Source organism: Escherichia sp. E4930, assembly GCF_005845405.1.
Taxonomy (GTDB): Bacteria; Pseudomonadota; Gammaproteobacteria; order Enterobacterales; family Enterobacteriaceae; genus Escherichia.
Genome location: NZ_VCDZ01000004.1, coordinates 57,672 through 288,357 on the forward strand (window position 1 = coordinate 57,672; position 230,686 = coordinate 288,357).

199 protein-coding genes, 10 tRNA genes and 8 pseudogenes are annotated in these 230,686 nt (G+C 51.5%); 126 read left to right on the top strand and 91 right to left on the bottom strand.

What is annotated here, in order from left to right:
- The first annotated feature begins 64 nt into the window (after window positions 1-64).
- Entirely contained in the window at window positions 65-955 is an 891-nt protein-coding gene (hcaR, locus tag FFT88_RS07265) for a DNA-binding transcriptional regulator HcaR (RefSeq protein WP_130214633.1), read from the top strand.
- 159 nt (window positions 956-1,114) lie between these two features.
- On the top strand, window positions 1,115-2,254 hold the full coding sequence (locus tag FFT88_RS07270; RefSeq protein WP_135404521.1) for a 3-phenylpropionate MFS transporter: 1,140 nt from the start codon (window positions 1,115-1,117) through the stop codon (window positions 2,252-2,254).
- On the opposite strand, the gene csiE is transcribed toward FFT88_RS07270, so the two are convergent.
- From csiE to suhB, 3 genes are all read right to left on the bottom strand, one after another.
- Window positions 2,246-3,526, bottom strand: coding sequence for a stationary phase inducible protein CsiE (gene csiE / locus FFT88_RS07275; protein ID WP_130214629.1), 1,281 nt, complete (start codon window positions 3,524-3,526; stop codon window positions 2,246-2,248). The genes FFT88_RS07270 and csiE overlap by 9 nt on opposite strands.
- Window positions 3,527-3,716: 190 nt before the next feature.
- Entirely contained in the window at window positions 3,717-4,571 is an 855-nt protein-coding gene (locus FFT88_RS07280) for an alpha/beta hydrolase (RefSeq protein ID WP_135404522.1), read from the bottom strand.
- A gap of 144 nt (window positions 4,572-4,715) precedes the next feature.
- A complete protein-coding gene (gene suhB, locus FFT88_RS07285) occupies window positions 4,716-5,519 on the bottom strand; it encodes an inositol-1-monophosphatase (RefSeq protein ID WP_000553451.1) in 804 nt (267 codons plus the stop codon).
- Window positions 5,520-5,637: 118 nt separating this feature from the next.
- Here suhB and trmJ point away from each other — a divergent pair, with 118 nt between their 5' ends.
- From trmJ to sseB, 11 genes and pseudogenes are all read left to right on the top strand, one after another.
- Window positions 5,638-6,378, top strand: coding sequence for a tRNA (cytosine(32)/uridine(32)-2'-O)-methyltransferase TrmJ (gene trmJ / locus FFT88_RS07290; RefSeq protein WP_000940019.1), 741 nt, complete (start codon window positions 5,638-5,640; stop codon window positions 6,376-6,378).
- A 268-nt stretch (window positions 6,379-6,646) separates the two neighbouring features.
- On the top strand, window positions 6,647-7,135 hold the full coding sequence (iscR, locus tag FFT88_RS07295; RefSeq protein WP_001241354.1) for a Fe-S cluster assembly transcriptional regulator IscR: 489 nt from the start codon (window positions 6,647-6,649) through the stop codon (window positions 7,133-7,135).
- A 115-nt stretch (window positions 7,136-7,250) separates the two neighbouring features.
- A complete protein-coding gene (gene iscS, locus FFT88_RS07300; protein WP_001295373.1) occupies window positions 7,251-8,465 on the top strand; it encodes a cysteine desulfurase in 1,215 nt (404 codons plus the stop codon).
- A 27-nt stretch (window positions 8,466-8,492) separates the two neighbouring features.
- Window positions 8,493-8,879: a Fe-S cluster assembly scaffold IscU gene (gene iscU, locus FFT88_RS07305; protein ID WP_000331707.1), complete on the top strand. Its 387-nt coding sequence runs from the start codon at window positions 8,493-8,495 to the stop codon at window positions 8,877-8,879.
- A 16-nt stretch (window positions 8,880-8,895) separates the two neighbouring features.
- Window positions 8,896-9,219 (top strand): iron-sulfur cluster assembly protein IscA, encoded by a 324-nt coding sequence (gene iscA / locus FFT88_RS07310; protein WP_000028953.1) that lies wholly within the window; start codon window positions 8,896-8,898, stop codon window positions 9,217-9,219.
- Between the two features lie 95 nt (window positions 9,220-9,314).
- Window positions 9,315-9,830 (top strand): co-chaperone HscB, encoded by a 516-nt coding sequence (hscB, locus tag FFT88_RS07315; RefSeq protein ID WP_000384413.1) that lies wholly within the window; start codon window positions 9,315-9,317, stop codon window positions 9,828-9,830.
- Between the two features lie 16 nt (window positions 9,831-9,846).
- A pseudogene (gene hscA, locus FFT88_RS07320) lies at window positions 9,847-11,696 on the top strand (Fe-S protein assembly chaperone HscA).
- 1 nt (window position 11,697) lies between these two features.
- Window positions 11,698-12,033: an ISC system 2Fe-2S type ferredoxin gene (gene fdx, locus FFT88_RS07325; protein WP_001124471.1), complete on the top strand. Its 336-nt coding sequence runs from the start codon at window positions 11,698-11,700 to the stop codon at window positions 12,031-12,033.
- Between the two features lie 11 nt (window positions 12,034-12,044).
- On the top strand, window positions 12,045-12,245 hold the full coding sequence (iscX, locus tag FFT88_RS07330; protein ID WP_000523616.1) for a Fe-S cluster assembly protein IscX: 201 nt from the start codon (window positions 12,045-12,047) through the stop codon (window positions 12,243-12,245).
- Between the two features lie 57 nt (window positions 12,246-12,302).
- A complete protein-coding gene (pepB, locus tag FFT88_RS07335) occupies window positions 12,303-13,586 on the top strand; it encodes an aminopeptidase PepB (protein ID WP_085456461.1) in 1,284 nt (427 codons plus the stop codon).
- Window positions 13,587-13,703: 117 nt separating this feature from the next.
- Window positions 13,704-14,480, top strand: coding sequence for an enhanced serine sensitivity protein SseB (sseB, locus tag FFT88_RS07340; RefSeq protein WP_001298396.1), 777 nt, complete (start codon window positions 13,704-13,706; stop codon window positions 14,478-14,480).
- A gap of 31 nt (window positions 14,481-14,511) precedes the next feature.
- On the opposite strand, the gene timP (FFT88_RS25820) is transcribed toward sseB, so the two are convergent.
- The gene (timP, locus tag FFT88_RS25820) at window positions 14,512-14,637 is read right to left on the bottom strand and encodes a small toxic inner membrane protein TimP (protein ID WP_252152854.1); all 126 of its coding nucleotides are present in this window, start codon (window positions 14,635-14,637) and stop codon (window positions 14,512-14,514) included.
- A gap of 438 nt (window positions 14,638-15,075) precedes the next feature.
- Here timP (FFT88_RS25820) and FFT88_RS25580 point away from each other — a divergent pair.
- Window positions 15,076-15,150 (top strand): annotated as a pseudogene (locus FFT88_RS25580) (hypothetical protein); the annotation flags it as partial.
- 30 nt (window positions 15,151-15,180) lie between these two features.
- Here the strand turns inward: FFT88_RS25580 and timP (FFT88_RS25825) are convergent.
- Window positions 15,181-15,306, bottom strand: coding sequence for a small toxic inner membrane protein TimP (gene timP, locus FFT88_RS25825; protein WP_254446235.1), 126 nt, complete (start codon window positions 15,304-15,306; stop codon window positions 15,181-15,183).
- 342 nt (window positions 15,307-15,648) lie between these two features.
- The gene (sseA, locus tag FFT88_RS07350; protein ID WP_135404523.1) at window positions 15,649-16,494 is read right to left on the bottom strand and encodes a 3-mercaptopyruvate sulfurtransferase; all 846 of its coding nucleotides are present in this window, start codon (window positions 16,492-16,494) and stop codon (window positions 15,649-15,651) included.
- A 206-nt stretch (window positions 16,495-16,700) separates the two neighbouring features.
- Here sseA and yfhM point away from each other — a divergent pair, with 206 nt between their 5' ends.
- The 14 genes and pseudogenes from yfhM (at window position 16,701) to FFT88_RS07420 (ending at window position 43,379) form a co-directional block, all read left to right on the top strand.
- On the top strand, window positions 16,701-21,659 hold the full coding sequence (yfhM, locus tag FFT88_RS07355) for an alpha2-macroglobulin (RefSeq protein ID WP_135404524.1): 4,959 nt from the start codon (window positions 16,701-16,703) through the stop codon (window positions 21,657-21,659).
- Entirely contained in the window at window positions 21,660-23,972 is a 2,313-nt protein-coding gene (pbpC, locus tag FFT88_RS07360) for a peptidoglycan glycosyltransferase PbpC (RefSeq protein WP_135404525.1), read from the top strand.
- Window positions 23,973-24,120: 148 nt separating this feature from the next.
- On the top strand, window positions 24,121-24,552 hold the full coding sequence (gene ndk / locus FFT88_RS07365; protein ID WP_000963835.1) for a nucleoside-diphosphate kinase: 432 nt from the start codon (window positions 24,121-24,123) through the stop codon (window positions 24,550-24,552).
- 149 nt (window positions 24,553-24,701) lie between these two features.
- Complete coding sequence (locus FFT88_RS07370; RefSeq protein WP_130207500.1) at window positions 24,702-25,856, top strand: bifunctional tRNA (adenosine(37)-C2)-methyltransferase TrmG/ribosomal RNA large subunit methyltransferase RlmN; 1,155 nt, start codon at window positions 24,702-24,704, stop codon at window positions 25,854-25,856.
- 284 nt (window positions 25,857-26,140) lie between these two features.
- Window positions 26,141-27,151, top strand: coding sequence for a cytoskeleton protein RodZ (gene rodZ / locus FFT88_RS07375; protein ID WP_130214615.1), 1,011 nt, complete (start codon window positions 26,141-26,143; stop codon window positions 27,149-27,151).
- A gap of 26 nt (window positions 27,152-27,177) precedes the next feature.
- Window positions 27,178-28,296, top strand: a complete 1,119-nt coding sequence (gene ispG, locus FFT88_RS07380; protein WP_000551807.1) for a flavodoxin-dependent (E)-4-hydroxy-3-methylbut-2-enyl-diphosphate synthase — start codon at window positions 27,178-27,180, stop codon at window positions 28,294-28,296.
- A gap of 110 nt (window positions 28,297-28,406) precedes the next feature.
- Window positions 28,407-29,681 (top strand): histidine--tRNA ligase, encoded by a 1,275-nt coding sequence (gene hisS / locus FFT88_RS07385; protein ID WP_130258877.1) that lies wholly within the window; start codon window positions 28,407-28,409, stop codon window positions 29,679-29,681.
- A 17-nt stretch (window positions 29,682-29,698) separates the two neighbouring features.
- Window positions 29,699-30,319, top strand: coding sequence for an ancillary SecYEG translocon subunit YfgM (gene yfgM / locus FFT88_RS07390; protein WP_130214611.1), 621 nt, complete (start codon window positions 29,699-29,701; stop codon window positions 30,317-30,319).
- A 10-nt stretch (window positions 30,320-30,329) separates the two neighbouring features.
- Entirely contained in the window at window positions 30,330-31,508 is a 1,179-nt protein-coding gene (bamB, locus tag FFT88_RS07395; protein ID WP_130207489.1) for an outer membrane protein assembly factor BamB, read from the top strand.
- Between the two features lie 117 nt (window positions 31,509-31,625).
- Complete coding sequence (gene der, locus FFT88_RS07400; protein ID WP_032281443.1) at window positions 31,626-33,098, top strand: ribosome biogenesis GTPase Der; 1,473 nt, start codon at window positions 31,626-31,628, stop codon at window positions 33,096-33,098.
- 62 nt (window positions 33,099-33,160) lie between these two features.
- Window positions 33,161-33,376: a zinc ribbon domain-containing protein gene (locus tag FFT88_RS07405; protein ID WP_135404526.1), complete on the top strand. Its 216-nt coding sequence runs from the start codon at window positions 33,161-33,163 to the stop codon at window positions 33,374-33,376.
- Between the two features lie 209 nt (window positions 33,377-33,585).
- Window positions 33,586-35,766 carry an intimin-like inverse autotransporter SinH gene (sinH, locus tag FFT88_RS07410; RefSeq protein ID WP_135404527.1) on the top strand — a complete coding sequence of 727 codons (2,181 nt, stop codon included), beginning with the start codon at window positions 33,586-33,588 and terminating at the stop codon, window positions 35,764-35,766.
- 55 nt (window positions 35,767-35,821) lie between these two features.
- On the top strand, window positions 35,822-36,787 hold the full coding sequence (locus tag FFT88_RS07415) for a SinI family autotransporter-associated protein (RefSeq protein WP_135404528.1): 966 nt from the start codon (window positions 35,822-35,824) through the stop codon (window positions 36,785-36,787).
- 116 nt (window positions 36,788-36,903) lie between these two features.
- Window positions 36,904-43,379, top strand: a pseudogene (locus tag FFT88_RS07420) (DUF823 domain-containing adhesin).
- A gap of 119 nt (window positions 43,380-43,498) precedes the next feature.
- Here FFT88_RS07420 and xseA read toward each other — a convergent pair.
- Window positions 43,499-44,875, bottom strand: coding sequence for an exodeoxyribonuclease VII large subunit (xseA, locus tag FFT88_RS07425; protein WP_135404529.1), 1,377 nt, complete (start codon window positions 44,873-44,875; stop codon window positions 43,499-43,501).
- A 161-nt stretch (window positions 44,876-45,036) separates the two neighbouring features.
- On the opposite strand from xseA, the gene guaB reads away from it, so the two are divergent.
- The gene (guaB, locus tag FFT88_RS07430) at window positions 45,037-46,503 is read left to right on the top strand and encodes an IMP dehydrogenase (RefSeq protein ID WP_001296289.1); all 1,467 of its coding nucleotides are present in this window, start codon (window positions 45,037-45,039) and stop codon (window positions 46,501-46,503) included.
- Between the two features lie 68 nt (window positions 46,504-46,571).
- Window positions 46,572-48,149 carry a glutamine-hydrolyzing GMP synthase gene (guaA, locus tag FFT88_RS07435; RefSeq protein WP_130222020.1) on the top strand — a complete coding sequence of 526 codons (1,578 nt, stop codon included), beginning with the start codon at window positions 46,572-46,574 and terminating at the stop codon, window positions 48,147-48,149.
- Between the two features lie 132 nt (window positions 48,150-48,281).
- Here the strand turns inward: guaA and FFT88_RS07440 are convergent, their stop codons facing one another.
- From FFT88_RS07440 to FFT88_RS07450, 3 genes are all read right to left on the bottom strand, one after another.
- A complete protein-coding gene (locus tag FFT88_RS07440) occupies window positions 48,282-48,821 on the bottom strand; it encodes a DUF5384 family protein (RefSeq protein ID WP_130214597.1) in 540 nt (179 codons plus the stop codon).
- A 15-nt stretch (window positions 48,822-48,836) separates the two neighbouring features.
- Window positions 48,837-49,355: a glycine zipper 2TM domain-containing protein gene (locus FFT88_RS07445; RefSeq protein WP_165383134.1), complete on the bottom strand. Its 519-nt coding sequence runs from the start codon at window positions 49,353-49,355 to the stop codon at window positions 48,837-48,839.
- A gap of 311 nt (window positions 49,356-49,666) precedes the next feature.
- Window positions 49,667-49,858: a YfgG family protein gene (locus tag FFT88_RS07450; protein WP_165382789.1), complete on the bottom strand. Its 192-nt coding sequence runs from the start codon at window positions 49,856-49,858 to the stop codon at window positions 49,667-49,669.
- Between the two features lie 28 nt (window positions 49,859-49,886).
- On the opposite strand from FFT88_RS07450, the gene FFT88_RS25270 reads away from it, so the two are divergent.
- Both FFT88_RS25270 and FFT88_RS07455 read left to right on the top strand, forming a co-directional pair.
- Window positions 49,887-50,027 carry a hypothetical protein gene (locus FFT88_RS25270; RefSeq protein ID WP_165383135.1) on the top strand — a complete coding sequence of 47 codons (141 nt, stop codon included), beginning with the start codon at window positions 49,887-49,889 and terminating at the stop codon, window positions 50,025-50,027.
- 181 nt (window positions 50,028-50,208) lie between these two features.
- Window positions 50,209-52,452 carry a sensor domain-containing phosphodiesterase gene (locus FFT88_RS07455; RefSeq protein WP_135404530.1) on the top strand — a complete coding sequence of 748 codons (2,244 nt, stop codon included), beginning with the start codon at window positions 50,209-50,211 and terminating at the stop codon, window positions 52,450-52,452.
- A gap of 44 nt (window positions 52,453-52,496) precedes the next feature.
- Here the strand turns inward: FFT88_RS07455 and ppx are convergent, their stop codons facing one another.
- From ppx to purM, 4 genes are all read right to left on the bottom strand, one after another.
- Window positions 52,497-54,038, bottom strand: a complete 1,542-nt coding sequence (gene ppx / locus FFT88_RS07460) for an exopolyphosphatase (protein WP_130207475.1) — start codon at window positions 54,036-54,038, stop codon at window positions 52,497-52,499.
- Window positions 54,039-54,041: 3 nt separating this feature from the next.
- Entirely contained in the window at window positions 54,042-56,108 is a 2,067-nt protein-coding gene (gene ppk1 / locus FFT88_RS07465) for a polyphosphate kinase 1 (protein WP_130207473.1), read from the bottom strand.
- 172 nt (window positions 56,109-56,280) lie between these two features.
- Window positions 56,281-56,922 (bottom strand): phosphoribosylglycinamide formyltransferase, encoded by a 642-nt coding sequence (gene purN / locus FFT88_RS07470; RefSeq protein WP_130222015.1) that lies wholly within the window; start codon window positions 56,920-56,922, stop codon window positions 56,281-56,283.
- Complete coding sequence (gene purM / locus FFT88_RS07475) at window positions 56,922-57,959, bottom strand: phosphoribosylformylglycinamidine cyclo-ligase (RefSeq protein ID WP_064526256.1); 1,038 nt, start codon at window positions 57,957-57,959, stop codon at window positions 56,922-56,924. Before purM ends, purN begins: the two co-directional genes overlap by 1 nt.
- Window positions 57,960-58,273: 314 nt before the next feature.
- Here purM and upp point away from each other — a divergent pair, with 314 nt between their 5' ends.
- From upp to FFT88_RS07490, 3 genes are all read left to right on the top strand, one after another.
- Window positions 58,274-58,900 carry a uracil phosphoribosyltransferase gene (gene upp / locus FFT88_RS07480; RefSeq protein ID WP_130207463.1) on the top strand — a complete coding sequence of 209 codons (627 nt, stop codon included), beginning with the start codon at window positions 58,274-58,276 and terminating at the stop codon, window positions 58,898-58,900.
- A gap of 88 nt (window positions 58,901-58,988) precedes the next feature.
- Window positions 58,989-60,278, top strand: a complete 1,290-nt coding sequence (uraA, locus tag FFT88_RS07485) for a uracil permease (RefSeq protein ID WP_135404531.1) — start codon at window positions 58,989-58,991, stop codon at window positions 60,276-60,278.
- A gap of 95 nt (window positions 60,279-60,373) precedes the next feature.
- A complete protein-coding gene (locus tag FFT88_RS07490) occupies window positions 60,374-61,075 on the top strand; it encodes a DnaA inactivator Hda (RefSeq protein WP_074399451.1) in 702 nt (233 codons plus the stop codon).
- Window positions 61,076-61,212: 137 nt separating this feature from the next.
- Here the strand turns inward: FFT88_RS07490 and arsC are convergent, their stop codons facing one another.
- Both arsC and bepA read right to left on the bottom strand, forming a co-directional pair.
- Window positions 61,213-61,572, bottom strand: coding sequence for an arsenate reductase (glutaredoxin) (gene arsC / locus FFT88_RS07495; protein WP_130222014.1), 360 nt, complete (start codon window positions 61,570-61,572; stop codon window positions 61,213-61,215).
- A 20-nt stretch (window positions 61,573-61,592) separates the two neighbouring features.
- A complete protein-coding gene (gene bepA, locus FFT88_RS07500) occupies window positions 61,593-63,056 on the bottom strand; it encodes a beta-barrel assembly-enhancing protease (RefSeq protein ID WP_130214585.1) in 1,464 nt (487 codons plus the stop codon).
- Between the two features lie 212 nt (window positions 63,057-63,268).
- On the opposite strand from bepA, the gene FFT88_RS07505 reads away from it, so the two are divergent.
- Window positions 63,269-64,330 carry an AI-2E family transporter gene (locus tag FFT88_RS07505; RefSeq protein WP_130214583.1) on the top strand — a complete coding sequence of 354 codons (1,062 nt, stop codon included), beginning with the start codon at window positions 63,269-63,271 and terminating at the stop codon, window positions 64,328-64,330.
- Window positions 64,331-64,438: 108 nt separating this feature from the next.
- Here the strand turns inward: FFT88_RS07505 and bcp are convergent, their stop codons facing one another.
- Window positions 64,439-64,909, bottom strand: coding sequence for a thioredoxin-dependent thiol peroxidase (gene bcp, locus FFT88_RS07510; protein WP_130207453.1), 471 nt, complete (start codon window positions 64,907-64,909; stop codon window positions 64,439-64,441).
- On the bottom strand, window positions 64,909-65,481 hold the full coding sequence (locus FFT88_RS07515; RefSeq protein ID WP_130207451.1) for a glycine cleavage system transcriptional repressor: 573 nt from the start codon (window positions 65,479-65,481) through the stop codon (window positions 64,909-64,911). Before FFT88_RS07515 ends, bcp begins: the two co-directional genes overlap by 1 nt.
- A gap of 146 nt (window positions 65,482-65,627) precedes the next feature.
- On the opposite strand from FFT88_RS07515, the gene dapA reads away from it, so the two are divergent.
- The 6 genes from dapA (at window position 65,628) to ypfH (ending at window position 72,315) form a co-directional block, all read left to right on the top strand.
- Window positions 65,628-66,506, top strand: coding sequence for a 4-hydroxy-tetrahydrodipicolinate synthase (gene dapA / locus FFT88_RS07520; RefSeq protein WP_130214581.1), 879 nt, complete (start codon window positions 65,628-65,630; stop codon window positions 66,504-66,506).
- A gap of 16 nt (window positions 66,507-66,522) precedes the next feature.
- Window positions 66,523-67,557 (top strand): outer membrane protein assembly factor BamC, encoded by a 1,035-nt coding sequence (gene bamC, locus FFT88_RS07525; RefSeq protein ID WP_135404532.1) that lies wholly within the window; start codon window positions 66,523-66,525, stop codon window positions 67,555-67,557.
- A gap of 211 nt (window positions 67,558-67,768) precedes the next feature.
- A complete protein-coding gene (gene purC / locus FFT88_RS07530; RefSeq protein WP_001295467.1) occupies window positions 67,769-68,482 on the top strand; it encodes a phosphoribosylaminoimidazolesuccinocarboxamide synthase in 714 nt (237 codons plus the stop codon).
- Between the two features lie 167 nt (window positions 68,483-68,649).
- Complete coding sequence (locus FFT88_RS07535; protein ID WP_130214579.1) at window positions 68,650-69,513, top strand: neutral zinc metallopeptidase; 864 nt, start codon at window positions 68,650-68,652, stop codon at window positions 69,511-69,513.
- 14 nt (window positions 69,514-69,527) lie between these two features.
- A complete protein-coding gene (tmcA, locus tag FFT88_RS07540; RefSeq protein WP_135404533.1) occupies window positions 69,528-71,543 on the top strand; it encodes a tRNA cytosine(34) acetyltransferase TmcA in 2,016 nt (671 codons plus the stop codon).
- A 73-nt stretch (window positions 71,544-71,616) separates the two neighbouring features.
- Entirely contained in the window at window positions 71,617-72,315 is a 699-nt protein-coding gene (ypfH, locus tag FFT88_RS07545; RefSeq protein ID WP_135404534.1) for an esterase, read from the top strand.
- Window positions 72,316-72,412: 97 nt separating this feature from the next.
- Here the strand turns inward: ypfH and FFT88_RS07550 are convergent, their stop codons facing one another.
- The 3 genes from FFT88_RS07550 to FFT88_RS07560 are packed head-to-tail and all read right to left on the bottom strand — an operon-like array spanning window position 72,413 to window position 74,128.
- The gene (locus FFT88_RS07550; protein WP_000383836.1) at window positions 72,413-72,613 is read right to left on the bottom strand and encodes a YpfN family protein; all 201 of its coding nucleotides are present in this window, start codon (window positions 72,611-72,613) and stop codon (window positions 72,413-72,415) included.
- A gap of 27 nt (window positions 72,614-72,640) precedes the next feature.
- Window positions 72,641-73,768, bottom strand: coding sequence for a succinyl-diaminopimelate desuccinylase (gene dapE, locus FFT88_RS07555; RefSeq protein WP_130214573.1), 1,128 nt, complete (start codon window positions 73,766-73,768; stop codon window positions 72,641-72,643).
- 3 nt (window positions 73,769-73,771) lie between these two features.
- Window positions 73,772-74,128 carry an ArsC family reductase gene (locus tag FFT88_RS07560; protein WP_135404535.1) on the bottom strand — a complete coding sequence of 119 codons (357 nt, stop codon included), beginning with the start codon at window positions 74,126-74,128 and terminating at the stop codon, window positions 73,772-73,774.
- A 378-nt stretch (window positions 74,129-74,506) separates the two neighbouring features.
- Between FFT88_RS07560 and ypfM the strand changes: the two genes are divergently transcribed.
- Entirely contained in the window at window positions 74,507-74,566 is a 60-nt protein-coding gene (gene ypfM / locus FFT88_RS07565; protein WP_001386977.1) for a protein YpfM, read from the top strand.
- A gap of 92 nt (window positions 74,567-74,658) precedes the next feature.
- Here ypfM and acrD read toward each other — a convergent pair whose 3' ends face one another.
- A complete protein-coding gene (acrD, locus tag FFT88_RS07570; protein WP_064526280.1) occupies window positions 74,659-77,772 on the bottom strand; it encodes a multidrug efflux RND transporter permease AcrD in 3,114 nt (1,037 codons plus the stop codon).
- 163 nt (window positions 77,773-77,935) lie between these two features.
- Complete coding sequence (gene narQ, locus FFT88_RS07575) at window positions 77,936-79,636, bottom strand: nitrate/nitrite two-component system sensor histidine kinase NarQ (RefSeq protein WP_135404536.1); 1,701 nt, start codon at window positions 79,634-79,636, stop codon at window positions 77,936-77,938.
- Between the two features lie 205 nt (window positions 79,637-79,841).
- Between narQ and aegA the strand changes: the two genes are divergently transcribed.
- From aegA to FFT88_RS07590, 3 genes are all read left to right on the top strand, one after another.
- Window positions 79,842-81,821 (top strand): formate-dependent uric acid utilization protein AegA, encoded by a 1,980-nt coding sequence (gene aegA / locus FFT88_RS07580; protein ID WP_135404537.1) that lies wholly within the window; start codon window positions 79,842-79,844, stop codon window positions 81,819-81,821.
- A gap of 67 nt (window positions 81,822-81,888) precedes the next feature.
- Entirely contained in the window at window positions 81,889-82,464 is a 576-nt protein-coding gene (nudK, locus tag FFT88_RS07585) for a GDP-mannose pyrophosphatase NudK (RefSeq protein ID WP_135404538.1), read from the top strand.
- A gap of 125 nt (window positions 82,465-82,589) precedes the next feature.
- Window positions 82,590-83,633 carry a DUF1176 domain-containing protein gene (locus FFT88_RS07590; protein WP_135404539.1) on the top strand — a complete coding sequence of 348 codons (1,044 nt, stop codon included), beginning with the start codon at window positions 82,590-82,592 and terminating at the stop codon, window positions 83,631-83,633.
- A gap of 62 nt (window positions 83,634-83,695) precedes the next feature.
- On the opposite strand, the gene tkt is transcribed toward FFT88_RS07590, so the two are convergent.
- Entirely contained in the window at window positions 83,696-85,699 is a 2,004-nt protein-coding gene (gene tkt / locus FFT88_RS07595) for a transketolase (protein ID WP_135404540.1), read from the bottom strand.
- 20 nt (window positions 85,700-85,719) lie between these two features.
- Entirely contained in the window at window positions 85,720-86,670 is a 951-nt protein-coding gene (gene tal / locus FFT88_RS07600; protein WP_135404541.1) for a transaldolase, read from the bottom strand.
- A gap of 286 nt (window positions 86,671-86,956) precedes the next feature.
- Between tal and maeB the strand changes: the two genes are divergently transcribed.
- From maeB to eutR, 18 genes are all read left to right on the top strand, one after another.
- Window positions 86,957-89,236 carry an NADP-dependent oxaloacetate-decarboxylating malate dehydrogenase gene (maeB, locus tag FFT88_RS07605; protein ID WP_135404542.1) on the top strand — a complete coding sequence of 760 codons (2,280 nt, stop codon included), beginning with the start codon at window positions 86,957-86,959 and terminating at the stop codon, window positions 89,234-89,236.
- 287 nt (window positions 89,237-89,523) lie between these two features.
- Window positions 89,524-89,859, top strand: a complete 336-nt coding sequence (gene eutS, locus FFT88_RS07610; RefSeq protein ID WP_000356956.1) for an ethanolamine utilization microcompartment protein EutS — start codon at window positions 89,524-89,526, stop codon at window positions 89,857-89,859.
- Window positions 89,860-89,871: 12 nt separating this feature from the next.
- Entirely contained in the window at window positions 89,872-90,351 is a 480-nt protein-coding gene (gene eutP / locus FFT88_RS07615) for an ethanolamine utilization acetate kinase EutP (protein WP_000820758.1), read from the top strand.
- Complete coding sequence (eutQ, locus tag FFT88_RS07620) at window positions 90,326-91,027, top strand: ethanolamine utilization acetate kinase EutQ (protein ID WP_130216810.1); 702 nt, start codon at window positions 90,326-90,328, stop codon at window positions 91,025-91,027. Before eutP ends, eutQ begins: the two co-directional genes overlap by 26 nt.
- Window positions 91,024-91,824, top strand: a complete 801-nt coding sequence (gene eutT / locus FFT88_RS07625; RefSeq protein WP_130222002.1) for an ethanolamine utilization cob(I)yrinic acid a,c-diamide adenosyltransferase EutT — start codon at window positions 91,024-91,026, stop codon at window positions 91,822-91,824. Before eutQ ends, eutT begins: the two co-directional genes overlap by 4 nt.
- On the top strand, window positions 91,821-92,837 hold the full coding sequence (gene pta / locus FFT88_RS07630) for a phosphate acetyltransferase (RefSeq protein WP_135404543.1): 1,017 nt from the start codon (window positions 91,821-91,823) through the stop codon (window positions 92,835-92,837). Before eutT ends, pta begins: the two co-directional genes overlap by 4 nt.
- Window positions 92,838-92,875: 38 nt before the next feature.
- Window positions 92,876-93,169, top strand: a complete 294-nt coding sequence (gene eutM, locus FFT88_RS07635; RefSeq protein WP_000387713.1) for an ethanolamine utilization microcompartment protein EutM — start codon at window positions 92,876-92,878, stop codon at window positions 93,167-93,169.
- Window positions 93,170-93,275: 106 nt separating this feature from the next.
- Window positions 93,276-93,563, top strand: a complete 288-nt coding sequence (gene eutN, locus FFT88_RS07640) for an ethanolamine utilization microcompartment protein EutN (RefSeq protein ID WP_000762196.1) — start codon at window positions 93,276-93,278, stop codon at window positions 93,561-93,563.
- 11 nt (window positions 93,564-93,574) lie between these two features.
- Window positions 93,575-94,978, top strand: coding sequence for an aldehyde dehydrogenase family protein (locus FFT88_RS07645; protein WP_135404544.1), 1,404 nt, complete (start codon window positions 93,575-93,577; stop codon window positions 94,976-94,978).
- A 10-nt stretch (window positions 94,979-94,988) separates the two neighbouring features.
- Window positions 94,989-95,825 carry an ethanolamine utilization protein EutJ gene (eutJ, locus tag FFT88_RS07650; protein ID WP_000929729.1) on the top strand — a complete coding sequence of 279 codons (837 nt, stop codon included), beginning with the start codon at window positions 94,989-94,991 and terminating at the stop codon, window positions 95,823-95,825.
- Window positions 95,815-97,002 carry an ethanolamine utilization ethanol dehydrogenase EutG gene (gene eutG / locus FFT88_RS07655; protein ID WP_135404545.1) on the top strand — a complete coding sequence of 396 codons (1,188 nt, stop codon included), beginning with the start codon at window positions 95,815-95,817 and terminating at the stop codon, window positions 97,000-97,002. The genes eutJ and eutG overlap by 11 nt, the downstream gene beginning before the upstream one ends.
- A gap of 116 nt (window positions 97,003-97,118) precedes the next feature.
- Entirely contained in the window at window positions 97,119-98,345 is a 1,227-nt protein-coding gene (eutH, locus tag FFT88_RS07660; RefSeq protein ID WP_135404546.1) for an ethanolamine utilization protein EutH, read from the top strand.
- Window positions 98,342-99,745 (top strand): ethanolamine ammonia-lyase reactivating factor EutA, encoded by a 1,404-nt coding sequence (gene eutA / locus FFT88_RS07665; protein WP_135404547.1) that lies wholly within the window; start codon window positions 98,342-98,344, stop codon window positions 99,743-99,745. The genes eutH and eutA overlap by 4 nt, the downstream gene beginning before the upstream one ends.
- Window positions 99,746-99,756: 11 nt before the next feature.
- Entirely contained in the window at window positions 99,757-101,118 is a 1,362-nt protein-coding gene (gene eutB / locus FFT88_RS07670; RefSeq protein WP_135404548.1) for an ethanolamine ammonia-lyase subunit alpha, read from the top strand.
- A gap of 20 nt (window positions 101,119-101,138) precedes the next feature.
- Window positions 101,139-102,026, top strand: a complete 888-nt coding sequence (gene eutC / locus FFT88_RS07675) for an ethanolamine ammonia-lyase subunit beta (RefSeq protein WP_135404549.1) — start codon at window positions 101,139-101,141, stop codon at window positions 102,024-102,026.
- Window positions 102,027-102,035: 9 nt separating this feature from the next.
- Window positions 102,036-102,695 (top strand): ethanolamine utilization microcompartment protein EutL, encoded by a 660-nt coding sequence (gene eutL / locus FFT88_RS07680; RefSeq protein ID WP_001111027.1) that lies wholly within the window; start codon window positions 102,036-102,038, stop codon window positions 102,693-102,695.
- A gap of 12 nt (window positions 102,696-102,707) precedes the next feature.
- The gene (gene eutK, locus FFT88_RS07685; protein WP_130207402.1) at window positions 102,708-103,208 is read left to right on the top strand and encodes an ethanolamine utilization microcompartment protein EutK; all 501 of its coding nucleotides are present in this window, start codon (window positions 102,708-102,710) and stop codon (window positions 103,206-103,208) included.
- Window positions 103,209-103,253: 45 nt separating this feature from the next.
- Window positions 103,254-104,306 carry an HTH-type transcriptional regulator EutR gene (gene eutR, locus FFT88_RS07690; protein WP_135404550.1) on the top strand — a complete coding sequence of 351 codons (1,053 nt, stop codon included), beginning with the start codon at window positions 103,254-103,256 and terminating at the stop codon, window positions 104,304-104,306.
- Between the two features lie 5 nt (window positions 104,307-104,311).
- On the opposite strand, the gene hemF is transcribed toward eutR, so the two are convergent.
- Window positions 104,312-105,211, bottom strand: a complete 900-nt coding sequence (hemF, locus tag FFT88_RS07695; protein ID WP_135404551.1) for an oxygen-dependent coproporphyrinogen oxidase — start codon at window positions 105,209-105,211, stop codon at window positions 104,312-104,314.
- 3 nt (window positions 105,212-105,214) lie between these two features.
- Window positions 105,215-106,084: an N-acetylmuramoyl-L-alanine amidase AmiA gene (amiA, locus tag FFT88_RS07700; protein WP_130207396.1), complete on the bottom strand. Its 870-nt coding sequence runs from the start codon at window positions 106,082-106,084 to the stop codon at window positions 105,215-105,217.
- A gap of 213 nt (window positions 106,085-106,297) precedes the next feature.
- On the opposite strand from amiA, the gene FFT88_RS07705 reads away from it, so the two are divergent.
- From FFT88_RS07705 to yfeX, 4 genes are all read left to right on the top strand, one after another.
- Window positions 106,298-106,723 (top strand): GNAT family acetyltransferase, encoded by a 426-nt coding sequence (locus tag FFT88_RS07705; RefSeq protein WP_000406000.1) that lies wholly within the window; start codon window positions 106,298-106,300, stop codon window positions 106,721-106,723.
- A complete protein-coding gene (locus FFT88_RS07710) occupies window positions 106,710-107,159 on the top strand; it encodes a DUF2919 domain-containing protein (RefSeq protein ID WP_135404552.1) in 450 nt (149 codons plus the stop codon). Before FFT88_RS07705 ends, FFT88_RS07710 begins: the two co-directional genes overlap by 14 nt.
- Before the next feature lie 60 nt (window positions 107,160-107,219).
- A complete protein-coding gene (locus FFT88_RS07715) occupies window positions 107,220-107,792 on the top strand; it encodes an RpoE-regulated lipoprotein (RefSeq protein ID WP_130216836.1) in 573 nt (190 codons plus the stop codon).
- Between the two features lie 95 nt (window positions 107,793-107,887).
- A complete protein-coding gene (gene yfeX / locus FFT88_RS07720) occupies window positions 107,888-108,787 on the top strand; it encodes a porphyrinogen peroxidase (RefSeq protein ID WP_000084590.1) in 900 nt (299 codons plus the stop codon).
- Window positions 108,788-109,026: 239 nt separating this feature from the next.
- On the opposite strand, the gene pbp4b is transcribed toward yfeX, so the two are convergent.
- The 3 genes from pbp4b to murQ are packed head-to-tail and all read right to left on the bottom strand — an operon-like array spanning window position 109,027 to window position 112,658.
- Entirely contained in the window at window positions 109,027-110,331 is a 1,305-nt protein-coding gene (gene pbp4b / locus FFT88_RS07725; RefSeq protein ID WP_135404553.1) for a penicillin binding protein PBP4B, read from the bottom strand.
- Window positions 110,332-110,333: 2 nt separating this feature from the next.
- The gene (murP, locus tag FFT88_RS07730; RefSeq protein ID WP_053898288.1) at window positions 110,334-111,758 is read right to left on the bottom strand and encodes a PTS N-acetylmuramic acid transporter subunit IIBC; all 1,425 of its coding nucleotides are present in this window, start codon (window positions 111,756-111,758) and stop codon (window positions 110,334-110,336) included.
- Between the two features lie 3 nt (window positions 111,759-111,761).
- Window positions 111,762-112,658: an N-acetylmuramic acid 6-phosphate etherase gene (gene murQ / locus FFT88_RS07735; protein WP_130207386.1), complete on the bottom strand. Its 897-nt coding sequence runs from the start codon at window positions 112,656-112,658 to the stop codon at window positions 111,762-111,764.
- A gap of 171 nt (window positions 112,659-112,829) precedes the next feature.
- Here murQ and murR point away from each other — a divergent pair, with 171 nt between their 5' ends.
- The 7 genes from murR to cysM all read left to right on the top strand — a co-directional run bounded on the left by murR (window position 112,830) and on the right by cysM (window position 119,634).
- Window positions 112,830-113,687, top strand: coding sequence for an HTH-type transcriptional regulator MurR (murR, locus tag FFT88_RS07740; protein ID WP_131162080.1), 858 nt, complete (start codon window positions 112,830-112,832; stop codon window positions 113,685-113,687).
- Between the two features lie 128 nt (window positions 113,688-113,815).
- Window positions 113,816-114,607: an SDR family oxidoreductase UcpA gene (gene ucpA / locus FFT88_RS07745; protein WP_000517431.1), complete on the top strand. Its 792-nt coding sequence runs from the start codon at window positions 113,816-113,818 to the stop codon at window positions 114,605-114,607.
- A gap of 170 nt (window positions 114,608-114,777) precedes the next feature.
- Entirely contained in the window at window positions 114,778-115,794 is a 1,017-nt protein-coding gene (cysP, locus tag FFT88_RS07750) for a thiosulfate/sulfate ABC transporter substrate-binding protein CysP (protein ID WP_000290223.1), read from the top strand.
- Window positions 115,794-116,627 (top strand): sulfate/thiosulfate ABC transporter permease CysT, encoded by an 834-nt coding sequence (cysT, locus tag FFT88_RS07755; protein WP_000458420.1) that lies wholly within the window; start codon window positions 115,794-115,796, stop codon window positions 116,625-116,627. Before cysP ends, cysT begins: the two co-directional genes overlap by 1 nt.
- Window positions 116,627-117,502 (top strand): sulfate/thiosulfate ABC transporter permease CysW, encoded by an 876-nt coding sequence (cysW, locus tag FFT88_RS07760; RefSeq protein ID WP_064526347.1) that lies wholly within the window; start codon window positions 116,627-116,629, stop codon window positions 117,500-117,502. Before cysT ends, cysW begins: the two co-directional genes overlap by 1 nt.
- Complete coding sequence (gene cysA / locus FFT88_RS07765) at window positions 117,492-118,589, top strand: sulfate/thiosulfate ABC transporter ATP-binding protein CysA (protein ID WP_135404554.1); 1,098 nt, start codon at window positions 117,492-117,494, stop codon at window positions 118,587-118,589. Before cysW ends, cysA begins: the two co-directional genes overlap by 11 nt.
- A 133-nt stretch (window positions 118,590-118,722) precedes the next feature.
- The gene (gene cysM, locus FFT88_RS07770) at window positions 118,723-119,634 is read left to right on the top strand and encodes a cysteine synthase B (RefSeq protein WP_135404555.1); all 912 of its coding nucleotides are present in this window, start codon (window positions 118,723-118,725) and stop codon (window positions 119,632-119,634) included.
- 2 nt (window positions 119,635-119,636) lie between these two features.
- Here cysM and FFT88_RS07775 read toward each other — a convergent pair whose 3' ends face one another.
- Window positions 119,637-120,005, bottom strand: a complete 369-nt coding sequence (locus tag FFT88_RS07775) for a YfeK family protein (protein ID WP_130221984.1) — start codon at window positions 120,003-120,005, stop codon at window positions 119,637-119,639.
- Window positions 120,006-120,108: 103 nt separating this feature from the next.
- On the opposite strand from FFT88_RS07775, the gene pdxK reads away from it, so the two are divergent.
- Entirely contained in the window at window positions 120,109-120,960 is an 852-nt protein-coding gene (gene pdxK, locus FFT88_RS07780; protein WP_130257428.1) for a pyridoxine/pyridoxal/pyridoxamine kinase, read from the top strand.
- Window positions 120,961-121,001: 41 nt separating this feature from the next.
- Here the strand turns inward: pdxK and crr are convergent, their stop codons facing one another.
- The 5 genes and pseudogenes from crr to cysZ all read right to left on the bottom strand — a co-directional run bounded on the left by crr (window position 121,002) and on the right by cysZ (window position 125,880).
- The gene (gene crr / locus FFT88_RS07785) at window positions 121,002-121,511 is read right to left on the bottom strand and encodes a PTS glucose transporter subunit IIA (protein ID WP_000522247.1); all 510 of its coding nucleotides are present in this window, start codon (window positions 121,509-121,511) and stop codon (window positions 121,002-121,004) included.
- 40 nt (window positions 121,512-121,551) lie between these two features.
- The gene (gene ptsI, locus FFT88_RS07790; protein ID WP_000623129.1) at window positions 121,552-123,279 is read right to left on the bottom strand and encodes a phosphoenolpyruvate-protein phosphotransferase PtsI; all 1,728 of its coding nucleotides are present in this window, start codon (window positions 123,277-123,279) and stop codon (window positions 121,552-121,554) included.
- A gap of 44 nt (window positions 123,280-123,323) precedes the next feature.
- Window positions 123,324-123,581 carry a phosphocarrier protein Hpr gene (ptsH, locus tag FFT88_RS07795; protein WP_000487600.1) on the bottom strand — a complete coding sequence of 86 codons (258 nt, stop codon included), beginning with the start codon at window positions 123,579-123,581 and terminating at the stop codon, window positions 123,324-123,326.
- A 382-nt stretch (window positions 123,582-123,963) separates the two neighbouring features.
- Window positions 123,964-124,934, bottom strand: a pseudogene (cysK, locus tag FFT88_RS07800) (cysteine synthase A).
- Window positions 124,935-125,118: 184 nt separating this feature from the next.
- Window positions 125,119-125,880, bottom strand: a complete 762-nt coding sequence (cysZ, locus tag FFT88_RS07805; protein ID WP_130207372.1) for a sulfate transporter CysZ — start codon at window positions 125,878-125,880, stop codon at window positions 125,119-125,121.
- A gap of 229 nt (window positions 125,881-126,109) precedes the next feature.
- Between cysZ and zipA the strand changes: the two genes are divergently transcribed.
- From zipA to FFT88_RS07820, 3 genes are all read left to right on the top strand, one after another.
- Window positions 126,110-127,090, top strand: a complete 981-nt coding sequence (gene zipA / locus FFT88_RS07810; protein WP_130221982.1) for a cell division protein ZipA — start codon at window positions 126,110-126,112, stop codon at window positions 127,088-127,090.
- A 70-nt stretch (window positions 127,091-127,160) separates the two neighbouring features.
- Window positions 127,161-129,176, top strand: a complete 2,016-nt coding sequence (gene ligA / locus FFT88_RS07815) for an NAD-dependent DNA ligase LigA (protein WP_135404556.1) — start codon at window positions 127,161-127,163, stop codon at window positions 129,174-129,176.
- Between the two features lies 1 nt (window position 129,177).
- Window positions 129,178-129,396: a DUF3820 family protein gene (locus FFT88_RS07820; RefSeq protein ID WP_111948453.1), complete on the top strand. Its 219-nt coding sequence runs from the start codon at window positions 129,178-129,180 to the stop codon at window positions 129,394-129,396.
- Here FFT88_RS07820 and FFT88_RS07825 read toward each other — a convergent pair.
- Window positions 129,393-130,391: a bile acid:sodium symporter family protein gene (locus FFT88_RS07825; protein ID WP_130207366.1), complete on the bottom strand. Its 999-nt coding sequence runs from the start codon at window positions 130,389-130,391 to the stop codon at window positions 129,393-129,395. The genes FFT88_RS07820 and FFT88_RS07825 overlap by 4 nt on opposite strands.
- A 602-nt stretch (window positions 130,392-130,993) precedes the next feature.
- Between FFT88_RS07825 and FFT88_RS07830 the strand changes: the two genes are divergently transcribed.
- The 5 genes and pseudogenes from FFT88_RS07830 to FFT88_RS07850 all read left to right on the top strand — a co-directional run bounded on the left by FFT88_RS07830 (window position 130,994) and on the right by FFT88_RS07850 (window position 136,569).
- The gene (locus tag FFT88_RS07830) at window positions 130,994-132,247 is read left to right on the top strand and encodes a nucleoside permease (protein ID WP_135404557.1); all 1,254 of its coding nucleotides are present in this window, start codon (window positions 130,994-130,996) and stop codon (window positions 132,245-132,247) included.
- A 54-nt stretch (window positions 132,248-132,301) separates the two neighbouring features.
- Window positions 132,302-133,231 (top strand): nucleoside 2-deoxyribosyltransferase, encoded by a 930-nt coding sequence (locus tag FFT88_RS07835; protein WP_135404558.1) that lies wholly within the window; start codon window positions 132,302-132,304, stop codon window positions 133,229-133,231.
- A 231-nt stretch (window positions 133,232-133,462) separates the two neighbouring features.
- Window positions 133,463-134,296, top strand: coding sequence for a xanthosine phosphorylase (xapA, locus tag FFT88_RS07840; RefSeq protein ID WP_130216866.1), 834 nt, complete (start codon window positions 133,463-133,465; stop codon window positions 134,294-134,296).
- Window positions 134,297-134,354: 58 nt separating this feature from the next.
- Window positions 134,355-135,612 (top strand): annotated as a pseudogene (locus FFT88_RS07845) (nucleoside permease).
- 72 nt (window positions 135,613-135,684) lie between these two features.
- Entirely contained in the window at window positions 135,685-136,569 is an 885-nt protein-coding gene (locus FFT88_RS07850) for a LysR family transcriptional regulator (protein ID WP_130216870.1), read from the top strand.
- Between the two features lie 49 nt (window positions 136,570-136,618).
- On the opposite strand, the gene FFT88_RS07855 is transcribed toward FFT88_RS07850, so the two are convergent.
- From FFT88_RS07855 to cydA, 14 genes are all read right to left on the bottom strand, one after another.
- Window positions 136,619-136,694, bottom strand: a tRNA-Lys gene (locus tag FFT88_RS07855).
- A 4-nt stretch (window positions 136,695-136,698) separates the two neighbouring features.
- Window positions 136,699-136,774, bottom strand: a tRNA-Val gene (locus tag FFT88_RS07860).
- 51 nt (window positions 136,775-136,825) lie between these two features.
- A tRNA-Lys gene (locus tag FFT88_RS07865) sits at window positions 136,826-136,901 on the bottom strand.
- Between the two features lie 164 nt (window positions 136,902-137,065).
- Window positions 137,066-137,857 (bottom strand): cell division protein CpoB, encoded by a 792-nt coding sequence (gene cpoB, locus FFT88_RS07870; RefSeq protein WP_135404559.1) that lies wholly within the window; start codon window positions 137,855-137,857, stop codon window positions 137,066-137,068.
- A 9-nt stretch (window positions 137,858-137,866) separates the two neighbouring features.
- Window positions 137,867-138,388: a peptidoglycan-associated lipoprotein Pal gene (gene pal / locus FFT88_RS07875; RefSeq protein ID WP_001295306.1), complete on the bottom strand. Its 522-nt coding sequence runs from the start codon at window positions 138,386-138,388 to the stop codon at window positions 137,867-137,869.
- Between the two features lie 34 nt (window positions 138,389-138,422).
- On the bottom strand, window positions 138,423-139,715 hold the full coding sequence (gene tolB / locus FFT88_RS07880) for a Tol-Pal system beta propeller repeat protein TolB (RefSeq protein ID WP_010352214.1): 1,293 nt from the start codon (window positions 139,713-139,715) through the stop codon (window positions 138,423-138,425).
- Window positions 139,716-139,847: 132 nt separating this feature from the next.
- On the bottom strand, window positions 139,848-141,140 hold the full coding sequence (gene tolA / locus FFT88_RS07885; protein ID WP_135404560.1) for a cell envelope integrity protein TolA: 1,293 nt from the start codon (window positions 141,138-141,140) through the stop codon (window positions 139,848-139,850).
- Window positions 141,141-141,203: 63 nt separating this feature from the next.
- A complete protein-coding gene (gene tolR / locus FFT88_RS07890; RefSeq protein WP_000090097.1) occupies window positions 141,204-141,632 on the bottom strand; it encodes a colicin uptake protein TolR in 429 nt (142 codons plus the stop codon).
- 3 nt (window positions 141,633-141,635) lie between these two features.
- Window positions 141,636-142,328 (bottom strand): Tol-Pal system protein TolQ, encoded by a 693-nt coding sequence (tolQ, locus tag FFT88_RS07895; RefSeq protein WP_000131310.1) that lies wholly within the window; start codon window positions 142,326-142,328, stop codon window positions 141,636-141,638.
- Entirely contained in the window at window positions 142,325-142,729 is a 405-nt protein-coding gene (ybgC, locus tag FFT88_RS07900; protein ID WP_001098372.1) for a tol-pal system-associated acyl-CoA thioesterase, read from the bottom strand. Before ybgC ends, tolQ begins: the two co-directional genes overlap by 4 nt.
- A 149-nt stretch (window positions 142,730-142,878) precedes the next feature.
- Window positions 142,879-143,172 (bottom strand): cyd operon protein YbgE, encoded by a 294-nt coding sequence (gene ybgE, locus FFT88_RS07905; protein WP_063096546.1) that lies wholly within the window; start codon window positions 143,170-143,172, stop codon window positions 142,879-142,881.
- Window positions 143,172-143,285: a cytochrome bd-I oxidase subunit CydX gene (gene cydX, locus FFT88_RS07910; RefSeq protein ID WP_000270283.1), complete on the bottom strand. Its 114-nt coding sequence runs from the start codon at window positions 143,283-143,285 to the stop codon at window positions 143,172-143,174. The genes ybgE and cydX overlap by 1 nt, the downstream gene beginning before the upstream one ends.
- A gap of 14 nt (window positions 143,286-143,299) precedes the next feature.
- Entirely contained in the window at window positions 143,300-144,439 is a 1,140-nt protein-coding gene (cydB, locus tag FFT88_RS07915) for a cytochrome d ubiquinol oxidase subunit II (RefSeq protein ID WP_135404561.1), read from the bottom strand.
- 15 nt (window positions 144,440-144,454) lie between these two features.
- On the bottom strand, window positions 144,455-146,023 hold the full coding sequence (gene cydA, locus FFT88_RS07920) for a cytochrome ubiquinol oxidase subunit I (RefSeq protein ID WP_010331061.1): 1,569 nt from the start codon (window positions 146,021-146,023) through the stop codon (window positions 144,455-144,457).
- 1,381 nt (window positions 146,024-147,404) lie between these two features.
- Between cydA and glmS the strand changes: the two genes are divergently transcribed.
- The 8 genes from glmS to cobO all read left to right on the top strand — a co-directional run bounded on the left by glmS (window position 147,405) and on the right by cobO (window position 156,169).
- Entirely contained in the window at window positions 147,405-147,854 is a 450-nt protein-coding gene (gene glmS / locus FFT88_RS07925) for a methylaspartate mutase subunit S (RefSeq protein ID WP_130214952.1), read from the top strand.
- Window positions 147,854-149,242, top strand: a complete 1,389-nt coding sequence (gene glmL / locus FFT88_RS07930) for a methylaspartate mutase accessory protein GlmL (RefSeq protein ID WP_135404562.1) — start codon at window positions 147,854-147,856, stop codon at window positions 149,240-149,242. The genes glmS and glmL overlap by 1 nt, the downstream gene beginning before the upstream one ends.
- Before the next feature lie 18 nt (window positions 149,243-149,260).
- Window positions 149,261-150,706, top strand: a complete 1,446-nt coding sequence (locus FFT88_RS07935) for a methylaspartate mutase subunit E (RefSeq protein WP_130209900.1) — start codon at window positions 149,261-149,263, stop codon at window positions 150,704-150,706.
- A complete protein-coding gene (locus FFT88_RS07940) occupies window positions 150,706-151,947 on the top strand; it encodes a methylaspartate ammonia-lyase (RefSeq protein WP_130209898.1) in 1,242 nt (413 codons plus the stop codon). The genes FFT88_RS07935 and FFT88_RS07940 overlap by 1 nt, the downstream gene beginning before the upstream one ends.
- A 3-nt stretch (window positions 151,948-151,950) precedes the next feature.
- Window positions 151,951-153,321 carry an acyclic terpene utilization AtuA family protein gene (locus FFT88_RS07945; protein ID WP_130222233.1) on the top strand — a complete coding sequence of 457 codons (1,371 nt, stop codon included), beginning with the start codon at window positions 151,951-151,953 and terminating at the stop codon, window positions 153,319-153,321.
- The gene (locus FFT88_RS07950; RefSeq protein ID WP_135404563.1) at window positions 153,318-153,635 is read left to right on the top strand and encodes a DUF4387 domain-containing protein; all 318 of its coding nucleotides are present in this window, start codon (window positions 153,318-153,320) and stop codon (window positions 153,633-153,635) included. Before FFT88_RS07945 ends, FFT88_RS07950 begins: the two co-directional genes overlap by 4 nt.
- 269 nt (window positions 153,636-153,904) lie before the next feature.
- Entirely contained in the window at window positions 153,905-155,557 is a 1,653-nt protein-coding gene (locus tag FFT88_RS07955) for a class I fumarate hydratase (protein WP_135404564.1), read from the top strand.
- A gap of 9 nt (window positions 155,558-155,566) precedes the next feature.
- Window positions 155,567-156,169, top strand: coding sequence for a cob(I)yrinic acid a,c-diamide adenosyltransferase (cobO, locus tag FFT88_RS07960; RefSeq protein WP_130222235.1), 603 nt, complete (start codon window positions 155,567-155,569; stop codon window positions 156,167-156,169).
- Window positions 156,170-156,202: 33 nt separating this feature from the next.
- Here the strand turns inward: cobO and FFT88_RS07965 are convergent, their stop codons facing one another.
- From FFT88_RS07965 to hutU, 7 genes are all read right to left on the bottom strand, one after another.
- Complete coding sequence (locus tag FFT88_RS07965) at window positions 156,203-157,108, bottom strand: LysR family transcriptional regulator (protein WP_130209888.1); 906 nt, start codon at window positions 157,106-157,108, stop codon at window positions 156,203-156,205.
- Between the two features lie 270 nt (window positions 157,109-157,378).
- Window positions 157,379-159,049: an aromatic amino acid ammonia-lyase gene (locus tag FFT88_RS07970; protein ID WP_135404565.1), complete on the bottom strand. Its 1,671-nt coding sequence runs from the start codon at window positions 159,047-159,049 to the stop codon at window positions 157,379-157,381.
- Between the two features lie 50 nt (window positions 159,050-159,099).
- A complete protein-coding gene (gene hutG / locus FFT88_RS07975; protein ID WP_135404566.1) occupies window positions 159,100-160,050 on the bottom strand; it encodes a formimidoylglutamase in 951 nt (316 codons plus the stop codon).
- On the bottom strand, window positions 160,050-161,261 hold the full coding sequence (gene hutI / locus FFT88_RS07980) for an imidazolonepropionase (protein ID WP_135404567.1): 1,212 nt from the start codon (window positions 161,259-161,261) through the stop codon (window positions 160,050-160,052). Before hutI ends, hutG begins: the two co-directional genes overlap by 1 nt.
- Entirely contained in the window at window positions 161,258-161,848 is a 591-nt protein-coding gene (locus tag FFT88_RS07985) for a HutD family protein (RefSeq protein ID WP_135404568.1), read from the bottom strand. The genes hutI and FFT88_RS07985 overlap by 4 nt, the downstream gene beginning before the upstream one ends.
- Window position 161,849: 1 nt before the next feature.
- Window positions 161,850-163,259, bottom strand: a complete 1,410-nt coding sequence (locus FFT88_RS07990; RefSeq protein WP_130214974.1) for a cytosine permease — start codon at window positions 163,257-163,259, stop codon at window positions 161,850-161,852.
- Window positions 163,260-163,422: 163 nt separating this feature from the next.
- Window positions 163,423-165,120 (bottom strand): urocanate hydratase, encoded by a 1,698-nt coding sequence (gene hutU, locus FFT88_RS07995; RefSeq protein ID WP_130214975.1) that lies wholly within the window; start codon window positions 165,118-165,120, stop codon window positions 163,423-163,425.
- Window positions 165,121-165,883: 763 nt separating this feature from the next.
- Between hutU and FFT88_RS08000 the strand changes: the two genes are divergently transcribed.
- Window positions 165,884-167,281, top strand: a complete 1,398-nt coding sequence (locus FFT88_RS08000) for an RtcB family protein (protein ID WP_135404569.1) — start codon at window positions 165,884-165,886, stop codon at window positions 167,279-167,281.
- Between the two features lie 97 nt (window positions 167,282-167,378).
- Here FFT88_RS08000 and sucD read toward each other — a convergent pair whose 3' ends face one another.
- From sucD to sdhC, 8 genes are all read right to left on the bottom strand, one after another.
- Window positions 167,379-168,248 (bottom strand): succinate--CoA ligase subunit alpha, encoded by an 870-nt coding sequence (gene sucD, locus FFT88_RS08005; protein WP_064528877.1) that lies wholly within the window; start codon window positions 168,246-168,248, stop codon window positions 167,379-167,381.
- Entirely contained in the window at window positions 168,248-169,414 is a 1,167-nt protein-coding gene (gene sucC, locus FFT88_RS08010; RefSeq protein WP_001048602.1) for an ADP-forming succinate--CoA ligase subunit beta, read from the bottom strand. The genes sucD and sucC overlap by 1 nt, the downstream gene beginning before the upstream one ends.
- A gap of 274 nt (window positions 169,415-169,688) precedes the next feature.
- Window positions 169,689-170,906, bottom strand: coding sequence for a 2-oxoglutarate dehydrogenase complex dihydrolipoyllysine-residue succinyltransferase (gene odhB, locus FFT88_RS08015; RefSeq protein WP_135404570.1), 1,218 nt, complete (start codon window positions 170,904-170,906; stop codon window positions 169,689-169,691).
- A 14-nt stretch (window positions 170,907-170,920) separates the two neighbouring features.
- A complete protein-coding gene (gene sucA / locus FFT88_RS08020) occupies window positions 170,921-173,722 on the bottom strand; it encodes a 2-oxoglutarate dehydrogenase E1 component (protein WP_001181473.1) in 2,802 nt (933 codons plus the stop codon).
- A 266-nt stretch (window positions 173,723-173,988) separates the two neighbouring features.
- Entirely contained in the window at window positions 173,989-174,705 is a 717-nt protein-coding gene (gene sdhB, locus FFT88_RS08025) for a succinate dehydrogenase iron-sulfur subunit SdhB (protein WP_064528883.1), read from the bottom strand.
- Between the two features lie 15 nt (window positions 174,706-174,720).
- On the bottom strand, window positions 174,721-176,487 hold the full coding sequence (sdhA, locus tag FFT88_RS08030; protein WP_130259812.1) for a succinate dehydrogenase flavoprotein subunit: 1,767 nt from the start codon (window positions 176,485-176,487) through the stop codon (window positions 174,721-174,723).
- Complete coding sequence (gene sdhD, locus FFT88_RS08035) at window positions 176,487-176,834, bottom strand: succinate dehydrogenase membrane anchor subunit (RefSeq protein ID WP_135404571.1); 348 nt, start codon at window positions 176,832-176,834, stop codon at window positions 176,487-176,489. Before sdhD ends, sdhA begins: the two co-directional genes overlap by 1 nt.
- Window positions 176,828-177,232, bottom strand: a complete 405-nt coding sequence (sdhC, locus tag FFT88_RS08040) for a succinate dehydrogenase cytochrome b556 subunit (RefSeq protein ID WP_165383175.1) — start codon at window positions 177,230-177,232, stop codon at window positions 176,828-176,830. Before sdhC ends, sdhD begins: the two co-directional genes overlap by 7 nt.
- 380 nt (window positions 177,233-177,612) lie before the next feature.
- On the opposite strand from sdhC, the gene FFT88_RS08045 reads away from it, so the two are divergent.
- The 6 genes from FFT88_RS08045 to FFT88_RS08070 all read left to right on the top strand — a co-directional run bounded on the left by FFT88_RS08045 (window position 177,613) and on the right by FFT88_RS08070 (window position 184,531).
- Complete coding sequence (locus FFT88_RS08045) at window positions 177,613-177,720, top strand: hypothetical protein (RefSeq protein WP_135404572.1); 108 nt, start codon at window positions 177,613-177,615, stop codon at window positions 177,718-177,720.
- A gap of 204 nt (window positions 177,721-177,924) precedes the next feature.
- Window positions 177,925-179,208, top strand: a complete 1,284-nt coding sequence (gene gltA, locus FFT88_RS08050) for a citrate synthase (RefSeq protein WP_130214984.1) — start codon at window positions 177,925-177,927, stop codon at window positions 179,206-179,208.
- Between the two features lie 389 nt (window positions 179,209-179,597).
- Complete coding sequence (locus FFT88_RS08055) at window positions 179,598-180,164, top strand: fimbrial protein (RefSeq protein WP_135404573.1); 567 nt, start codon at window positions 179,598-179,600, stop codon at window positions 180,162-180,164.
- A gap of 100 nt (window positions 180,165-180,264) precedes the next feature.
- Window positions 180,265-182,724 (top strand): fimbria/pilus outer membrane usher protein, encoded by a 2,460-nt coding sequence (locus FFT88_RS08060; protein ID WP_167851613.1) that lies wholly within the window; start codon window positions 180,265-180,267, stop codon window positions 182,722-182,724.
- 14 nt (window positions 182,725-182,738) lie between these two features.
- Entirely contained in the window at window positions 182,739-183,473 is a 735-nt protein-coding gene (locus FFT88_RS08065) for a molecular chaperone (RefSeq protein ID WP_130214990.1), read from the top strand.
- Window positions 183,470-184,531 carry a fimbrial protein gene (locus tag FFT88_RS08070; RefSeq protein WP_135404575.1) on the top strand — a complete coding sequence of 354 codons (1,062 nt, stop codon included), beginning with the start codon at window positions 183,470-183,472 and terminating at the stop codon, window positions 184,529-184,531. Before FFT88_RS08065 ends, FFT88_RS08070 begins: the two co-directional genes overlap by 4 nt.
- A 225-nt stretch (window positions 184,532-184,756) precedes the next feature.
- Here the strand turns inward: FFT88_RS08070 and FFT88_RS08075 are convergent, their stop codons facing one another.
- The 8 genes from FFT88_RS08075 to FFT88_RS08110 are packed head-to-tail and all read right to left on the bottom strand — an operon-like array spanning window position 184,757 to window position 191,585.
- A complete protein-coding gene (locus FFT88_RS08075) occupies window positions 184,757-186,067 on the bottom strand; it encodes a TRAP transporter large permease (RefSeq protein WP_135404576.1) in 1,311 nt (436 codons plus the stop codon).
- Window positions 186,067-186,528 carry a TRAP transporter small permease gene (locus tag FFT88_RS08080; protein ID WP_135404577.1) on the bottom strand — a complete coding sequence of 154 codons (462 nt, stop codon included), beginning with the start codon at window positions 186,526-186,528 and terminating at the stop codon, window positions 186,067-186,069. Before FFT88_RS08080 ends, FFT88_RS08075 begins: the two co-directional genes overlap by 1 nt.
- Window positions 186,529-186,587: 59 nt before the next feature.
- Window positions 186,588-187,556: a C4-dicarboxylate TRAP transporter substrate-binding protein gene (locus FFT88_RS08085; RefSeq protein WP_135404578.1), complete on the bottom strand. Its 969-nt coding sequence runs from the start codon at window positions 187,554-187,556 to the stop codon at window positions 186,588-186,590.
- A gap of 27 nt (window positions 187,557-187,583) precedes the next feature.
- Entirely contained in the window at window positions 187,584-188,780 is a 1,197-nt protein-coding gene (locus FFT88_RS08090; protein ID WP_135404579.1) for a UxaA family hydrolase, read from the bottom strand.
- A complete protein-coding gene (locus tag FFT88_RS08095; protein WP_135404580.1) occupies window positions 188,780-189,091 on the bottom strand; it encodes a UxaA family hydrolase in 312 nt (103 codons plus the stop codon). Before FFT88_RS08095 ends, FFT88_RS08090 begins: the two co-directional genes overlap by 1 nt.
- A gap of 14 nt (window positions 189,092-189,105) precedes the next feature.
- Window positions 189,106-189,861 (bottom strand): SDR family NAD(P)-dependent oxidoreductase, encoded by a 756-nt coding sequence (locus FFT88_RS08100; RefSeq protein WP_130209846.1) that lies wholly within the window; start codon window positions 189,859-189,861, stop codon window positions 189,106-189,108.
- Window positions 189,862-189,872: 11 nt separating this feature from the next.
- The gene (locus tag FFT88_RS08105; protein ID WP_135404581.1) at window positions 189,873-190,886 is read right to left on the bottom strand and encodes a zinc-binding alcohol dehydrogenase family protein; all 1,014 of its coding nucleotides are present in this window, start codon (window positions 190,884-190,886) and stop codon (window positions 189,873-189,875) included.
- 12 nt (window positions 190,887-190,898) lie between these two features.
- Window positions 190,899-191,585, bottom strand: coding sequence for an RraA family protein (locus tag FFT88_RS08110; RefSeq protein WP_135404582.1), 687 nt, complete (start codon window positions 191,583-191,585; stop codon window positions 190,899-190,901).
- A gap of 262 nt (window positions 191,586-191,847) precedes the next feature.
- Between FFT88_RS08110 and FFT88_RS08115 the strand changes: the two genes are divergently transcribed.
- Complete coding sequence (locus FFT88_RS08115; protein WP_130259016.1) at window positions 191,848-192,561, top strand: FadR/GntR family transcriptional regulator; 714 nt, start codon at window positions 191,848-191,850, stop codon at window positions 192,559-192,561.
- Between the two features lie 39 nt (window positions 192,562-192,600).
- Here the strand turns inward: FFT88_RS08115 and FFT88_RS25400 are convergent.
- A pseudogene (locus FFT88_RS25400) lies at window positions 192,601-193,412 on the bottom strand (transposase).
- Between the two features lie 22 nt (window positions 193,413-193,434).
- Here FFT88_RS25400 and tnpA point away from each other — a divergent pair.
- Window positions 193,435-193,851, top strand: a complete 417-nt coding sequence (tnpA, locus tag FFT88_RS08130) for an IS200/IS605 family transposase (protein ID WP_167851614.1) — start codon at window positions 193,435-193,437, stop codon at window positions 193,849-193,851.
- 240 nt (window positions 193,852-194,091) lie between these two features.
- Window positions 194,092-195,138 (top strand): AbrB family transcriptional regulator, encoded by a 1,047-nt coding sequence (locus FFT88_RS08135; protein ID WP_135404585.1) that lies wholly within the window; start codon window positions 194,092-194,094, stop codon window positions 195,136-195,138.
- Here FFT88_RS08135 and nei read toward each other — a convergent pair.
- The 5 genes from nei to ybgI are packed head-to-tail and all read right to left on the bottom strand — an operon-like array spanning window position 195,135 to window position 199,034.
- Window positions 195,135-195,926, bottom strand: coding sequence for an endonuclease VIII (gene nei, locus FFT88_RS08140; protein ID WP_135404586.1), 792 nt, complete (start codon window positions 195,924-195,926; stop codon window positions 195,135-195,137). The two genes, FFT88_RS08135 and nei, sit on opposite strands and share 4 nt — an antisense overlap.
- 35 nt (window positions 195,927-195,961) lie before the next feature.
- Window positions 195,962-196,696 (bottom strand): 5-oxoprolinase subunit PxpA, encoded by a 735-nt coding sequence (gene pxpA, locus FFT88_RS08145; protein WP_135404587.1) that lies wholly within the window; start codon window positions 196,694-196,696, stop codon window positions 195,962-195,964.
- The gene (gene pxpC, locus FFT88_RS08150) at window positions 196,686-197,618 is read right to left on the bottom strand and encodes a 5-oxoprolinase subunit PxpC (protein WP_130259239.1); all 933 of its coding nucleotides are present in this window, start codon (window positions 197,616-197,618) and stop codon (window positions 196,686-196,688) included. The genes pxpA and pxpC overlap by 11 nt, the downstream gene beginning before the upstream one ends.
- The gene (pxpB, locus tag FFT88_RS08155) at window positions 197,612-198,268 is read right to left on the bottom strand and encodes a 5-oxoprolinase subunit PxpB (RefSeq protein ID WP_130215016.1); all 657 of its coding nucleotides are present in this window, start codon (window positions 198,266-198,268) and stop codon (window positions 197,612-197,614) included. Before pxpB ends, pxpC begins: the two co-directional genes overlap by 7 nt.
- 22 nt (window positions 198,269-198,290) lie before the next feature.
- A complete protein-coding gene (ybgI, locus tag FFT88_RS08160; protein WP_130224268.1) occupies window positions 198,291-199,034 on the bottom strand; it encodes a radiation resistance protein YbgI in 744 nt (247 codons plus the stop codon).
- 270 nt (window positions 199,035-199,304) lie between these two features.
- Between ybgI and dtpD the strand changes: the two genes are divergently transcribed.
- The gene (dtpD, locus tag FFT88_RS08165) at window positions 199,305-200,786 is read left to right on the top strand and encodes a dipeptide permease DtpD (RefSeq protein ID WP_135404588.1); all 1,482 of its coding nucleotides are present in this window, start codon (window positions 199,305-199,307) and stop codon (window positions 200,784-200,786) included.
- Between the two features lie 129 nt (window positions 200,787-200,915).
- Here the strand turns inward: dtpD and phrB are convergent, their stop codons facing one another.
- From phrB to FFT88_RS08180, 3 genes are all read right to left on the bottom strand, one after another.
- Entirely contained in the window at window positions 200,916-202,334 is a 1,419-nt protein-coding gene (phrB, locus tag FFT88_RS08170) for a deoxyribodipyrimidine photo-lyase (protein WP_135404589.1), read from the bottom strand.
- Window positions 202,331-202,840, bottom strand: a complete 510-nt coding sequence (locus tag FFT88_RS08175; RefSeq protein ID WP_135404590.1) for a YbgA family protein — start codon at window positions 202,838-202,840, stop codon at window positions 202,331-202,333. Before FFT88_RS08175 ends, phrB begins: the two co-directional genes overlap by 4 nt.
- A 101-nt stretch (window positions 202,841-202,941) precedes the next feature.
- Window positions 202,942-203,148 (bottom strand): YbfA family protein, encoded by a 207-nt coding sequence (locus FFT88_RS08180; RefSeq protein WP_000424924.1) that lies wholly within the window; start codon window positions 203,146-203,148, stop codon window positions 202,942-202,944.
- A 311-nt stretch (window positions 203,149-203,459) separates the two neighbouring features.
- On the opposite strand from FFT88_RS08180, the gene kdpF reads away from it, so the two are divergent.
- Genes kdpF through kdpE form a run of 6 tightly spaced genes read left to right on the top strand, consistent with a single transcriptional unit; the run spans window position 203,460 to window position 211,225 of the window.
- Entirely contained in the window at window positions 203,460-203,549 is a 90-nt protein-coding gene (gene kdpF / locus FFT88_RS08185) for a K(+)-transporting ATPase subunit F (protein ID WP_001365534.1), read from the top strand.
- Window positions 203,549-205,222, top strand: a complete 1,674-nt coding sequence (gene kdpA, locus FFT88_RS08190; RefSeq protein ID WP_135404591.1) for a potassium-transporting ATPase subunit KdpA — start codon at window positions 203,549-203,551, stop codon at window positions 205,220-205,222. The genes kdpF and kdpA overlap by 1 nt, the downstream gene beginning before the upstream one ends.
- Window positions 205,223-205,244: 22 nt before the next feature.
- Window positions 205,245-207,293, top strand: coding sequence for a potassium-transporting ATPase subunit KdpB (gene kdpB, locus FFT88_RS08195; protein ID WP_135404592.1), 2,049 nt, complete (start codon window positions 205,245-205,247; stop codon window positions 207,291-207,293).
- Between the two features lie 8 nt (window positions 207,294-207,301).
- Window positions 207,302-207,874: a K(+)-transporting ATPase subunit C gene (gene kdpC / locus FFT88_RS08200; RefSeq protein WP_135404593.1), complete on the top strand. Its 573-nt coding sequence runs from the start codon at window positions 207,302-207,304 to the stop codon at window positions 207,872-207,874.
- The gene (gene kdpD, locus FFT88_RS08205; RefSeq protein ID WP_135404594.1) at window positions 207,867-210,551 is read left to right on the top strand and encodes a two-component system sensor histidine kinase KdpD; all 2,685 of its coding nucleotides are present in this window, start codon (window positions 207,867-207,869) and stop codon (window positions 210,549-210,551) included. Before kdpC ends, kdpD begins: the two co-directional genes overlap by 8 nt.
- Window positions 210,548-211,225 (top strand): two-component system response regulator KdpE, encoded by a 678-nt coding sequence (gene kdpE, locus FFT88_RS08210; protein ID WP_000186076.1) that lies wholly within the window; start codon window positions 210,548-210,550, stop codon window positions 211,223-211,225. The genes kdpD and kdpE overlap by 4 nt, the downstream gene beginning before the upstream one ends.
- Window positions 211,226-211,397: 172 nt before the next feature.
- On the opposite strand, the gene pgm is transcribed toward kdpE, so the two are convergent.
- Together pgm and seqA are read right to left on the bottom strand one after the other, a co-directional pair.
- Window positions 211,398-213,038 carry a phosphoglucomutase (alpha-D-glucose-1,6-bisphosphate-dependent) gene (gene pgm / locus FFT88_RS08215; RefSeq protein WP_135404595.1) on the bottom strand — a complete coding sequence of 547 codons (1,641 nt, stop codon included), beginning with the start codon at window positions 213,036-213,038 and terminating at the stop codon, window positions 211,398-211,400.
- A gap of 28 nt (window positions 213,039-213,066) precedes the next feature.
- Complete coding sequence (gene seqA / locus FFT88_RS08220; protein ID WP_024180018.1) at window positions 213,067-213,612, bottom strand: replication initiation negative regulator SeqA; 546 nt, start codon at window positions 213,610-213,612, stop codon at window positions 213,067-213,069.
- 184 nt (window positions 213,613-213,796) lie between these two features.
- Between seqA and ybfF the strand changes: the two genes are divergently transcribed.
- The 5 genes from ybfF (at window position 213,797) to fur (ending at window position 216,399) form a co-directional block, all read left to right on the top strand.
- Window positions 213,797-214,561, top strand: coding sequence for an esterase (gene ybfF / locus FFT88_RS08225; RefSeq protein WP_130215032.1), 765 nt, complete (start codon window positions 213,797-213,799; stop codon window positions 214,559-214,561).
- A gap of 139 nt (window positions 214,562-214,700) precedes the next feature.
- Window positions 214,701-214,994: a LexA regulated protein gene (gene ybfE, locus FFT88_RS08230; RefSeq protein ID WP_064528940.1), complete on the top strand. Its 294-nt coding sequence runs from the start codon at window positions 214,701-214,703 to the stop codon at window positions 214,992-214,994.
- A gap of 139 nt (window positions 214,995-215,133) precedes the next feature.
- Entirely contained in the window at window positions 215,134-215,664 is a 531-nt protein-coding gene (gene fldA, locus FFT88_RS08235; RefSeq protein ID WP_010346538.1) for a flavodoxin FldA, read from the top strand.
- Window positions 215,665-215,873: 209 nt separating this feature from the next.
- The gene (gene uof / locus FFT88_RS08240) at window positions 215,874-215,960 is read left to right on the top strand and encodes a fur leader peptide (RefSeq protein WP_010380762.1); all 87 of its coding nucleotides are present in this window, start codon (window positions 215,874-215,876) and stop codon (window positions 215,958-215,960) included.
- Complete coding sequence (gene fur, locus FFT88_RS08245) at window positions 215,953-216,399, top strand: ferric iron uptake transcriptional regulator (protein ID WP_000131706.1); 447 nt, start codon at window positions 215,953-215,955, stop codon at window positions 216,397-216,399. Before uof ends, fur begins: the two co-directional genes overlap by 8 nt.
- 84 nt (window positions 216,400-216,483) lie before the next feature.
- Here fur and chiQ read toward each other — a convergent pair whose 3' ends face one another.
- The 4 genes and pseudogenes from chiQ to nagE form a co-directional block, all read right to left on the bottom strand.
- Window positions 216,484-216,810 carry a ChiQ/YbfN family lipoprotein gene (gene chiQ, locus FFT88_RS08250; protein ID WP_000733594.1) on the bottom strand — a complete coding sequence of 109 codons (327 nt, stop codon included), beginning with the start codon at window positions 216,808-216,810 and terminating at the stop codon, window positions 216,484-216,486.
- 49 nt (window positions 216,811-216,859) lie between these two features.
- Window positions 216,860-218,265 (bottom strand): annotated as a pseudogene (chiP, locus tag FFT88_RS08255) (chitoporin).
- Between the two features lie 582 nt (window positions 218,266-218,847).
- A complete protein-coding gene (glnS, locus tag FFT88_RS08260; RefSeq protein WP_130215038.1) occupies window positions 218,848-220,512 on the bottom strand; it encodes a glutamine--tRNA ligase in 1,665 nt (554 codons plus the stop codon).
- Window positions 220,513-220,780: 268 nt separating this feature from the next.
- Window positions 220,781-222,727, bottom strand: a complete 1,947-nt coding sequence (gene nagE / locus FFT88_RS08265; RefSeq protein ID WP_135404596.1) for a PTS N-acetyl glucosamine transporter subunit IIABC — start codon at window positions 222,725-222,727, stop codon at window positions 220,781-220,783.
- Window positions 222,728-223,060: 333 nt separating this feature from the next.
- Between nagE and nagB the strand changes: the two genes are divergently transcribed.
- The 4 genes from nagB to nagD all read left to right on the top strand — a co-directional run bounded on the left by nagB (window position 223,061) and on the right by nagD (window position 227,100).
- Window positions 223,061-223,861 carry a glucosamine-6-phosphate deaminase gene (gene nagB, locus FFT88_RS08270; protein ID WP_001237072.1) on the top strand — a complete coding sequence of 267 codons (801 nt, stop codon included), beginning with the start codon at window positions 223,061-223,063 and terminating at the stop codon, window positions 223,859-223,861.
- Window positions 223,862-223,922: 61 nt separating this feature from the next.
- Complete coding sequence (gene nagA / locus FFT88_RS08275; RefSeq protein ID WP_130259012.1) at window positions 223,923-225,071, top strand: N-acetylglucosamine-6-phosphate deacetylase; 1,149 nt, start codon at window positions 223,923-223,925, stop codon at window positions 225,069-225,071.
- Window positions 225,072-225,079: 8 nt separating this feature from the next.
- The gene (nagC, locus tag FFT88_RS08280) at window positions 225,080-226,300 is read left to right on the top strand and encodes a DNA-binding transcriptional regulator NagC (RefSeq protein WP_130215043.1); all 1,221 of its coding nucleotides are present in this window, start codon (window positions 225,080-225,082) and stop codon (window positions 226,298-226,300) included.
- Between the two features lie 47 nt (window positions 226,301-226,347).
- Window positions 226,348-227,100 carry a ribonucleotide monophosphatase NagD gene (gene nagD, locus FFT88_RS08285; RefSeq protein WP_000153129.1) on the top strand — a complete coding sequence of 251 codons (753 nt, stop codon included), beginning with the start codon at window positions 226,348-226,350 and terminating at the stop codon, window positions 227,098-227,100.
- Between the two features lie 50 nt (window positions 227,101-227,150).
- Here nagD and FFT88_RS25830 read toward each other — a convergent pair.
- Window positions 227,151-227,249 (bottom strand): annotated as a pseudogene (locus FFT88_RS25830) (hypothetical protein); the annotation flags it as partial.
- Between the two features lie 247 nt (window positions 227,250-227,496).
- Between FFT88_RS25830 and asnB the strand changes: the two are divergent.
- Complete coding sequence (gene asnB / locus FFT88_RS08290) at window positions 227,497-229,161, top strand: asparagine synthase B (protein WP_135404597.1); 1,665 nt, start codon at window positions 227,497-227,499, stop codon at window positions 229,159-229,161.
- 41 nt (window positions 229,162-229,202) lie between these two features.
- Here the strand turns inward: asnB and FFT88_RS08295 are convergent, their stop codons facing one another.
- Window positions 229,203-229,640, bottom strand: a complete 438-nt coding sequence (locus FFT88_RS08295) for a hypothetical protein (protein ID WP_135404598.1) — start codon at window positions 229,638-229,640, stop codon at window positions 229,203-229,205.
- A 332-nt stretch (window positions 229,641-229,972) separates the two neighbouring features.
- Between FFT88_RS08295 and FFT88_RS08300 the strand changes: the two genes are divergently transcribed.
- The 7 genes from FFT88_RS08300 (at window position 229,973) to FFT88_RS08330 (ending at window position 230,676) form a co-directional block, all read left to right on the top strand.
- Window positions 229,973-230,049, top strand: a tRNA-Met gene (locus FFT88_RS08300).
- 8 nt (window positions 230,050-230,057) lie between these two features.
- Window positions 230,058-230,142 (top strand) — tRNA-Leu (locus FFT88_RS08305).
- A 23-nt stretch (window positions 230,143-230,165) separates the two neighbouring features.
- Window positions 230,166-230,240, top strand: a tRNA-Gln gene (locus FFT88_RS08310).
- 34 nt (window positions 230,241-230,274) lie between these two features.
- Window positions 230,275-230,348, top strand: a tRNA-Gln gene (locus tag FFT88_RS08315).
- Window positions 230,349-230,363: 15 nt separating this feature from the next.
- Window positions 230,364-230,440, top strand: a tRNA-Met gene (locus FFT88_RS08320).
- A 48-nt stretch (window positions 230,441-230,488) separates the two neighbouring features.
- Window positions 230,489-230,563 (top strand) — tRNA-Gln (locus tag FFT88_RS08325).
- A 38-nt stretch (window positions 230,564-230,601) separates the two neighbouring features.
- Window positions 230,602-230,676: transfer RNA gene (locus tag FFT88_RS08330), tRNA-Gln, on the top strand.
- Window positions 230,677-230,686: the final 10 nt, after the last annotated feature.

Here is a 230,686-nt window from a genome sequence, read left to right on the forward strand (position 1 = left end):
GCTAATGTGTGAAATAGTTAATTTCTACCAACTGAGACGTTTTTTCGATAACAAGGGGAAGGTGATGGAACTACGGCATTTACGCTATTTCGTCGCAGTAGCTCAGGCGCTGAACTTCACTCGTGCGGCGGAAAAACTGCATACATCACAACCTTCGTTAAGCAGCCAGATCCGCGATCTCGAAAACTGTGTCGGTGTTCCGTTACTGGTGAGGGATAAGCGCAAAGTCGCGTTGACGGCGGCGGGAGAATGTTTTCTCCAGGACGCGCAGGCGATTCTCGAACAAGCGGAAAATGCCAAACAACGGGCGCGGAAAATTGTTCAGGAAGATAAGCATTTGACTATCGGTTTTGTGCCATCGGCGGAAGTGAATTTACTGCCAAAAGTATTGCCCATGTTCCGACTGAAGCAGCCAGAAACCTTGATTGAGCTGGTGAGTTTAATTACCACGGAACAAGAAGAAAAAATTCGCCGTGGTGAACTGGACGTCGGCTTAATGCGCCATCCTGTTTATAGCCCGGAGATTGATTATCTGGAACTTTTTGACGAACCATTAGTGGTGGTTTTGCCGGTTGATCATCCTTTAGCACAAGAAAAAGAGATTACCGCCGCGCAGCTTAATGGCGTTAATTTCGTCAGTACCGATCCGGCGTATTCCGGCTCGCTTGCACCGATTGTTAAAACCTGGTTTGCGCAAGAAAACAGCCAGCCAAATATTGTGCAGGTGGCAACTAATATTCTGGTGACCATGAATCTGGTGGGGATGGGGTTGGGCGTCACTTTGATACCCGGTTATATGAATAATTTTAATACCGGGCAGGTTGTTTTTCGGCCAATTGCCGGAAATGTGCCTTCCATTGCTTTACTGATGGCGTGGAAGAAAGGGGGGATGAAACCGGCGTTACGTGATTTCATCGCCATTGTGCAGGAACGTTTGGCAAGCGTAACGGCATAATTACGCATTATTTTTGCAAGATACGTCGCAGGTCGCATCTTTTTGTCATTTCCTGATATGCATGACAATCGGCGGGAAGCGGACTCGAATTTTCTTATTTTTCAACTTGCACCAACATTCGATTAACTCCAGACTAACGCCTCCTGACGGGAGGGACTCATGGTTTTGCAATCCACGCGCTGGTTGGCGCTCGGTTATTTCACATACTTTTTTAGCTACGGTATTTTTCTACCTTTCTGGAGCGTCTGGCTTAAGGGAATTGGCTTAACGCCAGAAACCATCGGCCTGTTGTTGGGGGCCGGGCTGGTTGCCCGTTTTCTCGGTAGTTTGATAATTGCGCCTCGCGTCAGCGATCCTTCTCGCCTGATTTCTGCGCTGCGTGTGCTGGCGTTGCTGACGCTACTCTTTGCCATCGCCTTCTGGGCGGGTGCGCATGTGGCGTGGTTGATGGTGGTGATGGTTGGTTTTAACCTCTTTTTCTCACCGCTGGTACCGTTGACCGATGCACTGGCGAATACGTGGCAAAAGCAGTTCCCGCTTGATTACGGCAAAGTGCGACTTTGGGGCTCGGTGGCGTTTGTCATTGGCTCGGCGCTGACGGGCAAACTGGTCACTATGTTTGATTATCGGGTGATCCTCGCGCTGTTGACGTTGGGCGTGGCATCCATGCTGCTCGGCTTTCTTATCCGTCCGACGATTCAGCCACAAGGGGCAAGCCGTCAGCAGGAGAGCACGGGGTGGCCAGCGTGGCTGGCGCTGGTCCGCCAGAACTGGCGTTTTCTGGCCTGCGTTTGTTTATTGCAGGGGGCGCATGCGGCCTATTACGGTTTTAGCGCCATTTACTGGCAGGCAGCTGGCTACTCGGCCTCGGCGGTGGGCTATTTATGGTCGCTGGGCGTGGTGGCGGAAGTCATTATCTTTGCGCTGAGTAATAAGCTTTTCCGCCGTTGTAGCGCCCGTGATATGTTGCTGATCTCGGCAGTATGTGGGGTATTGCGTTGGGGAATTATGGGGGCAACCACTGAGCTACCGTGGTTGATTATGGTGCAAATTTTGCATTGCGGCACCTTTACCGTGTGCCACCTGGCGGCCATGCGCTACATTGCCGCTCGTCAGGGAAGTGAGGTTATCCGCTTGCAGGCAGTTTATTCTGCCGTCGCGATGGGCGGCAGTATCGCCATCATGACCGTCTTCGCCGGTTTCCTGTATCAATATTTGGGGCATGGCGTGTTCTGGGCGATGGCATTGGTGGCGTTTCCGGCAATGTTTTTGCGCCCGAAAGTCGTTCCCTCATGCTGATTCAAGTATTTTGCGGATCTGTTCCTGTTGATGTGCCGTCAGGGTCAGATCCGTATAAATCAGCGGTGGTGAAAAAAGCGGTAGCGGCATGGTATAAGGCGCAATAATAAGCGCGGTGTTGCGCGGCGCGCCAATCTGCAAAAATGTCTTCACAGACATGTGTTTAATATTGAGCGGCAGTATCGTTAGCTCACGCAATTGCAGCTCAATATTCGCTTCTCGTTCGCTGTCATTGCCCGTCAGCAAAATAATCTGTTTTTCGTGAATTTCATTTGCCTGCATCAGCCATGCACCGAAAATCACTGCCACCAGACAACTTTCTTCATCGGAAAGACTGACGTTGTACTCATTTTCAAACCCGACCAGCGCTTCGCGGGTGGTGTGGACGAGCCGTGGATAAAGTCGACGGAACTCTTCCGGTAAAGTGTTATCAATGCCGATAGAAAACAAACAGCGGTTTAACGCCTGGGCGAGGTGAGTATAAAGCTGATAGCACAACCCCTGTTCATCATAGAAATGGACGTTACTCAACTGCCGAAAATGCTGTACCAGACGGTTAATTGACAGGCGCAACTGTTTGCCATGCTGATGGGTGTCTCGCAGTGGATCGGGAACCCGCAACAGGGAAAAAAGCAATGCCATAAATAGTGGCTCATCAGTGGGGACAGGTTGACGCGCCCGCCGTTGCCAGTGGCGGCCAATTTCCTGTGCAACCTGAAATTCAATGCAAGATTCCAACCAGTGACGTTGCAGCGGGTTAAACAGGGGCGAGATTCCGGCATGGTGTTGCAATAAGCAATATTGCAGATACAAACACAGGAAATGAACATCACGCGCGTCAAAGCGTTTTTGCAGCCTTCGCGAGCAGAGATTAACTAACGCCAGTAGATTGGTGTCGTCATAAAAATTACGAGCAATCCCCCGACGCTTTAGCTCCCCCTTTAACGCGGGCGTAAAATGGCTGCTGATAAATGACGGACAAAGGCGAAAAGCGCGTCGTAGCCAATGAAATAAACATAAGCGTTGGTTAAGTATTGTACCTTCAATCCGGTAGCTCCCGTCATATCCAGTTGTAATGGTGAGTTGATGATAGCGCTGGATCTCCCGTCCTGTTTCGCTGATATCGCGACCCACCATTTCATCATCCACACCATTAATCTCGCTGAAAGTTGCCGTGGTGGCGCTCAACCCCGGCTGGAACAGCGTCAGCAATACCTGGCAACGGCGCTGGGGAGCTGAAAGTACAGATGGTGGGGCAAGTGTAGGTATCATCTGTAGATCTCCCATAAGCATAATTTATAAGAATAGCTAAAGTTTGCTTAGGGATACGGTGAATGGAATGCTATTAATCAGAAATGATGACAAACATCACAGAATTTTTATCGATATAAACACTTTTTGGCAGTTTAATGCCATCCCATAAGGTGATTTCTTGCTGTTTTATCTGGTTTCGACCATAAGGTTAATTCTGTGGATTCAATGCGCTAAGGATAAAGTCCACCATCTGCTCGCGATAAACGTCTCCGTGACGATCGGAAAAGGCATCAAGATGTTCGCCATCGGGGATCAAAATCAGGCGTTTTGGCTCTTTCGCCAGGGCAAATAATTTCTCGCTATGCTGCCATGGAATGACATGATCAGCTTTGCCGTGAATCAGTAAAAGCGGGATAGGACTGACGCTGGCGATGTAATTTTCGCCGCTGTAACTCTCATCAAGTAAGTAGCCGCTGCCGGGTATCATCTGGTTGGCGATGGTCGAATAAGAGGCAAATGTGGAGTCGAGGATCACCGCACGTATGCCTTCACGATCACCCTGACCAATAACATCCAGAATATTCGCCCCGCCAATACTCTGCCCGAACAGCACCAGCCGCTTGGGGTTTACATCGCTACGATGGCGTACCACATTAATGGCACTTTGCGTATCGTCCAGTAATCCGGCTTGTGATGGCGTGCCTTTAGATTTACCAAACCCGCGATAATCAAACATAAAAACATTGAAATTATGTTCTGGTAACCAACTGACCAGCGGCCAGTGGGCGGACATATTCCCGGCATTGCCATGAGCATGAATGATGGTTGCGATGGCGTTGTCAGCGGGGCCCGTCGAAGAAGGAATAAACCAGCCTTGCAGACGAGTACCGTCCTTAGCCGTAAATTCGACGGATTCCGCCGACCAGGGGTCGGGACCGTAAATTTTATCGTCAGGATAATAGAAGAAGTTGATGGCAACGCGCGGCACTAGATAAACGCAGAAGGCAACAACAAAGAGAATAAACAGAATTTTGAGAACGCGTTTGTTCACTGGCAGCGCCATAACCTTTCCTTGCGACTTCTTTATCATCCATTAATCGGGGAAAGATGGTGGGAGAGTGACGAAAGAAAGTAAAGCGGTGAGGAAGTATTTCGGAATAGCGCCTGAAAGGCGAGGGCGGGTGAGTGATATCACCCGCCAGAGTCATTAACGCTTCAGAGCGTCGCTTAACTCATCACGCATGTTCGCCAGCATGGCTTTAACAACGCGCGGGTTACCAGCAACGATGTTACCGGTCAGCATATAGTTATGACCACCGGTGAAGTCGCTGACGATGCCGCCCGCTTCACGAACCAGCAGCTCGCCTGCCGCGAAATCCCACGGGCGCAGACCGATTTCAAAGAAACCGTCAACACGGCCCGCAGCAACGTAAGCCAGATCCAGCGCCGCAGAACCGGTACGACGGAAGTCTGCACATTCGTTGAACAGTTTGCCGACGATGTTGATGTAGGTGGTGGCGTACTGTTTTGCTTTGAACGGGAAGCCGGTCGCCAGAATAGTACCGTCGAGATCGCGAGCGGTGCTGCCGCGCAGACGGTAGCCGTTCAGCTGTGCGCCCTGACCGCGAGTGGCGGTGAACAGTTCGTTACGCATAGGATCGTAAACCACAGCAACTTCAGTGCGGCCTTTGATACGAACGGCGATAGATACCGCGAAGTGCGGCAGACGTTTGATAAAGTTGGTAGTGCCATCCAGTGGATCGATAACCCATTGAACATCCTGATCAGTACCTTCAAGTTCACCGCTTTCTTCGGTGATGATGGTGTGCTGTGGGTAAGATTTACGAATCGTGTCGATAATCACCGCTTCGGCAGCTTTATCTACGTTGGTCACGAAATCGTTACTGCCTTTCTGGCTCGCTTCTACAGCGTCCGGGGTTTCATAGTTTTTGGCAATTAAATTACCCGCCTTGCGCGCTGCGCGCACGGCGATGTTCAGCATCGGATGCATCGGTCTCTCTCACTGGATGTTAAAGAACGGGAAAACGGCGCAGAGTATAGCAGCGAGATCGGCATCTGTCTTCGTTTTATGATAAGATACGCGAATAATCTTTAGACGAAGAAAGACAATGCTGCAAAATATTCGAATTGTGCTGGTGGAGACGTCACACACCGGCAATATGGGTTCTGTTGCCCGTGCCATGAAAACAATGGGATTAACCAATCTGTGGCTGGTTAATCCACTGGTGAAACCTGACTCCCAGGCGATTGCCCTGGCGGCAGGTGCCAGCGATGTGATTGGTAATGCTCACATTGTCGATACGCTCGACGAAGCGTTAGCCGGTTGTAGCCTGGTGGTGGGCACCAGCGCACGCTCCCGCACGTTGCCGTGGCCGATGCTCGACCCGCGCGAATGCGGTCTGAAAAGCGTCGCTGAAGCGGCAAATACGCCGGTGGCGCTGGTTTTTGGTCGCGAGCGCGTCGGCTTGACCAATGAAGAGTTGCAGAAGTGCCATTATCATGTCGCGATTGCCGCTAACCCGGAATACAGCTCGCTGAACCTGGCGATGGCGGTTCAGGTTATTGCCTATGAAGTGCGCATGGCCTGGCTGGCAACGCAGGAAAATGGCGAGCAGGTTGAGCATGAAGAGACGCCGTATCCGCTGGTCGATGATCTGGAGCGTTTTTATGGCCATCTCGAACAAACGTTGCTGGCAACCGGTTTTATCCGTGAAAACCATCCGGGGCAGGTGATGAATAAACTGCGTCGTCTGTTTACCCGTGCGCGCCCGGAAAGCCAGGAGTTGAATATCCTGCGCGGGATTCTGGCTTCTATTGAACAGCAAAATAAAGGTAATAAGGCCGAATAACAGTGGTTGCCTGATGCGACGCTTAACGCGTCTTATCAGGCCTGGAAGTGCACGCAATCCCAGTTCGGATAAGGCGTTCACGCCGCATCCGACAACAGGTACAAACGGCACGATAAAAAATGGCACTGAAGGTTAAATACCTGACTAAATCAGTCAAGTAAATAGTTGACCAAATTACTCGGGAATGTCAGACTTGACCCTGCTATGCAATACCCCCACTTTTACAATAAAAACCCCGGGCAGGGGCGAGTTTGAGGTGAAGTAAGACATGAGACTGACATCTAAAGGGCGCTATGCCGTGACCGCAATGCTTGACGTTGCGCTCAACTCCGAAGCAGGCCCGGTACCGTTGGCTGATATTTCCGAACGACAGGGAATTTCCCTTTCTTATCTGGAACAACTGTTTTCCCGTCTGCGTAAAAATGGTCTGGTTTCCAGCGTACGTGGACCAGGCGGTGGTTATCTGTTAGGCAAAGACGCCAGCAGCATCGCCGTTGGCGAAGTGATTAGCGCCGTTGACGAATCTGTAGATGCCACCCGTTGTCAGGGTAAAGGCGGCTGTCAGGGCGGGGATAAATGCCTGACCCACGCGCTGTGGCGTGATTTGAGCGACCGTCTCACCGGTTTTCTCAACAACATTACTTTAGGCGAACTGGTTAATAACCAGGAAGTGCTGGATGTGTCTGGTCGTCAGCATACTCACGACGCGCCACGCAGCAATCGTAACGATGCAATTGATGTTAAGTTGCGCGCATAAAAGATAAAAAGTATTCAGAATCAGGCCGGGGCGTATCGCGCTCCGTAAACACGGTCGTACATCCAGCCGGTAGCCTGGTTCCTTGCATTGAGTGATGTACGGAGTTTATAGAGCAATGAAATTACCGATTTATCTCGACTACTCCGCAACCACGCCGGTGGACCCGCGTGTTGCCGAGAAAATGATGCAGTTTATGACGATGGACGGAACCTTTGGTAACCCGGCCTCCCGTTCTCACCGTTTCGGCTGGCAGGCTGAAGAAGCGGTAGATATCGCCCGTAATCAGATTGCCGATCTGGTCGGCGCTGACCCGCGTGAAATCGTCTTTACCTCTGGTGCAACCGAATCTGACAACCTGGCGATCAAAGGTGCAGCCAACTTTTATCAGAAAAAAGGCAAGCACATCATCACCAGCAAAACCGAACACAAAGCGGTACTGGATACCTGCCGTCAGCTGGAGCGCGAAGGTTTCGAAGTCACCTACCTGGCACCGCAGCGTAACGGTATTATCGACCTGAAAGAACTCGAAGCGGCGATGCGTGACGACACCATCCTCGTTTCTATCATGCACGTGAATAACGAAATCGGCGTGGTGCAGGATATCGCGGCTATCGGCGAAATGTGCCGTGCTCGTGGCATTATCTATCACGTTGATGCAACCCAGAGCGTGGGCAAACTGCCTATCGACCTGAGCCAGTTGAAAGTTGACCTGATGTCTTTCTCCGGCCACAAAATTTATGGCCCGAAAGGTATCGGTGCGCTGTATGTGCGTCGTAAACCGCGCGTACGCATCGAAGCGCAAATGCACGGCGGCGGTCACGAGCGCGGTATGCGTTCCGGCACTCTGCCTGTTCACCAGATCGTCGGTATGGGCGAAGCCTATCGCATCGCAAAAGAAGAGATGGCGACCGAGATGGAACGTCTGCGCGGCCTGCGTAACCGTCTGTGGAACGGCATCAAAGATATCGAAGAAGTTTACCTGAACGGTGACCTGGAACACGGTGCGCCGAACATTCTCAACGTCAGCTTCAACTACGTTGAAGGTGAGTCGCTGATTATGGCGCTGAAAGACCTCGCAGTTTCTTCAGGTTCCGCCTGTACGTCAGCAAGCCTCGAACCGTCCTACGTGCTGCGCGCGCTGGGGCTGAACGACGAGCTGGCACATAGCTCTATCCGTTTCTCTTTAGGTCGTTTTACTACTGAAGAAGAGATCGACTACACCATCGAGTTAGTTCGTAAATCCATCGGTCGTCTGCGTGACCTTTCTCCGCTGTGGGAAATGTACAAGCAGGGCGTGGATCTGAACAGCATCGAATGGGCTCATCATTAATCGGTATCGGAATCAGGAGAATTTATAATGGCTTACAGCGAAAAAGTTATCGACCATTACGAGAATCCGCGTAACGTGGGTTCCTTTGACAACAACGACGAGAACGTGGGCAGCGGCATGGTGGGTGCACCGGCCTGTGGTGACGTGATGAAGTTGCAGATTAAAGTCAACGATGAAGGTATCATTGAAGACGCGCGTTTTAAAACTTACGGCTGCGGTTCCGCTATCGCTTCCAGCTCCCTGGTCACCGAATGGGTGAAAGGGAAGTCTCTCGACGAAGCGCAGGCGATCAAAAACACCGATATTGCTGAAGAACTTGAACTGCCGCCGGTGAAAATTCACTGTTCTATTCTGGCAGAAGACGCGATCAAAGCCGCCATTGCGGACTATAAAAGCAAACGTGAAGCAAAATAAGAGTTGAGGTTTGGTTATGTCGATTACACTGAGCGACAGTGCAGCAGCGCGAGTAAATACCTTTCTGGCTAACCGCGGCAAAGGGTTTGGCCTGCGTCTGGGCGTGAGAACCTCCGGATGTTCAGGTATGGCTTATGTACTGGAATTTGTTGACGAACCGACGCCGGAAGACATCGTGTTTGAAGACAAAGGCGTGAAAGTCGTGGTCGATGGCAAAAGCCTGCAATTTCTGGACGGTACGCAACTGGACTTCGTAAAAGAAGGCCTGAACGAAGGGTTTAAATTCACCAACCCGAACGTCAAAGATGAGTGTGGTTGCGGCGAAAGCTTCCACGTTTGATGCGCATACCGATAACCCCACCGTGGTCGCCTGCGCGTGGGGTTTGTTTTACCTGATTCGCCGTTATCGCGGCGGATCGCAGCCCTGAGAATGTTATGGATTACTTCACCCTCTTTGGCTTGCCTGCCCGTTATCAACTCGATACCCAGGCACTGAGCCTGCGTTTTCAGGATCTACAACGTCAGTATCATCCTGATAAATTCGCCAGCGGAAGCCAGGCGGAACAACTCGCCGCCGTACAGCAATCTGCAACCATTAACCAGGCCTGGCAAACGCTGCGTCATCCGTTAATGCGCGCGGAATATTTGCTTTCTTTGCACGGTTTTGATCTCGCCAGCGAGCAGCATACTGTGCGCGACACCGCATTCCTGATGGAACAGCTGGAGCTGCGCGAAGAACTGGACGAGATCGAACAGGCGAAAGATGAAGCGCGGCTGGAAAGCTTTATCAAACGTGTGAAAAAGATGTTTGATACCCGCCATCAGTTGATGGTTGAACAGTTAGACAACGAGACGTGGGACGCGGCGGCGGATACCGTGCGTAAGCTGCGTTTTCTCGATAAACTGCGAAGCAGTGCCGAACAACTCGAAGAAAAACTGCTCGATTTTTAATTTCTGGAAGCTAAACATGGCCTTATTACAAATTAGTGAACCTGGTTTGAGTGCTGCGCCGCATCAGCGTCGTCTGGCGGCCGGTATTGACCTGGGCACAACCAACTCGCTGGTGGCGACAGTGCGCAGCGGTCAGGCCGAAACGTTAGCCGACCATGAAGGCCGCCACCTGCTGCCGTCTGTTGTTCACTATCAACAGCAAGGGCATTCGGTGGGTTATGACGCGCGTACTAACGCAGCGCTTGACACCGCCAACACCATTAGTTCTGTTAAACGCCTGATGGGGCGCTCGCTGGCTGATATCCAGCAACGCTATCCGCATCTGCCTTATCAATTCCAGGCCAGCGAAAACGGCCTGCCGATGATTGAAACGGCGGCGGGGCTGCTGAACCCGGTGCGCGTTTCGGCGGACATCCTCAAAGCACTGGCGGCGCGGGCAACTGAAGCCTGGCAGGCGAGCTGGATGGTGTAGTTATCACCGTTCCGGCGTACTTTGACGATGCCCAGCGTCAGGGCACCAAAGACGCGGCGCGTCTGGCGGGCCTTCACGTCCTGCGCTTACTTAACGAACCGACCGCTGCGGCAATCGCCTACGGGCTGGATTCCGGTCAGGAAGGCGTGATCGCCGTTTATGACCTCGGTGGCGGGACGTTTGATATTTCCATTCTGCGCTTAAGTCGCGGCGTGTTTGAAGTGCTGGCAACCGGCGGTGATTCCGCGCTCGGCGGTGATGATTTCGACCATCTGCTGGCGGATTACATTCGCGAGCAGGCGGGCATTCCTGATCGTAGCGATAACCGCGTTCAGCGTGAACTGCTGGACGCCGCCATTGCAGCCAAAATCGCGCTGAGCGATGCGGACTCCGTGACCGTTAACGTTGCGGGCTGGCAGGGCGAAATCAGCCGTGAACAATTCAATGAACTGATCGCGCCACTGGTAAAACGAACCTTACTGGCTTGTCGTCGCGCGCTGAAAGACGCGGGTGTAGAAGCTGATGAAGTGCTGGAAGTGGTGATGGTGGGCGGTTCTACTCGCGTGCCGCTGGTGCGTGAACGGGTGGGCGAGTTTTTCGGTCGTCCGCCGCTGACCTCCATCGACCCGGATAAAGTCGTCGCCATTGGTGCAGCAATTCAGGCGGATATTCTGGTGGGTAACAAGCCGGACAGCGAAATGCTGCTGCTTGATGTGATCCCACTGTCGCTGGGCCTCGAAACCATGGGCGGCCTGGTGGAGAAAGTGATTCCGCGTAATACCACGATTCCGGTGGCCCGCGCCCAGGATTTCACCACCTTTAAAGATGGTCAGACGGCGATGTCTATCCATGTAATGCAGGGTGAGCGCGAACTGGTGCAGGACTGCCGCTCGCTGGCGCGTTTTGCGCTGCGTGGTATCCCGGCGTTACCGGCTGGCGGCGCGCATATTCGCGTGACGTTCCAGGTCGATGCCGACGGTCTTTTGAGCGTGACGGCGATGGAGAAATCCACCGGCGTTGAGGCGTCTATTCAGGTGAAACCTTCTTATGGCCTGACCGACAGCGAAATCGCCTCGATGATCAAAGACTCAATGAGCTATGCCGAGCAGGACGTAAAAGCCCGTATGCTGGCAGAACAAAAAGTAGAAGCGGCGCGTGTGCTGGAAAGTCTGCACGGCGCGCTGGCTGCTGATGCCGCGCTGTTAAGCGCCGCAGAACGTCAGGTCATTGACGAGGCTGCCGCTCACCTGAGTGAAGTGGCGCAGGGCGATGATGTTGACGCCATCGAACAAGCGATTAAAAACGTAGACAAACAAACCCAGGATTTCGCCGCTCGCCGCATGGACCAGTCGGTTCGTCGTGCGCTGAAAGGCCATTCCGTGGACGAGGTTTAATATGCCAAAGATTGTTATTTTGCCTCATCAGGATCTCTGTCCTGATGGCGCTGTTCTGGAAGCGAATAGCGGTGAAACCATTCTCGACGTTGCGCTGCGTAACGGTATCGAGATTGAACACGCCTGTGAAAAATCCTGTGCTTGCACCACCTGCCACTGCATCGTTCGTGAAGGTTTTGACTCGCTGCCGGAAAGCTCAGAGCAGGAAGACGACATGCTGGACAAAGCCTGGGGGCTGGAGCCGGAAAGCCGTTTAAGCTGCCAGGCGCGCGTCACCGACGAAGATTTAGTGGTCGAAATCCCGCGTTACACTATCAACCATGCGCGTGAGCATTAACAGAGGTTAGTATGGGACTTAAGTGGACCGATAGCCGCGAAATTGGCGAAGCACTGTACGATGCGTATCCCGATCTTGATCCGAAAACGGTTCGATTCACCGATATGCATCAGTGGATTTGCGATCTGGAAGATTTCGACGACGATCCGCAGGCATCCAACGAGAAAATCCTCGAAGCGATTTTGTTAGTCTGGCTGGACGAAGCCGAATGAATAAACGGGCTGCCTGGGGTAGCCCGTTTTGCTGTTAAACGAATAAGGATAACTAAAATGACAGAAGCGATGAAAATTACCCTCTCTACCCAGCCTGCCGACGCACGTTGGGGAGAAAAAGCGACTTACAGCATTAATAATGATGGCATTACCCTGCATTTGAATGGAGCGGACGATCTGGGGCTGATCCAGCGTGCGGCGCGCAAGATTGACGGTCTGGGCATCAAACATGTTCAGCTAAGCGGTGAAGGCTGGGATGCGGATCGCTGCTGGGCATTCTGGCAAGGTTACAAAGCCCCGAAAGGCACGCGTAAAGTGGAGTGGCCGGATCTGGACGATGCCCAGCGCCAGGAACTGGATAACCGCCTGATGATCATCGACTGGGTGCGTGACACCATCAACGCACCGGCGGAAGAACTGGGGCCATCGCAACTGGCACAGCGTGCTGTTGATCTGATTAGCAACGTCGCAGGCGATCGTGTGACTTACCGGATCACCAAAGGCGAAGATTTGCGTGAGCAAGGTTATATGGGGCTGCACACCGTCGGACGCGGTTCAGAACGTTCTCCGGTATTGCTGGCGCTGGATTACAACCCGACTGGCGATAAAGAAGCGCCGGTGTACGCGTGCCTGGTTGGTAAAGGCATCACCTTTGATTCCGGCGGCTACAGCATCAAACAGACCGCGTTTATGGACTCGATGAAGTCGGACATGGGCGGTGCGGCAACGGTTACCGGGGCGCTGGCATTTGCCATTACTCGCGGATTGAACAAGCGCGTGAAGCTGTTCCTCTGCTGTGCGGATAACCTGATCAGCGGCAATGCGTTCAAGCTGGGCGATATCATCACCTATCGCAACGGTAAAAAAGTTGAAGTGATGAACACTGATGCCGAAGGGCGTCTGGTGCTGGCCGATGGCCTGATTGATGCCAGTGCGCAGAAACCGGAACTGATCATTGATGCGGCGACCCTCACCGGGGCGGCGAAAACCGCGCTGGGTAATGATTATCACGCGCTGTTCAGTTTTGACGATGCGCTTGCCGGTCGCTTGCTGGCGAGTGCCGCGCAGGAGAACGAACCGTTCTGGCGTCTGCCGCTGGCGGAGTTCCACCGCAACCAGCTGCCGTCTAACTTTGCCGAACTGAACAACACCGGAAGCGCGGCGTATCCGGCAGGTGCAAGTACGGCGGCGGGCTTCCTGTCGCACTTTGTTGAGAATTATCAGCAAGGCTGGCTGCATATTGACTGCTCGGCGACTTACCGTAAAGCGCCGGTTGAACAGTGGTCTGCAGGCGCGACCGGGCTGGGTGTGCGCACGATTGCTAATCTGTTAACTGCGTAAGCGCTTTATTCGGCCTACAAATTGTGCAAATTCAACAAATTGCGAATCCCTTGTAGGCCTGATAAGCGTAGCGCATCAGGCACTTGTGCCCCGAACGTTGAATGAATTGTGGTTCTTATGTCCGAAACAAAAAACGAACTTGAAGACCTGCTGGAAAAAGCAGCAACCGAACCGGCGCACCGCCCGGCCTTTTTCCGTACTCTACTGGAATCCACCGTCTGGGTACCTGGTACGGCGGCGCAGGGCGAGGCTGTGGTTGAAGATAGCGCGCTTGATTTACAGCACTGGGAAAAAGAAGACGGCACCAGCGTCATTCCTTTTTTCACCTCATTAGAAGCGCTTCAACAGGCGGTTGAAGACGAACAGGCATTTGTCGTAATGCCCGTTCGCACATTGTTTGAGATGACCCTTGGTGAAACGCTCTTCCTTAATGCCAAACTGCCAACCGGTAAAGAATTTATGCCGCGTGAAATCAGTTTGTTGATTGGTGAAGAAGGGAATCCGCTGAGCAGTCAGGAAGTACTGGAAGGCGGTGAATCGCTGATATTATCGGAAGTCGCAGAGCCACCAGCACAAATGATTGATTCACTCACCACCTTATTTAAAACCATTAAGCCAGTGAAGCGTGCTTTTATTTGTTCAATTAAAGAGAACGAAGAGGCACAGCCTAATTTACTTATTGGCATTGAAGCCGATGGTGATATCGAAGAAATTATTCAGGCAGCGGGAAGTGTAGCGACAGATACATTACCTGGCGATGAACCGATAGATATTTGCCAGGTAAAAAAAGGGGAAAAAGGCATTAGCCACTTTATTACCGAACATATTGCGCCATTCTATGAACGTCGCTGGGGTGGTTTTTTGCGTGACTTTAAACAGAATCGGATAATCTAAAATATGCCGCCCCAAAGGGCGGCATTCGGGCTTACCTGCTGTTCTGAAGGTTGTTAACCACCAGTAAATTGTTACCGGAGAGATTCCGGTTATTATTTACTTCGGAAAACAGCGCACCAGAAACAATAAGTACGATACAAAAGCACCGTATCTTCATTGTGCGGTCCATGCGAAGACCGCATCACGACAGCACCACTGGCGATATTGCCGCGATAGCAAGCGCTGTGAAACACCTGCATTTACGGCCATGGAACATCCTTTCCTTAAGCCAGCGCCCGTTTGCGAGACGGCGGAAAGGGCCGTAGTGGATAATACACTAGCTGAACAAAAATTACTCTCTTTGGCTTGACAAAAAGAGAGTTACTGGCGAGTATTGCTCTGCTGTGAAGCACCTGCGTTGTTCATGCAACACAAGTCAACCTGCTGGAAAGGCCGCGAACCAGACCGGCAACAAAAAACCGCCTGATTTTGGCGGTTTTTTGTTGTTTAAAGAAAGTGAATTTACACGTTTAAGTAATATCTTTTACCAGTTAGTATTTTTAATATTAAGCGGGATTTGTTTATATTTGTCTGAATTCGGACTAATAAGCCAGGTTATTTTATTACTGAACATATTGCGCCATTCTATGAACGTCGCTGGGGTGACTTTAAACAGAATCGGATAATCTAAAATATGCCGCCCAAAGGGCGGCATTCGGGCTTACTTGCTGCTCTGAAGGTTGTTAACCACCAGTAAATTGTTACCGGAGAGATTCCGGTTATTATTTACCTCGGTTAACAGCGCACCAGAAACAATAAGTACGATACAAAAGCACCGTATCTTCATTGTGCGGTCCATGCGAAGACCGCATCACGACAGCACCACTGGCGATATTACCGCGATAGCAAGCACTGTGGGGTGCCTGTATTTACGGTCATGGAACATCCTTTCCTAAAGCCAGCGCCCGTTTGCGAGACGGCGAAAAGGGCCGTTAAGAATAATACTCTCATGTTTGAATAATTACTCTGTTTATTATCTTGACATGGCCAGGCATAAAAGAGAGTATTTCAACACTGTGGGGTGCCTGCGTTGCTCCGGCAACACAAGTCAACCGGCTGGAAAGGCCGCGAACCAGACCAGCAATAAAAAACCGCCAAATTCGGCGGTTTTTTATTGCCTGTAAAAAGCTTATTTCAATGGCTCAACCGGTAAATCTGCCCGTGCGCCCCATTCACTCCATGCGCCGTCGTACAGTTTCACGTTTGGCACATCCAGCGTTGCGAGTGCCAACAAAACCACGGCTGCCGTTACACCAGAGCCGCAGCTGACAATAATTGGTTTGTCATAGCTGACGCCGCGACCAAAAAATATCGCATCCAGTTCATCGGTCGTTTTCAGTTCGCCTTCGCGCACCAGCTCTGTCCATGGAACATTCAGCGCGCCGGGAATATGTCCGCGACGTAAACCTGCGCGAGGTTCATCAACTTCCGCGTTAAAACGCGCAGCCGGGCGGGCATCGATAATTTGTGCCGTTTTTTCATGACTTGCCAATAACACATCGGTCACTTTCACCACGGCTTCCGGGGTAAACGCGACGTTAAACTCTCCTTCCGGCAGTGCCACTGCGCCCTCTTCTAACAGCAGATCATCACGTTGCCAGCCCGCTAAGCCACCGCCAAGGATTGACACTTTCTCCACACCAAAAGTGCGCAGCATCCACCACGCGCGCGGCGCAGAAAATAGGTTTCCTTCATCATAGACAATCAGATGCTTGTCCTGATTAACGCCCAGTTCACGCATCGCGACGGCGAACGTTTCCGGGCGAGGCAGCATGTGCGGAAGGGGGGATGTATGATCAGAGAGAGCTTCGATATCGAAAAATACTGCACCGGGGATATGACCGTTCAGATACTCCTGAGCAACGTTACGCTCTTCCTGCCCGGGCGGCGCCATACGGGCATCAATAATCTGAATTTCCGGGTCATCAATATGTTCGGCGAGCCAGTCGGCTCCTACAAACCATGTCGTGGACATAGGCATCTCCATTTTTGCCGGGGTTAAGTTAAATTGTCGGATGTTTGCCGAAAAGCGACAAGCAAAAGAGGCTGATTTGGCTGCCTGAGCCACATTTCTCACTAAAATTCGGATTTTGTAGATGTGATAGTGAATTACATAACGTCATTTCTCACGCATAATAATCATTCGACGTTGCTAACGGGCCATTGTGGCAGGGATGAGAGATGAAAAAGTTACGCTTAGCCGCCTGTATGTTGATGCTGGCGCTGGCAGGGTGCGACAACAACGATAACGCGCCAACTGCAGTGAAAAAAGATACGTCTTCTGAAGTTGCTAAAGAGTCATCTTCGACAAATGCGACTTCTGCGAAACTCTCCTCGCCGGCGCGACAAAAACTGGCACAACAGAGTGCGGGTAAGGCACTGACATTGCTGGATCTCTCTGAGGTACAGCTCGATGGCGCAGCCACGCTGGTACTGACTTTCTCTGTCCCCCTCGACCCGGATCAGGACTTCTCGCGTGTTATTCATGTCGTCGATAAAAAGAGCGGCAAAGTGGATGGCGCCTGGGAGTTGTCAGATAATCTCAAAGAACTGCGTTTACGCCACCTCGAACCGAAACGTGATTTGATCGTCACTATTGGCAAGGAAGTTAAGGCACTCAATAACGCAACCTTCAGTAAAGATTACGAAAAAACCATCACCACCCGCGATATCCAACCCAGCGTCGGCTTTGCCAGCCGTGGTTCGCTGCTACCCGGAAAAGTCGTGGAAGGACTGCCGGTAATGGCGCTCAACGTTAACAATGTCGATGTTAACTTCTTCCGTGTTAAGCCGGAATCGCTGCCAGCTTTCATTAGCCAGTGGGAATATCGTAACTCACTGGCGAACTGGCAATCGGACAAACTGTTGGAGATGGCGGACCTGGTCTATACCGGGCGGTTTGATCTCAATCCCGCGCGAAACACTCGTGAAAAATTATTGCTGCCGCTGGGCGATATCAAGCCGCTTCAGCAGGCGGGCGTGTATCTGGCTGTAATGAATCAGGCCGGACATTACGATTACAGTAATCCAGCCACGCTATTTACGTTAAGTGATATCGGCGTATCGGCCCACCGTTATCACAATCGTCTGGATATCTTTACTCAAAGCCTGGAAAACGGCGCGGCCCAGCAAGGAATTGAAGTCTCGCTATTAAATGAGAAAGGGCAGACTCTGACTCAGGCGACCAGTGATTCACAGGGCCATGTGCAGTTGGAAAATGATAAAAACGCGGCGCTACTGCTGGCGCGTAAAGACGGTCAAACAACGCTGCTCGATTTAAAACTACCGGCACTGGACTTAGCGGAATTTAACATTGCTGGCGCGCCAGGCTACAGCAAACAGTTCTTTATGTTTGGCCCGCGCGATCTTTATCGCCCTGGCGAAACGGTCATCCTCAACGGCTTACTGCGTGATGCAGACGGTAAAGCTCTGCCGGATCAACCCATCAAACTGGACGTGATTAAACCTGACGGGCAGGTACTGCGTAGTGTTGTTAGCCAGCCGGAAAATGGCCTCTACCACTTTACCTGGCCGCTGGATAGCACTGCGGCAACCGGAATGTGGCATATCCGAGCCAACACTGGGGATAACCAGTATCGGATGTGGGATTTCCACGTCGAAGATTTTATGCCGGAGCGCATGGCGTTGAATCTGACCGGAGAGAAAACGCCATTAACGCCAAAAGACGAAGTGAAATTCTCCGTGGTGGGGTACTACCTGTACGGTGCGCCCGCTAATGGCAATACCTTGCAGGGACAGCTTTTCTTGCGGCCGCTGCGTGAAGCGGTTTCTGCATTGCCTGGTTTCGAATTCGGCGATATAGCTGCCGAAAACCTTTCGCGCACGCTGGATGAAGTCCAACTGACGCTGGATGATAAAGGGCGCGGCGAAGTTTCCACTGAAAGCCAGTGGAAGGAAGTACATTCCCCATTACAGGTTATTTTCCAGGGGAGTTTGCTGGAATCGGGCGGTCGCCCGGTGACGCGCCGCGCTGAGCAGGCTATCTGGCCTGCCGATGTGCTGCCAGGGATCCGTCCGCAGTTCTCTTCAAAATCAGTTTACGATTATCGTACTGACAGCATGGTAAAACAGCCCATTGTTGATGAAGACAGTAACGCTGTTTTTGATATCGTTTATAGCGATGCGCAGGGCGTGAAAAAAGCAGTGTCGGGCTTGCAGGTGCGACTGATTCGCGAACGTCGCGATTACTACTGGAACTGGTCGGAAGATGAAGGCTGGAAGTCACAGTTCGATCAAAAAGATCTGATCGAAAATGAGCAAACGCTGGATCTGAAAGCGGATGAAACCGGCAAGGTCAGTTTTCCGGTAGAGTGGGGCGCTTATCGTCTGGAAGTCAAAGCGCCGAATGAAGCGGTCAGTAGCGTGCGTTTTTGGGCCGGATATAGCTGGCAGGATAATAGCGACGGTAGCGGCGCAGTGCGTCCGGACCGTGTCACGCTGAAACTGGATAAGGCCAGTTATCGCCCGGGCGACACCATTAAGTTGCATATCGCCGCGCCAACGGCGGGTAAAGGTTATGCGATGGTCGAGTCCAGTGAAGGGCCGCTGTGGTGGCAAGAGATTGATGTTCCGGCTCAAGGGCTGGATCTGACGATTCCGGTCGATAAAACCTGGAATCGTCATGATCTTTATTTGAGTACTCTGGTGGTGCGTCCTGGCGATAAATCTCGCTCCGCGACGCCAAAACGCGCGGTTGGTGTGTTGCATTTGCCGCTTGGTGATGAAAACCGTCGCCTCGATCTGGCGCTGGAAACACCAGCAAAAATGCGTCCCAATCAACCATTAACCGTGAAAATTAAAGCCAGCACTAAAAATGGCGAGAAGCCTAAACAGGTGAATGTGCTGGTGTCTGCCGTTGATAGTGGTGTGCTGAATATTACTGACTACGTCACGCCAGATCCGTGGCAGGCGTTCTTTGGTCAGAAACGCTATGGCGCAGACATTTACGATATTTACGGTCAGGTTATTGAAGGTCAGGGGCGTCTGGCTGCACTGCGTTTTGGTGGCGATGGTGATGAACTGAAACGCGGTGGCAAACCGCCAGTAAATCACGTCAATATTGTCGCGCAACAGGCGCTGCCGGTAACGCTCAACGAACAGGGCGAAGGCACGGTTACATTGCCGATTGGCGATTTTAACGGTGAATTGCGCGTCATGGCGCAAGCATGGACAGCAGATGATTTCGGCAGCAACGAAAGCAAAGTGGTTGTTGCGGCACCCGTGATAGCGGAACTGAACATGCCGCGCTTTATGGCTAGCGGCGACACCTCACGTCTGACGCTGGACATCACTAATCTTACCGATAAACCGCAAAAACTTAACGTTGCTCTGACCGCCAGTGGCTTGCTTGAACTGGTGAGTAATTCCCCCGCACCAGTTGAATTAGCGCCAGGTGTGCGAACCACGCTGTTTATCCCGGTGCGTGCTCTGACGGGGTTTGGCGATGGTGAAATTCAGGCCACCATTAGCGGGTTAGCGTTACCAGGTGAAACCGTTGCCGATCAGCATAAGCAGTGGAAAATCGGCGTCCGTCCGGCATTCCCGGCACAAACGGTCAATTACGGTACGGCGTTACAGCCTGGTGAAACCTGGGCGCTCCCGGCTGATGGGTTGCAAAACTTCTCTCCTGTTACGCTGGAAGGGCAGTTGTTGTTGAGCGGCAAACCACCGCTGAACATCGCACGTTATATCAAAGAGTTAAAAGCGTATCCGTACGGCTGTCTGGAGCAAACCACCAGCGGTCTGTTCCCGTCACTTTATACCAATGCAGCCCAACTGCAGGCGTTGGGGATAAAAGGCGACAGCGATGATAAACGCCGTGCGGCAGTCGATATTGGTGTTTCTCGTTTACTGCAAATGCAACGGGATAACGGCGGCTTTGCCCTGTGGGATAAAAACGGTGACGAAGAGTACTGGCTGACCGCCTACGTGATGGATTTCCTGATCCGTGCTGGTGAACAGGGTTACAGCGTGCCGACAGAAGCCATTAATCGTGGAAACGAGCGTCTGCTGCGCTATTTACAAGATCCGGGCATGATGTCGATTCCGTACGCTGATAATCTTAAAGCCAGTAAGTTTGCCGTTCAGTCTTACGCTGCACTGATCCTGGCACGGCAGCAAAAAGCACCGCTGGGTGCGCTACGTGAAATCTGGGAGCGTCGTGCAGATGCGGCTTCTGGTTTACCGCTGCTGCAACTTGGCGTTGCGCTGAAAACCATGGGTGATGCGACGCGTGGTGAAGAAGCGATTGCGCTGGCGCTGAAAACGCCGCGTAACGATGAACGGAAATGGCTGGGTGATTACGGTAGCCCACTGCGCGACAACGCGTTAATGCTCTCCTTACTTGAAGAGAACAAGCTACTGCCTGATGCACAGAATGCATTGCTTAACACCCTTTCACAGCAGGCATTTGGCGAACGTTGGCTCTCGACCCAGGAAAGTAACGCGCTGTTTCTGGCTGCCCGTACGATTCAGGATTTACCGGGTAAATGGCAGGCGCAAACCTCTTTCTCAACTGAGCCGCTGACAGGTGAGAAAGCGCAAAACAGCAATCTGAATAGCGATCAACTTGCCACCTTGCAGGTGACCAACCGTGGTGACCAGCCGTTATGGCTGCGTGTGGATGCCAGCGGTTATCCGCAATCCGCACCACAACCAGCGAGCAATGTGCTGCAAATTGAGCGTCATATTCTTGGTACTGACGGTAAGAGTAAGTCTCTGGACTCGTTGCGTAGCGGCGATCTGGTGCTGGTCTGGTTGCAGGTAAAAGCCAGTGACAGCGTGCCGGATGCTTTGGTCGTTGATTTACTGCCAGCGGGCCTGGAACTGGAAAACCAGAACCTGGCTAACGGCAGCGCCAGCCTGGAGCAAAGTGGCAGCGAAGTGCAAAACCTACTCAATCAAATGCAACAAGCGAACATTAAGCATATTGAGTTTCGGGACGATCGCTTTGTGGCGGCGGTTGCTGTTGATGAATATCAGCCGGTAACGCTGGTGTATCTGGCACGGGCGGTAACGCCGGGAACGTATCAGGTTCCGCAACCGATGGTGGAATCAATGTATGTTCCCCAATGGCGGGCGACTGGCGCTACTGAAGATTTGCTGATTATCAGACCGTAAATGCCTCGTCTGTTAACCAAACGTGGCTGCTGGATAACGCTGGCAGTCACGCCCTTTATTATCATTCTGGCGGCGTGGGGGGCAGATAAACTCTGGCCTCTGCCGCTACATGAAGTTAACCCCGCACGCGTCGTCGTGGCGCAGGATGGGACGCCGCTCTGGCGCTTTGCCGATGCTGACGGCATCTGGCGTTATCCGGTAACCATCGAAGATGTTTCTCCGCGTTATCTCGAAGCACTGATCAATTACGAAGATCGCTGGTTCTGGAAGCATCCAGGCGTGAACCCATTCTCGGTGGCTCGTGCTGCCTGGCAGGATCTTACTTCTGGTCGGGTTATCTCCGGCGGCAGTACGCTCACTATGCAGGTAGCTCGCCTGCTTGATCCACATTCGAAAACCTTTGGCGGTAAAATTCGCCAGCTCTGGCGCGCATTTCAACTGGAATGGCACCTGTCTAAACGTGAAATTCTGACCTTGTATCTTAACCGCGCCCCGTTTGGCGGTACGTTACAGGGGATCGGTGCGGCAAGCTGGGCTTATCTCGGGAAATCGCCTGCAAATTTGAGCTATTCCGAGGCAGCAATGTTGGCGGTATTACCGCAAGCGCCCAGCCGACTGCGCCCGGATCGCTGGCCGGAACGTGCCGAGGCCGCACGTAATAAAGTGCTCAAACGGATGGCTGCGCAAGGTGTGTGGTCCCGTGAGCAGGTAAAAGAATCTAGTGAAGAGCCCATCTGGCTGGCCCCCCGACAAATGCCGCAACTGGCACCGTTGTTTTCGCGCATGATGCTCGGTAAAAGTAAAAGCGACAAAATCGTTACTACGCTGGATGCAGGTCTTCAACGACGTCTGGAAGAACTGGCGCAAAACTGGAAAGGACGATTGCCGGCGCGCAGCTCACTGGCAATGATCGTGGTTGATCATACCGATATGCGTGTTCGCGGCTGGGTAGGATCGGTCGATCTCAACGATGATTCACGCTTTGGTCATGTTGATATGGTTAATGCGATCCGATCGCCAGGATCGGTGCTCAAACCATTTGTTTATGGTCTGGCTCTGGATGAAGGTTTGATCCACCCGGCATCGCTGTTGCAAGACGTCCCCCGACGCACCGGTGATTATCGACCCGGTAACTTTGACAGCGGTTTTCATGGCCCGATCAGCATGAGCGAGGCGCTGGTGCGCTCGCTGAACTTACCTGCTGTGCAGGTGCTGGAAGCCTATGGCCCGAAACGGTTTGCGGCAAAATTACGCAATGTTGGATTGCCGTTGTATCTGCCCAACGGTGCTGCGCCCAATCTTTCGCTCATTCTTGGCGGCGCTGGTGCAAAACTGGAAGATATGGCTGCAGCGTATACCGCGTTTGCTCGCCACGGTAAGGCGGGTAAGTTGCGCTTACAGCCGGGCGACCCATTACTTGAGCGACCGTTAATGTCGCCGGGGGCTGCGTGGATTATCCGCCGTATTATGGCAGATGAAGCGCAGCCGCTTCCGGATGGTGCCTTGCCACGCGTCGTACCACTGGCGTGGAAAACAGGAACCAGTTATGGCTATCGCGATGCATGGGCAATAGGGATAAACGCTCGCTATGTGATCGGTATCTGGACCGGCAGGCCGGACGGCACGCCGGTAGTCGGCCAGTTTGGCTTTGCCAGCGCCGTACCGCTGTTGAATCAGGTCAATAATATCTTACTGTCGCGCAGTGCGAATCTGCCGGAAGACCCGCGTCCTGACTCCGTAAGCCGTGGCGTTATCTGCTGGCCTGGCGGACAGTCTTTGCCGGAAGGTGACGGTAACTGTCGCCGCCGCCTGGCAACCTGGCTGCTGGACGGGAGCCAGCCGCCAACGCTATTACTGCCTGAGCAGGAAGGCATTAACGGCATTCGTTTCCCCATCTGGCTGGATGAAAACGGCAAACGTGTTGCCGCTGATTGCCCTCAGGCGCGACAAGAAATGATAAATGTCTGGCCGCTACCGCTGGAAACCTGGCTGCCCGCATCGGAGCGCCGCGCCGCACGCCTGCCATCGGCATCAACAAGTTGCCCGCCGTACGGTCACGATGCCCAGCTCCCGCTGCAGCTGACAGGCGTTCGCGATGGCGCGATTATTAAACGTTTACCTGGCACTGCTGATGCTTCTTTGCCTGTGCAAACCACGGGTGGCGCAGGTGGGCGATGGTGGTTTCTTAATGGTGCGCCGTTAACTGAACGTGGGCGTAACATTACGTTGCGTTTGAGTGAAAAAGGTGATTATCAGTTACTGGTGATGGATGAAATGGGACAGGTCGCGACGGTGAGATTTGCCATGCAGTAGTCTGTTTTGTCAGATTTTGTTGCTTAAATTCGGTTTATTTTAAAAAAATGTTACCTTCATCAATAGTCAACGGCCCTGTAGCTCATTATAATCCGCGCCATCTCGTACGCTGGTACAGACAACAACAGAATAATTTACAGAGGTAAAAATGGCTATTGAACGTACTTTTTCCATCATCAAACCGAATGCGGTAGCAAAAAACGTTATTGGTAATATCTTTGCGCGCTTTGAAGCTGCTGGATTCAAAATTGTCGGCACCAAAATGCTGCACCTGACCGTTGAACAGGCTCGTGGCTTTTATGCTGAACACGATGGAAAACCGTTCTTTGATGGTCTGGTTGAGTTCATGACCTCTGGCCCGATCGTGGTTTCCGTGCTGGAAGGTGAAAACGCCGTTCAGCGTCACCGCGATCTGCTGGGCGCGACCAATCCGGCAAACGCACTGGCCGGTACTCTGCGCGCTGATTACGCTGACAGCCTGACCGAAAACGGTACCCACGGTTCTGATTCCGTAGAATCTGCCGCTCGCGAAATCGCCTTCTTCTTCGGTGAAGGCGAAGTGTGTCCGCGCACACGTTAATATTTTCGTAAATGCCGCGTGCAAACGTGGCATCCATGCGCCAGAATTTGTACAATGCAGCGCCCCCGGACGAGCAGTAGCTCACCGGGGCGTTTCTTTTTTCAACCCTCCAGGGGCCATAACGTGTAATAACGAGGCCGGAATAGCATATGTCTGAACAATTAGTCACACCTGAAAACGTCACCACGAAAGATGGAAAAATCAACCTGCTGGATCTCAACCGTCAGCAGATGCGGGAGTTTTTTAAAGATTTAGGTGAAAAACCCTTCCGCGCCGATCAGGTGATGAAGTGGATGTATCACTATTGCTGCGACAACTTTGATGAGATGACCGACATCAACAAAGTGTTGCGCGGCAAACTGAAAGAGGTGGCGGAGATCCGCGCACCGGAAGTGGTTGAAGAACAGCGTTCATCTGACGGCACCATTAAATGGGCAATTGCCGTGGGCGATCAGCGCGTTGAAACGGTGTACATTCCGGAAGACGACCGCGCCACACTTTGCGTCTCCTCGCAGGTTGGCTGTGCGCTGGAGTGTAAATTCTGTTCCACTGCCCAGCAAGGTTTCAACCGTAACCTGCGGGTGTCGGAAATTATTGGCCAGGTGTGGCGTGCGGCGAAAATCGTCGGCGCAGCAAAGGTCACCGGTCAGCGCCCGATCACTAACGTAGTGATGATGGGCATGGGCGAACCGCTGCTCAACCTGAATAATGTCGTTCCGGCGATGGAAATCATGCTCGACGACTTTGGCTTTGGCTTGTCTAAACGTCGCGTGACGCTCTCTACATCGGGTGTTGTTCCGGCACTGGATAAACTGGGCGATATGATTGACGTTGCGCTGGCAATCTCTCTGCATGCGCCGAACGACGAAATTCGTGACGAAATTGTACCGATCAACAAAAAGTACAATATCGAAACTTTCCTCGCTGCGGTGCGCCGTTATCTGGAAAAGTCCAATGCCAATCAGGGCCGCGTCACCATTGAATACGTGATGCTTGACCATGTTAACGACGGTACTGAGCACGCGCATCAACTGGCGGAGCTGCTGAAAGATACGCCGTGTAAGATCAACCTGATTCCGTGGAACCCGTTCCCGGGCGCGCCGTATGGCCGCAGTTCGAACAGTCGTATCGATCGCTTCTCAAAAGTGTTGATGAGCTATGGGTTCACAACCATCGTGCGTAAAACGCGTGGGGATGATATCGATGCAGCCTGCGGGCAATTAGCGGGCGAGGTTATCGACCGTACTAAACGTACCCTGCGCAAACGGATGCAGGGAGAAGCCATCGACGTGAAAACGGTTTGATGTCTCTTGCGCCACGGTTACTTTTTGTACCGTGGCGTAATCTTTTATGAATATAGCATTAAGTTGCAATTGTCTGATCAATATTAACGGTGCGTTTTTGCTGACTTTAAGGCAGTATGTAACGATGCAACAGTGAGTTAGCTTTGATTCATGTGGGCTTTGTCATGAGCACACAGACAGTCTTATACTGTATGATAAAGGTTAACTTAATGGATGTCTCGCGGTGTGGGTGAGTATGATGACTCACCGGCATCTCAATTCTCATTTAAACGTACCTGCAGCGAATGAATACTGAAGCCACGCACGACCAAAATGAAGCACTTACTACCGGCGCTCGCTTGCGTAATGCCCGCGAACAACTTGGACTTAGCCAGCAAGCCGTTGCCGAACGACTTTGTCTGAAGGTTTCCACGGTACGCGATATTGAAGAGGATAAGGCGCCAGCCGACCTTGCATCAACATTTCTGCGCGGGTATATCCGGTCTTATGCACGACTGGTGCATATTCCGGAAGAAGAACTGCTGCCGGGGCTGGAAAAACAGGCTCCGTTACGGGCCGCAAAAGTTGCGCCCATGCAGAGTTTCTCTCTCGGCAAGCGACGTAAAAAACGCGATGGCTGGCTGATGACCTTCACCTGGCTGGTGTTATTCGTGGTGATTGGACTGAGCGGTGCCTGGTGGTGGCAAGATCACAAAGCCCAGCAGGAAGAGATCACGACTATGGCCGATCAGACCACAGCGGAACTGAACGGTAATAGCGACCAGGCGCAGAGCGTGCCGTTAGATACCTCCTCAAATGCTAGTCAGAGTGACTCCACCACGACGTCAGCACCTGCGGATACTACCGCTGCAAACACGCAAACGTCAGACGTGACCACGCCAGCCCCTGCCGTTGAACCACAGCAGAACGCAGTTGTTCCGCCTTCGCAGGCGAATGTGGATACCGCGGCTACGACCGCGCCAACTGCAACGACGCCAGATGCTGCTGCACCATTGCCAACCGATCAGGCTGGTGTAACAACACCAGCGGCTGACCCGAATGCGCTGGTCATGAACTTTACTGCCGATTGCTGGCTGGAAGTCACCGATTCTACTGGCAAAAAACTGTTCAGCGGGATGCAGCGTAAAGGCGGTAACTTGAATTTAGCCGGTCAGGCGCCGTACAAACTGAAAATTGGTGCGCCAGCCGCAGTACAGATCCAGTATCAAGGGAAACCTGTCGATCTGAGTCGTTTTATCAGAACTAACCAGGTTGCGCGTCTGACCCTAAATGCCGAACAATCACCGGCGCAGTAACAGACGGGTAACGCGGGAGATTTTGCATGCATAACCAGGCTCCAATTCAACGTAGAAAATCAACACGTATTTACGTTGGGAATGTGCCGATTGGCGATGGAGCTCCCATCGCCGTACAGTCCATGACTAATACGCGCACGACAGACGTCGAAGCGACGGTCAATCAAATCAAGGCGCTGGAACGTGTTGGTGCCGATATCGTCCGTGTTTCAGTACCGACGATGGACGCGGCAGAAGCGTTCAAACTCATCAAACAGCAGGTTAACGTACCGCTGGTGGCCGACATCCACTTTGACTATCGCATTGCGCTGAAAGTGGCGGAATACGGCGTCGATTGCCTGCGCATTAACCCAGGCAATATCGGTAATGAAGAGCGTATTCGCATGGTGGTTGACTGTGCGCGCGATAAAAACATTCCGATCCGTATTGGCGTTAACGCGGGATCGCTGGAAAAAGATCTGCAAGAAAAGTATGGCGAACCGACGCCGCAGGCGTTGCTTGAGTCTGCCATGCGCCATGTTGATCATCTTGATCGTCTGAACTTCGATCAGTTTAAAGTCAGTGTTAAAGCGTCAGACGTTTTCCTGGCAGTAGAATCGTATCGTCTGCTGGCAAAACAGATCGATCAGCCGCTGCATCTTGGGATCACCGAAGCCGGTGGCGCACGCAGCGGGGCAGTGAAATCTGCCATCGGTTTAGGTCTGTTGCTGTCTGAAGGTATTGGTGACACGCTGCGCGTTTCGCTGGCTGCCGATCCGGTTGAAGAGATCAAAGTCGGTTTCGATATCCTTAAATCGCTGCGAATCCGTTCGCGCGGGATCAACTTCATCGCCTGCCCGACCTGTTCTCGTCAGGAGTTTGACGTCATTGGTACGGTTAACGCACTTGAGCAGCGTCTGGAAGATATCATTACCCCGATGGACGTTTCGATCATTGGTTGCGTGGTGAATGGCCCTGGCGAGGCACTGGTTTCTACACTCGGCGTCACGGGCGGCAACAAGAAAAGCGGCCTTTATGAAGATGGCGTGCGCAAAGACCGTCTGGACAACAATGACATGATCGATCAACTGGAAGCGCGCATTCGTGCAAAAGCCAGTCAGCTGGACGAAGCGCGTCGAATTGACGTTCAGCAGGTTGAAAAATAATAACGTGATGGGAAGCGCCTCGCTTCCCGTGTATGATTGAACCCGCATAGCTCCCGAAACATTGACGGAAGCGTTGAGGGTTCATTTTTATATTCAGAAAGAGAATAAACGTGGCAAAAAACATTCAAGCCATTCGCGGCATGAACGATTACCTGCCTGGCGAAACTGCCATTTGGCAGCGCATTGAAGGCACACTGAAAAACGTGCTCGGCAGCTACGGTTACAGTGAAATCCGCTTGCCGATTGTAGAGCAGACCCCGCTATTCAAACGTGCGATTGGTGAAGTCACCGACGTGGTTGAAAAAGAGATGTATACCTTTGAGGATCGCAATGGCGACAGCCTGACTTTGCGCCCTGAAGGGACGGCGGGCTGTGTACGCGCCGGCATCGAGCATGGTCTTCTGTACAATCAGGAACAGCGTCTGTGGTATATCGGGCCGATGTTCCGCCATGAGCGTCCGCAAAAAGGCCGTTATCGTCAATTCCATCAGCTAGGTTGTGAAGTCTTCGGTCTGCAAGGTCCGGATATTGACGCCGAACTGATCATGCTTACTGCTCGCTGGTGGCGTGCGCTGGGTATCTCTGAACACGTTACCCTCGAGTTGAACTCAATCGGTTCACTGGAAGCGCGAGCGAACTACCGCGATGCACTGGTGGCATTCCTCGAACAGCATAAAGAAAAGCTGGACGAAGACTGCAAACGCCGCATGTACACCAACCCGCTGCGCGTGCTGGATTCCAAAAATCCGGAAGTGCAGGCGTTACTCAATGACGCTCCGGCGTTAGGCGATTATCTTGACGAGGAGTCTCGCGAGCATTTTGCTGGTCTGTGCAAACTGCTGGAGAGCGCAGGTATTGCCTACACCGTCAACCAGCGTTTGGTGCGTGGTCTGGATTACTACAATCGTACCGTTTTCGAATGGGTGACTAACAGCCTCGGTTCCCAGGGAACCGTGTGCGCAGGCGGTCGTTATGACGGTCTGGTGGAACAGCTGGGTGGCCGTGCAACACCGGCAGTAGGTTTTGCGATGGGCCTCGAACGTCTTGTGTTGTTAGTTCAGGCAGTTAATCCGGAATTTAAAGCCGATCCCGTTGTCGATATATACCTGGTGGCTTCAGGCACCGATACACAATCTGCGGCGCTGGCATTAGCTGAGCGTCTGCGTGATGAATTACCGGGTGTGAAATTGATGACCAACCACGGCGGCGGCAACTTTAAGAAACAGTTTGCCCGTGCTGATAAATGGGGCGCACGCGTTGCTGTGGTGCTGGGTGAGTCCGAAGTGGCCAACGGCACGGCAGTAGTGAAGGATTTGCGCTCTGGTGAGCAAACGGCAGTTGCGCAGGATAGCGTAGCCGCGCATTTGCGCACGTTACTGGGTTAAGGAAGGAGAAGGACAGCGTGGAAATTTACGAGAACGAAAACGACCAGGTTGAAGCGGTTAAACGCTTTTTTGCTGAAAATGGCAAAGCACTGGCTGTTGGGGTGATTTTGGGCGTTGGCGCACTGATTGGCTGGCGCTACTGGAACAGCCATCAGGTTGATTCCGCACGCTCCACTTCTCTTGCCTATCACAATGCGGTTACCGCAGTTAGCGAAGGCAAACCAGACAGCATTCCGGCGGCGGAAAAATTCGCTGCTGAAAATAAAAATACTTATGGCGCGCTGGCTTCTTTGGAACTTGCGCAGCAATTTGTTGACAAAAATGAACTAGAGAAAGCTGCCGCCCAATTGCAACAAGGGTTGGCGGACACGAGCGATGAAAATCTCAAAGCCGTGATAAATCTGCGTCTTGCCCGAGTTCAGGTGCAGCTCAAGCAGGCTGATGCCGCGCTGAAAACCCTTGAAACCATTAAAGGTGAAGGGTGGGCTGCTATTGTTGCCGACCTGCGTGGTGAAGCATTGCTGAGCAAAGGTGATAAGCAAGGTGCGCGTAGTGCATGGGAAGCAGGCGTGAAAAGCGATGCTACCCCGGCACTGAGCGAAATGATGCAGATGAAAATTAATAATTTGTCCATCTGAGAGGGACCCGATGCAATTGCGTAAATTACTGCTGCCAGGACTGCTTTCCGTTACTCTTTTAAGCGGCTGTTCGCTGTTTAACAGCGAAGAAGATGTGGTAAAGATGTCCCCATTGCCGACCGTTGAAAACCAGTTTACGCCGACCACGGCGTGGAGCACCTCTGTTGGTAGCGGCATTGGCAACTTCTATTCTAATCTTCATCCGGCACTGGCGGACAACGTTGTCTATGCAGCGGATCGCGCTGGTTTAGTAAAAGCGATGAATGCGGATGACGGCAAAGAAATCTGGTCTGTCAGTCTGGCCGAGAAAGATGGCTGGTTGTCTAAAGAGCCGGCATTGCTTTCTGGCGGCGTGACCGTAGCAGGTGGTCATGTTTACATTGGCAGCGAAAAGGCGCAGGTTTACGCGCTGAATACCAGTGATGGTACTGTAGCATGGCAAACTAAAGTCGCGGGTGAAGCACTTTCTCGCCCGGTGGTTAGCGATGGTCTGGTACTTATCCACACCAGTAATGGTCAGTTGCAAGCGCTGAACGAAGCAGACGGTGCTGTTAAATGGACAGTTAACCTTGATATGCCTTCGCTCTCTTTGCGTGGCGAATCTGCGCCAGCCACAGCGTTTGGCGCAGCAGTCGTTGGTGGTGATAATGGCCGCGTCAGTGCAGTACTGATGCAACAGGGCCAGATGATTTGGCAACAGCGCATCTCCCAGGCGACCGGCTCTACTGAAATCGACCGTCTGAGCGATGTTGACACAACTCCGGTAATCATTAACGGCGTTGTTTTTGCACTGGCCTATAATGGTAACCTGACGGCGCTTGATCTGCGCAGCGGTCAGATTATGTGGAAACGCGAACTGGGTTCGGTGAATGATTTCATCGTCGACGGTAACCGTATCTATCTGGTCGATCAAAATGACCGGGTGATGGCATTGACCATTGATGGCGGCGTTACGCTGTGGACGCAAAGCGATCTGTTGCATCGCCTGCTGACTTCTCCGGTGCTGTATAATGGCAACCTGGTGGTGGGTGACAGTGAAGGCTATCTGCACTGGATTAATGTCGAAGATGGTCGTTTCGTTGCCCAGCAAAAAGTTGATAGCTCCGGTTTCCAGACCGAACCGGTTGCCGCTGATGGCAAACTGCTGATCCAGGCAAAAGACGGGACTGTGTACTCCATTACACGTTAATCGTCTCTGTCGTTCACTTTGAAAACGGCTCCTGGACAGGGGCCGTTTTCCTGTTTTTAACAACGACGCAAAAAAAGCGATCGTTGTCTGATGATTTATAAAAATGAGGCTTTAAACATGGTACCTGTGGTCGCGCTTGTCGGGCGCCCTAACGTAGGAAAATCCACGTTATTTAACCGTCTAACTCGCACCCGAGATGCGCTGGTTGCGGATTTCCCGGGTCTGACTCGTGACCGTAAGTACGGTCGTGCAGAAATTGAAGGCCGCGAGTTTATCTGTATTGATACCGGCGGTATTGACGGTACGGAAGACGGTGTTGAAACCCGCATGGCGGAACAGTCGCTGCTGGCGATTGAAGAAGCAGACGTTGTACTGTTTATGGTTGATGCGCGTGCTGGCCTGATGCCGGCAGATGAAGCTATTGCCAAGCACCTGCGCTCCCGAGAAAAACCTACCTTCCTGGTGGCAAACAAAACTGATGGTTTAGATCCAGACCAGGCAGTTGTTGATTTCTATTCGCTCGGTTTAGGCGAAATCTACCCAATTGCCGCGTCTCATGGTCGTGGCGTATTAAGCCTGCTGGAGCACGTCCTTCTGCCGTGGATGGAAGATCTCGCGCCGCAAGAAGAAGTGGACGAAGACGCAGAATACTGGGCGCAATTTGAAGCGCAAGAGAACGGCGAAGAAGAAGAGGAAGACGACTTCGACCCGCAAAGTCTGCCGATCAAACTGGCGATTGTGGGTCGTCCGAACGTCGGTAAGTCTACGCTCACTAACCGTATTCTCGGTGAAGAACGCGTTGTGGTTTACGACATGCCAGGCACAACGCGTGACAGTATCTACATTCCAATGGAACGTGACGGACGTGAGTATGTACTCATTGACACCGCAGGCGTACGTAAACGCGGCAAAATCACCGATGCGGTAGAGAAGTTCTCAGTAATCAAAACGTTGCAGGCAATTGAAGATGCCAACGTGGTGATGCTGGTCATTGATGCACGCGAAGGTATTTCCGATCAGGATCTCTCGCTGCTGGGCTTTATTCTCAATAGTGGGCGCTCACTTGTGATTGTGGTGAACAAGTGGGATGGCCTGAGCCAGGAAGTGAAAGAGCAGGTGAAAGAGACGCTGGACTTCCGTCTGGGCTTTATCGATTTTGCTCGCGTGCACTTTATTTCTGCATTGCACGGCAGTGGTGTTGGTAACCTCTTTGAATCAGTGCGTGAAGCGTATGACAGCTCTACCCGTCGCGTGGGTACGTCTATGCTGACACGAATCATGACCATGGCTGTTGAAGATCACCAGCCGCCGCTGGTTCGCGGGCGTCGCGTGAAGCTGAAATATGCCCACGCCGGTGGTTATAACCCGCCGATTGTGGTGATTCATGGTAACCAGGTGAAAGACCTGCCGGATTCCTATAAGCGTTATCTGATGAACTATTTCCGCAAGTCTCTGGATGTGATGGGGACGCCGATTCGTATTCAGTTCAAAGAAGGGGAAAACCCATATGCGAACAAGCGTAACACCCTGACGCCGACCCAGATGCGTAAGCGTAAGCGCCTGATGAAGCACATCAAGAAAAGTAAGTAATTACTTATCTGGTTTCCCTTTCCATATGGAAAGGGAAACCCATGAAAATGTGAGGATCATTTATGGAACTCAGCTGCCCAATCTGCCAAAACCCTCTCGAACGTCAAGGCGAGACGGCTCACTGCGTAACTTGCGACAAAGATTTCATCGTCCAGGCACTTTGCCCTGACTGCCACCAACCGTTACAGGTGTTAAAAGCGTGTGGTGCGGTGGATTATTTCTGCCAGCATGGTCACGGTTTAATTTCTAAAACCCGTATTGAATTTGTCATTGCTTAATATCACTGGAATATATGATTTTGCATCATATATTCCTAATATAAATATTATAATATCCTCTCTATTAGATTAACGACTAATTAAAAATGAGCAAAGTCTCATTGTTATAACTTTAAGACTATGTTTAGCACTTCTGGTGTGCAGTTGCTGCGTTATCTGGAATACAATATTAGACATTATTTTAGAATTAAATTCCCACAGGGAAAAACATGTTGCAATGGATCCGCTATATAACACTAATATTTATCTCCGGTGCTGCTTATGCAGCACCGGAGATAAATATTAAGCAAAGCGAATCTTCATTACCTGATCTGGCAAGCGAAGCTGCTCAACAAGAAGAACAAAGTAACAAAGGCAAATCCGTCAAGGAACGTGGTGCCAATTACGTTACCGAGTCCGCTCAACAGGGCTTTGAGAACCTGACTCCAGAAGCGCTTGAATCCCAGGCGAGAAGCTATCTGCAAGGGCAAATCACATCATCCGCACAGTCTTATATCGAAGGTGCGCTTTCTCCTTATGGTAAAGTTCGCTCTAACCTTTCTATCGGTCAGGATGGCGATCTGGACGGAAGTTCAATCGACTATTTTGTCCCCTGGTATGATAATCAGAGCACGGTCTATTTCAGTCAATTTTCTGCGCAACGAAAAGAAGAGCGCACGATAGGTAATATAGGTTTAGGCGTAAGACATAATTTTGATAAATGGCTTCTGGGGGGGAATATATTTTATGATTATGATTTCACCCGCGGACATCGCCGTTTAGGCTTAGGGACAGAAGCCTGGACGGATTATTTAAAATTTTCTGGTAACTATTATCATCCGCTTTCAGACTGGAAAGATTCAAAAGATTTTGATTTCTATTTAGAACGACCCGCACGTGGCTGGGATATCCGGGCGGAAGCCTGGTTACCTTCTTATCCGCAGCTGGGGGGCAAAATTGTTTTCGAGCAATATTATGGTGACGAAGTGGCGCTCTTCGGCACCGATAATTTAGAAAAAGATCCCTATGCAGTGACGCTCGGCGTGAACTATCAACCCGTTCCGTTACTGACGGTCGGGACGGACTATAAAGCAGGTACCGGAGATAACAGTGATCTTAGTGTTAACGCCACGATTAACTATCAGTTCGGTGTTCCGCTAAAAGATCAACTGAATAGCGATAATGTCAAAGTCGCTCACTCGCTGATGGGCAGTCGCCATGACTTCGTCGAACGTAATAACTTTATCGTGCTGGAATACAAAGAAAAAGACCCACTTGATGTCACCTTGTGGCTTAAAGCAGACGCCACCAATGAGCACCCGGAATGCGTGATTAAAGACACGCCAGAGGAAGCGGTTGGCCTGGAAAAATGTAAATGGACCATCAACGCGCTGATCAACCACCATTACAAAATTGTCGCCGCCTCGTGGCAGGCGAAAAATAACGCTTCCCGCACGCTGGTCATGCCTGTTGTTAAAGCGAATACCATCACTGAAGGTAACAACAACCACTGGGATCTGGTGCTGCCAGCCTGGCAGTACAGCTCCGATCCCGCCGAACAGGAAAAACTCAATACCTGGCGCGTGCGTCTGGCGCTGGAAGATGAAAAGGGTAATCGGCAGAATTCCGGTGTGGTGGAAATCACCGTGCAGCAGGATCGTAAAATAGAGCTGATCGTCAACAACATCGCAGATGTGCCGGATGAGAACAATCACAGCCACGAAGCCAGCGCCCAGGCAGACGGCGTCGATGGTGTGGTGATGGATCTCGACGTCACCGATAGCTTTGGTGATGACACTGACCGCAACGGCAATGCACTGCCAGAAGATAACCTTTCGCCGCAGCTTTACGATGCGCAGGATAAAAAAGTTACGCTCACCAATAAACCCTGTTCAACCGAGAATCCCTGCGTCTTTATCGCTAAGAAGGATAAAGAAAAAGGCACCGTTACGCTCTCCAGTACGTTACCCGGTACTTTCCGCTGGAAAGCGAGAGCCGCGCCGTATGACGACAGTAACTATGTTGATGTGACTTTCCTCGGCGCGGGGGGCAATGATGTTAATGCCTTTATCTACCGTGTATCTGCAACTAACCCTGTCAATCTTATCGGCAATGAGAAAGAGCATTTGCCTGTTGATAATGCCTATCGCTTTGTCTTGTGGCGCGATGCCAACAACGATGGTGTTTTCCAGCAGTCGGAAAAACTGACGGAAGAGGAAATGGCGCAATACGACTACCAGTGGGAGTTTACCGGGCACAGCGTCAATGGCTACACCGGAGCGCAATCGAATACCAGTAATGAAGATATTGTCATCCCTGCCACTAACGAAGAGGCCGTACAGAAATTTGGCGCCCAAAAAGAAGATGGCGTGCAGGGGTATGGATTACGTGTGGTTTACAGCAAGCACTAGATCGGCGTAATGGCCGATCGGCCAGTCGCTGGATATTAATCAAGGAGAGAATTGAATGAACAATCATTTAAAGCGGCCGATGACGAAAGTCGCGCTGGCGCTGGCTTTAGCGGGATACTGTGCAGTCCCTGCCGCGATGGCTGAAGGGCAGGGTAATCTCAGGGCGGGTCAGTGGCAATCAGAATCACAAAGTACCGGCACCATTCAGGGGACCGTGCCGTGGATCACTCGTAGCGCATCAGAAACGAGCGACGCTGATAAATCACATGTCGTTATTGCTATTGATCGTGGCAGCCGCACGGTCACAACGGACGGTGATAAGCAGTTTCATGTGGGTGACACACTGACAGCCAGCTGGGCGATTGGTGATACCCAGGGGGACCTTGATGACAATAACACAGCGACTAAAGCAACCCTCCAGTGGATGAGTTATAGCGACCAGTCAGGAGCGGATCCTAAAGAGATTGGTACCGTAGGGAGCGATACATATACCATCGCGGCTGCGGATGCTGATCGATACATAGGCTTGAAGATCACGCCAACCACGACAACGGGTGATCCGAACGTTGCGGACCAGGTTGTGATGCTTGACCTCTCCACCAATGCGGGCGGTGGTTCTGACAGCGATGATATTCCTGAAGGTCCGGTGTTCGATGATGCAGTCCATGTCGTAATTCACGAAAAAGACATCAATACGAATCTATTGGGTAAAACGACGAAACTCAAAACGAATACCACCTATCAAGTCATGTTGTGGAAAGATAAAAACAACAACAGTACTTATGATGCAGGCGAAGAGGTTACCAGCCAGTACAACTATCGCTGGCGCTTTACCGGAACCAGCCTCCAGTTGGGCACAGCCGGTGGTCTTGTTAATCCGACTTATAACAACAGCGACCTGGTTATCCCTGTTACCAATGCGGAAGCGAAAACCGCGTTCGATTTTGCCGGAAGCGGCGTTGTCCTCGGCAACGATGGTGTCCAGGGCTACGGCTTATCTATCGACTACCAGAGAAAATAATCGTTTCCAGCACCATTCCCGTAAGGGAATGGTGTTTTTCCGCGCACTTTGCTTAGCCAGCGTTAAGCAAAGTGGGTTGAGGTGAAAACGAAACTTTAAACGGGCAGGTTTCAATCATGGGTGGGACTTTGAAACTGATAAAAGCGATAACGGCGGTTTTAATGCTATCTCTGATTGCGCCTGCAGTGGCGGCCTTAAAAGGCGGGCAGTGGCAACAATCAGATGCTTCAACCGATGCTATTAACGGTACTCCTCCCATAGCAGACAGCGCCAGCGTGCCCGTTTATCAGGGCAGCGTTCAGCTTGATCCCGCCAAAGAGCATGATGTCGCCAGTGCTGCGACCCCGAGTAGCTTCAGCGTTGACGCCAGCGCGACCAGTATGATGTTAATTAACCCGAGCGACACCGAAGGCGACATGTTCAATAACCCGCCATTGCTGCGCTGGCAAAACCAGACGTTGCCTGCCGTCTCGCTGGTCTGGGCAGAGGCTGCCACACCTGATGTGCCACTTAATCCACAACCTCGCCCCGATCGCTCCTTCTGCGCACAAAACCTTGCGGGACATAAGCTGGTGGCGATCCCGCAGTTTGACCCTAAAGAAACGCTCCCGACGCTGAATCTCTTTACCTTTACCGGCGTGCCGAATCAGGGCGCGGTATTGCTCAATGAAAAGCAGGTTACGCTCAATATTGCCCCAGCCCAGGGCGATTTAGTGACGGTGAACGCCAGCGGTTTTGATGATTCGCTAAAGGCAGCAAAAACCACCGTCGGCAGTTCAATAACCTTAACAGTCACCACTAAAAACTGTGAGGGTAACCTGGCAGGAAAGATTCCCTTTGTTATTAAACGGAAAGACGCCTTAAACCGACAGGGGGCGACAAATAATAACGATCCGGTCATCCTGGACAGCACGGAACTTACCACTACGTCGACGGAGTATCGCGGTACGACGGATGTCAACGGTACTGCGACCATCACCGTAACTCAGCCTGCGGGGCCGGGGGTGAAAACGCCGCTGGTGGTCAGCCTGCCGGGAATTACTCAAACCAGCGAAACGGCAGTTATTTTTACCGTATTCACCAGCCCTGACGTACCGCAGGCCAATATGTGGGGGCATATGGCGGATACGCTGAAAGCCCAGCAATACACCTTCAGTCGCCCGAAACTGGCAGCGGAAGTGAGTAATGAGGATGGCACAGTTGGTGACCATAACGAAACCTGGTCAACCTTCAGCTGGAGTGGGGCCGATAACCATTGCGAGATTCTGCCGGGAATGCGCCAGTTTGGCGCGATGGCAACGGTGGTTCCGACTTCAATCCAGGAGGTTGCCGGCTGGCCAATGCAGGGGGATTATTACTGGTCGTCGCTGGCGGGGACAACCGGGCAGCACCATGCGGCAGATGTCTCCAATCGCAGCGAGTCGCAAATGTCAGACAGTGCCCGGTTTCTGGTCAGTTGTGTCGATAAAGAAGCGCCTGATGTGGAGCCGAAAATTGTCCTGACGCCTGCAAATTTTGACGATACGGCGCAGGCGATGAAAGCACATGTTGGCGAGAACGCAGTCATGCGTCTGACCATCACTGACAGTAAAAATAACGATCAGCCGTTAGCCTATTACTATTTTTCCCTGCATCTGGATGATGGTATTAACCGTAAGAATCAATCTGATCCTGCCTGGGAAGCGCATCCGGTACAAATAGCTGGTGGTGCAAATTTGCGACAGGTCGATGCGCATAATTATGAAGGCATTACAGATGCCAATGGCCAGGCCACACTGACGCTAAGCCAACCCGATGGCGTTGGCGTAAAAACGCATCTTACGGCGGCTATGCGCAGTAATTACAGCGCAACGGATGCCAAAGATGTCATCTTCACTGTTGTCACCAGCCCGGACAGTGAGTATGCCCGCATGTGGGGACATATGAGTAAAGGTATTATCGAAGCTGGTAATCTCTACAAACGTCCGCGGTTAGCGGATGAAACGACCCATGAAATCGGTTCGGTGCGTGAAAATAACGAAGACTGGGCGCTATTTGACCAGAAAACCAGCATGCAAGCGGAATGTGGCGTGGGACATATTCCGTCGCAAATCTCGCTGGAGAGTTTATATGCAGGCCACCAGGGTAACACTATCGGCACGGAGTTCGGATGGCCAACGGTAAACTACGATTATCTCTCTGCGGCACAGTTGCCCGATACACACACATCTGTTGATCTGGCGACGGGGAACGTCGACACCTATTCGGGTTTTAAACCAAATTATCTTACCTGTTCGGCGAACGAACTGGTGGCACACGTGGTAGTGAATACTGACAGAGATATTTCGCCGGATTCGCAGCTTGCTAAAGCGAAAGTGGGGGAGAAAATCACCATGACGGTACATACCGTCAATGGGGTTAATAATGATGCCCCTGTTCCTTATGCCGCTTTTACGATTACCAAAGATATTAGTCTGAACCGTGAAGAGCTATCAACCGGCTATACCGATCCTACTTCTGGGGCAATTACGCTGAACGGTATGCAATATGGCACTGCGCAGTCTTCAATGATTTACTCCGGTATTACAGACGCACGGGGCGTGGCGACGGTCGTTATTGAGCAGCCACAGGGGGTAGGCTTAAAAACCAAACTCATCGTTACCCCCACCAATTCCGCACTGCCAAACACGGTAAACTACTATGTGATTTTTACTGTACCTACCAGCCCCGATGTAACGGGGGCGAAAATGTGGGGACATATGGATGACACGATAAAAGTTGACTCTATGACCTTTACTCGCCCGAAATTAATCTCTGAAGTGAGCGGCGGGCAGAGATCGCAGGCTGAAAATAACGAAGAGTGGGTGCGCGTGGCGCAGACGGATATCGAAAACACCGCTGCCGGAGGCTGTGAAATAAATAAAGTTCCGCGTAGGACGCAACTGGCTGCGCTGTATGCAGCCAACAGCAACAACGCGATTCAGACCGTTCACGGATGGCCAACTCAGGATGAAGAGTACTGGAGCAGCACGCCCGCTGATAAAGTACCGCATCTCTACGCCAACTGGTTGAATGACGGCAGGGTGGTGAATAACAACGAGTTGCCCATTTATCTGAGCTGCCTGACCACGGCGAACCCTTCAGCCAGCAGTATTACTCTGGAGGCAGTAGATCAGGCGCAATGGACCAGCGCTCTGAGTGCCGCGAAACTGAAAAAAGGCGAAACGCTACAGGTGAGGGTGACGATAAAAGATTCGGCAGGCAACCCGATGCCGGATATGCCGTTTACCCTCGGGCGCGGCGATGGCTATACCCGTTCCGGCGAGCGCCATACGGCAGGCAGTGGCGATGGCATCGTTTCTTCCGTGGTTGTCGATGGCGGTCAGCCTGATGAAGTGACGCTAAACGATACCACTACCGTTTATACCGGTATGACTGGCAGCGACGGCAGCAAAATTCTCAATATTACTCGCCCGGATACTCACGGTACCAAAACGACGCTCACCGCCACGCTCTACTCCGATCCGACAAAAAATGCATCGCTGGATACCATTTTTACTGTCGTCACCAGTCCGGATAGCGCAAAAGCCAAAATGTGGGGGCATATGCCAGAAACGTTGGAGGCAGGAGGACTAACCTTTAAACGCCCGCTGTTGTTCGATGAGTTAACTGGCAGCCCTGCGGCAAAACGCAAATCGCCTGAAGAAGATAATGAAGTCTGGGCCATGTTTACCGAAGCTCAGGCGGGAAATACCAAAAATAATGGCTGCGGCGTTGACTATATTCCTTCTCATTCCGCACTGGTTGCGCTCTCCGGCAGTTGGCATGGACATGAAGTTGATGGCTGGCCAGTGCTGAAAAATTATGATTCCAGCACACCGGATGAGAAGAGTAACAGCGATCGTAAATATAAAAGCGTGAAACTGAATGACGGCACCAGTAGTAGCCTGGCGTCAGCCGATATGGGGTATCTGACCTGTCAGACGACGGCCAATTCAGTGGCGAGCGCCATCGAATTGAGTTCAGCCCAGACGGCGAAATATGATGGTTTTGAAGCAGTAAAAGTCAGAACCAACTACACAAAGACTGGCGATCTGATCACCATGACGGTGACAACGCGCGATGCCCAGGGGAATCCTAAAGGTGATGTGCCGATTACCCTGAATCATGCTATCACGGAGCCCCGTATTTCTAATTCGACTAATAAAAGCAAAATCACCAATCAGGGATCACTGATTTATATACACGATAGCTACAATAATCCCAGTATCTATCTCGACAACGGTGAGAAGTACTACAGCATGACCGACGGCGAGGGTACGCTCAGTCTGACTTTCTGGCAGCAGTATCAAGGCCAGGGGACGCGTATCCCACTAACAGCAGAAATCGATGACGGTCGGGGAATCACATCAAACACCCTGAGTGCTATTTTCACTACCGTGACCAGCCCGGATACGCCAGACGCGAACTTCTGGGGACATATGCCGGAAACCTTAACCGCGCAAAACGGCAAGGTCTTTCACCGTCCGTTGTTAAAAGTGGAAGCCGGATCTTCGGCTTCATCAACAATCAATAACGAGAACTGGCAGCGGCTCACTATTAACAATGCGCTGAGTGGCGCACAGGGCGGATGTAAAGATAAGCTTCCTACTATCAACGATGTGCAATCATTATATGAAGCATATCCCTCAGGAGCGATAGAGTCAGAACAGGGCTGGCCGCTGGATAAATCCGCGCCTTCGAAACCGTTTTTCTGGTCGCGGACGGTCTCTTCGAGTGCAAGCTCGACCAGTCCTTCCTATAACTTTATCGATCTCAGGGCAGGGCTCGTTGGGCTGATAAGTTACACCTCTTCTGAGACGTATTCTCAGACCTGTCTGAACGAAGCTGAATCGGTGGTAATATTACCCTGTCCGTCGCCCCGGAAAATTGGGACAGCGCGCAGTCTGCCGGAAAGGCGCATAAGGGGATGCCGATTTCTCTGACAATCAAGGTTACGCTCGCCGATGGATCGCCTGCGCCATATGAGTCGGTGGGCATGATGCGCGGCGTCAGTAAAAACCGCCAGGGGGCGGATGCCACCAGTAGCGCTAACACCGATGATTTAGTATTTGATACCTTCGCCCCAGCGCAGTCTATGCAGAATGCCACCATGAACGGGCAGAGCAATGACAGTTATTTGTTTATTCAGACTGATGCACAGGGGCAGGCAACGCTGAATCTCCACCAGGACAACTCGAACGGGTTGAAAACGCCGATAAGCGCCACGGCAATGGGTAGCAGTGCGAGGCCAACCGCCTCGGTTGACGTGATTTTCAGCGTCGTCACCAGCCCGGATACTCCGAAGGCAAACATGTGGGGCCATATGCCGGAAACGGTGAGCGGCGCAGACGGTACAGAGTTTGAGCGGCCAAAACTGTTGGCTGAATTAGGCGCAACCACTGGCGGAGGTATGAATGTCAGTGCGGTGAAATATAATAATGAAGACTGGCCTGCGCTCTATTCGATAGGACAAAGAAGTAACCCCGATGTTGACCCGTGTGAAGATGCGCGCCATCCGTCGCTGGATGAACTTGAATCGTTATACGATCGCTATCCGAATGGCAGCATCGTGGACGCGATTGGCTGGCCGGTGAAACAGGGTGGCTATGCGTGGTGGACCAACGCCACCTGTCCTCCGAAGCCCGGTACGAATGCTTGCGAGTCAATTGATCTGTATACGGAGCAATTGCCTACGAATAAATCTCGCGCCTTCCAGGCGTGCCTGGTGCATCCGCACGTTTCCGTATCGAACGTGACGCTCACATCGACGGCGTTTGATGCCGGTTATCAGGCGGCGGTCGTGAAAAAAGGCGAGGCGATGCCGTTGACCGTGACGGTCAAAGACGGCGCCGGGAAACCGGTGCCGAACGTGGCCTTTACCCTGAAACGCGGCGATGCTTCGCCGCGTAATACGGGGGCGACGTTGTATGGTAATGTGGCAGCAATGGATGATATTACCATTCAGTCATCATCAGGAGCGGCTACCCTGTTAGCTGCCAGTGGGGACAAGATCAGTGGCGTGACGGGGGCAGACGGCACGGCAAGCTTTACGGTTCGCCAGGATAATACGCCAGGTTATAAAACACCACTAACGGTAACACTGGATGAGTACCCAACATTGACAGCAACGATGGACACTATTTTCACCGTATTAACCAGTCCCAATGTTTCTTCTGCGCACTTCTGGGGACACATGGCAGACACGGTAGTGGTGAAAGGTAAAACATTACATCGACCATTGCTGTTGACTGAGTTACCTACAGGTGCACAGGCCGCTGGAACACCTAATATCAATAACGAAACGTGGGGGCTGGCTCATGTTGTGGATTCAGTAAAATGGGATATTCAGAAACAGTGCGGTAGTATGAACAGTGCGCCGACATATAACGAGCTAGGCGCGTTATCTGACAGTTTTAATTCGTTAGGGTGGCCCTCGTCTCCTAAAGACTTCCCATATTTTTCAACCGATCGAGCCGGGGTGTTGTATTGTGGCATGTTTGAACAAAATGGTACCCAGGATTGCGGTATTGAGGCGAGTAAAACACCGGGGTTTGCTACCTGTTTCCAGTGACGATCATGCGGGTATGGCGTTAGTGAGTCGGCCGGATAAGGTGTTTACGCCGCATCAGGTATGTGCCGGGAGCCAGCGCCGGATGCGATGCTTACGCATCTTATCCGGCCTACGAGGTCTTACGGATTAGCCGTTTTTTTGCGTGGCTTGCGGGTTTTCGTCACGTCGCTCACTACGCTTACCACAATGCCATCATTTAAACGCGTGGTCATCGTATCGCCCACTTTTACCTGTTTCACCTGCTTTAACACCGCGCCATCTGCGGCGCTGGTGACGCTATAACCGCGTGCCAGCGTTGACAGTGGGCTAACCGCTTCCAGATGCGTCACCGCATTACCGAAACGTTCACGCGTGGCGCTAAGCTGCGCGCGCACCGTTTCCGCCAGACGATATTCCAGTTGTTGAATGCGCGTTTGCACGCGATGAATCTTCGGCTGTGGATTTTGCTGATTCAGCCGCTGTGTTAATCGCACCTGTTGCTGCCCGGCACGCTTAAGCTGATTTTCCAGCGCAAAGCTCATCCGTTTTTGCAGTCGTTCGAGCGTGGTCAACTGACGTGCCAGCCTCAATTGCGGATGCTGTTGCTGTAATCGGTGATGAATCTGCGTAAAGCGACGCGTGCGGTTGGCGAGATAATAATCCATCGCCATGTCCAGCCGTTGACGGGCCGATTGCACCTGGCGCAGTAACTCTTGTTGATTGCGGCTCACCACTTCAGCGGCGGCTGACGGCGTTGGCGCACGCAGATCAGCGACAAAATCGGCAATCGTCACATCGGTTTCATGCCCGACGGCGCTGACTACCGGAATGCGGCTGGCAAAAATCGCCCGCGCCACGCGTTCGTCGTTAAAGCTCCATAAATCTTCCAGCGAACCGCCGCCGCGCCCGACGATCAACACATCGCACTCGTTGCGCTTATTCGCTAGTTCAATGGCGCGAACAATTTGCCCCGGCGCATCATCGCCCTGAACGGCAGTGGGGTAGATGATCACCGGCAGAGACGGATCGCGGCGTTTTAACACATGCAAAATATCATGTAGCGCAGCACCGGTTTTTGATGTGATCACACCAACGCAATGCGCAGGGGAGGGGAGTGATTTTTTGTATTGCAGATCGAACAAACCTTCGGCCTGCAATTTCGCTTTGAGCTGTTCGTACTTTTGTTGTAGCAAGCCTTCACCGGCCGGCTGCATACTTTCGACGATGATCTGGTAGTCGCCGCGCGGCTCATAGAGCGTAATGTTGGCACGCACTAAAACTTGTTGCCCATGCTGCGGGCGGAAGGTGACCCGGCGGTTGCTGTTGCGGAACATCGCGCAGCGTACCTGGGCGGTATCGTCTTTGAGCGTAAAGTACCAGTGCCCGGAAGAGGGCTGGCTAAAGTTAGAAATTTCGCCGCTGATCCACACTTGCCCCATCTCCTGCTCAAGCAGCAAACGGACGGTCTGATTCAGGCGACTAACCGTAAAAATTGCGGGGGATTGAGATGGTAACATGTGAGCGAGATCAAATTCTAAATCAGCAGGTTATTCAATCGATAGTAACGTGCTGACCGGGGAGCGCAAGCATTATTTGCAAAAAGGGGTAGATGCAATCGGTTACGCTCTGTATAATGCCGCGGCAATATTTATTAACCACTCTGGTCGAGATATTGCCCATGCTACGTATCGCTAAAGAAGCTCTGACGTTTGACGACGTTCTCCTCGTTCCTGCTCATTCTACCGTTCTGCCGAATACTGCTGACCTCAGCACCCAGCTGACGAAAACGATTCGTCTGAATATCCCTATGCTTTCCGCAGCAATGGATACTGTAACGGAAGCGCGCCTGGCTATTGCTCTGGCTCAGGAAGGCGGTATCGGCTTTATCCACAAAAACATGTCCATTGAGCGCCAGGCTGAAGAAGTTCGCCGTGTGAAAAAACACGAATCTGGCGTGGTAACTGACCCGCAGACTGTTCTGCCAACCACGACGCTGCGCGAAGTGAAAGAACTGACTGAACGTAACGGTTTTGCGGGCTACCCGGTTGTTACCGAAGAAAACGAACTGGTCGGTATCATCACTGGTCGTGACGTGCGTTTTGTGACCGACCTGAGCCAGCCGGTTAGCGTTTACATGACGCCGAAAGAGCGTCTGGTAACTGTGCGTGAAGGCGAAGCCCGTGAAGTTGTGCTGGCAAAAATGCACGAAAAACGCGTTGAAAAGGCGCTGGTGGTTGATGATGAATTCCACCTGATCGGCATGATCACCGTGAAAGATTTCCAGAAAGCAGAACGTAAACCGAACGCCTGTAAAGACGAACAAGGTCGTCTGCGTGTTGGTGCTGCGGTTGGCGCAGGTGCGGGTAACGAAGAGCGTGTTGATGCGCTGGTTGCCGCAGGTGTTGACGTTCTGCTGATCGATTCCTCCCACGGTCACTCAGAAGGTGTACTGCAACGTATCCGTGAAACCCGTGCTAAATATCCTGATCTGCAAATCATTGGCGGCAACGTGGCAACAGCTGCGGGCGCTCGCGCTCTGGCAGAAGCAGGTTGCAGCGCGGTTAAAGTCGGTATCGGCCCAGGTTCAATTTGTACTACCCGTATTGTTACTGGTGTCGGTGTTCCGCAGATCACTGCTGTTGCTGACGCAGTTGAAGCGCTGGAAGGCACCGGTATTCCGGTTATTGCTGACGGTGGTATTCGCTTCTCCGGCGATATCGCCAAAGCTATCGCCGCTGGCGCAAGCGCGGTGATGGTAGGTTCCATGCTGGCGGGTACTGAAGAATCTCCGGGTGAAATCGAACTCTACCAGGGCCGCTCTTACAAATCTTACCGTGGAATGGGCTCTCTGGGCGCGATGTCTAAAGGTTCCTCTGACCGTTACTTCCAGAGCGACAACGCTGCCGACAAACTGGTGCCGGAAGGTATCGAAGGTCGCGTAGCCTACAAAGGTCGTCTGAAAGAGATCATTCACCAGCAGATGGGCGGCCTGCGCTCCTGTATGGGCCTGACCGGCTGTGGTACTATCGACGAACTGCGTACTAAAGCGGAGTTTGTACGTATCAGCGGTGCGGGCATTCAGGAAAGCCACGTTCACGACGTGACCATTACTAAAGAGTCCCCGAACTACCGTCTGGGCTCCTGATTCTCTTCGCCCGACTTCATGTCGGGCGATTTATATTATCTGTTTCACTTGCCTCGGAATAAGCGTCAATGACGGAAAACATTCATAAGCATCGCATCCTCATTCTGGACTTCGGTTCCCAGTATACTCAACTGGTTGCGCGCCGCGTGCGTGAGCTGGGCGTTTACTGCGAACTGTGGGCGTGGGATGTGACAGAAGCACAAATTCGTGACTTCAATCCAAGCGGCATTATTCTTTCCGGCGGCCCGGAAAGCACCACCGAAGAAAACAGCCCGCGTGCGCCGCAGTATGTCTTTGAAGCAGGCGTACCGGTATTCGGCGTTTGCTATGGCATGCAGACCATGGCAATGCAGTTGGGCGGTCACGTTGAGGCCTCTAACGAACGTGAATTTGGCTACGCGCAGGTTGAAGTCGTAAACGACAGCGCACTGGTTCGCGGTATCGAAGATGCGCTGACCGCAGACGGTAAACCGCTGCTCGATGTCTGGATGAGCCACGGCGATAAAGTTACCGCTATCCCGTCCGACTTCGTCACCGTAGCCAGCACCGAAAGCTGCCCGTTTGCCATTATGGCTAACGAAGAAAAACGCTTCTATGGCGTACAGTTCCATCCGGAAGTGACTCACACCCGACAGGGTATGCGCATGCTGGAGCGTTTTGTACTGGATATCTGTCAGTGTGAAGCCCTGTGGACGCCGGCAAAAATTATCGACGACGCCGTAGCCCGCATCCGCGAGCAGGTGGGCGACGATAAAGTCATCCTCGGCCTTTCTGGTGGCGTGGATTCCTCCGTAACCGCAATGCTGCTGCACCGCGCTATCGGTAAAAACCTGACTTGCGTATTCGTCGACAACGGCCTGCTGCGTCTCAACGAAGCAGAGCAGGTTCTGGATATGTTTGGCGATCACTTTGGTCTGAACATTGTTCACGTTCCGGCAGAAGATCGCTTCCTGTCAGCGCTGGCTGGCGAAAACGATCCAGAAGCAAAACGTAAAATCATCGGTCGCGTTTTCGTTGAAGTATTCGATGAGGAAGCGCTGAAACTGGAAGACGTGAAGTGGCTGGCGCAGGGCACCATCTACCCTGACGTTATCGAATCTGCCGCGTCTGCAACCGGTAAAGCACATGTCATCAAATCTCACCACAACGTTGGTGGCCTGCCGAAAGAGATGAAGATGGGCCTGGTTGAACCGCTGAAAGAGCTGTTCAAAGACGAAGTGCGTAAGATTGGTCTGGAGCTGGGCCTGCCGTACGACATGCTGTACCGTCACCCGTTCCCGGGACCGGGCCTTGGCGTTCGTGTGCTGGGTGAAGTGAAGAAAGAGTACTGTGACCTGCTGCGCCGTGCTGACGCCATCTTCATTGAAGAACTGCGTAAAGCGGATCTGTACGACAAAGTTAGCCAGGCGTTCACTGTGTTCCTGCCGGTACGTTCCGTTGGCGTAATGGGCGATGGTCGTAAGTATGACTGGGTTGTCTCTCTGCGTGCTGTTGAAACCATCGACTTTATGACCGCACACTGGGCGCACCTGCCGTACGACTTCCTCGGCCGCGTTTCCAACCGCATTATCAATGAAGTGAACGGTATTTCCCGCGTGGTGTATGACATCAGCGGCAAGCCGCCAGCGACTATTGAGTGGGAATGATTTAATTCCTGCACTATGAATGAACAAAACCCTCTGTTGCTACAGAGGGTTTTTTATATTGCTGACTAAAGTCAGCAATATAAAAAAGCCTATAATCCTCACGAATCATAGGCTTGAAGTGACGGACATCGATTAGTTAAACCAACTGTCCGATTTATTCTCTTCTGCTTTACCCACGCTTTTCATCAAATCGCGGCCACCTTCTGTCACATTCCTGTTAGCGTCAGCTTCAGATTGCACGACATCAGTTTGCGCGGCTTTGTGCTTCAGCTCCTGATCGATAAATTCGTTCTCGCGCTTAACGCGGGCTTCTTCTTTCGCCAGCGCCAGTTTTTGTTTCTGAATCTCTAAACTGCGCAGCTCATCTTCATAACTTTGATCGCGTTTTTTATCCGCAGTGACTTCGGCGTCGAGTTTATCCTGGCGAGCTTTCTTATCCGCTGCTGCTGCCGCCGCTCTTTTATTGGCGGCGGCCTGAGCGTTTGCGCGCCGTTGTTTCTCTTGCTGAATTTCCCTGTTGCGCTCTGCTACCCATTCGTCATGCTGTCTTTGCTCTTCATTTTTACCTTGCTGTTCAGCTTCAGCGACAGCTGAAAGTTGATCCTGTAATGAAGAGGCGAAAGCCGAGCTACTAACAGCGGCTAAAATGGCGCAAAGAAAAACTTTCTTCATGAGTCCTCCTGATTGCTATCTTTTTTCAGGACATTTTGTGTTTGGCTGAATGCGTGTTTCGTTATACGTAGTGGTAATGACAACGGCTAAACCCGTTGTGAACTGGCACTCTTTACCCACTTGAGTAGAGGTATACACCTTGGTCCCTTCTTTATAGGTTAACGAAACCCCTTCCACTAACGTCTTATCATTCACCATAGAACCTGCAGCCGCACCTACGGCACCGCCGCCAACTGCACCCGCAGTAGTACCTGAATTGCTGCCAGACCCTACGTTATGTCCAATCACACCGCCAGCGACAGCACCAATCAGTGCGCCAAACGTCTGTGCTGCCCTTTTATTTTCCGAATTATCTACCGCTACTTTCGCAGGTAGAATGGAAATGATATTAACGGTTTTGGTTTCTTGTTTGGTATTCAGTTGATCAGTTTGATAAACATCGGCGGCATGATCGTCAGCATTTGATTGGCATCCTGCCAACATGGATGACGCTAAAATTGCCACAGGCAGAAGACATTTTTTAAATTTCATCACTATTCCTTGTTATAGACTTTACGAAAAACAAGACATTTAAGATCATCGAAAGAGGAAAGTAAATGTATAGACTATGGAGGAATAGATTAAATTTATTTTAATTCATTGAGTAAATAAATACGCGTTAACGCATAATAAAAACATATATATTATGTCTAATATACATTGCATCTTATTGCAGAATGATTCGAAATCAGGACAAAGAGGTAAAATTTAGATAAATAAATGCCTGCCGCTTTGATAACAACAAAGAGCAACCGTGTCTGACAGTATTGAGCCGTCTTGTTCAGTAAAGGTGACGAAGGTAATCGCTAACGTTGTACCGGGGATTCGATAGAGAGTGTGGATTGCTGAGCTTCTTTTTTGCTCTGATGATGCTGCCAGGCGCCAACGGACGAGTAGATAAAGCGGCCAAAGAAGAAGAGAAAGCTGATAAGCAATACGATACGAGTCATGCGACTGTTAAATCGGTGTCGTTTTCGCATACTGGTTGGCTGACTCACAAAGGGTTCCTCAAGGTATGTCCATACCATGGACGGTACTTACATTAAGGCATACCCAGACGCAATGGTCAATTGTTCATTATGTAAAAAAGCGTTAGCTGATACATGTTTTAATGTTATGGAAGTTAATTTAATTATTTACAACAATGATGTAATAATGACGAGCTAACATTATAAACGTAATAATTCATTAATTAGGGTAATTTTGTTTGATATATATCAATTGGAACTTTCATATGACACTTAAAATCAATGCTCCTTAATAGCGATGAATAATCATCCATCGAAGTCAGGTGGGATGCCTGTCTGAATACACCCTTTCAGGATGTAGGGGGTTCTGCTGAGCATCTATGAAATTGAATGCAACTTATATAAATATACGTGATAAATGGTGGGGGCTTCCGCTGATCCTGCCGTCTATAATCTTGCCTTTTTTCGCCCATATAAATACTTTCGCACATATTTCTTCTGGTGAAGTTTTTCTCTTTTATCTGCCGCTTGCGCTGATGATCAGCATGATGATGTTTTTTAGCTGGGCAGCATTACCAGGTATTGCTTTAGGGATTTTTGTTCGTAAGTATGCCGAACTTGGTTTTTATGAAACGCTCTCGTTAACGGTTAATTTCATTATCATTATTATTCTTTGTTGGGGGGGCTATAAGGTGTTTACGCCCCGGCGTAACAACGTTTCACATGGTGATACCCGCTTAATTTCCCAGCGCATTTTTTGGCAGATTGTTTTCCCTGCAACGTTGTTTCTGGTGCTCTTCCAGTTTGCTGCGTTTGTAGGTTTACTGGCGAGCAGAACAAATCTGGTTGGCGTCATGCCCTTAAATCTGGGAACCTTAATCAATTACCAGGCCTTGCTGGTGGGTAATCTGATAGGCGTCCCGCTTTGCTACTTCATCATTCGTTCTGTACGAAATCCATTTTATTTACGAAGTTATTATTCTCAATTAAAACAACAGATTGACAGTAAAGTTACAAAAAAAGAGTTCGCGCTGTGGTTGCTTGCTCTGGGCGCATTGTTATTTCTGCTATGTATGCCTTTAAATGAAAAAAGCACAATTTTCAGCACCAACTATACCTTGTCGTTATTGCTGCCGCTGATGATGTGGGGAGCGATGCGTTATGGCTACAAGCTGATCTCGTTGCTCTGGGCAATAGTGCTGATGATCAGTATTCATAGCTACCAGAATTATATTCCCCTTTATCATGGGTATACCACTCAACTAACCATAACCTCCTCCAGCTATCTGGTATTTTCTTTTATCGTCAATTACATGGCAGTTCTGGCAACGCGTCAACGAGCGGTGACCAGACGCATTCAGCGGCTGGCTTACGTGGACCCGGTTGTTCATCTGCCGAATGTTCGCGCTTTGAATCGCGCGCTGCGTGATGCGCCCTGGTCCGCGCTATGTTTTTTACGCATTCCCGGTATGGAAATGCTGGTAAAGAACTATGGCATCATGCTGCGTATCCAATACAAACAAAAGCTTTCACATTGGCTGGCACCTTTACTGGAACCCGGAGAAGACGTTTATCAGCTTTCTGGCAATGATCTCGCGCTGCGACTGAATACAGAGTCTCACCAGGAGCGCATTATCGCATTGGATAACCATCTTAAGCAGTTTCGTTTCTTTTGGGATGATATGCCATTGCAACCACAGATTGGTGTCAGCTATTGCTATGTCCGTTCGCCAGTGAATCATATTTATTTGCTGTTAGGTGAGCTAAGTACGGTTGCTGAACTCTCTATAGTGACTAATGCCCCGGAAAATATGCAGCGTCGCGGAGCAATGTATCTGCAACGAGAATTAAAAGACAAAGTGGCAATGATGAATCGGCTACAGCAGGCGCTTGAGCACGACGATTTTTGCCTTATGGCCCAGCCAATTGTTGGAGTGCGCGGCGATGTCTATCATGAAATTTTGCTGCGTATGAGAGGGGAGAATGATGAACTCATCAATCCTGATAATTTCTTGCCGGTTGCGCATGAATTTGGCTTATCGTCCAGTATCGACATGTGGGTCATCGAACATACATTGCAGTTTATGGGGGAAAATAAAGAGAAAATGCCCGCCCAACGATTTGCGATTAATTTGTCGCCAACTTCAGTTTGTCAGGCTCGCTTTCCTGTTAAAATGAGTAAGTTATTGGCGAAATACCAAATAGAGGCGTGGCAGCTTATCTTTGAAGTCACCGAAAGTAATGCCCTTACCAATGTTAAGCAGGCACAGAACACGTTACAACATCTGCAGGAGTTAGGATGCCAGATTGCTATTGATGATTTCGGTACCGGATACGCAAGCTATGCACGGCTAAAAAATGTGAATGCCAATTTATTAAAAATTGATGGCAGCTTCATCCGTAATATTGCCTCGAATAGCCTGGATTACCAGATAGTGGCATCGATTTGTCATCTGGCACGAATGAAGAAAATGCAAGTGGTTGCGGAGTATGTTGAAAATGAAGAGATTCGCAAAGCCGTACACTCTTTGGGTATTGATTACCTGCAAGGCTCTTTGATTGGTGAACCGCAGCCGTTAATTGCGATTACGGCTGAAAGAGAACCGGTTCGAGAAAGCGCGTAATTCATTTGGGCCAACGCAACAGGTTGGCCCGTTTTCATTTCATATTAAGCCGCGATTTCCGGCGTGCTTTCTTCTTCAATTTTTAACCGCCAGCCACTCACGCCTTCCCAGTATTCTTGCTCCTTTTCCAGATCAAGCAATACCAGCGCGTTCTGGCTAAACCAGTCATGTGGAAAACGTAGCGTCCAGTGGCTGTCATCAGTAATAAGAGTCAATGTCGGCGGTGTCGTGGTTGCCTGACGTTGATTGTTAAGTAATACGCCAAGGCGCAACAGTTGAATTAACGGCAGGAACTGTTTTTTCTTAAACAGCGTAAAGCGCGGCAGATCGTCGAGCTTAATCGCTTTACGATGATAACGCACCAGCGTCGCCATCATCAGTTGTTGTTCCTGATTAAATCCTGGCAAGTCGCTGTTTTGCAGGATATACGCCGAATGGCGATGAAGGCCGCTATGATTAATGCTTAATCCGACTTCATGCAGCATGGCGGCCCAGCGCAGTAATGCTTCCAGTTGTGGATGGGCCAGCTTCGGTTGCTGTTCCCGCCATTGTTCGTACATTTGCATAGTTGTGTCGAGCACCCGTCGGGCCTGTTCACTGTCAATGTGATACTGGTTGGCCAGGCTGCTGGCGGTGCGGCTACGCACATCCTGATGGCGGAAACGTCCTTCCATTTCATATAAAACGCCTTCACGCAGCGCCCCGTCAGAAAGCCGCAGTTCGCGAATGGCTAAGGCATCAAATACACCACACAAAATCGCCAGACCAGGAACAAAAACCGTTTTCCGTTCTTCCGACAGACCCGGCAAACTTAACGCCGAGAAATTACGATGACGCAATACTTCTTTCACCAGTTTATCGAGGCGCTCTGGTGTAATAATGCCGTCTTTCTCGCCCATTTCCAGCAACACTTCATGGGCGGCTTTAATCGTGCCGGAAGCTCCCATTGCAACGTTCCAGCCCTGAATACGGAATTGCCAGGTTAATGTTTCCAGTTTTTGTGCAGCCGCCATGCGTGCACGCTGAAAATTCTCTTTATTGATGACCCCACCAGGGAAATAAAGCTGGGCAAAGCTAACGCAACCCATCCGGCGGCTTTCGACGAGAATCGGTTCGAAATTTTCTCCAATTACCAGCTCCGTTGAGCCGCCGCCAATATCAATAACCAGTTTGCGACCTTTTTCCGGCTGGGTATGTTCCACACCCATAAAAATCAGACGAGCTTCTTCGTTGCCGGAAATAATTTCAATCGGATAGGGAATAACCTTTTCGGCGCGTTTCAGAAAATCAGTAGCGTTCAGTGCCTGACGCAGTGTATGTGTCCCGACAATGCAAACACTAGAGGGAGAGAAACCTTGCAAGCGTTCGGCAAACAGTGACAGACAGCTTAAACCGCGCGTCATCGCCTCCTCACTCAACATATTATCTGGCCCCAGACCATCTGCCAGGTGTACCCGTTGTTTCAGGCGGCCAATAATCTGCATGGCGCCATCCACCACACGGGCAATAACCATGTGGAAACTGTTTGAACCAAGATCGACCGCAGCAAACTCCTGCGGGCGAGGGGATTTGTCGTGTATTGGCATAGGTTATTCTGGTTGTTCGAGTGATTTTATGTAGTCGTAGATCGCCAACTGCGCCCGAACTTTCCGGCGATTCCCGCGGGGAACGTAGCGATTACTGAGTTCTTTATCGATATAACGTGCTTTCACCGTATCGCTGAACAGAATATCTACGATATCCAGTACCCGCTGCTTCAGGCGCGGGTCGAGCAGCGGCGTAGCCACTTCAATACGATAATCAATGTTGCGCGTCATCCAGTCGGCGGAAGAAAGGTAAACCTTTTTATCGCCGCCATTTTCAAAAATATAGACCCGATCATGTTCAAGGTAACGGTCAACAATGCTGATAGCACGAATATTGTCGCTAATGCCTTCCAGATTGGGGATCAGCGAACACATCCCGCGTACCAGCAGATTTACCGGCACGCCGGAACTGGATGCCGCATACAGACGATCGACCAGTCCTTTATCGACCAGGTTATTCAGTTTCAGAGTAATACCGCTGGGCAGCCCTTGTTGTGCGTTGGCGATCTCGCGATCCACCATTTCATACAATAGGCGGCGGGAGTTTTGCGGCGACACCATTAAATAATCAAATGTCACCGGACGGTATGGGTTTTCAATAAAGTTGAACACCCGCCGCACTTCGTTGGTGATGCGCGCATCGGCAGTCAGCAGCGAATAGTCGGTATAAAGACGTGCGGTTTTTTCGTTAAAGTTCCCGGTCCCGATATGCGCGTAACGCACGACTTCACCGTTTTCTTTACGTGAAATCAGGAACAGTTTGGCGTGAATTTTCAGCCCCGGCGCAGAGAAGATAACGTGCACGCCAGCTTCGGTTAGTCGCTTCGCCCAATGAATGTTAGCTTCTTCGTCAAAACGTGCCTGTAGCTCAACCACCACGGTCACTTTCTTGCCGTTGTGCGCAGCGTGGATCATCGAGTCGATGATGCGTGAATCTTTTGCCACACGGTAAATGTTGATTTTAATCGCCAGCACGCTCGGATCGAACGAGGCCTGACGCAACAGTTCCAGTACGTGCTCAAAGGTGTGATAAGGGTAATAGAGCAGAACATCGCGTTCGCGAATGGCATCAAAACCGTTGCGGAACTGGGCTTTATCAAACCAGATATGGCGTAAACGCGGCAGTGGTTTGTTAACCAGATTCGCTTTGCCGACATTAGGGAAATTAATAAAGTCTTTGAAATTGTGGTAACGGCCGCCAGGGACGATAGAGTCGTAACGAGAAATAGTCAGTTTCTCACGCAACACCTCAACCAGCGCGTTAGGCATATCACGCTGATAAACAAAACGTACCGGCTCTGCGGTTAAACGCTGTTTCAGACTGGAAGACATCAGCTCCATCAGGCTGGCTTCCATCTCGTGTACTAAATCGTATTCGGCGTCGCGGGTCATCTTCATCGAATAGGCATTCAGCGCGTCATAATCAAAGAAGCCTTTGAAGATATCATCAAGGCAGTAACGCAGAATGTTATCCAATAAAATCATTGGTTTGCGTCGGCGCGGTGCTTCCGGCGGCAAATTCACAAAGCGCGGAACTTTATCCGATGGGATCTCCAGCAGCGCGTAACGAATGGTATCGCCACGAATAATCTCCACCGCCAGATAGGTATAATCATCTTTCAGAAACTGCACTAAGTCAGTGTCAGGATTGATTAAAATCGGCGTAATGTGCTGGCGCAGATACTGCTTAAAATAATGACGCAGCCAGTTTTGTTGATTAACGGAGAGTTGGCGTTCATTAATCAGGAAGATCTGGTTACGCGCCATCTCCAGTAGCAGTTCATTGTAAAGGCCGTCGAATTCCTGATCGGCTTTCAGCACGCGGGATTGAATTTTGCCCAGCAAATGGCGGGAATGAGAGTTAGAACCTTGTTCTTCGCTAATAATGATACGTCGCTTCAGTTCAGCGAAGCGAACTTTATAGAACTCATCAAGGTTATTGGAATAGATCCCAAGAAAACGCATCCTTTCAATCAGCGGGTTAGATTTGTCCGCCGCTTCCTGAAGCACGCGTTCATTGAACGATAACCAACTGAGCTCTTTCTCGATGTATAGCTTTTCCTGACCCATTACCACTTTTACTCCGTTTTATTCACGGGACACTGCCTGGATATTATGGCGAGCAATGTTGGCAGATGTCCAACTATGCCAGAAAAGGGGGAAAAAAACTGCTGAAGCCTGCGATTTACAGGATAAATGAGAAGCGCCAGCAGTAGCGCTGGCGCTTTAAATATGCGGAAGATTACTCGTCGTCGGCGGCGTAGCCCTGCGGTGGAAGACGCTGATCATCCAGCCACGCGGCGTTTTCATGCATCTTCAGACGACCATCAACAAACCAGCTAATGACCAACGGGTAAATAGCATGTTCCTGAGTTTGCACGCGAGCGGTGATTTCATCTTCCATATCACCAGCAAAAACCGGAACTTTAGCCTGCAAAATCACCGGGCCGCCGTCCAGCTCATCGGTGACGAAATGCACTGATGTACCGTGTTCTTCATCGCCATTTTCCAGCGCCTGACGATGGGTATGCAAGCCGGGATATTTCGGTAGCAGGGAAGGGTGAATGTTCAGCAAACGCCCGGCGTAGTGGGAAACAAACGCTGGGCTGAGAATGCGCATAAAACCGGCCAGAACGACTACATCGGGTGCGTACACGTCGATTTCGTGCATCAACTCCCGATCATAGTCTTCCCGACTGTCAAATTGGCTGGCAATAAGCGTATGCGTTGCGATACCTGCTTTGCGGGCGCGCTCAAGGCCGAACGCGTCGGCCTTATTGCTGAAAACTGCCCGTAGGGTGCCTTTAATTTTGTTGGTTTTACAGGCATCAATAATTGCCTGCAAATTACTTCCGTTGCCGGAAATAAGCACCACAATATTCATTATTCGATAACCACGCGTTGTTCGGAATCAGAAGCTTTGATGATACCGATTTTCCACGCGTTTTCACCGTTGGCATTGAGCAGGGCGAGAGCTTTGTCCACTTCCGGAGCAGGCAGGGCGATAACCATCCCGACGCCGCAGTTGAAGGTACGATACATTTCATGGCGGCTGACGTTACCTGCTGTTTGCAACCAGTTGAACACTTCCGGCCACTGCCAGGAGGATTCATCAATCACTGCCTGAGTGTTTTCAGGTAATACGCGAGGAATGTTTTCCCAGAAACCGCCGCCGGTCAGGTGCGCAATGGCGTGAACATCAACCTTTTCAATCAATTCCAGCACTGACTTCACATAAATACGGGTTGGCGCCAGCAGATGATCGGCTAAAGGTTTTCCGTCCAGCTCTGTAGTTTGCGGGTCACAACCGCTGACTTCGAGAATTTTGCGTACCAGCGAGTAACCGTTCGAGTGCGGGCCGCTGGAGCCGAGCGCAATGAGCACATCGCCGTCGCTAACTTTAGAACCGTCGATGATTTCTGATTTTTCTACCACGCCAACGCAGAAGCCAGCGACATCGTAATCTTCGCCGTGATACATCCCCGGCATTTCTGCCGTTTCGCCACCCACCAGTGAACAGCCCGATTGCAGACAACCTTCCGCGATGCCGCTAATCACCGCTGAAGCGGTATCAACATCCAGTTTTCCGGTTGCGTAATAGTCGAGGAAGAACAGCGGTTCTGCGCCTTGCACCACCAGGTCATTAACGCACATGGCGACCAGATCAATACCAATGGTGTCGTGACGTTTTAAGTCCATCGCCAGACGCAGCTTGGTGCCTACACCGTCAGTGCCGGAAACCAGTACGGGTTCACGATATTTTTGCGGCAATGCACACAGCGCACCGAAGCCGCCCAGACCGCCCATGACTTCCGGACGACGCGTTTTCTTCACTACGCCTTTGATTCTTCCAACCAGAGCATTACCCGCGTCAATATCAACACCGGCATCTTTGTAGCTAAGAGAGGTTTTATCGGTCACTGCTTGGGTCCCCACGCGTTACTTGCGGTAGAAAAATAAAATTCGGCGCAATTCTAACAGGGAAAGCAAACGTTTGCGAGACTGCTTTACACAACCTTTTTCTGCCTACCAGGCAGGGTAGTAGCGCATAAATAAACGTATTGAATGATTGTATTGTGAGATAATGGAAATAAATAACCATTTGAATGTGAAATGATTTTTTTATCAAACAGTTGTTGATTTGCCTAAAGTCAACGAAAATAATATTGCCGCCTTAAAAAAAGGCGGTATAATCCGTCGATTTTTTTTGTGGCTGCCCTCAAAGGAGAAAGAGTATGAAGATCGTGGAAGTCAAACACCCACTCGTCAAACACAAGCTGGGACTGATGCGTGAGCAAGATATCAGCACCAAGCGCTTTCGCGAACTCGCTTCCGAAGTGGGTAGCCTGCTGACTTACGAAGCGACCGCCGACCTCGAAACGGAAAAAGTCACTATTGAAGGTTGGAACGGCCCGGTAGAAATCGACCAGATCAAAGGTAAGAAAATTACCGTGGTGCCAATTCTGCGTGCGGGTCTGGGGATGATGGACGGTGTTCTGGAAAACGTTCCGAGCGCGCGCATCAGCGTAGTCGGTATGTACCGTGATGAAGAAACACTGGAGCCGGTACCGTACTTCCAGAAACTGGTTTCTAACATCGATGAGCGTATGGCGCTGATCGTTGACCCAATGCTGGCAACCGGTGGTTCCGTTATCGCGACCATCGACCTGCTGAAAAAAGCGGGCTGCAGCAGCATCAAAGTTCTGGTGCTGGTAGCTGCGCCAGAAGGTATCGCTGCGCTGGAAAAAGCGCATCCGGACGTCGAGCTGTATACCGCATCGATTGACCAGGGACTGAATGAGCACGGATACATTATTCCGGGCCTCGGCGATGCTGGTGATAAAATCTTTGGTACGAAATAACGAATAAAAAATAATTAAAGCCGACTTTAAGAGTCGGCTTTTTTTTGAGTAAAGCGCCTATAACACATAATATACAGAGGATAATACTATGACGCGCCGTGCTATCGGGGTGAGTGAAAGACCGCCACTTTTACAGACAATCCCGCTTAGTTTACAACATTTGTTCGCCATGTTTGGTGCAACCGTCCTGGTGCCCGTCTTATTTCATATCAACCCGGCGACCGTACTGTTATTTAACGGTATCGGAACGCTGCTGTATCTCTTCATCTGTAAAGGGAAAATCCCGGCTTATCTTGGTTCGAGCTTTGCCTTTATTTCTCCGGTGTTATTGCTGTTGCCGTTGGGTTATGAAGTCGCGCTGGGCGGCTTTATTATGTGCGGCGTGCTGTTCTGTCTGGTTTCTTTTATTGTGAAGAAAGCAGGGACTGGCTGGCTGGATGTGCTGTTTCCTCCAGCGGCAATGGGGGCAATCGTTGCTGTCATCGGTCTGGAGCTGGCGGGCGTGGCCGCTGGCATGGCTGGCTTACTCCCGGCTGAAGGGCAAACGCCAGATTCCAAAACCATCATTATCTCCATTACTACCCTTGCGGTTACGGTTTTAGGTTCCGTTCTGTTCCGCGGTTTCCTGGCGATTATCCCGATTTTGATTGGCGTGTTGGTGGGGTACGCGCTCTCCTTCGCAATGGGTATTGTCGATACCACGCCGATTATTAATGCTCACTGGTTTGCTCTGCCGACCTTTTACACGCCGCGCTTTGAGTGGTTTGCCATTTTGACCATTCTGCCTGCGGCGCTGGTGGTTATTGCCGAACACGTGGGGCATCTGGTGGTAACGGCTAACATCGTGAAAAAAGATCTGCTGCGCGATCCGGGCCTGCACCGTTCCATGTTCGCTAACGGCCTGTCGACCGTTATCTCCGGGTTCTTTGGTTCCACGCCAAACACCACCTACGGGGAAAACATCGGCGTTATGGCGATCACCCGCGTCTACAGTACCTGGGTAATCGGTGGTGCGGCGATCTTCGCCATTCTGCTCTCCTGTGTTGGTAAACTGGCTGCTGCTATCCAGATGATCCCACTGCCGGTGATGGGCGGCGTTTCGCTGCTGCTTTACGGTGTCATCGGCGCTTCTGGTATTCGCGTACTTATTGAATCGAAAGTGGACTACAACAAAGCACAGAACTTGATCCTGACTTCCGTGATCCTGATCATCGGCGTCAGCGGCGCGAAGGTAAACATCGGTGCCGCAGAGCTGAAAGGTATGGCGTTGGCGACCATCGTCGGCATTGGCTTAAGCCTGATCTTTAAATTGATTAGCGTGCTCCGTCCGGAAGAAGTGGTGTTGGATGCAGAAGACGCCGATATAACAGAAAAATAATGTAGCGACCGGGCAGTAATGCTGCCCGGTTCAAACATGATGGAATTCTGTGGTAAACTTCTCGTGATTTTGTGAAATCCCTGGTTGAGGTATCTCTGAACACACCGGCACAGCTCTCTTTGCCACTTTATCTTCCTGACGACGAAACCTTTGCAAGTTTCTGGCCGGGGGATAACTCCTCTTTACTGGCCGCGATGAAAAACGTGCTGCGTCAGGAACATAGCGGTTACATCTATCTCTGGGCACGCGAAGGCGCGGGGCGCAGCCATCTGCTGCACGCGGCTTGCGCGGAATTGTCGCAGCGTGGCGATGCGGTAGGTTATGTCCCGCTGGATAAACGCACCTGGTTTGTTCCGGAAGTGCTCGATGGTATGGAACAACTGTCGCTGGTTTGCATCGACAATATTGAGTGTATTGCTGGCGATGAGTTGTGGGAGATGGCGATTTTCGATCTCTACAATCGGATTCTGGAGTCAGGTAAAACACGGTTGCTGATCACTGGTGATCGTCCACCTCGTCAGTTGAATCTGGGGTTACCGGATCTTGCGTCACGTCTCGACTGGGGGCAGATCTACAAGTTGCAGCCACTTTCTGATGAAGACAAATTGCAGGCATTACAGTTACGCGCCCGTTTGCGTGGTTTTGAACTGCCGGAAGATGTGGGGCGTTTCTTGCTGAAGCGGCTCGACAGAGAAATGCGCACGTTGTTTATGACGCTGGATCAGTTGGATCGTGCGTCGATTACCGCGCAACGTAAGCTGACCATTCCGTTTGTGAAAGAAATTCTGAAGTTGTAGATAAGGTGTTTATTGTCGGATGCGGCGCGAACGCCTTATCCGACCTACGCGAAGTTAATCCATAGTATTCGTAAGCCGGATAAGACGCGGCAAGCGTCGTATCCGGCAATGTGTTTCAACTAGCGATGGAGCACATCTTAACCCACGATTTCCAGTACCTGCTCCGGTGGACGACCAATCCGCGCTTTGCCATTCACGACCACAATCGGGCGTTCCATCAGCTTCGGATTATCCACCATCGCCTGAATCAGCACTTCTTCGCTAAGCGAACTGTCTGCAAGATTCAACTCTTTATAAAGATCCTCTTTCTGGCGCATCAGTTCACGGGCGCTATTCATCCCCAACATTTTCAGCAAATTACGTAGCGTTGCCGCATCGGCGGGTGTCTCAAGATAGAGCACCACTTCCGGCTCCACACCATTTTCCTTCAGCAGGTTCAGCGTTTCACGGCTCTTTGAGCAGCGTGGGTTGTGGTAGATTTTTACCTGTTTGGTCATTGTTCTTCCTTTAATGCGAATTACATCTTGGTATAAGGCTTAAAGCGTTCCTGCAACTGGCGCAACTGGTCGATGCGCGCATCGTAACGCGCTTGTTGTAGGCTGCCTAATTTCACCTGCGAACTTGCGCTACTTAACAGAGAAATGGCCTGATCGAGTCGCCCGGCCAGCGCATAACCTTCTGCTCGCGCAGCCAGTTCCTGATCGCGGTTATTAAGCGCGGCCTCCGCCTGTGCCAGCAAATCCCAGCCATTGCTGTCATCTTTATTATTAAAGGTGTAGCGATTCAGAATATTGGCCGCTTCTTGTGGTTGACCGCCTTGCAGATAAGCGTTCGCCAGGTTGAGTTGCAACACAGGACTGGTGCGTAAATCACGGGCATTTTTCAGGCGATTGATTGCCTCATTGGCTTTGTTTTGCCCAAGATCGATATCGGTAGCCAGATCGAGATACCATGCGTTGCCAGGTTCTGCCGCCAGTAACGGTTGCAGCGTTTTACGCGCCTCGTCGTATTTATTGGCTTCCATCGCCTGTAAAGCACGACCATATTGCGCCGCCCGTTGCTGACGAACATTGCCTTTCGCCCATTCATCCAGTAAGTCGCTGGTGAGCTGATTACGTCCGGAATTGTACATCCCTAGAGTACGCGCTTTCGCCAGATAGAAATCTTCTGACGATTGCACCACCATCGGGCGCATCTGATTAGCACGGTTACGAGCATCAGCCAGACGGCTTTCCGGCAACGGGTGAGTCAGCAAAATTTCCGGCGGACGCGAAGAGTAACGCGCCTGATCGAGCAATTTTTCGAGGAAGGTCGGCATCGCCTGCGGATCGAACCCCGAGCGTTGCAGCACCTGAATCCCAATGCGGTCTGCTTCCTGTTCGTTTTGCTGGGTGAAGCTGATCATCCCCTGGCGTGTTCCCGCCAGCGTACCGGTCAGCGCTGCCATTCCCGCCTGCGGACTGGCCATCGCCAGTAAAATAGAACCTAACGCCCCGACCCAGGTGAGTGGTGCGCTACGTTGCTGATCTTCCATCGCTCGCGCCAGGTGGCGCTGGGTGACGTGGGAGATTTCATGCGCCATAACCGAAGCCAGTTGGCTTTCGTTATCGGAATAACGGAACAGGGCAGAATGCAGCACTACGTTGCCGCCAAAGAAAGCAAAGGCGTTAATTTCGTCGTTATTGATCAGAAAGAAATGGAATGGCGTCTTAACTGAATTGGCATGCGAAACCAGACGCATCCCCAGCGAGTTAATGTATTGCGTTAATAGCGGATCATTAATTAACGGCGCGCTGCCGCGTAACTGGCGAACATAATAGTCGCCCATTTGCATTTCCTGACCAATGGAAAGTGTGCTTCCTGCGGAGGTTCCCATATCCGGCAAGGTGTCTGCGCTATCGGCAAACGCCGGGGCTACCTGACCGAGGGTCACAGCAGCAATGAGGGTAGCAACAAGGTTTTTTTTCAACTGCCTGAACATAACCTCTGTCCTGTATTTCTGGAGATAGTCATTTGACCGATACTGTGAAATATCGTTCCCACCGCGCCGCCTTTGAGTGTAACGACGAAGATTAGCCCACTCAAATGACTTTTCAGTTTCCTTAATCCGTCATAAAAAGCGAAGTCTTTTTTGTGACATTTCGATACAATTGCGGATCGCAATCCCCCTCTTGAGGTTCAGGGAAGGTCTTTATGCTCGAAATGTTGATGCAATGGTATCGCCGCCGTTTTAGCGACCCGGAAGCGATTGCCTTGCTGGTTATTTTAGTTGCCGGTTTTGGCATTATCTTTTTCTTTAGTGGATTACTCGCGCCGTTGCTGGTGGCTATTGTGCTGGCCTATTTGCTGGAATGGCCCACTGTGCGCCTGCAATCTATTGGCTGTTCCCGCCGTTGGGCGACGTCGATTGTGCTGGTCCTGTTTGTTGGCATCCTGCTACTGATGGCATTTGTGGTCATGCCTATCGCCTGGCAACAGGGCATTTATTTAATCCGCGATATGCCGGGCATGCTCAATAAGCTTTCTGATTTTGCCGCCACGTTGCCGCGCCGCTATCCGGCGTTGATGGACGCGGGCATTATTGATGCGATGGCTGACAATATGCGTAGCCGGATGCTTACCATGGGCGATTCAGTGGTGAAAATCTCCCTCGCCTCGCTGGTCGGTTTGCTGACCATTGCTGTCTATCTGGTGCTGGTGCCATTGATGGTCTTCTTCCTGCTGAAAGACAAAGAGCAAATGCTGAATGCCGTTCGTCGGGTGCTGCCGCGCAACCGTGGACTGGCAGGGCAGGTGTGGAAGGAGATGAACCAGCAAATCACCAACTACATCCGTGGCAAGGTACTGGAGATGATCGTGGTGGGGATCGCCACCTGGCTGGGATTCTTACTCTTTGGGCTGAACTATTCGCTGCTGCTGGCGGTGCTGGTCGGTTTCTCGGTGCTTATTCCGTACATTGGCGCATTCGTGGTGACCATTCCGGTGGTCGGCGTGGCGCTATTCCAGTTTGGCGCTGGCACCGAGTTCTGGAGCTGCTTCGCGGTGTATCTGATTATCCAGGCGCTGGACGGTAACTTACTCGTACCGGTGTTGTTCTCTGAAGCCGTGAACCTGCATCCGTTGGTGATTATTTTATCGGTGGTGATTTTCGGCGGGCTGTGGGGATTCTGGGGCGTATTCTTCGCTATCCCACTGGCAACGCTAATCAAAGCAGTAATCCATGCCTGGCCGGATGGTCAAATCCCGCAAGAGTAATCTTCAGCGAAAAGGGCTTTGAAACGAGTGTCGCAGGGCGTGATTTACATCACCGGATGTGAAATGTGCTGGCCGCAAGCGCAGCCAGCACGGAATGGAGCAAAGTAATCAGGCGTGTTCTTTTAGCCAGTTAAGCACTACGTCGTGGTGATTGCTGGTTTTGAAATCGTCAAATACGTGTTCGATTTTGCCGTTGGCATCGATCAGGAAGCTGATACGGTGAATACCATCGTAGGTTTTGCCCATGAAAGACTTCTCGCCCCAGACGCCGAATTGTTCGCATACCTGGTGGTCTTCATCGGACAGAAGCGTAAAGTTAAGCAGTTCTTTATCTGCGAAACGGGAAAGTTTTTCAGGTTTATCGGTGCTGATACCGAGCACATCAACGCCCGCTTTTTTTAACTCTTCCATGTTATCGCGTAAGCCGCAGGCCTGTACGGTACAGCCGGGGGTCATGGCTTTCGGGTAGAAATAAACCAGAACACGCTGTCCCTGGAAGTCGGTCAAATTAACTTGTTCTCCGTCTTGGTCCGGCAAGCTAAATTTCGGTGCGATGTCACCGGCTTTCAGTGGATTCATTAATTAACTCCATCCTGTTCATCATGTTGGGAATAGTTGACGACGTTAATACTGCCTTGCGCATTGAGTTCTGTACATAGTGCTTTGAACGCTTGCTCAATATTTGCTGAGTCCGCAGACGCCGGGCTGTGGGCGGTGATCTGAATATGTAGCTGCGCAGCCCTTTCATTTTCAGCAGGTTGCGTGCGTGACACCAGTTCTGCAATGTTCATATGGTGTGCGTCGAAAAGTGCTGTGAAGCGCTCAATTAAATGCGGGGAGTCCGCCACATCGACCTGAACCCAGACAGATGCGGGCATCGGTGGACGTGGGCGAGCGGTCGTTCGTTTCATCACGATTAAAAGATCCAGCTCGGCGCCTTTCAACGGTAACGTTGATTCAATCAAGGTGATGGCGTTCCATGAACCGGAAAGCAGCATGATAAACGTGAACTCTTCTCCCAACATCGCCAGGCGACTGTCTTCGATATTACAGCCGCAACTACTGACATGACGGGTGATGGTATTCACAATTCCTGGGCGATCGGCACCCAGCGCAGTGATCACCAGATAATGTTGCGATGACAGTGTCAAACTGGTTATTCCTTTAAGGGGGTGAGATGTTCCTAAGGAAAGCATAAAAAAAACATGCATACAACAATCAGAACGGTTCTGTTTGCTTGCTTTTAATGCCATACCAAACGTACCATTGAGACACTTGTTTGCACAGAGGATGGCCCATGTTCACGGGAAGTATTGTCGCGATTGTTACTCCGATGGATGAAAAAGGTAATGTCTGTCGGGCTAGCTTAAAAAAACTGATTGATTATCATGTCGCCAGCGGTACTTCGGCGATCGTTTCTGTTGGTACTACTGGTGAGTCCGCCACTCTGAACCATGACGAGCATGTCGATGTCGTGATGATGACGCTGGAGCTGGCTGATGGGCGCATTCCGGTGATTGCCGGGACCGGTGCTAACGCCACCACAGAAGCCATTAACCTGACGCAGCGCTTCAACGACAGCGGTATTGTTGGCTGCCTGACGGTAACCCCTTATTACAACCGCCCATCGCAAGAAGGTCTGTATCAGCATTTCAAAGCCATCGCTGAACATACTGACCTGCCGCAAATTCTGTATAATGTGCCGTCCCGTACTGGTTGCGATCTGCTACCAGAAACGGTGGGCCGTCTGGCGAAAGTAAAAAATATTGTCGGAATCAAAGAAGCAACAGGGAACTTAACGCGGGTAAACCAGATCAAAGAGCTGGTTTCAGACGATTTTGTTCTGCTGAGCGGCGATGATGCGAGCGCGCTGGACTTCATGCAGTTAGGCGGTCATGGCGTAATTTCCGTTACGGCTAACGTCGCAGCGCGAGATATGGCCCAGATGTGCAAACTGGCGGCAGAAGGGCATTTTGCCGAGGCACGCGTTATTAATCAGCGTCTGATGCCATTACACAACAAACTATTTGTCGAACCCAATCCAATCCCTGTGAAATGGGCATGTAAGGAACTGGGTCTTGTGGCGACCGATACGCTGCGCCTGCCAATGACGCCAATCACCGACAGTGGTCGTGAGACGGTCAGAGCGGCGCTTAAGCATGCCGGTTTGCTGTAAAGTTTAGGGAGATTTGATGGCTTACTCTGTACAAAAGTCGCGCCTAGCGAAGGTTGCGGGTGTTTCGCTTGTTCTTTTACTCGCAGCCTGTAGTTCGGACTCACGTTATAAGCGTCAGGTGAGCGGCGATGAAGCCTACCTGGAAGCGGCACCGCTTGCAGAACTTCACGCCCCGGCAGGAATGATTTTGCCGGTGAACTCCGGCGACTATGCGATTCCGGTAACTAACGGTAGTGGCGCAGTTGGCAAAGCGTTAGATATTCGTCCACCAGCCCAGCCGCTGGCGCTGGTTTCAGGCGCGCGTACCCAGTTCACGGGCGATACCGCTTCGCTGCTGGTGGAAAATGGTCGTGGCAATACTCTGTGGCCGCAGGTCGTTAGCGTGTTGCAGGCGAAAAACTATACCATTACCCAGCGCGATGATGCCGGTCAGACGCTGACCACCGATTGGGTACAATGGAACCGTCTGGACGAAGACGAGCAGTATCGTGGTCGTTATCAAATCTCTGTTAAACCGCAGGGTTATCAGCAGGCGGTAACGGTGAAATTGCTGAACCTGGAGCAGGCTGGCAAGCCGGTTGCAGATGCGGCGTCTATGCAGCGTTACAGTGCTGAGATGATGAACGTCATTTCCGCTGGCCTGGATAAATCCGTCACTGACGCGGCTAATGCGGCGCAAAACCGTGCTTCCACAACAATGGATGTACAAAGCGGCGCTGACGACACTGGTTTACCGATGCTGGTCGTGCGTGGTCCGTTCAACGTAGTATGGCAACGTCTGCCTGCTGCGCTGGAAAAAGTGGGCATGAAAGTGACCGACAGCACTCGTTCACAGGGCAGCATGGCCGTAACTTACAAGCCACTGTCTGACAGCGACTGGCAGGAACTGGGCGCCCGTGATCCTGAACTGGCATCCGGCGACTACAAACTGCAGGTCGGTGATTTAGATAACCGCAGCAGCTTACAGTTTATTGATCCAAAAGGTCATACGCTGACACAAAGCCAAAACGACGCACTGGTATCTGTCTTCCAGGCTGCGTTTAGCAAGTAAAAATACAGGGCTGGAGTCATCCGGCCCTTTTTTCTGATATGATACGCAAACGTGTGCGTCAGCAGAAAAACGCGATTTTAGCGTTAATTCGCACGAAATTTGTTTGTCGGCGTAGGTCGGTTAAGGTGTTCACGGTACAGCCGACAAAACGACAGGCACACCAGACAGCAAAAGATTTTAAAACGTTAATTCACACCCAGGAGTGATAAAGATGCAAAAGCAAGCTGAGTTGTATCGTGGTAAAGCGAAAACCGTATACAGCACGGAAAACCCGGACCTGTTGGTGCTCGAATTCCGCAATGATACGTCAGCAGGGGATGGCGCGCGCATTGAGCAGTTTGATCGCAAAGGTATGGTGAACAACAAGTTCAACTACTTCATTATGAGCAAACTGGCTGAAGCGGGTATCCCGACTCAAATGGAGCGTCTGCTCTCTGATACCGAATGTCTGGTGAAAAAACTGGATATGGTGCCGGTTGAGTGTGTCGTGCGTAACCGTGCTGCTGGCTCTCTGGTGAAACGTCTTGGAATCGAAGAAGGTATTGAGCTGAACCCGCCGCTGTTCGATCTGTTCCTGAAAAACGACGCCATGCACGATCCGATGGTCAACGAATCTTACTGCGAAACCTTTGGCTGGGTAAGCAAAGAGAACCTGGCGCGCATGAAAGAGCTGACCTACAAAGCGAACGACGTGCTGAAAAAACTGTTCGACGATGCCGGTCTGATTCTGGTCGATTTCAAGCTGGAGTTTGGTCTGTACAAAGGCGAAGTGGTACTGGGTGATGAGTTCTCCCCGGACGGTAGCCGCCTGTGGGACAAAGAAACGCTGGAGAAAATGGACAAAGACCGTTTCCGCCAGAGCCTCGGTGGCCTGATCGAAGCCTATGAAGCCGTCGCCCGCCGCCTGGGTGTACAGCTGGACTGATTTTTCTGTTCATCGTCTTGCCGTGCTGCTGGCACGGCAAGACAACCGCTCTCGTAAGATGTGCATTGAACGCTCATTCCTCCATCATTTCCTCCCGTTTTCCTGTGGTAATCTTCCCCTGAACCACCTACGATCATTCCTATAATGAATATATTGTTGAGGTATCTATGCGCTGGCAAGGGCGTCGTGAAAGTGACAATGTTGAAGACAGGCGAAACAGCTCCGGTGGTCCGTCAATGGGCGGTCCCGGTTTTCGCCTACCAACCGGTAAAGGTGGGTTAATTTTACTGGTGGTTGTGTTGGTCGCTGGCTACTATGGTGTTGATTTAACTGGATTGATGACCGGGCAGCCCGTTTCCCAACAGCAATCAACGCGTTCAATTAGCCCAAATGAAGACGAAGCGGCAAAATTCACTTCGGTGATTCTGGCAACCACGGAAGACACCTGGGGACAGCAATTCGAGAAGATGGGTAAGACCTACCAGCAACCGAAGCTGGTCATGTACCGTGGAATGACTCGCACCGGTTGCGGGGCGGGGCAGTCCATTATGGGACCGTTTTATTGCCCGGCGGATGGCACAGTCTATATCGATCTCTCCTTCTATGATGACATGAAAGACAAACTGGGCGCGGATGGTGATTTTGCTCAAGGGTACGTTATCGCCCATGAAGTCGGTCATCACGTGCAGAAACTGTTAGGCATCGAGCCGAAAGTCCGTCAACTGCAACAAAACGCGACGCAAGCGGAAGTCAACCGCTTATCTGTGCGTATGGAACTCCAGGCCGACTGCTTTGCCGGTGTCTGGGGGCATAGCATGCAGCAGCAAGGCGTTCTGGAAACCGGCGATCTGGAAGAGGCGCTGAACGCGGCGCAGGCCATCGGCGATGACCGTTTACAACAGCAAAGTCAGGGGCAGGTGGTGCCAGACAGCTTTACCCATGGTACATCTCAGCAACGCTACAGCTGGTTTAAACGTGGTTTCGACAGCGGCGATCCGGCACAATGCAATACTTTTGGTAAAAGCATTTAACTTCCGGGGCAGGGATGGCTGAACTGACTGCGCTTCACACATTAACAGCGCAAATGAAACGCGAAGGGATTCGCCGCTTGTTAGTGTTGAGCGGCGAAGGTAGCTGGTGCGGTGAGTATGCGCTTAAGTTGCGTGACGCATTACCGGGCGACTGGCTGTGGGTTTCGCCGCAGCCAGCTTCTGAAAACCACTGTACGCCATCAGCGCTACAAACTTTACTTGGGCGCGAGTTCCAGCATGCGGTATTCGACGCCCGCCAGGGTTTTGATGCCGCCGCTTTTGCGGCACTTAGCGGAACGCTGAAAGCGGGAAGCTGGCTGGTGTTGTTGCTCCCTGCGTGGGAAGAATGGGAAAACCATCCTGATGTCGATTCGCTGCGCTGGAGTGATTGCCCTGGTCCTATTGCGACTCCGCATTTTGTCCAACATCTCAAACGCGTACTTGCGGCGGATAACAACGCTATCCTCTGGCGACAAAATCAGCCGCTCAGGTTGGCACATTTTGCTCCTTATTCAGACTGGCGTCCTGCTACTGGCGAGCCGCAACCAGAACAACAGCACATATTACAGCAACTGCTGACCATGCCGCCGGGCGTGGCTGCGGTAACTGCTGCGCGCGGGCGTGGTAAGTCGGCGCTGGCGGGGCAACTCATTTCCCGTATCTCTGGCAGTGCGATTGTCACCGCGCCCGCAAAAGCGGCAACGGATGTACTGGCACAATTTGCGGGCGAGAAGTTTCGCTTTATTGCGCCGGATGCCTTGTTAGCCAGCGATGAGCAAGCCGACTGGCTGGTGGTCGATGAAGCCGCAGCAATACCTGCGCCACTGTTGCATCAGCTGGTATCGCGTTTCTCACGCACTTTGTTAACTACAACGGTACAGGGCTATGAAGGCACCGGGCGTGGTTTTTTGCTGAAATTTTGTGCTCGCTTTCCGCATTTACACCGTTTTGAACTGCAACAGCCGATCCGCTGGGCGCAGGGATGCCCGCTGGAAAAAATAGTCAGTGAGGCACTGGTTTTTGACGACGAAAACTTCACTCACGAACCACAAGGCAATATCGTCATTTCCGCATTTGAACAGACGTTATGGCGAAGCGAACCAGAAACGCCGTTAAAGGTATATCAGCTATTGTCTGGTGCACATTACCGGACCTCGCCGCTGGATTTACGCCGGATGATGGATGCACCAGGGCAACATTTTTTACAGGCGGCTGGCGACAACGAGATTGCCGGGGCGCTGTGGCTGGTGGATGAGGGCGGATTATCTCAAAAACTCAGTCAGGCGGTATGGGCGGGTTTTCGTCGCCCGCGGGGTAATCTGGTGGCCCAGTCGCTGGCGGCGCACGGCAGCAATCCACAGGCGGCGACATTGCGCGGACGGCGGGTCAGCCGGATTGCAGTCCATCCGGCGCGTCAGCGCGAAGGCGTTGGGCAACAGCTTATTGCCAGCGCTTTGCAATATACGCCAGGCCTCGACTACCTTTCGGTAAGCTTTGGCTACACCGAGGAATTATGGCGTTTCTGGCAACGCTGTGGTTTTGTGCTGGTGCGAATGGGTAATCATCGCGAAGCCAGCAGCGGTTGCTATACGGCGATGGCGTTGTTACCGATTAGCGAAGCGGGTAAACAACTGGCAGAACGTGAGCATTTTCGTTTACGCCGCGATGCGCAAATTATCGCGCAGTGGAATGGCGAAACTATTCCAGTCGATCCGCTTAACGATATCGTGGTTACTGACGGCGACTGGCTGGAACTGGCTGGTTTTGCTTTCGCTCATCGTCCGCTTTTAACGTCATTAGGCTGTTTAATGCGTCTGCTGCAAATCAGCGAACTGACATTACCAGCGCTGCGTGGGCGCTTGCAGAAAAACGTTAGCGACGCGCAGTTATGTACCACACTTAAACTTTCGGGGCGTAAGGCGTTGTTGGCTCGTCAGCGTGAAGAGGCGGCACTGGCGCTATTCGCACTTGATGTTGCCCTCACTGAACGCCTGCGCGATCGCATAACGCAATGGCAATTTTTTCACTGACTCCTTCAATTTTCTCCCGTGGTCATTGTGAGTCAGCGGCGTAAAATTAATGACATTAGTTAAGGAGTTCGCCATGAAACATGACCATTTTGTTGTTCAAAGCCCGGATAAACCTGCGCAACAGTTGTTGCTGCTTTTTCACGGTGTCGGCGATAACCCGGTAGCGATGGGGGAGATCGGCAGTTGGTTTGCACCGCTGTTCCCGGATGCGCTGGTGGTGAGTGTCGCTGGCGCGGAGCCGAGCGGTAATCCGGCGGGGCGTCAGTGGTTTTCGGTGCAGGGCATAACGGAAGAAAACCGCCAGGCGCGTGTGGATGCCATCATGCCGACGTTTATTGAGACGGTGCGCTACTGGCAGAAACAGAGCGGAGTAGGGGCTAACGCCACGGCGCTAATCGGTTTCTCACAAGGCGCGATTATGGCGCTGGAGAGTATTAAAGCCGAGCCTGGCCTTGCCTCACGCGTCATTGCTTTTAACGGACGCTATGCCAGCCTGCCGGAAACCGCGTCTACGGCCACGACAATTCACTTGATTCATGGTGGTGAAGATCCGGTTATCGATTTGGCGCATGCGGTTGCGGCGCAGGAAGCGTTAATCAGTGCCGGTGGTGATGTGACGCTGGATATCGTGGAGGATTTAGGCCATGCGATCGACAATCGCAGTATGCAATTTGCCCTGGATCACTTGCGTTATACCATTCCGAAACATTATTTCGACGAAGCGCTAAGTGGCGGTAAGCCTGGCGATGATGATGTAATTGAAATGATGTAATAACAGCTGCGTAGGCCTGATAAGACGCGTGAGCGTCGCATCAGGCATTGTTCTCCGTTGCCGGATGCGGCGTTAACGCCTTATCCGGCCTCTCAGCTTACTTCTTCGGTTGATCCTTTTTCGGCCAGTCGTCGTCATCGTCCCACTTATCGTTGAAATCACGATGCGGGGGAAGCTCCGGCTTGTTGGCGAGAAATTTCTTATGGTCGACGCGCTTGAGATCTTTAATCACGTTCAGCAGGACGCCCACCAAAAAGACAATCACCAGAATCCACCAATATTTAGCCAGCCAGTCCATGCTTATTTCCTCTTACAGAACGACTCATCAGGCGACGAGCTGTTCCATGATACGTTGATACATACGGGCAAGTAGCTGCAGGTCGGCAGCATTCACACATTCATTAATTTTATGAATGGTAGCATTGACCGGCCCGAGTTCCACCACCTGCGCCCCCATGCGAGCAATAAAGCGCCCGTCGGACGTTCCGCCTGTGGTCAGTAGCTGCGGTTTAATTTCATTATAGTGCTCAACCGCGTTAACGACTGCATCCACCAGTTTACCGCGCGCGGTCAAAAATGGCTGCCCGGAAAGCCACCAGTCGACGGTGTAGCGCAGTTGATATTTCTCCAGCAAGGCAAGCACCTGTGCTTTGATCATCTCATCAGTCAGTTCGGTACTGAAGCGGAAGTTAAACTGCACAAACAGTTCACCCGGAATAACGTTGTTACTGCCCGTTCCCGCCTGAATATTGGCAATCTGCATACTGGTCGCCGGGAAGAATTCATTGCCCTGATCCCACTCAATAGCCACTAATTCATTAAGGAAAGGTGCTGCGCGATGTACCGGATTGTCAGCCAGATGTGGGTAGGCCACATGCCCCTGAACGCCATGAATGGTAAGGTTGCAGGTTAACGATCCGCGACGGCCATTTTTCACTACATCGCCAACCACTTCGATACTCGACGGCTCACCGACCAGGCAGTAATCCAGCCGTTCATTACGCGCCATTAAAGCTTCGACTACTTTGACCGTGCCATTGTGGGCGCTGGCTTCTTCGTCTGAGGTGATCAGAAACGCCAGTCGGCCTTTATGGTTGGGATGTTGCGCGACAAAACGTTCTGCTGCCACTACCATTGCCGCCAGCGAGCCTTTCATATCAGCCGCGCCGCGCCCGAACAACATGCCATCGCGAATGGTTGGCTCAAATGGTGGGTTGATCCAACGGTCGGCATCGCCAGGGGGGACTACGTCAGTATGTCCGGCAAAGGCCAGGGTTTCTCCTTGTCCGCGCCACGCCCAAAAATTCTGCGTATCCGCAAAATCCATGCGTTCAATGGTAAAACCGATTGCCTGCAGACGGTCGATCATGATTGCCTGACATCCTGCATCATCAGGACTTAAGGATGGGCGGCGAATAAGCTGCTGTGTCAGCTCAATAACCGGACACGACATAGACTACACCTCATGGAAAAATTGCTGATAACTGGATTCACTGAAACCCAGCAGCATAGGCCTCCCTGGCGCCCAGAGCAATGGGCGTTTGATGATTGCAGGCATTTCAGTCATTAATGCCATAGCGGAGGCCGCATCGGTGATATTGTTGCGGGTGGCTTCGTCCAGCTTGCGCCAGGTGGTGCCACGGGTGTTAAGTAACGCTTGCCAGCCTAATTCATTGATAAAAGAGTTCAACAATTCACTGTTCAGGCCATCAACACGGTAATCGTGAAAGCGAAAGTCGATGTTATTGGTTTCCAGCCAACGGCGTGCTTTTTTAATGGTGTCACAATTTTTGATACCGTAAAGGGTAACCATAATGAATCCTTTTGCGATTATTAAGAATAACTAATCATTTGGCGGTTGATACATATTTCCCGTAAATGATTATCAGGCAATATAACATTATTAAGGTATTTAACTTAACAATTATTAAATGGTTGTGAACAATTTTAATGCCATTATTAAGAATGTTCCTCTTGGTATATTTTTGTATTTTAAACAGAATTAATTCAGTATTAGAATCCGTATGAATATGTCGAAATGTTGCTGTTCATCACATAAAAATCCCTGTCACAGGGCCATAGTATTAACGTAGGCTTTGCCCCGGAGGTAGTAATCACAGCAATCGAATAAATTAGCTTCACCACGGTATATTGTTTCCGTAGAATACCCATAATTATAAGAGAGGTTGTTATGATTGAACGTGAACTGGGGAACTGGAAAGACTTTATCGAAGTTATGCTTCGTAAGTAATTTCCAGAACAGGAAATGAAAGAACCTGACGTCAGGTTCTTTATCAGAGAGTTGAAAAAGGCGACACATACGTATGTCGCCTTTTTTATTGCTTATTCTGGTCGAGGCTTCAGTGGGAAGCGACGACGCACCAGCACAAAGAATAGCGGCACGAAGTAAATCGCCAGAATGGTGGCAGAAATCATCCCGCCCATTACGCCAGTACCGACTGCGTGTTGACCACCGGAACCGGCACCACTGCTGATCGCCATCGGCAATACGCCGAAGATAAACGCCAGCGATGTCATCAGAATCGGACGTAAACGCTGACGGCAGGCGTAGAGCGTAGCTTCAAACAGGTCGTGGCCTTTTTGATTCATTTCGTTGGCAAACTCAACAATCAGGATGGCATTTTTCGCCGACAAACCAATGACTGTTAGCAGGCCAACCTGAAAGTACACATCGTTTTCCAGCCCACGCATCCAGGTTGCCAGCAGTGCGCCGATAACCCCCAGCGGTACAACCAGCATTACCGAGAACGGTACTGACCAACTTTCATAAAGTGCAGCCAGACACAGGAATACCACCAGCAATGAAATGGCATACAGCGCCGGAGCTTGCGCACCGGAAAGTCGTTCCTGGTACGACATCGCTGTCCACTCCAGTCCAAAGCCGTTCGGCAACTGCTTCACCAACGATTCCATAATATCCATCGCGGTACCCGTACTGACGCCCGGGGCGGCTTCCCCGACAATCTCTACCGCAGAATAGCCGTTATAGCGTTCCAGACGCGGCGAGCCTGTTTCCCAGCGAGAGGTCGCGAAGGCGGAGAAAGGCACCATGCCGCCGTCTTTGTTACGCACATACCACAGGTTAATGTCATCTGGCAGCATGCGATACGGCGCGGCAGCCTGCACATAGACTTTCTTCACGCGACCGCGATCCATAAAGTCATTCACATAGCTCGAGCCCCACGCGGTTTGCAGCGTGTCGTTAATATCGTCAATGGCAACGCCCAGCGCCTGCGCTTTGCGCTGGTCGATATCAATCTGCAATTGCGGGCTGTCGTCCAGACCGTTATGGCGCACACGGGTAAGTTCTGGGTTTTCCGCCGCGAGCGCCAGCAGTTGATTACGCGCGGCCATCAGCGCATCGTGACCAGCCCCGGCGTGGTCTTGCAACTCCATATCAAATCCAGCGGAACTGCCAAGACCGCTGATAGCAGGCGGGCTACTGGCGATAACGCGAGCTTCTTTGATTTTATTAAATTCTTTTGTTGCACGTTCGATAATGGCAAACGAGGTGCCTGTTTTACTGTCGCGTTCGCTCCAGTCTTTCAGGCGGACAAACATTCGTGCCACGTTTTGCCCGTTCCCTCCTGGGCCAGAACCGACAGTGGCAAACACCGACATGATGTTGTCTTTCTCATGGGTGAAGTAATACTTCTCGATCTGTTCCACCACTTTCAGGGTCTGTTGCTGAGTCGAACCGCTGGGTAACTGTACCGAGGTGGTAAACATGCCACGGTCTTCCAGAGGCAGAAACGACGTCGGCAGACGCAGAAACAGGAACACCATACCGCCTAACAGCAGGACGTAAATCAAAATCCAGCGCAGGCTGCGGTGGAGAATTTTCGCTACCCCTTTTTCGTAGCGTTCGGCGTTGCGGTTGAACATCTGGTTAAACCAGGCAAAAAAGCCTTTCTGCCCGTGATGCTCACCTTTTTTCAGTGGCTTAAGTAGCGTGGCGCACAATGCTGGAGTCAGGATCATCGCCACCAGAACCGACAGCACCATTGCCGCAACAATGGTTATAGAGAACTGGCGATAGATAGCCCCGGTGGTGCCGCCAAAGAAGGCCATTGGCACAAATACGGCAGAAAGCACCATTGCAATCCCGACCAGTGCGCCCTGGATTTGCCCCATCGATTTACGTGTGGCTTCGCGAGGAGTGAGTCCTTCCTCACTCATAATACGTTCGACGTTTTCCACCACCACGATGGCGTCATCCACCAACAGGCCTATAGCCAGCACCATCGCGAACATGGTTAAGGTGTTGACGCTATAGCCGAAGGCATAAAGCACCGAGAAGGTTCCCATCAACACTACCGGCACAGCGATAGTTGGAATCAGTGTAGCGCGGAAGTTTTGCAGGAACAGATACATGACGAGGAAAACCAGCGCGATAGCTTCTAACAGAGTTTTCACTACGTCTTCAATGGAGGCCTTAACAAACGAGGTGGTTTCATACGCCACCTTGTACTCCAGTCCGGGCGGGAAATACTGCGCCAGTTCATCCAGACGGTTGATTACCAGTTCTGCCGTTGCCATTTCGTTTGCACCGGAGGCCAGTTTTACCCCCAGCCCCGAGGCTGGTTTACCGTTGAAACGGCTAAGATAATCGTATTTCTCCGCTCCCATTTCGACAGTGGCGACATCACCCAGTTTCACTTCCGAACCGTCCTGATTCACTCGCAGAGTGATATCACGGAACTGTTCTGGCGTTTGCAACAGTGATTGGGCGTTAATGGTGGCGTTGAGTGCCTGGTTATCGACCGACGGCGTGCCGCCAAGCTGCCCAACCGCAATCTGTGCGTTCTGCGACTCAATGGCGTCAGTGACATCTTTGGCGGTCATCTGGAAACTGTTCAGTTTTGCCGGATCCAGCCAGATACGCATCGAATATTGCGAACCGTAAGCGTCAATATCACCAACGCCGTTCACGCGGCTTAACGGGTCCTGAATATTACTGGCAACGTAATCGGCAATATCCTGTTTATCCATCGAACCATCGGTTGAGACGAAGGCAATGGTCAGAATGTTGGTATCGCCGGTTTTACGCACCGTCACGCCCTGATTTTGCACCGCCTGCGGTAGTTTACGCATGGCCGACTGCAACTGGTTCTGCACCTGTTGCACTGCTTCGTCCGGATCTGTGCCAGCTTTAAAACTGAGCGTTACTGACGCCTGTCCAGTACCGCTGCTTTGTGATGACATATACATCAGGTTATCGAGGCCTGTCATATTCTGCTCGATAACCTGGGTCACGGTGTTTTCCAGCGTCTGGGCTGACGCGCCAGGATAGTTAGCGGTCACTCGCACATTCGGTGGCGCGAGATCCGGGTACTGTTCAACGGGCAATGAGAAAATCGCCAGGGTTCCTGTCAGACACAACAGAATTGCCAGCACCCAGGCAAAAATGGGGCGATCAATAAAGAAATTCGCCATTAAAAGAGGACCTCGTAGTTCTGCGTATCGTTATGGGCATGCCTTGCTTCACTGTAGCGGCAAGGTACGAGCCAATCGTGGAGAAAAAAAGGAGATAATGTAAATTATCATGCCCTTTTATACTGAACCTAAAATGCCAGTATTTAATGAATAGTAGGCAGCATCATATCTGCTGGCTTTCCTCACCTTCCGCAGAGCGAAAGCTAATACTCACTAACGTGCCGCCGCCGGAAGGTTGCGAAAAAGTCAGCGTCCCACCCAATCTTTCCGCGCGCTCGCGCATGATATTCAGACCATAATGGCCTTCGGGTTCCTCCGGTTCACCGATGCCAATACCGTTGTCGCGAATATAAACTGTGTGATTGCCATCCGGCGCGGTGACGCAGCTAACGGCAATTTCGCTGGCGTTGGCGTGCTTCATGGCGTTCAGCACCGCTTCGCGAATAATTTGCAACAAATGCACCTGCATCTGCGCATCCAGCGCCAGGGTTGGCAGACGGCAGTCGAGGGTCAGTTTGGCGCTGGTTTGGTTTTGTAATGTATCCAGCATTTCACGCAGTGCAGAGGGGAGATCCGCCTGCTGTAGCGTCAGTCGGAAAGTGGTTAACAGCTCGCGTAACTGCCGATAAGCATCATTCAGCGCCTGGGAGAAATCGGCCATGATACTTTGTGCAGTGGCGTTATCTTCGGGTATCGAACGCTTCAGTAACGTCAACTGGATACGTAAATAAGAAAGCACCTGGGCCAGAGAGTCGTGCAGTTCGCGGGCGATGGTCGCACGTTCTTCCATCAACAGTAACTGCTGAAAATGCTTCTGCGCCTGATTAAAGTACAAACCGCGTCCCAGCATCGACGAAACGCTGTTAAGTAGTGGTTCTGATGATGACACGTGGCTATTTTGCCAGTGCAACTCGCCGTAAACCGTCTCTTGCATGGTGACCGGTAAAATCTGCATTGGCAGCTCAGGGTTTGGCTTCCCTTCGCTAATCCGCCAGTTATCCCCAACGTTCAGCTCCAGATATTCAGCCGCTTCATTGTCGCGAACAATCTGCAAAATATGGCGGAAACAATGCACATCAATCTGGCTGGTGTTCAGTGCCTGCGAACACTGATACAACACCTCCAGGCGACGCTTGGCCTCGTGGAGATCGCGAGTTTTTTCTTCTACTGACGCTTCCAGCGAGCGGTACAACTTATGCAGCTCGCTCGACATCTGGTTAAAGGTTTTTGCAAGCAGGCCCAGTTCATTGGGTAGGCTGGTATCCAGCGGCGGCGAGTCGAACTGCCCGTGTTCAATACGCTGACTGGCGGTAACCAGTTGATTCAGCGGGGCTACCACCTGATGGCGTATGCGGCGCAAAGTAAAAAAGACCAGCGTGAAAATGCCAATACCGCCAGCCAGCGAAATCGCCACCACCAGCAGCATTTTTCGTTCGGCGTAGTGCTGTAGAGCCAGCACGAACAGGTCTATCTGATTAACATAATTATTAATATTGGCCTGATACCACGGCAAATCACCCTTGCTGAGCCGATTATTCATCTCCAGCCAGTTGGCATTCAGATGCGCATAGCGGGTTTTTACTGCCTCTGGCACATACCAGACGTTGAGATTGGTTAATACCGGTGAATGCAGTGCCTGCTGGAACAGCTGGCGATGTGCATTGAGTTGTGGACTGCCACTTTGCAAGTCGTAGCCCAGGCGGTAACTCTGCATACGCAGCGAGCCGGCAATATTGATAGCCTCAGCGTCGCGCAAACTGCTCGCCAGAGTTAGCAGAGCGATACCCGTGGAAAGAATCGACAGCAGCACAATGTAAAAAAAGGCCCGGGCCAGACTGGCCGAGACGGGTCGTTTAACAATCACACGCGTCTTCTCCACATAAAATAATGAATGTTCCAGAACGCTGAAACTCAATTTGATAAGCAATGGGATTATTTGATCTGCCACAGTTTATAGCGAAATAGTTACTTTTTCTGGGCACATGAACATTGCCGATCCCCGTCTAAGTCGGGTAATAACAACACTCATATAAAGAATAAGGTTTTTACAACCAAAAAAGAAGGTCGTTATGAATCGTTTTATTATGGCCAACAGTCAGCAATGCCTGGGGTGCCATGCTTGTGAAGTGGCCTGTGTGATGGCTCACAATGATGAGCAACACGTGTTGAGTCAGCACCATTTTCACCCCCGAATTACGGTTATTAAACATCAGCAGCAACGTAGCGCAGTGACTTGTCATCATTGTGAAGATGCGCCCTGCGCCCGTAGCTGCCCTAATGGCGCGATCAGCCACGTTGATGACAGCATTCAGGTCAATCAGCAAAAGTGTATTGGCTGTAAATCCTGCGTGGTGGCCTGTCCATTTGGTACGATGCAAATCGTCCTGACGCCCGTCGCCGTGGGTAAAGTTAAAGCCACCGCGCATAAATGCGACCTGTGTGCAGGGCGCGAAAACGGCCCTGCCTGTGTCGAGAATTGCCCGGCGGACGCGCTGCAACTGGTCACTGACGCTGCACTCTCCGGCATGGCGAAATCCCGCCGCCTGCGCACCGCGCGGCAGGAACATCAACCGTGGCATGCCAGTACCGCGGCGCAAGAAATGCCGGTAATGAGTAAAGTCGAGCAAATGCAGGCAACGCCCGCGCGTGGCGAGCCGGATAAACTGGCGATTGAAGCGCGCAAAACCGGTTTTGATGAAATTTATCTGCCATTCCGTGCCGACCAGGCTCAACGGGAAGCCTCGCGCTGCCTGAAGTGCGGCGAGCACAGCGTTTGTGAATGGACCTGCCCGTTGCATAACCACATTCCACAATGGATTGAACTGGTGAAATCTGGAAACATCGACGCCGCCGTTGAGCTTTCTCACCAGACCAACACCCTGCCGGAAATTACCGGACGCGTCTGCCCGCAAGACCGTCTGTGCGAAGGTGCCTGTACTATTCGCGATGAGCACGGTGCGGTGACTATCGGCAATATTGAACGCTACATTTCGGATCAGGCGCTGGCGAAAGGCTGGCGTCCTGACTTAAGTCATGTCACCAAAGTGGACAAGCGGGTGGCGATTATCGGTGCGGGTCCGGCAGGACTGGCCTGTGCGGATGTTCTGACCCGCAATGGCGTGGCGGTGACGGTGTACGATCGCCATCCCGAAATCGGTGGCTTGCTCACTTTCGGCATTCCTTCTTTCAAACTGGATAAATCCCTGCTGGCACGCCGTCGGGAAATCTTCAGCGCGATGGGGATTCACTTCGAACTCAATTGTGAAGTGGGTAAAGATGTCTCTTTGGATTCGCTTTTGGAACAATACGACGCGGTCTTCGTTGGCGTAGGCACTTACCGTTCCATGAAAGCGGGTTTACCCAATGAAGATGCGCCGGGCGTTTATGATGCGCTGCCGTTCCTCATCGCCAACACTAAACAGGTGATGGGACTTGAAGAGTTACCGGAAGAGCCATTTATTAATACCGCCGGGATGAATGTGGTAGTACTGGGCGGTGGGGATACCGCGATGGATTGTGTACGTACTGCGCTGCGCCACGGCGCGAGCAACGTCACCTGTGCCTACCGTCGTGATGAAGCCAACATGCCAGGTTCGAAAAAAGAGGTGAAGAACGCCCGTGAAGAAGGGGCGAACTTCGAGTTTAATGTTCAGCCAGTGGCGATTGAGCTGAATGAACAAGGTCACGTCTGCGGGATTCGTTTCCTGCGCACGCGTCTTGGCGAAGCGGATGCACAAGGGCGTCGGCGACCTGTACCGATTGAGGGCAGTGAATTTGTGATGCCAGCCGACGCGGTGATCATGGCGTTTGGCTTCAACCCGCACGGGATGCCGTGGCTGGAGTCGCACGGTGTAACGGTGGATAAGTGGGGCCGCATCGTGGCGGACGTTGAAAGCCAGTACCGTTACCAGACCACCAATCCGAAAATCTTCGCCGGTGGCGACGCCGTGCGTGGCGCGGATCTGGTGGTTACTGCAATGGCAGAAGGACGTCATGCGGCACAGGGGATCATTGACTGGCTAGGCGTAAAATCAGTCAAATCACACTGATAGCCTACGCAGACAAACCCGACTTCACAGCGTAAGATAATTGTTCATTTCGCGCTGTGGAGTCGGTATGACGCAACAAATCACCCTCATCAAAGACAAAATTCTCTCCGATAACTATTTCACCCTGCACAACATTACCTACGATCTTACCCGCAAAGATGGCGAAGTTATCCGCCATAAACGTGAAGTGTACGATCGCGGCAATGGTGCGACGATCCTCCTGTACAACGCGAAGAAAAAGACTGTAGTTCTGATTCGTCAGTTCCGTGTCGCTACCTGGGTTAATGGCAATGAAAGCGGGCAGCTGATTGAAACCTGCGCCGGGTTGCTGGATAACGACGAACCGGAAGTGTGCATTCGCAAAGAAGCGATTGAAGAGACGGGTTATGAAGTGGGCGAAGTGCGCAAATTATTTGAACTGTATATGTCGCCAGGCGGTGTGACTGAGTTAATCCACTTTTTTATCGCCGAATACAGTGACAATCAGCGCGCTAACGCCGGTGGCGGTGTCGAAGATGAAGATATTGAAGTGCTCGAGCTGCCGTTCAGCCAGGCGCTGGAGATGATCAAAACCGGTAAGATACGAGACGGTAAGACGGTGTTATTGCTTAACTATTTGCAAACGTCACATTTAATGGACTGAAAAATAACAATAATATTTCGTAGTTTATTATTGGCTCAATCCGATAAATCCGATTGAGCCGCGCCACCTGCGCAACGAAGATACGACTTGTGCTGTTTGTTTGAACTTCTGGGGTCGTACCGTCCATGCGCTATCGCATTTTCCTTCTCTTTTTTTTCGCTTTGTTGCCGACGTCTTTGGCGTGGGCGGCACCAGCGCAACGGGCGTTTTCCGACTGGCAGGTCACCTGTAATAACCAAAACTTCTGCGTGGCGCGCAATACTGGCGATCATAATGGACTGGTGATGACCCTGAGCCGCAGCGCCGGGGCGCATACCGACGCCGTTTTACGTATTGAGCGCGGCGGGTTGAAATCACCGGATGTGTCGGAAGGGGAAATAGCGCCACGGCTGCTGTTAGATGGTGAGCCGTTGGCGTTAAGTGGTGACAAGTGGCGGATTTCATCATGGTTATTAGTAACCGATGATACGGCAACCATCACCGCGTTTTTGCAGATGATTCAGGAAGGCAAGGCAATCACCTTACGCGATGGCGATCAGACCATTTCTTTGAATGGCTTAAAAGCGGCGTTGTTGTTTATTGATGCCCAGCAAAAGCGCGTTGGCAGTGAAACCGCGTGGATAAAGAAAGGGGACGAACCGCCGCTCAGTGTACCGCCCGCGCCTGCGTTGAAAGAGGTCGCGGTGGTTAACCCAACGCCGACGCCACTCTCACTCGAAGAACGTAACGATTTGCTGGATTACGGTAACTGGCGGATGAATGGTCTGCGCTGTTCGCTTGATCCATTGCGTCGTGAAGTGAGCGTTACGGCACTGACCGATGATAAAGCGCTGATGATGATTAGCTGTGAGGCAGGTGCTTATAACACCATTGATTTGGCATGGATTGTATCGCGTAAAAAGCCACTGGCCTCGCGCCCGGTACGGTTACGTTTGCCGTTCAACAACGGTCAGGAGACGAATGAACTGGAACTGATGAACGCGACATTTGATGAAAAAACGCGTGAACTGGTGACCTTAGCGAAAGGTCGCGGATTAAGCGATTGTGGCATTCAGGCGCGCTGGCGTTTTGACGGCCAGCGTTTTCGCCTGGTGCGTTACGCCGCAGAACCGACCTGCGATAACTGGCATGGGCCAGACGCCTGGCCCACGTTGTGGATCACCCGTTAAACATCATGGCGTGGACATGTAGGCCGGATAAGACGCGTCAGCGTCGCATCCGGCGATCACCATCAGGCACCTTTCACTCCCAGCACCTTATGGGCTTTTGCCACAATATTCTCGGCGGTAAAGCCAAAGAACGGGAACAGCTTATCCGCCGGAGCAGACTCCCCGTAACCCGTCATCCCGACAATCGCCCCTTTCAAACCAACATATTTGTACCAGTAATCGGCTATACCCGCTTCTACCGCCACGCGTGCCGCAACGTTAGAAGGCAACACCGACTCGCGATATTCCTCATCCTGGGCGTCGAAAATATCGGTCGAGGGCAGGGAAACCACGCGAACATTGCGACCTTCTCCCGCCAGTTTCTCTGCCGCTTGCAGGGTAATTTCCATCTCTGAACCGGTAGCAATCAAAATAATATCCGGCTTGCCGCCGCTGTCTTTCAACACATAACCACCACGAGCAATCTCTTTAACCTGATCCGGTGTACGTTCCACTTGGGCCAGATTCTGCCTTGAGAGGATCAGCGCCGTCGGCCCGTTGTGGCGCTCAACCGCCAGCTTCCAGCCCACCGCTGCTTCCACCTGATCGCACGGTCGCCAGGTGCTGAAATTCGGCGTTAAGCGCAGACTGGCCAGCTGCTCCACCGCCTGGTGCGTCGGACCATCTTCCCCCAGGCCAATCGAGTCGTGGGTGTAAACCATAATCTGCCGTGCTTTCATCAGTGCAGCCATCCGCGCGGCATTACGGGCGTATTCAACAAACATCAGGAACGTCGCGGTATACGGCACAAAGCCACCGTGGTGCGCGATGCCGTTGGCGATAGCGGTCATGCCAAATTCACGCACCCCGTAGTGAATGTAGTTGCCCGCCGGATCTTCTTTCAGCGAAACAGAACCTTTCCAGATGGTGAGATTACTTGGAGCCAGATCCGCCGAACCGCCGAGCAACTCAGGCAGCATCGGCCCGTAAGCGTTAAGCGTATTTTGCGAAGCCTTACGGGTAGCGATTTTCGCCGGATTTGCCTGTAATTCATTGATATATTTCTGAGTCGTTTTCTCCCAGTCCTTCGGTAAACCACCGCTCATCCGACGGGTAAACTCTTCAGCCAGTTGTGGATGGGCCTTTTTATAAGCGGCAAACTTCTCATTCCAGCTCTGCTGGGCTTTTTCACCTTTTTCGCGGGCATCCCAGGCGTGATAAATCTCTTTGGGGATCTCAAAGGGTGGATGATGCCAGCCCAGTTTTTGCCGTGCCAGCGCTACTTCTTCTTCGCCCAGCGGAGCGCCGTGGGCCTCTTCCTTACCCGCTTTATTAGGCGAACCAAAGCCAATCACCGTGCGGCAGATAATCAACGACGGCTTATCTTTCACGCTTTGTGCTTCAAGGAGCGCTTCCTTAACCGCCTGCGGATCGTGGCCGTCGATCTCGTGGACAACATGCCAGTGGTAGGCTTCAAACCGTTTTGCCGTATCGTCGGTAAACCAGCCTTCGGTTTCACCATCAATCGAAATACCGTTGTGATCGTAAAAGCCGATCAGCTTGCCGAGTCCCAGCGTTCCTGCCAGCGAACAGACTTCATGAGAGATGCCTTCCATCAGACAGCCGTCGCCCATAAACACGTAGGTGAAGTGATCGACAATCTCATGATCTGGCTGGTTAAACTGCGCTGCCAGCGTGCGCTCCGCTATCGCCAGTCCAACCGCGTTCGCCAAACCTTGTCCAAGTGGTCCGGTGGTGGTTTCAACACCTGGCGTATAGCCAATCTCCGGGTGACCTGGGGTTTTCGAATGCAACTGACGGAAGTTCTTCAGCTCTTCCAGCGGCAGGTCATAACCAGTCAGATGTAGCAAACTGTAGAGCAACATCGAGGCGTGACCGTTGGAAAGAATAAAGCGGTCGCGGTCATACCAGGTCGGATCGGTGGGGTTATGTTTAAGAAAGTCGTTCCACAGCACTTCGGCAATATCGGCCATGCCCATCGGCGCGCCGGGATGACCAGAATTGGCTTTTTGCACCGCATCCATACTGAGCGCGCGAATCGCATTGGCAAGGTCTTTTCGGGACATAAAACACTCCGTGGCTGGTTTTAGAATTTGGCGGCAAGAAGATCTTCCAGTTTGCGTTGATCAACGGCGAACAGGCGGATGCCTTCAGACAGTTTTTCTACCGCCATCGGATCCTGATTGTGCTCCCAACGAAATTCCGCTTCGCTCATCGGGGAGGGGCGAGGGAAGGATTGCGATGCAGGGATCAGTTTGCGAACCACTGGCGAAACCTTTTCCTGCAACTCCTTCAGCAAATTCGGCGCGATGGTCAGACGGTCACAGCCGGTTAAGGCGAGGATTTGTTCGGTACGACGGAAGCTGGCACCCATCACAATGGTTTCGTAGTGATGCTGCTTATAGTAGTCGTAGATGTTGCGCACAGATTTCACACCCGGATCTTCCTCTACCACATACGGGTCCATCGGTTTGCGCGCCTGATACCAGTCATAAATACGACCTACAAACGGCGAAATCAGAAAAACGCCCGCTTCTGCACAGGCCCGTGCCTGAGCAAAGGAAAACAGCAGCGTCAGGTTGCAATTAATGCCTTCTTTTTCCAGCTCTTCTGCTGCGCGAATTCCTTCCCAGGTTGAGGCTAGTTTTATCAGAATTCGCGATTTTTCAACGCCTTGTTGTTGGTACAAGTCCACCAGGTGGCGCGCTTTTTCGATACTCTTTTCTTTGTCAAAAGAGAGGCGTGCGTCAACTTCTGTCGACACGCGACCGGGTACGATTTTGAGAATTTCTGTACCGAAATTGACTGCCAGTTTGTCGCAGGCCGCGACGACTTGTTGTTCCTGGGTCTTGCCATTTTTTTTACCCCAGGCAATAGCATCGTCTATTAAATGTTCATATTGTGATAAACCGGCAGCCTTGAGTAACAGCGAAGGATTGGTGGTGGCATCCTGGGGGTGGTAGTGGCGAATGGACTCAATATCACCACTGTCTGCCACGACAGTGGTGAACTGTTTGATGCCGTCTAACTCGTTCATGGAAATACTCCTTGAAAAGTAAAGTGTTAGATGAGTGCGTTAATTCACACTTCTGAGAAATTTCGCTAAACGCATCAAAAAAGCATAGCAGACAGGCATGGTATTGCTGGATGAAGCAGGTAACATCGGTGTTATGGGATTATTACCAAAACATTATTTGATGGGGGAGAGTTTGGGCTTGCTCAGAGTCTCGACGCTCCGGCAAGGTAATAATGTGCGCCACGTTGTGGGCTGAGGCAGTTGCCCACACCTATTTTTGTGAACGTTACGTGAAAGGAACAACCAAATGGATGAGCAGTTAAAACAAAGTGCACTTGATTTCCATGAATTTCCTGTACCAGGAAAAATCCAGGTTTCTCCGACCAAACCTCTGGCAACGCAGCGCGATCTGGCGCTGGCCTATTCACCGGGTGTCGCCGCGCCTTGTCTTGAAATCGAAAAAGATCCGTTAAACGCCTACAAATATACCGCGCGCGGTAACCTGGTGGCAGTTATCTCTAACGGTACTGCAGTGCTGGGGTTGGGTAATATTGGCGCGCTGGCAGGCAAACCGGTGATGGAAGGTAAGGGCGTTCTGTTTAAGAAATTCGCCGGGATAGATGTGTTTGACATCGAAGTTGATGAACTCGACCCGGACAAATTTATCGAAGTGGTCGCCGCGCTTGAGCCGACCTTCGGCGGTATCAACCTCGAAGATATTAAAGCGCCAGAATGTTTCTATATTGAACAGAAACTGCGCCAGCGGATGAACATTCCGGTATTCCATGACGACCAACACGGGACGGCAATCATCAGCACCGCCGCCATTCTCAACGGATTACGCGTAGTAGAGAAAAATATCTCCGACGTACGGATGGTAGTTTCTGGTGCGGGCGCAGCGGCAATTGCCTGTATGAACCTGCTGGTGGCGCTGGGTCTGCAAAAACATAACATCGTGGTATGCGACTCAAAAGGTGTTATTTATCAGGGCCGTGAGCCGAACATGGCGGAAACCAAAGCGGCTTACGCGGTGGTGGATGACGGCAAACGTACCCTCGACGATGTGATTGAAGGCGCGGATATTTTCCTTGGTTGTTCCGGCCCGAAAGTGCTGACTCAGGAAATGGTGAAGAAAATGGCCCGCGCGCCGATGATCCTGGCGTTGGCGAACCCGGAACCGGAAATTCTGCCGCCGCTGGCGAAAGAAGTGCGTCCGGATGCCATCATCTGTACCGGTCGTTCCGACTATCCGAACCAGGTTAACAACGTGCTTTGCTTCCCGTTCATCTTCCGAGGCGCGCTGGATGTTGGCGCAACGGCTATCAATGAAGAGATGAAACTGGCGGCAGTCCGCGCGATTGCGGAACTGGCCCATGCCGAACAGAGCGAAGTAGTGGCTTCTGCGTATGGCGATCAGGATCTGAGCTTTGGCCCTGAATACATCATTCCAAAACCGTTCGATCCGCGTCTGATCGTCAAGATCGCCCCTGCGGTCGCCAAAGCGGCAATGGAGTCCGGCGTGGCGACGCGTCCGATTGCCGATTTTGACGTCTACATCGACAAGCTGACCGAGTTCGTTTACAAAACCAACCTGTTTATGAAGCCGATATTCTCCCAGGCTCGCAAAGCACCGAAGCGCGTTGTTCTGCCGGAAGGGGAAGAGGCGCGCGTTCTGCATGCGACGCAGGAACTGGTAACCCTGGGACTGGCAAAACCGATCCTGATTGGCCGTCCGAACGTGATCGAAATGCGTATTCAGAAACTGGGCTTGCAGATCAAAGCGGGCGTTGATTTTGAGATCGTCAATAACGAATCCGATCCACGCTTTAAAGAGTACTGGAGCGAATACTTCCAGATCATGAAGCGTCGTGGTGTCACTCAGGAACAGGCACAACGTGCGCTGATCAGCAACCCGACGGTGATCGGTGCGATCATGGTTCAGCGTGGTGAAGCCGATGCGATGATCTGCGGAACGGTGGGCGATTATCACGAACACTTTAGCGTAGTGAAAAATGTCTTTGGTTATCGCGATGGCGTTCACACCGCAGGCGCAATGAACGCGCTGTTGCTGCCGAGTGGTAACACCTTTATTGCTGATACCTATGTTAATGATGACCCAGACGCAGAAGAGCTGGCGGAGATCACGCTGATGGCGGCAGAAACTGTCCGTCGTTTCGGTATTGAGCCGCGCGTTGCCTTACTGTCGCACTCTAACTTCGGTTCTTCTGACTGCCCGTCGTCGAGCAAAATGCGTAAAGCGCTGGAGCTGGTCAGGGAACGTGCGCCTGAGCTGATGATTGATGGCGAAATGCACGGTGATGCGGCGCTGGTAGAAGCGATTCGCAACGACCGTATGCCGGACAGTACCCTGAAAGGTTCCGCTAATGTTCTGGTGATGCCGAACATGGAAGCTGCTCGTATTAGTTACAACTTACTGCGCGTTTCCAGCTCGGAAGGTGTCACCGTCGGCCCGGTACTGATGGGCGTAGCGAAACCGGTTCACGTGTTAACGCCGATCGCGTCAGTACGTCGTATCGTCAACATGGTGGCGCTCGCTGTGGTTGAAGCGCAAACCCAACCGCTGTAATTCTTCCTTAACTATCACGCTTACCCTGAGTAATTCGGGGTAAGCGATTTTTATATTATCAATACGTCTTACTGCTTTTACTAATAGCAAATAAATTACCCGACATAAAAATAAAGTAATATCTTTATATTTATTCATGCTCTGCATATGAAAGTTTATCTATCACGGTAAATATCTCTCCATTCTTAGTGATCTACCTCACCTTTTAAACGCGTTTGCCGAATTTTGTTATTTACTCTGACGAAAAATTGTCACGATACACGCACGTTTTTTACAGGCGGCGACTCATGGACAAAGAACGCATCATTCAGGAATTCGTACCCGGGAAACAGGTCACGCTGGCGCATCTGATTGCGCATCCGGGTGAAGAACTGGCGAAGAAAATCGGCGTTCCGGATGCTGGCGCAATTGGCATTATGACGCTAACTCCCGGAGAAACAGCGATGATTGCCGGTGATTTAGCATTAAAAGCTGCCGATGTACACATCGGTTTTCTCGACCGCTTCAGCGGCGCATTGGTGATTTATGGCTCGGTGGGCGCAGTCGAAGAAGCGTTATCACAAACCGTCAGCGGTTTAGGGCGTTTATTAAATTATACGCTGTGTGAAATGACCAAAAGTTAATACGAGGCATTCATGAAGCGAATTGCGTTTGTGGGTAGCGTCGGGGCAGGAAAAACAACGTTATTTAATGCGTTGCAGGGAGATTATACCCTCGCCAGAAAAACACAGGCCGTGGAATTTAATGATAATGGCGATATTGATACTCCGGGTGAATATTTTAGCCATCCCCGTTGGTATCACGCCTTAATAACCACGCTACAGGATGTGGACATGCTGATATATGTCCACGGCGCAAATGATCCAGAAAGCCGATTACCTGCCGGGCTGCTGGATATTGGCGCCAGTAAACGGCAAATCGCCGTCATCAGTAAAACGGACATGCCGGATGCTGACGTCACCGCAACGCGACAGTTATTGCTTGAGACTGGCTTTGAAGAGCCAATTTTCGCGCTAAACAACCATGACCCGCAAAGCGTGCAGCAACTGGTGGATTATCTGGCATCTCTCACCGAACAGGAGGAAGCAGGTGAAAAAACTCATCACAGCGAATGATATTCGTGAAGCACACGCGCGCGGCGAACAGGCAATGTCCGTGGTTCTGCGCGCCAGCATTATTACCCCTGAAGCGCGCGAAGTGGCGGATCTACTGGGTTTTACCATCACCGAGTGCGATGAATCGACGCCTGTAACGGCATCCGTTCCCGCCAGTGCGTCAGCCGATAAAACCGAAAGCCAGCGCATCCGCGAAACCATCATTGCCCAGCTGCCGGAAGGCCAGTTTACCGAAAGCCTGGTCGCGCAGCTGATGGAAAAAGTGATGAAGGAAAAGCAGTCGCTGGAGCAGGGGGCAATGCAGCCGAGCTTCAAATCGGTGACCGGCAAAGGCGGCATCAAAGTGATTGATGGCAGCAGCGTCAAGTTTGGTCGTTTCGATGGCGCTGAACCGCACTGCGTGGGCTTAACTGATCTTGTGACCGGAGACGACGGCAGCAGTATGGCCGCTGGTTTCATGCAGTGGGACAACGCCTTCTTCCCGTGGACCCTGAACTACGACGAAATCGACATGGTACTGGAAGGGGAACTGCATGTTCGCCACGAAGGCGAAACCATGATCGCCAAAGCGGGCGACGTGATGTTTATCCCGAAAGGATCCAGCATCGAATTTGGTACGACATCCAGCGTGAAATTCCTGTATGTCGCCTGGCCGGCTAACTGGCAATCCCTATGAAAGATTTCATCACCGAAGCATGGCTAAGAGCGAACCATACGCTCAGCGAAGGCGCAGAGATCCATCTCCCTGCGGACAGTCGCCTGACGCCCTCTGCCCGGGAGTTACTGGAAAGCCGCCATCTGCGCATCAAGTTTATTGACGAGCAGGGCTGCCTGTTTGTTGACGATGAACAGCAGCAGCAGCCCGTTCACGGGCTGACCAGTAGCGATGAACATCCGCAGGCGTGCTGCGAACTGTGTCGCCAGCCGGTGGCAAAAAAGCCGGATACGCTGACTCATCTGTCGGCGGAAAAAATGGTTGCCAAAAGCGATCCACGCCTGGGTTTTCGCGCTGTTCTCGACAGCACCATTGCGCTGACAGTGTGGCTGCAAATTGAACTGGCGGAACCGTGGCAGCCGTGGCTGGCGGACATTCGTTCGCGTCTTGGCAACATTATGCGCGCCGATGCGCTGGGCGAACCGCTGGGCTGCCAGGCGATTGTCGGGCTTTCTGACCAAGATCTGCATCGGCTTTCTCACCAGCCGCTGTGCTATCTCGACCACGATCATCTGGTGCCGGAAGCCAGCCACGGGCGCGATGCGGCGTTGCTGAATCTGCTACGCACCAAAGTGCGGGAAACCGAAACCGTAGCGGCGCAGGTGTTTATCACCCGCAGTTTTGAAGTATTACGCCCAGACATCTTGCAGGCGCTGAACCGCCTTTCCAGCACGGTCTACGTGATGATGATCCTGAGCGTAACGAAGCAGCCGCTTACGGTGAAGCAGATCCAACAACGACTGGGGGAAACGCAATGATTATTGAACGTTGTCGTGAACTGGCGTTGCGAGCGCCCGCCAGAGTGGTTTTTCCGGATGCGTTAGACCAACGCGTACTGAAAGCCGCGCAGTACCTGCATCAACAAGGCCTGGCGACGCCCATTCTGGTCGCCAGCCCGTTTGAACTTCGCCAGTTTGCGCTCAGTCACGGCGTGGCGATGGACGGGCTACAGGTGATTGATCCACATGGCAACCTCGCAATGCGGGAAGAATTTGCCCATCGCTGGCTGGCCCGTGCGGGCGAAAAAACGCCGCCGGATGCGCTGGAAAAATTAACCGATCCGCTGATGTTCGCCGCCGCAATGGTCAGCGCCGGTACAGCGGATGTCTGTATCGCGGGCAATCTCTCTTCCACGGCAAATGTGCTGCGTGCCGGATTACGCATTCTCGGTTTGCAGCCTGGCTGTAAAACGCTCTCTTCCATTTTCCTGATGCTGCCACAGTACAGCGGTCCGGCGTTGGGCTTTGCCGATTGCAGCGTGGTGCCGCAACCAACGGCGGCGCAACTGGCGGATATCGCGCTTGCCAGCGCCGAAACCTGGCAGGCCATCACTGGAGAAGAGCCGCGCGTGGCGATGCTGTCGTTTTCCAGCAACGGTAGCGCCCGTCACCCCTGCGTTGCCAATGTCCAGCAGGCGACAGACATCGTCCGTGAACGCGCACCGCAGCTGGTGGTGGATGGAGAATTACAGTTTGACGCCGCCTTTGTACCGGATGTTGCGTCGCAAAAAGCGCCTGCCAGCCCGCTACAGGGCCAAGCCAACGTGATGGTTTTTCCGTCCCTGGAGGCAGGAAATATTGGCTACAAAATCGCACAACGACTTGGCGGATATCGTGCCGTCGGGCCATTGATACAAGGACTTGCCGCGCCGATGCACGATCTTTCTCGTGGTTGTAGCGTGCAGGAAATTATCGAACTGGCGTTGGTGGCAGCCGTACCGCGTCAGACAGAAGTGAACCGCGAAAGCAGTTTACAAACACTGGTTGAATGAACGGTCCCGTTCTGGACCCCTATAAAGAGGAAAACACAATGGAAGCATTAGGAATGATCGAAACCCGGGGCCTGGTTGCACTGATTGAGGCTTCTGACGCAATGGTTAAAGCTGCGCGCGTGAAACTGGTCGGCGTGAAGCAGATTGGCGGCGGCCTGTGTACTGCGATGGTTCGCGGTGATGTTGCAGCCTGTAAAGCCGCGACCGATGCCGGTGCCGCAGCGGCACAGCGTATTGGCGAGCTGGTATCTGTACACGTTATCCCGCGTCCGCACGGCGACCTGGAAGAAGTCTTCCCGATCGGCCTGAAAGGCGACAGCAGTAACCTGTAATCACCCTGTGTGACGTCGATTCGGGCGTCACGCTCTCTCCTTTTTCATTTTACCTTCCGCGGAGGGTAGGGGGAGCTTTTACCTGAAATACGCCACGGAGGCGGGTATGAAACTGGCAGTCGTCACTGGACAAATTGTTTGTACCGTACGCCATCACGGACTGGCGCATGACAAATTGCTGATGGTGGAAATGATTGATCCACAAGGTAATCCTGACGGGCAATGTGCTGTCGCCATCGACAATATTGGCGCGGGAACCGGGGAGTGGGTGTTGCTGGTGAGTGGCAGTTCCGCCCGCCAGGCGCATAAAAGCGAAACGTCACCGGTCGATCTGTGCGTGATTGGCATCGTCGATGAGGTGGTGTCTGGCGGTCAGGTTATTTTCCACAAATAAGGCAGAACATCATGAATCAACAGGATATTGAACAGGTGGTGAAAGCGGTACTGCTGAAAATGCAACGCAGTGACACACCGCCCGCCGCCGTTCATGAGATGGGCGTTTTCGCTTCCCTGGATGACGCCGTTGCGGCAGCCAAAATTGCCCAGCAAGGGTTAAAGAGCGTGGCAATGCGCCAGTTGGCGATAACAGCCATTCGTGAAGCAGGCGAAAAACACGCCAGAGATTTAGCGGAACTTGCCGTCAGTGAAACCGGCATGGGTCGCGTCGAAGATAAATTTGCCAAAAACGTCGCCCAGGCGCGCGGCACACCAGGCGTTGAGTGTCTCTCTCCGCAGGTGCTGACGGGCGACAACGGCCTGACCTTAATTGAAAACGCGCCCTGGGGCGTGGTGGCTTCGGTGACGCCTTCCACTAACCCGGCGGCAACCGTAATTAACAACGCCATCAGCCTGATTGCCGCGGGCAACAGCGTCATTTTTGCCCCGCATCCGTCGGCGAAAAAAGTCTCCCAGCGGGCGATTACGCTGCTCAACCAGGCGATTGTTGCCGCAGGCGGGCCGGAAAACTTACTGGTTACCGTGGCCAATCCGGATATCGAAACCGCGCAACGCTTGTTCAAGTTTCCGGGTATCGGCCTTTTGGTGGTGACGGGCGGCGAAGCGGTAGTAGAAGCGGCGCGCAAACACACCAATAAACGCCTGATTGCCGCAGGTGCCGGTAACCCGCCAGTGGTGGTGGATGAAACCGCCGACCTCGCCCGTGCCGCTCAGTCCATCGTCAAAGGCGCTTCTTTCGATAACAACATCATCTGTGCCGATGAAAAGGTGCTGATTGTTGTTGATAGCGTAGCCGATGAACTGATGCGTCTGATGGAAGGCCAGCACGCGGTGAAACTGACCGCAGAGCAGGCGCAGCAGCTGCAACCGGTGTTGCTGAAAAATATCGACGAGCGCGGAAAAGGTACTGTCAGCCGTGACTGGGTTGGTCGCGATGCAGGCAAAATCGCGGCGGCAATCGGCCTTAAAGTTCCGGAACAAACGCGATTGCTGTTTGTAGAAACCACCGCAGAACATCCGTTTGCGGTGACCGAACTGATGATGCCGGTGCTGCCCGTCGTGCGCGTGGCCAACGTGGCGGATGCCATTGCGCTGGCGGTGAAACTGGAAGGCGGTTGCCACCACACGGCGGCAATGCACTCGCGCAACATCGAGAACATGAACCAGATGGCGAACGCCATTGATACCAGCATTTTCGTTAAGAACGGACCGTGCATTGCCGGGCTGGGGCTGGGCGGGGAAGGCTGGACCACCATGACCATCACCACGCCAACCGGTGAAGGGGTAACCAGCGCGCGGACGTTTGTCCGTCTGCGTCGCTGTGTATTAGTCGATGCGTTTCGCATTGTTTAAGGAGTAACCGATGGCGCACGACGAACAATGGCTCACCCCACGTCTGCAAACGGCGGCAACGCTGTGTAACCAGACGCCTGCCGCGACGGAATCTCCGCTGTGGCTGGGGGTGGATCTGGGCACTTGCGATGTGGTGTCGATGGTTGTCGACCGCGACGGTCAGCCGGTGGCGGTATGCCTCGACTGGGCCGATGTGGTCCGCGACGGCATCGTCTGGGATTTCTTCGGCGCTGTCACCATTGTTCGTCGCCATCTCGACACGCTTGAGCAGCAATTCGGTCGCCGTTTTAGCCATGCGGCGACTTCATTTCCTCCTGGTACGGACCCGCGTATTTCCATCAACGTGCTGGAATCCGCCGGGCTGGAAGTGAGCCATGTGCTGGATGAGCCAACCGCAGTCGCGGATCTGCTGCAACTGGATAACGCAGGTGTAGTGGATATCGGCGGCGGCACCACCGGTATTGCCATCGTGAAAAAGGGCAAGGTGACGTACTCGGCGGATGAAGCCACCGGCGGACATCACATCTCTCTGACTCTCGCCGGAAATCGTCGTATTTCGCTGGAAGAGGCAGAGCAGTACAAGCGCGGTCACGGTGAAGAGATTTGGCCTGCGGTGAAACCGGTGTACGAAAAAATGGCGGACATTGTCGCCCGGCATATTGAAGGGCAGGGCATTACTGATTTATGGCTGGCGGGCGGCTCCTGTATGCAACCGGGCGTGGCGGAACTGTTTCGCAAACAATTCCCGGCGTTACAGGTGCATCTACCGCAGCACAGTTTGTTTATGACCCCGCTGGCGATCGCCAGTAGCGGGCGAGAGAAAGCGGAGGGGCTATATGCAAAATGAATTGCAGAGCGCGCTCTTTCAGGCGTTCGATACCCTGAATCTGCAACGGGTAAAAACATTTAGCGTCCCGCCTGTCACACTCTGCGGTCTGGGCGCAGTGAGCAGTTGCGGGCAGGAAGCACAAACGCGCGGGCTGAAACATTTGTTTGTGATGGCGGATGGCTTTTTGCATCAGTCGGGGATGACCGCCGGGCTGATTCGCAGTCTGACCGTCAAAGGTATCGCTATGACGCTCTGGCCGTGTCCGGTGGGCGAACCGTGCATCACCGACGTGTGTGCTGCCGTGGCGCAGCTGCGTGAATCAGGCTGTGATGGGGTGATCGCGTTTGGCGGCGGCTCGGTGCTCGATGCAGCTAAAGCCGTGGCGTTGCTGGTGACGAATTCCGATAGCACGCTGGCAAAAATGTCAGAAACCAGCGTTCTGCAACCACGATTGCCGCTGATTGCCATTCCAACGACCGCCGGAACCGGCTCTGAAACGACTAACGTGACGGTGATTATCGATGCGGTAAGCGGGCGCAAACAGGTGTTAGCACATGCCTCGCTGATGCCGGATGTCGCGATTCTCGACGCTGCGCTGACCGAAGGCGTGCCGTCGCATGTGACGGCGATGACCGGTATTGATGCGTTAACCCATGCCATTGAAGCGTACAGCGCGCTGAACGCTACACCGTTTACCGACAGCTTGGCGATTGGCGCCATTGCGATGATTAGCAAATCGCTGCCGAAAGCGGTGGGCTACGGTCACGACCTTGCCGCCCGCGAGAGCATGTTGCTCGCCTCGTGCATGGCGGGAATGGCGTTTTCCAGTGCGGGTCTTGGGTTATGCCACGCGATGGCGCATCAGCCAGGGGCGGCGCTGCATATTCCGCACGGTCTGGCGAACGCCATGTTGCTGCCAACGGTGATGGAGTTCAACCGGATGGTTTGTCGTGAACGCTTTAGCCAGGTTGGTCGGGCGCTGCGAACTAAAAAATCCGACGATCGTGACGCTATTAATGCGGTAAGTGAGCTGATAGCGGAAGTTGGGATCAACAAGCGGCTGGCTGATGTGGGTGCAACAACTGGGCATTACGGTGCATGGGCGCAGGCCGCGCAGGAAGATATTTGTCTGCGCAGCAACCCGCGTACCGCCAGCCTGGAGCAGATTGTCGGCCTGTACGCAGCGGCGCAATAAATGCCGGATGCGACGCTTGTCGCGTCTTATCCGGCCTGGGGGATTGCACATGTAGGGCGGATAAGGCGTTCACGCCGCATCCGCCAATAAATAACAACTAACAGGGAGTAAAGGCGATGGGAATTAACGAAATCATCATGTACATCATGATGTTCTTTATGCTGATAGCTGCCGTAGACAGGATCCTGTCGCAGTTCGGCGGTTCTGCTCGTTTCCTCGGTAAGTTCGGTAAAAGTATCGAAGGATCGGGCGGGCAGTTCGAAGAAGGTTTTATGGCAATGGGCGCACTGGGCCTGGCGATGGTCGGTATGACCGCGCTGGCACCGGTACTGGCTCACGTACTCGGGCCGGTAATTATCCCGGTTTACGAAATGCTCGGCGCAAACCCGTCAATGTTCGCCGGAACGCTGCTGGCGTGCGATATGGGCGGCTTCTTCCTCGCCAAAGAGCTGGCGGGCGGCGACGTAGCAGCGTGGCTATACTCTGGGTTAATTCTCGGGTCGATGATGGGGCCAACGATTGTGTTTTCCATTCCGGTGGCGCTCGGCATTATCGAACCTTCTGACCGTCGTTATCTGGCGCTCGGCGTGCTGGCGGGCATAGTGACCATTCCGATTGGCTGTATCGCTGGTGGTCTGGTAGCGATGTACTCCGGTGTGCAGATCAACGGCCAGCCTGTTGAATTCACCTTTGCGCTGATCCTGATGAACATGATCCCGGTACTAATCGTCGCGGTACTGGTGGCGCTGGGGCTGAAATTCATTCCGGAAAAAATGATCAACGGCTTCCAGATCTTCGCCAAATTCCTCGTTGCATTGATCACCCTCGGTCTTGCCGCTGCGGTAGTGAAATTCCTGCTCGGCTGGGAACAGATCCCCGGCCTTGATCCGATCTTTATGGCCCCAGGCGACAAACCCGGGGAAGTGATGCGCGCCATTGAAGTTATCGGTTCTATCTCCTGCGTGCTGTTAGGGGCGTATCCGATGGTGCTTCTGCTGACCCGCTGGTTTGAAAAACCGCTGATGAGCGTCGGTAAAGTGCTGAATATGAACAACATCGCGGCAGCCGGCATGGTGGCAACGCTTGCCAACAACATCCCGATGTTCGGCATGATGAAGCAGATGGATACCCGCGGCAAAGTGATCAACTGCGCCTTCGCCGTTTCCGCTGCTTTCGCCCTGGGCGACCACTTAGGCTTCGCCGCTGCCAACATGAACGCCATGATCTTCCCGATGATTGTCGGCAAGTTGATCGGCGGCGTAACGGCGATTGGCGTGGCGATGATGCTGGTGCCAAAAGAAGACGCGACCACGGCTAAAGCCGAAGCGGAGGCGCAATCGTGAACACTCGCCAGCTACTGAGCGTCGGTATCGATATCGGCACCACCACCACCCAGGTGATCTTCTCCCGGCTGGAGTTGGTTAACCGTGCGGCGGTGTCGCAGGTGCCGCGCTACGAATTCATCAAACGCGAAATTAGCTGGCAAAGCCCGGTGTTCTTTACCCCTGTCGATAAACAGGGTGGTTTAAAAGAAGCGGAACTGAAAACCTTAATCCTCGAGCAATATCAGGCTGCGGGTATTGCGCCGGAAAGCGTTGATTCCGGCGCCATCATCATCACCGGCGAAAGCGCGAAAACCCGCAATGCTCGCCCGGCGGTGATGACGCTCTCCCAGTCGCTGGGCGATTTTGTGGTTGCCAGCGCCGGGCCGCATCTCGAATCCGTCATTGCGGGCCACGGTGCCGGGGCGCAAACCCTCTCTGAACAACGGCTGTGTCGGGTACTGAATATCGACATCGGCGGCGGCACGGCGAACTACGCCCTGTTCGAAGCCGGAAAAATCAGCGGCACTGCCTGCCTCAACGTTGGTGGTCGCTTGCTGGAAACCGACAGCCAGGGGCGCGTGGTTTACGCTCATAAACCGGGGCAGATGATTGTGGATGAGTGCTTCGGCGCAGGCACCGACGCCCGTTCGCTGACTGGCGTGCAGCTGGTGCAGGTTACCCGGCGGATGGCGGAACTGATTGTCGAAGTGATCGACGGAACGCTCTCGCCGCTCGCGCAGGCATTGATGCAAACCGGTTTGCTGCCCGCGGGCGTTACGCCCGAAATCATTACGCTTTCCGGCGGCGTGGGTGAATGTTATCGCCACCAGCCCGCCGACCCGTTCTGTTTTGCCGATATCGGCCCGCTGCTGGCAACGGCGCTGCATGACCATCCGCGCCTGCGTGAGATGAACGTGCAGTTTCCGGCGCAAACCGTGCGCGCCACGGTGATTGGCGCGGGTGCGCATACCCTTTCGCTCTCTGGCAGCACTATCTGGCTGGAGGGCGTACAACTGCCGCTGCGCAATTTGCCGGTGGCGATCCCGATTGATGAAACGGATCTGGTGAACGGCTGGCAACAGGCGCTGATTCAGCTCGATCTTGATCCTAAAACTGACGCGTACGTGCTGGCGCTCCCCGCCGGGCTTCCCGTGCGTTACGCCGCGGTACTGACGGTCATCAACGCGCTGGTCGATTTTGTCGCGCGTTTTCCGAATCCGCATCCCCTGCTGGTGGTGGCCGGGCAGGACTTTGGTAAAGCTCTGGGCATGTTGTTGCGCCCACAGCTACAACAACTCCCGTTGGCAGTCATTGACGAAGTGATTGTCCGCGCGGGGGACTATATCGACATTGGTACGCCTCTTTTTGGCGGATCGGTTGTGCCGGTGACGGTGAAATCACTCGCATTTCCTTCCTGAGGGAACGACTTATGAAACTAAAGACCACATTGTTCGGCAATGTATATCAGTTTAAGGATGTAAAAGAGGTGCTGGCTAAAGCCAACGAACTGCGTTCGGGGGATGTGCTGGCGGGCGTTGCAGCGGCAAGCTCACAGGAGCGCGTGGCGGCCAAACAGGTGCTGTCGGAAATGACGGTGGCGGATATCCGCAATAATCCGGTGATTGCCTATGAAGATGACTGCGTCACGCGGCTGATTCAGGACGACGTCAACGAAACGGCCTACAACCAGATTAAAAACTGGAGCATCAGTGAGCTGCGTGAGTACGTCCTGAGCGACGAAACCAGCGTTGATGACATTGCCTTTACCCGCAAAGGGCTGACCTCGGAAGTGGTGGCGGCGGTAGCGAAGATTTGCTCTAACGCGGACCTGATCTACGGCGCGAAGAAAATGCCGGTGATCAAAAAGGCCAATACCACCATCGGTATTCCAGGCACCTTTAGCGCCCGCTTGCAGCCAAACGACACCCGTGACGACGTGCAAAGTATCGCTGCGCAAATCTACGAAGGGCTTTCCTTCGGGGTGGGCGATGCGGTGATTGGCGTCAACCCGGTAACTGACGACGTGGAAAACTTAAGCCGCGTGTTGGATACCATCTATGGCGTGATCGACAAATTCAACATCCCAACTCAGGGCTGCGTGCTGGCGCACGTCACCACCCAGATCGAAGCGATCCGTCGCGGCGCGCCGGGCGGGCTGATTTTCCAGAGTATCTGCGGCAGCGAAAAAGGGCTGAAAGAGTTTGGCGTAGAGCTGGCGATGCTCGATGAAGCACGCGCTGTGGGCGCAGAGTTCAACCGTATCGCCGGGGAAAACTGCCTCTACTTCGAAACCGGGCAAGGGTCGGCGCTCTCCGCTGGCGCTAACTTCGGCGCAGACCAGGTGACGATGGAAGCGCGTAACTACGGGCTGGCGCGTCATTACGATCCGTTTATCGTCAACACCGTGGTCGGCTTTATTGGGCCGGAGTATCTCTACAACGACCGCCAGATTATCCGTGCGGGCTTAGAAGATCACTTTATGGGCAAGCTGAGCGGCATCTCTATGGGCTGTGACTGCTGCTACACCAACCACGCTGACGCTGACCAGAACCTCAACGAAAACCTGATGATCCTGCTCGCCACCGCTGGATGCAACTACATCATGGGGATGCCGCTCGGCGATGACATCATGCTCAACTACCAGACCACGGCCTTCCACGACACCGCCACTGTGCGTCAGTTACTCAACCTGCGCCCGTCACCGGAGTTTGAACGCTGGCTGGAAAACATGGGCATTATGGCAAACGGTCGCCTGACCAAACGGGCGGGCGATCCGTCACTGTTCTTCTGATGACGCGGAGATAACACATCATGGATCAAAAACAGATTGAAGAAATTGTACGCAGCGTGATGGCGTCAATGGGACAAGCGGCTCCCGCGCCGTCAGAAGCAAAGTGTGCCACCATCACCTGTGCGACACCAGTGACCACGGAAAGCTGCGCGCTGGATTTAGGTTCCGCTGAAGCAAAAGCGTGGATTGGTGTTGAAAACCCGCATCGCGCAGACGTATTAACAGAACTGCGTCGCAGCACCGTGGCCCGCGTCTGTACCGGTCGTGCGGGTCCGCGTCCGCGTACCCAGGCGCTGCTGCGTTTCCTGGCCGATCACTCTCGTTCGAAAGATACCGTACTGAAAGAAGTGCCGGAAGAGTGGGTGAAAGCGCAGGGCTTGCTGGAAGTGCGCTCTGAAATTAGCGACAAAAATCTCTACCTGACTCGCCCGGATATGGGCCGTCGCCTGTGCGCAGAAGCTGTTGAAGCGCTGAAAGCACAGTGTGTTGCTAATCCGGACGTACAGGTCGTTATTTCTGATGGCCTGTCTACTGACGCGATCACCGTGAACTATGAAGAGATCCTGCCACCGCTGATGGCGGGCCTGAAACAGGCTGGTTTGAAAGTCGGCACGCCGTTCTTTGTGCGTTACGGTCGCGTGAAAATTGAAGATCAGATCGGTGAGATCCTCGGTGCGAAAGTGGTGATCCTGCTGGTGGGCGAACGCCCGGGGTTAGGGCAGTCAGAAAGTCTTTCCTGCTACGCCGTCTACTCACCGCGTATGGCGACCACCGTTGAGGCCGATCGCACCTGTATCTCTAACATTCACCAGGGCGGCACGCCGCCAGTTGAAGCCGCAGCCGTCATTGTGGATTTGGCGAAACGTATGCTGGAGCAGAAAGCATCCGGCATCAACATGACCCGATAAGGAGGCATCATGCCAGCTTTAGATTTGATTCGACCGTCGGTCACCGCCATGCGGGTGATTGCCTCCGTTAACGCCGATTTTGCGCGTGAGCTGAAATTGCCGCCGCATATTCGTAGCCTTGGGCTGATTTCCGCCGACTCCGATGACGTAACCTACATTGCGGCTGACGAAGCGACCAAACAGGCGATGGTGGAAGTGGTGTATGGCCGCTCGCTGTATGCGGGAGCAGCACACGGCCCGTCACCGACTGCCGGTGAAGTGTTGATTATGCTGGGCGGGCCAAACCCGGCGGAAGTGCGTGCTGGTCTGGATGCAATGGTTGCGCATATTGAAAACGGTGCGGCCTTCCAGTGGGCCAACGATGCGCAAGATACGGCATTCCTTGCACATGTGGTTTCGCGTACTGGTTCTTATCTCTCTTCCACTGCGGGTATTACGCTTGGCGATCCGATGGCGTATCTGGTGGCGCCGCCGCTGGAAGCGACTTATGGCATTGATGCAGCGTTAAAATCTGCCGACGTACAGCTGGTGACTTATGTCCCGCCGCCGTCAGAAACCAACTATTCCGCCGCATTCTTAACGGGAAGCCAGGCGGCGTGTAAAGCGGCCTGTAATGCCTTTACCGATGCAGTGCTGGAAATCGCGCGGAATCCAATCCAGCGTGCGTAACGGAGGTTGCCGATGATCAATGCACTGGGATTGCTGGAAGTGGACGGCATGGTCGCCGCAATTGATGCGGCGGATGCGATGCTGAAAGCGGCCAACGTGCGCCTGCTCAGTCATGAAGTACTTGACCCTGGTAGGTTGACGCTGGTGGTGGAAGGCGATCTGGCGGCGTGTCGTGCGGCGCTGGATGCAGGTTGTGCTGCTGCGATGCGTACCGGGCGCGTCATCAGCCGCAAGGAGATCGGTCGGCCAGACGATGACACCCAGTGGCTGGTTACTGGCTTTAACCGCCAGCCGAAGCAAGCTGTAAAGGAACCCTGCGTGCCAGCTATCGTTGCGGAATCTGCTGACGAGTTGTTGGCGCTGTTAACATCAGTACGTCAGGGAATGACGGCAGGAGAAGTGGCTGCCCACTTTGGCTGGCCGTTGGAAAAAGCCAGAAATGCGCTCGAACAGCTCTTTTCTGCCGGGACGTTACGTAAACGCAGTAGTCGTTATCGTCTCAAGCCCCATTAATCTGTCGGAGGTGCCGGGTGTCATATAACACCCGGCATTAACATCATGAAAAAGCCCCGTACAGCTAATTTGCACCATCTTTATCATGACCCCTTATCCGAAAACCTGAAGCTTACGCCGAAGGTCGAAGTGGATAATGTTCATCAACGACAGACAACGGATGTCTATGAACATGCTTTGACGATTACCGCCTGGCAGCAGATTTACGATCAGCTGCATCCGGGCAAGTTTCATGGTGAGTTTACGGAAATTCTGCTTGATGATATTCAGGTTTTCCGTGAATACACCGGTCTGGCACTGCGTCAGTCGTGCCTGGTCTGGCCGAACTCTTTCTGGTTTGGTATTCCGGCGACACGCGGCGAACAGGGATTTATCGGCTCACAATGCCTGGGAAGCGCGGAAATTGCCACGCGCCCTGGCGGCACCGAGTTTGAACTGAGTACACCGGATGATTATACGATCCTGGGCGTAGTGCTTTCTGAAGATGTCATTACCCGGCAGGCTAACTTTTTGCATAACCCGGAAAGGGTGCTGCATATGTTACGTAACCAGTCGGCGCTGGAAGTGAAAGAGCAGCATAAAGCCGCGCTGTGGGGCTTTGTCCAACAGACGTTGGCGACATTTTGCGAGAACCCGGAGAATCTTCATCAGCCTGCGGTGCGTAAAGTGCTGGGGGATAATTTGCTGATGGCGATGGGGGCGATGCTGGAAGAAGCGCAACCAATGGTGACAGCGGAAAGCATCAGTCATCAGAGTTACCGCCGATTGCTTTCCCGCGCCCGTGAATATGTGCTGGAAAACATGTCCGAACCGGTAACCGTACTGGACTTGTGTAATCAACTGCACGTCAGTCGCCGCACCTTACAAAACGCATTTCACGCTATTTTGGGCATTGGCCCGAATGCATGGCTAAAACGCATTCGCCTGAACGCCGTACGCCGCGAACTGATAAGCCCGTGGTCGCAAAGTATGACGGTAAAAGACGCCGCCATGCAGTGGGGGTTCTGGCATCTGGGGCAATTTGCCACGGATTATCAGCAACTGTTTGCCGAGAAGCCGTCACTGACGCTGCATCAGCGGATGCAGGAGTTGGGATGAGGGAGTTACACCCAATCCCTGACCTTAATAAACTCACTCAACGCCGCTTCCGGAGTGCCTGCTTCTGGCTGATAATCATACTCCCAGCGTACCAGTGGCGGCATCGACATCAGAATAGATTCGGTGCGCCCGCCGGTTTGTAAGCCAAACAGCGTCCCGCGATCCCATACCAGGTTGAACTCGACATAGCGCCCGCGGCGGTACAACTGGAAATTGCGCTCGCGTTCGCCGTATTCCATTGCTTTACGCCGTTCAACAATCGGTAAATAAGCGTCGGTGTAGCCTTTGCCTACCGCCTGCATAAAGGCAAAACAGTGGTCGAAATCTGGCGTGTTCAGATCATCAAAGAACAGCCCGCCAATACCGCGCTGTTCGTTGCGATGTTTGAGGTAGAAGTATTCGTCGCACCACTTTTTGTAACGGGGATAAACGTCTTCACCAAATGGCAGGCACAGGTCACGGGCGGTGCGATGCCAGTGAATGGCGTCTTCTTCAAAACCATAGAATGGGGTTAAGTCGAAGCCGCCGCCAAACCACCAGACGGGATCGGCACCCGGTTTTTCGGCAATAAAAAACCGCACATTCGCGTGGCTGGTGGGAATGTACGGATTATGCGGATGCACTACCAGCGATACACCCATCGCCTCGAAACTGCGCCCGGCAAGTTCCGGGCGATGAGCGGTCGCGGAAGCGGGCATCGCGTTGCCGTGGACGTGAGAAAAGTTGACGCCCGCCTGTTCGAAAACACCACCATTACGCAACACCCGACTACGCCCGCCGCCACCAGCTTCACGTTGCCAGCTATCTTCGACAAACTCAGCGCCATCGACGGCGCTCAGTTGCTGACAAATTGTATCCTGAAGGTCGAGGAGGAACTGTCTAACCTGGTGTGCGTCGGGTTTCATAACTTACCGCTTTTTCGAGTGTGCTTTCTGGTTATCAAACCAGTGGAAATAACTGATCACGCCTTCAGCAATCGCTGTGGCGATTTTCTGACGAAACGCCGCCGTGCCTAATAGCCGTTCTTCTTCCGGGTTGGTGATAAACGAAGTTTCCACCAGCACCGAAGGAACTGACGGTGATTTCAACACCACAAATGCCGCTTGTTCGGTGTTGCGGCTGTGCAGCTTATGCACCGGCTTAATCTTCTTCAGAATATGCGAGCCGAGCGTCAGACTATTTTTAATGGTATCTGTTTGCACCAGATCAAACAGCACTTGTTGCAATAGGTGATCCCTGTCGGTCGCCTTTTTTCCGGCAACTTCATCAGCACGGTTTTCGCGTTCGGACAAATATTTTGCCATCGCGCTACTTGCGCCACGGTTAGAGAGGGCAAAGACCGATGCACCAGCGGCTTTCGGGTTGGTAAAGCCGTCGGCGTGAATTGACATAAACAGGTCAGCGCCATGTTTATGGGCGATTTCAACGCGATCGTACAGTGGAATAAAGGTATCGCCAGAACGCGTCAGCCGCGCATCAATGCCATGATTGCGCAAAATTGAACGGACGTTTTTGGCAATCGCCAGCACCACGTGTTTTTCTTTTGACCCGTTGCGGCCAATTGCCCCGGTATCAATCCCGCCGTGGCCTGGATCGAGAACGACTATCCGCTTGCCCCCGGCTTTTTTGGCTTTCGGCTTAGTGTGTCCGTTGCTGGTTTTTAAAGGTTCTTCTTTGGCGATGGCTTGTGACATTCCTGACAACGTCAGGGCAGCCAATCCGGCTTTCAGCACCTGGCGGCGCGAAGTGAGTGTTTTTAGTGGTTTAAAAGTGCTCATACGGCCTGAGTTGTAATAATGAAGTTCCAGATGTTATATCGTATCGCGTAATCCGTTACGACGGTTTGCTGGTGAGAATTGTTTTACTTTTCATTTCAATAAATGACAACGCGTCATTATGCCACTTTTTCAACCGATTTTCGTCAGATATTGGCTAATTCGGTCGTTCACGCCATAATCACCCTTTTAACCCCCAAAAAGGTAACTCATACCATGGAGATACGCGTATTTCGCCAGGAAGATTTCGAAGAGGTCATCACCCTTTGGGAGCGTTGCGACTTGCTGCGTCCGTGGAACGATCCGGAAATGGACATCGAACGCAAGATGAACCATGACGTCAGTTTGTTCCTGGTCGCTGAGGTGAACGGTGAAGTGGTCGGAACGGTGATGGGCGGTTATGACGGGCATCGTGGGTCTGCTTATTATCTTGGCGTGCATCCGGAGTTTCGCGGGCGCGGAATTGCTAACGCGTTGCTTAATCGACTGGAGAAAAAGCTCATTGCCCGCGGTTGCCCGAAAATTCAGATCAACGTGCCGGAAGACAATGACATGGTGCTCGGAATGTACGAACGCCTGGGATATGAACACGCTGATGTGCTGAGTCTGGGTAAGCGTTTGATTGAAGATGAAGAGTACTGAGTTTCATCCTGTCCATTATGATGCGCACGGACGCCTGCGTTTACCTTTTCTCTTCTGGCTTGTGCTACTGCTTCAGGCGCGAACCTGGGTGCTGTTTGTGATTGCCGGTGCGTCGCGTGAGCAGGGTACTGCGCTGCTGAATCTGTTTTATCCCGATCACGATAATTTCTGGCTGGGGTTAATTCCCGGCATTCCAGCAGTGCTGGCGTTTTTGCTGAGTGGTCGGCGGGTTACGTTTCCCCGTATCTGGCATGGGCTCTATTTTCTGTTGCTGTTGGCGCAAGTTGTTTTACTTTGCTGGCAACCGTGGCTGTGGCTGAACGGCGAATCGGTTAGCGGAATCGGTCTGGCGCTGGTAGTGGCGGATATTGTGGCGTTAATCTGGCTTTTGACCAATCGACGTTTACGCGCTTGTTTTGTGGTTGAGAAAGAATAACGGCACTTTTTTGCAAATTCGCACTCCAAGCAACGTTATTGAATAACCAAAGGAAGTGAGATGAAATCGCTGCGTTTAATGTTATGCGCTATGCCGTTGATGCTGACCGGCTGTTCCACGATGTCGTCAGTTAACTGGTCTGCCGCGAATCCGTGGAACTGGTTTGGGTCGTCCACCAAAGTGAGCGAGCAGGGCGTGGGTGAATTAACGGCGTCCACACCATTACAAGAACAAGCTATTGCCGATGCGCTTGATGGTGATTATCGCCTGCGCAGCGGAATGAAAACCGCTAACGGTAATGTAGTGCGCTTTTTTGAAGTGATGAAAGGCGACAGCGTGGCGATGGTCATCAATGGTGATCAAGGTACAATCAGCCGCATTGACGTTTCAGATAGCGATATTCCTGCGGACACCGGTGTTAAAATCGGTACACCGTTTAGCGACCTTTACAGCAAAGCATTTGGCAATTGCCAAAAAGCCGATGGTGATGATCGTGCTGTCGAATGTAAAGCTGAAGGCAGTCAACATATTAGCTACCAGTTCAGCGGTGAATGGAGTGGTCCTGAAGGATTAATGCCTTCGGACGATACTTTGAAAAACTGGAAAGTCAGTAAAATTATCTGGCGACGTTAATTTGCGTCTGAACAAACCGCTAATCACAAAAAACACGTAAAATAGCGCCCAACAATGCCACGGATTGCGTGGCATTATTATTTTCAGGAGGAACAATGTCTCAGGTTCAGAGTGGCATTTTGCCAGAACATTGCCGCGCGGCGATTTGGATCGAAGCCAACGTAAAAGGGGAAGTTGATGCCCTGCGTGCGGCCAGTAAAACATTTGCCGACAAACTGGCGACTTTTGAAGCGAAATTCCCGGACGCACATCTTGGTGCAGTCGTTGCCTTTGGTAACAACACCTGGCGTGCTCTGAGCGGCGGCGTTGGTGCCGAAGAGCTGAAAGATTTTCCGGGCTACGGCAAAGGTCTTGCGCCGACCACTCAGTTCGATGTGTTAATCCACATTCTTTCTCTGCGTCATGATGTAAACTTTTCTGTCGCCCAGGCGGCGATGGAAGCCTTTGGTGACTGCATTGAAGTGAAAGAAGAGATCCACGGCTTCCGTTGGGTTGAAGAGCGTGACCTGAGCGGCTTTGTTGACGGCACAGAAAACCCGGCGGGTGAAGAGACGCGTCGCGAAGTGGCGGTTATCAAAGACGGCGTGGATGCAGGCGGCAGCTATGTGTTTGTGCAGCGTTGGGAGCACAACCTGAAGCAACTCAACCGTATGAGCGTTCACGATCAGGAGATGATGATCGGCCGAACCAAAGAAGCCAACGAAGAGATTGATGGCGACGAACGTCCGGAAACCTCTCACCTGACCCGTGTTGATCTGAAAGAAGATGGCAAAGGACTGAAGATTGTTCGCCAGAGCCTGCCGTACGGCACCGCCAGTGGCACTCACGGTCTGTACTTCTGCGCCTACTGTGCGCGTCTGCATAACATTGAGCAGCAATTGCTGAGCATGTTTGGTGATACCGATGGTAAGCGTGATGCGATGTTGCGTTTCACCAAACCGGTAACCGGCGGCTATTACTTCGCGCCGTCGCTGGACAAGCTGATGGCGCTGTAAGCGTTTCTGATTCGATGATTAAAGGCCAGCCAATAGCATTACTGACTGGCCTCAGATTGTTGATAAAGTGCGCGTTGTACACGCCGGATGCGGCGTGAACGCCTTATCCGGCCTACGAAATCGTGCGAATTCAATACATTGCAGGGGCCGCGTAGGCCTGATAAGCGTAGCGCATCAGGCAGTTTTGCGTTTGTCAGCAGTCGCAGGCCATCCAGTAACACAACTGACTGGCCTTTTTATTACTTTTGCTTCAACGCCGCATACACCTGATCAACTACCCAACCATAAGTTGCAATCGGTAACTGACCGCTTTCGAACATATTGGGATTTTTTTGTGGATCGACAACTGGCGAATGCGGCTTGTTGCTTAACATCACAATCGCCATGTGATTCACCGGATCGATAACGGTTACCGTCCCGGTCCAGCCAGTGTGACCGTAGGTTTGCGGGCTTGCCAGCGTGCCAAACGTCGGCGTCATGGTGGCATTACCATTGACTCGCCAGCCAAGGCCAAAAGTGGCGTCTTCCTTTGAGCTGGTGGTGAACATCTTCACCGTTTCCGCACTGAACAGCTTCACATCGCCATAGCCACCGCCGTTCAGCATCGTTTGCATTAACACCGCAATATCGCCGGTATTGGAAAACAAGCCTGCGTGTCCGGAAACGCCGCCCATCGAATAGAACGCTTTTTCATCGTGCACCTGACCCCAGAGAGTGGAGGTGCGGATATTCGGAAAGTGGATCACGCCATCGCGGGTATTGCCGTTCAGTTCCGTCGCGGCAATTTGCTGCGGTTTAAAGCCTTTCAGCAGCGGGTTAAATACCGTATGTATCAGGCCGAGCGGGCGATAAATCGACTCTTCAACATAGCGGTCAAGCGGCTGACCGGTGACCGACTCGACGATAAATCCAAGCAGCATATAATCGACATCACTGTAAATATGCTTGCTGCCGGGCTGATACTCCAGCGGTGTGCGCTTGATCATCTCCAGCGTCTGGCCTTTATCCTGCGAATATAACGCGCCCGCGACCGCTTTATTCGGATATTGTGGGTCCGCCGGGAAACCGCCGCTGTGATGCAGCAGATCAGAAATCCGCAGCGTGTTTTTGCCTTTGATGGTGTCATTTGGACTGTCGGCAAACCCTGGAATATATTTCGCAATCAGATCGTCGGGATGCAGTTTGCCTTCGCTCATCAGCTTTTGCAGAGCGAAGTTTGTGGCGTACATCTTGGTGTTTGAGGCCAGGTCATACAGCGTCTCGGTGGTGGCTTTTACAGGCTGCGCCATCAACACGCTGCCATCGTACTTTTTCGCCATCCCCCAGGCTTTGCGATACACAATCTGATTATCTTTAATAATCAGTAGGTTTACGCCGGGATAACCGGCATCAACTTGCTGGTTAATCCAGCGATCCATCTGGTTAAGCCGTTCGACATTGAACCCTGCTTTCTCTGGCGAACTTTCTGTCAGAACAGGGTATTTTGCGGCGTTGACGCTACAGCTGACAGCCAGCAGAGAAAGATAGAGCATTGTCTGTTTCATAATCAGTCCAGATTGACGTTACGGCAGCCAAAGAGCGTGGTGAAAATAAACCCACTAACCCATGCCACCAGAATCCCACCTGCATATACCGCCATTGCCGGAAGGATACCTTGAGCGGAAGTCATCAGCGGCAGCGCCACCAGGCCAGACGGTCCGAAGGCGCTGTTTAAGCCCATTGGCAGACCCCACCAGGCTATCAGTCCGATAAACAAACCGCCCGCCGCGCCGCCTAAACAGGCGGTAACAAACGGCTTCATGCGGGGCAGGGTGACGCCGTAAATCAACGGTTCACCAACGCCCAGCAGGCCGGGAATAATCGCCCCGCGTACCTGACTGCGTAATGCGCTATGCGGTTGCGCCCGCCAGTAGAGCGCCAACGCCGCGCCCACCTGGCCCGCGCCCGCCATCGAAAGGATGGGAAATAAGCTGTTGAACCCTTGACTGTCCATTAAAGCCAGATAAACAGGAATGAAGCCCTGATGCACGCCAAACACCACGGCGATCAGGAACAGCCCGGCTAAAACCGCACAACCGAGCGGATTACTGTTCAGGTGCATAAACAACCACGACATGCCTTCAAACAGCCAGCCGCCCAGCGGCATAATGATCAGGTACGCAAGCGTAGCGGTGATCAACAGAGTGATTAACGAGGTCAGCAGCATGTCGAGATCGTCCGGCATAAAGCGGCGCACCATGCCTTCAATGCGGGCGCAGGCCCAGGCGGCAATCAACACGCCGATAATATTGCCGCGCGGATCGATGGGCAGACCGAAGAAATCGTGAAATCCGGCGTAGTAACCAGTGGTGGCAGCAGGGTTATAACCGAGCAAAAAGAGCGCGGCGATAATTGCGCCATTTACGCCTGTGCCGCCGAACGCCTGGGCCGCGTTATAGCCCACCAGAATTACCAGGAAGGTGAACAAGCCTTTGCTGAACACCTTCATAAAATTCAGCGCGTCGGGCAGCGTTCCCTGAGCATCTGCCGGAACGTGCATCACCGTGGCGATTAGCGTCGCTATCCCCAGCAACAGACCTGCAGCAATAAAACCGGGGATCAGCGGCGTAAAGATGGTGGCGAATTTGGCGAGAAATTGTTGCACGCCGGAAGTTTGTCTGGCTTTTAACTGGCGTTTATTCTGGGCGGCGATTTCCGCGGCATCCTGCACGGGTGCTTCGCCCAGCAACTCGCTCATGGCTTTTGCGGCACGATGCGCTTTGCCCGGCCCAAAAACCACCTGCACCTGATCGCTGGTCAAAATGACGCCCTTTACGCCTTCCAGGGTTTTGATATCGGGATCAACCAGTGAACTGTCATGTACACCCAGACGCAGACGCGTCATACAGTTACCACAGCTGGCGATGTTTCCCGGGCCACCGACCCGGGTAAGAATGGTGTTCAGAAGTTCACTGCTGATCTCTTTAGCCATGGGTTATTCCTTTTCCAGAGCTTTGCGAATAAAGCCGCCGTGTTGATCCAGGCGTTTTTTAGCTTCTGCGGCATCGAGATTTTTCAGCACCATCACAATAGCCGTTTTACAGTGGCGGTCGCAGGCAACCAATGCCGCTTCCGCTTGCTCAGCGCTACATCCGGTGGCGTTTTTGACGATATTGACCTGGCGTACATGCAGTTTTTCATTGGTGGCGACCACATCGACCATCAGGTTGCCGAACACTTTGCCTGACTTAATCATCAGCCCGGTGGAGAGCATATTGAGCACCAGTTTCTGCGCCGTGCCTGCTTTCATTCGCGAAGAACCCGTGACCACTTCGGCCCCAACAATCGGCGTAATAGCAAACTCTGCGGTAGTTGAAACGGCGCTCCCCGGATTACAGGAAATTCCCACTGTGCGGCAACCGAGCTGGCGGGCGTATTCCAGTCCGGCAATCACATACGGCGTACGACCGCTGGCGGCAATACCAACCACCACATCCTGTGCCGTTAAATTAATACTTTTCAGATCGTTAACGCCGCCTTCCCGGCTATCTTCCGCGCCTTCCACCGCGTGCTGAATGGCATATTCGCCGCCAGCAATCAAACCAACCACCAGGCCCGGTTTCACGCCGTAGGTCGGTGGACATTCACTGGCATCAAGAATACCCAGACGACCAGAGGTCCCCGCACCGATGTAAATCAGACGGCCGCCGCCGCTCACCTGGGCGTGAATAACATCGATCGCCGCTGCAATATCCGGCAGTACGCGCTCAACGGCGAGTGGTACGGTTTTATCTTCATCGTTGATAATCCGGCACATTTCCAGCGTCGAAACGCGGTCAATTTCAGCCGAGGCGGCGTTCGAGCCTTCGGTAATCATCTTTTCAAGTTGCATCAGTGGTGACCTTAGTATTCACAATCAAATAATTGCATATTGATGGAATCATATATCTCAATTTTCTAGTTTTAAAGGAATCATTGAGTCTGAAATCACAGAGTGTGAAGAGCGTCAAAGGGCAAAATCCGTGTGCTATGCTGCGCGCAGGATGTGGTGAGGGAGTGGAAGATGTTGTACCTGACAAAATTACGCAATGCAGAAAGTGACTTTACTGAAAATGAGCAAAAGATAGCCGACTTTCTGCAAGCCAGGGTGAGCGAACTGAAATCCGTTTCTTCACGAAATATGGCGAAACAGCTCGGTATTAGCCAGTCGAGTATTGTGAAGTTTGCTCAGAAACTCGGCGCGCAAGGGTTTACTGAATTGCGTATGGCGTTAATTGGCGAATACAGTGCCAGCCGGGAGAAAACGAATGCCACGGCACTGCACCTGCACAGTTCGATTACCAGTGATGATTCGCTGGAAGTGATCGCGCGCAAACTGAATCGCGAAAAAGAGCTGGCGCTGGAGCAAACCTGCGCGTTGCTCGATTACGCGCGGCTGCAAAAAATCATTGATGTCATCAGTAAAGCGCCATTTATTCAGATAACGGGCCTGGGCGGATCGGCGCTGGTGGGGCGCGATCTGTCGTTCAAACTGATGAAAATTGGCTATCGCGTGGCCTGCGAAGCCGACACGCACGTACAAGCCACCGTTTCCCAGGCGTTGAAAAAAGGCGATGTACAAATCGCTATCTCTTACAGCGGCAGTAAAAAAGAGATTGTCTTGTGCGCAGAAGCGGCACGAAAGCAGGGGGCAACGGTGATTGCCATTACTTCTCTGACTGACTCTCCGCTGCGGCGGCTGGCGCATTTCACACTCGATACCGTTTCCGGCGAAACTGAATGGCGTAGCTCGTCGATGTCCACCCGCACGGCGCAAAATTCTGTTACCGATTTACTGTTTGTTGGCCTTGTGCAACTCAATGATGTCGAGTCATTGAAAATGATTGAGCGCAGCAGTGAGCTAACACAACGCCTGAAATGATGCATAAAGCAGCGACTGGATTGAGATTTTCCTGAATTAGTGAGCTGATACGCAGCAATATTTTGTTTATCCTGTATTTTCAGAGGGAATGGAGTGTAACGCTCTGTATTAACAAGGAGAGCATTAAAATGGGTAAACTCACGGGCAAGACAGCACTGATTACAGGCGCATTGCAGGGAATTGGCGAAGGAATTGCCAGAACTTTTGCACGTCATGGCGCGAATCTAATTTTGCTGGATATCTCCCCTGAGATCGAAAAGCTGGCGGACGAACTGTGTGGTCGTGGTCATCGCTGTACGGCGGTTGTCGCCGATGTGCGTGACCCGGCGTCGGTAGCCGCTGCTATCAAGCGCGCGAAGGAAAAAGAAGGGCGCATTGATATCCTGGTGAATAACGCAGGCGTTTGTCGCCTGGGCAGTTTCCTCGATATGAGCGATGACGATCGCGATTTCCATATTGATATCAATATTAAAGGCGTATGGAACGTCACAAAGGCGGTGCTGCCGGAGATGATTGCCCGCAAAGATGGCCGCATTGTGATGATGTCTTCAGTCACTGGCGATATGGTGGCCGATCCTGGCGAAACGGCGTATGCCTTAACGAAAGCGGCGATTGTTGGCCTGACTAAATCGCTGGCGGTGGAGTACGCGCAGTCTGGTATTCGCGTAAATGCGATTTGTCCGGGCTACGTGCGCACGCCAATGGCGGAAAGTATTGCCCGCCAGTCGAACCCGGAAGATCCAGAATCGGTGCTGACTGAAATGGCAAAAGCAATCCCGATGCGTCGCCTCGCCGATCCGCTGGAGGTCGGCGAACTCGCGGCCTTCCTCGCATCCGATGAATCCAGCTATTTAACCGGTACACAGAATGTGATCGATGGCGGCAGCACACTGCCGGAGACGGTTAGCGTCGGCATCTGATTCACCTCTGTTTCCTCCCTGCATTTGTGGGGAGGATTTCGTTTTGAACCCGGTTCTTATTCCCTTTTCAACTTCCAAATCACCAAACGGTATATAAAACCGTTACTCCTTTCACGTCCGTTATAAATATGATGGCTATTAGAAAGTCATTAAATTTATAAGGGTGCGCAATGGCCGTTAACTTACTGAAAAAGAACTCACTCGCGCTGGTCGCTTCTCTGCTGCTGGCGGGCCATGTACAGGCAACAGAACTGCTGAACAGTTCTTATGACGTCTCCCGCGAGCTGTTTGCCGCCCTGAACCCGCCGTTTGAACAGCAATGGGCAAAAGATAACGGCGGCGACAAACTGACGATTAAACAATCTCATGCCGGGTCATCAAAACAGGCGCTGGCGATTTTACAGGGCTTAAAAGCAGACGTTGTCACTTATAACCAGGTGACCGACGTACAAATCCTGCACGACAAAGGCAAGCTGATCCCGGCGGACTGGCAGTCGCGCCTGCCGAATAATAGCTCACCGTTCTACTCCACCATGGGTTTCCTGGTGCGTAAGGGTAACCCGAAGAATATCCACGACTGGAACGATCTGGTGCGCTCCGACGTGAAGCTGATTTTCCCGAACCCGAAAACCTCCGGTAACGCGCGTTACACCTATTTAGCCGCGTGGGGCGCAGCGGATAAAGCTGACGGTGGCGATAAAGCCAAAACCGAACAGTTTATGACCCAGTTCCTGAAAAACGTTGAAGTGTTCGATACCGGCGGTCGTGGCGCGACCACCACTTTTGCCGAACGAGGGCTGGGCGATGTACTGATTAGCTTTGAATCGGAAGTGAACAATATCCGTAAACAGTATGAAGCGCAGGGCTTTGAAGTGGTGATTCCGAAAACCAATATTCTGGCGGAATTCCCGGTGGCGTGGGTCGATAAAAATGTGCAGGCCAACGGTACGGAAAAAGCAGCAAAAGCCTACCTGAACTGGCTCTACAGCCCGCAGGCGCAAACCATCATCACCGACTATTACTACCGCGTGAATAACCCGGAAGTCATGGACAAACTGAAAGACAAATTCCCGCAGACCGAGCTGTTCCGCGTGGAAGACAAATTTGGCTCCTGGCCGGAAGTGATGAAAACCCACTTCACCAGCGGCGGCGAGTTAGACAAGCTGTTAGCGGCGGGGCGTAACTGATGTTTGCTGTCTCCTCCAGACGCGTGCTGCCGGGCTTTACTTTAAGCCTTGGCACCAGTCTGCTGTTTGTGTGCCTGATTTTGCTGCTGCCGCTCTCCGCGCTGGTGATGCAGCTTTCTGAGATGAGCTGGGCGCAGTACTGGGAGGTGATCACCAATCCGCAGGTGGTCGCGGCCTACAAAGTGACGCTGCTGTCGGCGTTTGTCGCGTCGATTTTTAACGGTGTTTTCGGCCTGCTGATGGCGTGGATCTTAACCCGTTATCGCTTCCCTGGCCGCACGCTGCTTGATGCGCTGATGGATTTACCCTTTGCGCTGCCAACGGCAGTGGCCGGTTTGACGCTGGCCTCGCTCTTTTCCGTGAACGGTTTTTACGGTGAATGGCTGGCGAAGTTTGATATCAAAGTCACCTACACCTGGCTTGGGATTGCGGTGGCGATGGCCTTTACCAGCATTCCGTTTGTGGTGCGTACCGTGCAGCCGGTGCTGGAAGAGTTAGGCCCGGAATATGAAGAAGCGGCGGAAACGCTTGGTGCAACGCGCTGGCAGAGTTTCTGCAAAGTGGTGCTGCCGGAACTTTCTCCGGCGCTGGTGGCGGGCGTGGCGCTGTCGTTTACCCGTAGTCTTGGTGAGTTTGGCGCGGTGATATTTATCGCCGGGAACATCGCCTGGAAGACGGAAGTGACGTCGCTGATGATTTTCGTTCGCTTACAGGAGTTTGATTACCCGGCAGCGAGCGCGATTGCCTCGGTGATCCTCGCGGCATCCCTGCTGCTGCTGTTCTCAATTAACACTCTGCAAAGTCGCTTTGGTCGGCGTGTGGTAGGTCATTAATGGCGGAAGTTACCCAATTGAAGCGTTATGACGCGCGCCCGATTAACTGGGGCAAATGGTTTCTGATTGGCATCGGGATGCTGGTTTCGGCGTTCATCCTGCTGGTGCCGATGATTTACATCTTCGTACAGGCATTCAGCAAAGGGTTGATGCCGGTTTTACAGAATCTGGCTGACCCGGACATGCTGCACGCTATCTGGCTAACGGTGATGATTGCGCTGATTGCCGTGCCGGTGAACCTGGTGTTCGGCATCCTGCTGGCCTGGCTGGTGACACGTTTTGATTTTCCTGGGCGTCAGTTGCTGCTGACGCTGCTGGATATCCCGTTTGCCGTCTCTCCGGTGGTCGCAGGCCTGGTGTATCTGCTGTTCTACGGCTCTAACGGCCCGCTGGGCGGCTGGCTGGATGAACATAATCTGCAAATTATGTTCTCCTGGCCGGGAATGGTGCTGGTCACCATCTTCGTCACCTGTCCGTTTGTGGTGCGCGAACTGGTGCCGGTGATGTTAAGCCAGGGCAGCCAGGAAGACGAAGCGGCGATTTTGCTTGGCGCGTCTGGCTGGCAAATGTTCCGCCGCGTCACATTGCCGAATATTCGCTGGGCGCTGCTTTATGGCGTGGTGCTGACCAACGCCCGCGCGATTGGCGAGTTTGGCGCAGTATCGGTGGTTTCCGGTTCGATTCGCGGCGAAACCCTGTCGCTGCCGTTACAGATTGAATTGTTGGAGCAGGACTACAACACCGTCGGCTCCTTTACCGCTGCTGCGCTGTTGACGCTGATGGCGATTATCACCCTGTTTTTAAAGAGTATGTTGCAGTGGCGCCTGGAAAATCAGGAAAAACGCGCGCAGCAGGAGGAACATCATGAGCATTGAGATTGCCAATATTAAGAAGTCTTTTGGTCGCACCCAGGTGCTGAACGATATCTCACTGGATATTCCTTCTGGTCAGATGGTCGCGTTGCTGGGGCCGTCCGGTTCCGGAAAAACCACGCTGCTGCGCATTATTGCCGGGCTGGAGCATCAAACCAGTGGGTATATTCGCTTCCACGGCACCGACGTCAGCCGCCTGCACGCGCGCGATCGTAAAGTGGGATTCGTGTTTCAGCATTACGCGCTGTTCCGCCATATGACGGTGTTCGACAATATCGCCTTTGGCCTGACGGTGCTGCCGCGTCGCGAGCGCCCGAATGCCGCAGCTATCAAAGCGAAAGTGACAAAATTGCTGGAGATGGTGCAGCTTGCGCATCTGGCGGATCGTTATCCGGCGCAGCTATCCGGCGGCCAGAAACAGCGCGTGGCGCTGGCGCGTGCGCTTGCCGTGGAACCGCAAATTCTACTGCTCGATGAACCGTTTGGCGCGCTGGATGCGCAGGTGCGTAAAGAGCTGCGTCGCTGGCTGCGTCAGCTGCACGAAGAGCTGAAATTCACCAGTGTATTCGTTACCCACGACCAGGAAGAGGCGATGGAAGTCGCCAACCGCGTGGTGGTGATGAGTCAGGGCAATATCGAACAGGCCGATGAACCGGATCAGGTCTGGCGCGAACCGGCGACCCGTTTTGTGCTCGAATTTATGGGCGAAGTAAACCGCCTGCAGGGAACCATTCGCGGCGGGCAGTTCCACGTTGGCGCACATCGCTGGCCGCTGGGCTACACGCCTGCGTATCAGGGGCCGGTGGATCTCTTCCTGCGCCCGTGGGAAGTGGATATCAGCCGCCGTACCAGCCTTGAATCGCCACTGCCGGTACAGGTGCTGGAAGCCAGCCCGAAAGGCCACTACACCCAATTAGTCGTGCAGCCGCTGGGGTGGTACAACGAACCGCTGACGGTCGTGATGCATGGCGACGATGCCCCGCAGCGTGGCGAGCGTTTATTCGTTGGTCTGCAACATGCGCGGCTGTATAACGGCGACGAGCGTATTGAAACCCGCGATGAGGAACTTGCTCTCGCACAAAGCGCCTGATAGGTTGAGTGAATGTTAAACGCCCGGAGGCGCTTTCCGCGATCCGGGCTTTTTAATGGCAAGGTTTGTAACCTGTAGGCCTGATAAGACGCGCAAGCGTCGCATCAGGTAACACCACGTATGGACAGAGATCGTGAGTACATTAGAACAAACAATTGGCAATACGCCTCTGGTAAAGTTGCAGCGAATGGTGCCGGATAACGGCAGTGAAGTGTGGTTAAAACTGGAAGGCAATAACCCGGCAGGCTCGGTGAAAGATCGTGCGGCGCTATCGATGATCGCCGAGGCGGAAAAGCGCGGGGAAATTAAACCGGGCGACGTGCTAATTGAAGCCACCAGTGGCAATACTGGCATTGCGCTGGCGATGATTGCCGCGCTAAAAGGCTATCGCATGAAATTGCTGATGCCGGACAACATGAGCCAGGAACGCCGTGCGGCGATGTTGGCTTACGGCGCGGAACTGATTCTGGTTACCAAAGAACAGGGCATGGAAGGAGCGCGCGATCTGGCGCTTGAAATGGCGAATCGTGGTGAAGGCAAGCTGCTCGATCAGTTCAATAATCCTGATAACCCTTATGCGCATTACACCACCACTGGGCCGGAAATCTGGCAGCAAACTGGCGGGCGCATTACCCATTTTGTCTCCAGCATGGGGACGACCGGCACCATTACCGGCGTGTCACGGTTTATGCACGAGCAATCCAGTACTGTGACGATTGTTGGCCTGCAACCGGAAGAGGGCAGCAGCATTCCCGGCATCCGCCGCTGGCCTGCGGAATATCTGCCAGGCATCTTTAACGCATCGCTGGTGGATGAGGTGCTGGATATTCATCAGCGCGATGCGGAAAACACCATGCGCGAACTGGCGGTGCGGGAAGGGATTTTCTGCGGTGTGAGTTCAGGCGGCGCGGTCGCTGGCGCGATACGCGTGGCAAGAGCTAACCCCGGCGCGGTAGTGGTGGCGATCATCTGCGATCGCGGCGATCGTTACCTTTCCACCGGGGTATTCGGGGAAGAGCATTTTAGCCAGGGGGCGGGGATTTAAGATTATTGCGCAGGCACTGTTTTATCCGTCTGCGCAATCAGCGCATGTAAAAAAGGTTGCGCATTTTCATCGCTCTTACCGGGCATCTTCACGATGTAAGGCTTACCGGTAATCGATGACGACGAAGCAACCTTATCAATAAACTGCTCGGCGGTATCAATGCGGTTGCGCGTGTTGCCGAGCTTCAACTTCAGATGCGAAACTGCTTCATCGCAGGTATGTTCATCACCGTTGCGCACAAATATCAAATCCCTTTTCTGTGCTAATCCATCCAGCATGGCGTTGATGCGGGCTTCTTCGTGGGCAGTTAACTTCGCGTAAGCGGGGAGTGTCATCAACAGCGTAATGACCAGACAAATGATTTTCTTCACTGAATTACCATATCCTTGTTTTGTGATAGCCGATTTGACTGCCAAAATCAGGTAAAGTTTCGGTTGGGATGCGATGAGGATCATCGGCAAGGAGAAAAATTAAATGAGTAGTTTGTTGTTGTTTAACGATAAGAGCAGAGCGTTGCAGGCGGATATTGTCGCTGTGCAGTCGCAGGTGGTGTATGGCAGCGTAGGCAACAGCATTGCCGTGCCTGCTATTAAACAGAACGGCCTGAATGTCTTTGCCGTGCCGACCGTGTTGCTCAGCAATACGCCACATTATGATACGTTCTACGGTGGTGCGATTCCGGACGAATGGTTTAGCGGTTATTTACGTGCACTACAGGAGCGCGATGCGCTGCGCCAGCTGCGCGCTGTCACCACCGGCTATATGGGAACCGCGTCGCAAATCAAAATACTTGCCGAGTGGCTGACTGTATTACGCGAAAACCATCCTGACTTATTGATTATGGTCGATCCGGTCATTGGCGATATTGATAGCGGTATCTACGTCAAACCTGATCTGCCGGAGGCGTATCGGCAATATTTGTTGCCACTGGCGCAGGGAATTACACCAAATATCTTTGAGCTGGAAATCCTGACCGGTAAAAACTGCCGCGATCTCGACAGCGCCATTGCCGCAGCAAAAAGTTTGCTTTCAGACACATTAAAATGGGTGGTTATTACCAGCGCCTCTGGTAACGAAGAAAATCAGGAGATGCAGGTGGTGGTGGTCAGTGCCGACAGCGTGAATGTCATTTCCCATTCACGGGTTAAAACTGACCTGAAAGGTACAGGCGATCTGTTTTGCGCCCAGCTCATCAGTGGCTTGTTGAAAGGTAAGGAATTAACTGACGCGGTACATAGCGCAGGCTTACGCGTGCTGGAGGTGATGCGCTACACCCAGCAACATGAGAGCGATGAATTGATTTTGCCGCCGTTGGCGGAAGCATAAAAAATGGCGCCGATTGGCGCCATTTTTCACTGCGGCAAGAATTACTTCTTGATGCGAATAACCGGGGTTTCGCCCACAGTCACGCTACCGGACAGTTTGATCAGTTCTTTGATTTCGTCCATGTTGGAGATAACAACCGGAGTCAGGGTAGACTTGGCTTTCTCTTCCAGCAGCGGGAGATCGAATTCAATCACAGTATCGCCAACTTTCACGCGCTGACCTTCTTCAGCAATACGCTTGAAGCCTTCGCCTTTCAGTTCAACAGTGTCGATACCGAAGTGAACGAACAACTCAACGCCGCTATCAGATTCGATGGAGAACGCGTGGTTGGTTTCAAAGATTTTACCAATGGTGCCGTCAACCGGAGCGACCATTTTGTTACCAGTTGGTTTGATAGCAATACCATCACCAACGATTTTTTCCGCAAAAACGACATCCGGCACGTCTTCGATATTGACGATCTCGCCAGAGAGCGGAGCAATGATCTCAATAGTTCCAGTATCCTTCTTGTCGTCGGAAACCAGAGATTTCAGTTTATCGAACAAACCCATGATCTTCTCCTAAGCAGTAAATTGGGCCGCATCTCGTGGATTAGCAGATTGTTTTTTCTTCAATGAACTTGTTAACCAGCGTCATTAACTCGTCCGTTGTCGGTTGAGCAAGAGCCTGCTCTGCTAACACCTTCGCATCTTCGAAGTTCGTGTTACGGATAATCTTCTTAATGCGCGGGATAGAAATGGCGCTCATAGAGAATTCGTCCAGACCCATCCCCAGCAACAGAAGTGTAGCACGTTCATCGCCAGCAAGCTCACCACACATACCTGTCCATTTGCCTTCAGCATGAGAAGCATCAATAACTTGCTTGATCAAGTTCAGCACGGACGGTGACATTGGCTGGTAAAGGTGTGAAATCATATCATTACCACGGTCAACTGCCAGAGTGTACTGCGTTAAATCATTGGTGCCGATACTAAAGAAATCAACTTCTTTGGCTAAATGACGCGCAATTGTCGCGGCAGCCGGTGTTTCCACCATTACGCCAATTTCAATTGACTCGTCAAACGCTTTACCTTCGTCGCGCAGTTCCTGTTTGTAGATTTCGATCTCTTTGCGCAGTGCACGCACTTCTTCAACAGAGATGATCATCGGGAACATGATGCGCAATTTACCGAAAGCAGAGGCACGCAGGATAGCGCGAAGCTGATCGCGCAGGATCTCTTTACGATCCATCGCGATACGGATAGCACGCCAGCCGAGGAACGGGTTCTCTTCTTTCGGGAAGTTCATGTACGGCAGCTCTTTATCGCCGCCAATGTCCATGGTACGAACAATAACTGCCTGTGAGCCACACGCTTCAGCCACCGCTTTGTAAGCAGCAAACTGTTCTTCTTCGGTTGGCAGCGCGTCACGGTCCATGAACAGGAATTCGGTACGATACAGACCAACGCCTTCAGCGCCGTTACGCTCTGCACCTTCAACGTCACGAACAGTACCGATGTTAGCGCACACTTCGACCTGGTGACCGTCCAGCGTAATTGCTGGCAGATCTTTCAGTTTAGCAAGCTCTGCTTTTTCAGAAGCAACTTGCTCCTGAACGGCGCGCAGTTTATCAATAACTTCATTGGTTGGATTGACGTAAACTTGATTGTTTACGGCATCCAGAATCAGATAGTCGTCGTTTTTCACCTGAGAGGTGACGCTACCGGTACCCACGATGGCTGGCAGTTCCAGAGAACGCGCCATAATAGAGGTGTGGGAAGTCCGGCCACCCGCGTCGGTGATGAAACCCAGCACCTTCTTCAGGTTTAGCTGTGCGGTTTCAGACGGCGTCAGGTCAGCGGCAACCAGGATTACTTCATCCTGAATGGCGCTCAGGTCGATGATCTTCAGCCCAAGGATGTTGCGCAGCAGGCGCTTACCGATATCACGTACGTCAGCCGCACGCTCTTTCAGGTATTCGTCATCCAGTTCTTCCAGGGCAGAAGCCTGACCTTCGATAACTTCATGAGCAGCTGCATCAGCGGTCATGTGCTTATCTTTAATCAGGGCTATGATTTCCTGCTCCAGCTCCTCATCTTCGAGCAACATAATATGCCCTTCGAAGATGGCTTCTTTTTCTTCACCGAACGTTTCACCAGCTTTCGTTTTGATCGTTTCCAGCTGGGCAGATGCCTTGGCACGACCGCTCAGAAAACGTTCAACTTCCTGATCAACCTGGTCGGCAGAAATTTTTTTCCGGTCAATGACGATTTCGTCTTCTTTCAAAAGCAGAGCTTTACCGAAAGCGATACCCGGGGATGCTAAAATGCCTGAAATCATAACCCTACCTTACTTGTGACTGATTTTTAAAAGAACCCGGGAAATTACTCGAGTTCCGCCATCAGTTTAACCAGATGTTCAACCGCTTTTTGCTCGTCTTCGCCTTCTGCAGAGATAGTCACAACGGTGCCTTGAGTCAGGCCCAGAGTCTGCAGTTTGAACAGGCTTTTGGCGCTGGCGCTTTTGCCGTTAGAAGTCACAGTAATTTCAGAAGTGAAGCCCTTAGCTTCTTTTACAAACTGGGCAGCAGGGCGGGTGTGCAGACCGTTCGGAGCGGTAATGGTAACTTCTTGCTGGAACATTGTATTTCCCCAACTTATAGGTTTAGTGTTGTGGAACTAAAGTCTAGCCTGGCGGTTCGACTTTAGCCTGTATTGTTAGCGCCAGTTTTAACAGACGCGACGCACGAAGTGCTCTATACAGTCCATTGCTGGCGGATGTTGGCCGCTGACGTTTCGTTCATCATTAAACATTATGCCGCTAAAGGAAGACTTGAACCAAATCATAAAATCGATTCAGCTAAGGCTTTTCCTGTAACGATTAATTTCGCGCATCAAAATAATTAGTCAGGTTAAATACCAGTTCCGACAAGTTGAATCAATGCCAGGAGGGGTGAAAGTTTGAAGCAGGCCACAAAAAAGCACCTGAAAAGGTGCTTTTTTACGCATTTTTAACAAGCTGGCATTACTGTTGCAGTTCTTTCTCGGTAAAGAGATCGGCAAACAGTGCAGTGCTTAAATAACGCTCACCCGATGATGGTAGAATAACCACAATATTCTTATTGGTAAAGCTTTCATCTTCTTGTAGTTTCAACGCCGCAGCAACAGCCGCGCCGGAAGAGATCCCGGCAAGAATGCCTTCTTCTTCCATCAGGCGACGCGCAGTAGAGATGGCTTCTTCATTGGTGATGCCAATAACTTTGTCGACCAGTTTGAGATCAAGGTTAGCCGGGATAAAGCCAGCACCGATGCCCTGGATTTTATGCGGCCCGGGTTTGATTTCTTCACCTGCCATCGCCTGGGCGATAACGGGAGAGTCGGTTGGTTCAACGGCGACAGAGATGAGGTCAGTCTTGCCTTTGGTGCCTTTTATGTAGCGGCTGACGCCGGTCAGCGTACCGCCAGTGCCGACACCAGCAATAAACACATCGACCTGACCGTCAGTATCTTCCCAGATCTCCGGGCCGGTGGTTTTTTCATGAATTTCCGGGTTTGCCGGATTGCTGAATTGTTGCAGCAGCAAGTATTTTTCTGGATTGCTGGCAACAATTTCCTCCGCTTTTTGAATCGCGCCTTTCATGCCTTTAGCACCTTCGGTCAGCACCAGGTTTGCACCTAACGCTTTGAGCAGCTTGCGGCGTTCAATACTCATGGTTTCCGGCATGGTCAGAGTGAGTTTATAACCGCGAGCGGCAGCCACATACGCCAGTGCAATCCCGGTATTGCCGCTGGTTGGCTCCACCAACTCAACGCCCGGCTTCAGTACGCCGCGCTTTTCGGCATCCCAAATCATATTGGCACCGATACGGCACTTAACGCTGAAGCTGGGGTTTCGGGATTCCACCTTCGCCAGATACGTCCGTTACCGATGCGATTCAGGCGAACCAGCGGTGTGTGACCGATAGTCAGCGAGTTATCTTCAAAAATCTTACTCATGGCCTGTCCTTAACTGTATGAAATTGGGATACAACAGGTAGCATACCCGCTCAGAGAATATGCGGAAGTAAGGATTTAGCATATCTATATGCAGAAGGGAAATAATGGCTCGCAAGATGGAATAAGGGGCGGCATAAGCCACCCCTGTTCCACACATAATGTTTACAAAATAATCGGTAAATTGTTACCGCCATAATGCATGTTTAGCGCGGTAGCAATCGACCCACATCGCCGTAGCGCCACAAACGGCCACCGGCATGATGAACAGGTTGAGTACCGGGATCATCGTGAACAAGCTGGTTAAAGCACCAAACTGCATATTAGTGATTTTGCGCGTGCGCAGGGCAGTGCGCATCTCTTTGAATGGCACTTTGTGGTTATCGAACGGATAGTCGCAGTACTGGATGGCTAACATCCAGGCGCTGAACAGGAACCACAGCACCGGTGCAACGGTTTGCCCAATGCCAGGGATGAAGTAAAGGATCAGCAATACAATCGCGCGCGGCAGATACCAGGCAAACTTTTGCCATTCACGTTTCATAATCCGCGGCACATCTTTCATGATGCCGAAAATACCGGTATCCGGTGGCGTAGCGCCAGTCAGTCTTGCTTCCAGTTGTTCAGCCAACAAACCGTTAAATGGTGCGGCAATCCAGTTGGCGATGGTGGAGAAAAAATAGCCAAAAACCAGTAGCACGGAGATAACCGCTACAGGCCACAGCAAATAGCTCAACCATTGCAGCCAGTCAGGTACGTGACTCATTAACGACGGGATCCAAACATCCAGCTGGCTAAAGAGCCACCAGAACGCGCCTCCCATCAACAAGATATTGATCAACAGCGGTAAGATGACAAAACGGCGAATCCCAGGTTGCGAGACGAGCTTCCAGCCTTGCGCAAAATAGTAAAAACCGCTGCGTGAGGCAGATGTGAATGTTGAAACCATAATCAGGATATGCTCCTTTTGACCAATCCCAGGAAAGTTCTGCGTATTTTACCGGGTATTTGCGCAATGGACAGTTAGGATATGTTCGAAAAACCAGCAAAAAGCACGATTTCATCTATCTTTGTGCTGTGAAAGTTAATAGTGCACTTGCACTTGAGGTAATCGACAAATACTCTTAGTGAGTAAATGTTTGCCGTGGTGGCAAGGTGTTAGAACAACAGAGAATATAATGATGCAGGATTTGCGTCTGATATTAATCATTGTTGGCGCGATCGCCATAATCGCTTTACTGGTACATGGTTTCTGGACCAGCCGTAAAGAACGATCTTCTATGTTTCGCGATCGGCCACTAAAACGAATGAAGTCAAAACGTGACGACGATTCTTATGACGAGGATGTCGAAGATGATGAGGGCGTTGGTGAGGTTCGTGTTCACCGCGTAAATCATGCCCCGGCTAACGCCCAGGAGCATGAGGCTGCTCGTCCGTCGCCGCAACACCAGTACCAACCGCCTTATGCGTCTGCGCAACCGCGTCAACCGGTTCAGCAGCCGCCTGAAGCGCAGGTACCGCCGCAACATGCTCCGCATTCAGCGCAGCCTGTTCAGCAACCGCAGCCAGTGCAACAACCGCAGCCAGTACAGCAGCCGGCTTACCCGCCGCAGCCTGAACAGCCGGTTGCTTCGCAGGTGCCTCCAGCTCCGCAGCCTACTTTCCAGACCGCGGAACCTGTAGCGGCACCGCAGCCTGAACCTGTAGCTGAACCAGCGCCTGTGATGGATAAGCCGAAGCGCAAAGAAGCGGTGATCATCATGAACGTCGCGGCGCATCACGGTAGCGAGCTGAACGGCGAACTGCTTCTTAATAGCATTCAACAGGCGGGCTTTATCTTTGGCGATATGAATATTTATCATCGCCATCTTAGCCCGGATGGCAGCGGCCCGGCGTTATTCAGCCTGGCGAATATGGTGAAACCGGGAACCTTTGATCCTGAAATGAAGGATTTCACAACGCCGGGTGTCACTATCTTCATGCAGGTGCCGTCTTACGGTGATGAACTGCAAAACTTCAAGCTGATGCTGCAATCCGCGCAGCATATTGCCGATGAAGTAGGCGGCGTAGTGCTTGACGATCAGCGCCGTATGATGACTCCGCAGAAACTGCGCGAGTATCAGGACATCATCCGCGAAGTCAAAGACGCCAACGCCTGATACACTTAGGGCAAATTAACTTCTTTTCGAACCCCCGCTTGTCGGGGGTTTTTAGCATTGATGGTGCGATATGGAATCAATCGAACAACAACTGACAGAACTGCGAACGACGCTTCGCCACCATGAATATCTTTATCATGTGATGGATGCGCCGGAAATTCCCGACGCTGAATACGACAGGCTGATGCGCGAGTTGCGTGAGCTGGAAGCCAAACATCCAGAGCTGATTACCCCTGATTCACCTACCCAACGTGTAGGTGCTGCGCCGCTGGCAGCCTTTAGCCAGATCCGTCATGAAGTGCCAATGCTGTCCCTGGATAACGTATTTGATGAAGAAAGTTTTCTCGCTTTCAACAAACGCGTACAGGATCGTCTGAAAAACAACGAAAAAGTGACCTGGTGCTGTGAGTTAAAGCTCGATGGGCTTGCCGTCAGCATTCTGTATGAGAATGGTGTATTGGTAAGCGCGGCGACCCGTGGCGATGGCACTACTGGGGAAGACATCACGTCTAACGTGCGTACCATTCGCGCCATTCCGCTGAAACTGCATGGTGAGAATATTCCAGCACGTCTGGAAGTGCGTGGTGAAGTGTTCCTGCCGCAGGCGGGCTTTGAGAAGATTAACGAAGAGGCGCGACGCACGGGCGGAAAAGTGTTTGCTAACCCACGTAATGCGGCGGCAGGTTCTCTGCGCCAGCTTGATCCGCGTATCACTGCGAAGCGACCGCTTACTTTCTTCTGCTATGGCGTTGGCGTACTGGAAGGTGGCGAATTGCCGGACACTCATCTGGGCCGCTTAATGCAGTTTAAAGCGTGGGGATTACCAGTCAGCAATCGGGTAACGCTTTGCGAATCAGCAGAAGATGTGTTGGCGTTTTACCACAAAGTGGAAGAAGACCGCCCGACGCTGGGCTTTGATATTGACGGTGTAGTCATTAAGGTCAACTCGCTGGCGCAGCAGGAGCAACTTGGCTTTGTTTCCCGCGCCCCGCGCTGGGCTGTTGCGTTTAAATTCCCTGCGCAGGAACAAATGACTTTTGTGCGTGATGTAGAGTTTCAGGTTGGGCGTACAGGTGCGATTACGCCCGTTGCGCGTCTGGAACCTGTCCATGTTGCAGGCGTGCTGGTGAGCAACGCCACACTGCATAACGCCGACGAAATTGAACGTCTCGGTTTACGCATTGGCGATAAAGTGGTGATTCGCCGCGCAGGTGACGTGATCCCGCAGGTGGTTAACGTTGTGCTTTCTGAACGACCGGAAGATACCCGTGAGGTTGTATTCCCGACGCATTGTCCGGTATGTGGTTCTGACGTGGAACGTGTAGAAGGCGAAGCCGTGGCTCGCTGTACTGGTGGCCTGATTTGCGGTGCTCAACGTAAAGAATCGCTGAAACACTTTGTTTCCCGTCGTGCGATGGACGTTGATGGCATGGGTGACAAAATTATCGACCAACTAGTTGAAAAAGAATACGTCCACACTCCGGCGGACCTGTTCAAACTCACCGCAGGCAAACTTACCGGGCTGGAGCGAATGGGGCCGAAATCGGCACAAAATGTGGTTAACGCGCTGGAAAAAGCGAAAGAAACCACCTTTGCCCGCTTCCTCTATGCCCTTGGCATCCGTGAAGTCGGTGAGGCTACCGCAGCCGGTCTGGCGGCATATTTTGGCACGCTGGAAGCGCTGGAATCAGCCTCGATTGAAGAGCTGCAAAAAGTGCCAGACGTCGGGATCGTGGTGGCATCTCATGTTCACAACTTCTTTGCCGAAGAAAGCAACCGCAATGTCATCAGCGAGCTGTTGGCGGAAGGCGTTTACTGGCCTGCGCCGGTGGTGATTAACGCGGAAGAGATCGACAGCCCGTTTGCCGGTAAAACTGTGGTGCTCACCGGTAGCTTAAGTCAGATGTCGCGTGATGACGCTAAAGCTCGACTGGTCGAACTGGGCGCGAAAGTGGCGGGCAGCGTGTCGAAGAAAACCGATCTGGTGATTGCCGGAGAAGCTGCAGGCTCTAAACTGGCGAAGGCGCAGGAACTGGGCATTGAAGTCATCGACGAAGCGGAAATGCTGCGTTTGCTGGGGAGCTGAGGTGGAGAAAGAGCAGCTGATTGAAATTGCCAATACGGTGATGCCGTTTGGCAAGTACAAAGGGCGTCGCTTAATTGACCTGCCGGAAGAGTATCTGCTGTGGTTTGCCCGCAAAGATGAGTTTCCGGCAGGCAAACTTGGTGAGTTAATGCAAATCACGTTGCTGATTAAAACCGAGGGGCTGACACAACTGGTCCAGCCCCTGAAACGTCCGCTTTAAACTTTTCCGGCGCTGCTTTCCTGCTGCGCCTGCAGTTGCTCGGTCTGGCGCTTATAACGACGCGCCAGTACCGCGCAAACCATCAGTTGGATCTGATGGAAAATCATCAACGGCAGTACCATCATACCGATCACCGATGTGGGGAACAGAATGTTCGCCATCGGAATACCATTCGCCAGACTCTTTTTCGAGCCACAGAAGACGATAGTGATTTCATCCGCCTTATTGAAACCCAGTCGACGCGCCATAAAGACGTTAATCACAATCACAATAGCCAGCAATACGCAGCTAACTACCACAATAAACAGCAGCGAACCCCAACCGACTTTGTGCCAGATGCCGTTAACGACGGCTTCGCTGAATGCCGTATAAACGACCAAAAGAATGGATGTCTGGTCGGTTTTTGCTATCCACTTTTTATTGCGTGCTACCCAGTTACCAATCCACGGGCGAGAAAGATGTCCCAGCACGAACGGCAGCAGTAGTTGCAACATAATCTTACCGACCTGTTCCAGACTGCCTTCTGCACCGTGGATATTCATTACCAGACCGACCAGCAACGGCGAAAGGAAAATCCCCAGCAGGCTGGATGCCGACGCAGAACAAACCGCCGCCGCGACATTACCGCCCGCCATTGAAGTAAAGGCGATTGCAGACTGCACGGTAGCCGGGAGAATGCACAAATAGAGAAAACCGGAATAGAGCATCGGATCGACATTTACCGGTTTCCACCAGGCAAACAGTACGCCCAGAATCGGAAACAGTACGAAGGTGCTGCACATTACCCACAAATGCAATCGCCAGTGACTACCGCCAGCAATTATCGCCTCACGCGACAGCTTAGCGCCGTGCATAAAGAACAACAGGGCAATAGCTGCCGTGGTCAGATTTTCAAAGAAGGGGACAAAACCGCCTCTGGCCGGAAAGAAAGAAGCCAGCAATACCACCGTGATCAGGGTTAAGGTGAAAGGATCGAGGATACGAAAAAGTTTCATAAAGACTCCAGATGACCGATGCTTTCATTGTGCGTTGTTCTGATTGATAAATAAAACTGAATTGCTTATCAATTTGTGCGTGGTAATGGGAAGTCAGGGGGGGAGCTTCGCCTGGTTGGCAAATAGGGGCCGTTAACTGAGGGAACTATGTGACAGCCGAAAAAATCACAGAAGGTTATTACTACTGATGTACATAGCAGTTTTAGCATGATCAGCGCTGGTTTAGAACGGGTATTTTATTGAATAAAGAATGTCACCCGGAGAGAGCGTTTCACTCACTTTATTATTAACGGTGCGGTAAAACTATGAGGGCAGACTCAGGTTTAATAACAGGAACTGCCTTTTAATTGTATATTTCACGCGAACAATAAATATCATGAATGTGATTGCTTCATATATTTTTGATGTGATTGTTTAGTGTTGCTGTTACTGGGTTAGTGGTTTATCTAAAAACTCATGATCATTACGCAATATTAGGGTGGCTTTCTTAATGTTTTCAGAATCGATATCAAATCGCAATTGATCATTACAATAAAAGATATTGGTAAATTTGATGTGTTTCAGGATATTTAAAGGGGAGGCTCAAATCGAAGGGGACGACGGTGAATCTAAAACTACAGTTAAAAGTTCTTTCATTTCTGCAATTCTTTTTGTGGGGAAGTTGGCTAAACACATTTGGTTCTTATATGTTTATTACGCTGCGCTTCAAAGGAGAAAATATTGGTGCAGTCTACAGTACATTGGGTATTGCAGCGGTGATAACGTCAACACTATTTGGCATTGTGGCAGATAAATGGATTAGCGCTAAATGGATTTATGCCGCTTGTCACTTTTTTGGCGCGGTAACATTATTTATCGCGGCATCTGTTACAACGCCTTCGGCAATGTTCATTGTCATTTTACTTAACTCTCTCGTTTATATGCCAACGCTTGGCTTGAGTAATACGATTTCCTATTACCGTATACAAAATGCGGGTATGGATATTGTGACTGAGTTTCCACCAATACGCATCTGGGGAACGATCGGATTTATTGTTGCGATGTGGGCAGTAAGTCTGGCGGGTTTTGAATTAAGTCATATGCAATTGTATATCGGAGCGGCGGCTTCATTAGGATTAAGTCTGTTTACGTTGACATTACCCGTTGTACCGATGGCTAAATCTAACCAGGCCCAAGGAATAATAGACGTTCTCGGGCTGCGTGCATTTGCACTGTTCAAAAATAGCAAAATGGCTATTTTCTTTATCTTTGCCATGCTGCTTGGGGCAGAATTACAGATTACCGGAATGTTTGGAAATACTTTTCTCCACAGCTTCGAGAGTGTTCCAGAGTTTGCCAATAGTTTTGTTGTCACCCATGCTTCTATTTTGTTATCGATTTCTCAGATATCCGAAGTTTGTTTCATTCTTGCTATTCCATTTTTTCTGAAAAAATATGGTATTAAAAATGTCATGCTGATGAGCATGATTGCCTGGATGCTGCGCTTTGGTTTATTCGCTTATGGCGATCCTTCATTCGGCGGTACTATTCTGTTAATTCTTTCGATGATTGTTTATGGCTGTGCCTTTGACTTCTTCAATATATCTGGCTCGGTATTTGTTGAACAAGAAGTTGATCCCTCGATCCGTAATAGTGCTCAGGGCGTATTCCTGATGATGGCCAATGGTTTTGGTTGTATTCTGGGCGGTTTTATTAGTGGCAAAGTCGTCGATTATTTAACAACGAATGGTAACCCGCAATGGGCAACCATTTGGCTGGTATTTGCTGGGTATTCACTGGTTCTTGCTCTCGCATTTATGGTGTTGTTTAAATATAAACACAACGGTGCCACGACGACGTCCAGTCATTACGCCTGATACGGTATTTATCAAAATTAATAATGTTTTACAGGATTCGTAAAGGAGGATGTTATGGCAAATCAATTGTATAACCAATGTCGGGTCTATTGTGCACCCTGGCGATTAGATGCTTTAAATTTAAATGACATCATCGATCAATGGATTGACGATGGTCTGTTACCGCCCCTGATCCATACTTTTCTTCCTTATCGTGATGATGCCGGTGCCTCCAGTGAAGAGGAGATTTTTGTTAACGATGTCGCGAATATGGACAACAGCGTTGGGGTTATCGGTTATTTCGATGGCGGAACCTATGATTCCGGTTGTGCGTGGGAAGTGGGCTATGCATGGGCTTTAGGAATGCCGGTACATCTGGTTACGACCGACTTTCTCTTATGGGCGGCAGGTAACTCTTCAGAGTTTTACCCTATAAGTAAGCTGATAAATTATGTAGCAAAAGTTGTATCAGTGTCAGATTCTGATGCCAGTATCAGCAACTATCGTGAACAAACATCAGACATCATCAATCGTGCATTGCAAATATTTCAGCAAAATTTAATTGCCGACTTCGGCACGACGATTACTCCAGCTATACCCGTTACTCCACTGCCCATTGAGTATGATTATTATCTTGATCCTAACTTTATGTATACAGAACCATCTCGGGGCTTACTGGAGAATATCAAAGACGCGATCGTTAGTGTGGGTAAAACATTTATCGTTGGTGACAACATGAATGATATTGCGACTGATATTGATAATTTAAGAAAATCCAGACAAGCCATTTTTTATTCTGATACCTTTGAGCCGAATGTTGACACCGGTATTATGAATGGCATTGCCTATGCATTAGGGCAGCAATCGATTATTTATTGTAGTAAGCAACAAAAGTATCAGTCTGCACTGACGACCGATTATCTAAATTTAATGATAACCTGGTCATCAACGGTGGCACATTCATTTGCAGAGCTTGAAGCATTGATTGACAACAAAGAAATGTAATATTTTATTCTTCTTGATTATCAGGTGAGTGATTGCCTGATAATCAACTTTTTAAATTAACTACCAAAATAAATTATACCGTCGTTATATCTCTCTGCCGGGGGACGGTATGATCGATTTAAAAAATATATTGAATATCTCTGGCAAATGTATTGGTCAGTCACGACTTTTTCTCGTTATAAGAAGAAGTGACACATATTTAACGAATAATGTTTATTACAAGGACTTTCCATGACCCAATCTCATTTTTCACAAAACCCGTGGTATTGCGCAGATATCATTCGTCGCCACAAACCAAACTTTACCCCACGTGTTGCGTTTATTCTTGGTTCGGGGCTGGGTGCGTTGGCTGAACAGATTGAAGGCGCGGTCGCTATTTCTTATAGCGATTTGCCGGGATTTCCGGTGAGCACCGTACATGGTCACGCAGGAGAGTTGGTCCTCGGCATGCTCTCTGGTGTGCCTGTAGCTTGCATGAAAGGTCGTGGCCATTTTTATGAGGGCCGCGGAATGACAGTCATGACTGATGCGATTCGCACGTTCAAGTTGCTGGGCTGTGAGTTGTTGTTCTGCACTAATGCTGCAGGCTCGCTTCGCCCGGAAGTGAGGGCGGGCAGTTTGGTTGCGCTGAAAGATCACATCAACACGATGCCAGGCACACCGATGACAGGCCTTAATGATGATCGCTTCGGCGAGCGTTTTTTCTCATTAGCGAACGCTTATGATGCTGATTATCGGGCCGTTTTGCAGTCCGTCGCGCAGGAAGAAGGTTTTCCGCTCACAGAGGGCGTTTTTGTTTCTTATCCAGGGCCTAACTTCGAAACGGCGGCAGAAATTCGCATGATGCAGATGATTGGCGGTGACGTTGTGGGTATGTCTGTAGTGCCTGAAGTGATTACCGCACGTCATAGCGAAATGAAAGTCGTTGCTGTGTCTGCAATAACTAATATGGCGGAAGGTTTAAGCGATGTGAAATTGTCACATGCCCAAACGCTGGCTGCAGCGGAATTATCCCGGCAAAACTTTATCAATCTGATTTGCGGATTCTTACGCAAAATCGCCTGAAAGCAATAAAAAATGGCCTCGCGGATGGGGCCATCTCACTGCGATAAGGAAACCAAAAATGAATATCGCAACGCGTTTAAAGATTATGTCTTTTCTGCAATATTTTATCTGGGGGAGTTGGTTAGTTACCCTCGGCTCTTACATGATAAACACCTTACATTTTACCGGGGCTGATGTTGGTATGGCATACAGCTCTAAAGGCATTGCGGCAATTATTATGCCAGCCATTATGGGTATTATTGCAGATAAATGGTTACGAGCTGAACGTACCTATATGCTGTGCCACTTTATTTGCGCCGGGGTACTTTTTTATGCCGCCTCCGTGACTGAACCGAATATGATGTTCTGGATAATGTTGCTTAACGCAATGGCGTTCATGCCCACTATTGCATTGTCCAATAGTGTTTCTTATTCGTGTCTGGCCCAAGCCGGATTAGATCCGGTAACCTGTTTTCCGCCAATCCGTGTTTATGGCACTGTGGGATTTATTGTCGCCATGTGGCTGGTGAGTTTATTGCATCTGGAGTTAAGTAGTGTGCAACTGTATATTGCTTCTGGCGCTTCTTTAGTGTTAGCGGTCTATGCATTAACGCTACCGAAAATTCCAGTGGCGGAGCATAAAATCAGCACTACGCTTTCCAGTAAATTAGGTCTGGATGCGTTTGTGTTATTTAAAAATCCGCGTATGGCGATTTTCTTTTTATTTGCCATGTTATTAGGTGCGGTACTACAAATTACTAACGTTTTTGGTAACCCGTTCCTGCACGATTTTGCTCGTAACCCTGAATTTGCTGATAGCTTCGTGGTGAAATATCCTTCCATCCTGCTCTCTGTTTCGCAAATGGCGGAAGTCGGCTTCATTCTTACTATTCCCTTCTTCCTGAAGCGTTTTGGCATAAAAACCGTCATGTTGATGAGTATGGTCGCGTGGACATTACGCTTTGGCTTCTTTGCCTTTGGCGACCCATCGCCAGGTGGCTTTGTATTATTGTTGTTATCGATGATTGTGTATGGCTGTGCGTTCGACTTTTTTTAATATCTCAGGTTCAGTGTTTGTCGAACAGGAAGTGGATTCCAGTATTCGCGCAAGCGCTCAGGGCTTATTTATGACGATGGTCAACGGCGTAGGGGCGTGGATCGGCTCTCTTCTGAGTGGTATGGCGGTTGACTATTTCACGGTTGATGGTGTGAAAGACTGGCAAACTATCTGGTTGGTATTTGCTGCGTATGCGCTGGCCCTGGCAGTGATCTTTGCCCTGTTTTTCCGTTATAAGCATGAACCTGAAAAAATGGCACAAAAATCATTAGCTCACTGATGTAAACGGGGTTGACCTTTATTGCAATGTGCTAGATTTGGAGCCTTACCAAACTTATGGAGCGCAATAATCATGGAAAGTACGCATCGTATTGATCTCAAGTTATTGCGCTATTTTCTTGCGGTTGCAGAAGAACTTCACTTTGGGCGGGCGGCTGCGCGGCTCAATATGTCGCAGCCGCCATTAAGTATTCATATTAAAGATCTGGAACAACAACTGGGCACGTTGCTGTTCGTTCGTCATTCGCGCAGTGTGGCGCTCACTCATGCGGGAAAAATTTTACTGGAAGAATCACGACGGTTACTGGCGAATGCCAGTCAGGCGATGGCACGGGTTGAGCAGATTGGTCGCGGTGAGGCAGGGCGGATTGAGCTGGGCGTGGTGGGAACAGCAATGTGGGGGCGAATGCGTCCGGCGATGCGGTGCTTTCTGAAAGAATGCCCCAATGTTCATGTCTCATTTCGTGAAAAATCACCAGGCATGCAAATGGCGTTGCTGGAGCGGCGGGAACTGGATGCGGGTATCTGGCGGATGGCGATTGAACCAACCACGGGGTTTACCAGCTTACGCTTACATGAATCCTCTTTTCTGGTTGCTATTCCGCAAGACCATCATCTGGCATCGCGAGATGCCATCCCGCTAACCGCATTACGCAATGAATACTTTGTAACGCTGCCTTCCGTCCATTCTGACTGGGCGTTTTTACAGCGCGTTTGTCAGCAGGCAGGTTTTTCACCGATGATCGTCCGGGAGGCCGTAGAGCCGCAAACTGTGCTGGCGATGATCAGTATGGGATTGGGCGTGACATTAATGGCAGATAGCTATGCCCAGATGAGTTGGCCCGGTGTGGTATTTCGTCCACTGGAAGAACGTATTCCGGCAGATCTGTATATTGTCTATGAACAGCAACACGCGACGCCTGCGCTGGAGAGGTTGGTTAATGCTTTGATCGCGTGAAGGAATATCGCAGATAGCAAAAAAGCGCCTTTAGGGCGCCTTTTTACATTGGTGGGTCGTGCAGGATTCGAACCTGCGACCAATTGATTAAAAGTCAACTGCTCTACCAACTGAGCTAACGACCCGAAGTGGTGGGTGATGACGGGATCGAACCGCCGACCCCCTCCTTGTAAGGGAGGTGCTCTCCCAGCTGAGCTAATCACCCGATACTGCGCTGGATACTACAAACTGCTTCCACCAAACACACCGCAATTAGTGGTGGGTCGTGCAGGATTCGAACCTGCGACCAATTGATTAAAAGTCAACTGCTCTACCAACTGAGCTAACGACCCACTTTTTCGTTGCTTTCGGTTTGTTTGATATCCCGTGGCAACGGCGGCATATATTACTGATTTCAGACTTGAGCGCAACAAAAATTTCGATGTAGATCACTCAACTGCTTATGAATCGCACGACACGACCAGAAATAATGCGACTTCTGGTCGCGTGTTATGCATTACATGGCGTTCAGACGTTTTTGGGCCTGTTTAGCACCATCAGTACCAGGGTATTTACTGATAACCTGCTGGTACACGGCTTTTGCTTTCGCGGTGTCACCTTTGTCCTGCATGATGACGCCAACTTTAAACATCGCATCCGCAGCCTTCGGCGACTTCGGATAGTTTTTCACTACCGAAGCAAAATAATACGCCGCATCATCTTTCTTACCCTTGTTGTAGTTTAACTGACCCAGCCAATAATTGGCGTTGGGCAGGTAAGTTGAATCAGGATAATTTTTGATGAAATTCTGAAATGCCACCATCGCGTCATCCTGGCGGGATTTATCCTGTACCAGCGCAATAGCTGCATTGTAATCAGTATTTGCATCGCCGCTTTTCACCGGCGCGCCAGCATTCGCAGTACCTGCATCAGCTGTTGGCGTCGTTGCCACCGCCGCCCCGCTTTGATCGCCGCTGGCTGATTGTGCCGCTGCACCACCGCTGCTAAGGCTATCGATCTGCAACAAGATCTGCTTCTGCCGCTCCACGACCTGATTCAGTTGATACTGATTTTCCTGAATTTGACCACGCAGGGAATCAATATCGGACTGATTATCAGAGAGTTGCTGCTGGAGTTGGGTCAAAAGCTGGCTGTGAGCATTAGAAATACGCTCAAGTTGAGTGACGCGGTCTTCGACCGAGCCTGAGCCGACACTACTGATTGGTGCCTGAGCAAAAGCGGCCCAGGGGGCCGCTATACCAACCAGTAACGACAGACTCAATAGTTGATGTCTGAAGTTACTGCTCATGCAATTCTCTTAGTAAACCAGTACCGCACGACGGTTTTTGGAGTATGCCGCTTCGTCATGACCCAGTACTGCAGGTTTTTCTTTACCGTAAGAAACGATGGAGATCTGGTCTGCAGAAACGCCTTTACCCTGCAGGTACATCTTAACGGCGTTCGCACGACGTTCACCCAGGGAGATGTTGTATTCCGGAGTACCACGTTCGTCCGCGTGACCTTCTACGGTGACTTTGTAAGACGGGTTGCTACGCAGGAAGTTTGCGTGAGCATCCAGCATTTGAGCGAAGTCAGAACGGATATCGTATTTGTCCAGATCGAAGTAAACGATGTTGTTCTGCTGCAGCTGTTGCATTTGCAGACGAGCCTGCTCTTCGGAAGACATGTTGCCATTTCCGCCGTTCGCATCCATGCCAGTGCCGGCACCCAGCATGCCTTCGCTGCCGTCATTGCTGGCGTTCTTGTTGGAAGAACATGCCGCAATTGCCATAACAGGCAGAGCAATCATCAGCCCTTTCAGCACTTTGTTCAGTTGCATTTCAATGATTCCTTTACTATTCAATTAATTATTATCACAGATACGGCGACCAGGCAGGGAATTTGACCTGTCCATCAGTTGCCGGAAGACGCGCTTTGAAACGCCCATCTGTAGAAACCAAATTCAGCACGGATCCCATCCCCTGAGAAGAGCTGTAGATTACCATAGTGCCGTTAGGTGCCAGACTTGGCGTTTCATCCAGGAACGTTGAGGACAGAACTTGTACGCCTCCCGTTACCAGATCTTGTTTGGCAATGTGCTGCTGCCCACCATTGGAGCTAACCATTACCATAAATTTACCGTCGCTGCTGACATCCGCATCCTGGTTCTGCGAACCTTCCCAGGTAATACGTTGCGGCGCACCGCCGTTGATATTCACTTTATAAACCTGCGGACGACCGGCCTGGTCAGAAGTAAATGCCAGGTTTTGACTGTCCGGGAACCAGGTCGGTTCGGTGTTGTTGCTGCGACCATCTGTCACCTGACGGATTTGACCAGAGGCTAAATCCATTACGTACAGATTCAGGCTACCAGTTTTCGACAGCGCAAAAGCCAGTTTGCTGCCGTCTGGCGAGAAGGCAGGCGCACCGTTGTGACGCGGGAAGGAAGCAACCTGACGCACTGCACCGTTAGCCAGCGTCTGAATTACCAGCGCGGAACGACCGCTTTCGAAGGTAACATATGCCAGTTTAGAACCGTCCGGTGACCACGCCGGAGACATCAGCGGCTGCGGAGAACGGTGAACCACAAACTGGTTGTAGCCATCATAGTCAGACACGCGCAACTCATACGGGAACTGGCCGCCATTGGTCTGAACAACATAGGCAATACGGGTACGGAACGCACCTTTAATGCCGGTCAGTTTTTCAAACACTTCATCACTGGCGGTATGGCCAGCGTAACGCAGCCATTGTTTGTTTACTTTGTATGAGTTCTGAGCAAGCACAGTACCCGGTGCACCGCCGGTATCAACCAGCTGATAAGCAACATTGTAAGAACCGTCCGGATTCGGAGTGACCTGACCTACAACGACAGCGTCAATGCCCAGCGCAGACCATGCAGCAGGTTGAACTTCCTGCGCGCTACCTGGCTGTTGAGGCAGACGAGCGCGATCTAACGGATTAAATTTACCGCTGTTACGCAAGTCAGCAGCAACGATGCCGCCAATATCTTCAGGTGCCGCACCTGGACCCGCCCACTGGAATGGAACGACACCAATAGGACGACCGGAATCTACACCACTGTCGATCACAATGCGGACTTCAGCATGCAGAACTGACGCCCACAGTATGAGAAAACCAAATGCTACTCGTAATGCCTGCTTCATCATATCTCCCTTATCTGGACAGATAGCCCACGATAATTTAGCAGAATGTTAACAAACTCAAATACACAAAACTACCAGAACCCTACGACAACCGATGTCTGATGTTGACCGCCGTGACGACCAACATCGCGATTACGGTTTGAAGTCCAATGGTGCGTTCTTGAACACTTCATATACTGCCTGGCTTGGTGGTTTCGGGATCTTCGCAAGTTTAGCTGCTGCCAACGCAGCCTGACAAAGAGCGGGATCGCCACCTTCAGGTTTGATATCCAGTAACATGCCATCTGGTGCCAGTTTTATGCGCAGCGTACAGGTTTTACCTGCATAGGACGATGCATCATAGAACTTACTTTCGATAGCAGATTTAATCTGCCCGGCATAGTTATTGATATCTGCGCCTGATGCGCCATTGTTTTTAGTATTACCACTCCCGGCAGGCGAAGCATTGTTCCCTTTCGCCCCTCCCCCCGTTTTCGGTGCATTCTTACCAGAGCTTAGCTCACCGAAAATATCATCTGCCTCCGCGGCAGCTTTTGCTGCAGCCGCTTTTTCAGCTGCTGCTTTTTCTGCTGCTGCTTTTGCCGCTGCGGCTTTTTTGTCTGCGGCGGCTTTTTCTGCAGCGGCTTTCTTATCAGCTGCTGCCTTTTCAGCAGCCGCTTTTTCTGCTGCTTTTTTGTCGGCTGCGGCTTTTTCAGCGGCGGCTTTCTTATCTGCAGCCGCCTTTTCAGCAGCCGCTTTCTGCTCAGCTTCTGCCTTCGCTTTTTCAGCAGCTTCAGTTGCCGCTTTCTTTCTTGCTTCAGCTGCAGCAGCTTCTGCCGCTTCCGCTTTCTTCTTCAGCGCCGCTGCAGCTTTGGCGGCTTCGGCCTCGGCTTTTTTCTGGGCTTCGGCTGCGGCTTTGGCGGCTTCTGCTTCTGCTTTTTTCTTCGCGTCCGCAGCCGCTTTCTTCGCTGCTTCTTCGGCAGCTTTGGCTTCCGCTTCAGCCTTCGCTTTAGCATCTGCCGCCGCTTTCGCTGCTGCCTCTTCCGCTTGCTTCTGCTTTAACTCGGCCTGTTTAGCGGCTTCTTCAGCCTGTTTCTTCTGTTCCTGAGCAGCTAACCGTTCTTTCTCAAGCTGCTTCAGGCGTTCCTGTTCAGCCGCTTGTTTCTCACGCAGTTCTTCAGCAGCCTGCTGTTCCTTCATCTTGCGCTGCTCTTCAGAACGCTTCGCGCTTGATTCCTGGCTTTGCATACGTTTGTACTGCTCAACTACCGCACCTGAATCAACCATTACAGCGTCGATGGACGAACCACCGCCGCCTCCGGCTGAAGCTTCTATATTCTCATCGAACGAACTCCAGATCAGCACTGCAAATAAGATGACATGCAGCACTGCTGAAATAATTATCGCCCGTTTGAGCTTGTCGTTTTGTTCGGTTGCCTTTGACACTCTCGGTTCCCAAAAACTGTTCGCCTGTTACCCGCTCTCTTAAAGCAAGGGAAACGCAGATGCTTAAATAGGCTGCGTCATTAAACCAACCGATTTCACACCCGCACTGTGTAACAAGTTCAGCGCTTTAATTATTTCATCGTAAGGCACATCTTTTGCGCCACCGATCAGAAAGACCGTTTTCGGGTTGGCCTTGAAACGGCTGGATACTTCCGCCACCACCTGCTCTGGTGGTAAACGCTCCAGACGATCTTTCTCAACCACCACGGTGTACTGACCAATACCAGACACTTCAACAATCACAGGCGGATTATCGTTACTGCTCACCGCCTGTGATTCAGTAGCGTCTGGCAGATCGACCTCCACGCTCTGGGTGATGATTGGCGCTGTCGCCATAAAGATCAGCAACAGCACCAGCAGTACGTCCAGCAACGGTACAATGTTGATTTCGGACTTGAGATCGCGACGACCTCGTCCACGCGCTCTGGCCATGGCTTACCCCTTGTTGCTCTCGCTAACGGTAAACGCCTGGCGGTGCAGAATCGCGGTAAACTCTTCCATAAAGTTGTCGTAATTCAGTTCCAGTTTGTTTACGCGCTGGTTGAGGCGGTTGTAGGCCATAACCGCCGGAATAGCGGCGAACAGACCGATTGCTGTAGCAATCAACGCTTCTGCGATACCGGGCGCAACCATTTGCAATGTTGCCTGCTTCACCGCGCCGAGAGCGATAAAGGCATGCATGATCCCCCAGACTGTACCGAACAGACCGATATACGGGCTGATGGAACCCACCGTACCGAGAAACGGAATGTGCGTTTCCAGATTTTCCAGCTCACGGTTCATGGAAATACGCATCGCGCGCGACGCGCCTTCCACTACGGCCTCCGGTGCATGGCTGTTAGCACGATGCAGGCGCACAAATTCTTTGAACCCACTGTAAAAGATTTGTTCCGACCCCGAGAGATTATCTCGTTTTCCCTGGCTCTCCTGATAGAGGCGAGAAAGTTCGATTCCAGACCAGAATTTATCCTCAAACGCTTCGGCTTCGCGAGCTGCGGCGTTAAGAATGCGGGTCCGCTGGATAATAATGGCCCAGGATGCGATTGAAAAACCAATCAAAATCAACATGATAAGTTTAACCAGAAGGCTCGCCTTCAGGAACAAATCAAGGATATTCATGTCAGTCACTGCTTAAACTCCGCGACAATAGACTTGGGAAGCGCACGAGGCTTCATTTTGAGTGGGTCAACGCAAACAATCAGAACCTCGGCTTCATTCAGCAGAGTATTCTCAGCGTTGACAATACGTTGCGTGAAAACCAAAGAGGTGCCACGCATTGATGTTATTTCAGTCTGTATTTCGAGCATATCGTCGAGCCGCGCAGGTGCGTAATATTCCACCGTCATCTTACGCACCACGAAGGCAACGCGTTCAGCCATCAGCGCCTGTTGACTGAAGTGATGATGACGCAGCATCTCTGTGCGTGCTCTTTCATAAAAAGCGATGTAACTGGCGTGGTACACCACACCACCGGCATCGGTATCTTCATAGTAGACGCGAACCGGCCATCGAAACAGCGTTGTATTCACTTTACATCCCGGTAATGCAACAAAAATTAGAACTTTTAAACGCTGCTACTATACGCGCGCGATTGAGGTTTGGGAATGAGGGCAAGTTAAGGGAGCGTAAAAATTTATGGACTGTTGAAGGTCCATAAATTTTTAAAGAGAATTCTGATTTAAAAGAAGAAGAAAATCAGCCCGACAATGAGAACGATATCGGCAAGCAGTGGGCAAAAAATCCCTTGCCAAAGAACCTTCTGCGGACGAAAACCCACGCCGTGAATTACGCCAGCACAGACGGCCCACATCAGCAATAAACCATGCCAGATTTCCAGTTCACTGGTCTTCGCGGCAAAACGTGATGGGTCCCAAAACATACATCCTGCTAACAGAAGCGCCATCACGAAGGAAAGCGCCCGCAGGGGGCGCTTGTCCATTACCGCATACAAAGTTGCGATAACCTTACTCATCAGCTGTCTTCTTGACCGGCTTTACCTGATTCGACGTGCTCAAGCGCCAGCGCGGTGATTACCCCAAACGAACAGGCAAGAAGCGTTCCCAGAATCCATGCGAAATACCACATTTTTAGCTCCTTACTTAGTACAGAGAGTGGGTGTTACGTTCAATATCTTCTTTGGTGATACGTCCGAACATTTTCCAGTAACACCAGGCGGTGTAGAGCAGAATGATCGGAACCAGAACCACCGCAACCCAGGTCATGACGTTAAGCGTCAGCTGGCTGGAAGTTGCATCCCACATTGTCAGACTTGCATTCATCATGGTGCTGGACGGCATCACAAACGGGAACATTGCAATACCGGCAGTCAGGATGATGCAGGCCAGCGTCAGGGAGGAGAACACAAACGCCCACGCGGCTTTATCCATACGTGCAGTCAGGATGGTCAGCAGTGGCAGAACCACACCCAGCGCCGGAATAGCCCACAGAATCGGCGTGTTGTTGAAGTTCGCCAGCCATGCGCCAGCTTCACGAACCACTTCTTTATTCAGCGGGTTAGAGGCTGCGTAATGGTCCATTGTCGATTTCACGACATAACCATCGATACCGTACATCACCCATACACCCGCCAGTGCGAAGCAGACCAGCGTCACCAATGCCGCCACCTGAGCCGTTGCACGGGTACGCAGGTGCAGTTCGCCCACGGTACGCATCTGCAGGTAGGTCGCGCCCTGAGTAATGATCATCCCTACGCTCACAACGCCTGCCAGCAGGCCGAACGGGTTAAGCAGCTGGAAGAAGTTACCGGTGTAGTACAGACGCAGATATTCATCAACGTTAAACGGTACGCCCTGCAACAGGTTACCGAACGCCACACCAATCACCAGCGGCGGAACGAAGCTACCAATGAAGATGCCCCAGTCCCACATGTTACGCCAGCGGGTTTCTTCAATCTTGGAGCGGTAGTCAAAACCGACCGGACGGAAGAACAGAGACGCCAGCACGAGGATCATCGCCACATAGAAGCCAGAAAACGCAGCGGCATAGACCATCGGCCAGGCAGCAAACAGAGCGCCGCCCGCGGTGATCAGCCATACCTGGTTACCGTCCCAGTGTGGTGCGATGGAGTTAATCATAATTCGACGCTCGGTGTCGTTACGACCGAGGAAACGGGTGAGCATGCCCACCCCCATGTCGAAACCGTCAGTGACTGCAAAACCAATCAGCAGAATGCCAACCAGCAGCCACCAGATAAAACGCAATACTTCATAATCGATCATTTGACGACTCCTGTCTTAGCGTGCCGGCTGAGTAGTCGTGGAGGACTGCTCAAAGTGATAGCGACCGGTTTTCAGGCTGCTTGGGCCGAGGCGTGCAAACTTGAACATTAAGAACAATTCTGCCACCAGGAACAGGGTATACAGGCCGCAAATCAGCACCATCGAGAAGATGAGATCGCCTGCGGTCAGTGACGAGTTCGCCACAGCTGTCGGCAGCACTTCACCGATAGCCCACGGTTGGCGGCCATATTCAGCCACGAACCAGCCCGCTTCTACAGCAATCCACGGCAGCGGAATACCGTACAGCGCGGCGCGCAGCAGCCATTTTTTCTCGCCAATGCGGTTGCGGATGACACTCCAGAAGGAGAGCGCAATGATTGCCAGCAGCAGGAAGCCACACGCCACCATGATGCGGAACGCGAAGTACAGCGGCGCTACACGCGGAATGGAGTCTTTGGTTGCCTGTTGAATCTGAGCTTCAGTCGCATCCGCCACGTTTGGCGTATAGCGTTTCAGCAGCAGACCGTAACCGAGGTCTTTCTTCATGCTATTGAACTGGTCACGAACCGCCTGGTCGGTAGAACCAGAACGCAGTTGTTCGAGCAGAGAGTACGCTTTCATCCCGTTACGGATGCGTTCTTCATGCTGAACCATCAGCTCTTTCAGGCCGATCACTGGCGTATCCACGGAACGCGTTGCAATGATGCCCAGCGCGTAAGGGATCTGGATCGCAAATTTGTTCGTCTGCTCATCCTGATCAGGAATACCGAACAGAGTAAAGGCAGCAGGCGCAGGTTGCGTTTCCCACTCGGCTTCAATTGCAGCCAGTTTGGTTTTCTGCACGTCGCCCATTTCGTAACCGGATTCATCACCCAGAACAATAACAGACAGAACGGCAGCCATACCGAAGCTTGCAGCGATAGCAAAGGAGCGTTTAGCGAAGGCGAAGTCACGGCCTTTCAGCATATACCATGCGCTGATACCGAGGATGAACATCGCGCCAGTCACATAACCAGAGGCTACAGTGTGAACGAATTTCACCTGAGCAACCGGGTTAAGCACCAGTTCGGAGAAGCTCACCATCTCCATACGCATGGTTTCGAAATTGAAATCGGACGCGATTGGGTTTTGCATCCAGCCGTTCGCAACCAGAATCCACAGTGCGGACAGGTTTGAACCGAGCGCCACCAGCCAGGTGACACACATATGCTGAACTTTACCCAGACGATCCCAACCGAAGAAGAACAGACCTACAAAGGTGGATTCGAGGAAGAAGGCCATCAGACCTTCGATTGCCAGCGGAGCACCGAAGATATCCCCTACATAGTGGGAATAGTAAGACCAGTTAGTCCCGAACTGGAACTCCATGGTCAGACCGGTTGCCACACCCAGAGCAAAGTTGATACCAAACAACTTGCCCCAGAACTTGGTCATATCTTTATAAATCTGTTTGCCGGAAAGGACGTAGACCGTTTCCATAATGGCCAGCAGGAACGCCATACCGAGCGTCAGCGGCACAAAAAGGAAGTGGTACATCGCGGTCAAGGCAAACTGTAAGCGCGACAGTTCGACTATATCTAACATCATGACTCCTTGCTCATCGCATGAAGACTCCGAGAGTGAACCCCGTTAGAAAGGGTCACACGCATGCCCCAATACAAAATTATTTGCTCGCCCCTATCGTTGCCATTTCATCAAAAGAGGAAAGACAATGATAAAAAAGTTACAAATATGTTAATGAATAAACCAAATTGATCCCGTAATTATATTACGCCGCAAAATCCTTACAATAAACAGGTTTTTATTGAGCAAATTTGCATTTTTCGACAGTGATCAATTTATAGTGAAATTGTCACTATCCCACCAATTTGATCTACGACAATTTATCTCGTTTTGCAGATTTTTTTCAAGAATTAAAAATTGATTTATATCAAAATCAACCAGATATGTTAATCATGTATAATCTATAGATCATTGGTAATTTTATTGTTAATTTATTGTAACCAGATAGCGCAGTAAAATTACCACTATGGAAATGCATAGATAAAAAACCAGTATTTTATTTAACAGAACCGCCTTACCCACTTTTTATAAGACTAATTGAGTAGATTAGCCAATTTGTTGTCATTTTACATAACATATTTTTATCAAAGTTAATTGATTGTTGTCTTTATGAGCACCCATCTTTACCCCGGAATGTTATTGTTGCTTTGCTAATAATCACGTTGAAGGACGGATTTGTAGAATGCAGGAGGAAGGGAAAGAGAGCTTTTAAGCTAAATTGCATCTGATATAAGTATTTTTCCCCTTTTTATATTCAATGAACGGCTCAGTGAGCCAACATCAAACAACATGAGATTCAATAACTAAGTTTATCCTGCGTTGGTATATGTAAATTATCTTTATTACCCCAGCAGCAAGACGAGACAATGAAACGGTATTATATCTGGACGTTATTGAACACCCGCCCACTCTAAGTAATACGTTCCACTGCTCAAGAATAATCATTTGAGTAGAAGTGGTTAATTAGCTCCAATGAATAGCACAACCCCAAATGAGTTATTAACCATTTGTTACTTTAAACATTACCGTTACAATTTCATGTTAAGACGGCAGAAAATTGCATTAATAATGCGCACCAAACTTTATGAACTGCTTTTATAACCAGTCCCCTCTTAAAAAAATGCAAATCAGATGTTGATCACAAATATATCAATACATTAAATCAATATAATTTGAAAAATTAAAATCAATAACAACCATATACTTAAGCTATTGAAATAACTACCACATTTAAAGCAACCACATAAACAAGCATTTTTCGAAAGATATTTTGAAAATAGATCAATTGCAACCTGACGCCAGGACAAAGACACTCCAGTGTTATTAATCATGTGCCACAGAAAACGGCCATAAATACGACGTGTGTAACTTATTTTACTCTCTGTCTTACAAAGGATTACCCATGAAGAAAGCAACACTAGTGCTTGGCGTTATTGGTGCCGACTGCCATGCAGTTGGCAATAAAGTTCTGGATCGCGTTTTTACTTCTCATGACTTCAGAGTCATTAACCTGGGCGTAATGGTCAGCCAGGATGAATATATTGATGCTGCCATTGAAACTGGCGCTGATGCGATAGTGGTTTCCTCTATCTATGGGCATGGGGATATCGACTGTCTGGGTATGCGTGAACGCTGCATCGAACGTGGGCTGGGCGACATTCTGCTCTATGTTGGCGGTAACCTGGTGGTGGGTAAACATGACTTCGCTGACGTGCAAATCAAATTCAAAGAGATGGGTTTTGACCGCGTCTTCGCCCCCAGCCATGACTTAGAAGATGTCTGCCAACTGATGGCCAACGATATCAACCAGCGTCATGGTGTTGAAACACGTATTTTCGAAGAGGCCATCTGATGCAAATCGTCTCTGTCGATATTGGATCGACGTGGACCAAAGCTGCCCTCTTTACCCGGGAGGGGGACGCGTTAACGCTGGTTAACCACGTTCTGACCCCAACCACCACGCATCATCTGGCCGATGGTTTTTTCTCAAGCCTGAATCAGGTGTTAAACGTAGATAACGCCCTCCCTCTGTTAAAAAGCGGCGAAGTCGCATTGAAGTACTCCTCTTCAGCCAAAGGTGGACTGGCGGTTGCCGCAATGGGATTAGTGCCTTCTATTACCCTGGAATCCGCGAAAGTAACCGCTCACTCTGCTGGCGCTAAAATAGCGCAGCATTACTCCTACAAGCTGAACCGCCGTGATATTCAGGCGCTGGAAGAGTCACCACCCGATATCCTCTTATTCACTGGCGGCACCGACGGCGGAGAAGAGAGTTACGGGCTAAATAACGCCCGTGTGCTGGCGGAATCAAAACTCGATTGCGCCATTATTTATGCCGGAAACAGGGACATTCAGGACAATATACAGGACATCCTCGGGCATAAAGATCTGACTATCGTCGATAACGTTCTGCCTGACCTTGAAAATCCCTCCCCTTTCGCCGCGCGTCAGGCCATCTGCGACATTTTCCTCAAACGCATTGTTAAAGGAAAAGGGCTGGATGTCATTGTTGATGAAACGGGCGAAGAGCCGATGCCAACGCCGTGGACGGTTTTTGAACTGGTTAAGGCAATCAGTAATGTCGATAGCAGTTGGAAAGAGTTCATGCTGATCGACATGGGCGGCGCAACTACAGATATGTATTCTGCCTGTGCCAATAATCTCTCACCCGACACCGTTTTACACGGCGTACCGGAACCCTTCGTAAAACGGACCGTTGAAGGCGATCTGGGAATGCGCGTCTCAGCAATGGTGGTTGGTGAAAGCGCAAAAGACTTAGTTAATGTGATCTTTTCTCAGCACCCCACGCAGCAGGACGCTTTTTATCATTATCTCCGTCATTTGGTTGCACATCCCGACCATTTACCCACTAACGCAGAAGAAAAATATTTCGATACTGTGCTGGCCGGACTGTGCGTAGGTTACGCCACTGAACGTCATGCCGGCACCAAAAAAGAGGTCTGCACCTGCGTCGGCAATGTCGATTTACAGATGGGACGCGACCTGACCACCGTGCGCAAAGTCGTTGGTTCCGGTGGATGGCTGTCGCGCGCCAGCCAGTTTGATATTCATCGTTGGTTGAAATACCGCGAGTTAAACGACGACGGCAAACGCATTCTCTTACCGACCGAATTTGAATATTACCGCGATTCACGGGGGCTATTTCCACTGCTGGCAAACGTCGCCAGAGTCGATCCGCAGGCCGCCGCGCGTACCAGTATTCAATGCTTAACCCTATAACAATTAAGGTAGCAATCAATGGAACTTCGAAATAAGAAATTAACCCATGACGAATTCATGACCGAGCGGCAACAGGTACTGAAAACCTGGGAAACTGGCAAGGATGTTGAAAACTTCGAAGATGGCGTTAAATATCAACAAACTATTCCTGATCACAAACGCTTCTCCCTTGCCCTACTGAAAGCAGACCTGGAAGGTAAAACGCTTAGCCAACCGCGCGCAGGCGTGGCGTTGATGGACGAGCACATCGAACTACTGAAAACACTGCAAGATGAGTGCGATTTGCTACCGAGCACCATCGATGCCTATACCCGTCTGAATCGTTACGAAGAAGCCGCGGTAGGGATTAAAAAATCCATCGAAGCCGGAACCTCTAAACTGAACGGTTTACCGGTGGTTAACCACGGCGTCGCAGCATGCCGTCGTCTGACCGAAACCTTGCAAAAACCGCTACAGATCCGCCATGGCACACCAGATGCGCGGCTGCTGGCTGAAATCTCAATGGCCAGCGGCTTCACCAGCTATGAAGGCGGCGGCATTTCCTACAATATTCCGTATGCCAAACGCGTAACGCTGGAAAAATCGATCCGCGACTGGCAGTACTGCGACCGTTTAATGGGGCTGTATGAAGAGCACGGAATTCGCATCAACCGCGAACCGTTTGGCCCGCTTACAGGTACCTTGATTCCGCCGTTTATCTCGCACTCTATTGCGATAATCGAAGGCTTGCTGGCACTGGAACAGGGCGTGAAATCTATCACCGTCGGTTATGGTCAGGTCGGAAGCCTGACGCAAGATATTGCGGCGATCCAGTCTCTGCGGGAACTCGCTCACGAATACTTCCAGAATCATGGCTATGCAGAGTACGAATTAAGTACGGTGTTCCACCAGTGGATGGGCGGTTTTCCGGAAGACGAGTCAAAAGCGTTCGCGATTATCTCCTGGGGCGCGGCGGTTGCCGGAATGTCGGGCGCAACCAAAGTAATCACCAAGAGTCCGCATGAAGCCTGGGGCATCCCTACCGCTGCCGCCAACGTGCAGGGACTGAAAGCCTCCCGCCAAATGCTCAATATGGTTAGCGATCAGAAATTCCCACCGTGTCCTGCGGTGGAACTGGAAGTTGAGCTGATTAAGAGTGAAGTTCGCGCCGTGCTGAATAAAGTGTTCGAACTGGGGAATGGGGATATCGCGCGCGGTACGGTGCTGGCATTTGAAGCGGGCGTACTGGATGTGCCGTTTGCGCCAGCCGCCTGCAACGCGGGCAAAATTCTTCCGGTTCGCGACAACACCGGCGCGATACGCGTGCTGGAAGCCGGCGCCGTTCCGTTGCCAAAAGACATTCTCGACCTTCACCACGATTACGTTGCCGAACGCGCACGCTTTGAAGGACGCCAACCGACATTCCAGATGGTTGTTGATGACATCAATGCTGTATCCCACAGTAAATTAATAGGAAGACCATAATGAAAATAAAACAGGCCCTGTTCACCGCTGGCTACTCCTCATTCTATTTCGATGACCAGCAGGCGATAAAAAACGGAGCGGGCCACGACGGATTTTTTTATACCGGGGAGCCGGTTACGTCTGGTTTTAGCGCAGTACGTCAGGCTGGGGAATGCGTTTCAGTTCAGTTGATTCTGGAAAATGGCGCGGTCGCGGTTGGTGACTGTGCTGCGGTACAGTACTCCGGGGCAGGCGGTCGCGATCCGCTGTTCCTCGCCGAGCATTTTATTCCGTTCCTTAATGACCATATCAAACCGTTACTGGAAGGCCGCGATGTGGATGCGTTTGTGCCGAATGCCCGTTTTTTCGACAAGCTGCGTATTGACGGCAACTTGCTGCATACCGCCGTGCGCTATGGATTATCGCAGGCGTTGCTTGACGCTACCGCGCTGGCAACGGGCCGTCTGAAAACTGAAGTCGTTTGCGACGAATGGCAGTTACCGCGCGTGGCAAAATCCATTCCTTTATTTGGCCAGAGCGGCGACGATCGGTATATCGCCGTCGATAAGATGATCCTTAAAGGGATCGACGTACTGCCCCATGCACTGATTAATAACGTCGAAGAGAAGCTGGGCTTTAAGGGCGAAAAACTGCGCGAATATATCCGCTGGCTGTCAGATCGCATTCTGAGCAAACGCACCAGCGCTCGCTACCACCCTACGCTGCACATCGATGTATACGGCACCATCGGTCTGATCTTCGACATGGATCCTGTTCGCTGCGCGCAATACATCGCCAGCCTGGAAGAAGAAACACAAGGTCTGCCGCTGTACATTGAAGGTCCGGTCGATGCCGGTAACAAACCTGACCAAATTCGCCTGTTGACTGCCATCACCAAAGAGCTGACGCGCCTCGGTTCCGGCGTGAAAATTGTCGCCGACGAATGGTGTAACACCTACCAGGATATCGTTGATTTCACTGATGCAGCCAGTTGCCACATGGTGCAAATCAAAACGCCTGATCTGGGCAGTATTCACAACATCGTCGATGCTGTTCTGTACTGCAACAGCCACGGAATGGAAGCTTATCAGGGTGGCACCTGTAACGAAACCGATGTCAGCGCCCGAACTTGTGTCCACGTAGCTCTTGCCGCGCGTCCCATGCGGATGCTGGTAAAACCGGGGATGGGGTTTGACGAAGGCCTCGACATCGTGTTCAACGAAATGAATCGTACTATCGCGCTGATGCTGGCTAAGGATTAACAGATGGCTCGTTCTTTTAAAGTCTTATCACCTACTGCGATCCTCGGTTACGGCTTCCCTGAAGAGAGCTTCCGCAAAGCGATGGCGGAATCTCCCGATCTGATCGCCGTTGATGCCGGTTCTTCCGATCCTGGCCCGCACTATCTGGGGGCGGGTAAGCCCTTTACCGACCGCGCGGGAGTTAAACGCGATCTACGCTATATGATCACCGCTGGCGTGCAAAATAATATTCCAGTGGTGATCGGGACGGCAGGTGGTTCTGGCGCAGCCCCGCATTTGGAGTGGTGTCGTCAAATTATTCACGAGATTGCGCAAGAGGAAAAACTTTCGTTTTCGATGGCGCTGATCCCGGCGGACGTTGACAAAGCCATCGTCCACCAGGCACTGGATAACGGCAAAATCACGGCGCTGGATTTTGTCCCGCCGTTAACGCACGACGCGATTGACGAAAGTACCTATATCGTCGCGCAAATGGGCATCGAGCCCTTCCAGCGGGCGCTGAAAGAAGGCGCACAGGTGGTGCTGGGCGGCCGGGCTTATGATCCGGCCTGCTTTGCCGCGCTACCCATCATGCAAGGCTTTGACGAAGGGCTGGCGCTGCACTGTGGGAAAATTCTCGAATGTGCAGCAATTGCCGCGACGCCAGGCTCCGGCTCTGACTGTGCGATGGGCATCATCGACGATAATGGCTTCACGCTGAAGACGTTCAATCCGCAGCGTAAATTCACCGAAACATCCGCAGCCGCGCATACGCTGTATGAGAAATCGGACCCGTATTTCCTGCCGGGACCAGGTGGTGTTCTGAATCTGAAAGGCTGCACCTTCAAAGCCGTGAACGACGGTGAAGTTTATGTCAGCGGTTCTAAGCATGAAGAAACGCCATATGCCCTGAAACTGGAAGGTGCGCGGCAGGTGGGCTTCCGCTGCCTGACCATCGCAGGCACTCGCGACCCAATCATGATCGCCGGGATCGACAAAATCATTGAAGATGTCAAAGCCAGCGTAACGCGCAACCTGTCGCTGACCGATGACAGCATTCGAATGACATTCCACCTGTACGGTAAAAATGGTGTCATGGGCGACCACGAGCCCATGGAAACTGCCGGACATGAACTGGGGATCGTCCTGGATGTGGTCGCGCCGACGCAAGAAATCGCCAACAGTGTTTGTTCACTGGTGCGCTCCACTATGCTGCACTACGGTTATGAAAATCGCATCGCCACTGCGGGCAACCTGGCGTTCCCGTTCTCCCCTTCTGATATCCAGAGCGGACCCGTATACGAGTTTTCTATCTATCACCTGATTGAAGCCAACGACGCACTGCGCTTTGATTTCCATATTGAACAGGTGACGCCAGAAGGAGTTCAGGCATGAAACAGTCAATTGTCTCACTGGCGCAAGTCATTCGTTCGAAAAATGCCGGACCCTACGAACTGGTTTTAGATATTTTATTTAAAACGAAAGAAAACTATGAGCGAGTTAAATCATCAGGGCAATTAACTCCAGAGCTGATTGCGCGCTTATATCATGTTGAACCTGACTTTATTCATCGTATTGTCTGGTTTGATCCTTCTAATGCAGTAAAAATCGTCATGCCACGAGATATTATCTCCGGGAATGTGGGCGATAATGATGTTTATGGTGCGCAGCAGCACGCACCTTTATTAAGCATTCATTTTGACACTTAATAATTAATACTGTTTAGATTATCAACCCCATAAATGTACCTGCACAGATTTCTTTATGTCAGGTACATTTATCTAAACATATCAATAAAATTGATTACGAAGCTGCCAGCATTATCACAACAGAAATAACTGGTGGCCTACGTTCTCCTAAAAACCATACAACAATCACACGTAATTAAACAAAAAATACTTAAGTCAATACCGAATCTCTGCTGGAAAAAAGACTGCCTTATCATTCGGTAAAAATAACCACAATGTGAGAACACATCATGTCCAAACCATTTATCTGGCAAGAACCGTTTTTACAATATAAAGACGCAACGGAATATAAATTAATCAGCGATAAATATATTACAGTAACGGAAATAGACGGCGAAGAAGTGATAAAAGTCGCTCCGGAAGCATTAACGTTGCTTGCCCGGGAGGCATTTTATGAAGCCTCTTTTTTCTTACGTCCCGTTCACCTGCAACAAGTCGCCAGCATTCTGAACGATCCGCAGGCCAGCAGTAATGACAGATATGTGGCCTTGCAGCTACTGCGCAATGCCGAAGTCTCAGCAAAAGGGATATTACCCAACTGCCAGGACACCGGCACCGCCACCATTGTCGCCAGTAAAGGGCAACACATCTGGACCGGGGGCAATGACGCCGAAGCCTTAAGCAAAGGTATTTACACCACTTTCCAGGAAAATAATCTGCGCTTTTCACAAAATGCGCCACTGGATATGTATACCGAAGTCAATACACAAACCAATCTTCCGGCGCAGATTGATATCAGCGCCGTCCCCGGCGACGAGTACCATTTTCTGTGTGTCAATAAAGGGGGTGGCTCTGCCAATAAAGCTGCGCTTTACCAGGAAACTAAATCTCTCCTGCAACCAGAAAAACTGACTGCGTTTTTAATCGAAAAAATGAAATCGCTGGGGACTGCCGCCTGTCCGCCCTACCACATCGCCTTTGTCGTCGGGGGACTTTCTGCCGATCAGGCGTTAAAAGTCGCCAAACTAGCGTCGACAAAATACTACGATAATCTGCCCACCAGCGGAAACGAGCAGGGACAAGCCTTCCGCGATGTTGAGCTGGAAAAAACCTTGCTCGACGCCAGCCAACAATTTGGTATTGGTGCTCAGTTTGGTGGCAAATATTTCGCTCATGATATTCGTGTTATCCGTCTACCGCGCCACGGCGGCTCCTGCCCAATCGCTATGGCACTCTCCTGTTCCGCCGATCGTAATATTAAAGCCAAAATTAACAAGCACGGCATCTGGCTGGAAAAACTCGAACATAATCCGGGGCAATATATTCCAGCCTCAATGCGGGAAGACAATCACACGCATAACGTACAGATTGATCTAACTCGTCCATTGCGTGAGGTAATGCAGGATCTCGCCATCTTACCGATCGGCACCCGTGTATCGTTAAGCGGCCCCATCGTGGTGGCGCGTGATATCGCCCACGCCAAAATAAAAGAACGACTGGATAACGGCGAACCGATGCCGGATTACCTGAAACATCATATCGTCTATTACGCTGGCCCCGCGAAAACACCGGAAAATATGGCCTGTGGTTCTCTTGGGCCCACCACGGGCGGTCGAATGGACGGTTATGTCGACGCCTTCCAGGCGGCTGGCGGCAGCCTGGTGATGTTATCGAAAGGCAACCGCAGCCAGCAGGTTACCGATGCCTGTCACAAACATGGCGGCTTTAATCTGGGAAGTATCGGCGGCGCGGCGGCGTTACTGGCGCAAGAATATGTCAAAAGCCTGCATTGCCTGGAATATCCGGAGTTGGGCATGGAAGCAGTGTGGATGATGGAAGTTGAAAACTTGCCCGCGTTCATTCTGGTGGATGATAAAGGCAATAATTTCTTCAGCCAGTTTGAGCAGCAACACCACTGCGCCAGTTGCCCCACCGGGCATTAAGGAAAGTGAATGGAAGCGCGGATTTCAACTGAACGGCATATTCAGCGCCAGCAGAAACTGAAAGAACAGGTCGACACACGCATCGCGGCGGCGACGGAGAAAAAAGGAATATTGATTGTTTTCACTGGTAACGGAAAAGGAAAATCCACCGCTGCTTTTGGTACCGTGACGCGCGCCGTAGGTCATGGCAAAACGGTTGGCGTTGCACAGTTCATCAAGGGACAGTGGGACAACGGCGAATATAACCTTCTCCATCCACTGGGCGTTGAATTTCATATTATGGGAACAGGTTTTACCTGGGAGACACAGAATCGGCAAGCGGATATCGACGCGGCGAAAGAGGTCTGGTCTGAATGCAAGCGGATGCTGGCTGATGAGCGTTACGATTTAGTGGTGCTCGATGAGCTGACCTACATGCTGGCTTACCATTATCTGGATACCGAAGAAGTGATCGCTTCGCTACAAAATCGCCCGACGCAGCAAAACGTCATTGTCACCGGGCGCGGCTGCCATAGTGAGATAGTAAAAATGGCGGATACGGTAAGCGAAATCCGCCCCGTCAAGCATGCTTTTGATAACGGTATTCAGGCACAGCCTGGTATCGACTGGTAATGACTGCGCCTGGCATCTCGCCAGGCGCAGGTTTTACATCTCCTCCGGTACGACCGATTTTGCCAGCAACCACTCACGAAAGAGTTGCAAGTGCGGATAATCAGCCTTCTCTTCCCGCCACGTCATAATAAAGCGATTGCCGGTACGAATAGGCACATCACACGGAATCACCATGTCACCGCTATCTAAATCGTGTTGAATTGCAAACCGGGGCAACAGCGCCACACCGAGATTAGATCGCACGGCGGCAATCAGCATTGAAAGTAAATCAAAACGTGGCCCGTTATTCACCAATGGACTACTAACGCCAGACAATGCAAACCACTCTTCCCAGCCAGTAATACGGGTGCTTTGATGCAGCAGTGGTAGCTCACTTAATAGCTCTGCAACAGACAGTTTTTGGTCAGGAAGTGAAAGTAAACTGCCGCTGCATACCGGCAGGATCTCTTCCTCAAAGAGATATTCTACCTCCGACCAGGGCGCACAAAAATTTTCGCGCATAATGACGGCATCGTATTCCCGATTAAGAAAATCCCCGTTATTAGCTAATGAGTGAATATTGACAATAATATCGGGATACAATTTATTGAACTCACGTAAATTGGGGATCAACCAGTGCGTGCTGAAAGTAGGATTGACAGCAAGCTCAATAACCTGAACCGTAGGCTGCCAGGTCATGATAGTATTCGTGTCACGTTCAAGCTTATTCAATGTTTCTTTAACAATGCCCAGATAATGCTTTCCGGCATCATTAAGAAATATTCTTTTTTTAGAATGCGCAAATAATGATATATGTAAAAAATCTTCCAGTGCGCTAACTTGCCTGAATACTGCGCTTTGGGTTAACGCTAACTCCTCTGCCGCTCTGGTATAACTTTCATGGCGTGCGACTACCTCAAAAGTTACCAACAGTTCCGTTTTGGGTATTTTTCCTCTCATAATGCCGTCCCTTAAAAATAGTTTAAACTATCAAAAAACCATTACTTATTGCTAAGTAATGGCAACCAAAGCAGCAATAAATATTTTATAAAAATCATGATCGATATTTATAGCCCAGCAAGCCCGGCGTGACAATTGTCTCAATCAGATAATAATAATCCGAAAAGCAAAGCGCCCTTCGGATTATTATGATTCAGGTTAAGTGAAGACTATTAAATTGATAGCAATTATCATATCTATGGATATTATGATAAACAATCAACAAAAATTTTATTTTTGATTTATAGCATATCCTTCTAAGAATTTTTGCGAAGCTGCAATATCTGGGGTAAAGACCCGATCCTGGTCGACAAAAGGCACGACTTTTCTGTATTCGGTAAACATTGCTTTGGTGGATTTTCCTAATGCCAGTTGCGGATCGGCCTGCAACCGTAAATCGAGAGCCTGTGCGGAATGCATCAGTTCAATGCCATAAATCACGTTCAGATTATCGACAACCTGTTTCAATCTTCTGGCCGCGTGGTCATTATTGGCGCCGGTATCTTCTATACCTCCGGCAACCGGTTGAATATCGAAAGAAACAGGATTGGCGAGATCGACGTTTTCCGCATGCAGCGCGACAAACGGAATATGCAGCGAACCGAAGCCGTGACCTTTATTACCGGGTGCCGACAGGAAGCGCGTTAAACCGGTAAAGTGCTCATCTTCCAGGTGCAGCGAGCGACGCATACTGTTATGCGAAACATGTACCAACGCCACGGTCAGACGCTGAGTGGCAAGCGCAACAGGTAACGATTCGAAATTCGCCGTCGGGAAGATCCCGCCGCTGACTGCGCCATCTTTAACAAAATATTGCGCGACCTGACTGGAGTCCTGATACGCCTTGTCAGCATTCAGCACCGTTGCTGGGTTGTCATCGGAACTGTTGATTTGTACGGTTATGACCTCTTCAGCATCATGCAAAGCGCGTACTGATTCAGCAATGGTATATACCGTAGTTCTGAACGATAACGGATCTTGCAATGCACGTTTGTCATCTTTATGCCATAAATATGAACCGTTTAACGCATCGCGAATCTCTTTTGCAGAGTCAGCCAACTGCGGGAAAGGACGCACGGCAATTGACTGCGGCAGTACTGGTGCGACGTTACCATTCAACGCTTCCAGACTCATAGCGAAAACCACCGGACTGACATTCAGCAACTGACGTGCCGAACGAACTGCTTCGATAGCGTAGGCTGTCCCGACGCTGTTGTTCGACAAAATCGCCAGCATATCTTTACCCTGCGGCACCAGTGGCTTAAGCCCCACTTTCGCCAGCGCGTCACCACCGCTCATTTGCACGCCATTTACTCGGGCTTTCCATTCCCCCATCATCACCAGACCAACGTGCGAAGCGAGCATAATATCCGCTGCGCCGATGCTTCCCCGCGCCGGAATTAACGGTGTAACGCCGCGGTTAATAAATTCGGCATACAACTCGGCAATATAAGGCTGCGCGCCGGTTTGCCCATGCAGCATAGTATTTAAACGTAATACCATTGAAAGGCGTGCCAGATAATCCGGTAACATCGGACCAACGCCCGCAGAATGGGCGCGCAGCGCGGCAGCATTAAATTTTTTCGACGCGTCAATCACCTCAGGCGTTAAATTTCCTTTGGCATCAAATATCGGCTGGTCTTTATTTAGCCCCACGCCTACGGTTAAACCGTAAACGGGTGTTCCAGAATGTGCGGCGGTCATCACCAGATCATAACTTTTTTCCATTCTGTCCAGAGCTTTCGGCGCGATTTTGACGTCGTTATCACCTAACGCAATTGACCAGGCCTGGTCAATGGAAAGATGTTCGCCATCCAGAGTAATGGTTGATTTCGCCATCGCGATGGAGCAAACGCTCCAGAGCACAACGGTGACAGTGACTCTTCGTATCAATCCTTTCATTGTGTTTCCTTATCATGATGAGTTTAACAACGGGTTACTGCGACAACGTTTTAATTTGTTCTATCTGTTTTCCCCCGCCGGACAATACTGGTCACCAGGCGAGCGGCAACTTTCGCGGTTAAATTATCGCGGTCCAGGTCCGGGTTAAGTTCGGCAATATCCGCAGCAATCAACTTCTCGCTACCGGCGATTAAATTCACAATGGCTTCAGTAATATTTAACGGCACGCCTAACGGTGATGGCGCAGAAACACCGGGCGCCTGATAACCAGGTAAAACATCGAGACAAATCGTTAAATAAATGGCGTCACATGCCTGAATATCTGCCGAGAGCGCATTAGCGACCTCATGCAAACCACGTTCAAATTGCAGAGATTCGTCCAGCCAATAACGCACACCGAGACAATCAGCGCGATCAAATAACGCCTGAGTATTGGCAAAACGACTTATTCCCAGCACGCGATAATTAAACGGTTTGCCATGCTGCGCGTTCCACTCTTGCATCTGACGAAACGGCGTACCTGAATTGGCTTTTTCCGCCATCCGTAAATCAAAATGCGCATCAAGGTTCACAATCAGTAACCGCTGAATATCAGGACGCGACTGCATAATCCCCTGAAATGTTCCCCACGCCACTTCATGACCGCCACCCAGAACCACCGGTAAACTGCCGCGCGTAATGGCTGTAGATACGTTGGCCGCCAGACGATTTTGTGCGGACTCCAGCGCGTGGTCCTCGCTTTGTACATCGCCCATATCGAAAATAGCGCCTTCACAGTGCACTGGCATATTGCCCAACATGCTGCGCAACGCGCCCGGTCCGCCTGCTGCACCCGCTCGCCCACCATTACGTTGCACCCCGTCATCAACGGCAAAACCAATCAGCGAACAACCGCCGTGGCTTTGTTCACTAAACGGTTGCACATGTTGATGCCAGCGAGTGCTGACGCCGATTTCCTGCGAGTCAACACGCCCACTCCACGGCAATAATGTTTGCTTCATTACCAACTCCTTTTTCCGCCGACAATAAGCCCCTGGCAAGGCTGATGCCCAAACCAGTAAGCCAGTTCACGTGGATGGTTAAGATCCCAGACCGCCATATCCGCCCGTAATCCCGGTGCAAGTTCACCCCGGTCAATAAGTCCAAGTGCCTTTGCCGCATTACACGTAACGCCCTGAACGGCTTCCAGCGGCGTCATGCGAAACAGCGTACAGGCCATATTGATCATCAATGGCAATGACATATTGGGAGACGTTCCGGGGTTATGGTCCGTGGAGATAGCAATCGGCACGCCCGCTGCCCGCAAAGCGGCAATCGGCGGCAGATGGGTTTCGCGCAGGAAGTAATAAGCACCGGGGAGCAGTACCGCCACCGTTCCAGCCATTTTCATGGCGGCGATCCCCGACTCGCTCAGGTATTCCAGATGATCGCAGGAGAGTGCAGAAAACGCCGCCGCCAGCGCAGCGCCTTGCTGGTCAGAAAGCTGTTCGGCATGCAGTTTTACAGGCAATCCATAGTGTTGCGCTTTACTGAAAACGCGCCGTACCTGGTCTGGGCTAAAGGCAATGTTTTCACAAAAAGCGTCAACCGCATCAATCAGCCCCTGTTCATGTAAGACGCCCATCCAGTCGCAAAGCGCCGTAATGTAATCATCACTGCGCCCGGCAAACTCTGGCGGCAAGCTGTGTGCCCCAAGAAACGTAGACTGAATACGTAATCTTGTAGATTCCTGCAAGCGGCGGATAACGCGCAAACAGCGCGCTTCATCTTCCAGCGTCAAGCCATAACCGGATTTTATTTCCAGTGTACTGACGCCTTCACGCAACCAGTTTTGTAGTCGCTGCGCCGCCAGTTCAAACAGTTGTGTTTCGCTGGCCGCCCGCGTGGCATTGACGGTAGATAAGATCCCGCCGCCCGCTCTGGCGATATCTTCATAAGCCACGCCTTGCAGCCGCATCTCAAACTCATTCGCCCGCTGGCCGCCATACACCAGATGCGTATGGCAATCTACCAGACCGGGGGTCAGCAACTTACCCCGCAGGTCGTGTTCCTCTGTAATGTCAGCCGTCAGTTCGCGAGGGATCTGCGTGGCCTTGCCAAGCCAGACAATAGTGTCGCCACGGCTGATTAATGCACCATTTTCAATCACTCCCCAATCGTTAGCGGAAAGCGTCGCCAGCGTGGTATTTCGCCAGAGCGTTAATGCACTCATAAGGATTTTTCCCCTCGTAGATAATAAAGCCACCAGCCCGCCAGCTCACCGACGGAGACTTTTTTCCGTGGTACGAAACGCCAGGGCTTGCCATCAGACGCAACCAGCCATAACAACATATTTTCCGCGACAAACACCCTTTTCTCGCCGCTTATCCACTCCCCTTCACACAGCGTGAACAGGCCCGCTTGCGCAAGTGACGGAGGAAGCCAGTCAACGGCACTTTGCACCCGCAACATCCCCGTATCGCCTTCCCGCGCCATGACATTGAGATCGCGAACTGCACCGCCCAGCAGCTGGCAATCTGACATGGCTTCTCCGGGAAAAATTAAGGCGGGATCGTGACGTTGCAGGTTGATTATCGAATCGGCAAACGTCAGCCTCACCCCTTCCCCATCGAGAATGGCGAGGCCACGTACCACGCCAGGCCACGCCGAAAAAGGGCCGTCCTGGCTGACATTGGCCATACTGATGCGTAACAGCCAGTTTTCATCATCAGGCCAGGCATGCAGTTGTCGCGTAAAACCCCCGCCGTTGCGCCACGGTTGCAAGGGCTTATCCATTGCAGATATCAGCATTGGTTCCATATTACGACTCGGGATAAATAGTCTGGGCAGGAACGCTGGTAGTACGTTTTGCCCACGGGTAATAAATAACGGCAGTCATTAACAAGCCGATAATCCAGGAAATATCCGCCCCGCCCATCAGTACAGAAATGGGTCCCTGATACAGTTTTTGATTCAGGAAGGGGATCTGCACCAGCACACCAATTCCGTAGCAAACCAACGCAGTTTTGTTATACGCGCCATAGCGTCCCTCCGGGGTATAAAGTGCCGGAATATCGGTTTTACCTTGTGAGATGAAGTAGTAGTCGATGAGATTGATGGCGCTCCACGGCACAAATACCGTCAACAGCAGCAGAACGAAGTTTTTGAAATTATTCAAAAAGTCTGCGCTTGCCGCCAGCGCGACGACCATCGACAACAGCACGAAACCTACAACGTAGGCAGCACGGACACGCTGTGAAACCTGGCTGCGATTGTTAAAGGCGCTGACGGTCGCCAGAATCGACATAAAGCCGCCGTAGGCATTCAAACAGTTAACCGTCAGTTTGCCGCAAACAATCACCGTATAAATCAGAATGGCAAACGTTGGTCCGGCTAAATCGCCCATAAAACCAACCTGATCTTTCAGGAAGTTAGCACCGCAAGCAGCAACAAGAACGCCAAAAGTCATGGCACATTGCGCGCCAAGCGTGGTTCCCAGAAAGGTGGCAAAGAAGATTGATTTTGCTGGTGTATCAGAGGGTAAATAGCGGGAATAATCAGAGGCGTATGGTGCAAACGTTAATTGCCATCCGGCTGAGAGTGCAATCGTTAATAAGAACACCGATAAGCTAAATGGCTTTTGACCAAATGCCGCAGCCACATCGTAGTGACCACTAAGTTGAGTGGCCAGGTAAATAAACCCCAGAATACTTAATATCCCTGCAACACGGCCAACGACGTGAATAAGTTTATAACCGACCAATGCGATCATCGCGGTAAGCATGCCGAAAATAATAATTCCGGTCGATGCTGACTCAAAACCAAATATCCGGTTAATCGCCTGACCGGATAATACCGTACCCGTCGCGGCAAATCCGAGATACATAATAATCACCATCAGTAACGGTAGCGCCGCTCCTTTGACGCCAAAGCGGATACGACTGGAGATCATCTGTGGTAATCCCAGCTTTGCCCCCTGTGACGAGTGCAATGCCATAACCGCGCCGCCGATAATATTACCGATTAATAAACCAATAATTGCTGACATGGCTTCAGAGCCAAAAATAATCGCTAACGCGCCGTCCACCACGGCGGTAATTTGTAAGTTAGCACTTAGCCATAAAGTAAACTGGCTGGAGGGCGCGCCGTGGCGAGCGGACTCAGGAACGGCGTTAATCGTATTTGATTCTAATACTGGTTTTTTACTGCGGATAGGGCTGCTTGATTCCATGAAAAAGTCTCCTGCAAAATGAGAGGTCATTTTTTGAAACAGCAATAGAGGGTCGAGAGATATTTCTCTCGACGATGTAATGAATATTTTTGATAATTATTGTTATACAGGCGGATAACTTCCCGCCTGTATTAGCGCAAATATTAAATAACAGCGTTAATATTTAGCGAATCATCGGCAATTTCAGACCATAATTTTTGGCACATTCAATTGCCGCCTCATAACCCGCATCCGCATGACGCATAACCCCGGAAGCACAATCATTCACCAGCACACGCGCCAGACGTTTTTCGGCTTCTTCGCTACCATCGGCAACAATAACCATCCCGGCGTGTTGTGAATACCCCATCCCGACGCCGCCGCCATGATGCAGAGACACCCACGTTGCTCCACCTGCGGTATTGAGCAGACCATTGAGCAACGGCCAGTCAGAAACCGCGTCACTGCCATCGAGCATGCTTTCAGTTTCGCGGTTCGGGCTGGCGACAGAACCGGTATCAAGATGATCGCGACCAATCACAATCGGTGCTTTTAGTTCACCGTTGCGCACCATTTCGTTGAATGCCAGCCCCGCCAGGTGACGCTCACCAAGCCCCAGCCAGCAAATACGTGAAGGAAGCCCCTGGAAGGCGATACGCTCACGCGCCATATCCAGCCAGCGATGGGTCAGTACGTTATTGGGGAATAGTTCTTTAATTTTGGCATCGGTTTTATAGATATCTTCCGGGTCACCAGACAGCGCCACCCAACGGAACGGGCCTTTGCCTTCACAAAACATGGGGCGAATGTAAGCAGGAACGAAGCCCGGGAAATCGAAGGCATTTTGCAGACCTTCGTTGAAAGCCACCTGGCGGATGTTGTTCCCATAATCGACAACCGGGATCCCCATCGCCTGGAAGTCCAGCATCCCCTGAACATGCGCCACGCAACTCTGTGCCGCTTCTTTTTGCAGTCTGGCGTGCTGTTGTGGATCCTGCTGTGCAGCACGCCATTGTTCTACGCTCCAGCCCATTGGCAGGTAACCATAGACCAGATCGTGAGCGGAGGTCTGGTCGGTCACCAGATCCGGTTTGATCGCTCCCTGATGCGCACGTTTCACCAGCTCAGGAACAATTTCCGCCGCATTGCCCAGCAGCGCGATAGAAACGGCTTCTTTGCGTTCGGTGTGGTATTTAATCAGCGCCAGTGCATCATCAAGATCTTTCGCTTGTTTATCGACATAACGGGTACGCAGACGGAAGTCGATGCTACTTTGCTGGCACTCGATATTTAATGAACAAGCCCCTGCCAGAGTCGCCGCCAGCGGTTGTGCACCGCCCATACCACCGAGCCCCGCGGTCAGGATCCATTTTCCACTTAGCGAATTGTTGTAGTGCTGGCGACCTGCTTCGACAAAAGTTTCGAACGTTCCCTGCACAATGCCCTGACTACCGATGTAGATCCACGAGCCCGCGGTCATCTGGCCGTACATGAACAGACCTTTGCGATCCAGTTCATTGAAGTGATCCCAGTTGGCCCATTGCGGCACCAGGTTAGAGTTGGCAATCAGCACGCGGGGCGCGTCAGTATGAGTTTTAAACACGCCCACGGGTTTACCGGACTGTACCAACAGCGACTCATCAGGCTCGAGATTTTTGAGTGATTCGAGGATCTGGTCGAAACATTCCCAGTTACGCGCCGCGCGGCCAATACCACCGTATACCACCAGATGCTGTGGATTTTCGGCTACGTCGGGATCAAGGTTGTTCTGCAACATCCGATAAGCAGCTTCGATCTGCCAGTTTTTGCAATGCAGTTGAGTTCCTTGTGGCGCATGGATGACGCGACTGGTATCAATACGAGGGTCTGAAGGCTTACTCATGAATCTTCTCCTGTTACTGGATAAAATTAAATGCTGTCATCGCCCAGAAAAAATGAGCGAAGGAATACAGAAACGGTTTATATAATCCCCGTTTATAATTTCGCATTATCAATTCACTTGGTGAATTTCATTTGTTATGGGATATTCACCCTGAATGTAAATTCAAAAAAACTGCCAACGCTTTGTATGCGATTTCAATATGCTTAATTTAACTTTTGGAAAAAGTGATATTGTTGGCAAAATATTTTCTCATTTGAACATATGAATATGATGAGATTGCAAGATGTCTGTAATTTAATTATCCGGAGAAATGCGTTAATAACAACCAGACATTAGCGTAACAACAGGTAACCCGACACCATACAGCACGCATAACACAATGATATTTAAAATAAGATCTTCATTGCTCGTCATAACGATATGTTTTATTATCATTAATAATCCATTTGTTTTTATCCCACTTTGATAATTAAAAAACGGCAAGCAATGGATAGTTACCGCCGTAAGAACAGGCGTAAAAATAACTCTTAAAATATATATTCTGGGAGTTATCATCTTTCATATTTTACAATCGGGTGTCGATAATTCACCACCTTTATAACAACAACCCTCTTTGGCAATCTGTATTTTTATCTTGTATTTATCGTCATTGCTGAATACACTACGCGCGTTTTCTTTCCCTTTTGCTGGCTGCTGACCGGAAAGACAAAATTACCCTCGCAATACAGGGGGTTGATTAACGTCTATATTTCAGGACAGCGTTATGCATCATCTTTCGAGGCTTGATAAAGCCTTTCTGCGCAAAGGGATCCAACTTTCCCGCGCCAACAATATTGTTTCATTATCTCGTCCATCAGGAGCCAGAGCCCACATACTGCTGCCGGACGAACTGCCGCTAGAAGAAAAAGCAGTGACACAACTTCTTGATTTTGCAGAAGTGAAGCTACCAGATCATCCAGGTTATGTACGCCAGACGTGCGCGACGCCAGATTTTCACCCCGGCAATGGCGTCCCCGTTGGCGCAGTGGTGGCCTCAACGCCGGATTTAGTCATTCCCGCCGCCATCGGCACCGATATTTCTTGTGGCATGCGACTGCTGACGACTGGATTAACACTTGAGCAAGCCGAAGCGCATAAAGACGTCATCACTCAGCGGTTAACACAAGTGCTACTGCAAAATGAGCGCGATGTTCCGTTATCCGCACGAGCGTTCACCGCGCTTTTTGATGGCGGACCGGCAAATTGTGTGTCGGCCTTGCCATCAGCGGGTCTCTGGACACGCACGAATATCCCCCGGATGATGCAAGAGATTGATCGCTGCATTGGGCTGAACGAGCATAACAGTCATTCGCGTTATGCCCCACCCGCCCTGCTGGCAACGGACCGCGCATTACTCCGCGATCCTTGTCTTGGTACGCCGGGTTCAGGTAATCATTTTATTGAACTTCAGGTGGTTGATAGCGTGGTCGATCGCCATGTGGCCTGGCAACAAGGGCTGAAAATGGGCGATATCGTGGTGATGATCCATAGCGGATCGCGAGATGTCGGCTTTTACGTCGGACGACGCTGGATGGATCGCGCCCGTGCAGCCTGGCCCGCCGGGCATAAACATCCACAAAGCGGATTATATGCTCTGGGCGGTGAGCTGGCGGAGGAATACCTGCAGGCTATGGGAATGGCGGCGCGTTACGCGTGGTTAAATCGCGTGACCATTGCGGAAATGGTTCGCGTATGTTTTGCCGATTTATTCCATCAGGATGATTCACATCTGGTGGTGGATGTGCCGCATAACATCATCCTTCGCGAGCATGAAATGAATATTCATCGCAAAGGCGCAACGCCGGCACGCGTGGGCGATCTGGCGTTAATCCCCGGATCAATGGGCGATTATTCGTGGCTTGCGGTCGGTTGCGGCAACCCGCAGTGGCTGTGGTCATGCAGTCACGGAGCAGGACGCAGCCAGCGTCGGCAGACCATGCGCTCACGCGCGACTGAAGAGTCAGCGCTGCCGTGGCAATGCGTCACATTGCGCGAAGAACGACGTCTTGAAGAAGCGCCAGCTGCTTATAAAGATATTGGTCCGGTTATCGAAGCCCAACAAGCAGCCGGATTAATTCAACATGCGGTCAGATTTCGACCGTGGTTAACGTTTAAGGCATAAAAAAGGCCATCATAAGATGGCCAACCATGTCGAAACCGACAGCCCTTCGCCATTCCTGTAGAGGGAAGCGGCGAGGGCTATTTCTTATTACAGATATTTATTTCAGAACAGTTTTCAGTGCTTCACCGATATCCGCCAGGCTGCGAACGGTTTTCACGCCTGCGGCTTCCAGAGCAGCGAATTTCTCATCCGCAGTCCCTTTACCACCGGCAATGATGGCACCCGCGTGGCCCATACGTTTGCCTTTCGGCGCAGTCACACCAGCGATGTAACCCACAACTGGCTTGGTAACGTGCTCTTTGATGTACGCAGCCGCTTCTTCTTCAGCGCTACCGCCGATCTCACCGATCATCACGATCGCTTCGGTCTGCGAGTCTTTTTCGAACATTTCGAGGATGTCGATAAAGTTAGAACCGGGGATCGGGTCGCCGCCGATACCGACACAGGTCGACTGACCGAAACCGTAATCCGTGGTCTGTTTAACCGCTTCATAGGTCAGTGTACCGGAACGGGAAACGATACCCACTTTACCCGGTTTGTGAATGTGACCCGGCTGGATACCGATTTTGCATTCACCCGGAGTGATTACGCCCGGGCAGTTCGGGCCGATCATACGAACGCCTGCTTCATCCAGTTTCACTTTCACAGTCAGCATATCCAGCGTCGGGATGCCTTCAGTGATGGTGATAATCAGTTTGATGCCTGCATCGATAGCTTCCAGAATGGAGTCTTTGCAGAACGGTGCTGGTACGTAGATAACAGAAGCGGTAGCGCCAGTAGCAGCAACAGCTTCACGCACAGTGTTGAACACCGGCAGGCCGAGATGGGTAGTACCGCCTTTACCTGGAGTTACGCCGCCAACCATTTTAGTGCCATATGCAATGGCCTGTTCAGAGTGGAAAGTCCCCTGGCTACCGGTAAAGCCCTGGCAGATAACCTTGGTGTTTTTATCAATTAAAATGGACATTATTTCCCCTCCACTGCGGCAACAACCTGCTGAGCTGCATCCGTCAGACCTTTTGCTGCAATAATATTCAGGCCGCTGTCAGCCAGTTTCTTCGCGCCGAGTTCGGCGTTGTTACCTTCAAGACGTACTACTACCGGTACGTTAACACCCACTTCCGCTACCGCGCCGATGATACCGTCAGCGATCAGGTCGCAACGAACGATACCGCCGAAGATGTTAACCAGAACGGCTTTCACTTTGTCGTCAGAGAGGATGATTTTGAACGCTTCGGTTACACGTTCTTTGGTTGCGCCGCCGCCAACGTCCAGGAAGTTAGCCGGTTCGCCGCCGTGCAGTTTAACGATGTCCATCGTACCCATCGCCAGACCTGCGCCGTTAACCATACAACCGATGTTACCGTCCAGCGCAACGTAGTTCAGTTCCCACTGTGCAGCCTGTGCTTCACGCGGATCTTCCTGCGACTGGTCGCGCATTTCGCGCAGATCAGGCTGGCGGAACAGTGCGTTGCCGTCAGCGCCCAGTTTGCCATCGAGGCAAATCAGATCGCCCTGTTTGGTGATGACCAGCGGGTTGATTTCGATCAGCGCCAGGTCGCGTTCCAGGAAAATAGTCGCCAGACCCATGAAGATTTTGGTGAACTGCTGAACCAGTTTACCTTCCAGACCCAGTTTGAACGCCAGCTCGCGACCCTGATACGGCATCGGGCCAGTCAGCGGATCAAGCGCAACTTTGTGGATCAGGTGCGGAGTTTCTTCCGCCACTTTTTCGATTTCCACGCCGCCTTCGGTGGAGGCCATAAAGACCACGCGACGGGAACTACGATCTACAACGGCACCGAGATACAGCTCTTTAGCGATATCGGTCGCCGCTTCAACCAGAATCTGGTTAACCGGTTGGCCATTGGCATCTGTTTGATACGTTACCAGACGCTTGCCCAGCCAGTTTTCTGCAAAAGCACGGATGTCTTCTTTGCTGTTTACAACTTTCACACCGCCCGCTTTACCGCGGCCACCAGCGTGAACCTGACATTTCACTACCCACGGACCGGCACCGATTTTTGAAGCGGCTTCTTCTGCTTCGCGCGGAGTAGTACAGGCATAACCCACCGGTGCTGGTAAGCCATAGCGGGCAAACAGTTGTTTTGCCTGATATTCATGTAAGTTCATGTGTTCTGTCCATCCTTCAGTAATCGTTATCTTTTAAACCGTAGACCGAATATTTCGTATCGCTTCCGGGCATTGTCGGTCACCCGTAGGCCTAATAAGACGCGTAAGCGTCGCATCAGGCATCGCTTGTCGGATGCGGCGCGAGCGCCTTATCCGACCTACCCAGGTGGTCCCGTAGGCCTGATAAGACGCGTTAAGCGTCGCATCAGGCTTCAATTGCCGAAGAAGGCGATAATGTCTTATCCGGTCTACAGTGCAGGTGAAACTTAAACTACTACACGTCCAGCAGCAGACGCGTCGGATCTTCCAGCAACTCTTTGATCGTTACCAGGAAGCCCACGGATTCGCGACCATCGATCAGACGGTGATCGTAAGACAGCGCCAGATACATCATCGGCAGGATCTCAACCTGACCATTCACTGCCATCGGACGATCTTTGATAGCGTGCATACCCAGAATTGCGCTCTGCGGCGGGTTGATGATAGGCGTAGACATCAGGGAACCGAACACACCACCGTTGGTGATGGTGAAGTTACCACCGGTCAGATCTTCAACCGTCAGCTTGCCGTCACGGCCTTTAATGGCCAGTTCTTTGATTTTCTTCTCGATGTCTGCCATGCCGAGGGTATCGACATCACGCAGTACCGGCGTCACCAGGCCGCGCGGCGTAGAAACCGCCATGCTGACGTCGAAATAGTTGTGGTAAACCACATCATCGCCGTCGATAGACGCATTCACTTCCGGGTAACGTTTCAGGGCTTCAACCACGGCTTTCACGTAGAAGGACATAAAGCCCAGACGGATGCCGTGACGTTTTTCAAACGCTTCACCGTACTGCTTACGCAGATCCATAATCGGCTTCATGTTGACTTCGTTGAACGTGGTCAGCATGGCGGTGGAATTTTTCGCTTCCAGCAGACGCTCTGCCACACGCTTACGCAGGCGAGTCATCGGGACACGTTTTTCGCTACGTGCAGCCAGAACCGGTTGCGCCGCCGGAGCAGCCGCTGCCGGTGCAGACTCTTTCGCCGGGGCTTTCGCCAGATGTTTTTCCACATCTTCACGGGTCAGACGACCACCCACACCGGTGCCTTTAATGGCGCTGGCGTCGAGGTTGTGTTCAGCCAGCAGGCGACGGATCGCCGGGCTTAACGCATCGTTGTTTTGCTCTTCCAGAGACGCCTGCTGGCGTTGCGCCGGAGTGGACGCTTTCTCTTCAGATTTGGCGCTGGTTTCTTTACCCGCGCTGTTGCCTTCACGCAGGCGACCAAGGATCTGACGAGACGTTACCGTTGTACCTTCATCTTCCAGAACCGCATCCAGAATGCCGTCTGCTGATGCCGGTACTTCCAGTACCACTTTGTCAGTTTCGATTTCTACCAGCACTTCATCACGTACGACTGCGTCGCCGGGTTTTTTATGCCAGGTTGCGACGGTGGCATCGGCTACGGATTCAGGCAGGTCAGGGACCAGAATATCTACGCTACTCATTGTGTATCCTTTATTTATTCGACGTTCAGCGCGTCATTAACCAGATCTTGTTGCTGTTTCTGGTGAACGGACATATACCCTACCGCCGGAGAGGCGGAGGCCGGGCGGCCTGCATAACGCAGAGAAGCCCCAAACGGGATCACTTCACGGAAATGATGCTGGCTGCAGTACCATGCGCCCTGGTTGAGCGGCTCTTCCTGGCACCAGACAAAATCCTTGACGTGAGCAAACTGCTGCAACACTTCCTGCATCGCTTTATGCGGGAACGGGTAGAGTTGCTCGATACGCACAATGGCGACATCGTGTTGATTGTTCTTACGACGTTGTTCCAGCAGGTCGTAATAAACCTTACCAGAACACATCACTACGCGCTTCACGCCCTTCGGATCAAGCTCGTCGATTTCACCGATGGCTGGCAGGAAGGTGCCGTTCGCCAGTTCTTCGAGGCTGGAAACCGCCAGCGGATGACGCAGCAGGGATTTCGGCGACATCACGACCAGCGGACGACGCATCCCGCGTAGCGCCTGACGACGCAGCATGTGGTAAACCTGTGCCGGGGTAGACGGTACGCACACCTGCATGTTTTGCTCAGCGCAAAGTTGCAGATAACGTTCCAGACGCGCGGAGGAGTGCTCCGGCCCCTGCCCTTCGTAACCGTGCGGCAGCAACATCACCAGACCACACATCCGCCCCCATTTCTGTTCGCCAGAGGAGATGAACTGGTCGATAACCACCTGTGCGCCGTTGGCGAAGTCACCGAACTGCGCTTCCCAGATGGTCAGGGTGCGTGGTTCTGCGGTGGCATAACCATATTCAAACGCCAGCACGGCTTCTTCAGACAGTACGGAGTCCCAGACACGGAACGCGCCCTGGCCGTTATGGATATGTTGCAGCGGCGTGTAAGTGGAACCGTTAGACTGGTTATGGATCACCGCGTGGCGGTGGAAGAACGTACCGCGACCGGAGTCTTCACCCGACAGGCGAACCGGAATGCCTTCGTCAACCAGCGTGGCGTAAGCGAGGTTTTCCGCGCCGCCCCAGTCGAACAGTTTCTCACCGGCTGCCATCGCCTGGCGATCGCCATAAATCTTGGCAACGCGAGACTGCATTTCAACCGCTTCCGGCACCGTACTGATGCGTTTAGCCAGTTCTTGCAGGCGCTTCATCTCAACTTTGTTCGGGTACTCTTCGTCCCATTCGTGGTTGAGGTACGGCGACCAGGTGAAAGAGTGCATGTTCATCGGACGCCACTCTGCCACTACGCAATCGCCAGCATCCAGAGCATCGCGGTACAGGTTAACCATCTCGGTGGCATCTTCCAGCGTCGCCACTTTTTCCTGCTCCAGCTTGTCAGCGTAGATTTTGCGCGGCGTTGGATGTTTTTTGATTTTCTGATACATCAGCGGCTGGGTTGCGCTCGGCTCGTCGGCTTCGTTATGGCCGTGACGGCGGTAGCACACCAGGTCGATGAAAACATCACGTTTAAAGGTGTTACGGAAATCGAGCGCCAGACGGGTCACAAAGGCAACGGCTTCCGGATCGTCCGCGTTAACGTGGAAAATCGGTGCCTGAACCATCTTACCGATATCAGTACAGTACGGCGTAGAACGAGCATCCAGCGGGTTAGAGGTAGTAAAGCCAACCTGGTTGTTGATAACGATACGTACCGTACCGCCAACTTCATAACCACGCGCTTTCGACATGTTCAGGGTTTCCTGAACCACGCCCTGCCCGGTTACTGCGGCGTCACCATGAATGGTGATTGGCAGCACTTTGTTGCTGCTCGGCTCATCAAGTCTGTCCAGACGAGCGCGAACAGAACCGATAACTACCGGGCTTACAATCTCAAGGTGAGACGGGTTAAACGCCAGCGCCAGGTGCACCAGGCCGCCATCGGTCTGGAAGTCAGACGAGAAGCCCATATGGTATTTCACGTCGCCTGTGCCGAGGTGTTCTTTATGTTTACCGGCAAACTCGTCGAACAAGTCTTGCGGTTTTTTACCCAGCACGTTCACCAGCACGTTCAGACGACCACGGTGCGCCATCCCGAGAACCACTTCGCGGGTGCCACTGTTGCCAGCGTGGCGGATCATCTCTTTGAGCATCGGGATTAACGCGTCACCGCCTTCCAGCGAGAAGCGTTTTGCGCCAGGGAATTTTGCACCGAGGTAACGTTCAAGACCTTCAGCGGCGGTCAGTTCGCTTAAGAAGCGTTTTTTCTCTTCGCTATTGAAAGTCGCGCGACCAGACTCGATACGCTGTTGGATCCAGCGTTTTTCTTCGGTGCTGGTAATGTGCATATACTCGGCACCAATCGGGCCGCAGTAGGTTTGCTTGAGGGCTTCCAGCAGCTCGCCGAGTTTCATGGTTTCTTTGCCGCTGGCAAATGAACCGACGTTGAAGGTCTCCTGGAAGTCTGCTTCGGTCAGATCGTGGAAAGACGGATCCAGATCGGCCACTTTATCTTGCTGCCACAGTCCCAGCGGATCGAGATTCGCATGCTGGTGACCACGGAAGCGGTATGCGTTAATGAGCTGCAGGACTTTAACCTGCTTCACATTGGTGTCAGGGTCGGAGATCGTTGAAGAGTAACGTGAAGCGTCTTTCGCCAGGCGGCGGAAATATTCACGCGTTTGAGAGTGGAATTGATCCGGTTTGACTCCCGTACCAGGTAACTGCTGGAACGTCGAACGCCAGTTAGCGTCAACCGAGTCAGGATCGGTTAAGAAGTCTTCATAGAGCTGTTCTATCCAGCTCTGGTTTGCGCCAGAGAGGTAAGAAGAGTCCAACCAGGCTTTCAAAGCGCTGTTCTGCATCGTGATCCCTTAAGCATCTTTTTTATGCTTACTTCGCCGTGGATACTACCACGCACATTTCATATCAGATGTGCGTGCCGGGGTTCACTTGTTGCGGACTTGTCGTATTTTCTGCGTCCGCTAAGGAACCTTTAAAAACTGTCTTAGTGTCAGGGGCAGTTTTTAAAGATTTCCTGCATTTCTTTTGTAGGCCGGATAAGGCGTTCACGCCGCATCCGGCACTGGTTGCCTGATGCGACGCTTGCGCGTCTTATCAGGCCCGGGGTTTATGCATTACGCTGTAATAACATCGACTTGATATGGCCGATGGCGCGCGTCGGGTTCAGCCCTTTCGGACATACACTGACGCAGTTCATGATGCTGTGACAGCGGAATACGCTGAATGCATCGCTCAAACCGTCGAGGCGCTCGTCAGTCTCGGTATCACGGCTATCGATCAGGAAACGATATGCCGCTAACAAGCCTGCCGGGCCGATAAACTTATCGGGATTCCACCAGAAAGACGGACAAGAGGTTGAACAACATGCGCAGAGAATACATTCATACAGCCCGTCGAGTTTTTCGCGCTGCTCTGGCATCTGTAAATGCTCGCGAGCTGGCGGATTTTGTCCATTATTCAACAGGTAAGGCTTAATTTTCTCATATTGCGCATAGAATTGTCCCATGTCTACCACCAAATCGCGGACAACCGGTAAACCAGGTAACGGGCGAATTACAATTTTCTTACCCGGCTGGTTGAGTGCCGAAATTGGGGTAATACAGGCCAGACCATTCTTACCGTTCATGTTCAGACCGTCGGAACCACATACCCCTTCACGGCAGGAGCGGCGGAACGACAGGCTGGGATCTTTCTCTTTCAACTGGATAAGCGCATCCAGCAGCATCATGTCGCGACCTTCATCCGCTTCCAGGGTGTAATCCTGCATACGCGGAGCATCATCAACATCCGGGTTATAGCGATAAATTGAAAACTCGAGTCTCATTTTCCTGTCTCCGCATTAGTAAGTACGAATCTTCGGCGGGAATGCCGGGCGCAGTTTCGGTTCCATGTTGACGCTTCGGCGCGTCATGGATTCCGACTCTGGCAGATACAGGGAGTGGCACAGCCAGTTTTCATCATCACGATCCGGGAAGTCGAAGCGGCTATGCGCGCCACGGCTTTCGGTACGGAAGTTGGCAGAAACAGCCGTTGCATACGCCGTTTCCATCAGGTTATCCAGTTCCAGGCACTCAACGCGCTGGGTGTTGAACTCGCTGGAAGTGTCATCCAGACGGGCATTTTTCAGACGCTCGCGGATCACTTTCAACTGCTCAAGACCTTTCGCCATCGCATCACCTTCACGGAAGACCGAGAAGTTATGCTGCATACATTCTTGCAGCGCTTTACGAATCGCCACCGGATCTTCACCGTTACGGTTGTTATTCCAGCGGTTCAGGCGATTGAGAGAAGCTTCTACATCAGACTCGCTGGCATCGCGCAGTACGCCCTGCTCGGCAATAGACTCTTGCAGATGCAGACCTGCCGCACGACCAAATACCACCAGGTCCAGCAGCGAGTTGCCGCCCAGACGGTTGGCGCCGTGTACGGATACGCAGGCAATTTCACCTACCGCGAACAGCCCAGGGATCACCACATCTTCGCCTTTCTCGTTCACGGTCAGCGCCTGACCGGTCACTTTAGTCGGAATACCGCCCATCATGTAGTGACAGGTTGGGATTACCGGAATCGGCTCTTTCACTGGATCAACGTGAGCGAAGGTGCGGGAGAGTTCAAGGATACCCGGCAGACGGGATTCAAGAACTTCTTTACCCAGGTGGTCGAGTTTCAGTTTTGCGTGTGGCCCCCACGGACCATCACAACCGCGACCTTCACGGATTTCGATCATGATGGAACGTGCCACCACGTCACGGCCCGCCAGGTCTTTGGCGTTCGGCGCATAACGCTCCATAAAGCGTTCGCCATGTTTGTTCAGCAGATAACCGCCTTCACCACGGCAACCTTCGGTGACCAGTACGCCCGCACCAGCAATACCGGTTGGGTGGAACTGCCACATTTCCATATCCTGTACCGGTACGCCTGCACGGATAGCCATGCCGACACCGTCGCCAGTGTTAATGTGGGCGTTGGTGGTGGACTGATAAATACGCCCTGCCCCGCCAGTCGCCAGCACAGTCGCGCGGGCTTTGAAATAAACCACTTCACCGGTTTCGATGCACAGTGCGGTACAACCGACCACCGCGCCATCGGCGTTTTTCACCAGATCCAGCGCATACCATTCGGAGAAAATAGTGGTGTGGTTTTTCAGGTTCTGCTGATAAAGCGTGTGCAGCAGTGCGTGACCAGTACGGTCGGCAGCCGCCGCAGTACGTGCCGCCTGCTCGCCGCCGAAGTTTTTCGACTGACCGCCAAACGGACGTTGATAGATACGACCATCATCAAGGCGCGAGAACGGTAGGCCCATATGTTCCAGTTCCAGAATCGCTTCCGGCCCGGTTTTACACATATATTCAATCGCGTCCTGGTCACCGATATAGTCCGACCCTTTTACGGTGTCGTACATATGCCATTCCCAGTTATCTTCATGGGTGTTACCCAGCGCAACGGTAATACCGCCCTGCGCAGAAACAGTATGGGAACGGGTCGGGAAAACTTTAGAGAGCAGCGCACAGGTCTGGCCGCTCTGGGAAATTTGTAGCGCCGCGCGCATACCTGCGCCTCCGGCACCAATCACAACTGCATCAAATTCTCTGACTGGCAATTTCATCACACACCCCACACCACAACGAATCCATAAATCACGTAAACCACCAGTGCAACGACAATCACCAGTTGCAGAATCAGGCGCAAGGCCAGCGGTTTAACGTAGTCGGTCAACACCTGCCACATGCCGATCCAGGCATGGATCAAAATGGAAAACAGTGCCAGCAGAGTGAAGACTTTAGTGAACGCAGAGGCAAAGAAACCACTCCAGACGTCATATGTCAGTTCGCCACTGATAGCAAAAAAACCGACCATATAAATGATGTAAAGCGTCAGGACGATAGCAGTAGCGCGAACGAGGATGAAATCATGTACGCCATTGCGTCCTAATGCGGAGGCGTTGCTTACCATACGAGGACTCCTGCAAGAATTGAAAGCACGACAGTAATGACAAAGGAGATTTTGGCAGAGCGTTTACCCGCTTCGAATGTTTCTTCCAGATAGCCAAAATCCATCATCATGTGGCGAATACCTACGACGACGTGATATGCCAGAGCGGTAAGGATGCCCCACATGATAAATTTCACGAAGAAGCTGCCCATAATGGCGGAAGCTTGCTCGAAACCTTCAGGGGAAGAGAGGCTGGTACCCAGAAGCCACAGCAGGATGCCCACTGCAACAAACGTAATCACACCGGAAACGCGATGAAGAATGGACGCTATCGCCGTGATGGGGAACCGGATGGTCTGTAGGTCCAGATTAACAGGTCTTTGTTTTTTCACATTTCTTATCATGAATAACGCCCACATGCTGTTCTTATTATTCCCTGGGGACTACGGGTACAGAGGATAACTTTCTGTTACCTGGAGACGTCGGGATTTCCTTCCTCCGGTCTGCTTGCGGGTCAGACAGCGTCCTTTCTATAACTGCGCGTCATGCAAAACACTGCTTCCAGATGCGAAAACGACACGTTACAACGCTGGGTGGCTCGGGATTGCAGGGTGTTCCGGAGACCTGGCGGCAGTATAGGCTGTTCACAAAATCATTACAATTAACCTACATATAGTTTGTCTGGTTTTATCCGGAACAGTGATCTGGGTCACGATAACAACATTTATTTAATTTTTAACCATCACATTTGACAATCATTCAACAAAGTTGTTACAAACATTACCAGGAAAAGCATATAATGCGTAAAAGTTATGGGGTCACTATTTCACCTGAGATTAACTTATGTAACAGTGTGGAAGTATTGACCAATACATTCGAGATAGTTATTAGTGATAGACAGGTTTAATAATTCGGATTGCTAAGTGCTTGATTCGCCGTTTATTCGTCATCAATGAATTCTTTACCTGCAAGCGCCCAGAGCTCTGTACCCAGGTTTCCTCTCTTCCACAGAGCGGCGAGCCAAATAACAAACGGGTAAAGCCAGGTTGATGTGCGAAGGCAAATTTAAGTTCCGGCAGTCTTATGCAATAAGGCGCTAAGGAGACCTTAAATGGCTGATACAAAAGCAAAACTCACCCTCAATGGGAACACAGCTGTTGAACTGGATGTGCTGAAAGGCACGCTAGGTCAAGATGTTATCGATATCCGTACGCTTGGTTCAAAAGGCGTATTCACCTTTGACCCTGGTTTCACTTCAACAGCATCCTGCGAATCTAAAATTACTTTTATTGATGGTGATGAAGGTATTTTGCTGCATCGTGGCTTCCCGATCGATCAGCTGGCAACCGATTCTAATTACCTGGAAGTTTGCTACATCCTGTTGAATGGTGAAAAACCAACCCAGGAACAGTACGACGAGTTCAAAACTACAGTAACTCGCCATACCATGATCCACGAGCAGATTACCCGTCTGTTCCATGCTTTCCGTCGCGACTCGCATCCGATGGCGGTCATGTGCGGTATTACCGGTGCGCTGGCGGCGTTTTATCATGACTCTCTGGACGTCAATAACCCGCGCCATCGTGAAATCGCCGCGTTCCGCCTGTTGTCGAAAATGCCGACCATGGCAGCAATGTGCTACAAATATTCCATCGGGCAGCCATTTGTTTACCCGCGTAATGACCTCTCCTACGCCGGTAACTTCCTGCATATGATGTTCTCCACGCCGTGCGAACCGTATGAAGTCAATCCAATTCTGGAACGTGCTATGGACCGCATTCTGATCCTGCACGCTGACCACGAACAAAACGCCTCTACTTCTACCGTACGTACCGCAGGTTCTTCGGGCGCGAACCCGTTTGCCTGTATCGCAGCAGGTATTGCCTCTCTGTGGGGACCAGCACACGGCGGCGCCAACGAAGCTGCACTGAAAATGCTGGAAGAAATCAGCTCGGTTAAACACATTCCGGAATTTGTTCGTCGTGCGAAAGACAAAAATGACTCTTTCCGTCTGATGGGCTTCGGTCACCGCGTATACAAAAATTACGACCCGCGCGCCACCGTAATGCGTGAAACCTGCCATGAAGTGCTGAAAGAGCTTGGTACCAAAGATGACCTGCTGGAAGTGGCCATGGAGCTGGAAAACATCGCGCTGAACGACCCGTACTTTATCGAGAAGAAACTGTACCCGAACGTCGATTTCTACTCTGGTATCATCCTGAAAGCGATGGGCATTCCGTCTTCCATGTTCACCGTCATCTTTGCGATGGCCCGTACCGTTGGCTGGATCGCTCACTGGAGCGAAATGCACAGCGAAGGAATGAAGATTGCCCGTCCGCGTCAGCTTTACACTGGTTACGAAAAACGCGACTTTAAAAGCGACATCAAGCGTTAACCAATGATTGCATGACAGTAAATCCTTCTAACCCGTCTTTTCTATGGCGGGTTATTTTTATTTGCCTAAACACAAAAAATTGTAAAGATAAAATCCATTATCGGACCAACATAGATATTGTAAAAAAAATAACACTACTCATTTTATGAGCAATTTAATGATTTTTTATTACCCCTTCCAGACAGCAACATTTTTAACTTCATGAAAATGAGGGAAATCTCTAATAAACCCGCATCCTTTTCATTAAACAATTAATTCACCGCATCAATTAATTAGCCTTGTATTTAATACAGTTAACAATGTTTTTAAATAAAACTAAAAACATTTGATATTCAAGTAAGTTATTCTGGTATCGCTATACTTATTCTATTTCCTCTAAGGACTCCGTTATGTTTAAAGGACAAAAAACACTGGCGGCGCTGGCCGTATCTCTGTTAATTTCAGCCCCTGTTTATGCTGCAAATGAAGGCTCTGGTGAAATTCACTTTAAAGGTGAAATTATTGAAGCACCTTGTGAAATTAAGCAAGAAGACATTGATAAACAAGTAAATCTTGGTGAGGTGACCAAGAACCGCATCAACCAGGATCATCACAGTGCATTAACGCCTGTCGATATTCATTTAGTTAACTGTGACCTGCCAAGTTCCGATAACGGTTCAGGTACCGCAGTATCAAAAGTCTCGGTAACCTTTGACAGTTCAGCGAAAACAATGGGAGCCTCCCCGATGCTCAGTAACACCAGTGCTGGTGAGGCCACAGGTGTTGGCGTGCGCTTAATGAACAAAGACCAGTCCAACATCACTCTGGGTTCAGAAAGTCCAGATATTGGGCTGGAACCAACAGCCACAGAACAAACTCTGAACTTCTTCGCCTGGATGGAGCAGATTGATAACGGTATTCCCGTGACGGCGGGTGAAGTCACTGCCAACGCGACCTATGTGCTGGATTATAAATAATCACCGCGTCGTCATTGATTAATCTGTACATATGACAGCGTGTATAGTTATACGTATTACGGCGGCAAGTTAGCCGCCTTTCTTCAAATATTTATCAGGTATGGATGCCGTGAATATTTACCGACTTTCTGTTTTATCCTGCCTGACAATGGCTATCCCCTCTGCATTGGCAGTGGAGTTTAACCTTAACGTCCTTGATAAATCGATGCGCGATAGCGTTGATATTTCTCTGCTCAATGAAAAAGGCGCTATCGTTCCCGGTGATTATTTTGTTAGCGTCGTTGTTAATAATATTCAAATCAGCAGCGGGCAAACTATTCGCTGGCAAAAAGCCAACGACAAAACAATTCCTTGTATCAATGATTCCCTGTTGAGTAAATTTGGCCTTAAAGAAAAAATCCGCCAGACATTGCCGCAGGTTAATCAGTGTTTTGATTTTAGCAGCCTGCCGGAAATCAACTTTACGTTTGATCAGACCAACCAACAACTTAACATCACGATTCCACAAGCCTGGCTGGCATGGCATTCCGACAACTGGGCGCCGCCTGAAACATGGGATGCCGGAGTTTCGGGTATCTTGCTGGACTACAACCTGTTTGCCAGCACTTATCGCCCGCAGGAAGGGAGCAGTAATACCAATCTGAATGCTTACGGTACAACGGGTATTAACGCCGGAGCATGGCGGTTGCGTAGCGATTACCAGCTCAACCAATCCGACAATGGTGATGTGCACGATCGATCCGGGGCTATTTCCCGAACCTATCTGTTTCGCCCGCTACCACAAATAAGCTCCAGATTAACCCTTGGCGAAACCGATCTCAGCTCCAATATTTTTGACGGTTTTTCGTATACCGGTGCAACCCTGACCAGCGATGACCGAATGCTTCCCTGGGAATTACGCGGATACGCACCGCAAATTAGCGGTGTGGCGCAAACTAACGCTACCGTCACCATAAGCCATACCGGACGCGTCATTTATCAGAAAAAAGTCCCGCCTGGCCCGTTTATCATTGATGACCTGAATCAGTCAGTTCAAGGCACACTGGATGTCAAAGTGACGGAGGAAGATGGTCGAGTTAATAATTTCCAGGTATCCGCAGCGTCAACGCCTTTTCTGACCCGCCAGGGGCAGGTACGTTATAAACTTGCAGCGGGTCGTCCGCGTCCTTCTTTGTCTCATCATACTGAAAACGAAACATTTTTAAGTAATGAAGTTTCCTGGGGGATGCTCTCCAATACTTCACTGTATGGCGGGTTGATTCTCGCCGGGGACGATTATCATTCTGGCGCGCTGGGTATCGGGCAAAATATGCTGTGGCTGGGGGCGCTCTCCTTCGACGTCACCTGGGCTAAAAGTCGTTTTGATAATCAACCGGACGAGAAAGGTTACAGTTATCGCTTCAACTACAGTAAACGGATAGATGCCACCGACAGTCTTCTTTCGATAGCGGCATATCGTTTCTCCGACCGCCATTTCCATAGCTACGCCAATTATATCGATCATAAATACAATGACGCTGATGCTCAGGATGAAAAAAAGACAATCAGCCTTTCCGCCGGGCAACCCATTACACCGCTGAATCTCAACCTGTACGTCAACGTGTTGCGTCAAACCTGGTGGAATGCGGAGTCCTCCACAACCGCCAATATTACCGCTGGCTTCAACGTTGATATCGGTGACTGGAAAGATATTTCCGTCTCAACCTCATTTAACACCACACATTACGAAGACAAAGCTCGTGATAACCAGATTTACCTGTCCATTTCATTGCCTATTGGTAACGGTGGCCGCATTGGTTATGACATGCAGGACAGTAAAAATAGCACCTCGCACCGCATGTCGTGGAACGATACCCTGGATGACCGTAACAGTTGGGGAATATCGACCGGCCTGCAATCTGACCGACCTGGCAATGGCGCACAGGTTAGCGGCAATTATCAGCATCTTAGTTCTGCGGGCGAGTGGGATCTGTCTGGCACGTACGCCGCTAATGATTACAGCTCTGCCAGCACCAGCTGGAGTGGTTCCTTTACTGCTACACGCTTTGGCGCTGCGTTTCATCGCCGTAGCTCCACCAACGAACCTCGTCTTATGGTTAGTACAGACGGTGTAGCCGACATTCCGATTCAGGGTAATCTCGACTACACCAACCGCTTTGGCATTGCGGTCGTACCGTTTGTCTCCAGTTACCAACCCTCGACTGTCGCGGTCAATATGAACGACTTGCCCGACGGCGTGACAGTATCCGAAAACGTGGTCAAAGAAACCTGGACGGAAGGCACGATCGGCTATAAAGCGCTGGCTTCACGTTCTGGAAAAGATGTCAACGTCATCATCCGCGACTCCAGCGGCCATTTCCCGCCACTCGGCGCCGATATCCGGCAAGAAGGAAGTGGAATCAGCGTCGGAATGGTGGGGGAAGATGGCCACGCCTGGTTAAGTGGTGTGGGTGAAAATCAGCGATTCACAATACTTTGGGGTGATAAACAGCGTTGTTTAATTCAGCTTCCTCAGCACCTGGAAGATATGAGTAAACGTCTGATTCTCCCCTGTCATTAATTAAGGAAAAGACAATGACAATTTTTAAAGGAATGCCCCTTATTCTGCTGATCGTGAGCTTATGCAGCCATGCCGCCTTACAGCCCGATCGCACTCGTATCGTATTTAACGCCAATGATAAAGCGACCAGCCTGCGGATAGAAAATCGCAGCGATAAACTTCCCTATCTCGCATACTCATGGATAGAAAATGACAAAGGGGATAAAAGCGATGATTTCCTCGTAGCCTTGCCGCCAATCCAACGTCTGGAAGCGAAAGCGACATCGCAGGCGCGTATTGTCAAGCAATCTTCCACTAGCCAATTACCGACCGATCGTGAGTCGCTGTTTTACTATAATCTGCGCGAGATCCCCCCAGCCCCGGAAAAAGCAACCGGTCATGCCATTCTTCAGGTTGCTATCCAGAGCCGTATAAAGTTGTTCTGGCGGCCCGCCGGATTACGCAAAAAATCGGGCGAGCATGTGGAATTACAGTTACAGGTCAGCCAGCAGAATAATCAGCTTACCCTGAAAAACCCGACCCCTTATTACCTGACCATCGCCTATCTTGGCCGCGATAAAAAAGGCATTCTACCCGGCTTTAAAAGTACGCTCATAGCGCCTTTTGCTTCGGCAATTGCCAGTACGGGTAACTATAACGGCAACCAGTTTTATCTTGGCTATATGGATGACTATGGCGCGTTACGTATGACGACGCTCAACTGTCAGGGGCAATGCAAAATGCAGCGCGTGGTGGAGGATAAACAATGAGTATAAGCAAAGGACTGTTACTCATTGCCTGCTTGTTATTTCTGCCCTTAAAAAACGCGTTGGCGCTGGACTGTTATTTTGGCGCCTCAGGCGGCGCAGTGGAAAAATCAGAAACGATTATGCCATTCGCCGTCCCGGCTAACGCCAAACCGGGAGATAAAATCTGGGAATCCGATGATATTAAAATCCCCGTCTATTGTGATAACAATACCAACGGTGATTTCGAAAGTGAGCATGTATACGCGTGGGTAAACCCCTACCCCGGCATGCAGGATCGTTACTATCAGCTCGGTGTAACCTATAACGGCGCTGATTATGACGCCAGCCTCGGAAAAAGCCGTATCGATACTAACCAATGTATCGACAGTAAAAAAATTGACATGTATACGCCAGAGCAAATAATCGCAATGGGATGGCAAAATAAAATTTGCTCTGGTGATCCTACAAATATCCGTAAATCGCGAACGTTCATGGCGCGTATGCGACTGTACGTCAAACTACGCGAAATGCCGCCACACGATTATCAAAGCACCCTTAGCGATTACACTGTCGTACAATTTGATGGCGCTGGCAGCGTCAACGAAGATCCCTCGGCTAAAAACCTGAAATATCACATCTATGGGCTGGAAAATATTCGCGTTCTTGACTGCAGTGTCGACTTCGCCATTACCCCCAATAATCAGGTCATCGATTTTGGTAAATTTAACGTGCTGGATATTCGCCGCCACAATATGACAAAAACGTTCTCTATCAAAACGACCAAAACCCAAAATGCTGAGTGCACTGATGGCTTCAAAGTCAGTTCTTCGTTTTATACCGAAGAAACACTGGTGGAAGGCGATCAGGCGCTGCTCGTGGGTAATGGGCTACGACTGCGTGTGCTGGATGAAAATTCTTCACCCTATACATTCAATAAATATTCTGAATACGCCGACTTTACCAGCGACATGCTGGTCTATGAAAAAACCTATACGGCAGAGCTGTCATCTATAAGTGGCACACCCATTGATCCCGGCCCCTTTGATACCGTGGTGCTGTTCAAAATTAACTACAACTAAATTCTATTCACGCGGATAGAACGTTGTGTGTATCACTGTCGTTATATTGTTATCAACGTTCTGGCCTTCTGGTCAGAACGTTTTCTAACCAGCATATACTCTAAATTATTTTAAAAAACACCCCATCGGTTAACCATAGAAAAAATAATGCAAAAGCCTCCTGGTAAAATACCCCCGAAAAAATCACGGGGGTCATACTCAATCAAAGGGTATTATATTTATTGTTCAAACCAGCAGTAAAGATATTGCCGGAATATAGGTAATGACCAACAGAAGTAAAATAAGACTGATCAGTAATGGCACCGCTTCACGCATAAATTGCCCGACAGAAACCTGTACGGTATTACATACCAGCAGCATCACCGTTCCGACAGGTGGTGATAACGTTCCTAACGATAAGTTGAGGATCATAATGATGCCAAAATGCACCGGATCAATACCAAAATGAGCCACCACGGGTTTAAGTAATGGGACTAATATCAGCAGGATGGCGCTGCCTTCAAGGAACATGCCAAGCACCAGCAGCAATAGATTAATAATCAATAAAAAGACGTATTTATTGTCGGTCAGAGAGGTCACAAACTCCGCAACTGTTATACCGGCCCGCTCAAGGGAAAATATCCAGCCCAGTGCCGCACTCGCCATAATGATTAACATGACCGATGCCGTGGAACGCGCCGTCTCAGAGAGTGCAGTAAATACATGGCTGATTTTCAGTTCGCGATAAATTACAAAACCAATAAACATTACCAATAATACTGCTACGGCTCCGGCTTCTGTTGGCGTGAAGATATTTGCCCGGATGCCACCGATAACCGCAACGATTAAAAACAGTGCAGGCCAGGCCTGCACCAGCGCCACTGACACTTCTTTCGGTTTTGGCCAGTGTTCGCTGGAAGGTTTTAAACCGCGACGAATAGCCACCAGCCATACAGTGACAATCAACATAGCGGAACACAGCAGACCGGGCAGGATCCCGGCCATAAACATGGAACCGATGGAGACATCCGCCACCAGTCCATACAGGATCAGCGCAATACCCGGTGGAATGATTGGTGTAATCAGCGAACCACAAGCCGTTATCACCGCCGCAAAGCCACGGGAATAGCCTTTCTGTTCCATTTCCGGCACCATCATGCGCGATAACATCGCGGCATCCGCCAGGTTTGAGGCGCTGACGCCGCCCATCATGGTACTGACCAGAATATTAGCCCCACCCAGACCACCGCGCATTCTGCCAATCAACACGTTGGCAATTTGCAAAATACGTGCGGCAATACCGGTATAGCTCATTAACGTGCCTAATAAGATAAAAAATGGAATAGCTAACAGCGAAGGGGTTTGCGTCGTGGCAATCAAACGCTGAATTGCCACCATTAACGGCACGTTTGAATAGCAAAGGAAGTAGGTCAGAATGCCGCAAAACATCGCCAGCCATACCGGCATATTGATAAATAAACAGATGAACATAAGCGGAATGATCATCAGCCAGTTATCCAGCCAGCTTCCCGCCAGTAATTCACTCAATGTGGTCATTATTCACCTTCCTTGCGCGGGGTTTTCTTGATCAGGTGTAAGGCAGTAAAACAGGCGATTCCGATTGCACCAACCGTGACCGCAATATCGATCCAAAACCAGGATATTTTTAATATTTGCGTAGTTTTAAATGCTGTTCCGGCAGCTAATTTCCATGCTGACCAGGCCATAACAATCAGTAAAATAATAGATATCAGAGAGACAAATAACGTTAAAACACGTTGCCAGCGTGGTGTCAGTGCATCAGCTAAAAATGGAATCGACAAATGGGTATTATCTCGTTCGGCAACGACCGCACCAAACATGACTACCCAAATCATTAATAAACCGGAAACTTCTTCTGTCCACTGTAATGGCATATGAAAACAGTAACGCATTATTACCGCAGCAATGGTCATGATTACCAATATAAAGAGCGTTAATACCGCAGCAACTTCAATCACTTTCCCTAAAAGACGCATAAACACCTCTGCTCTTAACGGTCGGTGCCGAAACACCGACCTGTCCTTATGCCATGAAGTTATTTCAGCTGTTGCTGAATAGTGTCATATAAACCAGGGGTCCATTCCGGGAATTGTTGATAGACTTTTAAGGCTTTTTCTTTGAAAGGGGCCACGTCAGGATAGATAATTTCCACACCCTGCTCCTGCATGGTTTTCAACATTGCCGCATCCTGCTCAGTGGTAATTTTTTGGCTATATAAACCGGCTTCATACGCTGTCTGGTGAATAATATCTAACTGCGCAGACGTCAGGGTACTGAAAAACGCTTCGCCACCCAACCATAATGATGTATTGGTCAGATAGTTCACCATTGACAGATATTTAGCCTGCTCATGCAGTTTTTGCCCATAGAGAACAGAAACCGGGTTTTCCACACCATCGATCATCCCCTGAGTCAGCGCCGGATAAACGTCGCCCAGCGGCATTGGCGTTGGGGTTGCGCCCATTGCTTCAATGGCTTTAATCTGCATGACGTTATTCGGCACGCGGATCTTCATCCCTTTCAGGTCTTCTGGTGTACGAATTGGTTTTTTAGCAATGATCTGTCGGGTGCCGTACAGATAGTTGCTCATGACAATATGCACGCCTTTTTCCCGCAGTTTCTGTTCTTTTTGTTTAAACCAGTCACTGGCATAAATCGCAAACAGTTTCTGCGGATCTTCAGTTAAATAAGGCCCAAATAATATTCCCAGGTCTGCATCATAGTCAGTTAAAAAACCAACATCACTGATGGTGATAATATTCATCCCCATCAACGCTTGCTCTGTAATATCTTGTTTAGAACCTAATTGTGAACTTGGATAAAGTTCGAAAACAATATCTCCATTGCTTTTTTTCTTCACAAGTTCTGCCCAGTGCTTCACTACTGTATCCGCTGGCTCGCCGGGGTTACTTTCATAGGCGATTTTGATAGTGACCGGTGCGGCATTCAGCATCGGACTTAATAAAGCGAAAAGAAATAAAAAGGGCGTCAGTAATTTTTTCATTATTATTACCTGTAAGAGCTTTATCGATTAACGGGGATCTGCCCGACAGACTGCACTTTTGCTGTAATCAAATGCTTTATACGTTAAAACAAACTCCTGATGTTCCAGTCGTTCTGCGGCACAATATTGACCGTTGGCGACATGTTCAATCACCTGCATAATATCGTCTGCAATATCGTCGAGCGTTGCGCCTTCGCTAATAACACGTCCGGCATTAACGTCCATATCGTCAGATAAATGCTCCCACGTCTGCGGGTTATTACACACTTTAATAATGGGTGCGATCACGGAACCAATAACTGACCCGCGACCTGTGGTAAATAACACCATATGACAGCCAGAGGCGATAAGTTCCAGTGCTTCTGATGAGTCATTAATATTCGGATAACCAAAACGAGGTTCACCATCAGGCACCACGTCCATCAACCAAAGCCCAGGAAAGGGCGTTTGTTGCGTCGGTAAAATAACGCCAGCAATCAGCGCATCGCCCGACTTGGTATAAGCCCCGAGGGATTTTTCTTCCTGAGTGGTTAAGCCGCCTTCAGCATTACCGTTAGAAAAACTCCCCAGCCCCATCAAACTGTAATAACGCTCTGCTTTTGTCATTGCCATTTCGATGGCATCACGTGCCTGCGGGCTACCCGCACGCGACATCATATGCTGCTCACAACCAAGCAGCTCCCCGCTTTCTTCAAAAATACAGGTAGCCCCTTTCTCCAGCAGTTGGTCAAAGGCGCGTCCTACTGCCGGATTACCCGTGATACCACTGGTGCCATCGGAACCACCGCAGATAGTCCCCACCACCAGGTCGCTCCAGTTCAGAGTACAACGCGGTGTATCCGCAAGCTGTTCCAGCATTTCAGCAACCAACTGCTTACCCAGAGTAATGGTGTTGGTCGTACCTTTATTTTCCTGAATGACCAGCGTATGGCACGGTCGCTCACTTTCTCGTACTTCTTGCTCCAGCCGACGGCGATCGAAATTCTCGCACCCCAGCGAAATAATCAGTACACCACCTACGTTGCTATGAGTCGCCAGATTTTTCACCAGCCGATAGCCGTAATCGCTGGGATAACAACCTGAAAAACCAAAATACTGCACATCGTGACAAGGAAATCCTTCGGCAATTTTTTTAGCAACATGGCTGGCACACTCCACCATGAAGATTACCTGCACAGTATTACGAATACCCGGTCGACCCTTTTGCCGTACATAACCTTCCATTATGCTTTTTCCTCTGGCTGATAGCCGGCATCATCATGATGAAAAATGGCGATGGCATTGCTGGCAAGATTATGGGAATGCACATGCTCACCCATGACAATATCGCGAGTGGCATGTCCGATAATGGCACCGTATTTCAGAATCGAATCACCATTGTTCAGCGCTTCGCAGGCCAGTTTGTGACCCAGCGTGACGGAACTACAGGCCACCATTTCCCCCTCATCCCACCAGACAATATCGCCACTGGCGATGTCATTCAGCGCGACTACGCAGTTATCTTTGGCATGTAGCTTTAACGCACGTTTGCGCATAATTCCTCCGTACATCAGAAGCCGATCAATGCGCCGCCATCCACCACCAGCACCTGACCACTGACAAACGCCGCTGCGTCTGAAGCCAGATAAACCGCAGCCCAACCGATATCTTCCGGCTTGCCAAATTTTTTCATCGGTGTACGCCCCAGGATTTTGTTACGGCGTTCGTCATCACCTTCAATGGCCTTACGCAGCATCGGCGTATCAATCCAGCCTGGCGCAATACCGTTGACGCGAATCCCGTGTCCGGCAAGCTCCGTGGTCATACCGCGAATCATGCCGAGATAGGCTGACTTCGCTGCGCTGTAACCAGTAACCAGAGGCTGCCCAAGAAATGAGGTCATCGATGCAGTAAAAAGCACACAGCCTTGACCGCGTTGTTTCATATGCGGCACCAGCGCTTTGGTTAACGCAAATGCGCCGACTACGTGAACGTCGAGTACTGACTCAAAATCACTGACGCTCATCTCTTCAATCGGTTTTTTGCAGTGATTGCCTGCGTTATTGACCAGGATATCGATAGCCCCGTGTTCGCTAATAAGCGCATCAACTTTTTCCTGCGCGGCTGCGGTATCCCCGACATCCATTTGTATCCAACTGGCCTGCGACCCCAATGTTCCGGCGGTAGCTTGTGCCAGCTCGCTGTTCAGGTCAGCAATAATGACCTTCGCCCCGCTGACTATCATGCATTTGGCCATTGCCAGCCCCAGTCCACTGGCCGCCCCTGTAATCAGCGCGGTTTTGTTATGTAAAGAAAAAGCATTCATGGTGTCGCTCCTTAAAGGTCAATGAGGATTTTGGTATACGCGCCGGGATCACTTGCCCAGTCGCTAAAAGCGTGATCAGCCTGTTCCAGCGGATAGTGAGCGCTCACCAGATTGCTGACCGGATAACGCCCGGACTCCATCAATGCCAGCACGGCACGAAAATCCGCCACGGTGGCATTGCGCGAACCACGGATATCCAGTTCTTTCATCAGGAACTGCGCACTCTGATAACTCACTGGCTGTTTGGCGTAACCGACATAAACCACACGACCGCTAAACGCCACCAACCCTGTAGCCTGTTCAATGGTTTGTTGATTACCCACCGCTTCAATCACCACTTCCGGGCCGCGACTGTCATTTAACAGCGCCAGTTCTGCCGCCACGTCACATTGCTGCGAATTAAGAAAACGTTGCGCACCGCACGCCTGGGCAATGTTCTGCTTGCGATCATCAATATCGATAGCAATTACGCGCGCCCCCATGGCGGATGCCGCGGCGATAGCGCCAAGGCCAATTACCCCACAACCGATAACTGCGACCCATTCACCCACGTTAATTTGCGCACGTCTGGCCGCATGTAGCCCCACGGCCAGCGGTTCTACCAGCGCTAACTCATCAACACTTAAGGCATTACAGACAATGACTTTATGTGCAGGCATCGTCAGTTGTTGCGCCATCCCACCCTGACGTTGCACACCGAGAGTTTGGTTGTTCTTACAGGCGTTAGGACGACCGCTCAGACAGGAGCTGCACACACCACACTCAGTGCACGGCAGTACGACCACCCGGTCACCTGGCTTGATCGCACCCGCCATATCGCCAGTTGCCAGCACCGTGCCGCCAATTTCATGCCCCGGAATACAGGGATAATTAACCAGCGGATTCAGCCCCCGCCAGGTATTGAGGTCAGAGCCACACAGCCCAACACGCTCAACATTGATAAGCACTTCTCCTTTCCCGCAGACCGGTTCGGGGATATCAACAAATCGCGCCTGACTTCCCTGCTCAATGGTTAATGCCTTCATTCGTTGCTCTCCTTACATTACGCCGAAGGTTTCAAAGGCCTGTACCGTGCTCATGCCATCACTGATGGCTTTGCGCACTTCACTTTCAGTTGCCACTTTTTCCAGGGCCTGGCTAATAACTTCTTTCTCAACGGCCTGGGGAATAATCAGTAATCCGTCACGATCGCCAAACACGATATCGCCCGGATTCACCCGCACACCGTGAAATTCGATGGGTACGCCGAAATCGATGACCTTGCCGCGCGGACCTTGATCCTGTGCGTAAGTGCCATGACAAAAGGTGGGAAATTTAAGTTCAAGAATTTCAGCAGAGTCACGGGCGTAACCATCGAGTACCGCACCTGCTGCTTTCAGATGCATGGCTCGGGTAGACATCAACCCGCCCCACAACGCATAGCGCAGAGAGCTGCCCGTAGTGATGTAAACATCGTTCTCTTTGAGGGCATCCAGCGCTTCAAACATGATGCCAAACGGTTTTTCGCCAATCGCCGTCTTACCCGACGTCGATTTGGTTTCGTAAACGTCCGACTCCAGCACCGGCATTGCCCGGCCTGCCACCACCATATTCACATCCAGCGGCTTGATTGCCGGAGAAACAAACTGGTGCATATAGCCCAGCGTGTCGAGAATATCGCCAACCACGGCGGTAAATAGCCGGGTTTTCATCAACGCAAAAAGTTCGTTATCACTCTTCCACATCACATTTACCTGTAAGCCTGTTTAACAGGTTTACAGGGTAAGAAGAAAAAGCGCACAATACTGCGAAGGGCGTCACGAAAAAGTTGTGTATTTACTATTTCTTCGCCACTCTTTCACACAATATGTCTTTGATTCGCACTGCATGGCGGGCGCACAGGCGCAGTAGTCTATTGATAATCAAGGGTTCTGGAGGAAAATATGAAGGATACAGTCCCGGTATTCTGGATTTTACCGACCAGGAAAAAGTACAACAGGAGTAAAAATGAGTGAGAGTGCGTTATTGACCAGCGTAACGTTATCGTCACAGGTCAAAAATCATATTCTTAATCTGATCGCCGAACAAAAATTGACACCGGGGATGCCAGTTCCCAGTGAAGTTCAGTTGATTCAGAAATTGGGTGTCAGTCGGGGTATTGTGCGTGAGGCCTATCGTTCACTTGCCGCCCTGGGGATTCTGGAAACGCACAGCGGTAAAGTGCCACGAATCAAAAAATTTGATGATGAAGTGCTGCGCGTAGTGTTTGGATTTGCCCTGGCGACCGAACAAGTGACAACAGAGCAAATTTTGCAAGTACGCCGCTGGCTGGAGTTGGGCGTCGTGGAAGCAGCTGCCCGTAATGGCGAAGAGGAAGATTTTGCCAGTCTGCGCGCCGAAATGGCGCAAATTCGCGAACAGTTCGATGATGTTGAAAGCTTTATCACCCATGATATCCGCTTCCATCAGTTACTCGCCGTTGCCTCAAAAAATCCGCTTTTTATGATGTTATTGCAGGCATTACATCAGCAGTTGCGGCAATCCATCCAGGAAGGCTTAAGCGCCCAAAGCGATCAGAAAGAGTATGGCAATCACATCATCACACTACACCAGAAAATCTGCGACGCTGTGTGTGCCAGAGATGTCGAAACGGCGACTCAAGCCATGAAATCACACTTCGACAGCCCGGTCAGTGCACTGATCAATAATTCCTCGCCTTGACATCCTCCACGCCCTGAAGGACGTGGATCCCTACTACGTTCAGGCTGTCGCCTGAATCATTTCGGTGGGTTCCTGCTTCAACGGGCGGCCTGACTGCACCATCCCTCCACAGGCAAGAACGGCGTGCCCCGCCGCTAAAATGTTACGAGCGCCGTTTACATCGGCGTTCGCTGTATATCCACATACCTGGCATCTGAATTTACTTTGTGACAGGCGATTTTCTTTCGCTGTATGACCACAGCACGCGCAACGCTGGCTTGTGTACGCTGGCGGAACAGCCAGTATCTGACCGCCACGCCAGCATCCAGTCCGACCATTGATACTGAAGGGTGAACCGGAGTTGATACTTCACTTTCTGTCTGAATACTGATGTACCACTTACCGCAGGACTGGCTGACAGTGACATTTTTCACAACACCCGTGACCTGACGGCTATTCCGGTAGCGCATCCAGCCCAGTTTCGGCAGAAAAATACGGCTGTTTTCCTGATCGAGCTTAACGCCCTGCGGGTAGCGGAATGTATCATTCTGTCCCCGCTTTTTGAATCGGGGAAAAGCAGCCCGATTCTGGAAGAAGTTTTTGTAAGCTCGCTCAAGGTCTTTCAGTGACTGTTGCAATGGCTGTGAGGGTGAATCTTTAAGCCATTGCGTTTCAGTGGCATTTTTCCACTCAACCAACCAGGAAGCCATTTTCGCGTAAGGGATGTATTTATTACCGGCCTCATGATTCTCATTCTGACGTGCCAGAGCACGATTGAAAACGAAACGGCATGCGCCTGCGAAGCGCCTCATTTCACGCTCCTGTTGACCACCGGGTCTTAACTGGAATTTAAATGCCTGTAGTCGTTTCACCGGTCAAATTATATTTTGGTCTATGAAAAAAGAAACCGATATCCGGCGTGGAAGGCACTGTGTTTTTCCCATGCATGTTCACCTGGTCTTTGTCACCAAATACCGACGTCAGATTTTTGACTATGACGCGACAGGAAAACTACGCACTTACTTTTCAAATGTATGTGCTGATTTTGAAGCTGAACTGGTTGAAATGGATGGCGAACAAGATCACGTCCATTTGTTAATTAACTATCCACCCAAGCTGGCGATATCCAGTCTGGTAAACAGCCTCAAAGGCGTATCGAGTAGGTTACTGCGACGAGATCGACCAGATATTGCAGTCAGGTATTACTACAAAGGCGTTTTGTGGAGTCCCGGCTATTTTGCCAGTAGCTGCGGAGGTGCGCCAATATCCGTCATCCGCCAATACATTGAACAACAGCAAACACCTGGTTAGGTGGAAAACCGCGCCTTATATCCCCGCCCTGAAGAACGGGGTTTTACGGCGCACTGGATAAGACTTATTTCAGTTCAATCGTTTACTCTTCCCTCTTTTACAAACGAGAGGGAGACAACGGTACTTAATACGCCCTTTAGCCAAAATCTGTCTTTTTCTTGATTACCGCTATTTTTTCGTTAAGGCGCATTCTTTATGCTGTATCGATACACCAAAGGTAAGTTAAACAGGGAGTGACGGATGCCAGTGCTACAGTGGGGAATGTTATGTGTTCTGTCACTTCTCCTTTCTATTGGCTTCCTCGCTTTACATCTCCCGGCGGCACTCCTGCTTGGGCCGATGCTCGCCGGGATCATCTTCAGTATGCGCGGGGTTACCCTGCAACTCCCCCGCTCCGCTTTTCTCGCTGCGCAGGCCATTCTTGGCTGCATGATTGCGCAAAACCTGACCGGTTCGATCCTGACCACGCTGGCGGTTAACTGGCCGATTGTGTTAGCTATTTTGCTGGTGACGCTGCTTTCCAGTGCTATCGTGGGATGGTTACTGGTGCGCTATAGCTCACTGCCCGGAAATACAGGTGCCTGGGGCTCCTCGCCTGGTGGTGCGGCGGCAATGGTCGCGATGGCGCAGGATTACGGCGCAGATATCCGCCTGGTGGCGTTTATGCAGTATCTGCGGGTACTGTTCGTCGCGGGGGCCGCTGTTCTGGTTACCCGAATGATGCTGGGCGATAACGCTGAAGCGGTTAACCAGCAGATGGTATGGTTTCCGCCAGTGAGCATTAATCTCCTGCTTACGATTTTGCTCGCGGTCGTTGCCGGTACGGCGGGATGCCTGCTACGTCTTCCTTCCGGCACGATGCTTTTTCCGATGCTGGCAGGTGCGGTGCTCCAGTCTGGCGAGTTCATCACGATTGAGTTACCGGAATGGCTGCTGGCGATAGCTTATATGGCGATTGGCTGGCGAATTGGTCTGGGCTTCGATAAACAAATCTTGCTGCGGGCATTGCGTCCGCTGCCGCAAATCCTGCTGTCGATTTTTGCTCTGCTGGCTATTTGTGCGGGTATGGCGTGGGGGCTGACCCGGTTTATGCATATTGATTTTATGACCGCCTACCTCGCCACCAGCCCCGGCGGACTAGATACAGTGGCGGTCATCGCCGCAGGGAGCAATGCTGATATGGCGCTCATTATGGCGATGCAAACCCTGCGCCTGTTCAGTATTTTGCTGACGGGGCCAGCCATTGCGCGGTTTATTTCAACCTATGCGCCGAAGCGGTCGGCCTAGTGCTGGCAACCAGGGCACCAGTAAAACGGGCGCGATGACAGCGTGGCTTTCTCAATGGTGCCGCCACAGCGTTCGCACGGTTCGCCATCACGATGAAAAACCTTAAAACGGAACAGCGCCCCGTGATGTTTATTTTCATCCACCTGCCCCCGCGTAGCGTAAGAAAGTCGCGGAATATCCAATAACGCGTGTGCGAGCGCATCCAGTTGCGCCGCGTTGAGATCTTTCGCTTTATGACTTCCGGTCAACCCAACCTGCCAGAGGATCTCCACGCGCAGATAATTGCCAAGCCCTGCCAGAAACGCCTGGTCAAGCAGTAACCCGGCAAACTGACGGTTACGAAAGCGCGGCGACAATAACCGATCTTTCACCACATCCGGCGTCAGATTCGGATCCAGCACATCGGGGCCAACGCGTTGTAAGAACGGATGCGTAGTCAGTTGTTCCGGCGTTAACATTTCAATATCAGAGGCGCTATAAAGCAGAATGGTTTTGTCGGCTGTTTGCAGCTTAACCCGCAACACCCGCGTGGTCTGCGGCTCTTCGCCGGTATCAACCACGCGCCAGACACCATAGAGTTGGTTATGGCTATAGAGCGTTAAGCCATCCGAAAAATGGGTCAGCAACGCTTTTCCGCGCGTTTCCACATAAGTGACATGCTGACCAATAAGTTGTGATTGATAAGGTTTTAACTGCGGGAAGGCAAACCAGACATCGGTCAGTGGTTTGCCTTTGATCGCCGCCTCCAGGTTATCCGCTGCACGGCGGATCTCCGGGCCTTCAGGCATGGTGATATCCTTTTTTCATTCTTTGTTCAGAGGGATTATGCTGCGACAACAATCCCCTTTTCGGCAAATGCAGATCGTAGCCGGCGGGCGAACGCCAGTGCGTGCTCGCCGTCGCCATGCAGGCAGACAGTCTGCGCCGCGACCGTTGCCCATTCGCCGGTGATACTTTTGACTCTGCCGTGTTGCACCATCTCCAGCGTTTGCGCCAGCGCCTGTTCTTCGTTTTCAATCAACGCGCCTGGCTGGCTTCGCGGCACCAGCGAACCGTCGGCCTGATAGCCGCGATCGGCAAACACTTCCTCGCGCGTTACCAGGCTATATCGTTCGCCTGCACGAATCAGCTCGCTTCCTGCCAGCCCGACGAGAATCAATGCCGGATCGCAGGCGTAAACGGCTCTGGCGATGGCGTCTGCCAGTTGTGCGTCTTTCGCTGCCTGGTTGTATAACATGCCGTGGGGTTTGACGTGGCGCATCACGCCACCTTCTGCACGAGTAATCGCTGCCAGTGCGCCAATTTGATACAGCGTCTGGGCGTAAACCGTTTCCGGCGGCAATTTCATGGCGCTACGTCCAAAGTTTTCCCTGTCGGGAAAGCTCGGGTGAGCGCCAATCGCGACACCATTTTTTATGGCTTCACGCACGCTTGCCTGCATGGTTTGCGCGTCGCCTGCATGAAATCCACAGGCAATATTGGCCGACGAAACCAGCGTTAAAAGTTCCGCATCGCTGGAACTCCCTTCGCCCAGATCGGCGTTCAGGTCAATTTTCATTGTGCAGCCGCCACGCTAATTGTTCGAAATAACGTTGCTGATCTTGCCGCGCTTTCAGTGCCTCTTCCAGTGAACACTGGACAAAATGAATCGGCTGACCGAGCGGAATTTGCGCCAGATGGTACATATCAGCCTCAATGATGCAGGCAATGCGCGGATAACCGCCGGTAGTTTGCGCGTCGTTCATCAACACAATGGGCTGCCCGTTATGCGGCACCTGCACCACGCCAGGCAACAAACCGTGAGATAACAGTTCGCGATCGGTGGTGCGTTTTAAGATTTGCCCCTGTAAGCGATAGCCCATCCGGTTACTTTGCGAGCTAAGCTGCCAGGGCGAACGCCAGAATGCATCCTGCGAGGCGCGATCGAACTCATGATATTCCGGCCCCGGCAAGGCGCGAATGCGGTTACCCCACAGCAACTGTTTAACGCCCTGCGCTTCCATAAAATCACGCTTCGCTTTGCCAATCGGGAGTCGGTCACCATCCTTCAGTAAACGCCCTTCCAGCCCACCAATCCCCACCTTGAGATCGGTGCTGCATGACCCCATCACTGGTGGCACATCAATACCGCCCGCCACCGCCAGATAGCTACGTACACCATGTTGTGGACGTTTAAGCATTAAACGCTGGCCTGCTTTCATCGGCAAGCGCCAGCCAGTCCAGACAGCATTATCATCCAGCCGCGCCTCGCAACCTGCGCCCGTCAGGGCAAACCAACCATCAGTTTCGAACTCAACCGTTAACTGACCGAGCGTGATCTCCAGCGCGGGGGCATTGGCGTCATTACCCACCAGCAGGTTAGCAATGCGTAGCGCTGGCATATCCAGTGCGCCGCAGTGGCTGATACCCGACTGGCGAAAACCGTGGCGGCCGCCATCCTGCACGGTGGTGTACATCCCCGCACGAATAATCTTCAGCATACTCCCTCCTTCTGCGGCACAAAGCGCACGCTGTCTCCCGGACGCAATAAGATAGGTTCGTCACGCGTCGGGTCAAACAGACTGAGCGAAGTATGACCTATCAACTGCCAGCCGCCCGGCGTTGCCAGTGGATAAACACCGGTCTGCGGCCCGCCAATCCCGACAGAACCTGCCGGAACGAGCAAGCGCGGTTCAGCGCGCCGTGGCGTGTGTAGTTGTTCCGGCAAACTCCCGAGATACGGGAATCCTGGTTGAAAACCTAAAAACCAGACCACGTATTCCACGGAGGAGTGCAATTCAACAACCTGTTTTTCGCTCAACCCACAATGCGCCGCAACCACCGCCAGATCCGGCCCGCCTGCGCCACCGTAAACCACCGGAATTTCGATAAAGCGAGACTCAGGTTCCAGCGCCTCGCTCTCTTCCCACCAACGTTGCAAACGCTCTATGGCGTCCAGCGCCAGCGATTCAGGGTTACGCAAAATCACCGTGATATTGTTCATGCCGGGAATAGCTTCAACGACATTCGGCATATCCACCAGACGCTGGGCCAGCCGCCAGATCCGTTTCTGGCTGGCCAGCGTCACCGGCGGTTCCAGTTCCAGCACTACCGCCGTTTCACCTATCAGATAACAACGCGCTCGTTGCACTTTCGATCCCTCTGACTATTCGTTATGCAGGATTAGGAATATCAATAAAGGTCACATCAAGATCGGTATTTTCATTCAACCACTCGCTCAACGCGCGAATACCACCGCGTTCAGTGGCATGGTGACCCGCAGCATAAAAATGCAATCCCTGCTCGCGGGCTGAATGAATGGTCTGTTCAGAAACTTCGCCAGTAATAAAAGCATCCACGCCAAAACGCGCGGCACTATCAATAAAACTTTGCCCACCACCGGTGCACCAGGCGACGCGCTGTACTACCTCCGGGCCGTTGTCGCCACACCACAACGGCTTGCGTCCCAGACGCGCTTCAATCCATGAGGCCAGTTCCAGCCCCGGTACCGGCATGGTCAGTTCGCCCCACGGCACCAGTGGTTCGATCTCGCCCATGACCGTGATCCCCAGTAACGCCGCCAGTTGCGCGTTATTGCCCAGCTCAGGATGTGCGTCAAGTGGCAGATGCCAGCCATACAGGTTGATATCATTCGCCAACAATGTTTTTAAGCGGTTACGCTTCATACCGCGAATTACTGGCGATTCCCCTTTCCAGAAATAACCATGATGCACAATGACCGCATCAGCGCCCAGGCGTACCGCTTCATCGAGTAGCGCCTGGCTGGCGGTGACACCGGTAACAATTTTTTGCACCGTCTCTTTGCCTTCCACCTGCAAACCATTCGGCGCATAATCACTTATCGCCGCGCTGTTCAATTTCTCGTTAATCAGTTGTTCCAGTTCGGTGTTTTTCATCATTGCGCCTTCCATATTCTGATAGCTACTCCGTTAACATAGCGTTCCCTCGCCTGTTCGTCGATAGCCAATCTTTCGACATATTAAGAAACAAACCCATCGCCAAAAGGCGCAAATTGTTTATCTCATAAATGCATAGTTCATGTATATTTATGCAATCAGACAGCATATTGCATAAATAATCAGATCTGTATCAGAGTTTTAACTTTAAGGAAACACACGCACGCCGCGCAACTATTACGTGGTGTCGCATCCAACCGCGGAATTATTATGAATAAACACGCATCACAGCCGCGCGCTATCTACTACGTTGTCGCGCTACAAATCTGGGAATATTTTAGCTTCTACGGCATGCGTGCCTTGCTGATTCTCTATCTCACCAATCAACTGAAATACAACGACACCCACGCTTACGCGTTATTCAGTGCCTACTGTTCGCTGGTGTATGTCACGCCGATCCTCGGCGGTTTTCTGGCGGATAAAGTGCTCGGCAACCGTATGGCGGTAATGCTGGGGGCGTTGTTGATGGCAGTCGGGCATGTGGTGCTGGGCGCCAGCGAAATCCACCCGTCATTCCTCTATCTGTCGCTGGCGATTATCGTTTGTGGCTATGGTCTGTTTAAATCCAACGTCAGTTGCCTGCTTGGTGAACTGTATGAACCGACCGATCCACGTCGCGATGGCGGTTTCTCGCTGATGTATGCGGCGGGTAACGTGGGATCGATTATTGCCCCTATCGCCTGTGGTTACGCCCAGGAAGAGTACAGCTGGGCGATGGGCTTTGGCCTGGCGGCGGTTGGCATGATCGCGGGTCTGGTCATTTTCTTATGCGGCAATCGTCATTTCACACATACCCGCGGCGTTAACAAAAAGGTGCTGCGTGCGACAAACTTTCTCCTGCCGAACTGGGGATGGCTGCTGGTTCTGCTGGTCGCAACGCCTGCGCTGATTACTGTACTGTTCTGGAAAGAGTGGTCGGTATACGCCTTAATTGTCGCGACTATTATTGGCTTGGGTGTATTGGCGAAAATTTATCGCAAAGCAGAAAACCAGAAACAACGTAAGGAGCTGGGGCTGATTGTGACGCTCACCTTCTTCAGCATGTTGTTCTGGGCCTTCGCACAACAGGGCGGCAGCTCGATTAGCCTTTATATCGACCGCTTCGTTAATCGCGATATTTTCGGTTATAGCGTTCCGACCGCCATGTTCCAGTCGATTAATGCTTTTGCTGTGATGTCGTGCGGTGTGTTCCTGGCGTGGGTGGTTAAAGAAAGCGTCGCGGGTAATCGTACCGTGCGCATCTGGGGAAAATTTGCTCTTGGCCTCGGCCTGATGAGCGCCGGGTTCTGTATTCTGAGCTTAAGCGCCCGCTGGTCTGCAATGTATGGCCACTCTTCCCTGCCGCTGATGGTGCTTGGTCTGGCAGTGATGGGGTTTGCCGAACTGTTTATCGATCCGGTTGCTATGTCGCAAATTACGCGTATTGAAATCCCCGGCGTGACCGGCGTATTAACCGGCATTTACATGCTGCTTTCCGGTGCGATTGCTAACTATCTGGCGGGCGTCATTGCCGATCAAACATCGCAAGCTTCGTTTGATGCTTCCGGGGCGCTCAATTACTCCATCAATGCGTATATAGAAGTGTTTGATCAAATCACCTGGGGTGCGCTGGCGTGTGTAGGACTGGTGCTGATGATTTGGCTGTATCAGGCGCTGAAGTTCAGAAACCGTGCGCTGGCGCTGGAGTCTTAATACGCCAACACCGATGCCTGATGCGACGCTTAACGCGTCTTATCAGGCCTGGATGGCCCATTGAATTTGCACTATTTGCCAGGCCGGATAAGGCGTTCATGCCGCATCCGGCATCTGGGCACGAGTCTGTTATTTCCCCCTCCTCGCCGCCTCATACGCTGCCAGCGTTCGCAGCCTCGCCTCTTTGTGATCGACAATCGGCTGTGGATAATCCAGCTTCACGCCCGCTTTCTGCGCCCACTTCCACGGCTCATGCACCGCTTTCCCTGGTACATCGCGCAACTCCGGTACCCACTGGCGGATAAACTCGCCTTCGCAGTCAAATTTCTCGCCCTGGGTTGTCGGGTTAAAAATACGAAAATACGGCGCAGCATCGGTTCCGGTAGAAGCGGCCCACTGCCAGCCGCCGTTATTGGCCGCCAAATCACCATCAATCAGTTGTGACATGAAATACCGCTCGCCTTCGCGCCAGTCGATCAACAAATCTTTCACCAGAAAACTGGCAGTAATCATCCGCAGACGATTATGCATCCAGCCGGTGTTATTAAGCTGACGCATGGCAGCATCAACAATCGGGTATCCCGTTTTACCTTCTTGCCAGGCTTTAAAATGGGCGGGATTGCGCTGCCACTGCACACGCTCCGTCCAGGCAATAAACGGACAATGTTTACACAGCGAAGGATAATACGTCATCAAATGGCGGTAGAACTCGCGCCAGATCAGCTCACTAAGCCAGACACTACCGGCCCCACCGTCCAGCGCCTGCGGCTGTTCCGCCAACAAGCGATGCAAACACTGGCGAGGCGATAACCCGCCCGTTGCCAGGCTGGCGGACAAACGACTGGTGCCTTCCACTGCCGGAAAATCTCGTTGTTGCTCATATTCTCCGGCACCGTTCTGGCAAAACTGGCGTAATTGCGCAATCGCCGCTTTTTCTTCCACCGGGAAATGCGCGGTATCGAAAGACTGACGAGGGTAATTCAGCGTAATGGATGGCGCGGGCTTTATTGATCCGCTACTACGAACTTTTGGTGCACCGACGCACTCCGGCATCCCTTCCCGCAGCCGTTTTAGCCAGGCGTTTTTAAACGGCGTAAAGACTTTGTACATCTCATGATTGCCAGTCATCACCGCGCCCGGCGGCAGGATCACGCTGTCATCAAATCCTTCACACACCACGTTACGCAGCGCTCTTTCAACTTCCACATCCCGCGCCCGCTCATTCACCTCATACTGATAGTTATAAAACAGATGGGTAACACGATTTTCCGCGCACACCTGTTTAACTATTTCGACGCTGGCGACAAAGTCATCCACTTCACGGAACAATAAAGGAATACCTTTTTCCGCCAGTGCAATTTGTAGCCCGTTCAGTTGAACATTGATAAGTTCAGCCTGACGCGGCGACATGTTATGCGCCGCCCACTGGCGTGATGTAGCGATATACAACGCCAGCACGCGTGCAGACGAATTGCGGCAGGCGGCAGCCAGCGCGAGATTATCGTGCAGACGTAAATCCTGGCGAAACCAGACCAGATGGGTGGTCATAAAACTCCTGCATGGCGCAAGTTAATCACACGTGGCCAAAGTTCGAAATAACGCTGCCCTGAAAGCCAGGCGTTAGGATAAAGCGCCATATAGTGTTTGATACGCATCAGCGGCGCAAGAAGCGGTTGCTCGCCACGGCGATAACTGTCGATAAGCGCCGCCAGCTGCTGGCGTTCTGTGGAATCAAGATGCGGGCGAAAATACCCTTGAACGTGCATCAAAACGTTGGTGTGATCGCGCGGGTTGGCGGGGTGAGAAAGCAAAACAATTACGCGTTGGCGGTACTGGTTGTAAAAAACATCCAGATTTTGCCACTGGTGAATATCAGCCACGAACGGGCCAAGTTTGCGGTATTCCGGCTGGGAATGAGCCAGAAAGACGAGTTTATAGCGACTGTGATAATCGAGAAGCGCTCCGCGCGTTAAGCCGTGTGATTTCAGTCGATGTAAGTCATGAAGCGCGAAGATACGGATTAGAGTGCTGTCATCAAATCGTTGCTGATTCATTACTGCTCCTGAACGGTTTACAGGAGTAAGTGTAGACGGCGAAAAGAAAAAAACCGCCAGCGTTTCCGCTGGCGGTTTTCAATGTATTCAGAACTCAGCAATCAGTAAAAATCACCGGTTGCCTTTTCGGCCTGATCCATCCACACCGGTTTATCGCTGGTTTTCGACCAGACGCGATGCAGGTAGCTGTAAAAGCGGGCGCGGTCTTTCCAGAAAAGCATGAAAGGCAGCGCCAGAACGCCCGCTGCAACCGCATAAGTACGGCGTAAAAAGATAAGCCATGCAGGATATTCTCTGTAGAGTTCCATACTTTTCTCCCCTTTTTGTATCTACCCGGTGAATGGCACCGGAAAATGAATTTGTTTATCTGATGAAAATAGTACCGCCTTTTGTGTAATTTTACTACTCATCCGACCACTTATTTTTGCTTATTGATGGTTTATTTACATTCACCGTGTAATTAAGTTACATGAAAGTTAAATTAATACTAATCATTAGTTAAATTATGGCTTTTGCCATTTTTATACTTTTTTTACACCCCGCCCGCAGATTTTTGCGAAATCTTTGCAGCGAGAATTCTACCCTTCCGGTATCACTTTTAGGCCACTGGAGGTGCACTGTGAGTGCAGGCGTGATAGCTGGCGTATTGCTGGTGTTTTTATTACTGGGTTATCTGGTTTATGCCCTGATCAATGCGGAGGCGTTCTGATGGCTGCGCAAGGGTTCTTACTGATCGCCACGTTTTTACTGGTGCTGATGGTGCTGGCGCGCCCTTTAGGCAGTGGGCTGGCGCAGCTGATTAATGACATCCCTCTTCCTGGTACGACGGGCGTTGAACGCATACTCTTTCGCGCGCTTGGCGTCTCTGACCGTGAGATGAACTGGAAGCAGTATCTCTGTGCCATTCTCGGCCTGAACATGCTGGGACTGGTAGTGCTGTTTTTTATGTTGCTCGGTCAGCACTATCTGCCGCTTAATCCACAGCAGTTGCCGGGGCTGTCGTGGGATCTGGCGCTGAATACTGCCGTCAGCTTTGTCACTAATACCAACTGGCAATCTTATAGCGGTGAAACCACGTTGAGCTATTTCAGCCAGATGGCGGGCTTAACGGTGCAAAACTTTCTTTCTGCCGCCAGCGGGATTGCGGTGATTTTTGCCCTTATCCGCGCGTTTACCCGCCAGAGCATGAGCACACTTGGGAATGCCTGGGTCGATCTGCTACGCATCACGTTATGGGTGTTAGCCCCTGTGGCGTTGTTGATCGCGCTGTTTTTTATTCAACAAGGTGCGTTGCAAAACTTTCAGCCTTATCAGGCCGTAACGACCATTGAAGGAGCACAACAGCTGTTACCCATGGGGCCAGTAGCTTCTCAGGAAGCGATCAAGATGCTCGGTACTAACGGCGGTGGCTTCTTTAATGCCAACTCGGCTCATCCGTTTGAAAACCCGACCGCACTGACCAACTTCGTGCAGATGCTGGCGATCTTCTTGATCCCAACAGCGCTGTGCTTTGCCTTTGGCGAAGTGGCGGGCGATCGCCGTCAGGGGCGCATGTTGCTGTGGGCGATGTCGGTGATTTTTGTCATCTGCGTAGGCGTGGTGATGTGGGCAGAAGTTCAGGGTAATCCTCATCTGCTGGCACTGGGCGCGGACAGCAGCATCAATATGGAAGGTAAAGAGAGCCGGTTCGGCGTGCTGGTCAGTAGCCTGTTTGCGGTCGTGACTACGGCGGCTTCCTGTGGCGCGGTGATTGCGATGCATGATTCGTTTACCGCTCTCGGTGGCATGGTGCCGATGTGGCTGATGCAAATTGGTGAAGTGGTATTCGGCGGTGTCGGTTCTGGTCTTTACGGCATGATGCTTTTTGTCCTGCTGGCGGTGTTTATTGCCGGGCTGATGATTGGTCGTACACCGGAATATCTGGGTAAAAAAATCGACGTACGCGAGATGAAACTGACCGCGCTGGCGATTCTGGTCACCCCGACGCTGGTACTGATGGGCGCAGCGCTGGCGATGATGATCGACGCAGGACGTAGCGCCATGCTCAACCCTGGCCCACACGGTTTTAGCGAAGTGCTGTACGCAGTGTCATCCGCCGCCAACAACAACGGCAGCGCCTTTGCCGGATTAAGCGCCAACTCTCCGTTCTGGAACTGTTTGCTGGCGTTGTGCATGTTTGTCGGTCGCTTCGGGGTGATTATCCCGGTGATGGCAATTGCCGGTTCGCTGGTGAGTAAAAAGAGCCAACCCGCCAGCTCCGGCACGCTGCCAACGCACGGCCCGCTGTTTGTTGGCCTGTTAATCGGCACCGTGTTGCTGGTTGGCGCACTGACCTTTATCCCTGCCCTGGCGCTTGGTCCGGTGGCGGAATATCTCTCCTGATGATATTGAGTGAGCACTGAATATGAGTCGTAAACAACTGGCGCTATTCGAACCAACACTTGTCGTTCAGGCGCTGAAAGAAGCGGTGAAAAAATTAAACCCGCAGGCGCAATGGCGCAATCCGGTGATGTTTATCGTCTGGATCGGCAGTCTGCTGACCACCTGTATTAGCATCGCGATGGCAAGCGGTGCGATGCCTGGCAATGCGCTGTTTAGCGCGGCAATTAGCGGCTGGCTGTGGGTCACCGTACTGTTCGCTAATTTCGCCGAGGCGCTGGCTGAAGGCCGCAGTAAAGCGCAGGCCAACAGTCTGAAAGGGGTGAAAAAAACTGCCTTTGCCCGCAAGCTGCGCGAACCGAAATATGGCGCTGCGGCGGACAAAGTTCCCGCCGATCAACTGCGTAAAGGCGATATCGTACTGGTAGAAGCTGGCGATATTATCCCCTGCGATGGTGAAGTCATTGAAGGGGGCGCATCGGTCGATGAAAGCGCCATCACCGGGGAATCGGCACCGGTTATCCGTGAATCCGGCGGCGATTTTGCCTCCGTCACCGGCGGCACGCGCATTCTTTCTGACTGGCTGGTGATTGAGTGCAGCGTTAACCCCGGCGAGACGTTTCTGGATCGGATGATCGCGATGGTGGAAGGCGCGCAGCGACGTAAAACGCCGAACGAAATTGCCCTGACCATCCTGCTGATTGCCCTGACTATCGTCTTTTTACTGGCAACCGCCACGCTGTGGCCGTTTTCCGCGTGGGGCGGTAATGCAGTCAGTGTAACGGTACTGGTGGCGCTGCTGGTCTGTCTGATCCCAACCACTATTGGCGGCCTGTTGTCAGCGATCGGCGTCGCCGGGATGAGTCGGATGCTGGGCGCGAATGTGATTGCCACCAGTGGACGTGCCGTTGAAGCGGCAGGTGACGTTGACGTCCTGCTGCTGGATAAAACCGGCACCATCACGCTGGGTAACCGTCAGGCATCGGAGTTTATCCCCGCGCAGGGCGTAGAGGAAAAAACGCTGGCCGACGCCGCACAACTGGCTTCGCTGGCCGACGAAACGCCGGAAGGCCGCAGTATTGTGATCCTCGCCAAGCAGCGTTTTAACCTGCGCGAGCGCGATGTGCAGTCGCTCCATGCCACCTTTGTACCGTTTACTGCGCAAAGCCGGATGAGCGGGATCAACATCGACAACCGCATGATCCGTAAAGGTTCTGTCGATGCCATTCGCCGCCATGTTGAGGCTAACGGTGGTCACTTCCCTGCCGATGTTGATCAAAAAGTCGATCAGGTTGCGCGTCAGGGAGCCACGCCGCTGGTGGTGGTGGAAGGTTCTCGTGTGCTGGGCGTTATTGCGCTGAAAGATATCGTCAAAGGCGGCATTAAAGAGCGTTTCGCGCAACTACGCCACATGGGCATTAAAACGGTGATGATTACCGGCGATAACCGTCTGACTGCCGCCGCCATTGCTGCGGAAGCGGGTGTTGATGATTTCCTCGCCGAAGCGACACCGGAGGCCAAGCTGGCATTGATCCGTCAGTATCAGGCGGAAGGCCGTTTGGTGGCGATGACCGGCGACGGCACCAACGATGCTCCGGCGCTGGCGCAGGCCGATGTCGCGGTGGCGATGAACTCCGGTACTCAGGCGGCGAAAGAAGCGGGCAATATGGTGGATCTGGACTCTAACCCGACCAAGTTGATCGAAGTGGTGCATATTGGCAAACAGATGCTGATGACCCGTGGCTCGCTGACCACCTTCAGCATTGCCAACGATGTGGCGAAATACTTCGCCATTATTCCGGCGGCGTTCGCGGCAACGTATCCGCAGCTAAATGCGCTGAACATCATGCGCCTGCATTCGCCCGACTCCGCCATTCTCAGTGCGGTCATTTTCAACGCCTTGATTATCGTCTTTTTGATTCCCCTGGCATTAAAAGGCGTGAGTTATAAACCGCTTACCGCTTCTGCCATGTTGCGCCGTAACTTATGGATTTACGGTCTGGGCGGGCTACTGGTGCCGTTTATTGGTATCAAAGTCATTGATTTACTGCTGACCGTTTGCGGTCTGGTGTGAGGTTTACCATGCGTGGATTACGTCCGGCATTATCGACATTTATCTTTCTGTTATTGATTACTGGTGGCGTTTACCCGTTGCTGACCACCGCGCTGGGGCAATGGTGGTTTCCCTGGCAGGCCAACGGTTCGTTGATCCGTGAAGGTGATACGGTACGCGGTTCGGCATTAATCGGGCAGAATTTTACCGGCAACGGCTATTTTCAGGGTCGTCCGTCGGCAACGGCAGAAATGCCCTATAATTCACAGGCTTCTGGCGGGAGCAATCTGGCAGTCAGTAACCCTGAGCTGGATAAACAGATAGCCGCACGCGTTGCTGCATTACGGGCCGCTAACCCGGATGCCAGCACGAGCGTTCCGGTTGAACTGGTGACGGCGTCGGCAAGCGGGCTGGACAATAATATCACCCCGCAAGCGGCGGCCTGGCAAATCCCACGCGTGGCGAAAGCGCGTAATCTCAGCGTTGAACAGCTCACGCAACTGATCGCAAAATACAGCCAACAACCGCTGGTGAAATATATCGGCCAGCCGGTCATCAACATTGTCGAACTCAATCTGGCGCTGGATAAGCTTGATGAATAACGAACCCTTACGTCCCGACCCCGATCGTCTGCTGGAACAAACTGCCGCGCCGCATCGGGGGAAGCTGAAAGTTTTCTTCGGTGCCTGCGCAGGCGTCGGGAAGACCTGGGCGATGCTGGCAGAAGCCCAGCGACTGCGGGCGCAAGGGCTGGATATTGTGGTTGGCGTGGTAGAAACCCACGGGCGGAAAGATACCGCCGCAATGCTGGAAGGTCTGGCTGTTCTGCCACTGAAACGCCAGGCGTATCGTGGGCGGCATATCAGCGAGTTTGATCTTGATGCCGCCCTCGCCCGCCGTCCGGCGCTGATCTTAATGGACGAACTGGCGCACAGTAATGCGCCAGGTTCTCGTCATCCTAAACGCTGGCAGGACATCGAAGAGCTGCTGGAAGCTGGCATTGATGTTTTCACTACCGTCAACGTTCAGCATCTGGAAAGTCTGAATGATGTGGTCAGCGGCGTAACCGGAATTCAGGTACGGGAAACCGTGCCCGATCCTTTTTTCGATGCCGCCGACGACGTGGTGCTGGTGGACTTGCCCCCGGACGATCTGCGCCAGCGGCTGAAAGAAGGCAAAGTCTATATTGCCGGGCAGGCGGAGCGCGCCATTGAACATTTTTTCCGCAAAGGCAATCTGATCGCCCTGCGCGAGCTGGCACTGCGCCGCACTGCCGATCGCGTAGATGAACAAATGCGCGCCTGGCGGGGGCATCCTGGCGAAGAGAAAGTCTGGCACACGCGCGACGCGATCCTTTTATGCATCGGGCATAACACCGGCAGTGAGAAACTGGTCCGCGCGGCGGCGCGGCTGGCGTCACGGCTGGGGAACGTCTGGCACGCGGTGTATGTTGAAACCCCTGCCCTGCACCGCTTACCGGAGAAAAAACGTCGGGCAATTCTCAGCGCCTTACGTCTGGCGCAGGAGCTGGGCGCAGAGACGGCAACACTCTCTGATCCAGCGGAAGAAAAAGCGGTAGTGCGTTATGCCCGTGAACATAATCTCGGCAAGATTATTCTCGGTCGCCCAGCCTCGCGCCGCTGGTGGCGTCGGGAAACGTTTGCTGACCGACTGGCGCGCATCGCCCCCGATCTCGATCAGGTGCTGGTCGCGCTTGATGAACCACCCGCCCGCACGATTAACAACGCGCCGGATAGCCGCTCTTTTAAAGACAAGTGGCGGGTACAGATTCAGGGATGCGTGGTTGCCGCCGCGTTATGCGCCGTTATCACCTTAATTGCCATGCAGTGGCTGATGGCGTTTGATGCCGCCAACCTGGTGATGCTGTATCTGCTTGGCGTGGTGGTGGTGGCGCTGTTTTATGGCCGCTGGCCTTCAGTGGTCGCCACCGTCATTAATGTGGTGAGTTTCGATCTCTTTTTTATCGCCCCACGCGGCACGCTCGCCGTCTCTGATGTGCAATATCTGCTGACCTTCGCGGTGATGTTAACCGTCGGACTGGTGATCGGGAACCTTACTGCGGGTGTGCGTTATCAGGCGCGGGTAGCCCGTTACCGCGAGCAACGCACACGGCACTTATATGAAATGTCCAAAGCTCTGGCGGTGGGCCGCAGTCCGCAGGACATTGCCGCCACCAGCGAACAATTTATTGCCTCCACGTTTCATGCCCGCAGTCAGGTGTTGCTGCCTGATGACAATGGCAAATTGCAGCCGTTAACACATCCGCAAGGAATGACGCCGTGGGACGATGCCATCGCGCAGTGGAGTTTTGATAAAGGCCTGCCTGCGGGCGCGGGCACCGACACGTTACCCGGTGTACCGTACCAGATTTTGCCGCTAAAAAGCGGCGAGAAAACCTACGGACTGGTGGTGGTGGAACCGGGGAATCTGCGTCAGTTGATGATCCCGGAACAGCAGCGCCTGCTGGAGACGTTTACGCTGTTAGTCGCCAATGCGTTTGAGCGGCTGACGCTGACCGCCAGCGAAGAACAGGCGCGGATGGCAAGCGAACGAGAACAGATCCGCAACGCCCTGCTGGCGGCGCTTTCGCACGATTTACGCACTCCGCTTACAGTGCTGTTTGGTCAGGCTGAAATCTTAACGCTCGATCTGGCAAGCGAAGGATCGCCCCACGCCCGCCAGGCCAGCGAGATTCGCCAGCATGTGCTGAACACTACCCGACTGGTGAATAATCTACTGGATATGGCGCGAATTCAGTCCGGCGGCTTTAATTTGAAGAAAGAGTGGTTAACGCTGGAAGAAGTGGTCGGTAGCGCGCTGCAAATGCTGGAACCGGGTTTATCGTCGCCAATCAATCTTTCTCTGCCAGAACCGCTGACCTTAATCCACGTTGACGGGCCACTCTTTGAACGGGTGCTGATTAATCTGCTGGAGAACGCGGTGAAATACGCGGGTCCGCAGGCCGAAATTGGTATCGATGCCCACGTTGAGGACGAAAATCTACAACTGGATGTCTGGGATAACGGCCCCGGTCTTCCGCCAGGCCAGGAGCAGACGATTTTCGATAAGTTTGCTCGCGGGAATAAAGAGTCGGCGGTGCCAGGTGTAGGGCTTGGGCTGGCAATTTGTCGGGCGATTGTGGATGTACACGGCGGCACCATTACCGCGTTCAACCGACCGGAAGGTGGTGCCTGTTTTCGTGTTACACTTCCCCAGCAAACTGCCCCTGAACTTGAAGAATTTCATGAGGATATGTGACAAACGTTCTGATTGTTGAAGATGAACAGGCTATTCGTCGCTTTCTGCGCACGGCGCTGGAAGGCGACGGTATGCGCGTCTTTGAGGCCGAAACGCTGCAACGCGGTTTGCTGGAAGCGGCAACCCGTAAGCCAGATTTGATTATTCTCGATCTCGGCCTGCCCGATGGCGATGGAATTGAGTTTATCCGCGACCTGCGCCAGTGGAGCGCGGTACCGGTGATTGTGCTTTCCGCACGTAGCGAAGAGAGCGACAAAATCGCCGCGCTGGATGCCGGAGCGGATGATTATCTGAGTAAGCCATTTGGCATTGGCGAATTGCAGGCCCGCCTGCGTGTCGCGTTACGCCGCCACTCTGCCACCACGGCGCCCGATCCGCTGGTGAAATTTTCCGATGTTACCGTCGATTTAGCCGCCCGGGTGATTCACCGGGGTGAGGAAGAAGTACATCTAACACCGATTGAGTTCCGTCTGCTGGCCGTGCTGCTCAACAATGCCGGAAAAGTGCTCACCCAGCGCCAGCTCCTTAACCAGGTGTGGGGGCCAAACGCGGTCGAACACAGTCATTATTTGCGTATTTATATGGGACATCTGCGACAAAAACTGGAACAGGATCCCGCTCGCCCCCGCCATTTCATTACTGAAACCGGTATTGGGTATCGGTTTATGCTTTAGGGGTTGAAATGCCGGATGCGGCGTGAACGCCTTATCCGGCCTACGAAATCTACAAAATCGCGCAAATTCAATATATTGCACCATCCTCGTAGGCCTGATAAGCGTAGCGCATCAGGCAGTCATAAGTAAAAAAGGGCGATCTTCCGACCGCCCTTTTTCTTATTTTCTGTGATTACGCGTTTTTCAGAACTTCGCTAACAATCTCAACCGCTTCTTTCTCGATCTGCTTGCGATGTTCTTCACCGAGGAAGCTTTCACAGTAGATCTTATATGCGTCTTCCGTGCCTGACGGACGCGCGGCGAACCAGCCGTTGTCAGTCATCACTTTCAGGCCGCCGATAGAAGCACCGTTGCCAGGTGCTGCGGTCAGGCGCGCGGTGATCGGGTCGCCTGCCAGAGTGCTGGCGCTCACCATTTCCGGAGACAGCTTAGACAATGCCGCTTTTTGTGCGGAAGTCGCAGCTGCCTGCAAACGGTTATAGCTCGGCGCACCAAAGCGTTTTGCCAGTTCGTTGTAGTGTTCCTGCGGGTTCTTACCGGTGACAGCGGTGATTTCCGCCGCCAGCAGACACATAATGATGCCGTCTTTATCGGTGGACCACGGCGTGCCGTCGAAACGCAGGAAGGAAGCCCCAGCGCTCTCTTCGCCGCCAAAGCCGAAGCTGCCGTCGAACAAACCATCAACAAACCATTTGAAACCTACCGGTACTTCTACCAGCTTGCGGCCCAGGTCATTGACCACACGGTCGATCATCGCTGATGAAACCAGCGTTTTACCGACGGCAACATCTTTGCCCCACTCCGGACGATGCTGGAACAGGTAGTTGATCGCCACCGCCAGGTAGTGGTTCGGGTTCATCAAACCAGCCGGAGTGACGATACCGTGACGGTCATAATCCGGGTCGTTGGCAAACGCCAGATCAAACTTATCACGCAGCGCCAGCAGGCCCGCCATCGCACACTCAGAGGAACAATCCATACGGATTGCGCCGTCTTTATCGAGGTGCATAAAGCGGAAGGTTTGATCGACCTGATCGTTAACAATGGTCAGGTTGAGGTTGTAATACTCGCCAATGCGCTTCCAGTATTCGATACCGGAACCGCCCAACGGATCAACACCCAGCGTCAGGCCAGCTTTCTGAATCGCTGCCATATCAACGATATCGGCCAGACCTTCTACGAACGGTTGCACCAGATCTTGCTCTTTCACATGACCAGATGCCATCGCTTCGTCGAGGGAGATACGCTTCACGCCTTTCAGGCCATCGGCCATCAGTGCGTTGGCTCTGTCTTCCACCACTTTAGTGACGTTGGTATCTGCCGGGCCACCATTTGGCGGGTTGTACTTGATACCACCGTCTTCCGGCGGGTTATGGGACGGCGTAATCACGATACCATCTGCCAGAGGTCCACCTTTTTTATTGTGAACCAGAATGGCATTAGAGACGGCAGGTGTCGGAGTGAAGCCATTGTTTTCCTGCACAATAACGTCTACCCCGTTCGCTGCCAGCACTTCCAGTACAGAAATAAACGCAGGTTCGGACAGGGCGTGAGTATCTTTACCCACATAGCAAGGGCCAGTGATGCCGTTTTTCGCCCGTTCTTCGGCAATCGCCTGAGCAATAGCCAGAATGTGCGGCTCGTTAAAGCTATGGCGCGCTGCACTGCCACGGTGACCGGAAGTACCGAATTTCACCGCGTGCTCCGCATTCCCTGCTTCTGGTTTCAGTACATAATATTGCGCCGTCAGTTGGGCGACGTTTATCAAATCACTCTGCTGTGCAGGTTGGCCTGCACGATTGTGGATTGCCATTGCTTTGTCCTTTATCTGCAACGTTGTTTTAAATTGTCCCGCAAACCTTTTCAATCAATTCCGCCGGGAATTGCATCGACTGCATGATGTGTTCAATCATGCTGCATTTACGGCCAGTGTTAGTGTTGGTGATCACCCAATACGGCGTGCCTGGCACATGCTTCGGCTTGGTCTGATTACCATTTTTCAGCAGCGTCTGTTCATCTGCTGCAAAGTAAACGCGCGTGCGGCCGTGCAACGATTCCGTTGCCTCGGCAAACGCCTGGGCGTCAAGAGAATATAGTGTAGACAACAGCAGCATAAAGCGATTGACCGCTCGCTTTTGCTCTGCGTATTCATCGGAAAGCAAAAGTTCACGCATCGCGCGCACTTTGTCTTTCACCGTTTTGATCGGCTTCGCTTCGACGATAGCAGGCGACGCAATGCGAACCTCTTTCGTCACCGGAGCAGCAGGCTGTGATGCGGCGGAAAATTTCAACATACGCCGTAAAATGTCGGATGCGCTCTCGCCGATATGCTTAGTGTGGCTGGCAATATAGCTGTAGAGTTCATCATCAACTTCAATCGTTTTCATCTTAATCCAGTGCGGTGTCTTAGCTGAATACAAGTCGCCAGGAGTATATGAATAAATCCCGGCAGCGGATAGCGTCAAGCCTGGCTTGCAGAAAAAATCGGATTAAACCTTATCTGTTGCAGCCCTGTGGCACAATGGTCAACATAATACCCTAACCCAACTACTCGAAAAAAAGAACTTTGCCATGAAATTGAATATCCGCGCGCAATCTGCACAAAATCAGCATAATAATTCTCCCATCGTCCTCGTCCACGGGTTGTTTGGTAGCCTTGACAACCTCGGCGTGCTGGCGCGCGACCTGGTAAACGATCACAATATCATCCAGGTTGATATGCGAAACCACGGACTTTCGCCACGAGATCCACACATGAATTACCCGGCGATGGCCCAGGATCTTGTTGATACTCTGGATGCGCTGCAGATCGATAAGGCGACATTTATTGGTCACTCAATGGGGGGGAAAGCTGTGATGGCACTGACCGCGTTGGCGCCCGATCGCATCGAGAAACTGGTAGCGATCGATATCGCGCCGGTGGATTATCACGTACGCCGTCATGATGAAATTTTCGCAGCTATCAACGCGGTCAGTGGATCCGACGCGCAAACGCGCCAACAGGCCGCTGTAGTGATGCGCCAATATATTAATGAAGAGGGCGTGATTCAATTCCTGCTGAAATCTTTTGTTGACGGTGAGTGGCGTTTTAACGTGCCAGTATTATGGGATCAGTACCCACATATTGTTGGCTGGGAGAAGATTCCGGCATGGAACCACCCTGCTCTGTTTATTCCTGGCGGCAATTCCCCGTATGTTACTGAACAGTATCGTGATGATTTGCTGGCGCAATTCCCACAAGCACGGGCGCATGTCATTGCAGGCGCGGGTCATTGGGTACACGCAGAAAAACCGGATGCTGTGCTGCGGGCTATCCGTCGCTATCTTAATGATTAACGCAACTGATTAAAAACCCAGCGTCCGCGCGGCATTCCGCGCGTGGGCGTTGGCGAGATTCCTCACGCTGTTGTATTATGGCGGGCTATCCATCCGGGCAGGCGCCTGGCTGATTGTTTCCCCCGAAGTCACCAAGATCATGGCCAAAGAACAAACGGACCGTACGACATTAGATCTGTTCGCGCACGAGCGTCGACCGGGACGACCGAAAACCAATCCGCTTTCGCGCGATGAACAGCTGCGTATTAATAAACGCAACCAGCTAAAACGCGACAAAGTACGTGGCCTTAAGCGTGTCGAACTGAAGCTGAACGCGGAAGCTGTCGAGGCGCTGAACGAGCTGGCGGAGTCGCGCAATATGAGCCGTAGCGAACTGATCGAAGAGATATTGATGCAGCAACTGGCGGCGCTGCGTAATCAGGGCATCGTTTAAATATCCACTTTCGTGTAGCACAGTGTGCAGTCCTGCTCGTTTGCTGATTCCGCAAGACTGCCTGTTCTGCTATGATTGCCTTTATCCGTGGGCAATTTGCCACCCCCATTTCAATAAGTTTCAAGAGGTTATTTCACTCATGGCTATCACTGGCATCTTTTTCGGCAGCGACACCGGTAATACCGAAAATATCGCAAAAATGATTCAAAAACAGCTTGGTAAAGACGTTGCCGATGTCCATGACATTGCAAAAAGCAGCAAAGAAGATCTGGAAGCTTATGACATTCTTCTGCTGGGCATCCCAACCTGGTACTATGGCGAAGCACAGTGTGACTGGGACGACTTCTTCCCGACTCTCGAAGAGATTGATTTCAATGGTAAACTGGTTGCGCTGTTTGGCTGTGGCGACCAGGAAGATTACGCAGAATATTTCTGCGACGCCTTAGGCACCATTCGTGACATCATTGAACCGCGCGGCGCGACCATCGTCGGTCACTGGCCAACTGCGGGCTACCATTTCGAAGCATCAAAAGGTCTGGCGGATGATGACCACTTTGTCGGCCTGGCTATCGACGAAGACCGTCAGCCAGAACTGACCGCCGAACGTGTAGAAAAATGGGTAAAACAAATTTCTGAAGAACTGCATCTCGACGAAATTATCAATGCCTGATGTACTGCGGCGTAGACTCATGTCTACGCCGTATTAATAGATAATGCCAATCAAAATAATTGCTACAAATTTGTAACTTTTGCCGTAGTACCTGTACAATGTTCCAGTATTGAAGTGGCCTTACCGATGTAAATGTAAGCTAAGCCACGTTTTTATTAACAATATTTGCCAGGGACTTGTAGTTTTCATTTAGGCATGGCAAATCTATAATGATACGCATTATCTCAAGAGCAAATTCTGTCACTTCTTTTAATGAAGTGAACCGCTTAGTAACAGGACAGATTCCGCATGACTGATAACAATACCGCCCTAAAGAAAGCTGGCCTGAAAGTAACGCTTCCTCGCTTAAAAATCCTGGAAGTTCTTCAGGAGCCGGACAACCATCACGTCAGTGCGGAAGATTTATACAAGCGTCTGATCGATATGGGTGAAGAAATTGGTCTGGCTACGGTATATCGCGTACTGAACCAGTTTGACGACGCCGGTATCGTCACCCGCCACAATTTTGAAGGCGGTAAATCCGTATTTGAACTGACTCAACAACATCACCACGATCACCTGATCTGCCTCGACTGTGGCAAGGTTATCGAGTTTAGTGATGAATCTATCGAAGCGCGTCAGCGTGAAATTGCCGCGAAGCATGGCATTCGCCTGACTAACCATAGTCTCTATCTTTACGGTCACTGTGCCGAAGGCGATTGCCGCGAAGATGAGCACGCGCACGAAGGCAAATAAGTCAGCCTGAATGAGAAAAAGCCAACCTGCGGGTTGGCTTTTTTATACAAGGGAAATAAGAAAAGCGAGAGTTACAGCCCTCACTTATTTGTTATTACTGCGAATTTCCTGCCAGACCTTATCACAATCGGCTTTCACTGCCTGGTCATTACCGGTTTGCGTTGCCTGGATGCACTGCTGATAATCCAGCACGCGGACACTTTCCTGCTCAGCAAATTGCTGATGTTGTTTCTCTTTCTTCAGCACGTTTAACACGCTCTGACAGGCTTCAATTTTTTCCGGCGAACCTTGCGCGGTATTGATACAGGCGCTGTACGCCTCTTTCAGGCGGCTGTCTTCCTGTGGCGCGGTTGATTGCGCACAAGCCACCAGCCCCGATGCCATCATGGCGATGAGAATCAGTTTTTTCATAGCGAATTCCTCAAATGTGCGGCAGGCACAAAACCTGCCGCGTCGGGCATCAGAAGATGGTGAATGGTGCGATTACCATGAATTTCACGTCGCGCTCATCCTGGAAGATGTTACCGTAACCGCCGCCCCAGCTTGGGATGTCGGAGTGGTTGTCGTATTCGGTGAAGTGCAGTTTGAACATCGTGCCTTTGGCGCGGCCGTCCTGAATGGTGTAAACCGCATCCAGGCTGTATGCAGACTCTTCAATAGTCCGGTTCTTGTCGTAGTACGCATCCGGATTGCTCTGCCAGGTCGCAGGTTTAGCATCCCATGCGTAAACGTAGGAGGCGCCGATGGCGAAGCCTGGAAGATTCCAGTTTTTCAGGTCATACATCGCGCCGAAGAAGACCGCTTTTTCGCCGTTGGCGTTAAAGTCAGAACGGTTATCCCACCAGATATCCAGGCGACCGTTAGAGGAAGCATAGGTTGGGGTCATACGTTGCAGGAAGTATCCCTGCTGGCCGTCAGCCTTAACCCAGGTGCCTTCCAGACGCAAATCCACTACATCAGCCGCCCGGTAACCAAAGGTCAATGCCTGCAACCAGGCGGTGCCGTCATAAAGATCGTTGACGCTGCGATCGTCAACTTTATCGCGCGTACCGTAGAACTGGTAGCTGGTGGTTAGCGGGCTACCAGCGATATCAAATTTATAGCTGGCTTTGGCAAAGTACTGATCGATATACCCTTCCGCCTGACCAAACGCCGCTTCCAGCACGAAGTTATTTTTGAAGTCGTATTTCGCACCGATGGAGTGCAGATAATCAACTTTGGTGGTTTTATCATTCTGATAAAACTCATCCATTTCCAGATGCCACGGCGCTTTGTATTCGTTGGTCCACATGTAGGAGAAACTCAACGCACCAGCATCGCCGTAATCAAAATTCGCCCCGGCTTCCGCACCCTGATAAGTACCCGGCATAAAGCTCCAGTGCGGCGCTAACAGCGTTTGACCTGTTGGCTGAATGTAACCTGCCCTCGCCCACACCGGACCGTATTTAAATTTGGCCGCTGCTTTATACAGGCTTATACCACTTTTATCGCCGGACCAGTCTTCGTCATAGGCTTTATTACTTTTTGAAAACGCGATTTCGTTCGGGTGAGAGCTGTCGCCGTTTTCCGCCATTTCAATCGCCGTAAACGCGGCAATATCAAGGCCGAACATATCAGCAGCATAACCGGACTGAAAATCGAGGTTGGCGTTCCAGGTGGAGTGAGAAAGGTTGGTTTTGTATTTGTCGCCGTCGGTAACATCTTTACGGTCACGTTCACGCTGCCAGTAATAGATACCGCCGGTTAAGGTTGAATCGTCGATGAATCCTTCGGCGCGAGCTCCGGCATTGCCACCAGGCCCGACATTGCTGTAACACCGGCGATAGCCAGCGCCAGCGTACTACGTTTGCCACTAAACGTACGCATGGGTTAATCCTCTTTGACGTATAAATTGCTGCACCACAGGTGAACAGCGAAAAAAAAAATAAAAATTAAAAAAGTAGCGTTGAGAAAAGTCTCGCTGACTACAGGAATAGACTATTTTTCGCGACGCGAATTATCAATCTCTTTCTGTAACGAGAATGTAAGAACATGAGCAACCGCACATATTTTGATGATTTTTGTTACAAGGTTTAAGTTTGCAGTAGAAAGGCTTGTAGAAGAATAAAAGCGTGAATTTCCAGCAAGATGAAAGCGGTTACATTTTATTTAATTATGATTTGTAATTTTAAATTTGTTTTATGGATAAATTGCGAAGCGGAATTAATTCGCGAAGAAAAGCAGAAAAAACGCCGCTGAACGCGGCGTTTTTGGATTGTTTGCATGTTTCTTGCCGGATGCGGCGTGAACGCCTTATCCGGCCTACAAAAGCACGCAAATTCAATACATTGCAGAGATCACGTAGGCCTGATAAGCGAAACGCATCAGGCAGTTTAGCGTTTGAAACTGTTTATCTGTTCCTTGCCGGATGCGGCGTAAACGCCCCATCCGGCATAGCGAAACTTAAAATTACTCGCCTACTTTCGCCCAGGTATCACGCAGTCCAACGGTGCGGTTAAATACCGGTTTTTCCGCTGTGGAATGGCGGCTGTCGAGGCAGAAATAGCCTTCACGCTCAAACTGGAATGCTTTACCTGCCACCGCATCTTTCAGAGACGGTTCAGCAAAGCCCTGTTTGATGACCAGAGAATCCTGGTTAATCACCGACAGGAAATCATCCGCAGCGCCTGGATTCGGCACACTGAACAGACGATCGTACAGGCGGATTTCAACCGGCAGCGCATGTGCCGCGCTTACCCAGTGAATAACGCCTTTGACTTTACGACCATCAGCCGGATCTTTGCTTAAGGTGTCGGCGTCATAAGTACAGAAGATGGTGGTGATATTGCCTTCGGCATCTTTCTCCACGCGTTCCGCTTTAATCACGTAAGCATTACGCAGACGCACTTCTTTACCCAGCACCAGACGTTTGTACTGCTTGTTAGCTTCTTCGCGGAAATCGGCGCGATCGATCCAAATCTCACCGCTAAACGGCACCTGACGGCTGCCCATTTCCGGTTTATTCGGATGGTTCGGCATGGTGACCATTTCGCCTTCGCCCTGATAGTTTTCGATAACCAGTTTCACCGGATCGATAACTGCCATTGCACGCGGCGCGTTCTCGTTGAGGTCTTCACGAATGCAGGATTCCAGCGACGCCATCTCAATGGTGTTGTCCTGCTTGGTCACGCCAATGCGTTTACAGAACTCACGAATAGAAGCCGCAGTGTAACCACGACGACGCAGACCGGAAATGGTCGGCATACGCGGATCATCCCAACCTTCTACGTGCTTGTCGGTGACCAGTTGGTTCAGCTTACGCTTGGACATCACGGTGTATTCCAGATTCAGGCGCGAGAATTCGTACTGGCGCGGATGAACAGGAATGGTGATGTTGTCCAGTACCCAGTCGTACAGACGGCGGTTGTCCTGGAACTCCAGCGTACACAGAGAGTGCGTAATGCCTTCCAGCGCATCGCTGATGCAGTGGGTGAAGTCGTACATCGGGTAGATGCACCACTTGTTGCCGGTCTGGTGGTGTTCAGCAAACTTAATGCGGTACAGCACCGGATCGCGCATCACGATAAACGGCGAAGCCATGTCGATTTTCGCGCGCAGGCAGGCTTTACCTTCTTCAAAACCGCCGGTACGCATTTTCTCGAACAGCGCCAGGTTCTCTTCAACGCTGCGGTCGCGGTACGGGCTGTTTTTACCCGGCTGCGTCAGGGTGCCGCGGTATTCGCGGATCTGTTCCGGTGTCAGTTCATCAACGTACGCCAGGCCTTTATTGATCAGTTCAACAGCATAGGCGTGGAGCTGATCAAAATAATCGGAGGAGTAACGGACGTTACCAGACCAGTGAAAACCTAACCACTCAACGTCGTTTTTGATCGAATCGACATACTCGATATCTTCTTTTACCGGGTTAGTGTCGTCGAAACGCAGGTTGCACTGGCCTTTATAGTCCTGGGCGATCCCGAAGTTCAGGCAGATAGATTTCGCATGGCCAATATGCAGATAGCCATTCGGCTCCGGCGGAAAACGGGTGTGTACTGTGGTGTGCTTACCACTGGCCAGATCTTCATCGATGATCTGACGAATAAAGTTAGTCGGGCGGGCTTCTGCCTCACTCATCGTGGATTCCTCAAAGCGTAAACAACGTATAACGGCGTATGATCTTATAAGCGGGACAGGCTGACAACTGTTAGTTAGAGAAAATCGAAAAATCTAACAAAGATTATGGGGATGATTGATGAAAAAAAAAGCGGCAGAGAAGATCTCCACCGCTTTTGCCTGTCCTGCGTCATTGTTGGATGCGACGCTTATGCGTCTTATCCAACCTACACAGCGCTTTTGTCGGCCTGATAAGACGCGTCAAGCGTCGCATCAGGCATAAAGCAGATTACTTTTTGATATCATACAGCGGTGTTTGACCCGCCACAACATGGCCCTGAGCTTTAATGATCAAGCCGCTGAAATCGTCGATATTGCTGCAAACCACCGGGCTAATCATCGAGCGGGCGTTAGCGTTCAGGTAATCCAGATCCATTTCCAGAATCGGTTGCCCTGCGCTTACCTGCGCGCCCTCTTCCACCAGACGTTTAAAGCCTTTACCTTCCAGCGCTACGGTGTCGATACCCATGTGGACGACGATCTCTGCGCCTTTTTCAGTTTCAAGGCAGAACGCGTGGTTGGTGTTGAAGATTTTCACGATGGTTCCCGCCGCTGGTGATACAACGATTTTATCCGTCGGTTTCACCGCCACACCGTCGCCCACGGCTTTGCTGGCGAACGCTTCGTCTGGCACCTGATCCAGTGCGACAACATCACCGGTAATTGGCGATACCAGCTCAGCGATAGACACTGCGTTTGGTACAGCCTGCGGTTTCGCTACCGGAGCGGCAGTTGCCGGAGCAGCTTCAGCAGAAGCAGCCGCTACCGGGCCACGAGCAACGACTTTCTTCATCGCATCGCCGATGGATTCTGCTTTCGCGCCGACAATCACCTGGATGGTCTGTTTGTTCAGTTTCACCACACCAGAGGCCCCCAGGCGTTTACACATCGCATCGTTGACACGTGCTGAGTCAGCCACAGTCAAGCGCAGACGAGTAATACAGGCGTCAATCGCTTTTAGATTGTCACTACCACCAACTGCCGCAATGTAGTTGGTTGCCAGTTGAGTTAAGCCTTCTTCGGTATTGCTGTTCGCTTCTTCAGTAACGATCTCGTCATCTTTATCTTCACGACCTGGCGTTTTCAGGTTGAACATACGGATAACCGCACTGAACACCACAAAGTAGATAGCGAAGAAAACAACGCCCATCACCAGCAGCATCCAGACGTTCTGGCTGGCTGCTGGCAGGTTGTACATCAACGCGTAGTCGATAGCGCCCGCAGAGAAGGAGAAGCCCGCGTGGATCCCCAGCAACGTTGCCACAAATAGACTGATACCCGTCAGCAGTGCGTGCAGGAGGTACAGCAGCGGAGCAAGGAACATAAACAGGAATTCCAGCGGCTCAGTCACACCGGTCAGGAACGCGGTGATAGCAACAGAAAGCAGCATCCCGCCAACCATCGGGCGACGCTCTTTCGGTGCTGCGAAGTACATCGCCAGCGCCGCACCTGGCAGACCGAACATCATGATCGGGAAGAAGCCAGACATGAACATCCCCGCAGTGCCGTCGCCCGCATAGAAGCGGTTGATGTCACCGTGGAAAACCGTACCCGCAGAGTTGGTGAATTCACCAATCTGGAACCAGGCGATGGTATTCAGTACCTGATGCAGACCGGTTGGGATCAGCAGACGGTTGATGAAACCAAAGATACCTGAACCCAGCGCGCCCGCAGAAACGATCCACTCGCCGCCTGCATGGATAGCGTGCTGTACCGGCGGCCAGACGTAACCAAAAATGGCTGCCAGCACCAGGCAGAAGAAGCCGGTGGCGATCGGCACAAAACGTTTGCCGCCGAAGAAGCTCAGGAAGTCCGGCAGTTTAATATCAGACCAACGGTTATAGGCTGCACCACCGACCAGACCGGTAATGATACCTGCCAGAACCCCCATGTTAATTTCTGGGTTGATGGTCACCATCGCTTTAGTTAACACAAAGTAACCAACCGCACCCGCCAACGCAGCTGCACCTGCACTGTCTTTGGACCAGCTGGAGGCCACGCCGATCGCAAAGATCAACGCCAGGTTATCAAAAATCGCGCCGCCTGCCTGGGCAATAAACGCAACATTAAGTAAATCTGGCTGGCCGAATCGCAGCAACAGTGCCGCCACCGGCAGCACCGCGATAGGGAGCTGTAACGCCCTACCGAGTCGCTGGAAAAAACCTAAAATATTCATCTTATTCCCCCTACGAGAACCCTATTTGGCTCGTTTAAAGCCGTATTTTTATTTTGCAGCAAATTGTGCTGCCGATGTTCTGTAATCAAGTTGTTAGATCATCTGCTACAGAGTGTGTGAAAATTTAATTCGTACCGCAAATTAAACGCGCGTCTTTTGTGAGTTTTGTCACCAAATATCGTTATAATTACTCCCTTTTACTGGCTAAACCAGAAAACTTATTTTATCATTCAAAAAATCAGGTCGGATTGACGCCTGTCTGCGCAAATCCAGGTTACGCTTAAAGATGCCTAATCCGCCAACGGCTTACTTTTTACTTACTTGAGGTGAATAATGAGACTGATCCCCCTGACTACCGCTGAACAGGTCGGCAAATGGGCTGCTCGCCATATCGTTAATCGTATTAATGCGTTCAAACCGACAGCCGATCGTCCGTTTGTGCTTGGCCTGCCGACTGGCGGCACGCCGATGACCACCTATAAAGCGTTAGTCGAAATGCATAAAGCAGGCCAGGTCAGCTTTAAGCACGTTGTCACCTTCAACATGGACGAATATGTCGGTCTGCCGAAGGAGCATCCGGAAAGCTACTACAGTTTTATGCACCGTAACTTCTTCGATCACGTTGATATTCCAGCAGAAAATATCAACCTTCTCAACGGCAACGCCCCGGATATCGACGCCGAATGCCGCCAATATGAAGAAAAAATTCGCTCTTACGGTAAAATTCATCTGTTTATGGGCGGTGTAGGTAACGACGGTCACATTGCATTTAACGAACCGGCCTCTTCTCTTGCCTCTCGCACCCGTATCAAAACCCTGACACATGACACTCGCGTCGCAAACTCTCGTTTCTTTGATAACGATGTTAATCAGGTGCCAAAATATGCGCTGACCGTAGGTGTGGGTACACTGCTGGATGCCGAAGAAGTGATGATTCTGGTGCTGGGCAGCCAGAAAGCCCTGGCACTGCAGGCCGCAGTTGAAGGTTGCGTTAACCACATGTGGACCATCAGCTGTCTGCAACTGCATCCGAAAGCGATCATGGTGTGTGATGAACCGTCCACCATGGAGCTAAAGGTTAAGACTTTAAGATATTTCAACGAATTAGAAGCAGAAAATATCAAAGGTCTGTAATTGTTATCCCTGCCCTGACGCCTTGCTCAGGGCATTATTATTTTTGAAATCGGGGGTCGGAATGTATGCATTAACCCAGGGCCGGATCTTTACCGGTCATGAATTTCTTGATGACCATGCGGTTGTTATCGCTGATGGCCTGATTAAAAGCGTCTGCCCAGTAGCGGAACTGCCGCCAGAGATTGAACAACGTTCACTGAACGGGGCCATTCTCTCCCCCGGTTTTATCGATGTGCAGTTAAACGGCTGCGGCGGCGTACAGTTTAACGATACCGCTGAAGCGGTCAGCGTGGAAACGCTGGAAATCATGCAGAAAGCCAATGAGAAATCAGGCTGCACAAACTATTTGCCGACGCTTATCACCACCAGCGATGACCTGATGAAACAGGGTGTTCGCGTGATGCGCGAGTACCTGGCAAAACATCCGAATCAGGCATTAGGTTTACACCTGGAAGGCCCGTGGCTGAATCTGGTGAAAAAAGGTACCCATAATCCGAATTTCGTACGTAAACCGGATGCCGCGCTGGTCGATTTCCTGTGTGAAAATGCCGATGTCATTACCAAAGTAACGCTGGCACCGGAAATGGTTCCAGCAGAAGTGATCAGCAAACTGGCAAATGCCGGGATTGTGGTGTCTGCCGGTCACTCCAATGCAACGTTAAAAGAAGCGAAAGCCGGTTTCCGCGCGGGGATTACCTTTGCCACCCACCTGTATAACGCGATGCCGTATATTACCGGTCGTGAACCGGGCCTGGCGGGCGCAATCCTCGACGAAGCGGACATTTATTGCGGTATTATTGCCGATGGTCTGCACGTTGATTACGCCAACATTCGCAATGCCAAACGTCTGAAAGGCGACAAACTGTGTCTGGTCACTGACGCGACTGCGCCAGCAGGTGCCAATATTGAACAGTTCATTTTTGCGGGTAAAACAATATACTACCGCAACGGACTTTGTGTGGATGAAAATGGTACGTTAAGCGGTTCATCCTTAACCATGATTGAAGGCGTGCGTAATCTGGTTGAACATTGCGGTATCGCACTGGATGAAGTGCTGCGTATGGCGACGCTCTATCCGGCTCGTGCGATTGGCGTTGAAAAACGTCTCGGCACTCTCGCCGCAGGTAAAGTGGCCAACCTGACCGCATTCACACCTGATTTTAAAATCACCAGGACCATCGTTAACGGTAACGAGGTCGTAACCCAATAAGAGAAAGTATGACACCAGGCGGACAAGCTCAGATAGGTAATGTTGATCTCGTAAAACAGCTTAACAGCGCGGCGGTTTATCGCCTGATTGACCAGCATGGGCCAATCTCGCGAATTCAGATTGCTGAGCAAAGCCAGCTTGCCCCCGCCAGCGTAACCAAAATTACGCGTCAGCTTATCGAACGCGGGCTGATCAAAGAAGTTGATCAGCAGGCCTCCACCGGGGGCCGCCGCGCTATCTCTATCGTCACCGAAACCCGCAATTTCCACGCAATCGGCGTACGTCTCGGTCGTCACGACGCCACCATCACCCTGTTTGATCTCAGCAGCAAAGTTCTGGCAGAAGAACATTACCCGCTACCGGAACGTACCCAGCAGACGCTGGAACATGCCCTGCTGAATGCCATTACTCAGTTTATTGATAACCACCAGCGCAAGCTGCGGGAGCTGATCGCCATTTCAGTGATCCTGCCAGGGCTGGTCGACCCGGACAGCGGCAAAATTCACTACATGCCGCATATTCAGGTGGAAAACTGGGGGCTGGTTGAAGCACTGGAAGAGCGTTTTAAAGTGACCTGCTTTGTCGGCCACGATATCCGCAGTCTGGCGCTGGCAGAGCACTACTTCGGTGCAAGTCAGGATTGCGAAGACTCCATTCTGGTGCGCGTGCATCGCGGAACGGGGGCAGGAATCATCTCTAACGGGCGCATTTTTATCGGCCGCAACGGCAACGTCGGCGAAATTGGCCATATTCAGGTCGAACCGCTGGGAGAACGCTGCCACTGTGGCAACTTCGGCTGCCTGGAAACTATCGCTGCCAACGCTGCCATTGAACAACGTGTGTTGAATCTGTTAAAGCAGGGCTATCAGAGCCGTGTGCCGCTGGATGACTGTACTATCAAAACAATCTGCAAAGCCGCGAACAAAGGCGATAGCCTGGCCTCGGAAGTGATCGAGTATGTAGGTCGTCATCTGGGCAAAACCATCGCCATTGCTATCAACTTATTTAATCCGCAAAAAATTGTCATTGCCGGTGAAATCACCGAAGCCGATAAAGTGCTACTCCCTGCTATCGAAAGCTGCATTAATACTCAGGCACTGAAGGCGTTTCGCACTAATCTGCCGGTGGTACGTTCTGAGCTGGATCACCGCTCAGCAATCGGCGCTTTTGCGCTGGTAAAACGCGCCATGCTCAACGGTATTTTGCTCCAGCATTTGCTGGAAAATTAATGTGCTTTTATAGTGGCGCTTATTGTTGTCAATATTCTGGGTAGTCCATGACCATTAAAAATGTAATTTGCGATATCGACGGCGTGCTGATGCACGATAACGTCGCCGTACCGGGTGCAGCGGAATTTTTGCACGGGATTATGGATAAAGGCCTGCCGCTGGTGTTGCTGACCAACTATCCTTCGCAAACCGGACAAGATCTGGCGAACCGCTTTGCCACTGCCGGTGTCGATGTGCCGGACAGCGTGTTTTATACCTCCGCGATGGCAACCGCCGATTTCCTGCGTCGCCAGGAAGGCAAGAAAGCGTATGTGGTGGGCGAAGGCGCACTGATTCATGAACTGTACAAAGCTGGTTTTACGATTACCGATGTGAACCCTGATTTTGTGATTGTTGGCGAAACGCGCTCCTACAACTGGGACATGATGCATAAAGCGGCCTATTTCGTCGCTAATGGTGCACGCTTTATCGCCACCAACCCGGACACCCACGGGCGCGGTTTTTATCCCGCCTGTGGCGCGTTGTGTGCAGGGATTGAGAAAATATCCGGGCGCAAACCGTTCTATGTTGGTAAGCCGAGTCCGTGGATCATCCGTGCGGCATTAAACAAAATGCAGGCCCACTCGGAAGAAACGGTGATTGTCGGCGATAACTTGCGTACCGATATTCTGGCGGGCTTCCAGGCCGGTCTGGAGACGATTCTTGTGCTCTCCGGCGTTTCGTCGCTCGACGATATCGACAGCATGCCGTTCCGCCCAAGCTGGATTTACCCGTCAGTCGCTGAAATCGACGTTATCTGAATAGCAACCACGTCTCAGGGCGTGGTTGATATTGATGACAAACGCCAAACTGCCTGATGCGCTACGCCTATCAGGCCTACGCAGCTCCTGCAATATATTGAATTTTCATGCATTTGTAGGCCGGATAAGGTGTTCACGCCGCATCCGGCATGAACAAATCGCACTTTGTCAGCAATTTGGCCCCCGTAAAATACAACCATTCAATAAAACCCGCTAAAAATTATCGATTCATCAATAAATACATCCTCACACCAGACCTTTTTTCACCAATCGACAATCACTATTACGTTTTTTATTTTTCCACTGCCAAATCGCTTGCGCACAGTGCTGCTTTGCGGCATTTTTTTAAACAAGCAAACACAACAAGCAACAAATACCAGGTTAACGGAGAAGGTTATGTGTTCAATTTTTGGCGTATTCGATATCAAAACAGACGCAGTTGAACTGCGGAAGAAAGCACTCGAGCTGTCACGCCTGATGCGTCATCGTGGCCCGGACTGGTCCGGTATTTATGCCAGCGATAACGCCATTCTCGCCCACGAACGTCTGTCAATTGTTGACGTTAACGCGGGGGCGCAACCTCTCTACAACCAACAAAAAACCCACGTACTGGCGGTAAACGGTGAAATCTACAACCACCAGACATTGCGCGCCGAATATGGCGATCGTTACCAGTTCCAGACCGGGTCTGACTGTGAAGTGATCCTCGCGCTGTATCAGGAAAAAGGGCCGGAATTTCTCGACGACTTGCAGGGCATGTTTGCTTTTGCCCTGTACGACAGCGAAAAAGATGCATACCTGATTGGTCGCGACCATCTGGGGATCATCCCACTGTATATGGGCTATGACGAACACGGTCAGCTGTATGTGGCCTCAGAAATGAAAGCCCTGGTGCCAGTTTGCCGCACGATTAAAGAGTTCCCGGCGGGGAGCTATTTATGGAGCCAGGACGGCGAAATCCGTTCTTATTATCATCGCGACTGGTTCGACTTTGATGCAGTGAAAGATAACGTGACCGACAAAAATGAACTGCGTCAGGCACTGGAAGATTCCGTAAAAAGCCATCTGATGTCTGACGTGCCTTACGGCGTGCTGCTCTCGGGTGGTCTGGATTCCTCAATTATTTCCGCTATCACCAAGAAATATGCCGCTCGTCGCGTGGAAGATCAGGAACGCTCTGAAGCCTGGTGGCCGCAGTTACACTCGTTTGCTGTAGGTCTGCCGGGTTCACCGGATCTGAAAGCAGCCCAGGAAGTGGCGAACCATCTGGGTACTGTGCACCACGAAATTCACTTCACTGTACAGGAAGGTCTGGATGCCATCCGTGATGTGATTTACCACATCGAAACCTATGATGTGACCACCATTCGCGCTTCAACACCGATGTATTTAATGTCGCGTAAGATCAAGGCGATGGGCATTAAAATGGTGTTGTCCGGTGAAGGTTCTGACGAAGTGTTTGGCGGTTATCTTTACTTCCACAAAGCGCCGAACGCTAAAGAACTGCATGAAGAGACGGTGCGTAAACTGCTGGCCCTGCATATGTATGACTGCGCGCGTGCCAACAAAGCGATGTCAGCCTGGGGCGTGGAAGCACGCGTTCCGTTCCTCGACAAGAAATTCCTCGACGTGGCGATGCGTATTAACCCGCAGGATAAAATGTGCGGTAACGGTAAGATGGAAAAACACATCCTGCGTGAATGTTTTGAGTCGTACCTGCCTGCAAGCGTGGCCTGGCGGCAGAAAGAGCAGTTCTCCGATGGCGTCGGTTACAGTTGGATTGACACACTGAAAGAAGTGGCGGCACAGCAGGTTTCTGATCAGCAACTGGAAACAGCCCGCTTCCGCTTCCCATACAACACGCCGACCTCAAAAGAAGCGTATCTGTACCGGGAGATTTTTGAAGAACTGTTCCCGCTTCCGAGCGCCGCTGAGTGCGTACCGGGCGGTCCTTCCGTCGCGTGTTCTTCCGCTAAAGCGATCGAGTGGGATGAGGCGTTCAAGAAAATGGACGATCCTTCTGGTCGCGCGGTTGGTGTTCACCAGTCTGCATATAAATAAGACGTGTAATATTGCCCCGGAGAAATCCGGGGCAATTTCAGTTACTGGGGAGCTTGTTGATTCTGATACGCAGTGAGGAAATGTTCCGGATTTGCTACATCGCTGTCAGATAACTCATTATTGTAAGCGACTGACCAGGTTGCCGATTCCTCCGGGATATGCAGGCTTCCATTTCCCTCTTTCAGGCGTAATAACTCAAAAGATTCACCCTTGATTATAGCGGTATAAGATTTCTCACCTTCCTGCAATACTTTTACTTTGCAGCGAAAAATCTGACCATCGATGTCATTATCAACATGCGATACCTGAACGAGTGCCTCATTAGACGCTTTCGGCCCGATTCGCATCATCCACACCACAGCGCCTTCCTGCCCACGATAGCCAAAAACATATTTACCGATTTCCGGTTTGACCGTATCGGCAAACGCGGATTGCATAAGTATTAAGACACCCATCAACATCGTCATAAAACGCAGCATAGTATTCCCTCAATAAATCGCCTGAAGTGATAGCAGAGATGCAGGCGTAGCGCTCCCTGCCCTGTCCTGTCGCAACGGGCCAGTATTTCATAGATTAATTTCCCACCACTATTGTTGAATTCCGAATTTCATCCTGTATGACAAAAGAATGGCTGTAGGGTGGGGAAAAAACACAAAGTAAACAATAATTGACGAATATAGCGCCACGCTGTTCGCAACCTAACCAAACAGTCACTTTCGAGCAATTTTCCTTGAAAAAGAGGTTGACGCTGCAAGGCTCTATACGCATAATGCGCCCCGCAACGCCGATAAGGTATCGCGAAAAAAAAGATGGCTACGTAGCTCAGTTGGTTAGAGCACATCACTCATAATGATGGGGTCACAGGTTCGAATCCCGTCGTAGCCACCATCTTTTTTGCGGGAGTGGCGAAATTGGTAGACGCACCAGATTTAGGTTCTGGCGCCGCAAGGTGTGCGAGTTCAAGTCTCGCCTCCCGCACCATTCACCAGAAAGCGTTGTACGGATGGGGTATCGCCAAGCGGTAAGGCACCGGTTTTTGATACCGGCATTCCCTGGTTCGAATCCAGGTACCCCAGCCATCTTCTTCGAGTAAGCGGTTCACCGCCCGGTTATTGGGGTATCGCCAAGCGGTAAGGCACCGGTTTTTGATACCGGCATTCCCTGGTTCGAATCCAGTACCCCAGCCATCGAAGAAATAATCTGGCTACGTAGCTCAGTTGGTTAGAGCACATCACTCATAATGATGGGGTCACAGGTTCGAATCCCGTCGTAGCCACCAAATTCTGAATCTGTCGAATAGATTCGGCAAATTCAAAAACAAATTTGTTGGGGTATCGCCAAGCGGTAAGGCACCGGATTCTGATTCCGGCATTCCGAGGTTCGAATCCTCGTACCCCAGCCAATATTATTCAAGACGCTTACTTTGTAAGTGCACCCWGTTGGGGTATCGCCAAGCGGTAAGGCACCGGATTCTGATTCCGGCATTCCGAGGTTCGAATCCTCGTACCCCAGCCACATTAAAAAA

Excerpts from the sequence above, each read along its gene's own strand:
- FFT88_RS07945 (WP_130222233.1), top strand. The coding sequence starts at position 151,951 with ATGGCTCGTTCTTTTAAAGTCTTATCACCTACTGCGATCCTCGGTTAC.
- phrB (WP_135404589.1), bottom strand. The coding sequence starts at position 202,334 with ATGACCACCCATCTGGTCTGGTTTCGCCAGGATTTACGTCTGCACGAT.
- ppk1 (WP_130207473.1), bottom strand. The coding sequence starts at position 56,108 with ATGGGTCAGGAAAAGCTATACATCGAGAAAGAGCTCAGTTGGTTATCG.
- cysW (WP_064526347.1), top strand. The coding sequence starts at position 116,627 with ATGGCGGAAGTTACCCAATTGAAGCGTTATGACGCGCGCCCGATTAAC.
- seqA (WP_024180018.1), bottom strand. The coding sequence starts at position 213,612 with ATGAAAACGATTGAAGTTGATGATGAACTCTACAGCTATATTGCCAGC.
- FFT88_RS08045 (WP_135404572.1), top strand. The coding sequence starts at position 177,613 with ATGCGTAAAAGTTATGGGGTCACTATTTCACCTGAGATTAACTTATGT.
- bamC (WP_135404532.1), top strand. The coding sequence starts at position 66,523 with ATGGCTTACTCTGTACAAAAGTCGCGCCTAGCGAAGGTTGCGGGTGTT.
- iscR (WP_001241354.1), top strand. The coding sequence starts at position 6,647 with ATGAGACTGACATCTAAAGGGCGCTATGCCGTGACCGCAATGCTTGAC.
- suhB (WP_000553451.1), bottom strand. The coding sequence starts at position 5,519 with ATGCATCCGATGCTGAACATCGCCGTGCGCGCAGCGCGCAAGGCGGGT.
- iscA (WP_000028953.1), top strand. The coding sequence starts at position 8,896 with ATGTCGATTACACTGAGCGACAGTGCAGCAGCGCGAGTAAATACCTTT.
- arsC (WP_130222014.1), bottom strand. The coding sequence starts at position 61,572 with ATGACCAAACAGGTAAAAATCTACCACAACCCACGCTGCTCAAAGAGC.
- eutP (WP_000820758.1), top strand. The coding sequence starts at position 89,872 with ATGAAGCGAATTGCGTTTGTGGGTAGCGTCGGGGCAGGAAAAACAACG.
- tal (WP_135404541.1), bottom strand. The coding sequence starts at position 86,670 with ATGAACGAGTTAGACGGCATCAAACAGTTCACCACTGTCGTGGCAGAC.
- FFT88_RS08055 (WP_135404573.1), top strand. The coding sequence starts at position 179,598 with ATGTTTAAAGGACAAAAAACACTGGCGGCGCTGGCCGTATCTCTGTTA.
- iscX (WP_000523616.1), top strand. The coding sequence starts at position 12,045 with ATGGGACTTAAGTGGACCGATAGCCGCGAAATTGGCGAAGCACTGTAC.
- FFT88_RS07940 (WP_130209898.1), top strand. The coding sequence starts at position 150,706 with ATGAAAATAAAACAGGCCCTGTTCACCGCTGGCTACTCCTCATTCTAT.
- FFT88_RS08090 (WP_135404579.1), bottom strand. The coding sequence starts at position 188,780 with ATGGAAGGTTATGTACGGCAAAAGGGTCGACCGGGTATTCGTAATACT.
- csiE (WP_130214629.1), bottom strand. The coding sequence starts at position 3,526 with ATGATACCTACACTTGCCCCACCATCTGTACTTTCAGCTCCCCAGCGC.
- FFT88_RS08085 (WP_135404578.1), bottom strand. The coding sequence starts at position 187,556 with ATGAAAAAATTACTGACGCCCTTTTTATTTCTTTTCGCTTTATTAAGT.
- dapA (WP_130214581.1), top strand. The coding sequence starts at position 65,628 with ATGTTCACGGGAAGTATTGTCGCGATTGTTACTCCGATGGATGAAAAA.
- ypfH (WP_135404534.1), top strand. The coding sequence starts at position 71,617 with ATGAAACATGACCATTTTGTTGTTCAAAGCCCGGATAAACCTGCGCAA.
- FFT88_RS07825 (WP_130207366.1), bottom strand. The coding sequence starts at position 130,391 with ATGAAACTTTTTCGTATCCTCGATCCTTTCACCTTAACCCTGATCACG.
- nagA (WP_130259012.1), top strand. The coding sequence starts at position 223,923 with ATGTATGCATTAACCCAGGGCCGGATCTTTACCGGTCATGAATTTCTT.
- ybgE (WP_063096546.1), bottom strand. The coding sequence starts at position 143,172 with ATGAGTAAGGTTATCGCAACTTTGTATGCGGTAATGGACAAGCGCCCC.
- FFT88_RS07280 (WP_135404522.1), bottom strand. The coding sequence starts at position 4,571 with ATGGCGCTGCCAGTGAACAAACGCGTTCTCAAAATTCTGTTTATTCTC.
- sseB (WP_001298396.1), top strand. The coding sequence starts at position 13,704 with ATGTCCGAAACAAAAAACGAACTTGAAGACCTGCTGGAAAAAGCAGCA.
- FFT88_RS08080 (WP_135404577.1), bottom strand. The coding sequence starts at position 186,528 with ATGCGTCTTTTAGGGAAAGTGATTGAAGTTGCTGCGGTATTAACGCTC.
- trmJ (WP_000940019.1), top strand. The coding sequence starts at position 5,638 with ATGCTGCAAAATATTCGAATTGTGCTGGTGGAGACGTCACACACCGGC.
- eutG (WP_135404545.1), top strand. The coding sequence starts at position 95,815 with ATGCAAAATGAATTGCAGAGCGCGCTCTTTCAGGCGTTCGATACCCTG.
- hutG (WP_135404566.1), bottom strand. The coding sequence starts at position 160,050 with ATGAAGCAAACATTATTGCCGTGGAGTGGGCGTGTTGACTCGCAGGAA.
- cydX (WP_000270283.1), bottom strand. The coding sequence starts at position 143,285 with ATGTGGTATTTCGCATGGATTCTGGGAACGCTTCTTGCCTGTTCGTTT.
- iscU (WP_000331707.1), top strand. The coding sequence starts at position 8,493 with ATGGCTTACAGCGAAAAAGTTATCGACCATTACGAGAATCCGCGTAAC.
- der (WP_032281443.1), top strand. The coding sequence starts at position 31,626 with ATGGTACCTGTGGTCGCGCTTGTCGGGCGCCCTAACGTAGGAAAATCC.
- sdhC (WP_165383175.1), bottom strand. The coding sequence starts at position 177,232 with ATGTGGGCGTTATTCATGATAAGAAATGTGAAAAAACAAAGACCTGTT.
- hutI (WP_135404567.1), bottom strand. The coding sequence starts at position 161,261 with ATGAGTGCATTAACGCTCTGGCGAAATACCACGCTGGCGACGCTTTCC.
- eutL (WP_001111027.1), top strand. The coding sequence starts at position 102,036 with ATGCCAGCTTTAGATTTGATTCGACCGTCGGTCACCGCCATGCGGGTG.
- ligA (WP_135404556.1), top strand. The coding sequence starts at position 127,161 with ATGGAATCAATCGAACAACAACTGACAGAACTGCGAACGACGCTTCGC.
- pal (WP_001295306.1), bottom strand. The coding sequence starts at position 138,388 with ATGCAACTGAACAAAGTGCTGAAAGGGCTGATGATTGCTCTGCCTGTT.
- FFT88_RS08075 (WP_135404576.1), bottom strand. The coding sequence starts at position 186,067 with ATGACCACATTGAGTGAATTACTGGCGGGAAGCTGGCTGGATAACTGG.
- guaA (WP_130222020.1), top strand. The coding sequence starts at position 46,572 with ATGACGGAAAACATTCATAAGCATCGCATCCTCATTCTGGACTTCGGT.
- sdhA (WP_130259812.1), bottom strand. The coding sequence starts at position 176,487 with ATGAAATTGCCAGTCAGAGAATTTGATGCAGTTGTGATTGGTGCCGGA.
- eutB (WP_135404548.1), top strand. The coding sequence starts at position 99,757 with ATGAAACTAAAGACCACATTGTTCGGCAATGTATATCAGTTTAAGGAT.
- bamB (WP_130207489.1), top strand. The coding sequence starts at position 30,330 with ATGCAATTGCGTAAATTACTGCTGCCAGGACTGCTTTCCGTTACTCTT.
- odhB (WP_135404570.1), bottom strand. The coding sequence starts at position 170,906 with ATGAGTAGCGTAGATATTCTGGTCCCTGACCTGCCTGAATCCGTAGCC.
- gltA (WP_130214984.1), top strand. The coding sequence starts at position 177,925 with ATGGCTGATACAAAAGCAAAACTCACCCTCAATGGGAACACAGCTGTT.
- cpoB (WP_135404559.1), bottom strand. The coding sequence starts at position 137,857 with ATGAGCAGTAACTTCAGACATCAACTATTGAGTCTGTCGTTACTGGTT.
- pta (WP_135404543.1), top strand. The coding sequence starts at position 91,821 with ATGATTATTGAACGTTGTCGTGAACTGGCGTTGCGAGCGCCCGCCAGA.
- pbp4b (WP_135404553.1), bottom strand. The coding sequence starts at position 110,331 with ATGAAACAGACAATGCTCTATCTTTCTCTGCTGGCTGTCAGCTGTAGC.
- fur (WP_000131706.1), top strand. The coding sequence starts at position 215,953 with ATGACTGATAACAATACCGCCCTAAAGAAAGCTGGCCTGAAAGTAACG.
- amiA (WP_130207396.1), bottom strand. The coding sequence starts at position 106,084 with ATGAGCACTTTTAAACCACTAAAAACACTCACTTCGCGCCGCCAGGTG.
- crr (WP_000522247.1), bottom strand. The coding sequence starts at position 121,511 with ATGGGTTTGTTCGATAAACTGAAATCTCTGGTTTCCGACGACAAGAAG.
- FFT88_RS07990 (WP_130214974.1), bottom strand. The coding sequence starts at position 163,259 with ATGGAATCAAGCAGCCCTATCCGCAGTAAAAAACCAGTATTAGAATCA.
- fldA (WP_010346538.1), top strand. The coding sequence starts at position 215,134 with ATGGCTATCACTGGCATCTTTTTCGGCAGCGACACCGGTAATACCGAA.
- hemF (WP_135404551.1), bottom strand. The coding sequence starts at position 105,211 with ATGAAACCCGACGCACACCAGGTTAGACAGTTCCTCCTCGACCTTCAG.
- sucC (WP_001048602.1), bottom strand. The coding sequence starts at position 169,414 with ATGAACTTACATGAATATCAGGCAAAACAACTGTTTGCCCGCTATGGC.
- FFT88_RS07455 (WP_135404530.1), top strand. The coding sequence starts at position 50,209 with ATGAAATTGAATGCAACTTATATAAATATACGTGATAAATGGTGGGGG.
- murP (WP_053898288.1), bottom strand. The coding sequence starts at position 111,758 with ATGGCTAAAGAGATCAGCAGTGAACTTCTGAACACCATTCTTACCCGG.
- FFT88_RS08175 (WP_135404590.1), bottom strand. The coding sequence starts at position 202,840 with ATGAATCAGCAACGATTTGATGACAGCACTCTAATCCGTATCTTCGCG.
- kdpD (WP_135404594.1), top strand. The coding sequence starts at position 207,867 with ATGAATAACGAACCCTTACGTCCCGACCCCGATCGTCTGCTGGAACAA.
- yfeX (WP_000084590.1), top strand. The coding sequence starts at position 107,888 with ATGTCTCAGGTTCAGAGTGGCATTTTGCCAGAACATTGCCGCGCGGCG.
- tnpA (WP_167851614.1), top strand. The coding sequence starts at position 193,435 with ATGAAAAAAGAAACCGATATCCGGCGTGGAAGGCACTGTGTTTTTCCC.
- FFT88_RS08060 (WP_167851613.1), top strand. The coding sequence starts at position 180,265 with ATGGATGCCGTGAATATTTACCGACTTTCTGTTTTATCCTGCCTGACA.
- ybfF (WP_130215032.1), top strand. The coding sequence starts at position 213,797 with ATGAAATTGAATATCCGCGCGCAATCTGCACAAAATCAGCATAATAAT.
- asnB (WP_135404597.1), top strand. The coding sequence starts at position 227,497 with ATGTGTTCAATTTTTGGCGTATTCGATATCAAAACAGACGCAGTTGAA.
- FFT88_RS07270 (WP_135404521.1), top strand. The coding sequence starts at position 1,115 with ATGGTTTTGCAATCCACGCGCTGGTTGGCGCTCGGTTATTTCACATAC.
- FFT88_RS07415 (WP_135404528.1), top strand. The coding sequence starts at position 35,822 with ATGAACAATCATTTAAAGCGGCCGATGACGAAAGTCGCGCTGGCGCTG.
- nei (WP_135404586.1), bottom strand. The coding sequence starts at position 195,926 with ATGCCTGAAGGCCCGGAGATCCGCCGTGCAGCGGATAACCTGGAGGCG.
- ucpA (WP_000517431.1), top strand. The coding sequence starts at position 113,816 with ATGGGTAAACTCACGGGCAAGACAGCACTGATTACAGGCGCATTGCAG.
- sucA (WP_001181473.1), bottom strand. The coding sequence starts at position 173,722 with ATGCAGAACAGCGCTTTGAAAGCCTGGTTGGACTCTTCTTACCTCTCT.
- ybfE (WP_064528940.1), top strand. The coding sequence starts at position 214,701 with ATGGCCAAAGAACAAACGGACCGTACGACATTAGATCTGTTCGCGCAC.
- acrD (WP_064526280.1), bottom strand. The coding sequence starts at position 77,772 with ATGGCGAATTTCTTTATTGATCGCCCCATTTTTGCCTGGGTGCTGGCA.
- bepA (WP_130214585.1), bottom strand. The coding sequence starts at position 63,056 with ATGTTCAGGCAGTTGAAAAAAAACCTTGTTGCTACCCTCATTGCTGCT.
- eutN (WP_000762196.1), top strand. The coding sequence starts at position 93,276 with ATGAAACTGGCAGTCGTCACTGGACAAATTGTTTGTACCGTACGCCAT.
- sdhB (WP_064528883.1), bottom strand. The coding sequence starts at position 174,705 with ATGAGACTCGAGTTTTCAATTTATCGCTATAACCCGGATGTTGATGAT.
- yfhM (WP_135404524.1), top strand. The coding sequence starts at position 16,701 with ATGAAAAAGTTACGCTTAGCCGCCTGTATGTTGATGCTGGCGCTGGCA.
- FFT88_RS07560 (WP_135404535.1), bottom strand. The coding sequence starts at position 74,128 with ATGGTTACCCTTTACGGTATCAAAAATTGTGACACCATTAAAAAAGCA.
- sdhD (WP_135404571.1), bottom strand. The coding sequence starts at position 176,834 with ATGGTAAGCAACGCCTCCGCATTAGGACGCAATGGCGTACATGATTTC.
- FFT88_RS07835 (WP_135404558.1), top strand. The coding sequence starts at position 132,302 with ATGGCAAATCAATTGTATAACCAATGTCGGGTCTATTGTGCACCCTGG.
- FFT88_RS07955 (WP_135404564.1), top strand. The coding sequence starts at position 153,905 with ATGTCCAAACCATTTATCTGGCAAGAACCGTTTTTACAATATAAAGAC.
- cysZ (WP_130207372.1), bottom strand. The coding sequence starts at position 125,880 with ATGGTTTCAACATTCACATCTGCCTCACGCAGCGGTTTTTACTATTTT.
- nagB (WP_001237072.1), top strand. The coding sequence starts at position 223,061 with ATGAGACTGATCCCCCTGACTACCGCTGAACAGGTCGGCAAATGGGCT.
- FFT88_RS08070 (WP_135404575.1), top strand. The coding sequence starts at position 183,470 with ATGAGTATAAGCAAAGGACTGTTACTCATTGCCTGCTTGTTATTTCTG.
- kdpB (WP_135404592.1), top strand. The coding sequence starts at position 205,245 with ATGAGTCGTAAACAACTGGCGCTATTCGAACCAACACTTGTCGTTCAG.
- FFT88_RS08135 (WP_135404585.1), top strand. The coding sequence starts at position 194,092 with ATGCCAGTGCTACAGTGGGGAATGTTATGTGTTCTGTCACTTCTCCTT.
- uraA (WP_135404531.1), top strand. The coding sequence starts at position 58,989 with ATGACGCGCCGTGCTATCGGGGTGAGTGAAAGACCGCCACTTTTACAG.
- FFT88_RS08105 (WP_135404581.1), bottom strand. The coding sequence starts at position 190,886 with ATGAAGGCATTAACCATTGAGCAGGGAAGTCAGGCGCGATTTGTTGAT.
- FFT88_RS08095 (WP_135404580.1), bottom strand. The coding sequence starts at position 189,091 with ATGCGCAAACGTGCGTTAAAGCTACATGCCAAAGATAACTGCGTAGTC.
- FFT88_RS07710 (WP_135404552.1), top strand. The coding sequence starts at position 106,710 with ATGAAGAGTACTGAGTTTCATCCTGTCCATTATGATGCGCACGGACGC.
- dtpD (WP_135404588.1), top strand. The coding sequence starts at position 199,305 with ATGAATAAACACGCATCACAGCCGCGCGCTATCTACTACGTTGTCGCG.
- FFT88_RS07370 (WP_130207500.1), top strand. The coding sequence starts at position 24,702 with ATGTCTGAACAATTAGTCACACCTGAAAACGTCACCACGAAAGATGGA.
- xseA (WP_135404529.1), bottom strand. The coding sequence starts at position 44,875 with ATGTTACCATCTCAATCCCCCGCAATTTTTACGGTTAGTCGCCTGAAT.
- eutT (WP_130222002.1), top strand. The coding sequence starts at position 91,024 with ATGAAAGATTTCATCACCGAAGCATGGCTAAGAGCGAACCATACGCTC.
- tmcA (WP_135404533.1), top strand. The coding sequence starts at position 69,528 with ATGGCTGAACTGACTGCGCTTCACACATTAACAGCGCAAATGAAACGC.
- sinH (WP_135404527.1), top strand. The coding sequence starts at position 33,586 with ATGTTGCAATGGATCCGCTATATAACACTAATATTTATCTCCGGTGCT.
- FFT88_RS08000 (WP_135404569.1), top strand. The coding sequence starts at position 165,884 with ATGCATCATCTTTCGAGGCTTGATAAAGCCTTTCTGCGCAAAGGGATC.
- FFT88_RS08065 (WP_130214990.1), top strand. The coding sequence starts at position 182,739 with ATGACAATTTTTAAAGGAATGCCCCTTATTCTGCTGATCGTGAGCTTA.
- pepB (WP_085456461.1), top strand. The coding sequence starts at position 12,303 with ATGACAGAAGCGATGAAAATTACCCTCTCTACCCAGCCTGCCGACGCA.
- glmS (WP_130214952.1), top strand. The coding sequence starts at position 147,405 with ATGAAGAAAGCAACACTAGTGCTTGGCGTTATTGGTGCCGACTGCCAT.
- upp (WP_130207463.1), top strand. The coding sequence starts at position 58,274 with ATGAAGATCGTGGAAGTCAAACACCCACTCGTCAAACACAAGCTGGGA.
- ptsI (WP_000623129.1), bottom strand. The coding sequence starts at position 123,279 with ATGATTTCAGGCATTTTAGCATCCCCGGGTATCGCTTTCGGTAAAGCT.
- nudK (WP_135404538.1), top strand. The coding sequence starts at position 81,889 with ATGACGCAACAAATCACCCTCATCAAAGACAAAATTCTCTCCGATAAC.
- fdx (WP_001124471.1), top strand. The coding sequence starts at position 11,698 with ATGCCAAAGATTGTTATTTTGCCTCATCAGGATCTCTGTCCTGATGGC.
- murQ (WP_130207386.1), bottom strand. The coding sequence starts at position 112,658 with ATGCAACTTGAAAAGATGATTACCGAAGGCTCGAACGCCGCCTCGGCT.
- sseA (WP_135404523.1), bottom strand. The coding sequence starts at position 16,494 with ATGTCCACGACATGGTTTGTAGGAGCCGACTGGCTCGCCGAACATATT.
- eutM (WP_000387713.1), top strand. The coding sequence starts at position 92,876 with ATGGAAGCATTAGGAATGATCGAAACCCGGGGCCTGGTTGCACTGATT.
- FFT88_RS08110 (WP_135404582.1), bottom strand. The coding sequence starts at position 191,585 with ATGTGGAAGAGTGATAACGAACTTTTTGCGTTGATGAAAACCCGGCTA.
- glnS (WP_130215038.1), bottom strand. The coding sequence starts at position 220,512 with ATGAGTGAGGCAGAAGCCCGCCCGACTAACTTTATTCGTCAGATCATC.
- cysP (WP_000290223.1), top strand. The coding sequence starts at position 114,778 with ATGGCCGTTAACTTACTGAAAAAGAACTCACTCGCGCTGGTCGCTTCT.
- hcaR (WP_130214633.1), top strand. The coding sequence starts at position 65 with ATGGAACTACGGCATTTACGCTATTTCGTCGCAGTAGCTCAGGCGCTG.
- FFT88_RS07950 (WP_135404563.1), top strand. The coding sequence starts at position 153,318 with ATGAAACAGTCAATTGTCTCACTGGCGCAAGTCATTCGTTCGAAAAAT.
- zipA (WP_130221982.1), top strand. The coding sequence starts at position 126,110 with ATGATGCAGGATTTGCGTCTGATATTAATCATTGTTGGCGCGATCGCC.
- maeB (WP_135404542.1), top strand. The coding sequence starts at position 86,957 with ATGGATGAGCAGTTAAAACAAAGTGCACTTGATTTCCATGAATTTCCT.
- hscB (WP_000384413.1), top strand. The coding sequence starts at position 9,315 with ATGGATTACTTCACCCTCTTTGGCTTGCCTGCCCGTTATCAACTCGAT.
- pgm (WP_135404595.1), bottom strand. The coding sequence starts at position 213,038 with ATGGCAATCCACAATCGTGCAGGCCAACCTGCACAGCAGAGTGATTTG.
- tolB (WP_010352214.1), bottom strand. The coding sequence starts at position 139,715 with ATGAAGCAGGCATTACGAGTAGCATTTGGTTTTCTCATACTGTGGGCG.
- FFT88_RS07965 (WP_130209888.1), bottom strand. The coding sequence starts at position 157,108 with ATGAGAGGAAAAATACCCAAAACGGAACTGTTGGTAACTTTTGAGGTA.
- FFT88_RS07970 (WP_135404565.1), bottom strand. The coding sequence starts at position 159,049 with ATGAAAGGATTGATACGAAGAGTCACTGTCACCGTTGTGCTCTGGAGC.
- purN (WP_130222015.1), bottom strand. The coding sequence starts at position 56,922 with ATGAATATTGTGGTGCTTATTTCCGGCAACGGAAGTAATTTGCAGGCA.
- murR (WP_131162080.1), top strand. The coding sequence starts at position 112,830 with ATGTTGTACCTGACAAAATTACGCAATGCAGAAAGTGACTTTACTGAA.
- purC (WP_001295467.1), top strand. The coding sequence starts at position 67,769 with ATGCAAAAGCAAGCTGAGTTGTATCGTGGTAAAGCGAAAACCGTATAC.
- ptsH (WP_000487600.1), bottom strand. The coding sequence starts at position 123,581 with ATGTTCCAGCAAGAAGTTACCATTACCGCTCCGAACGGTCTGCACACC.
- FFT88_RS07440 (WP_130214597.1), bottom strand. The coding sequence starts at position 48,821 with ATGAAGAAAGTTTTTCTTTGCGCCATTTTAGCCGCTGTTAGTAGCTCG.
- eutC (WP_135404549.1), top strand. The coding sequence starts at position 101,139 with ATGGATCAAAAACAGATTGAAGAAATTGTACGCAGCGTGATGGCGTCA.
- FFT88_RS07405 (WP_135404526.1), top strand. The coding sequence starts at position 33,161 with ATGGAACTCAGCTGCCCAATCTGCCAAAACCCTCTCGAACGTCAAGGC.
- guaB (WP_001296289.1), top strand. The coding sequence starts at position 45,037 with ATGCTACGTATCGCTAAAGAAGCTCTGACGTTTGACGACGTTCTCCTC.
- ndk (WP_000963835.1), top strand. The coding sequence starts at position 24,121 with ATGGCTATTGAACGTACTTTTTCCATCATCAAACCGAATGCGGTAGCA.
- sucD (WP_064528877.1), bottom strand. The coding sequence starts at position 168,248 with ATGTCCATTTTAATTGATAAAAACACCAAGGTTATCTGCCAGGGCTTT.
- pbpC (WP_135404525.1), top strand. The coding sequence starts at position 21,660 with ATGCCTCGTCTGTTAACCAAACGTGGCTGCTGGATAACGCTGGCAGTC.
- pdxK (WP_130257428.1), top strand. The coding sequence starts at position 120,109 with ATGAGTAGTTTGTTGTTGTTTAACGATAAGAGCAGAGCGTTGCAGGCG.
- FFT88_RS07850 (WP_130216870.1), top strand. The coding sequence starts at position 135,685 with ATGGAAAGTACGCATCGTATTGATCTCAAGTTATTGCGCTATTTTCTT.
- eutS (WP_000356956.1), top strand. The coding sequence starts at position 89,524 with ATGGACAAAGAACGCATCATTCAGGAATTCGTACCCGGGAAACAGGTC.
- FFT88_RS07715 (WP_130216836.1), top strand. The coding sequence starts at position 107,220 with ATGAAATCGCTGCGTTTAATGTTATGCGCTATGCCGTTGATGCTGACC.
- bcp (WP_130207453.1), bottom strand. The coding sequence starts at position 64,909 with ATGAATCCACTGAAAGCCGGTGACATCGCACCGAAATTTAGCTTGCCG.
- eutK (WP_130207402.1), top strand. The coding sequence starts at position 102,708 with ATGATCAATGCACTGGGATTGCTGGAAGTGGACGGCATGGTCGCCGCA.
- eutJ (WP_000929729.1), top strand. The coding sequence starts at position 94,989 with ATGGCGCACGACGAACAATGGCTCACCCCACGTCTGCAAACGGCGGCA.
- eutR (WP_135404550.1), top strand. The coding sequence starts at position 103,254 with ATGAAAAAGCCCCGTACAGCTAATTTGCACCATCTTTATCATGACCCC.
- glmL (WP_135404562.1), top strand. The coding sequence starts at position 147,854 with ATGCAAATCGTCTCTGTCGATATTGGATCGACGTGGACCAAAGCTGCC.
- FFT88_RS08115 (WP_130259016.1), top strand. The coding sequence starts at position 191,848 with ATGAGTGAGAGTGCGTTATTGACCAGCGTAACGTTATCGTCACAGGTC.
- nagD (WP_000153129.1), top strand. The coding sequence starts at position 226,348 with ATGACCATTAAAAATGTAATTTGCGATATCGACGGCGTGCTGATGCAC.
- ppx (WP_130207475.1), bottom strand. The coding sequence starts at position 54,038 with ATGCCAATACACGACAAATCCCCTCGCCCGCAGGAGTTTGCTGCGGTC.
- cobO (WP_130222235.1), top strand. The coding sequence starts at position 155,567 with ATGGAAGCGCGGATTTCAACTGAACGGCATATTCAGCGCCAGCAGAAA.
- FFT88_RS07935 (WP_130209900.1), top strand. The coding sequence starts at position 149,261 with ATGGAACTTCGAAATAAGAAATTAACCCATGACGAATTCATGACCGAG.
- nagC (WP_130215043.1), top strand. The coding sequence starts at position 225,080 with ATGACACCAGGCGGACAAGCTCAGATAGGTAATGTTGATCTCGTAAAA.
- FFT88_RS08100 (WP_130209846.1), bottom strand. The coding sequence starts at position 189,861 with ATGAATGCTTTTTCTTTACATAACAAAACCGCGCTGATTACAGGGGCG.
- FFT88_RS08295 (WP_135404598.1), bottom strand. The coding sequence starts at position 229,640 with ATGCTGCGTTTTATGACGATGTTGATGGGTGTCTTAATACTTATGCAA.
- ispG (WP_000551807.1), top strand. The coding sequence starts at position 27,178 with ATGCATAACCAGGCTCCAATTCAACGTAGAAAATCAACACGTATTTAC.
- rodZ (WP_130214615.1), top strand. The coding sequence starts at position 26,141 with ATGAATACTGAAGCCACGCACGACCAAAATGAAGCACTTACTACCGGC.
- FFT88_RS07505 (WP_130214583.1), top strand. The coding sequence starts at position 63,269 with ATGCTCGAAATGTTGATGCAATGGTATCGCCGCCGTTTTAGCGACCCG.
- cysT (WP_000458420.1), top strand. The coding sequence starts at position 115,794 with ATGTTTGCTGTCTCCTCCAGACGCGTGCTGCCGGGCTTTACTTTAAGC.
- aegA (WP_135404537.1), top strand. The coding sequence starts at position 79,842 with ATGAATCGTTTTATTATGGCCAACAGTCAGCAATGCCTGGGGTGCCAT.
- dapE (WP_130214573.1), bottom strand. The coding sequence starts at position 73,768 with ATGTCGTGTCCGGTTATTGAGCTGACACAGCAGCTTATTCGCCGCCCA.
- timP (WP_252152854.1), bottom strand. The coding sequence starts at position 14,637 with ATGAAGATACGGTGCTTTTGTATCGTACTTATTGTTTCTGGTGCGCTG.
- tkt (WP_135404540.1), bottom strand. The coding sequence starts at position 85,699 with ATGTCCCGAAAAGACCTTGCCAATGCGATTCGCGCGCTCAGTATGGAT.
- eutH (WP_135404546.1), top strand. The coding sequence starts at position 97,119 with ATGGGAATTAACGAAATCATCATGTACATCATGATGTTCTTTATGCTG.
- FFT88_RS07645 (WP_135404544.1), top strand. The coding sequence starts at position 93,575 with ATGAATCAACAGGATATTGAACAGGTGGTGAAAGCGGTACTGCTGAAA.
- pxpA (WP_135404587.1), bottom strand. The coding sequence starts at position 196,696 with ATGAAAATTGACCTGAACGCCGATCTGGGCGAAGGGAGTTCCAGCGAT.
- FFT88_RS07550 (WP_000383836.1), bottom strand. The coding sequence starts at position 72,613 with ATGGACTGGCTGGCTAAATATTGGTGGATTCTGGTGATTGTCTTTTTG.
- tolR (WP_000090097.1), bottom strand. The coding sequence starts at position 141,632 with ATGGCCAGAGCGCGTGGACGAGGTCGTCGCGATCTCAAGTCCGAAATC.
- FFT88_RS08180 (WP_000424924.1), bottom strand. The coding sequence starts at position 203,148 with ATGGAACTCTACAGAGAATATCCTGCATGGCTTATCTTTTTACGCCGT.
- FFT88_RS07985 (WP_135404568.1), bottom strand. The coding sequence starts at position 161,848 with ATGGAACCAATGCTGATATCTGCAATGGATAAGCCCTTGCAACCGTGG.
- cydB (WP_135404561.1), bottom strand. The coding sequence starts at position 144,439 with ATGATCGATTATGAAGTATTGCGTTTTATCTGGTGGCTGCTGGTTGGC.
- kdpC (WP_135404593.1), top strand. The coding sequence starts at position 207,302 with ATGCGTGGATTACGTCCGGCATTATCGACATTTATCTTTCTGTTATTG.
- xapA (WP_130216866.1), top strand. The coding sequence starts at position 133,463 with ATGACCCAATCTCATTTTTCACAAAACCCGTGGTATTGCGCAGATATC.
- iscS (WP_001295373.1), top strand. The coding sequence starts at position 7,251 with ATGAAATTACCGATTTATCTCGACTACTCCGCAACCACGCCGGTGGAC.
- pxpC (WP_130259239.1), bottom strand. The coding sequence starts at position 197,618 with ATGCTGAAGATTATTCGTGCGGGGATGTACACCACCGTGCAGGATGGC.
- nagE (WP_135404596.1), bottom strand. The coding sequence starts at position 222,727 with ATGAATATTTTAGGTTTTTTCCAGCGACTCGGTAGGGCGTTACAGCTC.
- kdpA (WP_135404591.1), top strand. The coding sequence starts at position 203,549 with ATGGCTGCGCAAGGGTTCTTACTGATCGCCACGTTTTTACTGGTGCTG.
- cysA (WP_135404554.1), top strand. The coding sequence starts at position 117,492 with ATGAGCATTGAGATTGCCAATATTAAGAAGTCTTTTGGTCGCACCCAG.
- hutU (WP_130214975.1), bottom strand. The coding sequence starts at position 165,120 with ATGAGTAAGCCTTCAGACCCTCGTATTGATACCAGTCGCGTCATCCAT.
- FFT88_RS07705 (WP_000406000.1), top strand. The coding sequence starts at position 106,298 with ATGGAGATACGCGTATTTCGCCAGGAAGATTTCGAAGAGGTCATCACC.
- uof (WP_010380762.1), top strand. The coding sequence starts at position 215,874 with ATGATACGCATTATCTCAAGAGCAAATTCTGTCACTTCTTTTAATGAA.
- timP (WP_254446235.1), bottom strand. The coding sequence starts at position 15,306 with ATGAAGATACGGTGCTTTTGTATCGTACTTATTGTTTCTGGTGCGCTG.
- FFT88_RS07590 (WP_135404539.1), top strand. The coding sequence starts at position 82,590 with ATGCGCTATCGCATTTTCCTTCTCTTTTTTTTCGCTTTGTTGCCGACG.
- FFT88_RS07535 (WP_130214579.1), top strand. The coding sequence starts at position 68,650 with ATGCGCTGGCAAGGGCGTCGTGAAAGTGACAATGTTGAAGACAGGCGA.
- cydA (WP_010331061.1), bottom strand. The coding sequence starts at position 146,023 with ATGTTAGATATAGTCGAACTGTCGCGCTTACAGTTTGCCTTGACCGCG.
- chiQ (WP_000733594.1), bottom strand. The coding sequence starts at position 216,810 with ATGAAAAAACTGATTCTCATCGCCATGATGGCATCGGGGCTGGTGGCT.
- ybgI (WP_130224268.1), bottom strand. The coding sequence starts at position 199,034 with ATGAAAAACACCGAACTGGAACAACTGATTAACGAGAAATTGAACAGC.
- FFT88_RS25270 (WP_165383135.1), top strand. The coding sequence starts at position 49,887 with ATGGACGGTACTTACATTAAGGCATACCCAGACGCAATGGTCAATTGT.